General features: G+C 71.5%; 202 protein-coding genes, 2 tRNA genes and 5 pseudogenes (2 of these 209 only partly in view). 124 read left to right on the top strand and 85 right to left on the bottom strand.

Translation table 11 applies throughout. The features are described from left to right. The 3 genes from Leucomu_RS10265 to Leucomu_RS10255 all read left to right on the top strand — a co-directional run. On the top strand, positions 1–595 hold the 3' portion of the coding sequence (locus Leucomu_RS10265; RefSeq protein WP_017883318.1) for a dipeptide/oligopeptide/nickel ABC transporter permease/ATP-binding protein. Its footprint begins 1,259 nt before the window's first position; 595 of the gene's 1,854 nt are visible here — the last part of the coding sequence; its start codon lies off the left edge, out of view; the stop codon is at positions 593–595. Continuing rightward, a complete protein-coding gene (locus Leucomu_RS10260; protein WP_228407069.1) occupies positions 592–1,485 on the top strand; it encodes an ABC transporter ATP-binding protein in 894 nt (297 codons plus the stop codon). Before Leucomu_RS10265 ends, Leucomu_RS10260 begins: the two co-directional genes overlap by 4 nt. Positions 1,486–1,647: 162 nt before the next feature. Then, positions 1,648–4,014: a DEAD/DEAH box helicase gene (locus Leucomu_RS10255; protein ID WP_128387160.1), complete on the top strand. Its 2,367-nt coding sequence runs from the start codon at positions 1,648–1,650 to the stop codon at positions 4,012–4,014. A gap of 217 nt (positions 4,015–4,231) precedes the next feature. Here Leucomu_RS10255 and Leucomu_RS10250 read toward each other — a convergent pair whose 3' ends face one another. The 7 genes from Leucomu_RS10250 to Leucomu_RS10220 all read right to left on the bottom strand — a co-directional run bounded on the left by Leucomu_RS10250 (position 4,232) and on the right by Leucomu_RS10220 (position 11,907). Beyond that, entirely contained in the window at positions 4,232–4,588 is a 357-nt protein-coding gene (locus Leucomu_RS10250; protein WP_128387159.1) for a nuclear transport factor 2 family protein, read from the bottom strand. Positions 4,589–4,672: 84 nt separating this feature from the next. Continuing rightward, complete coding sequence (locus tag Leucomu_RS10245; protein ID WP_017883314.1) at positions 4,673–6,088, bottom strand: aldehyde dehydrogenase family protein; 1,416 nt, start codon at positions 6,086–6,088, stop codon at positions 4,673–4,675. A 33-nt stretch (positions 6,089–6,121) separates the two neighbouring features. Continuing rightward, on the bottom strand, positions 6,122–7,561 hold the full coding sequence (locus tag Leucomu_RS10240; RefSeq protein WP_228407068.1) for a multidrug effflux MFS transporter: 1,440 nt from the start codon (positions 7,559–7,561) through the stop codon (positions 6,122–6,124). Then, positions 7,558–8,607: an alpha/beta hydrolase gene (locus Leucomu_RS10235; protein WP_128387158.1), complete on the bottom strand. Its 1,050-nt coding sequence runs from the start codon at positions 8,605–8,607 to the stop codon at positions 7,558–7,560. Before Leucomu_RS10235 ends, Leucomu_RS10240 begins: the two co-directional genes overlap by 4 nt. After that, positions 8,604–9,740, bottom strand: a complete 1,137-nt coding sequence (locus Leucomu_RS10230; protein ID WP_128387157.1) for an alpha/beta hydrolase — start codon at positions 9,738–9,740, stop codon at positions 8,604–8,606. Before Leucomu_RS10230 ends, Leucomu_RS10235 begins: the two co-directional genes overlap by 4 nt. A gap of 2 nt (positions 9,741–9,742) precedes the next feature. Further along, entirely contained in the window at positions 9,743–10,705 is a 963-nt protein-coding gene (locus Leucomu_RS10225) for an aldo/keto reductase (protein WP_128387156.1), read from the bottom strand. Positions 10,706–10,791: 86 nt separating this feature from the next. Continuing rightward, positions 10,792–11,907: a zinc-binding dehydrogenase gene (locus tag Leucomu_RS10220; protein WP_128387155.1), complete on the bottom strand. Its 1,116-nt coding sequence runs from the start codon at positions 11,905–11,907 to the stop codon at positions 10,792–10,794. Between the two features lie 182 nt (positions 11,908–12,089). Here Leucomu_RS10220 and Leucomu_RS10215 point away from each other — a divergent pair, with 182 nt between their 5' ends. Next, positions 12,090–13,520 (top strand): amidohydrolase, encoded by a 1,431-nt coding sequence (locus Leucomu_RS10215; protein WP_128387154.1) that lies wholly within the window; start codon positions 12,090–12,092, stop codon positions 13,518–13,520. Between the two features lie 81 nt (positions 13,521–13,601). Here Leucomu_RS10215 and Leucomu_RS10210 read toward each other — a convergent pair whose 3' ends face one another. After that, the gene (locus Leucomu_RS10210) at positions 13,602–14,360 is read right to left on the bottom strand and encodes an SDR family NAD(P)-dependent oxidoreductase (RefSeq protein WP_128387153.1); all 759 of its coding nucleotides are present in this window, start codon (positions 14,358–14,360) and stop codon (positions 13,602–13,604) included. A 157-nt stretch (positions 14,361–14,517) separates the two neighbouring features. Between Leucomu_RS10210 and Leucomu_RS10205 the strand changes: the two genes are divergently transcribed. Then, the gene (locus tag Leucomu_RS10205; RefSeq protein WP_128387152.1) at positions 14,518–15,516 is read left to right on the top strand and encodes an aldo/keto reductase; all 999 of its coding nucleotides are present in this window, start codon (positions 14,518–14,520) and stop codon (positions 15,514–15,516) included. A gap of 152 nt (positions 15,517–15,668) precedes the next feature. Here Leucomu_RS10205 and Leucomu_RS10200 read toward each other — a convergent pair whose 3' ends face one another. Beyond that, entirely contained in the window at positions 15,669–16,391 is a 723-nt protein-coding gene (locus tag Leucomu_RS10200) for an alpha/beta fold hydrolase (protein WP_128387151.1), read from the bottom strand. Positions 16,392–16,670: 279 nt separating this feature from the next. Between Leucomu_RS10200 and Leucomu_RS10195 the strand changes: the two genes are divergently transcribed. The 3 genes from Leucomu_RS10195 to Leucomu_RS10185 are packed head-to-tail and all read left to right on the top strand — an operon-like array spanning position 16,671 to position 20,021. After that, on the top strand, positions 16,671–17,645 hold the full coding sequence (locus Leucomu_RS10195) for a methyltransferase family protein (RefSeq protein WP_128387150.1): 975 nt from the start codon (positions 16,671–16,673) through the stop codon (positions 17,643–17,645). Between the two features lie 10 nt (positions 17,646–17,655). Then, entirely contained in the window at positions 17,656–18,882 is a 1,227-nt protein-coding gene (locus Leucomu_RS10190) for a phosphotriesterase family protein (protein ID WP_128387149.1), read from the top strand. Next, a complete protein-coding gene (locus Leucomu_RS10185) occupies positions 18,879–20,021 on the top strand; it encodes a phosphotriesterase family protein (RefSeq protein WP_128387148.1) in 1,143 nt (380 codons plus the stop codon). Before Leucomu_RS10190 ends, Leucomu_RS10185 begins: the two co-directional genes overlap by 4 nt. Positions 20,022–20,176: 155 nt before the next feature. Here the strand turns inward: Leucomu_RS10185 and Leucomu_RS10180 are convergent, their stop codons facing one another. After that, positions 20,177–20,767: a TetR/AcrR family transcriptional regulator gene (locus Leucomu_RS10180; protein WP_017883301.1), complete on the bottom strand. Its 591-nt coding sequence runs from the start codon at positions 20,765–20,767 to the stop codon at positions 20,177–20,179. 310 nt (positions 20,768–21,077) lie between these two features. Between Leucomu_RS10180 and Leucomu_RS10175 the strand changes: the two genes are divergently transcribed. Beyond that, complete coding sequence (locus Leucomu_RS10175; protein WP_128387147.1) at positions 21,078–22,655, top strand: GMC family oxidoreductase; 1,578 nt, start codon at positions 21,078–21,080, stop codon at positions 22,653–22,655. After that, on the top strand, positions 22,655–23,398 hold the full coding sequence (locus tag Leucomu_RS10170) for an SDR family NAD(P)-dependent oxidoreductase (protein ID WP_128387146.1): 744 nt from the start codon (positions 22,655–22,657) through the stop codon (positions 23,396–23,398). Before Leucomu_RS10175 ends, Leucomu_RS10170 begins: the two co-directional genes overlap by 1 nt. Before the next feature lie 69 nt (positions 23,399–23,467). On the opposite strand, the gene Leucomu_RS10165 is transcribed toward Leucomu_RS10170, so the two are convergent. Beyond that, a complete protein-coding gene (locus Leucomu_RS10165) occupies positions 23,468–24,496 on the bottom strand; it encodes a formylglycine-generating enzyme family protein (protein ID WP_456085554.1) in 1,029 nt (342 codons plus the stop codon). Between the two features lie 56 nt (positions 24,497–24,552). Then, entirely contained in the window at positions 24,553–25,149 is a 597-nt protein-coding gene (locus Leucomu_RS10160) for a TetR/AcrR family transcriptional regulator (RefSeq protein ID WP_017883297.1), read from the bottom strand. Between the two features lie 140 nt (positions 25,150–25,289). On the opposite strand from Leucomu_RS10160, the gene Leucomu_RS10155 reads away from it, so the two are divergent. The 5 genes from Leucomu_RS10155 to Leucomu_RS10135 all read left to right on the top strand — a co-directional run bounded on the left by Leucomu_RS10155 (position 25,290) and on the right by Leucomu_RS10135 (position 31,100). Then, a complete protein-coding gene (locus tag Leucomu_RS10155; RefSeq protein ID WP_228407066.1) occupies positions 25,290–26,363 on the top strand; it encodes an ABC transporter substrate-binding protein in 1,074 nt (357 codons plus the stop codon). Positions 26,364–26,366: 3 nt separating this feature from the next. After that, positions 26,367–27,143 carry an ABC transporter permease gene (locus tag Leucomu_RS10150; RefSeq protein ID WP_128387145.1) on the top strand — a complete coding sequence of 259 codons (777 nt, stop codon included), beginning with the start codon at positions 26,367–26,369 and terminating at the stop codon, positions 27,141–27,143. Next, positions 27,143–27,979, top strand: coding sequence for an ABC transporter permease (locus Leucomu_RS10145; protein ID WP_128387144.1), 837 nt, complete (start codon positions 27,143–27,145; stop codon positions 27,977–27,979). The genes Leucomu_RS10150 and Leucomu_RS10145 overlap by 1 nt, the downstream gene beginning before the upstream one ends. After that, complete coding sequence (locus tag Leucomu_RS10140; RefSeq protein ID WP_194294545.1) at positions 27,976–28,767, top strand: ABC transporter ATP-binding protein; 792 nt, start codon at positions 27,976–27,978, stop codon at positions 28,765–28,767. The genes Leucomu_RS10145 and Leucomu_RS10140 overlap by 4 nt, the downstream gene beginning before the upstream one ends. Positions 28,768–28,862: 95 nt before the next feature. Then, positions 28,863–31,100: an arylsulfatase gene (locus Leucomu_RS10135; RefSeq protein WP_128387143.1), complete on the top strand. Its 2,238-nt coding sequence runs from the start codon at positions 28,863–28,865 to the stop codon at positions 31,098–31,100. Positions 31,101–31,213: 113 nt separating this feature from the next. Here the strand turns inward: Leucomu_RS10135 and Leucomu_RS10130 are convergent, their stop codons facing one another. The 3 genes from Leucomu_RS10130 to Leucomu_RS10120 all read right to left on the bottom strand — a co-directional run bounded on the left by Leucomu_RS10130 (position 31,214) and on the right by Leucomu_RS10120 (position 35,377). Further along, the gene (locus Leucomu_RS10130) at positions 31,214–31,525 is read right to left on the bottom strand and encodes an EthD family reductase (RefSeq protein ID WP_128387142.1); all 312 of its coding nucleotides are present in this window, start codon (positions 31,523–31,525) and stop codon (positions 31,214–31,216) included. A 20-nt stretch (positions 31,526–31,545) separates the two neighbouring features. Beyond that, complete coding sequence (locus tag Leucomu_RS10125) at positions 31,546–33,189, bottom strand: amidohydrolase (protein ID WP_128387141.1); 1,644 nt, start codon at positions 33,187–33,189, stop codon at positions 31,546–31,548. A 103-nt stretch (positions 33,190–33,292) separates the two neighbouring features. Beyond that, complete coding sequence (locus Leucomu_RS10120; protein ID WP_128387140.1) at positions 33,293–35,377, bottom strand: primary-amine oxidase; 2,085 nt, start codon at positions 35,375–35,377, stop codon at positions 33,293–33,295. Positions 35,378–35,683: 306 nt separating this feature from the next. Between Leucomu_RS10120 and Leucomu_RS10115 the strand changes: the two genes are divergently transcribed. The 3 genes from Leucomu_RS10115 (at position 35,684) to Leucomu_RS10105 (ending at position 40,037) form a co-directional block, all read left to right on the top strand. Continuing rightward, a complete protein-coding gene (locus tag Leucomu_RS10115) occupies positions 35,684–36,499 on the top strand; it encodes an SDR family NAD(P)-dependent oxidoreductase (RefSeq protein WP_128387139.1) in 816 nt (271 codons plus the stop codon). Between the two features lie 17 nt (positions 36,500–36,516). After that, positions 36,517–38,217 (top strand): amidohydrolase, encoded by a 1,701-nt coding sequence (locus Leucomu_RS10110; protein ID WP_128387138.1) that lies wholly within the window; start codon positions 36,517–36,519, stop codon positions 38,215–38,217. Positions 38,218–38,696: 479 nt separating this feature from the next. Beyond that, positions 38,697–40,037 carry a SpaH/EbpB family LPXTG-anchored major pilin gene (locus Leucomu_RS10105; protein ID WP_128387137.1) on the top strand — a complete coding sequence of 447 codons (1,341 nt, stop codon included), beginning with the start codon at positions 38,697–38,699 and terminating at the stop codon, positions 40,035–40,037. 99 nt (positions 40,038–40,136) lie between these two features. Here Leucomu_RS10105 and Leucomu_RS10100 read toward each other — a convergent pair whose 3' ends face one another. From Leucomu_RS10100 to Leucomu_RS10055, 10 genes are all read right to left on the bottom strand, one after another. After that, positions 40,137–40,832: an ABC transporter ATP-binding protein gene (locus Leucomu_RS10100; protein WP_128387136.1), complete on the bottom strand. Its 696-nt coding sequence runs from the start codon at positions 40,830–40,832 to the stop codon at positions 40,137–40,139. Continuing rightward, the gene (locus Leucomu_RS10095; RefSeq protein WP_267128413.1) at positions 40,829–42,244 is read right to left on the bottom strand and encodes a branched-chain amino acid ABC transporter ATP-binding protein/permease; all 1,416 of its coding nucleotides are present in this window, start codon (positions 42,242–42,244) and stop codon (positions 40,829–40,831) included. The genes Leucomu_RS10100 and Leucomu_RS10095 overlap by 4 nt, the downstream gene beginning before the upstream one ends. A 54-nt stretch (positions 42,245–42,298) precedes the next feature. Further along, a protein-coding gene (locus tag Leucomu_RS10090) for an IS3 family transposase (RefSeq protein ID WP_128387751.1) occupies positions 42,299–43,521 on the bottom strand; the annotation gives its coding sequence in 2 pieces (ribosomal slippage) (positions 42,299–43,236 and positions 43,236–43,521; 1,224 coding nt in all). Further along, positions 43,440–43,904 carry a hypothetical protein gene (locus Leucomu_RS10085; protein ID WP_228407065.1) on the bottom strand — a complete coding sequence of 155 codons (465 nt, stop codon included), beginning with the start codon at positions 43,902–43,904 and terminating at the stop codon, positions 43,440–43,442. The genes Leucomu_RS10090 and Leucomu_RS10085 overlap by 82 nt, the downstream gene beginning before the upstream one ends. Further along, complete coding sequence (locus Leucomu_RS10080; RefSeq protein ID WP_128387135.1) at positions 43,891–44,766, bottom strand: branched-chain amino acid ABC transporter permease; 876 nt, start codon at positions 44,764–44,766, stop codon at positions 43,891–43,893. The genes Leucomu_RS10085 and Leucomu_RS10080 overlap by 14 nt, the downstream gene beginning before the upstream one ends. Before the next feature lie 169 nt (positions 44,767–44,935). Then, complete coding sequence (locus Leucomu_RS10075) at positions 44,936–46,117, bottom strand: ABC transporter substrate-binding protein (RefSeq protein WP_128387134.1); 1,182 nt, start codon at positions 46,115–46,117, stop codon at positions 44,936–44,938. A 45-nt stretch (positions 46,118–46,162) separates the two neighbouring features. Next, positions 46,163–46,981, bottom strand: coding sequence for a MoaF C-terminal domain-containing protein (locus tag Leucomu_RS10070; RefSeq protein WP_017883282.1), 819 nt, complete (start codon positions 46,979–46,981; stop codon positions 46,163–46,165). Positions 46,982–47,253: 272 nt separating this feature from the next. Continuing rightward, a complete protein-coding gene (locus Leucomu_RS10065) occupies positions 47,254–48,135 on the bottom strand; it encodes an AraC-like ligand-binding domain-containing protein (RefSeq protein ID WP_128387838.1) in 882 nt (293 codons plus the stop codon). Between the two features lie 145 nt (positions 48,136–48,280). Next, on the bottom strand, positions 48,281–49,549 hold the full coding sequence (locus tag Leucomu_RS10060) for an aspartate aminotransferase family protein (RefSeq protein WP_128387133.1): 1,269 nt from the start codon (positions 49,547–49,549) through the stop codon (positions 48,281–48,283). A gap of 22 nt (positions 49,550–49,571) precedes the next feature. After that, complete coding sequence (locus tag Leucomu_RS10055; RefSeq protein ID WP_017883279.1) at positions 49,572–50,573, bottom strand: phosphotransferase enzyme family protein; 1,002 nt, start codon at positions 50,571–50,573, stop codon at positions 49,572–49,574. A 116-nt stretch (positions 50,574–50,689) separates the two neighbouring features. Here Leucomu_RS10055 and Leucomu_RS10050 point away from each other — a divergent pair, with 116 nt between their 5' ends. Beyond that, positions 50,690–51,298, top strand: a complete 609-nt coding sequence (locus Leucomu_RS10050) for a TetR/AcrR family transcriptional regulator (RefSeq protein ID WP_017883278.1) — start codon at positions 50,690–50,692, stop codon at positions 51,296–51,298. Positions 51,299–51,478: 180 nt separating this feature from the next. Here Leucomu_RS10050 and Leucomu_RS10045 read toward each other — a convergent pair whose 3' ends face one another. Further along, a complete protein-coding gene (locus Leucomu_RS10045) occupies positions 51,479–52,048 on the bottom strand; it encodes a TetR/AcrR family transcriptional regulator (RefSeq protein ID WP_128387132.1) in 570 nt (189 codons plus the stop codon). A gap of 315 nt (positions 52,049–52,363) precedes the next feature. Between Leucomu_RS10045 and Leucomu_RS15525 the strand changes: the two genes are divergently transcribed. Genes Leucomu_RS15525 through Leucomu_RS10035 form a run of 3 tightly spaced genes read left to right on the top strand, consistent with a single transcriptional unit; the run spans position 52,364 to position 54,668 of the window. Continuing rightward, positions 52,364–52,912, top strand: coding sequence for a CocE/NonD family hydrolase (locus Leucomu_RS15525; protein ID WP_228407063.1), 549 nt, complete (start codon positions 52,364–52,366; stop codon positions 52,910–52,912). Next, a complete protein-coding gene (locus Leucomu_RS10040) occupies positions 52,909–54,144 on the top strand; it encodes a CocE/NonD family hydrolase (RefSeq protein ID WP_228407062.1) in 1,236 nt (411 codons plus the stop codon). The genes Leucomu_RS15525 and Leucomu_RS10040 overlap by 4 nt, the downstream gene beginning before the upstream one ends. Beyond that, the gene (locus Leucomu_RS10035; protein WP_128387131.1) at positions 54,141–54,668 is read left to right on the top strand and encodes a DUF3237 domain-containing protein; all 528 of its coding nucleotides are present in this window, start codon (positions 54,141–54,143) and stop codon (positions 54,666–54,668) included. Before Leucomu_RS10040 ends, Leucomu_RS10035 begins: the two co-directional genes overlap by 4 nt. 62 nt (positions 54,669–54,730) lie before the next feature. Here Leucomu_RS10035 and Leucomu_RS10030 read toward each other — a convergent pair whose 3' ends face one another. Continuing rightward, positions 54,731–55,306: a TetR/AcrR family transcriptional regulator gene (locus Leucomu_RS10030; RefSeq protein ID WP_017883274.1), complete on the bottom strand. Its 576-nt coding sequence runs from the start codon at positions 55,304–55,306 to the stop codon at positions 54,731–54,733. A 123-nt stretch (positions 55,307–55,429) separates the two neighbouring features. Between Leucomu_RS10030 and Leucomu_RS15720 the strand changes: the two genes are divergently transcribed. The 10 genes from Leucomu_RS15720 to Leucomu_RS09990 all read left to right on the top strand — a co-directional run bounded on the left by Leucomu_RS15720 (position 55,430) and on the right by Leucomu_RS09990 (position 64,887). After that, on the top strand, positions 55,430–55,984 hold the full coding sequence (locus Leucomu_RS15720; RefSeq protein ID WP_267128412.1) for an ABC transporter substrate-binding protein: 555 nt from the start codon (positions 55,430–55,432) through the stop codon (positions 55,982–55,984). Then, a complete protein-coding gene (locus tag Leucomu_RS10025) occupies positions 55,984–57,072 on the top strand; it encodes an ABC transporter substrate-binding protein (RefSeq protein ID WP_267128411.1) in 1,089 nt (362 codons plus the stop codon). Before Leucomu_RS15720 ends, Leucomu_RS10025 begins: the two co-directional genes overlap by 1 nt. A 98-nt stretch (positions 57,073–57,170) precedes the next feature. Continuing rightward, a complete protein-coding gene (locus Leucomu_RS10020) occupies positions 57,171–58,130 on the top strand; it encodes an ABC transporter permease (protein ID WP_017883272.1) in 960 nt (319 codons plus the stop codon). Beyond that, positions 58,127–58,990 carry an ABC transporter permease gene (locus tag Leucomu_RS10015; RefSeq protein WP_017883271.1) on the top strand — a complete coding sequence of 288 codons (864 nt, stop codon included), beginning with the start codon at positions 58,127–58,129 and terminating at the stop codon, positions 58,988–58,990. Before Leucomu_RS10020 ends, Leucomu_RS10015 begins: the two co-directional genes overlap by 4 nt. Beyond that, positions 58,987–60,834 carry an ABC transporter ATP-binding protein gene (locus Leucomu_RS10010; RefSeq protein ID WP_128387130.1) on the top strand — a complete coding sequence of 616 codons (1,848 nt, stop codon included), beginning with the start codon at positions 58,987–58,989 and terminating at the stop codon, positions 60,832–60,834. Before Leucomu_RS10015 ends, Leucomu_RS10010 begins: the two co-directional genes overlap by 4 nt. Beyond that, the gene (locus Leucomu_RS15520) at positions 60,831–61,064 is read left to right on the top strand and encodes a DUF3237 domain-containing protein (RefSeq protein WP_228407061.1); all 234 of its coding nucleotides are present in this window, start codon (positions 60,831–60,833) and stop codon (positions 61,062–61,064) included. The genes Leucomu_RS10010 and Leucomu_RS15520 overlap by 4 nt, the downstream gene beginning before the upstream one ends. After that, a complete protein-coding gene (locus Leucomu_RS10005; RefSeq protein WP_228407379.1) occupies positions 60,983–61,321 on the top strand; it encodes a DUF3237 domain-containing protein in 339 nt (112 codons plus the stop codon). Before Leucomu_RS15520 ends, Leucomu_RS10005 begins: the two co-directional genes overlap by 82 nt. Positions 61,322–61,389: 68 nt before the next feature. Beyond that, positions 61,390–63,051 carry an amidohydrolase gene (locus Leucomu_RS10000; RefSeq protein ID WP_128387129.1) on the top strand — a complete coding sequence of 554 codons (1,662 nt, stop codon included), beginning with the start codon at positions 61,390–61,392 and terminating at the stop codon, positions 63,049–63,051. A gap of 13 nt (positions 63,052–63,064) precedes the next feature. Continuing rightward, on the top strand, positions 63,065–64,360 hold the full coding sequence (locus Leucomu_RS09995) for a flavin-dependent oxidoreductase (protein ID WP_128387128.1): 1,296 nt from the start codon (positions 63,065–63,067) through the stop codon (positions 64,358–64,360). Next, positions 64,357–64,887 (top strand): DUF3237 domain-containing protein, encoded by a 531-nt coding sequence (locus Leucomu_RS09990; RefSeq protein WP_128387127.1) that lies wholly within the window; start codon positions 64,357–64,359, stop codon positions 64,885–64,887. Before Leucomu_RS09995 ends, Leucomu_RS09990 begins: the two co-directional genes overlap by 4 nt. 89 nt (positions 64,888–64,976) lie before the next feature. Here Leucomu_RS09990 and Leucomu_RS15715 read toward each other — a convergent pair whose 3' ends face one another. The 6 genes and pseudogenes from Leucomu_RS15715 to Leucomu_RS09965 form a co-directional block, all read right to left on the bottom strand. Then, positions 64,977–65,279: a TRAP transporter large permease subunit gene (locus tag Leucomu_RS15715; protein ID WP_267128410.1), complete on the bottom strand. Its 303-nt coding sequence runs from the start codon at positions 65,277–65,279 to the stop codon at positions 64,977–64,979. A gap of 73 nt (positions 65,280–65,352) precedes the next feature. Beyond that, positions 65,353–66,312, bottom strand: a pseudogene (locus Leucomu_RS09985) (TRAP transporter large permease); the annotation flags it as partial. Positions 66,313–66,367: 55 nt separating this feature from the next. Then, complete coding sequence (locus Leucomu_RS09980; protein WP_128387126.1) at positions 66,368–67,000, bottom strand: TRAP transporter small permease; 633 nt, start codon at positions 66,998–67,000, stop codon at positions 66,368–66,370. Positions 67,001–67,078: 78 nt separating this feature from the next. Beyond that, the gene (gene dctP, locus Leucomu_RS09975; protein ID WP_128387125.1) at positions 67,079–68,209 is read right to left on the bottom strand and encodes a TRAP transporter substrate-binding protein DctP; all 1,131 of its coding nucleotides are present in this window, start codon (positions 68,207–68,209) and stop codon (positions 67,079–67,081) included. 306 nt (positions 68,210–68,515) lie between these two features. Beyond that, complete coding sequence (locus Leucomu_RS09970; protein ID WP_128387124.1) at positions 68,516–70,327, bottom strand: thiamine pyrophosphate-binding protein; 1,812 nt, start codon at positions 70,325–70,327, stop codon at positions 68,516–68,518. Positions 70,328–70,492: 165 nt separating this feature from the next. Continuing rightward, the gene (locus Leucomu_RS09965; protein WP_017883261.1) at positions 70,493–71,209 is read right to left on the bottom strand and encodes an IclR family transcriptional regulator; all 717 of its coding nucleotides are present in this window, start codon (positions 71,207–71,209) and stop codon (positions 70,493–70,495) included. Between the two features lie 141 nt (positions 71,210–71,350). Between Leucomu_RS09965 and Leucomu_RS09960 the strand changes: the two genes are divergently transcribed. The 4 genes and pseudogenes from Leucomu_RS09960 to Leucomu_RS09945 all read left to right on the top strand — a co-directional run bounded on the left by Leucomu_RS09960 (position 71,351) and on the right by Leucomu_RS09945 (position 76,328). Next, entirely contained in the window at positions 71,351–73,252 is a 1,902-nt protein-coding gene (locus Leucomu_RS09960) for an FAD-dependent monooxygenase (protein WP_017883260.1), read from the top strand. A 169-nt stretch (positions 73,253–73,421) separates the two neighbouring features. Continuing rightward, positions 73,422–74,507, top strand: a complete 1,086-nt coding sequence (locus Leucomu_RS09955; RefSeq protein WP_128387123.1) for an S-(hydroxymethyl)mycothiol dehydrogenase — start codon at positions 73,422–73,424, stop codon at positions 74,505–74,507. Then, a pseudogene (locus Leucomu_RS09950) lies at positions 74,507–75,135 on the top strand (MBL fold metallo-hydrolase). Before Leucomu_RS09955 ends, Leucomu_RS09950 begins: the two are co-directional and overlap by 1 nt. Next, positions 75,132–76,328 carry an FAD-dependent oxidoreductase gene (locus tag Leucomu_RS09945; protein WP_228407060.1) on the top strand — a complete coding sequence of 399 codons (1,197 nt, stop codon included), beginning with the start codon at positions 75,132–75,134 and terminating at the stop codon, positions 76,326–76,328. The pseudogene Leucomu_RS09950 and the gene Leucomu_RS09945 overlap by 4 nt, the downstream one beginning before the upstream one ends. A 320-nt stretch (positions 76,329–76,648) precedes the next feature. Here Leucomu_RS09945 and Leucomu_RS09940 read toward each other — a convergent pair whose 3' ends face one another. Then, positions 76,649–78,004 (bottom strand): NAD-dependent succinate-semialdehyde dehydrogenase, encoded by a 1,356-nt coding sequence (locus Leucomu_RS09940; RefSeq protein ID WP_017883256.1) that lies wholly within the window; start codon positions 78,002–78,004, stop codon positions 76,649–76,651. Between the two features lie 243 nt (positions 78,005–78,247). Here Leucomu_RS09940 and Leucomu_RS09935 point away from each other — a divergent pair, with 243 nt between their 5' ends. From Leucomu_RS09935 to Leucomu_RS09925, 3 genes are all read left to right on the top strand, one after another. Further along, positions 78,248–79,768, top strand: a complete 1,521-nt coding sequence (locus Leucomu_RS09935) for an APC family permease (RefSeq protein ID WP_017883255.1) — start codon at positions 78,248–78,250, stop codon at positions 79,766–79,768. Positions 79,769–80,015: 247 nt separating this feature from the next. Then, complete coding sequence (locus tag Leucomu_RS09930; RefSeq protein WP_164884535.1) at positions 80,016–80,687, top strand: antibiotic biosynthesis monooxygenase; 672 nt, start codon at positions 80,016–80,018, stop codon at positions 80,685–80,687. 122 nt (positions 80,688–80,809) lie between these two features. Beyond that, a complete protein-coding gene (locus Leucomu_RS09925; RefSeq protein ID WP_128387121.1) occupies positions 80,810–82,177 on the top strand; it encodes a flavin monoamine oxidase family protein in 1,368 nt (455 codons plus the stop codon). Here Leucomu_RS09925 and Leucomu_RS09920 read toward each other — a convergent pair. The 3 genes from Leucomu_RS09920 to Leucomu_RS09910 form a co-directional block, all read right to left on the bottom strand. Continuing rightward, entirely contained in the window at positions 82,144–83,208 is a 1,065-nt protein-coding gene (locus Leucomu_RS09920; RefSeq protein ID WP_128387120.1) for a DUF4349 domain-containing protein, read from the bottom strand. The two genes, Leucomu_RS09925 and Leucomu_RS09920, sit on opposite strands and share 34 nt — an antisense overlap. Positions 83,209–83,303: 95 nt before the next feature. After that, entirely contained in the window at positions 83,304–84,539 is a 1,236-nt protein-coding gene (locus tag Leucomu_RS09915) for an MFS transporter (protein ID WP_128387119.1), read from the bottom strand. Between the two features lie 128 nt (positions 84,540–84,667). After that, on the bottom strand, positions 84,668–86,257 hold the full coding sequence (locus Leucomu_RS09910) for a DEAD/DEAH box helicase (protein WP_128387118.1): 1,590 nt from the start codon (positions 86,255–86,257) through the stop codon (positions 84,668–84,670). 380 nt (positions 86,258–86,637) lie between these two features. Between Leucomu_RS09910 and Leucomu_RS09905 the strand changes: the two genes are divergently transcribed. The 9 genes from Leucomu_RS09905 to Leucomu_RS09865 all read left to right on the top strand — a co-directional run bounded on the left by Leucomu_RS09905 (position 86,638) and on the right by Leucomu_RS09865 (position 95,335). Beyond that, positions 86,638–87,921, top strand: coding sequence for an ATP-binding protein (locus Leucomu_RS09905; protein ID WP_128387117.1), 1,284 nt, complete (start codon positions 86,638–86,640; stop codon positions 87,919–87,921). Between the two features lie 317 nt (positions 87,922–88,238). Next, on the top strand, positions 88,239–89,105 hold the full coding sequence (locus Leucomu_RS09900; RefSeq protein ID WP_017883248.1) for an ABC transporter permease: 867 nt from the start codon (positions 88,239–88,241) through the stop codon (positions 89,103–89,105). Between the two features lie 3 nt (positions 89,106–89,108). Further along, positions 89,109–89,891: an ABC transporter permease gene (locus Leucomu_RS09895; protein WP_017883247.1), complete on the top strand. Its 783-nt coding sequence runs from the start codon at positions 89,109–89,111 to the stop codon at positions 89,889–89,891. A 45-nt stretch (positions 89,892–89,936) separates the two neighbouring features. Continuing rightward, positions 89,937–90,995 carry an ABC transporter substrate-binding protein gene (locus tag Leucomu_RS09890; protein WP_128387116.1) on the top strand — a complete coding sequence of 353 codons (1,059 nt, stop codon included), beginning with the start codon at positions 89,937–89,939 and terminating at the stop codon, positions 90,993–90,995. Positions 90,996–91,039: 44 nt separating this feature from the next. Further along, positions 91,040–92,140, top strand: coding sequence for an ABC transporter ATP-binding protein (locus tag Leucomu_RS09885; RefSeq protein WP_128387115.1), 1,101 nt, complete (start codon positions 91,040–91,042; stop codon positions 92,138–92,140). Positions 92,141–92,296: 156 nt separating this feature from the next. Next, positions 92,297–93,097, top strand: coding sequence for a carbon-nitrogen hydrolase family protein (locus Leucomu_RS09880; protein ID WP_017883244.1), 801 nt, complete (start codon positions 92,297–92,299; stop codon positions 93,095–93,097). A 24-nt stretch (positions 93,098–93,121) separates the two neighbouring features. Beyond that, entirely contained in the window at positions 93,122–93,811 is a 690-nt protein-coding gene (locus tag Leucomu_RS09875; protein WP_128387114.1) for an RraA family protein, read from the top strand. 87 nt (positions 93,812–93,898) lie between these two features. Next, complete coding sequence (locus tag Leucomu_RS09870; protein WP_128387113.1) at positions 93,899–94,624, top strand: 3-keto-5-aminohexanoate cleavage protein; 726 nt, start codon at positions 93,899–93,901, stop codon at positions 94,622–94,624. A 234-nt stretch (positions 94,625–94,858) separates the two neighbouring features. After that, the gene (locus Leucomu_RS09865) at positions 94,859–95,335 is read left to right on the top strand and encodes an Lrp/AsnC family transcriptional regulator (RefSeq protein WP_017883241.1); all 477 of its coding nucleotides are present in this window, start codon (positions 94,859–94,861) and stop codon (positions 95,333–95,335) included. 26 nt (positions 95,336–95,361) lie between these two features. Here Leucomu_RS09865 and Leucomu_RS09860 read toward each other — a convergent pair whose 3' ends face one another. Then, on the bottom strand, positions 95,362–95,892 hold the full coding sequence (locus Leucomu_RS09860; protein ID WP_017883240.1) for an Lrp/AsnC family transcriptional regulator: 531 nt from the start codon (positions 95,890–95,892) through the stop codon (positions 95,362–95,364). A gap of 131 nt (positions 95,893–96,023) precedes the next feature. Here Leucomu_RS09860 and Leucomu_RS09855 point away from each other — a divergent pair, with 131 nt between their 5' ends. Both Leucomu_RS09855 and Leucomu_RS09850 read left to right on the top strand, forming a co-directional pair. After that, complete coding sequence (locus Leucomu_RS09855; RefSeq protein WP_128387112.1) at positions 96,024–99,788, top strand: TM0106 family RecB-like putative nuclease; 3,765 nt, start codon at positions 96,024–96,026, stop codon at positions 99,786–99,788. Positions 99,789–99,797: 9 nt separating this feature from the next. Next, entirely contained in the window at positions 99,798–101,144 is a 1,347-nt protein-coding gene (locus Leucomu_RS09850; protein WP_128387111.1) for a pyridoxal phosphate-dependent aminotransferase, read from the top strand. Positions 101,145–101,382: 238 nt separating this feature from the next. On the opposite strand, the gene Leucomu_RS09845 is transcribed toward Leucomu_RS09850, so the two are convergent. From Leucomu_RS09845 to Leucomu_RS09835, 3 genes are all read right to left on the bottom strand, one after another. Next, positions 101,383–101,853, bottom strand: a complete 471-nt coding sequence (locus Leucomu_RS09845; RefSeq protein WP_128387110.1) for a hypothetical protein — start codon at positions 101,851–101,853, stop codon at positions 101,383–101,385. A 166-nt stretch (positions 101,854–102,019) separates the two neighbouring features. Further along, complete coding sequence (locus Leucomu_RS09840; RefSeq protein ID WP_128387109.1) at positions 102,020–102,715, bottom strand: SDR family oxidoreductase; 696 nt, start codon at positions 102,713–102,715, stop codon at positions 102,020–102,022. Continuing rightward, positions 102,708–104,801, bottom strand: coding sequence for an FAD/NAD(P)-binding protein (locus Leucomu_RS09835; RefSeq protein WP_128387108.1), 2,094 nt, complete (start codon positions 104,799–104,801; stop codon positions 102,708–102,710). Before Leucomu_RS09835 ends, Leucomu_RS09840 begins: the two co-directional genes overlap by 8 nt. 228 nt (positions 104,802–105,029) lie before the next feature. Here Leucomu_RS09835 and Leucomu_RS09830 point away from each other — a divergent pair, with 228 nt between their 5' ends. From Leucomu_RS09830 to Leucomu_RS09810, 5 genes are all read left to right on the top strand, one after another. After that, on the top strand, positions 105,030–106,664 hold the full coding sequence (locus Leucomu_RS09830) for a TIGR04028 family ABC transporter substrate-binding protein (RefSeq protein WP_128387107.1): 1,635 nt from the start codon (positions 105,030–105,032) through the stop codon (positions 106,662–106,664). Then, on the top strand, positions 106,661–107,773 hold the full coding sequence (locus Leucomu_RS09825; protein ID WP_128387106.1) for an ABC transporter permease: 1,113 nt from the start codon (positions 106,661–106,663) through the stop codon (positions 107,771–107,773). Before Leucomu_RS09830 ends, Leucomu_RS09825 begins: the two co-directional genes overlap by 4 nt. A gap of 113 nt (positions 107,774–107,886) precedes the next feature. Next, on the top strand, positions 107,887–108,645 hold the full coding sequence (locus Leucomu_RS09820) for an ABC transporter permease (RefSeq protein WP_407656643.1): 759 nt from the start codon (positions 107,887–107,889) through the stop codon (positions 108,643–108,645). Next, entirely contained in the window at positions 108,642–110,531 is a 1,890-nt protein-coding gene (locus tag Leucomu_RS15710; protein ID WP_128387104.1) for a dipeptide ABC transporter ATP-binding protein, read from the top strand. Before Leucomu_RS09820 ends, Leucomu_RS15710 begins: the two co-directional genes overlap by 4 nt. A 176-nt stretch (positions 110,532–110,707) precedes the next feature. Then, positions 110,708–112,030: an alkylhydroperoxidase domain protein gene (locus tag Leucomu_RS09810; protein WP_128387103.1), complete on the top strand. Its 1,323-nt coding sequence runs from the start codon at positions 110,708–110,710 to the stop codon at positions 112,028–112,030. Between the two features lie 88 nt (positions 112,031–112,118). Here Leucomu_RS09810 and ald read toward each other — a convergent pair whose 3' ends face one another. Beyond that, complete coding sequence (ald, locus tag Leucomu_RS09805; RefSeq protein WP_128387102.1) at positions 112,119–113,246, bottom strand: alanine dehydrogenase; 1,128 nt, start codon at positions 113,244–113,246, stop codon at positions 112,119–112,121. Between the two features lie 182 nt (positions 113,247–113,428). On the opposite strand from ald, the gene Leucomu_RS09800 reads away from it, so the two are divergent. Next, the gene (locus Leucomu_RS09800; RefSeq protein ID WP_017883227.1) at positions 113,429–113,914 is read left to right on the top strand and encodes an Lrp/AsnC family transcriptional regulator; all 486 of its coding nucleotides are present in this window, start codon (positions 113,429–113,431) and stop codon (positions 113,912–113,914) included. Between the two features lie 64 nt (positions 113,915–113,978). On the opposite strand, the gene Leucomu_RS09795 is transcribed toward Leucomu_RS09800, so the two are convergent. The 3 genes from Leucomu_RS09795 to Leucomu_RS09785 form a co-directional block, all read right to left on the bottom strand. Continuing rightward, complete coding sequence (locus Leucomu_RS09795) at positions 113,979–115,763, bottom strand: cation:proton antiporter (RefSeq protein WP_128387101.1); 1,785 nt, start codon at positions 115,761–115,763, stop codon at positions 113,979–113,981. Between the two features lie 71 nt (positions 115,764–115,834). Next, entirely contained in the window at positions 115,835–117,016 is a 1,182-nt protein-coding gene (locus Leucomu_RS09790) for a winged helix DNA-binding domain-containing protein (RefSeq protein WP_128387100.1), read from the bottom strand. Between the two features lie 146 nt (positions 117,017–117,162). Further along, positions 117,163–118,257 (bottom strand): NADH:flavin oxidoreductase/NADH oxidase, encoded by a 1,095-nt coding sequence (locus tag Leucomu_RS09785; RefSeq protein WP_128387099.1) that lies wholly within the window; start codon positions 118,255–118,257, stop codon positions 117,163–117,165. A 135-nt stretch (positions 118,258–118,392) separates the two neighbouring features. Between Leucomu_RS09785 and Leucomu_RS09780 the strand changes: the two genes are divergently transcribed. Beyond that, on the top strand, positions 118,393–119,805 hold the full coding sequence (locus Leucomu_RS09780; RefSeq protein ID WP_128387098.1) for a DUF2130 domain-containing protein: 1,413 nt from the start codon (positions 118,393–118,395) through the stop codon (positions 119,803–119,805). A gap of 20 nt (positions 119,806–119,825) precedes the next feature. Continuing rightward, positions 119,826–122,567 (top strand): DEAD/DEAH box helicase, encoded by a 2,742-nt coding sequence (locus Leucomu_RS09775; protein WP_128387097.1) that lies wholly within the window; start codon positions 119,826–119,828, stop codon positions 122,565–122,567. A 90-nt stretch (positions 122,568–122,657) separates the two neighbouring features. On the opposite strand, the gene Leucomu_RS09770 is transcribed toward Leucomu_RS09775, so the two are convergent. Continuing rightward, complete coding sequence (locus tag Leucomu_RS09770; RefSeq protein ID WP_128387096.1) at positions 122,658–123,551, bottom strand: decaprenyl-phosphate phosphoribosyltransferase; 894 nt, start codon at positions 123,549–123,551, stop codon at positions 122,658–122,660. A 186-nt stretch (positions 123,552–123,737) separates the two neighbouring features. On the opposite strand from Leucomu_RS09770, the gene Leucomu_RS09765 reads away from it, so the two are divergent. Genes Leucomu_RS09765 through Leucomu_RS09755 form a run of 3 tightly spaced genes read left to right on the top strand, consistent with a single transcriptional unit; the run spans position 123,738 to position 126,074 of the window. Further along, positions 123,738–124,025: a GtrA family protein gene (locus Leucomu_RS09765; protein WP_267128409.1), complete on the top strand. Its 288-nt coding sequence runs from the start codon at positions 123,738–123,740 to the stop codon at positions 124,023–124,025. 4 nt (positions 124,026–124,029) lie between these two features. Further along, a complete protein-coding gene (locus tag Leucomu_RS09760; RefSeq protein ID WP_128387095.1) occupies positions 124,030–125,328 on the top strand; it encodes an FAD-binding oxidoreductase in 1,299 nt (432 codons plus the stop codon). Continuing rightward, positions 125,325–126,074, top strand: a complete 750-nt coding sequence (locus Leucomu_RS09755) for an SDR family NAD(P)-dependent oxidoreductase (RefSeq protein ID WP_128387094.1) — start codon at positions 125,325–125,327, stop codon at positions 126,072–126,074. The genes Leucomu_RS09760 and Leucomu_RS09755 overlap by 4 nt, the downstream gene beginning before the upstream one ends. A gap of 10 nt (positions 126,075–126,084) precedes the next feature. On the opposite strand, the gene Leucomu_RS15505 is transcribed toward Leucomu_RS09755, so the two are convergent. The 4 genes from Leucomu_RS15505 to Leucomu_RS09740 are packed head-to-tail and all read right to left on the bottom strand — an operon-like array spanning position 126,085 to position 131,301. Continuing rightward, positions 126,085–126,402, bottom strand: a complete 318-nt coding sequence (locus tag Leucomu_RS15505; protein ID WP_228407059.1) for a hypothetical protein — start codon at positions 126,400–126,402, stop codon at positions 126,085–126,087. After that, positions 126,384–128,042 (bottom strand): glycosyltransferase, encoded by a 1,659-nt coding sequence (locus Leucomu_RS09750; RefSeq protein ID WP_228407058.1) that lies wholly within the window; start codon positions 128,040–128,042, stop codon positions 126,384–126,386. The genes Leucomu_RS15505 and Leucomu_RS09750 overlap by 19 nt, the downstream gene beginning before the upstream one ends. Beyond that, positions 128,039–129,706: a hypothetical protein gene (locus Leucomu_RS09745; protein WP_017883216.1), complete on the bottom strand. Its 1,668-nt coding sequence runs from the start codon at positions 129,704–129,706 to the stop codon at positions 128,039–128,041. Before Leucomu_RS09745 ends, Leucomu_RS09750 begins: the two co-directional genes overlap by 4 nt. Next, positions 129,703–131,301: a cellulose biosynthesis cyclic di-GMP-binding regulatory protein BcsB gene (locus Leucomu_RS09740; RefSeq protein ID WP_128387093.1), complete on the bottom strand. Its 1,599-nt coding sequence runs from the start codon at positions 131,299–131,301 to the stop codon at positions 129,703–129,705. The genes Leucomu_RS09745 and Leucomu_RS09740 overlap by 4 nt, the downstream gene beginning before the upstream one ends. A 92-nt stretch (positions 131,302–131,393) precedes the next feature. Here Leucomu_RS09740 and Leucomu_RS09735 point away from each other — a divergent pair, with 92 nt between their 5' ends. From Leucomu_RS09735 to Leucomu_RS09720, 4 genes are all read left to right on the top strand, one after another. Beyond that, on the top strand, positions 131,394–131,834 hold the full coding sequence (locus Leucomu_RS09735; protein WP_128387092.1) for a hypothetical protein: 441 nt from the start codon (positions 131,394–131,396) through the stop codon (positions 131,832–131,834). A 281-nt stretch (positions 131,835–132,115) separates the two neighbouring features. Continuing rightward, entirely contained in the window at positions 132,116–132,868 is a 753-nt protein-coding gene (gene deoC, locus Leucomu_RS09730; RefSeq protein WP_128387091.1) for a deoxyribose-phosphate aldolase, read from the top strand. A gap of 9 nt (positions 132,869–132,877) precedes the next feature. Further along, on the top strand, positions 132,878–133,846 hold the full coding sequence (locus Leucomu_RS09725) for a Ppx/GppA phosphatase family protein (protein WP_128387090.1): 969 nt from the start codon (positions 132,878–132,880) through the stop codon (positions 133,844–133,846). After that, the gene (locus tag Leucomu_RS09720) at positions 133,843–134,244 is read left to right on the top strand and encodes a cytidine deaminase (protein ID WP_128387089.1); all 402 of its coding nucleotides are present in this window, start codon (positions 133,843–133,845) and stop codon (positions 134,242–134,244) included. The genes Leucomu_RS09725 and Leucomu_RS09720 overlap by 4 nt, the downstream gene beginning before the upstream one ends. Positions 134,245–134,254: 10 nt before the next feature. Here Leucomu_RS09720 and Leucomu_RS09715 read toward each other — a convergent pair whose 3' ends face one another. Then, the gene (locus Leucomu_RS09715) at positions 134,255–135,175 is read right to left on the bottom strand and encodes a LysR family transcriptional regulator (RefSeq protein WP_128387088.1); all 921 of its coding nucleotides are present in this window, start codon (positions 135,173–135,175) and stop codon (positions 134,255–134,257) included. 122 nt (positions 135,176–135,297) lie between these two features. Between Leucomu_RS09715 and Leucomu_RS09710 the strand changes: the two genes are divergently transcribed. The 9 genes from Leucomu_RS09710 (at position 135,298) to Leucomu_RS09670 (ending at position 143,742) form a co-directional block, all read left to right on the top strand. Next, positions 135,298–136,884, top strand: a complete 1,587-nt coding sequence (locus Leucomu_RS09710; protein ID WP_128387087.1) for an aminotransferase class I/II-fold pyridoxal phosphate-dependent enzyme — start codon at positions 135,298–135,300, stop codon at positions 136,882–136,884. 68 nt (positions 136,885–136,952) lie between these two features. Beyond that, positions 136,953–138,533 carry an amino acid permease gene (locus tag Leucomu_RS09705; RefSeq protein ID WP_128387086.1) on the top strand — a complete coding sequence of 527 codons (1,581 nt, stop codon included), beginning with the start codon at positions 136,953–136,955 and terminating at the stop codon, positions 138,531–138,533. Continuing rightward, positions 138,530–139,462 (top strand): universal stress protein, encoded by a 933-nt coding sequence (locus tag Leucomu_RS09700; protein WP_128387085.1) that lies wholly within the window; start codon positions 138,530–138,532, stop codon positions 139,460–139,462. Before Leucomu_RS09705 ends, Leucomu_RS09700 begins: the two co-directional genes overlap by 4 nt. 292 nt (positions 139,463–139,754) lie before the next feature. Next, complete coding sequence (locus Leucomu_RS09695; protein WP_128387084.1) at positions 139,755–140,216, top strand: regulator of G-protein signaling domain-containing protein; 462 nt, start codon at positions 139,755–139,757, stop codon at positions 140,214–140,216. A 128-nt stretch (positions 140,217–140,344) separates the two neighbouring features. Next, positions 140,345–140,419 (top strand) — tRNA-Gln (locus Leucomu_RS09690). 363 nt (positions 140,420–140,782) lie between these two features. Beyond that, the gene (locus Leucomu_RS09685) at positions 140,783–141,220 is read left to right on the top strand and encodes a transglycosylase SLT domain-containing protein (RefSeq protein WP_128387083.1); all 438 of its coding nucleotides are present in this window, start codon (positions 140,783–140,785) and stop codon (positions 141,218–141,220) included. After that, positions 141,217–142,242, top strand: a complete 1,026-nt coding sequence (locus Leucomu_RS09680) for a cation transporter (protein WP_323368289.1) — start codon at positions 141,217–141,219, stop codon at positions 142,240–142,242. Before Leucomu_RS09685 ends, Leucomu_RS09680 begins: the two co-directional genes overlap by 4 nt. 44 nt (positions 142,243–142,286) lie before the next feature. Continuing rightward, complete coding sequence (locus Leucomu_RS09675) at positions 142,287–143,210, top strand: cation diffusion facilitator family transporter (RefSeq protein WP_128387082.1); 924 nt, start codon at positions 142,287–142,289, stop codon at positions 143,208–143,210. A gap of 79 nt (positions 143,211–143,289) precedes the next feature. After that, complete coding sequence (locus Leucomu_RS09670; protein WP_128387081.1) at positions 143,290–143,742, top strand: SIP domain-containing protein; 453 nt, start codon at positions 143,290–143,292, stop codon at positions 143,740–143,742. 70 nt (positions 143,743–143,812) lie between these two features. Here Leucomu_RS09670 and Leucomu_RS09665 read toward each other — a convergent pair whose 3' ends face one another. After that, on the bottom strand, positions 143,813–144,304 hold the full coding sequence (locus Leucomu_RS09665) for a Dps family protein (protein ID WP_128387080.1): 492 nt from the start codon (positions 144,302–144,304) through the stop codon (positions 143,813–143,815). A 525-nt stretch (positions 144,305–144,829) separates the two neighbouring features. Between Leucomu_RS09665 and Leucomu_RS09660 the strand changes: the two genes are divergently transcribed. Together Leucomu_RS09660 and Leucomu_RS09655 are read left to right on the top strand one after the other, a co-directional pair. Beyond that, entirely contained in the window at positions 144,830–147,208 is a 2,379-nt protein-coding gene (locus Leucomu_RS09660; protein ID WP_128387079.1) for a S8 family serine peptidase, read from the top strand. 336 nt (positions 147,209–147,544) lie between these two features. Next, complete coding sequence (locus Leucomu_RS09655) at positions 147,545–149,866, top strand: helix-turn-helix transcriptional regulator (RefSeq protein ID WP_128387078.1); 2,322 nt, start codon at positions 147,545–147,547, stop codon at positions 149,864–149,866. Here the strand turns inward: Leucomu_RS09655 and Leucomu_RS09650 are convergent. Then, positions 149,782–151,581, bottom strand: a complete 1,800-nt coding sequence (locus Leucomu_RS09650) for a 2-isopropylmalate synthase (protein WP_128387836.1) — start codon at positions 151,579–151,581, stop codon at positions 149,782–149,784. The genes Leucomu_RS09655 and Leucomu_RS09650 overlap by 85 nt on opposite strands. Before the next feature lie 257 nt (positions 151,582–151,838). Between Leucomu_RS09650 and Leucomu_RS09645 the strand changes: the two genes are divergently transcribed. From Leucomu_RS09645 to Leucomu_RS09630, 4 genes are all read left to right on the top strand, one after another. Then, positions 151,839–152,507 carry a FadR/GntR family transcriptional regulator gene (locus tag Leucomu_RS09645; RefSeq protein WP_128387835.1) on the top strand — a complete coding sequence of 223 codons (669 nt, stop codon included), beginning with the start codon at positions 151,839–151,841 and terminating at the stop codon, positions 152,505–152,507. Positions 152,508–152,618: 111 nt separating this feature from the next. Next, positions 152,619–152,831, top strand: coding sequence for a hypervirulence associated TUDOR domain-containing protein (locus tag Leucomu_RS09640; protein WP_017883196.1), 213 nt, complete (start codon positions 152,619–152,621; stop codon positions 152,829–152,831). A 5-nt stretch (positions 152,832–152,836) separates the two neighbouring features. Continuing rightward, a complete protein-coding gene (locus Leucomu_RS09635) occupies positions 152,837–153,376 on the top strand; it encodes a DUF488 domain-containing protein (RefSeq protein WP_164884534.1) in 540 nt (179 codons plus the stop codon). Between the two features lie 206 nt (positions 153,377–153,582). After that, positions 153,583–154,464 carry a class II glutamine amidotransferase gene (locus Leucomu_RS09630; RefSeq protein ID WP_128387076.1) on the top strand — a complete coding sequence of 294 codons (882 nt, stop codon included), beginning with the start codon at positions 153,583–153,585 and terminating at the stop codon, positions 154,462–154,464. Between the two features lie 8 nt (positions 154,465–154,472). Here Leucomu_RS09630 and Leucomu_RS09625 read toward each other — a convergent pair whose 3' ends face one another. From Leucomu_RS09625 to Leucomu_RS09590, 8 genes are all read right to left on the bottom strand, one after another. Next, entirely contained in the window at positions 154,473–155,342 is an 870-nt protein-coding gene (locus Leucomu_RS09625) for a hypothetical protein (protein WP_128387075.1), read from the bottom strand. Next, positions 155,339–156,064 carry a TetR/AcrR family transcriptional regulator gene (locus Leucomu_RS09620; RefSeq protein WP_128387074.1) on the bottom strand — a complete coding sequence of 242 codons (726 nt, stop codon included), beginning with the start codon at positions 156,062–156,064 and terminating at the stop codon, positions 155,339–155,341. Before Leucomu_RS09620 ends, Leucomu_RS09625 begins: the two co-directional genes overlap by 4 nt. After that, positions 156,061–156,873: a tyrosine-protein phosphatase gene (locus tag Leucomu_RS09615; RefSeq protein ID WP_128387073.1), complete on the bottom strand. Its 813-nt coding sequence runs from the start codon at positions 156,871–156,873 to the stop codon at positions 156,061–156,063. Before Leucomu_RS09615 ends, Leucomu_RS09620 begins: the two co-directional genes overlap by 4 nt. Continuing rightward, positions 156,870–157,718, bottom strand: a complete 849-nt coding sequence (phnE, locus tag Leucomu_RS09610) for a phosphonate ABC transporter, permease protein PhnE (RefSeq protein WP_128387072.1) — start codon at positions 157,716–157,718, stop codon at positions 156,870–156,872. Before phnE ends, Leucomu_RS09615 begins: the two co-directional genes overlap by 4 nt. Beyond that, positions 157,715–158,647, bottom strand: coding sequence for a phosphonate ABC transporter ATP-binding protein (locus tag Leucomu_RS09605; RefSeq protein WP_128387071.1), 933 nt, complete (start codon positions 158,645–158,647; stop codon positions 157,715–157,717). The genes phnE and Leucomu_RS09605 overlap by 4 nt, the downstream gene beginning before the upstream one ends. Next, entirely contained in the window at positions 158,644–159,567 is a 924-nt protein-coding gene (locus Leucomu_RS09600) for a phosphate/phosphite/phosphonate ABC transporter substrate-binding protein (protein ID WP_128387070.1), read from the bottom strand. The genes Leucomu_RS09605 and Leucomu_RS09600 overlap by 4 nt, the downstream gene beginning before the upstream one ends. Positions 159,568–160,024: 457 nt before the next feature. Next, complete coding sequence (locus tag Leucomu_RS15195; protein WP_164884533.1) at positions 160,025–160,798, bottom strand: esterase/lipase family protein; 774 nt, start codon at positions 160,796–160,798, stop codon at positions 160,025–160,027. Further along, positions 160,795–163,350 (bottom strand): ATP-dependent DNA ligase, encoded by a 2,556-nt coding sequence (locus tag Leucomu_RS09590; protein WP_128387069.1) that lies wholly within the window; start codon positions 163,348–163,350, stop codon positions 160,795–160,797. The genes Leucomu_RS15195 and Leucomu_RS09590 overlap by 4 nt, the downstream gene beginning before the upstream one ends. 69 nt (positions 163,351–163,419) lie before the next feature. On the opposite strand from Leucomu_RS09590, the gene ku reads away from it, so the two are divergent. The 6 genes from ku (at position 163,420) to Leucomu_RS09560 (ending at position 167,544) form a co-directional block, all read left to right on the top strand. Next, positions 163,420–164,364, top strand: coding sequence for a non-homologous end joining protein Ku (ku, locus tag Leucomu_RS09585; RefSeq protein WP_128387068.1), 945 nt, complete (start codon positions 163,420–163,422; stop codon positions 164,362–164,364). A 544-nt stretch (positions 164,365–164,908) separates the two neighbouring features. After that, entirely contained in the window at positions 164,909–165,379 is a 471-nt protein-coding gene (locus tag Leucomu_RS09580) for a hypothetical protein (protein WP_228407056.1), read from the top strand. A gap of 285 nt (positions 165,380–165,664) precedes the next feature. Next, positions 165,665–165,793, top strand: a complete 129-nt coding sequence (locus tag Leucomu_RS09575) for a MerR family transcriptional regulator (protein WP_267128408.1) — start codon at positions 165,665–165,667, stop codon at positions 165,791–165,793. Positions 165,794–165,890: 97 nt separating this feature from the next. After that, positions 165,891–166,991, top strand: coding sequence for a tyrosine-type recombinase/integrase (locus Leucomu_RS09570; RefSeq protein WP_228407055.1), 1,101 nt, complete (start codon positions 165,891–165,893; stop codon positions 166,989–166,991). A 53-nt stretch (positions 166,992–167,044) separates the two neighbouring features. Continuing rightward, positions 167,045–167,308 (top strand): ribbon-helix-helix protein, CopG family, encoded by a 264-nt coding sequence (locus Leucomu_RS09565; protein WP_128387065.1) that lies wholly within the window; start codon positions 167,045–167,047, stop codon positions 167,306–167,308. Continuing rightward, positions 167,305–167,544 carry a toxin gene (locus Leucomu_RS09560; RefSeq protein WP_128387064.1) on the top strand — a complete coding sequence of 80 codons (240 nt, stop codon included), beginning with the start codon at positions 167,305–167,307 and terminating at the stop codon, positions 167,542–167,544. Before Leucomu_RS09565 ends, Leucomu_RS09560 begins: the two co-directional genes overlap by 4 nt. On the opposite strand, the gene Leucomu_RS09555 is transcribed toward Leucomu_RS09560, so the two are convergent. Together Leucomu_RS09555 and Leucomu_RS09550 are read right to left on the bottom strand one after the other, a co-directional pair. Beyond that, positions 167,541–167,801 carry a hypothetical protein gene (locus tag Leucomu_RS09555; RefSeq protein WP_128387063.1) on the bottom strand — a complete coding sequence of 87 codons (261 nt, stop codon included), beginning with the start codon at positions 167,799–167,801 and terminating at the stop codon, positions 167,541–167,543. The two genes, Leucomu_RS09560 and Leucomu_RS09555, sit on opposite strands and share 4 nt — an antisense overlap. 512 nt (positions 167,802–168,313) lie before the next feature. Beyond that, positions 168,314–168,493, bottom strand: a complete 180-nt coding sequence (locus Leucomu_RS09550; protein ID WP_128387062.1) for a hypothetical protein — start codon at positions 168,491–168,493, stop codon at positions 168,314–168,316. A gap of 242 nt (positions 168,494–168,735) precedes the next feature. On the opposite strand from Leucomu_RS09550, the gene Leucomu_RS09545 reads away from it, so the two are divergent. After that, a protein-coding gene (locus Leucomu_RS09545; protein WP_128387751.1) for an IS3 family transposase occupies positions 168,736–169,958 on the top strand; the annotation gives its coding sequence in 2 pieces (ribosomal slippage) (positions 168,736–169,021 and positions 169,021–169,958; 1,224 coding nt in all). Here Leucomu_RS09545 and Leucomu_RS09540 read toward each other — a convergent pair. Next, the gene (locus Leucomu_RS09540) at positions 169,919–170,632 is read right to left on the bottom strand and encodes a beta-ketoacyl-[acyl-carrier-protein] synthase family protein (RefSeq protein WP_228407054.1); all 714 of its coding nucleotides are present in this window, start codon (positions 170,630–170,632) and stop codon (positions 169,919–169,921) included. The two genes, Leucomu_RS09545 and Leucomu_RS09540, sit on opposite strands and share 40 nt — an antisense overlap. A 235-nt stretch (positions 170,633–170,867) precedes the next feature. Between Leucomu_RS09540 and Leucomu_RS09535 the strand changes: the two genes are divergently transcribed. The 3 genes from Leucomu_RS09535 to Leucomu_RS09525 all read left to right on the top strand — a co-directional run bounded on the left by Leucomu_RS09535 (position 170,868) and on the right by Leucomu_RS09525 (position 172,977). Then, positions 170,868–171,353: a YciE/YciF ferroxidase family protein gene (locus Leucomu_RS09535; protein WP_017883150.1), complete on the top strand. Its 486-nt coding sequence runs from the start codon at positions 170,868–170,870 to the stop codon at positions 171,351–171,353. 81 nt (positions 171,354–171,434) lie between these two features. Continuing rightward, positions 171,435–171,866: an acyl-CoA thioesterase gene (locus tag Leucomu_RS09530; protein WP_017883149.1), complete on the top strand. Its 432-nt coding sequence runs from the start codon at positions 171,435–171,437 to the stop codon at positions 171,864–171,866. A gap of 106 nt (positions 171,867–171,972) precedes the next feature. Next, positions 171,973–172,977 (top strand): DNA topoisomerase IB, encoded by a 1,005-nt coding sequence (locus Leucomu_RS09525; protein ID WP_017883148.1) that lies wholly within the window; start codon positions 171,973–171,975, stop codon positions 172,975–172,977. Here the strand turns inward: Leucomu_RS09525 and Leucomu_RS09520 are convergent. The 3 genes from Leucomu_RS09520 to Leucomu_RS09510 are packed head-to-tail and all read right to left on the bottom strand — an operon-like array spanning position 172,964 to position 175,076. Further along, the gene (locus Leucomu_RS09520) at positions 172,964–173,158 is read right to left on the bottom strand and encodes a DUF2795 domain-containing protein (RefSeq protein ID WP_017883147.1); all 195 of its coding nucleotides are present in this window, start codon (positions 173,156–173,158) and stop codon (positions 172,964–172,966) included. The two genes, Leucomu_RS09525 and Leucomu_RS09520, sit on opposite strands and share 14 nt — an antisense overlap. Then, positions 173,155–174,078, bottom strand: coding sequence for a glycosyltransferase family A protein (locus Leucomu_RS09515; RefSeq protein WP_051066150.1), 924 nt, complete (start codon positions 174,076–174,078; stop codon positions 173,155–173,157). The genes Leucomu_RS09520 and Leucomu_RS09515 overlap by 4 nt, the downstream gene beginning before the upstream one ends. Then, positions 174,075–175,076 (bottom strand): bifunctional heptose 7-phosphate kinase/heptose 1-phosphate adenyltransferase, encoded by a 1,002-nt coding sequence (locus Leucomu_RS09510; RefSeq protein ID WP_017883145.1) that lies wholly within the window; start codon positions 175,074–175,076, stop codon positions 174,075–174,077. Before Leucomu_RS09510 ends, Leucomu_RS09515 begins: the two co-directional genes overlap by 4 nt. Before the next feature lie 116 nt (positions 175,077–175,192). Here Leucomu_RS09510 and Leucomu_RS09505 point away from each other — a divergent pair, with 116 nt between their 5' ends. Then, entirely contained in the window at positions 175,193–176,377 is a 1,185-nt protein-coding gene (locus Leucomu_RS09505) for a glycosyltransferase family 9 protein (protein ID WP_128387061.1), read from the top strand. Between the two features lie 11 nt (positions 176,378–176,388). On the opposite strand, the gene Leucomu_RS09500 is transcribed toward Leucomu_RS09505, so the two are convergent. The 7 genes from Leucomu_RS09500 to Leucomu_RS09470 are packed head-to-tail and all read right to left on the bottom strand — an operon-like array spanning position 176,389 to position 183,033. Further along, positions 176,389–177,099: an SDR family oxidoreductase gene (locus Leucomu_RS09500; RefSeq protein WP_017883143.1), complete on the bottom strand. Its 711-nt coding sequence runs from the start codon at positions 177,097–177,099 to the stop codon at positions 176,389–176,391. 38 nt (positions 177,100–177,137) lie between these two features. Next, positions 177,138–178,499: a PfkB family carbohydrate kinase gene (locus Leucomu_RS09495; protein ID WP_128387060.1), complete on the bottom strand. Its 1,362-nt coding sequence runs from the start codon at positions 178,497–178,499 to the stop codon at positions 177,138–177,140. Continuing rightward, the gene (locus Leucomu_RS09490) at positions 178,496–179,134 is read right to left on the bottom strand and encodes a D-sedoheptulose-7-phosphate isomerase (protein WP_017883141.1); all 639 of its coding nucleotides are present in this window, start codon (positions 179,132–179,134) and stop codon (positions 178,496–178,498) included. Before Leucomu_RS09490 ends, Leucomu_RS09495 begins: the two co-directional genes overlap by 4 nt. Further along, entirely contained in the window at positions 179,131–180,384 is a 1,254-nt protein-coding gene (locus Leucomu_RS09485; RefSeq protein ID WP_128387059.1) for a glycosyltransferase, read from the bottom strand. The genes Leucomu_RS09490 and Leucomu_RS09485 overlap by 4 nt, the downstream gene beginning before the upstream one ends. Further along, positions 180,381–181,427 carry a glycosyltransferase gene (locus Leucomu_RS09480; RefSeq protein ID WP_128387058.1) on the bottom strand — a complete coding sequence of 349 codons (1,047 nt, stop codon included), beginning with the start codon at positions 181,425–181,427 and terminating at the stop codon, positions 180,381–180,383. Before Leucomu_RS09480 ends, Leucomu_RS09485 begins: the two co-directional genes overlap by 4 nt. After that, positions 181,424–182,488: a glycosyltransferase family 9 protein gene (locus Leucomu_RS09475; RefSeq protein WP_128387057.1), complete on the bottom strand. Its 1,065-nt coding sequence runs from the start codon at positions 182,486–182,488 to the stop codon at positions 181,424–181,426. Before Leucomu_RS09475 ends, Leucomu_RS09480 begins: the two co-directional genes overlap by 4 nt. Next, a complete protein-coding gene (locus Leucomu_RS09470) occupies positions 182,485–183,033 on the bottom strand; it encodes a D-glycero-alpha-D-manno-heptose-1,7-bisphosphate 7-phosphatase (RefSeq protein ID WP_017883137.1) in 549 nt (182 codons plus the stop codon). Before Leucomu_RS09470 ends, Leucomu_RS09475 begins: the two co-directional genes overlap by 4 nt. 85 nt (positions 183,034–183,118) lie before the next feature. On the opposite strand from Leucomu_RS09470, the pseudogene Leucomu_RS09465 reads away from it, so the two are divergent. Then, positions 183,119–184,092 (top strand): annotated as a pseudogene (locus Leucomu_RS09465) (glycosyltransferase family 9 protein). Here Leucomu_RS09465 and Leucomu_RS09460 read toward each other — a convergent pair. Both Leucomu_RS09460 and Leucomu_RS09455 read right to left on the bottom strand, forming a co-directional pair. After that, positions 184,054–184,950 (bottom strand): sigma-70 family RNA polymerase sigma factor, encoded by an 897-nt coding sequence (locus Leucomu_RS09460; protein WP_164884532.1) that lies wholly within the window; start codon positions 184,948–184,950, stop codon positions 184,054–184,056. The pseudogene Leucomu_RS09465 and the gene Leucomu_RS09460 sit on opposite strands and share 39 nt — an antisense overlap. A gap of 4 nt (positions 184,951–184,954) precedes the next feature. Continuing rightward, a complete protein-coding gene (locus Leucomu_RS09455; protein ID WP_228407053.1) occupies positions 184,955–185,251 on the bottom strand; it encodes a hypothetical protein in 297 nt (98 codons plus the stop codon). Positions 185,252–185,501: 250 nt separating this feature from the next. Here Leucomu_RS09455 and Leucomu_RS09450 point away from each other — a divergent pair, with 250 nt between their 5' ends. Then, positions 185,502–185,684 (top strand): hypothetical protein, encoded by a 183-nt coding sequence (locus tag Leucomu_RS09450; RefSeq protein WP_017883133.1) that lies wholly within the window; start codon positions 185,502–185,504, stop codon positions 185,682–185,684. A 102-nt stretch (positions 185,685–185,786) separates the two neighbouring features. Beyond that, a complete protein-coding gene (locus Leucomu_RS09445) occupies positions 185,787–187,331 on the top strand; it encodes an FAD-dependent oxidoreductase (protein WP_128387055.1) in 1,545 nt (514 codons plus the stop codon). Positions 187,332–187,338: 7 nt separating this feature from the next. Here Leucomu_RS09445 and Leucomu_RS09440 read toward each other — a convergent pair whose 3' ends face one another. Beyond that, entirely contained in the window at positions 187,339–188,010 is a 672-nt protein-coding gene (locus Leucomu_RS09440) for a DUF6766 family protein (RefSeq protein ID WP_017883131.1), read from the bottom strand. A gap of 1 nt (position 188,011) precedes the next feature. Beyond that, on the bottom strand, positions 188,012–188,164 hold the full coding sequence (locus Leucomu_RS15190; protein WP_164884531.1) for a hypothetical protein: 153 nt from the start codon (positions 188,162–188,164) through the stop codon (positions 188,012–188,014). Between the two features lie 150 nt (positions 188,165–188,314). Between Leucomu_RS15190 and Leucomu_RS09435 the strand changes: the two genes are divergently transcribed. Then, positions 188,315–188,581, top strand: coding sequence for a DUF7218 family protein (locus Leucomu_RS09435; protein WP_031289703.1), 267 nt, complete (start codon positions 188,315–188,317; stop codon positions 188,579–188,581). A 10-nt stretch (positions 188,582–188,591) separates the two neighbouring features. Here the strand turns inward: Leucomu_RS09435 and Leucomu_RS09430 are convergent, their stop codons facing one another. After that, the gene (locus tag Leucomu_RS09430; RefSeq protein WP_128387054.1) at positions 188,592–189,161 is read right to left on the bottom strand and encodes a hypothetical protein; all 570 of its coding nucleotides are present in this window, start codon (positions 189,159–189,161) and stop codon (positions 188,592–188,594) included. A 561-nt stretch (positions 189,162–189,722) separates the two neighbouring features. Here Leucomu_RS09430 and Leucomu_RS09425 point away from each other — a divergent pair. The 4 genes from Leucomu_RS09425 (at position 189,723) to Leucomu_RS09410 (ending at position 192,817) form a co-directional block, all read left to right on the top strand. Further along, positions 189,723–190,487, top strand: coding sequence for a glycerophosphodiester phosphodiesterase family protein (locus tag Leucomu_RS09425; RefSeq protein WP_017883128.1), 765 nt, complete (start codon positions 189,723–189,725; stop codon positions 190,485–190,487). Positions 190,488–190,631: 144 nt separating this feature from the next. After that, positions 190,632–190,853 (top strand): hypothetical protein, encoded by a 222-nt coding sequence (locus Leucomu_RS09420; RefSeq protein ID WP_128387053.1) that lies wholly within the window; start codon positions 190,632–190,634, stop codon positions 190,851–190,853. A 3-nt stretch (positions 190,854–190,856) separates the two neighbouring features. Then, entirely contained in the window at positions 190,857–191,393 is a 537-nt protein-coding gene (locus tag Leucomu_RS09415) for a DUF6328 family protein (protein WP_228407052.1), read from the top strand. A 491-nt stretch (positions 191,394–191,884) separates the two neighbouring features. Then, the gene (locus Leucomu_RS09410; RefSeq protein WP_228407051.1) at positions 191,885–192,817 is read left to right on the top strand and encodes an NADP-dependent oxidoreductase; all 933 of its coding nucleotides are present in this window, start codon (positions 191,885–191,887) and stop codon (positions 192,815–192,817) included. 57 nt (positions 192,818–192,874) lie between these two features. On the opposite strand, the gene Leucomu_RS09405 is transcribed toward Leucomu_RS09410, so the two are convergent. Beyond that, positions 192,875–193,177 (bottom strand): hypothetical protein, encoded by a 303-nt coding sequence (locus Leucomu_RS09405; RefSeq protein WP_128387051.1) that lies wholly within the window; start codon positions 193,175–193,177, stop codon positions 192,875–192,877. Positions 193,178–193,228: 51 nt separating this feature from the next. Between Leucomu_RS09405 and Leucomu_RS09400 the strand changes: the two genes are divergently transcribed. Beyond that, positions 193,229–193,690: a MarR family winged helix-turn-helix transcriptional regulator gene (locus tag Leucomu_RS09400; RefSeq protein WP_128387050.1), complete on the top strand. Its 462-nt coding sequence runs from the start codon at positions 193,229–193,231 to the stop codon at positions 193,688–193,690. A 108-nt stretch (positions 193,691–193,798) separates the two neighbouring features. Further along, the gene (locus Leucomu_RS09395; RefSeq protein WP_128387049.1) at positions 193,799–194,236 is read left to right on the top strand and encodes a VOC family protein; all 438 of its coding nucleotides are present in this window, start codon (positions 193,799–193,801) and stop codon (positions 194,234–194,236) included. A gap of 24 nt (positions 194,237–194,260) precedes the next feature. Here Leucomu_RS09395 and Leucomu_RS09390 read toward each other — a convergent pair whose 3' ends face one another. After that, positions 194,261–196,522, bottom strand: coding sequence for an excinuclease ABC subunit UvrA (locus tag Leucomu_RS09390; protein ID WP_128387048.1), 2,262 nt, complete (start codon positions 196,520–196,522; stop codon positions 194,261–194,263). Between the two features lie 289 nt (positions 196,523–196,811). Between Leucomu_RS09390 and Leucomu_RS09385 the strand changes: the two genes are divergently transcribed. The 3 genes from Leucomu_RS09385 (at position 196,812) to Leucomu_RS09375 (ending at position 198,825) form a co-directional block, all read left to right on the top strand. Next, complete coding sequence (locus tag Leucomu_RS09385; protein ID WP_017883119.1) at positions 196,812–197,345, top strand: lipocalin family protein; 534 nt, start codon at positions 196,812–196,814, stop codon at positions 197,343–197,345. Between the two features lie 27 nt (positions 197,346–197,372). Next, entirely contained in the window at positions 197,373–197,579 is a 207-nt protein-coding gene (locus Leucomu_RS09380) for a hypothetical protein (protein WP_128387047.1), read from the top strand. 157 nt (positions 197,580–197,736) lie between these two features. Then, complete coding sequence (locus tag Leucomu_RS09375) at positions 197,737–198,825, top strand: YihY/virulence factor BrkB family protein (RefSeq protein ID WP_194294544.1); 1,089 nt, start codon at positions 197,737–197,739, stop codon at positions 198,823–198,825. Between the two features lie 122 nt (positions 198,826–198,947). On the opposite strand, the gene Leucomu_RS09370 is transcribed toward Leucomu_RS09375, so the two are convergent. Then, positions 198,948–199,397 carry a YdeI/OmpD-associated family protein gene (locus tag Leucomu_RS09370; protein WP_017883116.1) on the bottom strand — a complete coding sequence of 150 codons (450 nt, stop codon included), beginning with the start codon at positions 199,395–199,397 and terminating at the stop codon, positions 198,948–198,950. A 46-nt stretch (positions 199,398–199,443) separates the two neighbouring features. Between Leucomu_RS09370 and Leucomu_RS09365 the strand changes: the two genes are divergently transcribed. Both Leucomu_RS09365 and Leucomu_RS09360 read left to right on the top strand, forming a co-directional pair. Further along, a complete protein-coding gene (locus Leucomu_RS09365) occupies positions 199,444–200,229 on the top strand; it encodes an SOS response-associated peptidase family protein (protein WP_128387046.1) in 786 nt (261 codons plus the stop codon). Between the two features lie 160 nt (positions 200,230–200,389). Continuing rightward, positions 200,390–201,835 carry a dipeptidase gene (locus Leucomu_RS09360; protein ID WP_128387045.1) on the top strand — a complete coding sequence of 482 codons (1,446 nt, stop codon included), beginning with the start codon at positions 200,390–200,392 and terminating at the stop codon, positions 201,833–201,835. 74 nt (positions 201,836–201,909) lie between these two features. Here the strand turns inward: Leucomu_RS09360 and mscL are convergent, their stop codons facing one another. Continuing rightward, on the bottom strand, positions 201,910–202,353 hold the full coding sequence (gene mscL, locus Leucomu_RS09355) for a large conductance mechanosensitive channel protein MscL (RefSeq protein WP_017883113.1): 444 nt from the start codon (positions 202,351–202,353) through the stop codon (positions 201,910–201,912). Between the two features lie 146 nt (positions 202,354–202,499). Beyond that, positions 202,500–203,441 (bottom strand): DUF4190 domain-containing protein, encoded by a 942-nt coding sequence (locus Leucomu_RS09350; RefSeq protein ID WP_017883112.1) that lies wholly within the window; start codon positions 203,439–203,441, stop codon positions 202,500–202,502. A gap of 202 nt (positions 203,442–203,643) precedes the next feature. Between Leucomu_RS09350 and guaB1 the strand changes: the two genes are divergently transcribed. The 16 genes and pseudogenes from guaB1 (at position 203,644) to rlmN (ending at position 221,901) form a co-directional block, all read left to right on the top strand. After that, positions 203,644–205,176 carry a GMP reductase gene (gene guaB1, locus Leucomu_RS09345; protein WP_128387044.1) on the top strand — a complete coding sequence of 511 codons (1,533 nt, stop codon included), beginning with the start codon at positions 203,644–203,646 and terminating at the stop codon, positions 205,174–205,176. A 103-nt stretch (positions 205,177–205,279) separates the two neighbouring features. Next, positions 205,280–206,710 (top strand): threonine synthase, encoded by a 1,431-nt coding sequence (gene thrC, locus Leucomu_RS09340; RefSeq protein WP_017883110.1) that lies wholly within the window; start codon positions 205,280–205,282, stop codon positions 206,708–206,710. Between the two features lie 111 nt (positions 206,711–206,821). Continuing rightward, on the top strand, positions 206,822–208,015 hold the full coding sequence (locus Leucomu_RS09335) for an AI-2E family transporter (protein WP_128387043.1): 1,194 nt from the start codon (positions 206,822–206,824) through the stop codon (positions 208,013–208,015). A 171-nt stretch (positions 208,016–208,186) separates the two neighbouring features. Continuing rightward, a complete protein-coding gene (locus tag Leucomu_RS09330; RefSeq protein ID WP_128387042.1) occupies positions 208,187–209,689 on the top strand; it encodes an Ig-like domain-containing protein in 1,503 nt (500 codons plus the stop codon). A 51-nt stretch (positions 209,690–209,740) separates the two neighbouring features. Continuing rightward, positions 209,741–210,151 carry a phage holin family protein gene (locus Leucomu_RS09325; protein ID WP_017883107.1) on the top strand — a complete coding sequence of 137 codons (411 nt, stop codon included), beginning with the start codon at positions 209,741–209,743 and terminating at the stop codon, positions 210,149–210,151. A 125-nt stretch (positions 210,152–210,276) separates the two neighbouring features. Continuing rightward, positions 210,277–210,603, top strand: a pseudogene (locus tag Leucomu_RS15960) (ABC transporter ATP-binding protein); the annotation flags it as partial. A gap of 15 nt (positions 210,604–210,618) precedes the next feature. Beyond that, the gene (locus Leucomu_RS15955) at positions 210,619–210,813 is read left to right on the top strand and encodes an ATP-binding cassette domain-containing protein (RefSeq protein ID WP_407656659.1); all 195 of its coding nucleotides are present in this window, start codon (positions 210,619–210,621) and stop codon (positions 210,811–210,813) included. 18 nt (positions 210,814–210,831) lie between these two features. Next, entirely contained in the window at positions 210,832–212,517 is a 1,686-nt protein-coding gene (locus Leucomu_RS09315; RefSeq protein WP_128387041.1) for a hypothetical protein, read from the top strand. Positions 212,518–212,684: 167 nt separating this feature from the next. Further along, positions 212,685–212,757, top strand: a tRNA-Glu gene (locus tag Leucomu_RS09310). A gap of 745 nt (positions 212,758–213,502) precedes the next feature. After that, positions 213,503–214,561: a 3-isopropylmalate dehydrogenase gene (locus Leucomu_RS09305; RefSeq protein WP_128387040.1), complete on the top strand. Its 1,059-nt coding sequence runs from the start codon at positions 213,503–213,505 to the stop codon at positions 214,559–214,561. 63 nt (positions 214,562–214,624) lie between these two features. Further along, positions 214,625–215,725: a branched-chain amino acid aminotransferase gene (locus tag Leucomu_RS09300; protein ID WP_017883103.1), complete on the top strand. Its 1,101-nt coding sequence runs from the start codon at positions 214,625–214,627 to the stop codon at positions 215,723–215,725. A gap of 65 nt (positions 215,726–215,790) precedes the next feature. Further along, the gene (locus Leucomu_RS09295; RefSeq protein ID WP_017883102.1) at positions 215,791–216,576 is read left to right on the top strand and encodes a fumarylacetoacetate hydrolase family protein; all 786 of its coding nucleotides are present in this window, start codon (positions 215,791–215,793) and stop codon (positions 216,574–216,576) included. A 20-nt stretch (positions 216,577–216,596) separates the two neighbouring features. Further along, positions 216,597–218,330, top strand: a complete 1,734-nt coding sequence (locus Leucomu_RS09290) for an alkaline phosphatase family protein (RefSeq protein WP_128387039.1) — start codon at positions 216,597–216,599, stop codon at positions 218,328–218,330. 266 nt (positions 218,331–218,596) lie between these two features. Continuing rightward, positions 218,597–219,700, top strand: coding sequence for a carboxylate-amine ligase (locus tag Leucomu_RS09285; protein WP_128387038.1), 1,104 nt, complete (start codon positions 218,597–218,599; stop codon positions 219,698–219,700). Positions 219,701–219,709: 9 nt separating this feature from the next. After that, complete coding sequence (locus Leucomu_RS09280) at positions 219,710–220,540, top strand: aldo/keto reductase (RefSeq protein WP_128387037.1); 831 nt, start codon at positions 219,710–219,712, stop codon at positions 220,538–220,540. A gap of 56 nt (positions 220,541–220,596) precedes the next feature. Beyond that, the gene (rlmN, locus tag Leucomu_RS09275) at positions 220,597–221,901 is read left to right on the top strand and encodes a 23S rRNA (adenine(2503)-C(2))-methyltransferase RlmN (protein ID WP_128387036.1); all 1,305 of its coding nucleotides are present in this window, start codon (positions 220,597–220,599) and stop codon (positions 221,899–221,901) included. Positions 221,902–221,964: 63 nt separating this feature from the next. Here rlmN and Leucomu_RS09270 read toward each other — a convergent pair whose 3' ends face one another. Next, positions 221,965–223,047 (bottom strand): aminotransferase class V-fold PLP-dependent enzyme, encoded by a 1,083-nt coding sequence (locus tag Leucomu_RS09270; RefSeq protein ID WP_128387035.1) that lies wholly within the window; start codon positions 223,045–223,047, stop codon positions 221,965–221,967. A 93-nt stretch (positions 223,048–223,140) separates the two neighbouring features. Here Leucomu_RS09270 and Leucomu_RS09265 point away from each other — a divergent pair, with 93 nt between their 5' ends. Both Leucomu_RS09265 and Leucomu_RS15500 read left to right on the top strand, forming a co-directional pair. Next, on the top strand, positions 223,141–224,091 hold the full coding sequence (locus Leucomu_RS09265) for a LysR family transcriptional regulator (RefSeq protein ID WP_017883097.1): 951 nt from the start codon (positions 223,141–223,143) through the stop codon (positions 224,089–224,091). Next, a pseudogene (locus Leucomu_RS15500) lies at positions 224,064–224,302 on the top strand (MFS transporter) (its annotated part continues 358 nt past the right edge of the window); the annotation flags it as partial. The gene Leucomu_RS09265 and the pseudogene Leucomu_RS15500, both read left to right, overlap by 28 nt.

Genomic DNA, 224,302 nt, shown 5'->3' with positions numbered 1-224,302 from the left:
CTACATCCCGCAGGAGCCGATGTCGAACCTCGACCCCTCGTACACGATCGGCTACCAGTTGATCGAGCCGCTGCGCGCCGTGCACGGCATGAGCCGGTCCGAGGCGCGCGAGCGGGCCCTTGCGATGCTCGACCGGGTCGGCATCGTCGACCCCGCGCGCGTCATGAAGTCGTACCCGCACGAGCTCTCGGGCGGCATGGCCCAGCGCGTGCTCATCGCCGGCGCGATCGCGGGCAAGCCGTCGGTGCTCGTGGCCGACGAGCCCACCACGGCGCTCGACGTGACCGTGCAGGCCGAGGTGCTCGAGCTGCTGCGCGAGCTGCAGCAGGAGTACGACATGGCGCTCGTCATCGTCACCCACAACTTCGGCGTCGTCGCCGACCTCTGCGACCGCGTGGTCGTGATGCGGTCGGGATCGATCGTCGAGATCGACGACGTGGGCCCCATCTTCGAGAACCCCCAGAGCGACTACACGCGCGAGCTCATCGCGGCGTCGCTCGACGGCGCCGAGAGCCGCGTCGAGCTCGACACCGGTCTCGACGCGCACGCGCCCGCGGCGCCCGCCGCCCACGCCACGAAGGAGCAGAACGCATGAGCGAGACGATCCAGCCGCAGGGCGTGCAGGCGCCGCAGGCGCCGGCGGCGTCCCAGTCGGCGCACGGGGAGCCCCTGCTGCGGGCCGAGAACGTGGTCGTCGAGTACGGTTCCAAGCGCAAGCCCAACCGGGCGCTCCACGAGGTCTCGCTCGAGATCGGCGCGGGGGAGTGCGTGGGTCTCGTCGGCGAGTCGGGATCGGGCAAGTCGACGCTCGGCAAGGCGATCCTCGGCCTCGTGCCCGTCGCGGGCGGCAGGATCAGCTTCGACGGTCGCGACATCACGCACCTCAAGGGCCGCTCCCGGCGCGACCTCGCCTCCGACATCCAGGTGGTCTTCCAGGACCCCTACGGCTCGCTGAACCCGATGATGACGATCGGCGACATCCTCGCCGAGCCGCTCTCCACCGCGGGCACCTCCCGGGCCGAGGCCCGCAGGATCGTCGGGGAGATGCTCGAGCGGGTGAACCTGCCGGCGAGCGTGATCGACCGCTACCCGAGCGAGTTCTCGGGCGGGCAGCGGCAGCGCATCGCGATCGCCCGCGCGCTCGTGCGCAAGCCGAGGCTGATCATCTGCGACGAGCCGGTGAGCGCGCTCGACCTCACGACGCAGGCGACCGTGCTCGACCTGCTCATCGAGCTGCAGCGCGACACCGGCGTGTCGTACCTCTTCGTCTCGCACGATCTCGGCGTCGTGCGGCGCATCTGCCACCGCGTCGCCGTGATGTACCGCGGCAACCTGGTCGAGATCGGCGACGGCGAGCAGGTGACCCGGGATCCGCAGCACCCCTACAGCCAGCGGCTGCTCGCGGCCTCGCCCGTCGCCGACCCCGCCCTGCAGGCTCAGCGCCGCGCCGAGTGGCTCGCGCTGCGCGAGGCGCCCGCCGCGTAACGCGAGCCCCTGCGGGACCGGCACCGCGGGTCCGCTGCGCGGCAGCGATCCGGGGCGCCGATCCTGCACTGCAGCGGGGCGCGCGGTGCGGGCGGGCTGGGAGCTGAGCGCGGATCCGGGGACCGCGGCGCGGCGTCGCGCGATCCGCGGTAGGATTGTATGATGACCAATTCTGAAAACGTCGACGCAGGCGAGCCCATCGAGACCGCCACCGACGTAGCCTCCACCGAGGCTGCTGTACCGGCTGAACCCCAGCCCGAAGTTCCCGCGCAGGCCGACACCCGGGCCGATACCGCATCCGAGACCGATTCCGAGCCCGAGGCGCAGGCCGATTCCGCGCCCGAGGCTGCGGCTGCGGCTGCGGCCGACTCCGCACCCGAAGCTGAGGCTGCGACCAAACCCGTCGCCGAAGCCGCTTCCGCCGAGAAGCCCGCCAAGAACGCAGAGAAGGCGCGCACCACCTTCGCCGATCTCGGGCTCGATCCCGATGTGTTGCGGGCCATCACCGACGTGGGCTACGAGAACCCGTCGGCCATCCAGGCGGCGACCATCCCCGTGCTGCTCAGCGGCCGGGACGTCGTCGGCCTTGCACAGACCGGCACGGGCAAGACGGCGGCGTTCGCGCTGCCGATCCTCAGCCGCATCGAGCCCGGCCAGGGGGTGCCGCAGGCCCTCGTGCTCGCCCCCACGCGCGAACTCGCGCTGCAGGTGTGCGAGGCCTTCGAGAGCTACGCCTCGCACCTGCCCGAGGTGCGTCTGCTGCCCGTCTACGGCGGTCAGGCCTACGGCCAGCAGCTGAGCGCGCTGCGCCGCGGCGTCGACATCGTGGTGGGCACCCCCGGCCGCATCATGGATCACCTGAACCGCGGCTCGCTCGACCTGTCGCAGATCAAGTACCTCGTGCTCGACGAGGCCGACGAGATGCTCAAGATGGGCTTCGCCGAAGACGTCGAGACGATCCTCGCCGACACCCCCGAGACTAAGCAGGTCGCACTGTTCTCGGCGACCATGCCCGCGCAGATCCGCCGCATCTCGCAGCAGCACCTGAACGACCCGCGCGAGATCAAGATCGCGGGCAAGACGCAGACGAGCGCGAGCATCACCCAGCGCTACAACGTCGTCTCCTACACGCAGAAGCTCGATGCGCTCACGCGCATCCTCGAGGTCGAGGACTTCGACGGCATGATCGTCTTCACGCGCACCCGCGGCGACTCGGAGCAGGTGGCCGAGAAGCTGCGCGCACGCGGATACTCGGCCGCGGCCATCAACGGCGACATCCAGCAGGCGCAGCGCGAGCGCACCGTGCAGGCGCTCAAGGACGGCAAGCTCGACATCCTCGTCGCGACCGACGTCGCCGCGCGCGGCCTCGACGTGGAGCGCATCAGCCACGTCATCAACTACGACCTGCCCATCGACACCGAGTCGTATGTGCACCGCATCGGCCGCACCGGCCGTGCGGGCCGCACGGGTGACGCGATCAGCTTCGTCACGCCGCGCGAGCGCCGCCTGCTCGGCGCCATCGAGAAGGCCACCAAGCAGCCGCTCACCCAGATGCCGCTGCCGCGCGTCGACGAGGTCAACGCGACCCGCCTCTCCCGCTTCGACGACGCGATCACCGCCGCGCTCGAGGAGACGAAGCGGATCGAGGCCTTCCGCGACATCATCGACCACTACGTGCGCCACCACGACGTGCCCGAGGCCGACGTGGCCGCGGCGCTCGCCGTGGTCGCGCAGGGCGATACGCCGCTGCTGCTCTCCGAGGACGACGATCGCAAGTTCGAGCGCGACCGCGCCCAGGCCGCGCGGTTCCTCGAGGACGGCTCGAGGGATCGCGGTCGGGGCGAGCGTGCCGAGCGCGGCGAGCGTGCGGATCGCGGGCCGAGGGAGCGCCGCGACGACCTGGCCATGTATCGGCTCGAGGTGGGTCACCGCCAGAAGGTGAAGCCGGGCCAGATCGTCGGCGCGCTCGCGAACGAGGGCGGGCTGTCGCGCGACGACTTCGGACGCATCCAGATCCGCGACGACTTCACCCTCGTCGAGCTGCCCAAGAAGCTGCCGGCCGAGTCGCTCGACAAGCTCGCGCAGACCCGCATCAGCGGCAAGCTCATCGAGATGTCGCTCGACAGGGGCGGATCCTACGGTGGCGGCCGCGACCGCGGTGACCGCTTCGACCGCGGGGGCCGGGGCGACCGAGGTGATCGGGGAGACCGGGGCGACCGCTCGGGCGGATACCAGCGCCGCGACCGCGATGATCGGGGCGGCTACGGCCGCAACAGCGGCGGGTACGACCGTTCCGACCGCGGCGGGTACGACCGCGGCCAGGATCGCGGCTACGACCGCAACCGCGGCTCGCGCGACGATCGCGGCGGGGAGCGCGGCGGGTACGACCGGGATCGCGGCAACCGCGGCTGGGACCGCGATGATCGCCGGGGCGGCGGAGACCGCTGGGATCGTGGCGGCAATCGCGATGGCGGCAACCGCGACGGCGGCGGCAACCGAGCCGACGGCAAGCGCAAGCCGCGCTGGTAGTGCTTCGAGAAGCTGAGGTCTGCGGCCCGGATGCTCCCTTCGGGGAGCACCCGGTCCGCAGGCGTTCGAGGCCCGTGCACGCCGCGGTGCGAGGCCTGCGGCCGGTCATGGGGCGCCTCGGGGATCCTGCTTCGGTGGAAGATCCGGCCTCGGTGAGATGGAAACCCGGGATCCGGCGTCACCGAGTCCGGGTCCCTCACCGAGGCCGTGCGAGCGCTCAGACCGTGGTGAACACCTTGCTGGTGATGCGCCACGCGCCGTCGCGCTTGATGAGCCCGAAGTGGTTGCGGAAGTCGGCGCCCAGGAAGCCCCGCTCGTCGAGCACGGCGTGCGCGACGTCGCCGGTGACGGCGATCCCGTGGATCTCGAATGAGTACTCGGGGCCCGAGGGCTCGGCCGTCGCGACGACGTTCGCCGCGAACTCGGCGCCGGTCATCGTGACGTAGTCGGGGCCGAGGTAGCCCCACATCACGGAGTTCTCGTCGAACGCGTCGCGCACGGCGTCGGCGTCGGCGGCCTTGCACCCGTCGACGTACTGCTGCACCGCGGCCTCGACGGCTGCTGCTTCACTCATGATTCCTGCTTTCGTGGTGGGGATGCGCGAACGGGCGCGGCCGCGCTCGGAAGAGCAGCCGCGCCCGTCTCCGGGAAGGGGCGATCAGCGTCCGCTGATCACCTGGGGCTCGGCGACGGCCTTCAGGCCCTCGACGCCGAACTCGCGGCCGTAGCCCGACTTCTTCGCGCCGCCGAACGGCACCATCGGGTGCAGCCCGCCGTGCGAGTTGATCCAGGTGGTGCCGGCCTGCAGGCGGCCGGCGACCTCGAGCGCCTTCGCGCGATCCTGCGTCCACACCGAGGAGCCGAGGCCGAACTCGAGCTCGTTCGCGAGCTTGATGACCTCGTCGAGGTCGGTGTAGCGGATGATCGGCAGCGCCGGGCCGAACTGCTCCTCGACCACGAGGTCGTTGTGGGGGTCGATGTCGGCGACGATCGTGGTCGGGTAGAAGTTGCCGGGGGCGTCACGGTCCGGCTCTCCGCCGAGCACCACGCGGGCGCCCGAGGCCTTGGCGGCCTCGACGAGGCGGTCGACGGTGTCGAACTGGCCCCGGTTCTGCAGCGGACCGAGCACGTTGTTCTCGTCGAGGCCGACACCCATCGGCACGTTCGCCGCCACCTTCGCGAGCTCCTCGACGACCTGGTCGTAGACCGAGTCGTGCACGTAGAGGCGCTTGAGCGCGGCGCAGGTCTGGCCGGTGTTGATGAACGCGCCCCAGAAGAGGTCCTCGGCGATGGCCGCCGGGTCCACGTCGGGCAGCACGATGCCGGCGTCGTTGCCGCCGAGCTCGAGCGTGAGGCGGGTCACGTTGTTGGCCGAGGCCTCGATGATCTGCTGGCCGACGGGCGTCGAACCGGTGAACATGATCTTGCCGATCTTCGGGCTGCGGGTGAGGGCGTCGCCCACCGTGCGTCCGGGGCCGGTGACGACGTTGAGCACACCCTCGGGCAGCACCTGGTTCATGACGGCGACGAGCGCGCGCACCGACAGCGCGGTGGTGTCGGCGGGCTTGATCACGACGGTGTTGCCCATGCGCAGCGACGGCGCGATCTGCCAGATCGAGATCATCATGGGCCAGTTCCACGGCGAGATCGCACCGACCACGCCGATGGGGCGGTAGTGCATCTCGGCATAGCCCGACTCGTCGTCGACGAGCACCTCGACCGGCAGCGGGGTTTCGGCGGCGGTGCGGGTCCACGCCACGCAGCCGCCCACCTCGAAGCGGGCGTTCGGGCCGTTGAGCGGCTTGCCCTGCTCGCGCGAGAGCAGCTCGGCGAGCGCCTCGGCCGACGCCTCGATCTTGTCGGCGGCCTGGTGCAGGTAGGCGCGGCGCTCGTCGTCGCCGAGCGCGGCCCAGGCGGGCTGAGCGGCCTCGGCCTTGTCGATCGCGGCCTCCAGATCCTCGATCGACTGCTTCTGCACCTTGCCGATCACCTCGTCGGTGGCGGGGTTGACCGAGTCGCGGGTCTCGCCCTCGGTTGCGACGACTGCTGCGAGCAGGCTTTCGTAGGTTTCCATGGATCCTCCAGGTCGAATACCGCTAGATGTCATTCAGGGTAGCTTTTCAGGCCGGCCGGGGCTTGTCTCGGGCGGTGCCCCCGTTGTCTCTGAGGGAACAGTCGGCGCGGCGCCCGTGTCGTCGTCCGTCGCAGCACCCGTACCCGGATCCACCGACGCTTCGGCCACCGGTCCTGTCGCCGTGCCCGGAAGCGACGCCGCGTCGGCCTCGGCGCGGGCTCTCGCCGAGAGCGGCCGCCCGGCATCCGCCGGGGCGAGCCGCCGCACCGCGAGCCAGCCGATGAGGGCGGCCGCGGCCGATCCCGCCGCGACGCTCGTCGCCATGGTCGCGGCAGAGCTGCCGGCGAGCGCCGACACCACCGGAGCCGCCACCGCGCCTGCGGTGAACATCGCCATGCCGAGCAGCGCCGACGCGGTGCCCGCCCTCGAACCGTGCCCGCCGAGGGCGAGGGAGGTGCCGTTCGGGCCGCCGAGCCCGGCCGCGCCCAGGTAGAGGGCGAGCAGGGCGATGAAGACGGGCGCCGGGGCGCCGAGCAGGGTCACGACGAGCAGCGCGATGGCGGCCGCCGCGCCGGCCAGCTGGCCCGTGAGGTACATGCGCGCCGTGCCGAGCCGCCGCACGAACACCCGGCTGAGCTGGGCGCCCCCGAGCTGCGAGAGCGCGTTCATCGCGAAGACGAGGCTGAAGAGCTGCGGGGTGAGACCGAACTGGCCCTGCAGCACGAAGCTCGACATCGACAGGTACGAGAAGAAGGCCGCACCGCCCAGGCACGCCGCCAGCATGAGCGCCACGAACAGCGGGTCGCGCAGCACGACCGACGCGTGCGTCACCGTCGTGCCGAGCACGCTGCCCGAGTGGTGGCCGGTCTCGGGCAGCGACTCGCGCAGCCCGAACACGGCCACGAACACGAGCGCGACGCCGATCCCGGCGAGCACGAAGAAGATGCCGCGCCAGTCCATCACCCGTGCCAGCTGGCCCCCGATCACCGGAGCGATGATCGGGGTGAGCGAGGTGACGAGCGCGAGCAGCGACAGCATCCGCGAGAGCTCGATCCCGTGGAACAGGTCGCGCGCGACCGCCATGCTGATCACCACTCCGGCCGATCCCGCGAGCCCCTGCATCAGACGCGCCGCGAGCAGCACCTCGATCGTGGGCGCCACGGCGCACACCGCCGAGAGCACCGCGAAGAGCACCACCCCCACCACGAGGGGGCGCTTGCGCCCGAAGCGGTCCGAGAGCGGGCCGGCGATGAGCTGCCCGATCCCGAGCCCGATCATGCACACCGACATGGTCGCCTGGGCGAGCGCGTCGGAGGTGTCGAGGGAGCGGGCGAGCTGCGGCAGCTGCGGCAGGTAGAGATCCATCGAGAGCGGCCCGAACGCCTCGAGCAGGCCGAGCACCAGCGTGATGCGCAGCAGCCCCATCGGCCGCGAGGGCGAGGCGCCCGCGCGCCGTCGTGCACGCGCGCTCATCGGGCGAGGATCCGGCGCCACCAGCTGTCGCGGGCGTCGTTCGCGGCGTGCGACACCACGGCGTCGGGGGAGAAGCCCGTGAAACCGTGATAGCCGCCCGACCAGACGTGCAGCTCGGCCTCGCCGCCGGCCGCCCAGATGCGGCTCGCGTAGTCGACGGACTCGTCGCGGAACACCTCGGCCGAGCCGACCTCGATGAACGCGGGCGGCAGCCCCGACAGATCGGTCGCCCGGGCGGGCGCCTGGTAGGGGTGCACGCGCTCGCCGCCGCGCTCGGCGCCGAGCGCGGCGTCCCAGCCGGTGTCGTTGTTGTTGCGATCCCAGGCGCCGATGCCGTCGTACTGCCAGGCCGACACCGTCGTGTTGCGGTCGTCGATCATGGGGCAGCCCACGAGCTGGCCGGCGATCGCGGGGCCGCCGCGATCCCGCGCGATGAGCGACACCGCGGCGGTGAGACCGCCGCCGGCGGACGCGCCCGACACCACGATGCGCGCGGGGTCGATGCCGAGCAGATCGGCGTTCTGCGCCATCCAGACGAGCGCGGCGTAGCAGTCCTCGGCCGCGGCCGGGGCGGGGTGCTCGGGGGCGAGACGGTACTCGACCGCGACGCCCACCGTGCCGAAGCGCTCGGCGAGGTCGATGAGCTCGCCCGTGCCGAAGAAGCGGGTGCCGAGCACGTAGCCCCCGCCGTGGATGCCGAGCACGCCGGGGCGCGGGGCGTCGTGCGCGCCTGCGCCGTCGTGCGCGGCGCCGGGCGCGCCGCTTCCCCGGGGCCGCACGATCGTCACCTCGATGCCGGACGATCCCGCGGGGCCCGGGATCGTGCGGTGCTCCCACTCGACCGTGCGGCCATCGGCCTGCACCTCCATCGAAGGGGTGATCGAGGCGAAGTGCGCGCGGTTCTCGAGGATGGTGTGGGCGCGCAGCGGGATGCGCTCCACGAGGTCGATGAAGAACGCGAGGCCGGCCTCGAGCTCGGGATCGTAGGGGACGCTGGCGGGACGCGCCTCGGGCTCGGCGGCCCGGTAGGGCTGCGGGGCGGTCATCGTGCGGCCCCCTGCTCGGCGGTGCCGACGGGATCCTGCGCGGTGGCTCCGGCCGCGAGCGGCTTCGGCGGGGGTGCCGCCACGGTGCCGAGCACGCGGGCGAGCCACGAGTCGCGCGACGCGAGCGCGGCGCGGGTGATCTCGGCCTCGGGCATGTACATGTCGAAGCCGTGGCAGCCGCCCGACCAGACGTGCAGCTCGGCGGGGCCGCCCGTCGCCCAGATGCGCCGGGTGTAGTCGACGTCCTCGTCGCGGAACATCTCGGCGGCGCCCACCTCGATGAACGCGGGCGGCAGCCCCGAGACGTCGTCGGCGCGCGCGGGCGCCGCGTACGCGGGCGCGCGGTCGGAGTAGGCGAGCTCCTCGCCGAGCACGCACTCCCACGCGAGCAGGTTCGCGTCGCGGGTCCAGGTGCCGATGCCGTCGTACTGCAGGCTCGACACGGTCGAGTTCGTGTTGTCGAGCATGGGGCACAGCAGCAGCTGGCCGGCGATCGCGGGGCCGCCGCGGTCGCGCGCCATGAGCGACACCGCGGCCGCGAAGGCGCCTCCGGCGCTGCCGCCCATCACGACGAGGCGGTCGGGATCGGCGCCCAGTTCGGCCGCGTGCTCGGCGACCCAGCGGGTCGCGGCGTAGTTGTCCTCGACGCCGGCGGGGTAGGGATGCTCGGGGGCGAGCCGGTACTCGACGTTCACCCCGACCACGCCGTGGCGCTCGACGAGATCGATCACACGACCGTGCTCCCAGGCGCGGTGGCCCACGATCATGCCGCCGCCGTGGAAGTTCACGAGCACGGGCAGGGGGTCGGGCCCGCGGTCGGCGGGTGCGAACACGGTGACCTCGAGCGCCGGGGCGCCTGCGGGCCCCGGGATCACGAGCTCCTCGGCGGTCACCGCGCGACCCGCGACGAGTTCGGCGCCGCTCGGGAATGCGGGGCCGAGGCCCGGCTCCCGCATCGCGGCGAGCGTCTCGCGGCTGAGACCGGGCTGCGGGGTCGCGGCCAGCGCCTCGAGCACGGGCACGATCTCGGGGTCGAAGGGCACGGGCGCGACGGTGGGCCGGCCGTGGGCGACGGGGCGGGGGGATCCCGATCCGGATTCCGCCGCCGATCCTGCTGCGACATCGGCGCTCATGGTCACGGTCCCTCCGGGTCGACGAGGCCGCGGTCGGCCCAGAACGGCTCGACGCGCGCGCGGATGGTCTCGGCGCCCACGCGGTCGAGCAGCTCGAGGCTGCCGAGGTTCGCCTCGAGCTGGGCGGTGCTCGACGTTCCGAAGAGCGTGGTCGCGGTCGCCGGGTGGGTGAGCGTGAACGCGATCGCCAGCTGGGCGGGGGTGCCGCCGAGCTCGTCGGCGAGCTCAACGAAGGCGGGCACGTCGTCGATGATGCGCTGGCGGATGCCGCCCGGATCGCGCCCCACCTCGCGGTCGGTCGCCACCTTGCCGGCGAGGTAGCCGCCCTCCATCACGTCGGAGGCCTGCATGGAGAGCCCCTGCTGCCACGGGCGCGCGAACGGTTCGCCGTCGGGGATCGAGCGGCGGGAGACGCTGTACTTGAGCTGCGCGATCTCGGGCGCGGCGATGCCCTCGGCGGTCGCGATGTCGAGCAGGGCCTGCACGTTCGACGCCGACCAGTTGTTGACGCCCCAGGCCCGGATCAGGCCCGCGCGCTGCAGTTCGTCGAGGCTGAGCGCGATGTCGCGCAGTTCGACGTCGTCGCGGCGCAGGTCGCCGAGGATCACGAGGTCGGCGTGGTCGTCGCCGACGCGGAAGAGCGCGTTCTCGAGCTGCGGTCGGAAGCCGCGGTCGGCGTCCCAGCCCTCGAGCCAGAGCTTCTCGGAGAGCAGGTACTCGTCGCGGGGCACGCCCACGGCGCGGATGATCGCCGAGAACAGCACGTCGGTGAAGGCCGGCGGCATGCCCGGGGCGCCGTAGACGCCCACGTCGAAGAGGTTGACGCCGCGGTCGACGGCGGTGCGCACCATCGCGACCGCGTCCTCGAAGTGCATGCGGTCGTAGATGTGCCACGATCCGAGCGCGAAGACGGAGGTCTCGAGTTCGCTGCGGCCGATGCGGCGGCGGGGGACTGGGGTGGTCATGGGGGTCCTTTCGATGGTGAGGGGCCGTGGGCCGCCGCGCGCTCGGCCGGGGCGCGAGCGCGTGCGGAGCGACGGGAGCGGGTGGGTCAGGCGGCGTCGATGCGCGGATCGATCACGGCCTTCACCTCGCCCAACCGGTGCATGTTGGCGATGCGGTCGGAGGCCTCGGCGAGGCCGCACGGCTGCGAGAACAGCTCGTCCCAGGGGAAGCGGTCCGCGAAGGTGCGGAAGAACTCGATGGATCGGAAGTAGTCGGAGACGTCGCCGTTGAGGGATCCTACGACCGTGAGCTCCTTGCCCATGATCGCCGAGAGCGGGAACGGATCGCCGGCGGGGCCGGTCGAGCCGACGATCGCGACCGTGCCGCGCTGAGCGGCCATGCCGACGGCCTCGGGACCGATGCTCGGCGCTCCGGCGAAGTCGAGCACGAGGTCGGCGCCCCGGCCCTCGGTGATTTCCAGCACGCGCGCGATGGTCGCCTCCGAGCCGCCCGCGATGTCGACGGTGTGGGTCGCGCCGAAGCGCTCCGCGAGGGCGAGGCGCGGCGCGGGGGCGCCCACCGTGACGACGGTGCCCGCCCCCGAGATGCTCGCGACCGCGGTGGCGAACAGGCCCAGTGCGCCCGAGCCCTGCACGACGACCCGGGATCCGGGTCGCACGCCGCCCGCGCGATCGAAGGCGCGCAGCACGGTCTTCGCGGCGCAGCCCGCCGCCGAGGCCCACGTGTCCTTGACCTCGGCGGGCAGTCGCAGCTTCTGCGCGCCGGGCGTCACGTACGCGTACTCCGAGAGGCCGGCGGTCGCGTAGGGGGCGACGTCGCTGCGCTGCAGGAACCCGTAGCCGCGCCGGGAGCACGCGACGGGCTGGCGCAGCACCGTGCAGCCGAAGCACTCGCCGCACACCGACTCTGACCAGCCGATGCGGTCTCCGACGGAGAGCGGCTCGCCGAGGGCGTCGACGGCGCCCTCGCCGACGGCGACGACCTCGCCCACCATCTCATGCCCGAGCACCATCGGCAGCATGCCGGGGAAGGTCATCTTGCCCGCCCAGATCTCGATATCGGTGCCGCAGAGTGTGGTGCAGGTGATGCGCACGAGCGCGGCGCCGGGTTCGACGCGGTCGGGGAGGGGCAGTTCCTGCATCTCGAGCGGCGAGCCGTGCTCGGTGAGCACGGCCGCGCGGGTGGATGTGGGAATCGTCATCGAAAGCTCCATTCCGTTGGATGTCGGCATGGCGTCGTTGCCCGGATGCCGAGGATGTGGTTTTATTCTACATACGTTGACCCAAACGGGAAGCCCCGATTCACCGATGAATCGCGGGACTCGCGATCGCGAGAGAATCCACTGAGACGGAGTGCATCCATGACACCCAAGCGGAGCGCATCATGACGCGGCGCAGCGCGGCATCACCGGGCGGCAGCGCCCCTGCGGGCCCGAGCGGCTCGGCCGACCTCGTGCTGCTCGGCGGCGCCGTGCTCACGATGGACGAGGCCGCGAACCGCGCCGAGGCCGTCGCCGTCTCCGACGGGCTCATCGTCGCCGTCGGCTCGACGGCCGACATCGGACCCCTCATCGGCGAGGGTACCCGCGTGATCGAGCTCGACGGCCGCGCGCTGCTGCCAGGCATCAACGACTCCCACCTGCACGCCACCTGGCTCGGCGCCCGCTGGCCGCACACCTTCTTCGGCGCCCCCGATCCCGAGGCCGCCGCCAGCGTCGGCGGCGTGCTCGCCCCCGACCGGGACGCCCGCCGCGCCGCGATCCTCGCCGCCGGACGGATGCTGTCCGAGCTCGGCATCACGAGCTACACCGAGCCGGGCATCGGGCCCGGAGAGGACGAGGGCGAGACCGGCTGCTTCCACAGCGAGGTGCTCGACGTCTACCGCGAACTCGCCGCCGCGGGCGCACTGCGTCAGCGCGTCACCATGCTCGCGCTCTACGGCGTGCTCGACGGCCCGAGCGACGTCGAGACGGTGCTCGCCGGCATCCGCGAGCGCGCCGTCGCCGCTCCCGAGCCCGACCCGGCCTGGCTCAACGTGCCGGGCGTCAAGATCTTCGGCGACCTCATCCCGCTCTCGCGCCAGGCCTGGACCGAGCGGCCCTACGACGACGGCACCCACGGCGACCTGCTCGTGCGCGGCGACGGCATCGAGCAGAAGGCCGAGCGGCTCGCCGAGATGATCCGCGCCGCCCACGGGGCCGGCCTGCAGATCGGCCTGCACGCCACCGGCGACCGCACCATCCAGCTCGCCCTCGACGCGATCGCCGAGGCAGCGGCGCAGCCCGGCGCCCCCTCCGCGCAGCAGCTCGGCCACGTCATCATCCACGGCGACCTCGCCACCGCCGAGCAGGTGCGGCGCATGGCCGAGCTCGGCGTCTGGCTCAACGCGCAGCCGGGCATCGCTTCGATCACCGGCGAGTGGCTCGCCGCCATGATGGGGCCCGAGACGGCCGCCGAGGCCTGGCAGTTCGCCGCCGCCCTCGACGCGGACGTGCTCGTGCTCTCGTCGGACGCGCCCGTGCTGCACTACGACTGGCGCCGCTGGATCGCCGCCGCCGACGAGCGCATCGTCGCGATGGGCGGAGGCACCTCGCCCGCCGCCGCGCGCGACCGGCTGCACCGGCTGCTGCGCGCGTACACCGCGGTGCCCGCCGAGCAGGACCGCGCCGACGCCTGGAAGGGCACGATCGAGGTCGGAAAGGCCGCGGATCTCGCCGTGCTCGCCTCCGACCCCTTCGAGACCGGTGCCGCCGGGCTGCCCGACGTGGCCGTCGACCTCACCGTGCTCGACGGGCGCGTGGTCTTCGAGCGCTAGGCGGGCGGGGCGGCGGAGCCGGACTCTGCGGTGCGAGGCCGGGCGGATCGGCGTGGCCGCCGATCCGCCCGGCCCTCGGGCTCAGGTGAGCAGCTGGCCGCCGTCGACGGCGAGGCTCACGCCGGTGATGTGCCCGGCGCTCCCGCTCGCCAGGAACACGACCGCCGGCGCGATGTCCGAGACCTGGGCGAGGTCGCCGAGCGGGATGCGGCTCGACCAGGCCTCACGGGCGGGTGATCCCTCGGGCATGCCCATCTCGAGCATCGGCGTGAGCACCGGCCCCGGGGCGACCGCATTCACGCGGATGCCGTGCGCGGCGAGCTCGATCGCCGCCCAACGCGTGACGGAGTCGACGGCCGCCTTGCTCGATTCGTAGGCGCCCATGCCGGGGGTGGGCTGGCGCCCGCCGATCGACGAGATGTTGACCACGGCGCCCCCGCCGCCCGCGACGATGCGATGCCTCGCGAACGCCTGGAGCATATTGAACGTGCCGATCACGTTGACCTCGAGGATCGAGCGGTAGGCATCGGGTTCCAGCTCGGTCACAGTGCCGTGCACCGAGAGGATGCCGGCGTTGTTGACGAGTGCGTCGACGCCTCCGCGCTCTGCGAGGCCGTGCAGCGCCTCGGCCGCGGAGGCCGCATCGGTGATGTCGAGGGCGAGCGGCTCCGCGCCGAGCGCCTCGGCGGCCGCGGCCACCGCGGCCGCGTCGCGATCGGCGAGGATCACGCGGTCGCCCGCCGCGGCGAAGGCGCGGGCGATGCCCTGGCCGATGCCGCCGGCGCCGCCGGTGATGAGGACGGTGCGGGATCCGGCGCTGCCGGGAGTGGGTGAGGTCACGGTGACTCCTTCGTCGTGCTGATGTGCGGGCGATCCCTGGCGTCCCACTGAATGGCACTGGATCGATCCTCGTTTATATTATACGATCGTAGAAAATAAAAGGGCAACGGGGTCGCGACGATCCGCGTCCCCGCCCGAGAACTGCGAGGAGGCGGTTGTGGAGTTCAGCGGAAAGGTCCCCACTCGGAAGCTCGGACCGGGCGGGCCGGAGGTGCCGGTGTTCGCGCTCGGCTCCTGGAACATCTGGGATCGCATGGAGGCGGAGGATCGCCTTGCCCTGATGCGCCGCGCCGTCGACGCGGGGTCGGCGTTCTTTGACGTCGCCTACTACAACATGGGCCCGCACGCCGAGGCCTCCCGCACCGACCTGCTGTTTGGCGAGGCGATCCGCGAGCTCGGGCTCGCCCGCTCCGACTACCAGCTCTGCGGCAAGCTGTGGCTGTGGGAGTATCCCCAGACGGGCTTCGCCGGCCAGATGGACGTGTCGCTCGAGCGCATCGGAGCCGGCGCGGGCGGGCCCGAGAGCTTCGACACGATCGTCGTGGGCGACTTCATGGGCGACATCGACATCGCCCAGGTGGTGCGCGACGTGCAGGCCGAGATCGACCGCGGCAGCTTCACGAGCTGGGGGGTCAACAACTGGCCGACGGAGTCGCTGCGGCTCGCGCTCGCCACCGCGGCGGCCGAGGGTCTCACCCCGCCGAGCTTCGCGCAGCTCAAGTACGGGCTCGTGCGGCGCAGCATGGCCGAGGGCGAGTTCTACGGCCGCTGGTTCGACGAGGGCACGCTCGCACTGCAGGCCTCCGACGCCTTCGAGGGCGGCATCCTCGTCGGCAAGCTCAGCCCGCAGCGCAAGATCGGCGCCGACGTGGGCGGCATCCGCGAGCGCATCGTCGCCGCGTATCCCGAGGTGCAGCGCATCGCGGCGTCGTTCGACGCGACCCCGGCGCAGCTCGGCATCGCGTTCTGCCTCGCCAACCCCGCCACCGCGAACGTGCTCTTCGGCGCCTCGAGCGTGCGGCAGTTCGACGACAACCTCGGTGCGATCCCGCTGCTCGAGCGGGTGGGCGCGCAGGGGATCCGCGAGGCCGCCGCCGAGCTGTGGCTCGACCGCGAGGTGCGCGCCGACGGGGTCTGGGCGCCACCCGTCGCGTAGCCCGGCCCGCCGCCCTGGTGCGCGCCGTCCTGGTGCGCGCCGCCCGTCGCGTGGCCCAACCCGATGAGTCGGCCCGTTCGTACCGAGTCGGCCTGGAATTCGCGCGAGCTCCGGGCCGACTCGATCATTCCGGGCCGACTCGATGATCCGTTCTACTGGGCGAGGAAGTGGATCGCGGCCTCGCGGAACTCGGGGCTGTCGAGCGCCGCCCGGTGGTCGCCCGGCACGTGGGTGAGCGAGGCCTGGGGCAGCGCATCGACGAGCTGCTCGACGCCCTGCGTCATCTGGTCGTCGCTGCCCGCGACGAAGAGCGTCGGCACCTCGGGGCCGCCGTTCTGCGGCGCGAAGGGCTCGCTCGCGAGGCCCGGGATCAGCTTCGCGAGCGACGCGGTGTCGCGGCCGGGGACCGAGATCATGCCGGCCATCATGCCGACGAGCGGGTCGGCGGGTTCGGCGCCGCCGAGCACGGCCTCGAGCTCGGCGGGGTCGACCGCGGCGAAGGGCTCGAACACACTGAGTCCGCCGAGCACGAGGCGGCGCACCCGCGGCGACGCGGCGGGCAGCTCCCACGCGAGGCGCGAGCCCAGCGAGTACGCGATGACGTCGAGGTCGCCCTCGGGGGCGGCGCTCGCGGCGGCATCGAGGATCGCGGCGACGACGGCCGAGGTCGAGGCGTCTGCGGCGGAGGCGACGGCCGGGCTCTCGCCGTGGCCCGGCAGGTCGATGGCGACGACGGTGCGACCCGCGGCGCGCAGCGAGTCGACCCAGCCGGTGGTCAGGAAGTCGTCGGCCGCGCTCGATGCGAAGCCGTGCAGCAGCACGACGGGAGGCTGCTGCGAACCCTCGGCGGGGAAACGGTGGACGGTGAGAGCCATGATCGACCTTTCGACGGTGAAGCGGTGCAACGGAGGGCGGGGTCAGGGGACGCGGTGCGATCGCCCCGGAGAGGCGAGTGAAGACCGGTTGCACCCGGGCTGCTCGCGGCTGCTCGAGTGCATCGGCACCCCTCCCCTGTTTTTCTGTGCTAGTAGAAAATAAACCGCAGCGCCGCTGGACTTTTTGTGTCTACGTATGTAGAGTTTCCGGCAGGCCACACCACGGACACCGTCGTCCCGATCGACCGGGGCGGCCCTGAATCGTAAGGAACGACTCGCATGACCGCAACCCCCGCACGCATCGTCGACATCGCCATCGGCTTCATGGGAGCGAAGCAGCTCGACAACGCCGCCCGCATCGGCATCTTCAAGGCCCTCGCCGACGGCCCCCGGAACCTCTCCGAGCTCGCCGCCGCCACCCAGCACTCCGAGCGTCAGGTGCGCACCCTCGCCGACGCCATGAACAGCCTCGGCCTGCTGCGCCGCGAGAACGGCGCCTACTCGCTCGAGGCCGACGCAGAGAAGTACCTCTCCGGCGCGGGCGAGATCGACCTCACCCCGTTCATCGCCTTCCTCGGCGACATCAGCTACAAGCAGTGGCTCGGCTACGAGAGGACCGTCGACACCGACGAGGCCGGCACCCTCGACCTCGACGAGGCCGGCTGGGGCGACTTCATGGCCGGCGTGATGACCTACAACGCGCTGCACGCCGAGCAGTTCGGCGAGGCCTTCGACTTCTCGCAGTACCGCAGCGCCCTCGACTTCGGCGGCCTCGCCGCCGGTTTCTCGGTCGTCGCGATGCAGCAGAACCCCGAGCTCACCACCCGCTTCGTCTACGCGCCCGGATTCACCGACGGCATCGCCGAGGCCGCCGAGCAGGCGGGCGTCTCCGACCGCGTCTCGCTCGAGGAGGGCCCCACCGAGTCGACGGAGCCCGGCGGCGAGCACGACCTCGTGCTGCTCACCCACGTGCTGCACCGCTTCGACGAGGCGCAGAACGTCGCCATCCTGCGCGCGTCCCGCGGCGCCGCGGCCGAGGGCGCCACGCTCATGCTGCTCGACTTCTTCCTCGACGAGGACGAGACCCAGCGCCCCATCGACGCCCTGCACGCCGGCGAGTACTTCAACATCGACGGCACCGTCGTCTACCCGATCGCCCAGGTCGAGGGCTGGCTGGCCGAGACCGGCTGGAAGGTCGACCGCCTGGTCGCGCTTCCCGGCAGCCCGCGCGTGCTCGTCGCGACCGCCGTCTGAGCCCACCGGCATGCCCACCGTCACCACCGTGCTGGGGCCCGTCGAGGCGGGCGCCCTCGACTCCGTGCTCGCCGCCGAGACGCTGCTCTGCGCGCCGCCCCAGCGGCTCGGCAACGCCGGCGTGCCGGCGAGCGAGGCCGAGTTCGAGCGCGTCGCGGTGGGCATGCCGATGCTCGGCAGACTGATGCTGGGCGCGGTCAACACCGATGACCGCACCATCGAGGCGGATGCCGCCGAGGCCGCGGTCGACGAGCTCGCGGCGGCCGCCGGCACCGAGACCGGGCGATCCGCCGCGCTCGTGGCGATCGCGGGCGAGGGCTCCACCGCCGAGCCCGCCGCACTCGCGTGCCTGAGCCGCGCGAGCGGCGTCGCGATCGTGCGCGGCACGGATGGCGGGATCGGATCCGGGTCCGGATCCCGGTCCGCGGGCTCGTCTCCGAGTGGTGCGCCGGGCGACGGAGCGAGCGATCCAGGGCCGCTCGACCCCGATGCGGTGGGGCGCAGGATCGCCGCCGAGCTGCGCGCGACCGAGCATCCCGCCGGCGTTGTGGGCGCGATCCCGCTGCCCCTCGACGCGCGCGCCGGAGGCGCCGCACGGCCGAGAAGCCCCGGAGCCTCCGCGAGCCCCGAGGCCGCCGAGCTCGCCGACGCGGATCGCGCCCTCGCCCTGCTCGTCGTCGCGGCCCGGGCGGCGAGCGCCGCCGGAGCCGCGCTCGTCCTCTCGCCGCGGCCCGACCCCTGGGAGGTGGCGCCCCCGCACGCCGCGGGCGACGCGACGCTGGCGGCGCTCGAGCGGGCGCTCGACGCGGTCGACGCGGCCGGTCTCGACCGCTCGCGCGTGGTCCTGCTGGGCGCCGCGGGTGTCATCGCCGACGCGGCGGGATCGGGAGTCGACCACGGCCGCCTCGACGCGCTGCTCGGCCTCGGCACCGCGATCTGCTTCGACCAGCTGGGGCGCATCCCGAACGTGCGCACCGTCATCTCCGACCACGACCTCGCCGCGGCGATCCTGCGCAGCGCGGCGGCGGGCGCGGCGCACCGGGTGCTGCTCAGCAGCGGCATCCGCAACAAGCACCGCCTCACCGCCTACGGGGGCAACGGTCTCGAGTTCGTCGCGACGCAGTTCCTGCCCTACCTGCGCATGCTGGGCGCCGACGACGAACTCGTCGCGGCGGTCGGCGGAAGCAACGCGGCGCGCGTGCTCGCGCGCGCGACGGACGAGGGAGCAGGGGAATGAGGGATCGCATCGCGCCGCCCGCATCCGCGCTCGACGGCCTCGAGATCCCGAACCTCGAGGGCCTCGTGCAGACCGTGCTCGGGCCCGTGCGCCCCGAGACGCTCGGACCGACGCTCATGCACGAGCACATCTTCCTCGACATCCGGAGACCCGCGCACACGCCGAACCCGCGCCCGGGCGAGTGGGACGCCGCGGCCCGGGATCCGCTCACCCTCGACACGCTCGCCGCCGTGCGCCGCGGCCGGCCCAACGCCGACAACGACGTGCTCGGAGACTTCGACACCGCACTCGACGAGGTGGGCGACTTCGTGCGGCAGGGCGGCGGCACGATGGTGGAGGTGACCCCGAACGGCGTGGGCCGCGACGCGCGGGCGCTCGCCCGACTCAGCCGCGCCTCGGGCCTCGACATCGTGATGGGGTGCGGCTGGTACCAGAAGGATCTGCTGCCCTCCGGCTTCGCCGAACGCAGCATCGAGGAACTCGCCGCCGAGATCGTGCGCGACATCGTCGTGGGCGCCGCGGGCGGGACGGACGGGGCCGTATGCGGGGCGGGCGGCGCCGGGATCCGATCCGGCATCATCGGCGAGGTCGGCGCCGAGGGCGATCCCGTCGACCCCCAGGAGATGCGCAGCGTGCGCGCCGCGGGGCGCGCCTCCGCGATCACCGGCGCGCCGATCACCCTGCACATGGGCGGCTTCGGCGAGGCGAAGCTGCGCGTGCTCGACGCGCTCGAGGAGGAGGGAGCCGACCCCCGCTCCGTCGTCTTCGGGCACGCGGGATCGATCGCCGACGACATGCCGCTCGCCCGGCGCCTGCTGGCCCGCGGCGCCACCGTCGAGGCCGACTTCCTCGGCACGACGGGCAGCCCGTGGGGCACGCTCTTCCCGTTCACCGATCGATCCGTGGCGCGCGGCTTCGCGGAACTCGTCGCCGACGGCTGGGGCTCGCAGCTCGTGCTGGGCGGCGACGTCTGCCAGCGCGTGCAGCTGCGGCGCTACGGCGGGCACGGCTACGGCTACGTGGTCGACCACTTCCTGCCCGTGCTCGCCGAGTTCGGCGTGACGCCCGAGGCGCTCGACCGCATGATAGTCGAGAATCCTGCGCGCGTGCTCGCCTTCCGCGCGCCCCGGATGAGCTGAGGCCGGCGGCCGGGCTCCTGCGGCGAACTCGGGGAGCGGGTGCCGGGCCGGCCGCTTCGGCAAGCTCGGCCCGGGGTGCGGCTTGCCGAGCGCCGCACGGTGCGCTGAGCTGCGCGAGTTGCCGAGCGCCGCGCGGCCCGGCGAGCGGCCTCGCCTCAGGCGCGGCGCAGGCGCGCGACGAAGTCGGTGACCTGCGCGTCGAGCACGGCGCTGTTGAGGTGCTCGGGGCTGACGACGCGGGTGACGGTCGCGCCGATGTTCATGAGCACGATCTCGCTGACCAGCTGCTCGTCGGGGGTCTCGGTGACCACGTCGCCGTCTTCGCGGCCCTCGCGCAGGTACTGCAGGTACCCGGCCTTCCAGTCGGTGAGGTGCTCGCCGTAGTCGTGGTCGATCTCGCTGCTGAACGCGCAGCGCTCCCAGAACGAGAGCAGCACGCGGGCGGCGGTGGCGTCTTCGTTGGTGGGCAGCGTGTAGCGCATCGACATCTCGAGGGCCTCGATGCCGCGCTTGCCCTCGACGTGCTTCTGCAGCCGATCGCGGATTCGGTTCAGCGAGCGCTCGTAGGCGCCCTCGATGATGGCGTCCTTGCCCGAGAAGTAGTGCTTGAGCGCGCCGTTCGCGAACCCGGCGCGCGACGCGATCTCGCGCATGGTGGCGGCCTCGATGCCGCCCTCCACGATGAGCTGCCAGGTGACGTCGACGATCTCCTTGCGTCGCTGGTCGTGGTCGATGATCTTCGGCATTGAGGCATCCTCCGGCGAGCGTTGGTTTTCTCCTCCAGTGTAGACGAAAACGGGGCCCGGACGCTCGGCGTCCGCGATCCGCCCGCTCCCGCGCCCGCCCGTCGAGAGGCGGAAAACGCATCACATCCCGGCCCCCGAGGCGCGTTTCTCGCCTTTCGGCGCCCGCCCTGCCCCGCCCGGCGTCGATTGACCGCAGCGGCAGGGCGCTTGCTCCTGCGAGCACGACTCCGCGGCCGCTCTCGACGCGGGGCGCGGGCGGTGGGAGGCTGAGCGGGGTGCGGCGAAGGAGCCGCACGCGAGAGGAGTTCTGATGTCGGAGCATTCTGGATCTGCGCGCGCCCCGAAGAGCGCGATCGTCGTCGGGGCCGGCTCGGCCGGTTCGGTGGTCGCACGCCGGCTCGCCGATGCCGGGGCCGAGGTGACCCTGCTCGAGGCGGGCGGGGAGGACACGAACCCCGCGATCCACGACCTCAGCCGCATGGGCGAGCTGTGGCACTCGCCCGACGACTGGGACTACTACACGGTGCCGCAGCCGGGCGCGAACGGTCACCGCCTGCACTGGCCGCGCGGCAAGGTGCTGGGCGGATCCCACTCGCTCAACGCGATGATCTGGGTGCGCTGCGTGCCGCAGGACTTCGACCACTGGGCCTCGCTCGGCAACGACGGCTGGGCGTGGGACGACGTGCTGCCCGTCTACCGCGCGATCGAGAACTACCGCGGCGGCGGGGAGCCGGCGCTGCACGGCGCCGAAGGCCTGCTCGACGTCACCGACGACTACGAGCTGTCGCCGATCCAGGAGTCGATCATCGAGGCCGCGGTCGAGGAGGGGCTGCCCCGCAACCCCGATTACAACGGCGCCTCGATCGAGGGGGTCTCGCAGCAGCAGATCACGGCGCGCGACGGCAAGCGGCTGAACACCTACATGGCGTACGTGAAGCCGGCTCGGGATCGCATCAGGGTCGAGGTCGGCTGCCACGTGCACGAGCTGATCTTCGACGACGAGGTCGAGGGGGAGCGCCCCCGCGTGGTGGGAGTGCGGTTCGCGCAGGGCGACGAGGTGCGTGAGCTGCGCGCCGACGAGGTGATCCTCGCGGCCGGCGCGATCGATTCGCCCCGGGTGCTGCTGCGCAGCGGGATCGGCCCCGCCGACGAGCTGCGCGAGGCGGGGATCGAGCCGCGCGTCGACCTTCCGGGCGTGGGCAAGAACCTGCACGACCACTACCTCGCCCCGGTGATCTTCGATACCGAGAAGCCCATCGACCCGCCGCGCGAGGGGGTGTCGGTGACGCAGTCGCACCTGTTCTGGAAGAGCAGGGAGGAGCTGGATCGCCCGGACACGCAGCCCATCAACTTCTCGGTGCCGATGTACGGCGACTTCCTCGAGCCCCGGGGCGCGAACGGCTTCTCGCTCATGGCGGGGCTCGTGACGCCGGAGTCGCGGGGCGAGATCCGGTTGTCGGGCCCGAACCCCGGCGATCCGCTGGTGATCGATCCGCAGGCGCTCACGGCCGAGCACGATGTGGAGTCGCTCGTCGCGTCGGTGCGGCAGTGCCGGCGCATCGGCAGCCAGGCGGCGCTCGCCGCGGCGCCCGACGAGGGCGGCTGGGGCGCGACCGAGGTGTACCCCGGTCCGTCAGTGGGCGACGGCGACGACCTGGTCGACTACGTGCGGGGCACGCTCGCGACCTACCATCACCAGGTCGGCACCTGCAAGATGGGCGTCGATGAGCTGGCCGTGGTGTCGCCGCGGCTCGCGGTGCACGGCGTCGACGGCCTGCGCGTGATCGACGCCTCGGTCATGCCGCGCGTCACGACGGGCAACACGAACGCCCCCGCGGTGCTGATCGGCGAGCAGGGCGCGAAGTTCGTGCTGGCCGGCGAGCGCTAGTGGCCTCCCGCCCGCTCGCGGCGCTCGCGCCGGGGCTGTTCGAGGGCCGTACCGTACTGGTCACGGGCTGCACTTCGGGGATCGGGCTGGCGACCGCCGAGGCGTTCGCCGGGCTCGGCGCCCGCGTGGTGGCGATCGGCCTCGGCGCCGCGCGGGCGGAGGTCTCGCCCGGGCTCGACGTCGAGCTGGTCGAGGTCGATGTCACCGACGACGACGCGCTGCGCGCGGTGGTCGCGGGGCTCGACCGGCTCGACGTGCTCGTTCCCGCCGCGGGCATCAGCCTGGGGGAGCGCGAGCTCGAGTGGGAGGCCTTCAACACGGTCGTCTCGATCCAGCTGGCCGCCGTGTACCGCATCGCCGAGCTGACCCGGCCGCTGCTCGCGGCGTCGGGCGGCTCGGCGATCACGATCGCGTCGATGTTCGCGTACTTCGGGGGCGGATCGCGCGTCGCCTATTCGGCTGCAAAGGGCGGCGTGGTGCAGCTGACGAAGTCGCTCGCGGAGGCCTGGGCGGGCGACCGCATCCGGGTGAACTGCGTGGCGCCCGGCTGGATCGAGACGCCGCTCGCGGACGGGCTGGATGCTCGGGCGAAGGAGCGGATCCTCTCGCGCACGCCGCTCGCCCGTTTCGGCGCGGCCTCCGAGATCGCCGCGGTGATCGTGTTCCTCGCGTCGGACGCCGCATCGTTCGTGACCGGCGCCGTGCTGCCGGTCGACGGCGGGTATCTCACCACGGCCGTATGAGTCGCGGGTTGGGCGCGGGATCGGCGCCCGACCCGATGCCCGGCCCCGGGCCCGCGGGGCGCGGCCGCCTCAGGCCGCGACCGTGCGAAACCCTGCGTTGCCCATCGTGGAGTCGGGGGTGTTGCTGGAGCGCGCCGAGTTGCGGTAGCGGTTGCAGTACGAGGGGTGGCAGAGGTAGCTGCCGCCCCGCAGCACGCGCCGCTCGTCGTCGCGCTCGCCGCCGAGCCCGTCGCCATCCTCCGGCCCGCGGGGGTTCACGAGCGGGGCGATGGCGTAGTAGCCGGGGTCGAAACGGTCGGCGCACCACTCCCAGACGTTGCCGACGGCTTGCCAGAGGCCGAAACCGTTCGGCGCGAAGGTTCGCACGGGTGCGGTGCCGACCCAGCCGTCGGCGGCCGTGTTGTGGGCGGGGAACGCGCCCTGCCACACGTTGGCCCGCCAGACGCCGTCGTTGCCGTCGATCGGGTCGTCGCCCCAGGGGTAGGTCGCCGATTCGAGGCCGCCGCGCGCGGCGCGTTCCCACTCCGCCTCGGTGGGCAGGCGCCGCCCGGCCCACGCGCAGTAGGCGAGCGCGTCGTGCCAGCTCACGTGCACGGCCGGGTGCTGGTCGAGCCCGGCGAGCGACGAGGCCCGCCCGCCCGGGTGCCGCCAGTCGGCTCCGCGCACGCCGATCCACCAGGGGGTGCCGACGATGGGGCCGGCGATGTCGGCGGTGGGGGCGTCGACGAGCAGGTGGAACACCGCGGAGGCGCCCGTGCGCTCGGCGTCGGTCACGTACCCGGTGGCGTCGGCGAAGCGGGCGAACTGCTCGTTGGTGACGGGGGTGGCGTCGATCTCGAAGGCGTCGAGCTCGACGGGGTGCAGCGGCAGTTCGCCGTCGACGGCGAGGCCGTCGCCCGAGGCGTCGCCCATGGTGAAGGCGCCGGCCGGGATGCGGCGCTGCTCGATCTCGTGCGCTCCGGAGGGTGCGAGGGCAGGGTCGGGGCCGCCGGCTGCAGGCCGGGTGGTGATGCGGATCGCGGATCCGGCGATCGTGCCGGCAGCGGCATCCCCTGCCGCCCTCGCGGCTCCCGCGGCAGTTGCCGCGCCGTCCCCGATGGGCGCGGCCGGGCCGCAGCAGTGCCCGGCGCCCGGCCCGCCGGCGCCCGGCCCGGTCACCGCCCGCCCCTGAGGTCGGCGATCGTGGAGTCGATGCTCGCGACGATGCTGGTGTCGGTCGCGGCCTCGGGTACGAGCACCGCCATCATCTGCCACCCCGCGTTGTGCGCCGAGACGCGGTTGACGGCGTCCTCGATGTCGATTCCGGGCCCGAGCTCGCCGTCTTCGCGCGCCTCGGTGAGGAAGCGTCGGATCAGGCCGCGCCGGCGGGTGATGTTCTCGTGGTGGATCTCCCAGAGCTCGCCGTCCTGAGCGGCGCGGTCCCAGAACGAGAGCACGACCCGGGATCGCTGGGGCCCGTCGGCCTCGAGGGGCATCAGCTCGAGGAACATCTGTCTGAGGGCCTCGAGGCCGCGCACGCCCTCGGTGCGGCGCAGGGTGTGCTCGTGGGATTTCTGGAAGACCTCGAGGAAGGCCGCCGTGAGCAGGCTCTTCTTGTCGGGGAAGTAGCGTGCGATGGCGCCGTGGGCGTAGCCGGCCTCGGCGGCGATCTCGCGCATGGTGACGCGGTCGAAGCCGTCTCTGATGATGATCTGCGTGACCGCCTCGACGATGTGCGCGCGGCGCTCGTCGTGGTCCACGATCTTCGGCATGTGTCTCCCTTCTCCCTTGAATTCTAGGGAGGTACTCCAGTCTGGGTCCGCCGGTGCCGTTTTCGTCACCGCTTGGTGATTAATCGTTACCGGAGTGTTATGGAAAGTGGACGCTTGGAGATTATTCCTTTAGTCACCGAATGGTGATTAACGGGATCGATGCGTGCCATCGCTTCCGGCCCGGCCGACGAAGGAGTCGAACACATGAAGAAGATCAACCGCCTGATGGGCGCGCTCGCGCTCATCCCGGCCGCCGCCCTGGCCCTCTCCGCCTGCTCGTCCGGGGGGGGGGCGATGCGCCCTCCGGTGACGGCGGCAGCGGCGAGCTCACCACCCTCAAGGTCGCCACGATCGGCCTCACCTCCGACGGCAGCCTGATCGGCGGCATCGAGCAGGGCTTCTTCGAGGAGGAGGGGCTGCAGATCGAGACCTCCATCGTCGCGAACCCGCCCGCCGGCCTCGCCGCCGTGCAGAGCGGGCAGGTCGACATCGCGTACTCTCCCAGCATCCCGTTGCTGAACGCCCTCAGCCAGGGCGTCGACATCAAGGTGATCGGCGCAGCGGACGGCTACCCCGCCGACCAGGCCGAGATCGACGATCCCGCCGACTTCGACGACACCGGCCTCTTCGCGGCGGTGGACGGCGACGTCCACTCCGTCGCCGACCTCGAGGGCAAGACGATCGCCGTTCCCGCGCGCAAGGCGCAGCTCGAGGTCGTCATCGCGGGCGAGCTCGAGAAGGAGGGGATCGACCCCGCCGCCGGCGTGAACTGGGTGGTGCTCGACTTCACCTCGGCCGTGGCCGGGCTGCAGAACGGCACGGTCGATGCAGCCGGGCTCGTGAGCCCCTTCACCACGGAGGCCGAGGAGGCCGGGGCCGACCAGCTCTCGGCGCCCTCGATCGGCTTCTTCGAGACCGGCGCGACCGGCCTCTGGACCGCGGGGGCGGGCACGGTCTCGCAGAAGGCGGACGCCATCGCGGCATTCCAGCGGGCGATCGTGAAGTCGAACGAGTGGGCCACCGAGCACCCGCAGGAGGCCATCCAGGCCGGCCTCGACTACACCGACTCGCAGCTCACCGTCGACCAGGTGAAGGTGCCGGTCTGGCCGACCGTCGTGAACGCCGAGGATCTCGAGCGGCCGAACGAGAAGATGGTGAGCCTGGGCTTCCTGGCCCAGCCCGTCGATCTCACCGGTGTGATCGTCTCGGAGTGACCCGTGGGAGACTCTCGACTGCTGAAGTGGGGGACTGGCGCCCTCGGCGCGCTGATCGCGCTCGGCGTCTGGCAGCTCGCGGCGGCGGGCCCCCTCGCGGGCTCGCCGCTGCCCACCGCGGGTGAGGCGATCGGTGAGCTGGCGCGGCTCGTCGTCACACCGGAGATGTGGGCCGCCACCTGGGACACCGTGGCGATGGCGCTGCTGGGGCTCGCGATCGCGACCGCGGCCGGCGTGCTGCTCGGGATCGGCGTCGGAGTCTCGCCGCTCGCGATGCACGCGACCCGCGTGCCGCTCGAGTTCCTGAAGCCGATCCCGCCGATCGTGATCCTGCCCGTCGTGGTGCTCGTGCTGGGTCCCACGGCGGGGATGGGCGTCTTCCTCGTGTTCATCGGGTGCTTCGTGTCGATCGTGGTGCAGGCCTCGGCGGGCGTGTTCGACACCGACCCCGTCGCGAAGGCCACCGGGCAGTCGTACGGGCTGAGCCGCGGGGAGATCCTCTGGAGCATCGTGCTGCCGAGCGCCCTGCCCTACATCGGCACCGCCGTGCGGGTGGCGGCCCCCACGGCGCTCATCGTCGCGGTGGTCGCCGGCCTCATCGGTGGCGGTCCGGGGCTCGGCCAGAGCCTCGTGCAGCCCCAGATCACCGGCAACCAGCCGAGGCTCTTCGCCTACGTGCTCGTGCTCGGCATCCTGGGCCTCGTCGTGCAGGGCCTCAGCCAGTGGGGCGAGCGCCGCCTGCTGCACTGGCACCCCCAGTACCGGAAGCAGGTGTCGTGATGACCGTGACCTCGACCGTGCTCATCCGCACGCGGGAAGCGCGGCGGCAGCAGCGCAGCGGACTCCCGAAGTGGGTGCTCATCGGGGCGGAGATCCTCGTCCCGATCCTGCTGCTGGCCGTGTGGTGGATCGTGTCGGCGAACTCCACCAACACGTTCTTCCCGCCGCTCGAGACGATCCTCGAGCGCATGGCGTCGCTCGCGGCCACCCCCGCGTTCTGGGGAGACGTCGGTTCGTCGGTCGGCAACCTGCTGCTCTCGTTCGCGCTCGCGAGCGCGCTCGGCGTGGGGCTCGGGATCGCGCTCGGCATGTCGCGCTGGCTGTCGTGGCTCGTCGAGCCGACGATCCACTTCTTCCGGGCCATCCCGCCGGTCGCGCTCGTACCGATCTTCGTCTCGCTGATCGGCTTCGGCAACGAGACACGCATCCTCTCGATCACGCTGTCGGCGGTGTTCCCCGTGCTGATCTCGACCATCGACGGCATCCACGCCGTCGACCCGGATCGCCGCGCCGTCGGCCGCATCTACCGACTGGGGGCGTGGGACCGCATCTTCTCGGTCGCGCTGCCGGAGGCGAGCCCGCGCATCCTCTCCGGCATGCAGGTGAGCCTCATCACGGCGTTCGTCGTGATGATCGCGAGCGAGATGCTGGGATCGTCGATCGGGCTCGGAGCCCGCACGCTGCTCGCGCAGCAGTCGTTCATGATCGCCGACATGTGGGTCGGCATCCTCGTGCTGGGCATCATCGGCTACGTCGTCACCGCCCTGCTCGCCATCTTCCGGCGCCGAGTGCTGCGCTGGTACATCGCCATCCGACAGCAGGAGAAGAACCTATGACCGCCACGACCGCCGCGGCCCAGCCCCGCCTCAGCGTGCAGGGCCTCGCGAAGACCTACGACACGAAGAAGGGGGCGGTGCCGGTCATCGCCGACCTCACCTTCGACGTGCACGCCGCCGAGATCGTCTGCATCGTGGGCCCGTCGGGCATCGGCAAGACGACGCTGCTGAAGTGTCTGACGGGGTTGCAGTCGATCACGTCGGGTTCGGCTCGGATCGACGGCAAGCAGATCGACGGCCCGCCCGAGGAGATGGCGCTCGTGTTCCAGGAGTACACGCGCTCGCTGATGCCGTGGCTCACCGTCGAGAAGAACGTGCGACTGCCGCTCAAGCACCTGCGCCTGCCCGCCGCCGAGCGGGAGGAGCGGATCAGCTCCGCGCTCGCCGCAGTGGGGCTCGCGGGGGCGGAGTCGAAGTACCCGTGGCAGCTGTCGGGCGGCATGCAGCAGCGCGTCGCGATCGCACGGGCCATCGCGTACCGGCCGGAGGTGCTCATCATGGACGAGCCCTTCGCGTCGGTCGACGCGCAGACCCGCTTCGAGCTCGAGGATCTCTGCCTGAAGATCCGCGACGAGTTCGGCATGACCATCGTCGTCGTGACGCACGACATCGACGAAGCCGTCTACCTCTCCGACCGCGTCGTGGTGCTCGGCGAGCGGCCGGCCCGAGTCACCCGCACCGTCGACATCGGGCTGCCGGCTCCCCGCGACCAGATCACGAGCCGCGCCGCTCACGAGTTCGCCGAGCTGCGCACCGAGATCTTCGAGCTCATCCGGAAGGCCGGGTAGCGTGCGGGGGGGGCGTCGCCGAGTTCGTCTCGGAGTCGACGCCGTGGTGGCCGCAGCGCGCGAGCGCTCCGGCCGGCGCGCCGAACGTCGTCGTGATGCTCGTCGACGACCTCGGCTTCAGCGATCTCGGACCGTTCGGCAGCGAGATCCCGACGCCGAGCATCGACCGCATCGCGGGCGAGGGGTGGGTGTTCACCAACTACCGCACGGCTCCGATGTGCTCGCCCGCCCGCGCCGCACTGCTCACCGGCCTCAACCCGCACCGGGCGGGATTCGGTTTCGTCGCGCACACCGACCCGGGCTACCCGGGCTTCACCTGCGAACTGCCGCAGGACGCGCCCACGCTCGCGGAGTCGCTGCGAGCCGGCGGGTACGCGACGTTCGCGGTCGGCAAGTGGCATCTGACGCTCGAGTCGCGCCTGCACGACGCCGCCGACAAGTCGTCGTGGCCCCTGCAGCGGGGCTTCGACCGATACTTCGGCAGCATGGACGGCTTCACGTCGCTGCATCACCCGCACCGGCTCGTGCGCGACAACTCGGTCGTCGACGTGCCCGAGTTCCCCGACGGCTACTTCCTCACCGACGAGCTCACCGGCGAGGCGCTCGCGATGATCGACGAGCTGCGGGTCAACGACGCGTCGAAGCCGTTCTTCCTCTACTACGCCCACACCTCGGTCCACGGACCGATCCAGGCGAAGCGCGCCGACATCGAGCGCCACCGCGGTCGCTACGAGGCTGGGTGGAACGCGCTTCGCGAGGCGCGGTTCGCGCGGCAGCGGGAGCTCGGGATCGTGCCGACCCACGCCGAGCTGCCCGAGGGCGCCCTCGCCGACGACGCTCGGATCCCGAGCTGGGACTCGTTGAGCGACGAGGAGCGGGCGCTCTTCGCCCGGCACATGGAGGTGTATGCGGCGGCGGTCGACGAGGTCGACCAGAGCGTCGGCCGGCTCCTGGACCGCCTCGAGCAGCTCGGCGAGCTCGAACGCACGATCATCGTGCTCGCGAGTGACAACGGCGGCACGGCGGAGGGCGGGCCGAGCGGCACGCGCAGCTACTTCGCCCAGTTCGGCCACTCGGCGCCGCTGCCCGAGAACTGGGTGCGCGACGTGCCGCGCGATCCCGCCGACATCGGCGGGCCGAGACTCTTCAGCCAGTACCCGACCGGTTGGGCCCGCGTCTCGAACACCCCGTTCCGGTCGTTCAAGTCGTCGACCTACGAGGGCGGGGTGCATGCACCCCTCATCGTGTCGTGGCCGGCGGCCGCGCGGGCAGAGGGCGGCTCCGATCCGGTCGAAGCCGGGGCTGCGGGGCTGCGAGGGCTGCGAGGGCTGCGGGATCAGTTCGTGTTCGTGTCGGATCTGGCCCCGACGATCCTCGAGCTGACCGGGGTGCCGCCGCTCGCCGAACTGCGCGGCAGGCCCGCGCAGCAGCCCGACGGGCGCAGCGTTGCGGCCGTGCTCGCCGACCCGACGGCGGAGGGGCGCGCGGCGCAGTACTTCGAGTGCGTGGGGCGGCGTGCCATGGTCGACGGCGAGTGGAAGGCGGTGTCGCCCGTGCCGCCCCGCCGCGAGGAGGGCGCCGCCGGTGGAACGTGGGAGCTGTACCATCTCGCCGATGATCCCACCGAGACCCTCGACCTCGCCGCCGCAGACCCGACGCGCGTGGCCGAGCTCGCCGAGCGCTGGCGCGACGAGGCGTGGCGCAACACCGTGTTCCCGCTCGACGACGACGGCACGCTCCACGCGAACCGGCCGGAGAGCGAGGCCGAGCTCGCCGCGCCGGTGGTGCTCGTGCCGTTCCGCCCCCCGCTCGAGCGGTTCCGCGCGGCCCAGCTGACGGTGCTGAAGTCGTTCTCGGTCGAGGCGTCGCTCGTGCTCGACGATGGCGCCGCCGGGGTGATCGTGGCCCACGGCGATCAGGGCGGGGGCTACCTGCTCGCGGTCGAGGGCGGCGCTCCGCTCATCTCCTACAACGCGTACGGCGACATGCACCGCTCGCGCGGGGCCGCCCTGGGGGCGGGGCCCCACGAGCTCCTGCTCCACGTCGACGAGTTGGAGGGGCTGCGCTGGCGGCTGCGGCTCGAGGTCGACGGCGAGCTCTCCGCCGAGATCGCCGCCGTGCCGATGCTGCTCGGCATGGCGCCCTTCACCGGCATCAGCGTCGGCTACGACTACGGCGGCCCGGTCGACTGGGAGCTGCACGAGCGGCATCGCACATTCCGCTTCTCGGGCGGGACCATCGAGCGGCTGCGCTACGTGCCCGGCGCGCGCTCCCGTCACGACCCCACGGTGCTGCGCCGCATCGGCGAGGCCGTCGCCCGGGTCGCGGACTGAGCGGATCGCCGAGGGGCTGCCGGCCCGCCCGAGCGATGCGCCGGCCCGGGAGCCGGGCAAGGCGTCGCGCAGCCGAGCGCGACGCGGCCGCATGGCCGGCCCCGAACCGGTTCTCAGGGGAGCGGCAGCGTCTGCACCTCGAAGGGGAACACGGTCGCGCCGCCGGTCGCGTAGTTCCGCACGTCGGCCTCGACCGCCCGGCCCTCCGGCGAGGCGAGCGCCGCGCCGAGCGCCGCCTCGTCGGCGAACGTCGCCTGGAAGACGCCGAAGTACGGCCCCGCTCCCGGCTCGCAGATGTCGAGGGCGTAGGTGATCTCCTGCACGCCGGGCAGCTGGGCGCAGAGCGGCAGGTGCGTGTTCAGGTAGTACTCGCGGAACGCGGCGCGGTCGGCGGGCTCGGGGTAGAGCACGGTGAGCTTGTGCATGGGGGTTCTCCGTTCTCGGCTCACTGCTCGTCGCGCGCGTAGACGCGGCGACCGGCGAACCAGGTCTCGTCGACGGTGGTCTGCACGAGCTGCCCGGCGGGGCGCTCGAAGGGGTCGCGATCCAGCAGCACGAAGTCGGCCGACTTGCCGGCTTCGAGCGAACCGGTCTCGTCCGAGATCCCGAGGGCGCTCGCGCCGCCGATGGTGAACGCGGCGATGGCCTCATCGAGGGTGATCGCCTGCTCGGGCCACAGCGTGCCGGGGTACTGCCCGCTCGGATCCTCGCGGGTGACGAGGCCGTGGATGCCCTCCCACGCGTTGGGCGAGACCGAGACCGGCCAGTCCGAGCCACCCGCCACGACGGCGCCCGCGTCGAGCAGGTCGCGGTTGGGCTGGATGCGGTCGGCGCGCTCGCGCGGCAGCACCTCGCGGATCGCGTCGACGATGGGACCGGGCACCCAGATGAAGGGCGAGATCTCGGCGACGACGCCCAGCTCGGCGAAGCGCGAGATGTCGTCGGGGTGGACGAACTGGCCGTGGGCGACGTGGTAGCGCGTGTCGGAGAAGCCCTCGCGGCGCAGCGTCTCGACCGAGTTCAGCACGGCGTGCACGGAGGCGTCGCCCGTGCAGTGGATCTTCGCCGAGATGCCCCGCTGGGCGACGCGGCGCAGCCAGTCGGTGAGCTCCTCGGGCTTCAGCAGGGTCTCACCGTGGTGGTGCGCGCCGTGCACGTCGTCGGGCAGGTAGGGCTCGATGAAGGCGCCCGTGCGGGTGGGCGGCACGCCGTCGAGGAAGATCTTCACGAAGTCGGGCCGGTGGTGCTCGGTGCGGTACCGCTCGCCGTCGAAGACGAGATCCTCGCCGATGGGGGTGTAGCCGAAGATGTCGTCGTTGATGAGCATCGACGAGACGACCCAGGCGTTGAGGTCGCCGCTCGCGTCGAGTGAGCGCAGCGCCTCGAGGGTGGGCGCCGATACCGCGGCGTCCTGGAACGCGGTCACACCGAACGAGTTGAGGATCTCGACGCCGCGCTGCGACGCCTGGCGGTCCTGCGCGGGGGTGAGCCCGCCCGCGGCGCGGTGCGCGCGGGCGACCGGGATCCCGGCGGCTTCGAACAGCACGCCCGTGAGGCGGCCGTCGGCGTCGACCACCACGCCGTCGTGCCCGGCCTCGACGCCCGCCAGTTCGAGTGCCCGCGAGTTGACCCAGCGGTTGTGGTGCGAGTCGTCGGAGAGCATGACGGGGCGCCCGCCGGCGGCCTCGTCGAGCTGCGCCAGGGCGTCGGCCGTGCTGATCTCGCCCAGGCGGTCGCTCGCCCACGGCCCGCCCACGATCCACGCGCCCTCGGGCAGGGCGGCGGCGTGCTCGCGCACGGCGGAAACGATGCCGTCGAGGTGCGCGCCGATCGGCAGGCGCAGCTGGAACAGCTCCTCCTCGCCGGCGATCGCGTGGTGGTTGTGCGCGTCGATGAGGCCGGGCATGACGAAGGCGCCGCCCAGCTGCCGCACCTCGGTGCCGGGGCGCGCGAGAGCGCCGACCTCGGCGGCCGATCCGACCGCGACGATGCGGCCCGAGGCGACCGCGATCGCCTCGGCCCAGGGGTTCGCGGGATCGACGGTGTAGATGCGTCCCCCGGTGAGGATCAGCTCGGGCTGAGTGGTCATCGTTGACTCCTTGGTGTGTGGGTGGGTGAGCGGTGGTGCCCCGAGCCCGTCGAGCAGAGGTGCGGGCGATGCTGCGCCTGCGACGGGCTCGGAGGCGCGGCCGTTACTTGCCGCAGGCGCAGTCGGCGCCGCCGCAGCGGCAGGCCTCGCCCGCGCAGCAGCCGCAGCCGGTTTGCGCGCAGCAGCCGCCCGCGGCGTCGGTGCCGCACGCGGCCCCGGCTCGCGCGTCCTCGGGAAGGTTCATGGCGGGGTTCTGGTCGAGGAAGCCGTGCGGCTTGAACCAGAAACCCGAGTAGTCGACCGGCATGATCGGCCAGTCCTCGGGGCGCGGGATGTGGGTGGGGCCGAAGACGTGCCACAGCACGAGGTCTTCGCCGTCGAGCGAGCGGTCGGCCCTCGTCCACTCGGGCAGACCCGCGCCCGGGGCGTGGGCGCCCGGATGGAAGCCGGCGGGGTAGAGCTGCTCGGGGTCGTACTGCGTGCCCCAGAGGTGCCGGGTGGCGAAGTTGGCGCGGCCGTGCACCGTCGACTCGGGCTGCGCTGCGAGCAGCATCTTGCCCTCGGGGATCAGCCAGTAGGCGGTGGGCTTGCCCACGGCGTTCGTGCGGTGCGCTGATCGCACCTCCCAGACGCGGCCTGTGAGGCCGTTCGCGATGCGCTGCGCCTGCTGCTCGCTCGCCAGCTGCGTGTCCGACCAGGTGAACGCGTTGCCGTGGGGGTTGTCCGGCCCCGTGGGGATGCGCACAGCCTCGATCTCGTGCAGGGTGTTGTCCTCGCCGTCGACGGCGACGTCGATGCGCGCGCAGAAGAGGTGCTGGTGCACCGGCGTGAAGATGCCGGGTGCGATCTCGGGGGCGTGCGGGTTGTCGGATCCGGGCACGCCGGCGCCCGCGAAGACGATGCCGGTGGCCTTCGCCTCGACCTGGATCGAGCCGTCGAGGTAGAAGTACCAGAAGAAGCCGTAGTCGTAGTTGCCGATCGTGGCGAAGTAGCTGACGACGAGGCGTCGGCTGCGGCGCGTCTCGGCGTTGCCGTCGAGGTCGGTGTGCTTCCAGAGGATGCCGTAGTCCTCTTCGTGCATGCAGACGGCCTGCGGAATGCTCACCGGGTTGCCGTGGTCGTCGGGCACGAACGCGTCGAAGTAGTGGATCACGCCCAGGCAGTCGCAGCCGAGCGCGAGCGAGTTCGCGTTCTTGCCGAGCAGGTACTCCCCGGCGTCGAAGTAGCTGATCCAGTAGCGGCTCACCGAGGTGTCGCCGTAGGGCACGACCATCTCGGGCACGCTGGCGCGGTGGGCGACCGAGCGATCCTCGTCGCCGTCGCGGAAGGAGATCTGGTTGAGCACCAGACCCTCCTGCTGGGTGAAGCCCACTCGGAACTTCCAGTTCTCCCACTGCACGAGGCTGCCGTCGACCGAGAACGACGGGCCCTCGGGCTGGGTGATCTCGATGGGCTTGAGGCTCGTGCGGGCGGGCCCCTGCACGTCGAGGGTGTAGTTGCCGTGCTGCTCGGGCACGGGCACGTCGCCCTCGTCGTCGATGCGGATCACGCGGCGCTCGGTGAGGTCGACGTGCACGACGAGGCCCTCGATCGGGTGGGCCCAGGGGCTGTCGGTCTCGGAGAAGCGCAGGTAGGTGTGGGAGCGCACGATGCGGCGGCCGACCTCGTCGTCGCGGGCGAAGAAGCCGGGCGCGAGCGGCGAGCAGAAGGCGAGGTCCATGTGCGCTTCGAGCCCGCGCCGCCGCATGGCGGCCTGCCACTCGGGGGAGGCCTTCACGATCGCGGCGGCGTCCTCGTACTCCTCGAAGAGGTACTGCGGCTGGCCGTAGGGCTCCTCGGTGTTGGGCAGCACCCGCAGGCTGTCGATCTCGCCGCGCGTGACGGCGACGATCGCCTCGGATGCGACACCCGTGCTGCGGTCGAGCAGCGTGACGCGGATGCGGCGGTCGAGGGGATCGCCCGGGCGCCACGCGGCGAGGTCGGCCTTCGCGGGGTCGACGGGGAGCATGCGCGGCACGCGCGTGTGCTCGGTGAAGTGGTCGGCCTCGGCGAGGATGCGGCGGGCTTCGGCGATCTCGGCGCCCGTGAGCGGGTCGAGCGGATGCGCGGCCGTCTCGAGTGTGGTCACCCGTTTGCCGTGGGTGTGAGTGGCGTCGGGCAGGTGCCGGCTGGCGGGGGCGTGCGTCATTGAAAACATCCTCGTCGTGGGGACCGATCTGAACATCCGCTTCTCAGCATCCCAAGCGGCTTGGCATTTGGATAGCTCGAAGCGCGGCCGCCGTTGACCGTGGGCGCTGTGCGGTTGACGCTGGGGGAACGATGCCCCCGGCGGGGTCTCCGCGGCCGTCCGCGACGGCGCCCCGCAGTTGACTCAGCGGGAAGAGTGATGGGCTGCGAGCGCCCACCCCCTCGTCGCCGCGCCGGGAAGCCGTCAGGATGAGGGGAGAGCGGGCGCTGAGGCCCGCGAGAACCGGCCTCGGGCGAAAGGAACCTCATGGCAGAGCAGAACGACGGTGTTCAGGGACGAGTGGTCGTCATCACGGGCGGCGGAACCGGGATCGGCGCGGCCGTCGCCGAGCGCTACGCGAGCGAGGGCGCGCACGTCGTGCTCATCGGCCGCCGTCTCGGGCCCATCGAGGAGGTCGCCGCGAGGCTCGGCGGCACAGCGATCGCGGCGGACGCGGCCGACGGCGAGTCGGCCCGCGCGGCGGTCGCCGCGATCCTCGAGCGGTTCGGCCGCATCGACGTGCTGATCGCCAACGCCGGCGGTCACGGCTTCAACCCGGTGGGCGACACCGATGACGAGACCTGGGAGTCGTCGATCACCGTGAACCTGACGACGGCGTTCACGATGTCACGCGAGACGCTGCCGTCGCTCATCGAGAGCCGCGGGCAGATCGTGGTCATCTCGTCGCTCGCGGGCGTGTTCGCGGGCCCGAAGGTCGCCGGTTACACCACCACGAAGCACGCGCTCATCGGCCTCACCCGCTCGATGGCCCGCGACTACGGCGTGCACGGCGTGCGCGTGAACGCCGTCTGCCCGGGCTGGACGCGCACCCCCATGGCCGACGCCGAGATGGACGAGTTCATGGAGCACGTGCCCGAGATCGCGAGCCGCGAGGAGGCCTACGGCCGCGTGACCCGCGACGTGCCGCTGAAGCGGGCGGGGGAGCCCGAGGAGATCGCCTCGGTGGTGCGCTTCCTCGGCTCGGACGAGTCGTCGTACATCACCGGGGCCGTGATCATGGCCGACGGCGGCGCCCACGTGGTCGATCTGCCGACGCTGGCGTTCGAGCACGTCGGCATGTGAGGGCGGGAGGCGGCGTGATGGAGTTCGCGGATACCGTACTGCGGGGCGGCAGGGTCTACACCCTCGATGAGGGGTTCACCGTGGCGCAGGCGATCGCCCTGCGCGACGGGGCGGTGCTCGCGACGGGCGGCGACGACGAGGTCTCGGATCTCATCGGGCCGGGAACCCGCGTGGTGGAGCTCGCGGGGAGGGCGGTGCTCCCCGGCATCGACGACTCCCATCTGCACGGGGCGGCGTGGGGCATCGGCAGCCCGCCGTACTCCCTCGACCTGTCGTACCCCGCGGTGCGCTCGATCGCCGAGATCGTGGAGACGGTGCGGGGCGCCGCCGGCACGACCCCGCCGGGCGACTGGATCGTCGGCCAGGGGTGGGACGTGGGCTACCTGCGCGAGTGCCTCGACGGCGAGCGCGCGATCCCGCACCGTTCCGACATCGACGGCGTCTCGCCCGATCATCCCGTCTGCCTCACCGATTTCTCGGGCCACATGGTGCTCGTCAACAGCGCTGCGCTACGCCTCGCGGGCGTCGACCGAGACACGGTCGCGCCCGCCGGCGGCGTGATCGACCGCGACGAGAGCGGCGAGCCGACGGGGATCCTGCGCGAGGGAGCGCAGGATCTCGTGCAGTCGATCATCCCGCGACCCGACTACGAGACCCGCAAGCGCGCGATCGCCGACGCGGTGCGGCGGCTCAATGCGCTCGGCATCACGGCGTACACCGAGCCGGGTCTCGGCCCGGGCGGCGAGGGGGTGCTCGGCGGGGCGCTCGGGGGCGACGCGATCCGCGCCTACGAGGAGCTCGTCGCGAGCGGGGAGCTGACGGCGCGGGTCTCGGTGCTGATGCTGCCGCTCGCGATGGGGGAGACGGCGGATCGCCTCGAGACGCGCGTGCGCGAGCAACAGGCGGGTCTCGGCGAGACCGACCCGCGGCTGCTGAATGTGATCGGCGTCAAGCTGTTCGCCGACGGCGTGCCTCCCAACGAGACCGCGTACATGTACGAGCCTTACGGGCCGTCGCAGGGGCACGGCGCACTCTGCGTGCACGGTGCCTCGGAGCCGCTGCAGGAGGCCGAGCTGCGCCGGGCGATCGACGCCGTGCACCGGCTGGGGCTGCAGGCGGGCGTGCATGTGACGGGCGATCACGGCATCGACATCACGGTCGACGCCTTCGTCGAGGCGAACGAGCGGCACCCGCGTGACGACGCCCGCCACTACGTGATCCACGGCGACTTCATCTCGGACGAGCGCCTCGCGCAGCTCGGCGAGCGCGGGTACGGCGTGAACATGAACCCGGGCATCAAGGCCCAGATCACCGACCTCATGGACTCGGTGGTGGGCGAGGAGCTCTCGGCGAGGCAGTGGCCCACACGATCGGCCGCGGAGTCGGGGGCGACGTTCTGCGCGAGCTCGGACGCCCCCGTCACCGCGCCGGACTGGCTCGCGGGCGTGGCCGGCATGATGACGCGCCGCTCGAAGGCGACGGGCCGGGTGTCGGGGCCCGAGCAGCGGGTCGGCCTCGAGACGGCACTGCGCGCGTACACGACGAACGCCGCGAGGCAGAGCTTCGCCGAGCGGTGGCGCGGGTCGCTCGAGCCCGGCAAGGTCGCCGACCTGGTGGTGCTCGACGGCGATCCCGCATCTGTCGACCCCGAGCGCCTCACCGAGCTGCGCGTCGATCTGACGCTCTTCGGAGGAGCCCCGGTCTACGAGCGCGGGTGAGCGCCGTCTTCCCGCGCCGAGCGGGGCTGGGTGAAAACTCCTATCGCCGTGCGCGGGGGTTGAAGTCGTCGCTATCCTGAGCGCGAGCTATGGCTCCATCAGGTGAAGTGTGTGCGCTCGGCCGCACGAGTGGTGATCCGCTCGAGGCGCCGAAGCGGGGGGAGCGGGCGCGTGATCGCCGGGTCGGGCCTGCCCGCGTGCGAGACGCCCGGATCGGGGTGCTCGCGCGTCGATGCCCGCACGACGAGAGGAAGACCGCATGCCGAGAACCCGCACACGATGGAGCACTGCGCTCGCGGCTGTCGCCGCGCTCGGTATCGGCGCGGCCGCGCTGGTGGGAGGCGCGGCCCCCGCGGCTCAGGCCGCGCCGGACGACATCGACCCGGATCGGATCGGCACGCTGACGGTGCACGTGCTGACCCAGCCGACACCGCCGACTGGCGTCCCGGGCGACGGGTCGGAACTGCCCGCGCTGCCCGATGGGATCGTTCCCCGTCAAAGGCGTCACGTTCGAATTCGAGCGGGTCACCGAGATCGGCGGGGTGCCCGTCGATCTGACGACCGACGCGGGGTGGGCGATGGTCCAGCCCTACCTCGACGACCCCGCCGCGCTCGCGGCGGCCTCGCCTACGCTGGTGCCGGTGTGGCGGGGCACGACGGGAGGCGATGGGCCCGCCGCCGGCACGGTCACGCTCCGCGCGCTTCGCGTGGGGCTGTACCTGGTGCAGCAGGTGGAGAAGCCGGCGTCGATGACGAGCGACGTGCAGCCGTTCCTCGTCACGGCGCCGATGCCCACGCAGCAGCCCGGCGTCTTCAACTACGACATTCACGCCTACCCGAAGGCGATCGCCCCGGGGGTCGTGAAGACGGTCGACGACGGCGCCGCGCACGCGCTCGGCGATCTCGTGAAGTGGACGATCACCGGCAACGTGCCGCACGTGACGCCCGCGCCGCATCAGTACGAGGTGCTGGACATCCTCCCCTCCGGTCTCGTCTACGCCGACGATCCTGCGCCGACCGTCACGATTCGGCCGACCGCCGGCCCGCCGATCGAGCTCTCGGCGCCCGGCGACTTCACGATCGAGCCGTCACCCACGAGCGTCTGGATGCGGATGGAGCAGCCCGGGCTCGACGCGCTGCGCACGGCGGGGGACGGGGCTCAGGTCGACTTCACGCTCGCGACCCGCGTCGCCTCGGTGCCGACGAGGGGAGAGCTCGCGAACAACGCGGCGCTCTGGCTGAACGACGAGCACCTGAACGCGTCTACCACCCGGACGTACTGGGGCTCGGCGCGGGTGAACAGGATGATCGAGGGTGGCGATCCCGCCGAACAGGCGGATCGGCTCGCGGGCGCGGGGTTCCAGGTGTTCGAGTCCGAGGGCGCCGCCCGCGACGCGGTGGCGCAGGTGGAAGCGGGCCTGCCGGTGACCGGTGCGCTGGAGTTCGCCGAGGGCTCCGGGGTGAGCGAGGACGGCAAGACGTTCGTCACGGCCGATCAGGGCGCCGACCACGGTTTCGCGGTGATCCGCGGCCTGAAGTCGTCGCCGGCGGGTGTGAAGTACTGGTTGGTGGAGACGAGCGCTCCGGCGGGCTACGTCGCGAGCGGCGAGCCGATCGAGATCACTGTGCACCCGGGTCGCAACCCGTCGGGCGCGGGCTCGATCGTGAGCATCGAGAACCGTCAGCGGGAGGCCGGGGCACTGCCCGTGCTGGGCGGTGCTGGCGGCATCACGATCGGTGCCGCGGGCGCGATCCTCATCGCGGGCGGTGTACTGTTCGCGGTGTTCGGACGCCGCACGAAGACCGCCGCCGCAGTGTGAGGGGCCGCTGACGCGAGAGATCCGGCTTCGGTGAGACCAGAACCGAGGAACTGGTCTCATCGAAGCCGGATCTCTCACCCGCGCCGGAGGCGGCGCGGCTCAGCCTCCCAGGTACGCCTGCCGCAGCAGCGCCTCGTCCTCGGCGAGCGCCTTCGCCGGACCCTGCGGGTGACTCACCCGGCCGCTCGCCACCACCATCGCGTCGTCGGCGATGCCCAGCGCGAGATGCGTGAACTGCTCGACGAGCAGCACGCCCACGCCCGAGGCTGCGATCTGCTGGATCAGCGGCAGCAACCGCATGAACACCACGGGCGCGAGACCGAGCGACATCTCGTCGATCAGCAGGAACCGCGGCTTCGAGGCGAACGCCCGGGCGAGCACGAGCATCTGCTGCTCGCCGCCCGAAAGCAGCACCGACTGCGAGTCGATGCGCTTCTCGAGCTCGGGGAACGACTGCATCACCTCCTGCACGCCGGCATCGTTCTTCGCCGTCAGCAGCAGGTTCTCGCGCACGGTGAGCGAGGGGAAGATGGCGCGCCCCTGTTCGATGTGGGCGATGCCCGCGCGCGAGCGCTGCACCCGGCTCCACTTCGCGATCGACTCGCCGTCGACGGTGATGTCGCCGCTCGCGTGCCCGATCACTCCCGAGACCGACTCGAGCAGACTCGTCTTGCCCGCGCCGTTCGGCCCCACGAGGGTGACGATCCGCCCCTCCTGCAGGGTGAGATCGACCTCTGAGACGACCGGCCCGGCCCCGCGGCGCACGGTCACACCGCTCAGTTGCAGTTCGTTCATTGCGTCATCTCCGCATCTCCCATGTAGGCCGCGATCACGGCGGGATCGTCCAGCACCTCGCGCGTCGGGCCCTGAGCGAGCACCTTGCCGAAGTCGAGCACGGTGAGCTCGGTGCACACCGAGCGCACCAGATCGAGGTCGTGCTCGATGACCACGATCGCGGTGTCGAAGCGCGACGGGATCCGAGTGAGACGGTGGCCGAACTGCAGGTGCTCCTCGTGGGAGAGACCCGCCGCCGGCTCGTCGAGGATCAGCACGCGCGGGCCAGACAGCACCGCCGCGGCGACCTCGATGAGCCGGCGCGTGCCCACGTCGACGTTCGCCAGCTGCTCCTCCGGGGGAGGGCAGCCGAGGAACGCGAGGGCATCGGCGAGCTCGTCGTGGTCGAGGCGCTGGCGCGCCACGAAGCGCACGTACGCCTCGACCGACAGCTGCGGCGGCACCCGATCCTGCTGGAAGGTGCGGCGCAGGCCCTTGCGGGCGCGGGCCACCGGGGAGAGCCGCGTGATGTCCTCGCCGTCGAGCAGCACGGTGCCGGTGTGCTGGGGCAGGAAGCCGCTCACCGCGTCGACGAAGGTCGACTTGCCGGCGCCGTTCGGCCCGATGAGGCCCATGATGGAGCGCGGCCGCACCTGCAGCGACACGTCGTCGTTCGCCTTGAGGCTGCCGAACTGCACGCCCAGGCCGCGCACCTCGAGCACCGGCGCCGCATCGGCGGGGATCGGCTCGGCGGCCTCGGGCACCGCGAACACGTCGAGCGCCGTCGTCCCCACCTCGTTCGAGGCGGTCTCGACCCGCGCGGCGCGCCGTTTCCTCGCGCGAGCGCGGAAGCCGCTGCGGATCACCTCGCCGAGGTTCGAGCCGCCCGTGATCGCCTGGATGCCGAGCAGGCCGAAGATCACGAAGCCCCAGTCCTGAGGCACGCCCCAGCGCTTCAGCAGCTCGGGCACGAGCACCCACAGCACGCCGCCGAAGATGGCCATGTCGATGAGGTAGGTGCCGCTCATCACCGCGAGGATGTAGAACGCGATCGACATGATGGGCGTGAAGCTCGAGGCGTAGGGAATGCCCACCTGGCCCGCGAGCAGGCCGCCCGAGACGCCGCCGAGGGCGGCGCTCACCGCGAACGCCGAGAGCTTCGCCATGCGCACGCTCTGGCCGACCGCCGCGGTGCCGCGCTCCGAGAAGGCCACGGCCTTCCAGCTGCTGCCGGCCCGGCTGCGCTGCAGCAGGAACACCAGGTAGATGCAGACGACGAGCACGATCATCGCGAAGAAGAAGTACTCGCGGTCGCTCGAGAACAGGCCGGGGCGCTCGACCGAGAGCCCCTCCTGCTGCCCGGGGAACTGGGTCTGCACGAGCAGCACGTCGACCGCCGCGGCGGCGCCGAGCGTGACGACCGCGAGGTTCACGCCGCGCAGGCGCAGTGTGAATTGGCCTGGTTTGAGTTCCGACCGGTTTTCCTGTCAACCTGTCGGTGACAGAAGTTCCTCGGCCTCAGTATAGTAGGCCTGCTCGACCTCGATCGGGGTACGCATATCGAGCTCCCCGTGAAGGCGCTCATGGTTCCACCACCACACGTATTCGAGGGTCGCGAGTTCGACCTGCTCAACCGTCCGCCAGGGGCCCTGCTGTCGGATCAGTTCGGTCTTGTAGAGGTTGTTGACCGCCTCAGCCATGGCATTGTCAAAACTGTCGCCGACCGTCCCGGTCGAGGGCACTGCTCCGAGTTCCGCAATGCGATCCGTATAGACCATGGCGGTGTAATTCGACCCGTGATCGGCGTGATGGATCAGGCCATCGAGCCTGCCGCCCGATTGCCACGCAGCCATATCGAGTGCCTGCATCGGCAGAACCTCAGATTTCAGCGTCGCAGCGACATTCCAGCCCACGATTCTGCGCGAGTACACGTCAGTGACGAACGCGACATAGGCGAACCCAGACCAGGTGGCGACGTAGGTCACGTCGCACACCCAGAGCTTGCGCGGCCCGTCAGCGGCGAATCTCCGGTTGACGAGATCGGCAGGCAGTGCCGCCGTTTTGTTAGGGCGTGTGGTGAACACGCGCTTTGATTTCCGTACCCCGCGCACGCCGGCGAGCCGCATCAGACGCTCGGTCTGGTCGCGGCCGATCTTCCACCCCTCACGCTTCAGCAGGGCATGCATCTTCCGGCGCCCGTACACGCCATAGTGCTTCGCGTGGAGCCGCCGGATCTCAGGGAGGAGCAACTCGTCGCGCAGCTGCCTGGCTGAGGCCGACCGGGCTTTCGCGGCCCGGTATCCGCGGGAGGTGAGGAACCCACGAACTGCCGCACGCAGCGTACGACAGAGGAACTCGACCCCGAAACGATCACGGTACTCGTCGATGAATCTGATCATTTCGTTCGTGGCCGGTCGAGTTCCTTCGCGAAAAACACGCTCGCGGCTTTGAGTACCTCGTTGGCCTTACGGAGCTCGCTCACCTCGCGGCGTAACCGCCGGTTCTCCTGGGCCATATCGATCGAGGTGCCAGGCTTCGCGCCGGTATCGATGTCGTAGCGGCGCTGCCACACGCGCAGCGTCTCCGGGCTCACTCCGAGGAGCCCACCGACGTGTCGGCAGGCCGCGGTCAGCGACTCGTGCTCGGGACGGGCTTCGGCGAGCATCCGAAGTGCGCGCTGGCGAAGTTCAGGGTCATATTTGCTTGGCATCGTAGTTCCATCCTTGTATAAAGATCGGAACTCAAACCAGGCCAATTCAGTGCGGGCAGGCCGAGCAGCACGCCCGCGACTGCGGCCACGACCGCCCCCGCGAGCAGCCAGACGATGAAACCGCCGGGGGCCTCGTTCTTGTTGAGGAATGTGACCACCCACGCGCCGATCGCGCTGAAGGTGAGCTGGCAGAGCGCGATGATCCCGGCCGACCCGGTGACGATGCCGAGACCGAGCAGCGAGATCGTCGCGGTGACCATGCTGATGGCCAGGTACACGACGTAGCCGGAGAGCCCGACGCTCAGCGCCCAGCCGATGCCGATCCCGAGGATCGCGATGGCGATGGGCAGAACATGGCGCAGGCGCCGATTAGCGAGCAGCATCCCACACCTCCTTTCGCTGCGACCACAGCAGCAGGATGACGATGAAGATGAGCGGCACGAAGTTGCGAACGAGCGCCAGCTCGTTGATCTGCGCGACCATGCCGTTGATGAGGCCGAGCAGCAGACCGCCGACGACCGCGAGATCGAGGCGCTTGAAGCCGCCGAGCAGCGCCGCCGCGGCGGCGGGGATGATGAGCATCGAGAGGGTCACCGCGTCGTTCGACTGCGTCGGCGCGATGATGAGGATCGTGACGGCGCTGATCGCGCCCGTCACCGCCCATACCCCGATGGCCAGCGGCTTCGACGAGATGCCGATGAGCTCGGCCGTGGTGGGGCGGTCGGAGAGCGCGCGCAGCTTGGTGCCGATGGTCGTCTTGCGCAGCACGAGCGCCGCGGCGACCGCGACCAGGATCGCGAGCGAGACGGTGATGACGGTGACCCAGCTCACCACGACGCCGGTGACCGTGAACGCGGGGCCGTTGAAGATGGGCGCGAAGGGCTGCGGCTTGTTGCCGAACAGGATGTACGAGAGCGACATCAGCAGCAGGAAGGGTCCCACGGTCATCGCCGAGCGGGTCGAGAGGTCGGCGTCCGAGAGCCAGGTCGCCGCGATCCAGCCGATGATGGCGGCGAGCAGCGCACCCACCAGGATGCCCGCGATCGTCGCGAGCCAGACGGGCATGCCGAGCTTGCTGGCGAACCAGACGGCGACGAACGCGGCGAACATGCCGGTCGCGGCCTGCGCGAAGTTGACGACGCGCACGAGGCGCGACATGAGGGTGAGCGTGACCGCGAACACGGCGTACACGCCGCCGGCGGCGAGGCCCGAGAGCGCGCCCTGCAGCAGGGCCCCGCCGTTCACGGCCGCCTCCCCGGTGCGCGATGGGAAGTGAGAAGCATGGGAATCCTTCGAGATCTGAAACGGAGGTGCCCGGTGCGGCTGGAGCGAAGCGCTCCAGCCGCACCGGGTGAGTCTGACCCTGAGCCCGTCGTGGGGATCGGCCCCCGCGAGCGGCTCAGGGCGCGGAGCATCAGCTCGCCGGGATCATCAGCCAGTCGTCGGCCGCCTTCTCCCAGGCGTTGGTGCCCGACTTCAGGGTGACGGGCCAGCCGCCCGGCTCGTAGTCCTGAGCGGCGATCTTGTCGAACTGGTAGGGGTAGGCGATCATCGGGTTGTCGAGGGGATCCATGTTCGCGAGCGCCTCGTTGACGCTCTCGCGGGTGATGTCGCCCTCGATGCTCTCGAGCACCTCGACCATGAAGGTCGCGGCGAGGTAGCCGCCCTGGCTGAACGAGGTGAGCGTGATGCCGTTCTCCTCCATCAGCGCCTTCCAGTCGGCGTTCACGTCGCTGTCCTCGGTGAAGGGGTAGAACTCGGCGGGCACGTAGACGCCGGCCGCGCTGTTCGACACGGCCTGCGCGAAGCTCTCGCTGTACACCGAGGTGAGCATCAGGAAGGTGACGTCGTCCCAGCCCTGCTGGTTCGCGGCCTTGAGCATGCCGATGGCGTCGGGCTCGACGTTGTTGGTCACGATGCCGTCGCAGCCGGCCTCGCGCGCCTTCACCACGTAGGGGGTGTAGTCGGCGCCGCCGTAGGGAACTGTGTCGTCGACGTACAGCGGCTCCTTGCCGGTGATGTCGCTCCAGCGGTCGACGCCGGCCTGGTAGGCGGGGCCGGTCGAGCCGATGACGCTCGTCAGCACGCAGAGGTTCTCGAGGCCGAGCTCCTCGGAGCCGTAGAGCATCGTGAGCGTGGTGTCGTTGAACGGGCCGATGTTGGCCGGCGCGATGTTCGGGGAGTTGAAGCAGCCGGGGTCGACGCCGATGCCCTGGATCGAGCGCACGTTCTCCTGCTCGTAGTACTTCGCGTTGATCTCGCAGTCGAGCAGCGACGCGCCGCCGACGAGAGCGACCACTTCGTCGCTGCCGACCAGTTCGCGCGCGGAGGCGGTGGCGGTTGCCGGATCGGCCTTGTCGTCGGTGACCTTGTACTCGATCTGGCGCCCGTTGATGCCGCCGTCGGCGTTGACCTTGTCGAAGACGGCCGCAGCCGCCTCGGAGGCCTCGGGGAACGTGGCGGGGCCGCTGATGGTGTTGACGGAGCCGAGTTTGATCGGCGCGCCCTCACCGCCGCCGTCGCTGCCCGCGCAGCCGCTCAGCACGAGTGCGGCCGCCGCGGTCAGCGCGGCGGCGCCCAGGATGCGTGATTTCATGGTGTGTCCTCTCGGATGGGTGAAGGGGGGAGGTGAAGATCGGGATCAGACCGGCTGCACGTCGGGGTACTTGACGGTGCCGAGCGGGTAGATGTGGCCGCCTGCGCGCGAGTGCTCGGACTCGCCGCGGCCGTTGATGCCGAGGAAGATGCCGGTGGTCATGAGGTTGTAGCCGAGGTCGTGCAGCCAGACGCTCGCGACCGAGATGCGGAACTCGCGGAAGCAGAAGAGATAGAGGCCCTCGTCGAGCTTCCAGACGGTCGAGAGGTCCATGTCGCCGTGCCCGCGCTGCACGCCCTGCAGGTTCTGCCAGGCGTAGCGCTCGGTCGACATGTACACGTGCTCGTACAGGTGCTCGGGGCTGTAGCGGTAGAGGTTGCGCATGCCGATCAGGTCGCGCGACTCCGCGGGGGTGTCGCCGCTCGCCTCGCCGCCGTCGAGCTGAACGGCGTAGAAGTCCTGCTTCACCTGCGGCTCGCCCTCGACGCGCTCGGCGTCGATGTGCGAGTGGGCGACGATGCCGCGGCCGGTGCGCTCAGACCAGACGATCGTCACGGCCTCGCGCTCGCGCGACTCCAGCGGCAGGTTGAGGAAGAAGACGTCCTTGCGCACCTGCACGGCGTCGTAGGGGTCGCGCGCGTCGCTCGCGCCGATGACGCCGCTCGCGCTCCACGTCGCCGTCTCGGCGTCGAACCGCGCGGTGAGGGTGCTGCCGTCGTCGAGGGTGAGCGCCAGTCTGCGGCCCTCGAGCGACACGTTCGGCAGGCGGTAGGTGTCGATGCCCGCGGCGAACTCGTCGTACGTGGCCCACTCGTCGACGCCGCGGCGCTCGTCGCGGAGGTCGGCGATCTGTGCATCGGTCATTCTTCTTCGTCTCCTTTGATGAAGTCGGAAATGGCCGCGGAGGCCGCGGTATCCGGAATACGATTCTCAATGTAGAGAGTCGGAGGGCTTCGGTGTGCGGCGAGCACCGCCTACGACAACCTTCGTGCGCTACCGGTCAACGAGTATCACGACTCGGTTTCGGTCCGGTCCGCGCGGGGTGCGGCGGAAGCGCGCGACCCGCGGGGAGGGGAGCGCGACAGAGGCCTCCCCGGGCGGTCGGAACCGCTCGGGGAGGCCTCTGGGCGAGCGCGCTAGACGCGCCGCAGATCGCTCGGCGAGACGCCGTACGCCGACTTGAACACGCGGCTGAAGTGCGCGGCATCGGTGAAGCCCCAGCGGGAGGCGATCGCCGAGACCGTGCGGTCGCTGAGCACGGGATCGAGCAGGTCGGCGCGGCAGCGTTCGAGACGGCGCTCGCGGATCCAGGTCGACACCGTGGTGTCGGCCTGCCGGAACAGCGAGTGCAGGTGCCGCGTCGAGATGTAGTGGGCCGCTGCGATGCTGCCCGGCGAGAGATCCGTCGACGACAGGTGCAGATCGATGTAGCTGTAGATCTTCTGCAGCAGCACCTGATGCGGATCGCGCTGGCCCGGCTCGGCGTCGAGAATGCTCGAGAAGAGCGTGCCCATGAGGTCGAGACTCGTGTGGGCGAGCTTCGCGCGCACCGGGTCCGAGAGGTGGGCGAGCTGCGCGGGGAACTGCGATAGGAACGCCGTGATCACGGGGGCGACGCCCCGGTGCTCCTGGCTGAGCGAGACCGCGGTCAGCTGCTCCGTGAACGCGCTCGGCAGCTCGAGCCGATCCTTCGGGAACATCATGATGAGGTTGCGGAAGTCCTCGCCGAACAGCAGCGAGTAGGGCCGCGACGTGTCGTACACCGAGAGGTCCCCGGGCCGCATCACGAGCTCCTTGCCGTCCTGCACCAGGATGCTGCTGCCCGACAGCAGCAGGCTCACCTTGTAGTAGCCGCTGCCGCCGTTCGCGATCGTCTCGGGGGTGCGCTCCACGAGGTGCGGCTTCGCCGCGACCTCGGTGAACACGACGTCGTCGGCGTCGGCCGAGCACAGCCGCGCAGCGAACGGGCCGCTGCGCTCCGCGCTGATCTCGAGCGGCACGAACGAGGTCGAGATCATGCGGCGGAACACGCCGAGGCTCTCGACCTGGGTCGGCCGGGTCTCTGCGCGAGACGCGTTCTACTGTTCTGCAGTCGGCATGCCAGTCACCTTTCTCATGATGCAACGCCTTTGATGCAACACCCTTTAGCCGAGAGGATACCTCCTAAACCTCGGCGAGGGCCTCCTCGAGAGCGCCGAGCAGGATCGGCAGCTCCGTCTCGCTGAACGCGAGCGGCGGGCGCACCTTCAGCACGCTCTCGTCGCGGCCGATGCGCGAGATGAGCACCTTGCGGGTCTTCATCGCCTCGACGACCTGCTTCGCGAGCTGCGGAGCGGGCTCGCCGTCGACCGCGAAGTCGAGGCCGAGGAACATGCCCACGCCTTTCGCCGAGCGCACGAAGTCGTACTGGTCGGCGAATCCGCGGAAGCGGGCCGCGGCCTCATCGCCGAGCGTCTTCGCCCGGGCCATGAGGCCCTCCTCAGCCATCTCGATCAGCACGGCCTCTCCGACCGCCGCCGACACGGGGTTGCCGGCGAAGGTGTTGAAGAACTCGTTGGTCGAGCCGAACGCGTCGAGCACGGCCTCGCTCGTCACGACCGCCGACATCGGGTGCCCGTTGCCCATCGGCTTGCCCATGGTCACGAGGTCGGCGTCCATGCCGGCGTACTGGTGGCCCCACATGTGGGTGCCGGTGCGGCCGAAGCCGCTCTGCACCTCGTCGGCGATCACCATGCCGCCCGCGGCCCGCACCCGCGACACGATGCCCTGCACGAGCCCCTCGGGTAGGCGGGGCATGCCCTCGGTCGAGAACAGGGGGTCGAAGAGACAGGCGGCCACGCCGTAGCCGGCCTCCTGCAGCGAGGCGATAGCCCCGTTGAGATCGGCGAGCGTCTCCGCGAGCACCTCCGCCTCGGGGCGCGGATCGCGATCCAGATCCGGGATCCGCAGCGCGCGCACGTTCGGGTCGAGCGGCGTCGCCGTCTTCAGGCCCGTGGTGAGCCCCGCGAGCGTGATCGTGGTGCCGTGGTAGCTGTAATCGGACACGATCATGCCGGTGCTGCCCGTCAGTTGGCGGGAGATGCGGATCGCCAGCTCGTTGGCCTCGGATCCCGAGTTGCCGAAGAACACGCGGTCGAGGCCGGTGTCGAAGGTCGAGAGCAGGTGCTCGGAGTAGTCGATCACTCGCTCGTTGAGGTAGCGCGTGTGCACGTTGAGGGTCGCGGCCTGCTGGGCCAGCGCCGACACGACCCGTTCGTTGCAGTGGCCCACGTGCGGCACGTTGTTGTAGCCGTCGAGGTAGCGGTCGCCGCTCGCCTCGGTGAACCAGACGCCCTTCGCCGACACGAACTGCAGCGGCTCGGTGTAGAACAGCGGCGAGTAGGGGCCGATGGTGCGATTGCGGCGCTCGATGAGTTCGACGTTCGAGGTCATGCGGTGCTCCTTGATGGTGGGGTCAGACGGACACGAGCTCGCGCGAGAGGCGCACGATGTTCGGCAGCACGGTGGTGGCGTGCCACTCGGCGGTCGGCTCGCCGCGGCGATCGGCCGACCAGCCGAGGTAGGTGAGGCCGCGGGCCAGCAGGATCGCGGGAAACACCTCGTGGTCGGCCGCGTCGAGCGGGCGCACCGACTCGTACCCCGCGAAGAGGGCGTCGCGGTACTCGCCGTAGCGGGGGTGCGGGGTGAAGAAGTAGAGCGCGGTCGCGAGGTCGAAGAGGTGCCACCCGGCGGCGAAGTCGTCGAAGTCGATGAGCACGAGGCCGTCGGCCGTGCGCAGCACGTTCTCGGGGGTGAGGTCGGCGTGGATCGGGCCGAAGCGGTGCTCGGGGGTGCCGTACGCGCCGAGCACCTCGCGAATCCGCCCGATCGCGGCGACCACGGCCTCGCGATCCTCGCCCTGCAGCTCCTCGATCCGCAGCGGATCGCCCCAGGCGGGCTGCGGGCCGACGAGCCCGTCGAGATCCCAATCGTCGCGGGGCACCGCCATCGTGTAGCCCGACTGCTCGGTGGCGCGGTGCACCTCGGCTGCGAGTCGGCCGAGCTCGGCGAAGTCGGCCGGGTCGAGGTCGGCGGTGCCGGCGACCGCCGTGCGCTCGTCGCCGAAGCTGCCGCGGTTCGGGATGAGGTGCTGCAGGTCGACCTGGTGGACGCCGGCGGCGTGCTCGCGCCCGACCACGCAGAAGCCGCGCCCGTCGCGCGCCGTGACGAAGTCGGGCACCGCGACGCCCTCGCCGTGCAGCGCGCGCACGAAGTCGAGCTCGCAGCCGAGCTCGTCGTCGGTGTGGTAGCCCCGGCGGTGCACGCGCAGCACGTAGTCGGTGCCGCCGTCGCTGAGCGAGAACACGAAGTTCTCGCGCTGCTTGAGCAGGGCGAGCTCGGCCGAGGGGTCGAGGTCGTACTCGGCGAGGGCTTCGCGCGCGAGCTCTGCGGCGGCGGTGAGATCGACGGTGATCATGCGGTTCCTTCCGGCGGAGGCTGTCGGGCTCGCGCCCTCGACAGAAAGCTATACGCTGAGTATAGAAACTGAACTCGGAGTACACAAGTGCGGGGTTCTGCTCCTAGACTGAGGGGATGCAGTCCGCGACCCCCGCACCCTCCACGCTGCGCGAGCGGCGGCAGCAGCGCACCCGCGAAGAGCTCGTCGAGGCCGTGCTCGCCGTCATCGGTCAGAGCGGCCTCGCCGACACCACGATTGACCGGGTCTCGGCCGAGTCGGGGGTGTCGCGCGGCACCGTCTACGCCTACTTCCCCGGCGGTCGCGACGAGCTGCTGCGCGCCGCATACGCCCGCCTCGGGTACGGGCTCGTCGAGCGCACCCGCGCCGCGGTGTCGGCGGCGAGCGACTGGCGAGGGCGGCTCGTCGCCCATGCCCGGGCCATGTTCGACCTGGCCGACGACCCCCGCATCGGCCACTTCTACAACGTGTCGGGCCCCACGCTCATCGTCGACGGCGCCGAGCGCGGCATCGGCTCGGGCGCGAGCATCGTGATGATCCGCGAGGCGCTCGAGGCCGCGCAGGCCGCGGGAGAGGTCGACCCCGCGGTCGACGCCGACGCGGTGGCCGCGCTGCTGGTCGGCGCGATGCGCGAGGCCGCGATGGGGGTCGCCGCGGGGGACCGGGACGCGGATCGCGCCTTCGCCGCGTTCGCCCGCCTCATCGACGGGCTCGCCGCGCGCTAGGCGGCAGCCGGCGGCGAGAGCGGGGACCTCCCGCGACGGCTCGACCTCGTCGAGAGGCGGAAAACGCATGCGCCGGCCCGGGAAGGCATGCGAAACCCGCCTTTCGGTGCTGCGGATCGGGTTGGGTCGCTGGAGCGCGGCGGGTGGGGCTCGGCCGGGGCCGCGGATCGGGTCGGGTCGCTAGAGTGCCGCGAGCAGCGCGTCGACCGCGGCGCGCGCGCGGGCCGTGCGGCCCTCGTCGCGGTCGAAGTCGCCGATGAACACGTTGCCGAGGGCGGCGGAGAGCACACCCTGCGCGGCGGCGTCGCGGGCCGCCTCCGGCGCGCCGTGCTTCGCTTCGGCGATGTAGGCGGCGAGTCGCTCGCGCGTCGACGAGTAGGCGGCGGCGAGCACCTCGGCGATCTCGGGGGTGGAGCGCGCGAGCTCCACGAAGGCGAGCACGATCGCGTTCTCCGAGCTGGACGCCGCGAACTCGGTGCCGAAGAGGTAGTCGAGCGCGCCGTCGAGGCTGGCGACGGCGGCGGGCAGGATCGCGGGCCGCCCGTTCTCGTCGGCGTAGAAGGCGCGCGCGGTGTCGAGCAGCAGGCGATCCCGGTTGCCGACGAAGTGGCGCACGTGCCCGCGCGACATGCCCGCCGCGTCGGCGATGCGGTCGAGCGTGGTGCCGCTGATGCCGTGCTCGGAGATGGTGCGCAGGGTCGCCTCGATGATCTGCTCGCGGCGCTCGTCGGCGACCGATGGGCGTGCCATGCGCGCTCCTCCCGGGGTGAGTGCGGGCGCCGCGAAGCCCGCGGTGCCTCCCCGAAGAATAGCGGGATCTCGCCGCGAACAAAAATTGTCTAGTCGGACTTGACTAATTACGGAAGCGCCCCTACCTTGGTTCTCACCCGGCTGGTCCGGAGGGCGGTCTCGCCGTGAGGATGCTCTCGTGACGAGGGGTGCCGTGGTCGCGAGGGGAGGCATCCCGGGCGCGAGAGCAGGCACCCGTTCGCGAGAAGGGCACGCTCTCGCGAGACCGGCGCCCTCGCGGCGGCGAGACCCGGAGCCCCATCCCGAAGGAGTGATATGACGACGCAGTACCACCGCCTCGGCCCCGCGCCCGTGAGCGAGCTCGCCCGCGAGGAGCGGGTGCGCATGCGCGACGGGGTGCGCCTGGCGACCGACGTCTACCTGCCGCGGGCAGGGGGCTCGCGATCGACGGACGCGGATCGGCCGGAGGGAGCGGAGCGGCCGGCGCCGGACGCGGACCCCGCGCAGACGGGCGCCGCGCAGACGGGCGCGCTCGACGAGACCCCCGGCGACACGATCCTGATCCGCCTGCCCTACGACAAGAGCGGCGAGTACACCTTCATCCCGCTGATCGCCGAGTACTTCACGCGGCACGGCTACCGGGTGGTGGCGCAGGACGTGCGCGGCAAGTTCCGCTCGGAGGGGGAGGCGCTGCTCTTCGTGAACGAGGTGCGCGACGGCTCCGACACCCTCGACTGGATCGTACAGCAGCCCTGGTCGAACGGCCGCGTCGCGATGTGGGGCGACAGCTACTACGGCTACACGCAGTGGGCGGCGGCCGCGAGCGGCCATCCCGCGCTCAGGGCGATCGCCCCCCCCGGGTGACCGGCACGCAGTTGGGCGAGCCCGTGCACCGGCGCCCGGGCGATCGCACGCGTCCCGTCGAGTGGGCGATCACCAACCTCTACCCGCTCACCCACTTCCACGGGCCCGACACCTGGCTGTGGGAGCCCGACTGGTCGCGCGGGGACTTCGCGGCGCAGGCCGAGGCGTTCATGGCGCACGCCGGCTCGCGATCCCGCTCCTACGATCAGTGGGCGCCGCACCCGGTGACCCTGCCGCGCTTCCCGCAGGGCGACCCGTTCGCGGGCCGTTCCGTTTCGGCGCTGCACACGATCGGCTGGTGGGACAACTGCGCGCCGCTCTCGTGGGCCGACGTCGACACGATCCGCGAGCACCCGAACTGGGATGCTCTCCACTACCTGCGCATCGAGCCGATCGACCATGAGAGCTTCCGCCTGGTCGAGCGCGCCGCCGACCGGGTCGAGCAGCGCAGCGTGGCGCAGATCCGTGCGCTGCTCCCCCGCACGCTCGATCCGGCGCTCGCCTTCTTCGAGGTGTTCGTGCGCGGCAACGGTTCGCCGGCCGATGTGCCGCGGGTGAGCTGGAACCTGGCGGCCAGCGACGAGGGGGACGCGGGGGAGATGCGGATCGCCGACGCCTGGCCGCCCGCCGGGGTGCGCGTCGAGACGCGCTTCGCGACGCCGCGGGGCGGTCTCGCCGCCGAGCGTCCGGCGGAGGCGGGCGAGGCGAGCTGGCGGCACGACCCCGCCGACCCGGTGCCCTCGAGCGTGCCCGACGCGTTCTCGTACCTGCTGCACCTGCCCGACGAGGCGCCCATCGGCGCCCGCGACGACGTGCTCGTCTTCGAGGCGCCGGTGCAGCCCTGCGACGTCGATCTGGCGGGCCCGGTCGAGGCGCGCGTGCGGCTGCGCTCGAGCGGCCCCGTCGCCGACTGCTTCGTGCGGCTGCTCGACGTGGCGCCCGACGGCACGGCGCTCAGGATCGCGCGCGGTCAGCTGCAGCTGCGCGACGCGACGCGTGCCGAGACGCTCGCCATCGACCTCGGCCACGTGGGCTATCGGCTGCGCGCCGGTCACCAACTGCGGGTGCACGTGTCGAGCAGCGACTACCCGGAGTTCCTGCCGCAACCCGGCACGGGTGCGGACCCCTGGACCGAGGGGGAGCGGATGCGCACCAACACGCAGACCATCGTGATCGGCGGGGCCGACGCCCTCGCCATCGACATCCCCGTGCTGGAAGGAGCACTCGCATGACCGCCGCAACCGCAACGGCGCCCGCAGCCGCCCGCGCCCCCGGTGAACTGCCGGCGCCGACCCTCGAGTACGTCTTCGAGATCCGCGCGACGGTCGATCCCGATCTGCGCATCGGCCGCGGGGCCGACGAACTGCTCACCTTCACTCCGATCTCGGGCGGCAGCGTGACCGGGCCCCGCTTGAACGGAGAGGTGCTCGCGGGCGGCGGCGACTGGGCGGTCGAGCGCTCGGGAACCGCGCAGCTCGAGGCCCGCTACCTCATCCGCGCCGACGACGGCGCCGTGATCGACGTGCTCAACCGCGGCTACTTCCGCGCCACCGACGAGGTGATGGCGCGCATGGAGCGCGGCGAGGCGGTGCCCGAGAGTGACCCGGGCCTGTACTTCCGCACGGCTCCGGTATTCCAGACCGACGCCCCCGCGCATCGCTGGCTCGCCGAGCACCAGTTCATCGGCCTCGCCCGCGACGGCGAGGGCGGGGCCGGCGAGCCGCAGGTGTGCATCAGGGTCTTCGCGGTGCGATGATGCGCGGGATCGGGATCGGGATCGGGATCGGAGCCCGGGGCGGCGCGGGGATGGGCGCCGGCTCAGCGTCCGCGCGGCAGGGCGCGCAGCGCCGAGAGCGTGATCTCCCGGGTGCGCGCCGCGTGCCAGTAGGCGGGATCCTCGGCGTTCGCGAAGTAGGAGCCGCGCAGCAGCAGGTAGCCCAGCTCGGTCGCGAGTGCGGGGTCGGCGTAGCCGGCCTCGCGGGCAGCGCGGTGCAGCACGGTGCGGTACGCCTCAGATTCTCGGCGCAGGGCGTCGCGCAGGGCGGGTTCGGTCTCGGCATTGGCCACGATCTCGAGGATCAGGGCGCGCAGCACGGGCTCGACCTCGTCGGGCTCGGGCTCCCACGAGACGAGCGCCTCGAAGCGCTCGACCGGCGAGAGGCCGTCGGCGGCGCCCTCGTACTCGGCGCGCCAGCGCGCGCTCGCGCGGTCGAGCACGTTGAGGATGAGCTCTGCCCGCGAGGGCAGGTAGTTCGTGACGAGGGTGGTGGACCCGCCGAGCTCGCGGGCGACCGCCCGAATGGTGACGGCGTTCGCGCCGGCGCTGCGCGCAACGCGGATCGTGGCCTCGGCGATGGCCTGCAGGCGTGCTTCGCGGTCGATGTCCTTGGGCATATCGCGAGCCTAGCGAGCAGCGAAACCAAAATGCAACATTGATAGACAACAGCGTTGTATTATGATGACGAGGGGACGGATCACCGACGATCCACCCCGAAGCGATTCCGAAAGGACGGAACCATGAAACGAAGCGGACTGGTCGTAGGACTGGCGCTCGGAACAGCGGCGCTCTTCGCCGTCACCGCCTGTGCGCCCCGCGAGGGCGGCACCGCCGACAATCGCGAGGCGATCGACGAGACGCAACTCGTCACCGCGCTGCCCGCCGGCGAGAACCCGGTCGACGAGGTCGTGTGGTCGGTCGTCGAGGGGGAGCCCGCGACGCTCGATCCCGGTTCCTCGGCGACCGTGATCATCCCCAACCTCTGCGAGAACCTGCTGCAGCTGCAGCCCGACTTCTCGATCGCTCCCGGCGTCGCGGAGAGCGCGGACTGGGCCGATCCCGTCACGTTCGTCATCAAGCTGCGCGACGACGTCACCTTCTGGGACGGCACCCCGCTCACGGCCGACGACGTCGTCTACAGCCTGCAGCGCGGCCAGAACCCCTCCTCCCAGTGGTACGCCGCCTTCGTGCTCATCTCGAGCATCGAGCAGACCGGCGACCTCGAGGTCACCGTGCGCTTCAACGCCCCGACTCCGCCTTCCGCGACGCCATCGCGGGCGGCGCCGGCGCCGTGATGAGCCGGGCCTACGGCGAGCAGGCCGGCCCCGCCCTCGGCACCTCCGAGGGCGGCCTCATGTGCACCGGCCCCTACCAGCTCGAGCAGGGCGGTTGGAAGCCGGGCAGCGAGATCGTCACCACCGCGAACGAGCACTACTGGGGCGGCGCCCCGCTCGTGCAGACGCTCAAGTACGTCTTCGTCACCGACGGGTCGACCCTCTCGACCGCGCTCGCCCAGGGCGAGATCGACGGCGCCTACAACGTGCCGCCCGGATCGCGCAGCACCTTCGAGGGCGAGGGCGCCGGCAGCCTGATCCTCGGCCCCTCCACCGCGTCGTTCAGCTTCGGCCCCGCGACCGCAGAGGGCCCCGCCGCCAACCCCGCGATCCGCCAGGCGCTCAGCCTCGCCATCGACCGCGAGAAGTACATCGACACCGTGCTGAACGGGCTCGGCGAGGTGCAGAAGACCATCGTGCCGCCCTTCACCTTCGGCGAATCCGAGGCGAGCAGCGTCTACCAGGCGGCCTACGACGAACTCGACGCCCCCGAGGTCGACCTTGAGCGGGCCGAGCAGCTCATCGAGCAGAGCGGCGAAGACGTGAGCCGACCCCTCGTGGTCGCGATCCCCGCGGGCGCCAAGGAGTTCCAGCAGACCGCCGCGATCATCCAGAGCGCGGGCAAGAGCATCGGGCTCGACATCGAGATCGACGAGATGCAGCCCGCCGACTTCGGCGCCATGTTCTACGACCCGGGCGCCCGCGACGGCATCGACTTCGTCGCCACGCAGGGCTACCTCGAGACCCCGGGCGTGATCGGCTACCCCTCGCTGTTCATGCTGCCCGAGGATCGCGGCGGCGTCTTCAACTGGAGCGCCTACTCGAACGACGAGGTCACCGCCCGCATGGAAGCGGCCCGCACCGCCACCGACCCCGAGACGGCGGCCGAGGAGTTCGTCGCCGCGCAGCGCGTCTTCGCCCCCGACCAGCTGCAGGTCACCCTCGCCGGCGCCTACCAGCTCACGTACCTCTCGGACGAGCTGACCGGCGCCACCACCTCGATCGCCATCTACAGCAGCCCCTGGGCGCTGCACCTCGGCGGCAAGTAGGCCCCGCTCCGGGCCCGTCGCGGGGGTGCGCTCCCTCGACTGGCCCGGAGACCGGCACCGGCCCCAAGAACAGACCTACAAGGTAAGGAACACACACGGTGAACGGACTCGTGCTGCGCACGCTGATCGGAAGACTGGGCGGCCTGCTGCTGACCCTCTTCCTGTCGAGCGTCGTGATCTTCTCCGCCCTGCTGCTCACACCTGGCGACCCCATCGCGGCACTCGCGGGCGGGGCGAAGCCGACGCCAGAGCTCATCGCGCAGATACGCGCCGAGCACCACCTCGACGACCCGATCTGGTCGCGCTACCTGCAGTGGCTGGGCGGCGTCTTCACGGGCGACTTCGGCCGGTCCTTCGTCTACAAGACCGACGTGCTCGACCTCGTCGCGCCGCGCTTCGGCGTCACCTTCCAGCTGGTGCTGCTGACGGTCGTGATCATCCTCGTCTTCGGCGTCGGATCGGGCATCCTCGCCGCCACCCGCGGCCCCGCGGTGGATCGCGCCGTGGCCGTCGCCACCGCGCTCGGCATGGCGCTGCCCACCTTCGTCGTCGCGATCCTGCTGATCTGGATCTTCGCGAAGAGCCTCGGCTGGTTCCCCGTCTTCGGCGAGGGATCCGGCGGGTGGGACCGTCTCTGGCACCTGATCCTGCCCGCGGTGTCGCTCTCCGTCATGTTCATCGCGTACATCAGCCGCGTCACCCGCTCCTCGCTCGTGGCCCAGCTGCACTCCGAGCACGTCGAGACGGCGAAGGTGCGCGGCATCCCTCGCGGCCGCATCTTCCGCGTGCACGTGTTCCGCAACGCGTCGCCTCAGATCCTCGCGATCTCGGGCACGACCATCGCGGGCCTCTTCGCCGCGTCGGCCATCGCCGAGCAGGCGTTCGGGCTCGGCGGCATCGGCTCGCTGCTCACCGAGGCCGCGGCCCGCAAGGATCTGCCCGTCGTGCAGCTCGTGTCGCTGCTGCTCGTCGCCATCTTCGTGGTGCTGAACGCGGTCGCAGACCTGCTGAGCGCCCTCATCGATCCCGACACCGTCACCGCAGGGAGGCAGGCATGAGCGTCGCCCAGCTCGCATCCGGCCGCGCGCCGAGGGCGGCGATCCGCGCCGCCCAGAAGGACTGGATGTTCGTCACGGCCCTCGCCGTGTTCGGCCTCATCGCGCTCGCCGCCGTCCTCGGGCCGTGGATCGCGCCCTACGACCACACCGAGCTCTACGCGGGCGACGTGAACGGCGTCGTCTCGGCCGCGCACCCGTTCGGCACCGACGACGTGGGCCGCGACATCCTGTCGCGCGTGCTCGTCGGCGCCCGCACGAGCGTCGTGGCCCCCATCTTCGTGGTGATCCTCTCGACCGTCGCGGGCGCCTCGCTCGCGGTGCTCGGCGCCTGGTTCGGGGGCGCCCTGCGCGGCACGATCGCCCGCGTCGTCGACGTGATCTTCGCGATCCCCGGCCTCGTGCTCGCCGTGCTGGCGGTCGCGATGTTCGGCAAGGGGCTCGTGGCCCCGGTGATCGCGCTCTCGATCGCGTACATCCCCGTCGTCGCCCGGCTCACGCAGACGGCGGCGTCGCGCGAACTCGGCAAGCCGTACATCGCGGCGCTGCGCGTGCAGGGCGTGTCGAGCCTCGCGATCTGCTTCAAGCACCTCGTGCCCGCGCTCGTGCCCGTGGTCGCCGCGCAGATGGCCGTGGGCTTCGGCTACGCCATGCTCGACCTGGCCGCGATCTCGTTCCTCGGCCTGGGCGAGCAGCCGCCCGCCGCCGACTGGGGCGCCATGATCGCGAGCGGCCAGTCCGGCATCCTCGCGGGCGCCCCCGAGCAGTCGCTGTTCCCCGCGATCTTCGTGGTGCTGACCGTGCTGTCGGTGAGCATCATCGGGGCCCGCGTCACCACCTGGGCAGAGGAGAAGGAACGATGAGCACTCCCGAGAACGCCGCGGACGCGATCTCCGAGGCCGCCGCGGCAACCGCCGCCGAGCCCGTGCTCGAGCTCGACGGGCTGTCGATCTCGATGCCCGGCCGCACGCTCGTGCACAACTGCTCGCTGCGGGTCGGCGCCGGCGAGGCCGTGGGCCTCGTGGGCGAGTCGGGATCGGGCAAGACGCTCTCGGTGCGCGCCGTCGCGGGCCTGCTGCCCGCGTACTTCGAGACCGGCGGGTCGATCCGCATCCTCGGCTGCGACATCTCCGAGCTGGGCGCGCGCGAGCTGCGGGAGCTGCGGGCCCGCCGCGTCGGCATGGTCTTCCAGACCCCTCGCGCGCACCTCAACCCGCTGCGCTCGATCGGCGACTTCATGACCGAGGCGCTCGTGACGGTGGCCGGCGCGAAGCCAGAGACGGCCAGTGCGCGAGCCGTCGAACTGCTCGACGAGGTCGGGATCACCGCTCCCGCGCGCCGCATGCGCCAGTTCCCGGCCGAGCTGTCGGGTGGTCTGCTGCAGCGCGTGATGATCGCCGCGACCCTCGCGATGGATCCGGAGATCCTGCTCGCCGACGAGATCACCACCGCCCTCGACGTCACCACGCAGGAGGAGGTGATGGCCGTGATCGGCGAGCTGCGGAAGCACCGCGAGCTGTCGATGCTGTTCATCACCCACGACCTCGCGCTCGCGGGCGCCGTCACCGACCGCGTCGCCGTGATGCGGCAGGGGCGCACGATCGAGACGCTGCGCTCGGCCACGATGCGCCGCGACGCGCGCGAGGAGTACACGCGCGTGCTCATGTCGGCGGCGCTGCCCGAGGGCGACGGGGGATCCGGATCCGCCCGTCCGAATTTCGGATCGCACCGATCTCTCGGAGCGGAGGCCGGGTTCTCACCCGAAGCGCCGGCGTCGCCCGAAGCATCGACGGGCGGGCGCCGCGGCCCCGACCCGGCGCAGGCCGCGCCGATCCTCGCCGTCGCCGGCCTGCGCAAGACGTTCCGGGTGCGCAGCGCGAAGGGCGGCGGCCGCGAGACCTTCGTCGCGGTCGACGACGTCTCCCTCGAGCTCGCACCCGGCGGCTCCCTCGGCAGCGTGGGCGAGTCGGGATCCGGCAAATCGACCACGGCCCGCATCATCTGCGGCCTCGAACGCGCCGACGCCGGCACCGTGACCGTGGCCGGCGACGACTGGAGCTCCCCGGCGCGCGGCACCGCCGCCCGCCGCGCCCGCGCGAAGACCGTGCAGATGGTGTTCCAAGACCCCTACCAGTCGCTCGACCGCCGGCAGACCGTGCGCGAGTGCCTCGCCGAGGCGATCCGCGTGCACCGGCCGCGCGACCCCCGCGCGGCCGTCGAAGCCCGCACCTCAGAGCTGATGCGGCAGGTGCGTCTCGACGGGACCCTGCTCGACGCCCGGCCGCGCTCCCTCTCGGGCGGGCAGCGGCAGCGGGTCGCGATCGCGCGGGCGCTCGCCGCCGACCCGCGCATCCTCGTGCTCGACGAAGCAGTCTCCGCGCTCGACGTCACCACCCAGGTCGAGATCCTCTCGCTGCTCGACGCCATCCGACGCGATACCGGGGTGGGGCTGCTCATGATCACCCACGACCTCACCGTGATCCGTCGCCTCTGCGACCGCGTCGCCGTGATGCGGGCGGGCGCGATCGAGGAGTACGGCACCGCCGACGAGATCCTCGACTCGCCCCGAGCCGAGTACACCCGGCTGCTGCTCGACTCCATCCCGCGCGAGGGGTGGAAACCGCGCCGGCGACGGCTCGGCCGCACCTCGGCTATCCCCGTCGTCACCGCCGCCCAGCCCATCCCCGACATGGAGGACCTCGCATGATCCCCGCACCCGAACTCATCGAGCCCGCGTTCGAGTTCTGCTTCGAGCTGCGCGTCGACGTGGCCGACGCCATTCCCGTCGGCGGATCGGACGAGGGCGAGGGCCTGCACTTCGCGGGCATCACCGGCGGTGCGTTCGAGGGCCCCGCCTGCGCGGGCGCATCCTGCCCGGCGGTGGCGACTGGTGGCACGGCCGCGGCCTCACCGTGCGGCTCGACGCGCGCTACGTGATCGAGGCCGAGCTGCCGGGCGGTGCCGGGCGCGCAGCGATCGACGTCGTGAACCGCGGCACCTGGCGCACCGAGCCCGAGAGCTTCGAGCGCATGCTCGCGGGGGAACCGGTGGGCGAGCGCGAGCTCTACTACCGCACCGCCTTCGTGTTCCAGACCGAGCACCCCGAACTGCAGTGGCTCGCCGAATCGCAGTTCGTCGGCTACGCGCGCCCCGAGCCCGGCCGCGTCGTGATCCGCGTGTTCCGGCTGGTGTAACCGCCGCCCCCGGGCGCCCGCGATCCCGTCCCGAGCACCCAGAAGCACCCACCCAGAAAGAAGCACCCATGTCAGCACCAGCAGACCTCTGCATCGTCTCCGGCCGCGTGTTCGACGGCCGCGTGCGCACCGTGCACACCGCCGTCGCCGTGCGCAAAGACCGCATCCTCGCGGTCGGCAACGACGCCTCCGTGCTCGCGCACCGCGGCCCCGACACGCGCGTGGTCGACGCCCGCGGCGGCGCGATCCTGCCCGGCTTCGTCGACGCCCACGCCCACGCCGTCTTCGCAGGCGTCGAGCGCCTCAGCCTCGACCTGACCCCCGCGACCACCGTCGAGCAGACGCTCGACCTGATCGCCCGCGCGGCGGCTCGGCTCGACGAGGCCGCAACCCCCGATGCCTGGCTGGTCGGCGGCGGGTGGTCGCACGAACTCCTGCCGCACCCCACCCGCCAGATGCTCGACGCGATCGCCCCCGACCGGCCGGTCGCCCTGAGCGATGCCGGCCACCACACGCTCTGGGCCAACACCCGGGCCCTCGAGATCGCCGGCATCGACCGCGACACCCCTCAGCCCGCCAACGGGCACGTCTACCACGACGAGCAGGGCGAGCCGACCGGCTACCTCAACGAGGGCGGCGTCGAACTGCTCGCCCCGTCCATCCCCGCCGCGACCGTCGCGGAGATGACGGCCGGCCTGCTCGAAGCCCAGGCCTGCCTGTGGTCGCTCGGCGTCACCGGCTGGCACGAGGCGATCCTCGGCGAGTTCAACGGCAAAGCCGACTGCACCCCCGCCTACCTCGCCGCGACCGCCGACGGAACGCTGCGCAGCCGCGTCTCGGGCGCGCTGTGGATCCCACCGGGCACGACCGCGGCCGACGTGCCCGCGCTCGTCGAGCGATTCGAACGCCTGCGCGCCGAGAACGAGGCCGCCGGGCTGCCCTCCGCCACGTGCAAGGCGATGGTCGACGGCGTGCCCCAGGGCGAGACCGCCGCACTGCTCGACCCCTACTGCTCGCACCCGCACTCGGGCGAACTGCACATCGACGCCGAGACGATGCGCGAGCTCGCGATCCGGCTCGACGCCCGCGGCTTCGCCCTGCACCTGCACGTCATGGGCGACCGCGGCACGCGCGTCGCCCTCGACGCGATCGAGGCCGCGCGACGGGCGAACGGCCCCGGCCCCCGCCACCACCTCGCGCACCTGTCGATGATCGACCCCGACGACTCCCGGCGCTTCGGGGCGCTCGGGGTCACCGCCAACATCCAGGGGCTGTGGGCCACCACCGACCCGTCGATGATCGCGGTCGTGGGCGAGGCGCGGTCGGCGAGGTCGTACCCGTTCCGCGAGCTGATCGAGAGCGGCGCCGACATCGCGATGGGCTCCGACTGGCCGGTGTCGCTCGCCGACCCCTGGCAGGCGATCCACGTCGCCGTCAACCGGGCGCACCCCTTCGGGCCCGGCGCGGGGCTGCCGCCGCTCGACCCATCGCAGGCCCTCACGCTCGCCGAGGCGCTGGCCGCCTACACGAGCGGCTCGGCCTCGCTCGTGCTCGGCTCCGCCGGCCGTGTGCGGGTCGGCGAGCGCGCCGACCTGGTCGTCTCGACCGAGGATCCGTTCGAGATCCCGTCGGATCAGCTGTTCCGCGTCGCTGCGGCCATCACCGTGGTCGGCGGCGACGTGGTGCACGAGCGGATCGCCCCCGCACCCCATCCGCAAGCAACCGTGTAAGGAAGCACACCCCATGAAGATCGTCATCGCAGGTGCCGGAATCGGCGGCCTCATCACCGCCCTGAGCCTGGAGGCCGCCGGCTTCACCGACATCACCGTCGCCGAGCGCACCCCCGAGATCCGCGGGCTCGGGGTGGGCGTCAACCTGCTGCCGCACGCCGTGCGCGAGCTCACCGAGCTGGGCGTCGCCGACCGCATCGCCGCGCTCGGCGTCGAGCCCGGCACGCTCAGCTACTACAACCGCCACGGCCAGCCGATCTGGAGCGAGTCGCGCGGCCGCGACGCCGGCTACGCGTGGCCGCAGCTCTCCGTGCACCGCGGCCGCCTGCAGCTCGAACTGCGCGACCTCGTCGAGGAGCGCCTCGGCGACGTGATCCGGCTCGGCCACAGGCTCGTCGACCTGCGCGAGGGCGCCGACGGCCGGCCGGGAGCGACCGCCGTGTTCGAGCTGACCGACGGCAGCCGCACCGAGCTCTCGGGCGACCTCGTCATCGCAGCCGACGGCATCCACTCCGCCGCGCGCAAGCTCTTCTACCCGGACGAGGGCGAACCCGTATGGAGCGGTCTCACCCTGTGGCGCGGCACCGCCCTCGTCGACCCCCTGCTCGACGGTCGCACCATGGTGATGGTGGGCGACGCCGAGCAGAAGTTCGTCGCCTACCCGCTGAGCGGCCCGCTCGAAGACGGCCGCCAGCGCCTCAACTTCATCGCCGAGCGCCGCGGCGGCGGCTCGCCCTCGGCCGACTGGAACCGGCAGGTCGAGCGCGGCCCGATCGCCGAGATCTTCGAGGGGTGGCGCTACGACTGGCTCGACATTCCCGCTGTGATCGCGGGCGCGGAAGAGCTGCTCGAGTACCCGATGGTCGACCGCGACGCGATCCCGCAGTGGGTGTTCGGGCGCGTCGTGCTGCTCGGCGACGCCGCCCACGCGATGTACCCGAACGGTTCGAACGGCGGCTCGCAGGCCACCCTCGACGCGCGCACGCTCGCCTACGAGCTGGCGACGACGCCCTCGATCGACGCGGCGCTCTCCGCATACGAGGGAGCGCGCCGCCCCGCCACGGCCCGCCTGCTCGGGCTCACGCGCCAGACCGGCCCCGAGCGGGTCATGCAGATCGCCTCCGAGCGCGCCCCCGACGGCTTCGTCGATGTCCATGACGTGATCCCGCGCGAGGAGCTCGAATCGATCGCCGCGGAGTACAAGATCGCGGCGGGGTTCCACCCCGAGCAGCTCAACGCGCGCTCGTCGTTCACGGCGCGCGCGGGCGGTGCGGCGACGGGCGGGCCGGCCGTCGCCGGGGCGTCGTGAACGACGGCGCCGGGATCGCGCCGGGATCGGCGCCGTCGCTGATCCCCGTGTGCGAGGTCGTCGTCGAGCTGGGGGAGCCGCTCGACTTCGGCCCGACCCGCGACGGCGCGCGCCGCTTCACCCCGATCGTCGGGGGAGAGCTGCGGGGGATGCCGGGGGCCGACGCGGGGGAGGCGGTGCGCGGCCTGCGCGCCGCGATCCTGCCGGGCGGCGGCGACCGCCAGCTGCTGCGCGCTCCCCGACCCGGTCCAGGTGCCGACGCCGCGCCGACGGTCGAGATCGACGCGCGCTACGACGCCCGCACCGCCGACGGCGCGCTGATCGGGGTGCACGCGATCGGCATCCGGCGCGTGCTGTCCGGCGAGAGCGGACGATCGGGATCCACCCCGCCCCGCGTCTACTTCAGGGTGATGCTGCGCCTCGAGACGGCGGAACCCTCGCTCGCCGAGCTGCAGGAGGCGCTCTTCATCGCCGATGGCGTGCGCGAGGCCGACCGGGTGCGTCACACCGTCTACCGCGTGGGCTGATCCGGCCGTGTCGCGTCGGCGCCCTGCCGAATCACTGCGCCGGCGCGCCGCCCGGGCGCGGAGACGCGGGGGCGCCGCGACGGGCGCCGCTAGTAGTTGACCACGAGCGACGGCAGCCACAGGATGATGTCGGGCACGGCGAACAGCACCGCGACGACCGCGAGGTCGAGCAGCACGAACGGCAGGACGCCGCGGAACACCTCGGTGACCTTGACCCCCGACGTGCCCGAGACCACGAAGCAGCTGATGCCGACCGGCGGCGTCACCATGCCGATCTCGATGAGCTTCACGACCAGGATGCCGAGCCAGATGTTGTCGAAGCCGAGCTCGGCCGCGACGGGCGCGAGCAGCGGCACGGTGATCACCAGGATCGACAGCGACTCGAGCGCCATGCCGAGGGGGCAGCAGCGCCAGCAGCAGGATCGCCATCGTCAGGTGCGGGTCGAGACCCGCGTCGACGATGCCGGCGGTGAGCATCTGCGGCACCTTGGCGGCGACGAAGAAGACCGACAGGATCGCCGAGCCCACGATGATCGCGAAGACCATCGAGGTGGTGCCGGCCGTCTCCTTGAGCGCGTCGACGATCGCGTGCAGGGTGGCCCTCGCGCCTGAGCGCATGTTCTCGATGAGCACCATCACCATCGCCGCGAGGGCGCCGATGGCGGCCGACTCGGTGGGGGTGACGATGCCCGAGTACATGCCGCCGAGCACCACGCCGAAGAGGATCACGATGTAGACGAGACCGCGCTTCGGCAGGTCGCGGTAGCGGGTCGCGCTCTCGTCGGCCCGCCGCTCGCGCGTCGCGCTCGCCGCGTCGTCCTTGCCCGACGCGGCCTCGAGAGCGGTCTCGAGCGATGCGTCGGCGTCGGCGCGACGCTTGAGGGCCTTGCGACCCGCGACCATCATGTAGGCGGAGTAGACGAGCGCCGACATGACCCCCGGAATGATGCCGGCGGCGAACATCTTGGCCACCGATTCGCTCGTCATGATCGAGAAGAGCACCAGGATGATGCTCGGCGGGATCAGCACGCCGAGGGTGCCGGCGACCGCGACGCTCGCGGTGGCGAGCGGGGTGGGGTAGCCGTGCTTGCGCATCTCGCCCACGGAGAGCTTCGACATGGTGGCGGTGGTGCCGATCGACGACCCCGAGACGGCGGCGAAGCCGGCGCACGCCATGACCGTCGCGACGCCGAGGCCGCCGGGCAGCCTGCGGAAGGCGTGCGCCGCGACCGCGAACACCTGCTCGGCGATCTTCGCCTTCATGGCGAACATGCCCATGAGGATGAACATGGGGATGATCGTGAGCGTGAACTTCGCGGTGTCGTCGAACGGGATCGCACCCAGCATGTTGGTGGCGAAGTCGAAGTCGCGCAGCAGCAGCAGGCCCACGGCGCCCGAGAGCCCGAGTGCGAACGCGGCGGGCATGCGGGTGGCGAGCAGCGCGAGCAGCAGCAGGATGATCGCAATGACGAGGGGGCCGTTATGCATCGCTCGCATCCTTCCGGTTCGTCTCGTCGTCGGCGACGATGACGGGTTCGTTCGCCGCGGTGAGCGACGAGATGTCCTCGCGCTCCTGCACCGCGACCTGCAACGAGGTGGTGTCGGTGACGGTCGTCTCGAAGCTCTGGTAGCCGAGCACCTCCTTGCCGCGCACGAGGCGGGCGACGTTGACGACGGCGACGAGCAGCATCGCGACGATGCCGACGACGATGAGCCAGCGCGCCGGCCACAGCGGCCAGTTGACGAGGCCCATGCGCGACTCGTTCTTCTCGGTCGATTCGAGCGCGCGCGCTCCGGTCGCGTAGGCGAGCCAGAGCAGGATGAGGGCGGTGGAGGACCAGCCGAACGCGACGACCCAGCGGCTCGCGCGGCGGGGCAGCCGGTCGGTGACCAGATCGACGGCGATGTGGCCGTTGGTGGCGCCCGTGTAGGCGAGCCCCAGGAAGACGGCGGCCACGAGCACGGTCTCCCCGAGTTCGAGCACGCCGGGGATGGAGGCGCCGCTGACCCCGCGGGCGATCACGTCGACGGTGATGGCGACCATCATCGTGACGGTCGCGAGCGTCGCCAGCACGCCGAGGAATGAGCTCGTTCCGAGCACGAATCTCTTCATGGTGTCTGTTTCTCTCTCGAGCGCGATGAGCGCGGGTCCGGACCGTGAGGATCCGGACCCGCGCAGATCGGGGAGCGGTTACTTCTCCTCGAAGCGGGTGATGCAGGTGGACACCGGGTCGTCGCCCTGCGCGCCCGCGCCCGCCTGCTCGAGCGCTTCGACATAGGCGTCGAAGTAGCCCTGCGCGTCGGCGAGGCCGTCGGCTTCTGCCTGCTGCACGTAGTCCGCGATGAGCTGATCCTGTACGAGGTCCTTCCACTCGGCCGTCGCGGCCGCGCTCCACGCGGTGAGGCTCTTCGTGTTGGGGAAGTCGATGAGCGCGGTGCACTGCTCGTCGTTGACCGAGTTGAACTGCTCGATGGCGGCGCCGCGGTTGAAGTCGTCGCGCACCTCGTCGACGATGGCGCGCAGGTCGGCGGGCAGGCCGTCGTAGAAGTCCTGGTTCATCCAGAGTGCGAAGGTGGTGTAAGCGCCGACGCCGGGGTCGGTCCAGGTGTCGAGCTGCTCCATGAGCTTGTAGTCGACGGGGCCGTCGAGCGTCCACGACACCGCGTCGGCCACACCGCGCTCGATGTTCTCGTAGGTCTCGGCGGCCGGCATCGAGACGACGTTCGCGCCGACGGCGTCGAAGGCGGCGGGCAGCGACGATCCGATGGCGCGCAGCTTGAGGCCGTTGAGATCGGCGATGCCGTCGACGGGGCCGTTCGAGCCGATGATGGTGGTGCCCGGGCTCCAGGCGCCCATGAACTCGATGCCCATGTCGTCCCACTGGGCGACGGCCGACTCGTTGTTGAGGTTGACCTCGTAGAGGGCCTCCATGAGGGCCTGCGGGTCGTTCACCATGAAGGGGATGCCCGCGACCGACATCGAGGGGAACATCGAGGCCGAGTAGTCGGAGATCGAGACGCCCACGTCGGCGCGGCCGTCGCGCACGCACTCGGCGATCTCGGGGGCCTTGCAGATCGACTCGGGCTCGGTGCGGTCGACCGTGATGCGCCCGTCGGAGCGCTGCTCGAGCTCGCTGAAGAACCACTCGATGGCGGGGGCGCTCGGGGTGTTCGGCAGCACCATCGTCATGGCGTTGACGGTGACGCTCTCGCGGCTCTCGGCGGGGGCGGCCTCGTCGGCGCCGCCGCTGCAGGCCGTGAGCGTGAGCAGACCCGCGGCGGCGAGTGCCAGGGCGGGCGTCGTCAGTCGGGCTGTGGTCATGGTTCCTCCTTGAAATGAGCAGATCGGTGTTCTGCTGCGACCGGTGCGCCGAGCCCCCGCGCACTTCGCGCATTCATTATCTACACACCGAGGTCAACTATCGAAGCCAGATATACGATCGTGTCTAATCTGTGATCTTTCATAGCGAAGGCATCGGAGAGTGATCAAGAACCAACGGTATATCGATGTATCGGCATGGGAAACGACCCGGTCGTGGCAAAGCGGACGGGCGACGTCGCCCGGAGAACGACGCCGCCCCCGCCGCTCGAGAGCGACGGGGGCGGCGGGGGCGCAGTGCGCGACCGGCTACTCGGCCGGCACGTCGAGACCGTTGACGCGCTGGATCTCGCGCTGGTACTCGGCGACGACGCTGCGGGAGACGCGGCAGTCGAGCAGGATCGTGCCCTGAGCGCCGGCGGCCGTCCAGGCGCTCAGCGCATCGAGGTCCTCGAGGCGCTGCACGCGCACGCCCTGCGCGCCGAGCGCGGTCGCGAGCCCTGCGAAGTCGACGTCGGGGATGAGCATGGGATCCTGTCCGAGCCCCATCGCTCCGTAGAGGTGCACCTCCGCGCCGTAGGCGCCGTCGTTCCAGACCACGATCACGCCGCTCGGCGAGGTGCGGATCGCGGTCTCGAGATCCGCGAGCGCCATCAGACCGCCGCCGTCGCCCGTGCTCAGCACCGTCGTCGTGCCCGGGGCCGCGGCGGCGACGCCCGCCACGGTCGGGAAGCCGAGGCCGATGGTCTGATAGGCGGTGCCGACCATGATCATGCGCTCGGGCGAGGCCACGTGCCACCGCGTGTTGGCCCAGCCGATGAAGTGGCCGCCGTCGGTGGTGACGTGGCGGTTCGCGGGCAGCAGCTCGTCGAGCCGCGCGGCCACCGCCCGGGGATCGAGGCGGCCGTCGGCGCAGATGCCGTCGGGGTGGGCGAGCAGGCCGTCGTCGCGCACGCGGAGGGCGCCGCCGGGCTCGAGCCCGAGCACGCTCTCGCGCCACCCGCTCGGCAGACGGCCCGCGTCGACCAGGGCGCCCCGCAGAGTCTCGAGCGTCGCGCGGGCATCGCCCTGCAGCAGCAGGTGCGTGATCGGGCGGTTCGTCTTGGGCGGGGAGACCTGCTCGTCGTCGATGCGGATCACGGTGGCGCCCGGTCCGAAGAGGTCGCCGAAGCGCATCGTGAACTGATTCAGGCTCGCGCCGACCACCAGCACCACGTCGGCCAGCTCGATGGTCTCCATCGCGGCCTGCTGGCCGAAGCCGCCGGTCACGCCGAGGTCGAAGCGGGCGGCGGGGAAGATGCTGCGGGCCAGTGCCGTCGTGGCGGTGAGCGCGCCGAGCGCGTCGGCGATCGCGCCGAGCTCGGCCGAGGCGCCGGAGAGGTGCGCACCGCGGCCGGCCAGTACCACCGGCCGCTCGGCCTCGAGCAGCGCGCGCACCGCGGCCTCGAGCTGGTGGCCGGCCGGGCCGCCCAGCCGCTCCGGCTGGGGTGCGACGGCAGGGGCGGCGGCGTGCCCCGCCACGTCGGCGACCGACGCGCTGAGCGAGGCCAGCACGGCGGGATCGCCGAGGTCGATGCCGGGGGAGGGGGCGCTGTTCGCGCCGGCCGCCGGCTGCGGTTCGACGGCGGGCGCCGAGACGAGGTCGTAGGGGATGCCGAGCACGACGGGGCGGCGCACGCGCTGCGCGTAGGCCACCGCTCGATCCACGGTGCGGTCGATGTTCGCGACCGAGAGCATGTGGGTGCGCACGCCGAGCGCCGCGGCGAGCATCTCCTGGTCGACGTCCCAGGGGCGGGGGCCGCCGCTCGGCGCGTCGCCCACGACGACGAGCATGGGCGTGCGGGCCTGGGCGGCCTCGGCCAGCGCCGTGAGCGTGTTGGTGAACCCCGCGCCGTAGGTGGTGGTGGCGATCGCGAGCCTGCCGCTCACCCTGGTGTAGGCGTCGGCGGCGGCGACGGTGCCGGCCTCGTGTCGCACGGCGGTGTAGGGCACGCCGACCTGGGCGAGGTGCTCGATGAGGTGGGCGTTGCCGTTGCCCATGAGGCCGAAGCTGTGGTCGGCGTGCCGGGCGAGGGCTGCCGCGAGGGCACGGGTGAGCGAAGGGGTCGCAGAAGCGGACATCACAGATCCTTGAAAGATTCGATGGAGTGGGAACCGTGTATGTCTCGTCGGGAGGCAACCGTGCCTCAGCGACAGCAGCGCCCCTTTTTCGAGCGCCTTAGCCGGCCGGGTCGGAAATCACCCGACCGAGCTGGACGCACCCATTGTAGTGATAAACGCGGCGGCTCACGCGTAATTCTGGGCGATCTCCCGCGCCGCGCCCTGCAGTGCCCCGACGATGTCGTCGAGCGACTCGGGCAGCGAGAAGTGCACGACCGCGACCGCGGCCGGCGGCTCGCCGGGGATGCGCAGCGGCACCGCGACGCCCATCACGCCCTCGACGACCTCGTGTCGGCTGAGCGCGTAGCCGTCGCGCTTCGCGGCGAGGGCGGCCTCGCCGAACTCGGGGCTGCCGAGCAGGCGCTCGCGCTCGACGGCCGAGAGCGACGCCTCCATGGCGTGGCCGGGGGCGCCCCGTTCGACGGGGTGGCGCACGCCGGGGTTTCTGGCGATGGCGGTCGCATTCGAGGGCTCGACCGTGATCAGGGTGACCACCTCGTCGATGTCGAGCACCGTCAGGAAGGCGGTCATGCCGAGTCGGTAGGCGAGCTCGGTGATCGCGGGCGTCGCGGCCGTGTGCAGCGCGGGGGCGACGCCGCGGGCGAGCGCGGTGAGCTTCGGCCCCAGGCGGATCCGGCCCGCCTCGTCGCGCGCGACGAAGCGGCGCTGCTCGAGCGTGCGCAGGATGCGGTAGGCGTTGGAGCGGTGGATCCCGAGCCCCTCGGCGAGCTCGTTGATCGTGAGTGGGGCCTCGGCCTCGCCGAGCAGCTCGAGCGCCTGCAGCCCCCGGGAGAGGGTCTGCGATCCGGCGGTCGCCGGTCCCCTCGCGGACGAAGTGTTCATGGGGCATATTCTCCCGTAGGAATTGTTGCCGGACGGTGTTGTGCGATCGCGCGCCGCGGTTTATTCTTGCTGTGCGATATTCAAACTTGATATTCACATAGTGAATAGGCTGGGCTCGGCCCCGCTCAGTGAGGAGAAACAGTGCAGTTCCATCATCACGGATACGTCTCCACCGACCCGCGCGTGCAGCCGGCGGCCGGCGTCGGGCTCGACCGACCCGAAGAGCTCCCCTCCGAGATCGACGTGCTCATCGTCGGCTCCGGCCCCGCCGGCATCACGGCCGCGGCGCAGCTCGCCCAGTTCCCGAACATCGTCACCCGCACCATCGAGCGCCGCGACGGTCGCCTCGTGCTCGGCCAGGCCGACGGCATCCAGGCGCGCAGCGTCGAGACCTTCCAGGCCTTCGGATTCGCCGAGGAGATCACCAAAGAGGCCTACCGGATCACCGAGACGGCCTTCTGGAACCCCGACCCCCAGAACCCCCGGAACATCGTGCGCACCGGCTTCACCCCCGACGACCCGCAGGGCATCAGCGAGTTCCCCCACCTCATCGTGAACCAGGCCCGCGTCATCGACTACTTCGCCGAGTACGCGCGCCGCGCCCCGGCGCGCGGCGACGTCGACTACGGCTACGAGTTCGTCGACCTGCAGGTCGGCGAGGGCGAGTACCCCGTCGAGGTCACCCTGCGCCGCGTCTCCGGGTACAGCGGTGCAGGCATCAACACCGTCGACTCGGAGGTCTCCACCGGCGACGAGTTCACCGTCCGGGCGAAGTACGTCATCGGCGCCGACGGCGCCCGCTCCGGCGTGCGCCGCTCGATCGGCGGCTCCCTGCAGGGCGGCGCCTCGATGCACGCGTGGGGCGTCATGGACGTGCTGCCGCGCACCGACTTCCCCGACATCCGCAAGAAGTGCATCATCAACTCCGAAGCCGGCTCGATCCTGCACATCCCCCGCGAGGGCAACCACCTCTGCCGCATCTACGTCGACCTCGGCGAGACCGACGAGCACGACGGCGGCCGGGTGCGCGAGACCCCGCTCGAAGCCGTCATCGCGCAGGCCAACGCGATCCTGCACCCCTACACGCTCGACGTGCGCGACGTGCCCTGGCACAGCGTCTACGAGGTGGCCCACCGCCTCACCGACCGCTTCGACGACGCCGCGACCTCGCCCGACGGCAAGCCCCGCGTCTTCCTCATGGGCGACGCCTGCCACACCCACAGCGCCAAGGCGGGCCAGGGCATGAACGTCTCCATGCAGGACGGCTGGAACCTGGGCTGGAAGCTCGGCTACGTGCTCGAGGGCCGCAGCCCCGAGTCGCTGCTGAAGACCTACTCCGACGAGCGCCAGGTCACCGCGAAGAACCTCATCGACTTCGACCTTGAGTGGTCGACGCTCATGGCGAAGAAGCCGGAGGAGTTCGACTCGCCCTCGCAGCTGCGCGACTTCTACGTGCAGACCGCCGAGTTCCCCGCCGGGTTCATGACCGAGTACGAGCCCTCGATGATCACGAGCGCCCCCGAGAACCAGCAGCTCGCGAGCGGCTTCCCCCTCGGCAAGCGCTTCAAGTCGGTCATGACCACGCGCGTCGCCGACGCCGTCGACGTGCACATCGGCCACCACCACCGCGCCGACGGCCGCTTCCGCGTCTACGCCTTCGCCGACGCCTCGGGCGAGCGGCTCGCACGCTGGGCCGAGTGGCTGCGCACCTCCGACGAGTCGCCGATCCGCCGATTCACCCCGGCCGGCGACGACATCGACTCGATCTTCGACGTGAAGGCGGTCATGCAGCAGGAGCACCACGACGTCGACATCATGGCGCTCGACGAGCTCTTCCGCCCCCTCTCCGGCCCCTTCCAGCTCGTCGACTACGAGAAGATCTACGCGGCCAAGCCCGAAGACGACATCTTCGAGCAGCGCGGCATCAGCCGCGACGGCGCCGTCGTGATCGTGCGCCCCGACCACTACGTCTCGGCGATCCTCCCCCTCGACGCCCCCGAGCGGACCGCCGAGTTCTTCGAGCCGATCCTCCTCGCACGCTGAGCGCCCGATCGGGCGCAGCAGCAGGCCTCGGATCCCGTCGCGGATCCGAGGCCTTCGCGCGTCGTACGCGCCCACGCGCACGCCGGAGATGAGGAATCGCCCGCGACGGCCTAGGCTCGAAGGAGCACGGCGCCGTGACCTGGGGCGCCGCCGGACGAAGGGGGACCGCGTGGTCTATCGAGTGCAGGGAGTGGTGGTGCGCGAGAAGAACGCGCCGGCCACCACCGAGACGGTGATCGTGCCCGATCCGGGGCCGGGCGAGGTGGTGGTCGACGTGCTCAGCTGCGGCGTCTGCCACACCGACTACCACTACCAGCAGGGCGGCATCGGCGACGAGTTCCCGTACCTGCTCGGCCACGAGTCGACCGCGCGCGTCGCCGCGATCGGCGAGGGCGTCACCGAGGTCGCGGTGGGCGACCGGGTGATCCTGAACTGGCGCGCCGTCTGCGGCCAGTGCCGCGCCTGCGCCAAGGGGCAGCCGCAGTACTGCTTCGCCACCCACAATGCGAAGCAGAAGATGACGCTCGAAGACGGCACCGAGCTGTCGGCGGCGCTCGGCATCGGCTCCTTCGCCGAGAAGACCCTCGTCGCCGCCGGCCAGTGCACGAAGATCGACGAGGAGTCGGACGCGGCCGCCGTCGGCCTGCTCGGCTGCGGCATCATGGCCGGCATCGGCGCGGCGATCAACACCGGCGAGGTGCGCCGCGGCGAGTCGGTCGCGGTGATCGGCTGCGGCGGCGTCGGAACCGCCGCGATCGCCGGCGCCCAGCTCGCCGGCGCGACCACCATCATCGCCGTCGACATCGACGACGCGAAGCTCGAGCAGGCGAAGCGCTTCGGCGCCACTCGCACCGTCAACTCGCGCGACGAAGACCCGGTCGAAGCGATCCGCGCCCTCACCGGCGGCTTCGGCGCCGACGTCGTGATCGACGCCGTGGGCCGGCCCGAGACCTACCAGCAGGCGTTCTACGCCCGCGACCTCGCGGGGCGCGTGGTGCTCGTCGGCGTGCCCACCCCCGACATGAGGCTCGAACTGCCCCTGCTCGACGTCTTCGGTCGCGGCGGCTCGCTGAAATCGTCGTGGTACGGCGACTGCCTGCCCAGCCGCGACTTCCAGATGCTCATCGACCAGTACAAGCTGGGCCGCCTCGACCTCGAGGGCTTCGTCACCGAGCGCATCGGCCTCGGCGACGTCGAGGCCGCGTTCGCGAAGATGAGCGGCGGCAACGTGCTGCGATCGGTGGTGGTGCTCTGATGGTCGCCCGCATCGAGAACCTGGTCACCAGCGGCACCTTCTCGCTCGACGGCGGCACCTGGGATGTCGACAACAACGTGTGGATCGTGGGCGACGACGCCGAGGTGATCGTGATCGACCCCGCACACGACGCCGACGCGGTCGCCGCCGCCGTCGGGGAGCGCGAGGTGCGCGCGATCCTGCTCACCCACGGGCACGACGATCACGTCCGGGCCGCGCGCGAGACCGCCGAGAAGCTCGGCGCGCCGCTGCACCTGCACCCCGACGACCGTGTGCTGTGGGACGCCGTCCACGACGAGGCCCCCGACGCCGAGATCGCCGACGGCGACGTGTTCGAGGTCGCCGGCGTGCGCCTCGCGGCCCTGCACACACCGGGGCACTCTCCGGGGTCTACGTGCTTCTCGGCTCCCGCGCTCGGCGCCGTGTTCACCGGCGACACCCTGTTCAACGGCGGCCCCGGCGCGACCGGCCGCTCCTACAGCGACTTCCCCACGATCATCGAGTCGATTCGGGATCGGCTGTTCACGCTGCCCCCCCCGAGACGGTCGTGCACACGGGCCACGGCGACACCACGGTCATCGGCGAGGAGGCGCCGCACCTCGACGAGTGGATCGCGAGGGGGCATTGAGCCGAACCGTCGAGCGCTTCGACCGAGTGATCGTCGGCGGCGGGGCCATGGGCCTCGCCGCCGCGTGGCAGCTCGCGCAGCGCGGTATCCGAGTGCTGCTGCTCGAACGCTTCGAGCCCGGCCACTCGCGCGGCGCCTCCCACGGCGCCACGCGCAACATGAACAACGCCTACGCCGACGATCACTTCCTCGACCTCTACGACGAGTCGCTGCGGCTCTTCCGCGTGCTCGAGCGGGCGTCGGGGCACGATCTGCTCACTCTCGACGGGCTCGTCACGCACGGCGCCGAGCACCGCGTGACGGCCGCGTACGAGGCCCTGCGAGCCCGGGGCGCTGCCGCCGAGATGGTGAGCGCCGCCGCCGCTCGGGATCGGTGGCCCGGCCTGCGCTTCGAGACCGACGCGCTCGTGAACCGTGAGGCCGGGCGCGTCGACGCCGCCGCCGCGCTGCGGGTGCTCGCCGACCTCGCGCGCGGCGACGGCGCCGAACTGCGCTACGGGCACCGGGTCGTCGGCATCGAGCCAGGCGAGGATCGGGTCCTCGTGACCGCCGAGGGCCCGCAGGGCCTCGTGCGCGTCGAGGCCGAGGGCGCGGTCGTGGCGGCCGGCGCGTGGAGCGCGCCGCTGCTCGACGGGCTCGTGCGGCTGCCGCCGCTCACCGTCACCGAGGAGCACCCCGCCCACTTCGCGATCCGCCCCGGCTACGAGTCGGCCGCCTGGCCGTCGTTCAACCACTTCCCGCGCGAGCTCGACGAGCGCGGCGCCAGCCGGGGCACCGTCTACGGCATGCTCACCCCGGGCGAGGGCGTGAAGGTGGGCCTGCACCTCACCGGCGAGGCGGGCGACCCCGACGCGCGGGCGTTCCGCGCGACCGACGAACTGCGCCGCAGGCTGCGCGAGCACGTCGCCGAGTGGTTCCCCGGCCTCGATCCCGACTCGGCCGTCGAGATCAGCTGCACCTACACCTCGACCGAGAGCGAGCGCTTCGTGCTCGACCAGTGCGGGCCGCTCACGATCGCCGCGGGCTTCTCGGGGGCAGGGATTCAAGTTCGTGCCCGCGATCGGGCGGGTGCTCGCCGACGCCGCGCTCGGCGAGCGGACGCCGCCCGAGGCGTTCAGGCTCGCCGCGCACGCGTAGGCGCGCGCGTGCTCGCGCGCCACTCGCGCTCCGGGCCTGCGTGTGCTTGCCCCTGAGGCTGCCTGCCCAGAGCGTGCCTGGCCAGAGCGTGCCTGCCCCTGAGTCTGCTCGCTCCCTGGGTTTTGCCGGCCCCCTGAACTCTTCGAAGGGCAGAAGACCCGTCGAGTGGTCGAAAAGGTGCGCGGATCGGGGGGAGCGCAGCAGTTTCTGCCCACTCGCGGGGAAGTAAGGAGGGGACAGGGGCTCCCATCGGCAGGCTCGGGAACGACACGAAACGAACGACACGCACGGCCCGGGGGCACCTGCGCACGGGGCCGGAAACGCGGGCGGCCCCGGCGACCGATGGTCGCCGGGGCCGCGCGTCTCGCCGAGAGGCCTACTTCTGCGCGAAGCGGAAGAGCTTCTTGTTGGCGAACTCGAGCATGCCGACCTTGCCGAGCTCGCGGCCGTAGCCCGACTTCTTCACGCCGCCGAAGGGCACGTCCGCGCCCTCGAGGCCGGCGCCGCCGATGAAGACCATGCCCACGTCGAGCTGGTCGCCCACGCGCTCGGCGCGCTCGAGGTCATCGCAGATGACCACGGAGCCGAGGCCGTAGGGCGACGAGTTGGCGAGCTCGATCGCCTCTTCGTCGCTCGACACCTTGTAGAGCTGCGCGACGGGGCCGAAGAGCTCCTGGCTGTACACGTCCATCGAAGGCGTGATGCCGGAGAGGACGGTGGGGGTGAAGAGATTGCCCTCGGGCTCGTTGTCGCCCACGAGCACCTCGGCGCCCTGATCGATCGCGCCCTGCACCTGACCCGAGAGGGTCTTGGTGGCCTGAGCCGACGACAGCGGGCCGAAGTCGTCGCCGTAGCTCTGGCCGCCGATCGCGGCGACGAACTTCTCCTTGAACTCGTCGAAGTACTTGTCGAGCACGACGATGCGCTTCGAGCCGTTGCAGGCCTGGCCGGTGTTCTCCATGCGGCCGCCCACGGCGTGCTCGACCGCGTGGTCGAGGTCGTCGGTGTCGAGCACGAGGAAGACGTCGGAGCCACCCAGCTCGAGCACGCACTTCTTGAGCGCGCGGCCCGCCTGTTCGGCGACGATCGCGCCGGCGCGCTCGGAACCGGTGAGCGAGACGCCCTGGATGCGGTCGTCGGCGATGATGTCGGCGATCTGGTCATGGGTGGCGAACACGTTGACGTAGGCGCCCTCGGGGAAGCCGGCGTCGCGGAAGAGCTTCTCGAGCGCGAGAGCCGACTCGGGGCACTGCGCGGCGTGCTTGAGGATGATGGTGTTGCCCAGGATCAGGTTGGGCACCGCGAAGCGGGCGACCTGGTAGTAGGGGTAGTTCCAGGGCATGATGCCGAGGATCACGCCGAGGCCCTGGAAGCGGAAGAAGGTCTTCAGGCCGTCCTCGACCTGCAGCTCCTCATCGGCCAGCCACTGCTCGGCGTTGTCGGCGAACGCCGCGGTGATCGCGCCCGAGAACTCGGCCTCGCCGACCGACTGGTCGAGCGGCTTGCCCATCTCACGGTTGATGATCGCGCCCAGCTCGTCCTTGCGCTCCTCGAACAGCTCGGCGGCACGCTTCGCCAGGGCGGCGCGCTCGGCGACCGTGGTCTTGCGAGCCCACTCCTTGTAGGCCTGCTGAGCCGAAGCCAGGCCGGCCTCGATCTCCTCGGCCGTCGCGTCGGGGTACTCGGCGACGGTCTCGCCCGTGGCCGGATTGATTACGGCGAAGGTGCCCATAGATGACTCACTCCTTAGTGACTTCGTCGGGTGTCGGACAGTGCCAAGTCTGGCACACCTCGGTGCACAGCACTAGCGCGGACGCCCCCGTCTTCGCGTAGCCCAAGTCAGCTTCGGGTGTCGATCTCGATAGTGTATGGAGCTGAAAACTGCGGAATCCGCGGCAGAGCGGGCCGATGGCCGCGGCGTGTCGGATCCGCCCGGCCATTTCCCAGATCCGAGCCGATGCAGCAGAATGACCCCATGGAGAAGCACACGCTGGGCAACGCCACCGACACCGGGCACATTCACGTCGGCAAGGGCCTCAACCAGGGCGCGCTCGGCGTCGTGGGATCGACGGTGATCGGGCTCGCCTCGACCGCTCCGCTCTACTCGCTCGCGGCGACGCTCGGCTACGTGATCCTCGCGGTCGGCGCTCAGGCGCCGCTCGTCTTCATCATCGCCTGCGTGCCGATGATCTTCGCCGCCTTCGCCTACCAGGAGCTCAACCGCGAGATGCCCGACTGCGGCACCACCTTCGTGTGGGGCACCAAGGGCTTCGGGCCCGTCGTCGGCTGGATCGGCGGCTGGGCGGTCGCGGTCTCGGCGATCATGGTGCTCGCCAACGTGGGGGAGATCACGGGCAAGTACTTCTGGCTGCTGCTCGGCAACGAGGAGTTCGCCGACAACCGGGTGATCGTGGTCGCCACCTCGGTCGTGTTCATGGCGATCATGACGTTCGTGAGCACGATCGGCGTGCAGATCGGCGAGAAGCTGCAGATGGTGCTCATGACCATCCAGATCGTCGCGATGGTGCTCTTCGGCGTGCTCGCCCTCTGGCACTCGCTCGACGGCGGCAACCCCGACTCGATCGCGTTCGACTGGCAGTGGTTCAACCCCGCCGAGCTCACCTCGTGGTCGGGCTTCATCGAGGCCGTGCTGCTGGCACTCTTCATCTACTGGGGCTGGGACACCTGCCTCGCCCTCAACGAGGAGACCAAGAACCCCCGCAAGACGCCCGGTCGCGCGGCGCTGTCGAGCATCGTGGTGCTCATCGTGCTCTACGTGGGCATCTCGGTCGTGGTGATGATGTTCGCCGGCTTCGGCGACACGGGGTACGGCCTCACGAACCCCGAGAGCCTCGACGACGTGTTCTCGGTGCTGGGCGGCGCGCTCTTCGGGCCGTGGGGCTGGTTCCTGATCCTCGGCGTGATGCTGTCGGCGGCGTCGTCGACGCAGACGACGATCCTGCCGACCGCGCGCGGCACCCTCTCGATGGCGGTCTACCGCGCGCTGCCCGCGAAGTTCGCCGAGCTGCACCCCAAGTTCAAGACGCCGTGGTTCTCGACGACGCTCATGGGCGCGGCGGCGATCATCTACTACGTGGGCATGTCGATCCTGTCCGAGGACATGCTCGCCGACTCGCTCACGTCGATGGGTCTCGCCGTCGCGCTCTACTACGCGATCACCTCGTTCGCCTGCGTCTGGTACTTCCGCGGCACGCTGCGCGACAGCGCCCGCAACCTGTGGATGCGCGGCATCCTGCCCGCGCTCGGCGGTCTCATGCTCGGCTACGCGTTCGTGCAGTCGGCGATCGACATGTGGAGCACGGAGTACAGCGAGACCGTGCTGCTCGGCGTGGGCGGCGCCTTCGTGATCGGGGTCGGCGCGATCCTGCTCGGCTTCGTGCTCATGGGCATCTGGTGGCTGCGCCCGGGATCCAAGCCGTTCTTCCGGGGCGAGAGCCTGAACCGCGACACCCCGGTGCTCGTTCCCGACGAGTGAGCGGGGCCGTGGCTCGGAGGCTCGGAGGCTCGGAGGCTCGGAGGGGCGCGGGCCATGGGGCCGGGGCCCGGGTACGGGATCCCCGAGGAGGGATTTCCGGAGACCGGGTCACGAAGGCCGTGCCGCGACGCCTCGGGCGCCCGATCGTCTCCGGGGCGCGGCATCCGCGCCGAATCGTAACTCGCTCTTCACTGGGGCGTGACGGGGCGTAACGCCCCCGTCACGCGCCCGCGCTGCAATGGACGGCATGGGAACCCCGGTCACGGTAGCGGTCAGGCGGCAGACGATGCCGGCCCGCAGCGGCGACGCGGTCGCGTGGGTCGAGGAGGGCCTGCGGCTCGCCCGCGGCTTCGACGGCTGCCTGGGCGGCGGGGTGCTGCGCGACAGCGGCGACGAGAACGTGCTGCACGCGATCTACCGCTTCGCCGATGAGGCGGCGCTCGGCGACTGGGAGCGCTCGGAGCAGCGCCGGCGCTGGCTCGAAGCGGGTTCCCCCCTCGTCCTCGATGCCCGGGTGCAGCGTCGCACCGGCATCGAGGGCTGGTTCGACGGGCCGCAGCTGCGGCGCAGCGTCGACGTGCGAACGGGTGACGCGCGCACCGTGGTGGTGCGCTCGGCGCCGCAGCGCTGGAAGCAGGCGATGGCCATCTGGGTGGGCATGTACCCGGTGAACGTCGCGTCGTCGTGGGTGATCTCGACGCTGCCGTGGTGGGGCGACGCGCCCGTGCTGCTGCGCTCGGCACTCGTCGTGACGGTGCTCGCCCCGCTCATGACCTTCGTGATGATGCCCGCCGTGACGCGGGTGCTGCGACCCTGGCTGCGCCGCAACCCGGGCGCGATCCGCACGGAGCGCTCGCTGCTCGAGGCGCTCGACTCGCGGGCCGCCGCGCCGCGGCCTCCCGGGACGGCGCGGGGCTGAGCGCACCCCCGGGGCTGAGCGCGCCCGGGGACCGAGCGGGATACCGCCGCGGGGCGCCGGTATCCTGACTCCATGCGGGCGTCACGGCGACGCCCGTCTCGGAGCGAGTGCGGGAGCGGACGATGACGGTGGAGCGTTTCGACACGATCGTGGTGGGCGCGGGTGTGGCCGGGCTCACCGCCGCGCGGCTGCTGGCGGGGGCGGGGCAGCGGGTCGCGGTGCTCGAGGCGCGGGATCGGATCGGCGGTCGCGTGCACACGGAGCGCGATGGCGGGCGGGTAACGGATCTCGGGGCGTCGTGGATCCACGGCGTCTCGAACAGCCCGCTGTTCGAGGCGGTCGCCGCGTGGGGGATGCCCACGGTCGAGTTCACGGTCGGCAGCTATCAGGCGGGCGGGCGGCCAATCGCCTACTACGGCCCCGACGGCGCGCGTCTCGACGAGGCGGCTGCGCAACGGTTCGTCACGGACGCTGCGCTCGTCGACGAGCGCCTCGGCGAGGTGATCGCGGCGGCGGCGCCGGCCACGAGCTACGCGGAGGCCGCCGAGACCGCGGTCGCCGAGGTGGCGGACGAGCGCGGCTGGAGTGCGGAGCGCGCCGCGCGGGTGGTGGAGTACCTGTTCCACCGCTCTGAGGAGCAGTACGGGGCCGACGCGCGCCTGCTCGACGCGCACGGCCTCGACGACGACGCGATCGAGGGCGACGAGGTGGTGTTCCCCGAGGGGTACGACCGGCTCGCGACGCACCTCGCCGAGGGGCTCGACGTGCGATTGGAGCACGCCGTCTCGCGGGTGGTGCGACGCGGCGGCGACGCAGCGGGAGCTCGCGTCGAGGTCGTGACGGGCCGCGGAGCCTTCGCCGCCGACCGGGCCGTGATCACCGCGCCCGTGGGGGTGCTGCGCTCGGGTGGGATCGTGTTCGATCCGCCGTTGCCGGAACCGGTCGCCGACGCGCTCTCGTGCCTCGAGATGAACGCGTTCGAGAAGGTCTTCCTGCGCTTCCCCGAGCGCTTCTGGGACGAGGGGGTCTACGCGATCCGACGGCAGGGCGCGGCGGCCGAGTGGTGGCACTCCTGGTACGACCTCACGGACCTGCACGGCGAGCCCACGCTGCTCACCTTCGCGGCGGGGGAGTGCGCGAAGCAGATCCGGGACTGGTCCGACGATCGGGTGGCGGCCTCGGTCATGGCGGCGCTGCGGGGCATCTACGGCGAAGGGATCCCGGATCCCGTGCACGTGCACGTCACGCACTGGCAGCACGACCGCTGGGCGGGGGGAGCGTACGCCTACATGACGGTCGGCTCGCGGCCCGAGGATCACGATCTCATCGCGACGCCGATCGACGGCGTGCTGCACCTCGCGGGCGAGGCGACGTGGGCCGAGGATCCCGCGACCGTGACCGCTGCGCTGGCCTCGGGGCACCGGGCGGCCGAGCGGATCCTCGGCCGTGAGCTGCCCTACGGCTCGCTCGTCGGCGCGGGCGGGTACTGAGCCGGCGGCTGCTGGGCGGCCGGGGAGTGACCGGCCGGATACTGAGCCGGCTGGTGCTGCGCGGCGTCGGGCGCGGCGGGCCGCTGCGCGGTCGGCTGGTCGGGGCCCTGGGCGTGCTGGGGCTGCTGCGGGGCGGCGTCCGCGCTGCGCGCCCGCCGGCGCCTCGCCGTGCGCACGATGAGCACGATCCCGAGTGCGACGATCGCGGCGACGAGCAGCCAGGGCAGCAGGATGCCGGCGAGCACCAGCGCGCCCGAGCCCGCGGCGCCGAGCGATCCGAAGCCGGCGAGCAGGCCCTCCCAGAAGTTGGCGGGGCCGCCGCCGGGCAGCGCCGAGCGCGTCTGCAGAGAGACGTGGATGGTCGCCTCGTCGACCTGCCCCTCGAGCGATTTCAGCTGGGCGCGCAGCCCGTCGAGCTCCTGCTGGCGCTGCGACAGCGCGGCCTCGGCCTCGAGCAGCTCGCTCGTGGTCGCGGCGCCGGCCATGAGCTCGGTGAGCCGGTCCACCGACTCCTCGAGGGCTGCGACTCGGGCCTGCAGGTCGACGTGCTCGGTCGTCACGTCGAACTCGGAGCGGCTCTGCGAGAGCACCTCGCCCACCTCCGAGAGCGCCTCGAACGCCTCGTCGACGCGGTCCTCGGGCACACGGATCGTGACATCGGCCGCGGCGGCGGCACCGGGGCCGACGTCGCCGACCTCGCCGCCCGCCCGTCGCACCGTCGACGACTCGACGCCGCCGTCGAGGCGCTCCGCGACCTCGGCGATCTCGTCGGCCGCTGCACGGGGGTCGGCCACCTCGAGTGAGACGTCGCCCGTGCGGATGACCGAGCGGTCGGCGCGGCTGCCCGAGGTGCTGCCGGTCGCGGGAGCGGCCGAGTCCTCGGCCACGACGCCGCGGTCCAGCTCGGTGAAGGGGGTGGGCATCTCGTGCGAGGTCGAGGGGAGCCCGGCCCCGGACTGCGCGGAGCAGGCGGCCAGCGGCGCGACGAGCACGGCGGCGAGGACGATCGGGAGTGCGATGCGGCGCTTCATGACCACACCCTACGATGCGCGGGGCTCGCGCGGGTGGCACGGCGCCTGCGGCTTGCCTGTGCGTGGCGAGATCGTTATCCGCGAGAGGTGGCGCCCTAGGCGAGCGGGATCGTGACCGTGCCGGTCTCGGGCGGCACCTCGATCGTGCGGCCCTTGAGATCCGGGATCCAGCGCATCGTCGAGGCGGCGCACAGCGCCGCGGCCGCGAGCATCGCGGCGGCGACGAGGATGGCGCCGCGCGCGCCGAACGCGTCGATCGCGACGCCCGCGAACGCCGATCCGGCGGCCACACCCATGAGCTGCCCCATGCCCACCCAGCCGTAGGCCTCTGCCGTCTCGGAGAACTTCACGGTCGAGGCGACGATGTTCGAGAGCGCCGCGAACGCGGGGGCGGTGCCGAGGCCGCCGATGAACAGCACGATGCTGAGCCACCAGATGTTGAGGCTCACCACGCAGGCGAGCATGCCGGCGAGCACGAGCGTGATGCGCAGCAGCAGCGACCAGGGGCGCATCTCGCGGTGGCCGATGAGCAGGCCGCCCACGAGGGATCCGCCCGCGAACAGGGCGAGCACGATGCCCGATTCCATGCTGCCGTGCCCGCCGGATCCGCCGTGCCCGTCACCCGCGAAGGCGGCGACCACCCCGGCCTCGACCGCCGCCATCGAAGCGACGAAGAAGAAGCCGACCACGGTGGCGATGACCACCGTCGGGTAGCGCAGCACGGCGCCGAAACCGCGCCTCGACGGCGGCAGCTTGACCGCGCCCACGGCCGGGCTCAGGATGAACCAGGCACCCCCGACCAGCATGAAACCGGCCGCCACGCAGAGCCCCGCCGTGGTGCCGAACTGCGACGACACGAAGACGGCGACCACCGGGCCGAACACCCAGATCAGCTCCTGGGCGGCGGCGTCGAGCGAGAAGAGGGCCGACAGCTGCGTGTTCGGCACGAGCTTCGGGTACAGGGTGCGCACCGCCGGTGTGACGGGCGGGGTGGTGAGGCCGATGAGGACGGCGATCCCGGCGACGATCGGGAGCGGCAGATGCACGAGCGCGATGGTCACGAGCAGTGCGGCGCACACGATCGAGGTGAGGGTGAGCACCCGGCGCATGCCGAAGCGGCCCATGAAGCGGCTGCTCAGCGGGCCCGAGACCGCCTGCCCGACGCTCTGCGCGGCCAGCACGATGCCGGCCGAGGTGAAATCGCCGTAGGCCAGCTGGATGTGCAGCAGCAGGATGATCGAGAGCATCCCGAAGGGGAATCGGGCGAGCAGCTGCGAGACGAGTACGCGGACGACCCCCGGTTGCTGCGCCAGTGACCCATAAATGCCCATCAGATCAGTATACGACCGGGATCGCGCGTGTACAGCGCGAACGGCTACGGAATCGTGGGTGAACAGGCGCTGACGCTGCGGATACTGCGCGGAGGGCGCCCGGGCGGGAAGCCCGGGCGCCCTCGCGCTCAGGCTCCCGGGCTGCTCGTCGAGTAGACCGTGCCGCCCGAGCTCTGAGCCCGGCGGCCGCCGCGACGGCGCCCGCGCGGCGCCTCCGACCCGCCCTGCGAGCGCTGCTGCGACTGGGGCTGCTGGGCGCGCTGCTGCGAACCGCCGCGGCGCTGGCCCTGCGACTGCGCCGCGCGATCCTGGCCGCCCTGGCGGCCGCCGGCCGACTGCTGCGATCCCTGCTGGCCCGATCCGGCGCCCTGGGCGGGGCCGCGACCGCGGCCGCCGCGCGAGCGCTTGCGCTTCGCGTTGGCGCCGGTGCTGCGGCCCTCTCCCGCCGGGGCGTGACCGGCGGCGCGCTGCTGCGCCGTCTGCGCGGCGGCGCGCTTCTGCTCGGTGACGCGCGGATCCACCCGCGGTGCCACCTCGCCGATGAGCGAGAGCACCTCGGGGTCGATGCTCTGCGCCATCGGGTTCACCTGCTTCGGCGAGACGCGGATCTTCGCGGCGCGCATGATCTGCTTCATCTCGCCCCGCTGCTCGGGCAGCACGAGGGTGACGACGTCGCCCTCGTTGCCGGCGCGGGCGGTGCGGCCGGAGCGGTGCAGGTACGCCTTGTGCTCGACGGGCGGATCGATGTGCACGACCAGGTCGACGCCGTCGACGTGCACGCCGCGGGCGGCGACGTCGGTCGCGACCAGCACCCTCGCCTCGCCGCTCACGAACTCGGCGAGGTTTCGGTCGCGCGCGTTCTGCGACAGGTTGCCCTGCAGCTCGACGGCGGGGATGCCCGCCGCGGTGAGCTGCTTCGCGAGCTTCTTCGCCTGGTGCTTCATGCGGGTGAAGAAGATGCGGCGCGCGGTGCCCGAGGCGAGCGCCTCGATGAGGGCGTCCTTCTGCGCCTTGCCCGCCACCTCGAAGACGTGGTGGGTGAGCTGCGGCACGGGGCTCTCGGCGCTGTCGACGGAGTGCAGGATCGGGTCGTGCAGGTACTTCTTCACGACGTTGTCGACCCCGTTGTCGAGGGTCGCGCTGAAGAGCAGTCGCTGGCCGACCTTCGGCGTCTTGTTGAGGATGCGCGAGACGACGGGCAGGAAGCCCATGTCGGCCATGTGGTCGGCCTCGTCGAGCACCGTGATCTCGACGCCGTCGAGGCTCACGAGGCCCTGCTTCATGAGGTCGTCGAGGCGGCCGGGGGCGGCCACGACGATGTCGACGCCGGCCTCGAGCGCGGCCTCCTGGCGGCGCTGCGGGATGCCTCCGAAGATGGTGGTCACCTTGACGCCCACCGGGTCGGCGAGCATCTTCACGGTCTCGGCGATCTGGGTGACGAGCTCGCGGGTCGGTGCGAGCACGACGGCGCGGGGCCGGCTGGGGCGGCGCTTCTGCTGCACGTCCTCCATGAGGTTCGCGACGAGCGGGATGCCGAAGGCGATGGTCTTGCCTGAGCCGGTGCGGCCGCGGCCGAGCACGTCGCGGCCGGCGAGCGTGTCGGGCAGGGTGTCGCGCTGGATCGGGAAGGGAGAGGTCTTGCCGTTCTTGTCGAGCGCGTGCGCGATGGGCGCGGGAACGCCGAGCGATTCGAACGTGGGGGAGTTGGTGTCGGTCACGTGGACCTTTCTGTGCGGTGCAGCGCGCGGCGAGGCGGCGGGCCGGCATCATGGGATGCGGGCGGGCCCGGGCCGTGCGTCGCTGCGGTATCGGCGAGTGCGCGGGATCGCGCATCCGTTCGCCGCGGAGAGTCGCGGTGCCTGGAGCACCGGTGCGGATCCGCCGGTCTTGCGGGGATCACGCTTGAAAATCAGCGACGATGGGGCCGGCGTGACCGGCCCGTGCGTCCCAGCCTAGCGGGTTCCGCGCCGAAACGGGTGATCGATCTCGACGGGAGAAACACGATCGTTCTGCCTCGCAGCAGAAGAAACGCCGATCTGCACGCGCGAGGTTCGATGAGAACGCGCCGCGACGCGCCCCCCTCTGGCATGATCGGCGCATGGGACGCATCACGATCCGGGATTTCCACGACGACGACCTCGACGCGGTCGTGCAGCTCTGGTGGGAGGCGCGCTCCTCGGCCGAGCAGCCCGTCTACTCGCTCGCCGAGGTGACCGCCTCGTGCCGGGAGGACCACGCCGTGGTCGCGGTGCGCGACGAGAAGGTGGTCGCCGCCGCGGTCGGCCGGGCGGCGCACGCGCAGGGGTGGATCGTGTTCTTCGGGGTCGCCGAGGCATCGCGCTCGGGCAACGTCTCGGGCGCGCTGCTCGACGCTCTCGAACGCAAGATGGCCCCGATCGGCCTCTCGACGCTGTCGGTGCTCATGCCCGAGGGCAGCCGCCTCGACCTGCTCACCTCCAACGGCTTCCAGGTGCGGCACAGCCTGCGCTACCTCGAGCGGCAGATGCCCGTGCAGCGGCGCGAGCTCGACCTGCTGAAAGACGTGGGCGGCCGCGTGCTGCCACGCCACCTCTGGGAGAACGTGGCGGGCATGCGCCGCGAGAAGCAGCTGCTCGAGGAGCGCCTCGTGGCGCCGCTCGCGCAACCCGACCTCGCCGACCGCTACGGGGTCGTACCACCCCACGCCGTCATGCTGTTCGGCCCGCCCGGCACCGGGAAGACGACGTTCGCGAAGGCGGTCGCGTCGCGGCTCGACTGGCCGTTCGTCGAGGTGTTCCCGTCGCGGCTCGGCGACGGCAAGACGAGCGTGGCCGCATCGCTGCGGGGCGTCTTCGAGCAGATCGGCGAGCTCGAGCACGGCGTCGTGTTCATCGACGAGGTCGAGGAGATCGCCTCCCAGCGCAGCGACCCGCCCACGCCCACGCAGGGTGTGACCAACGAGCTGCTGAAGATCGTGGCCGACTTCAGGGCGCGCGAGGGGCTGCTGCTCGTGTGCGCCACGAACTTCGTGCGGGGGCTCGACGCCGCCTTCCTGCGCCACGGGCGCTTCGACTACGTGCTGCCGATCGGCCTGCCGGACGACGAGGCGCGCGAGGCGATCTGGCGGCGGTACGTGCCCGCCCACCTCGCCGGCGCCATCGACTTCGGCAGCCTCGTCTCCGAGAGCGCCGGCCTCACCCCCGCCGACATCGAGTACGCGGCCAGGCGGGCCTCCCAGGAGGCCCTCGCCCGGGCGCTGCGGGCGGGCGACACGGGATCCGGATCCCGCACCGACCTCGCGACCGACGACTACCTGGCGGCGCTCGCCGTCACGCGCGCGACGGTCTCCGAGGCGCAGCTGACGACCTTCCTTGAAGACATCGAGACGCTCGCGCGGCTCTAGGCTGGCGGGCGCACCGCCCGCTCCCTGCGCCGCCGACTCGGCGGCCCGCGGCCGCGCGCCGCGCGCCGCCCCGGGCGCGCAACCGAATCAGTGGTGCGCTCCCGGCGAGTCGTCGTGCGCTTCGCGTATCCTGGCCGCTTCGCGCGACCGCCGCGGGCGGCCCGCCGGACCCGCCTCGCGGACTGCGTGAAGATTCGCGGCGTCTTCCACGGATTCCGCGGCCCATCCGTGCGCGCGGTACTCGCCCCGCCGCCCAGGATGGTCATTACACAGACCGAAGGCGAGTGCAAAGGAGCAACGTGACATCGACGACACGCATGATTCACCTTGGTCGGAAGGAACGGCCGAAGCGCGGATCGCTGCTGCTGCTCATCCCCGGAATCGCATCGGTGGTGCTGCTCGGGATCCTTCCGCTCTTCATCGTCGCGCGCAACAGCTTCGCCGTCGCCGATGACTACGGCGGGATCACGGGCGGATTCACGCTCGAGCACTACGCGAAGCTGCTCGACCCCGTCTACTCGAAGACGCTGCTGTTCTCGCTCGGCCTCGGCCTGCTGAACACCGTCGTCTGCATCGTGGTCGGCTACCTCACCTCGTACTACATCGTCTCCCGGCCCGAGGGGCGGCAGGGCATGCTCCTGCTGCTCATCATCATCCCCTTCTGGACCGACTTCCTCGTGCGCACCTTCGCGTGGATCACGATCCTCGGATCAGGAGGCCCCATCGCAGGCCTGCTCGGCATCTTCGGCATCACGGGGTTCTCGATGATCCCGAGCAACGTCGCCGTCGTGCTCGGCCTGCTGTACGCGTTCCTGCCCACCGCGATCTTCCCCATCTACGCGTCCATGCGCTCGATCGACCCCTCCCTCAAAGAGGCCGCGACCGACCTCGGCTGCAGCTGGTGGGGCGTGCACCGACGGGTGATCCTGCCCCTCAGCCGCCCCGGCATCCTCGGCGCCGCGCTGCTCACCTTCATCCCCACCATGGGCGTGTTCGTGATCCCCGTGCTGCTCGGCGGCGGCAAGGACCCGCTCGTCGGCAACCTGATCGTCACGCTCTACACCGAGTTCCGCAACCAGCCGATGGGCGCCGCCGTCTCGATGGTGCTGCTCGTGCTCATGGTGCTCTCGATGGGTCTGATCGGACTCCTCATGAAGCGCACCTCGAACAAGAAGGGGGCGTAGCCCGTGGATCGCATCGTGAACGGCATCGCCCGTGGAGTCTTCGTCTTCCTCTACGTGCCCATCGCCGCGGTGATCGTCTACTCGTTCAACGCCGCGGGCACGAGCACCCGCTTCGAGGGCTTCACCCTGCAGTGGTACGCCGACCTGTTCCAGGACGGCGCCCTCATGCAGACCCTGCGCACGAGCGCCATCGTGGCCGTGCTCGCCGCCACCGTCGCGACGATCGTCGGCATCATGTTCGCCCTCGGCATGGCCCGCTACCGCGGTCGAGGCAAGGGCGGGCTGCTGGCCCTCATCGCCCTGCCGCTCATCGTGCCCGAGATCGTGCTCGGCGTCGCGCTGCTGAGCGTCTTCAGCGCGACCAAGGTGCCCCTCGGCATCGCCACCCTCGTGCTCGGCCACCTCATCGTGTCGCTCCCGCTCGCCACGCTGGTGCTCATGAGCTCGGCCGCCATGCTCGACCCCAGCCTGCCGGAGGCCGCGACCGACCTCGGCTGCACCCCCTGGCAGACCTTCACCCGCGTCTACTTCCCGCTGCTCCGGCCCGCCGTGATCGCGGCGTGGCTGCTGAGCTTCACCACCTCGTTCAGCAACATCGTCATGTCGACCTTCCTGAGCGGCGTCGGCTCGACCACCCTCCCGCTGCGGATCTACTCGAGCCTCAAGACCGGTCTCACCCCCAGCATCAACGCACTCGGCGCGCTGCTGATCCTGCTCACGCTCGCGATCGTGCTCGCGGTCGGCGTCACCCAGATGCGGCGCATCCTCGTCGACTCCCGCTCGTAGCGCTCCGAACCAGCTGTACCTCACCCCATCGAAAGGACACCCGTCATGAAGAAGAAGAAGACTCTCGCAGCCGCCGGCATCGTCGCCGCGCTGGCGCTGACCGGATGCAGCGGCGGCGGCTCCGAAGGCGGCTCCCAGCAGCTCAACGTCTACGCCTGGGCCGACGAGATCCCGCAGAGCGTGTTCGACGCCTTCACCGAGGAGACCGGCATCGCGGTCAACGTCGACAGCTTCGACAGCAACGAGACCATGATCTCGAAGCTCGCCGCCGGCAACTCGGGCTACGACATCGTCGAGCCCAGCCAGTACGCCGTGCAGCAGCTCGTGGGCCAGGAACTGATCGAGCCGCTCGACAAGTCGAAGCTCGAGGGCATCGACAACATCGCATCGACCTTCGCCGACCCGAGCTACGACCCCGGCCTCGAGTACTCGGTGCCGTGGGTGTGGGGCACGACCGGACTCATGTACAACGACGAGTGCACGGGCGGCGAGGAGATCACCAGCTGGAAGTCGCTCTTCGACCCCAAGTGGGACGGCAAGCTGAACATGCTCGACAACATGCTCGCCGCCTACATCGCCGGCCTGCAGGTCAACGGATACGGCGCCGACAGCACCGATGAGCAGGAGATCGCCGAGGCGACCGAGTCGCTCATCGAGCAGAAGAAGCTGCTCGCGGGCTACAACTCGACCAACTACGGCGAGCTCGTCGCGAACGGCGACGTCTGCATCTCCGAGGCGTGGGGCGGCACCAGCACCGCGAAGATCGTCGAGGAGAACGAGCACGTGCACTACGTGATCCCCGAGGAGGGCGGCAGCCTCTGGGTCGACGGCCTCGCGATCGCGAAGGGCGCGCCCAACCAGGACGCGGCCTACGAGTTCATCAACTTCCTGCTGCGCCCCGAGATCGCGGCGATGGCCACGAACGACGGCGGCCTCGCGAGCGCCAACCAGGCCGCGCAGGAGCACGTCACCGACCAGGGCCTGCTGTCGAACGCGGCCGTCTACGCCTCCGAGGAGCAGGTGGCCGAGGCCGACTTCATCGTCGACCCCGGCTCGGCCATGAAGTTCTACCAGGACGGCTGGACCCGCGTGAAGGCCTCCTGACCTCCACACGCAGCGACAGCTCCGAGCGAACAGCGATTGGGATCATGAATACGCAGACCACGACCACCACTGCACCGGCCGTCGAGATCGAGGGCCTCTCGAAGAGCTTCGGGGAGCACCTCGCCATGCACCCGCTCGACCTCGAGATCCGCGAGAACGAGTTCTTCTCGATCCTCGGCCCCTCCGGGTGCGGCAAGACCACGCTCATGCGCATGATCACCGGATTCGAGACGCCGAGCGGCGGCCGGGTGCGGCTGGGCGGGGCCGACGTGACGGACGTGCCGACGCGCAACCACGATCTCAACATGCTGTTCCAGAGCTACGCGCTCTTCCCGCACCTCACCGTGTTCGACAACGTGGTCTTCGAGCTCAGGGTGCGCCGCGTGCCCAAGGCCGAGGCCGACCGCCGGGCACGGGAGGCGCTGGAGCTCGTGAAGCTCGCCCACCTCGGGGACCGGAAGCCGGACCAGCTCTCGGGCGGTCAGCGGCAGCGCGTGGCCCTCGCGCGCGCCGTGGTCTCCGGCCCCAAGGTGGTGCTGCTCGACGAGCCGCTCGGCGCGCTCGACCAGCAGCTCCGCAAGGAGATGCAGTACGAGCTGAAGCGCATGCAGCGCGAGGTCGGCATCACGTTCATCTACGTGACGCACGACCAGGAGGAGGCGCTCACGATGTCGGATCGGATCGCCGTGATGTCCGAGGGCGTCGTGCAGCAGGTCGCGGGGCCGGAAGACATCTACAACCGGCCCGAGACCCGCTTCGTGGCGGGCTTCATCGGCAGCTGCAACCTGCTCGACGTGACCGTGCCGGCCGGCGCGGCCGGCCAGGAGGTGGGGGCGGTGCTCGAGGGCGTCGGCGTGCTGCCCGGTGTGCTCGCCGAGGACGTGCACCGCGAACAGGCGGCGACGCTGCTGCTGCTGCGGCCCGAGCGCATCGACGTGCGCCGCGGCGGCGACGGCGTGCCCGGCACCGTCGAGACGCTCACCTTCCTGGGCGAGGAGTGGCACGTGCATCTCGCGGTCAGCGGCCGCACCATCAAGGTGTCGCTGCCGAGCCTCGTGAAGGAGCGCGACCTGCCCGGGCTCGCGGTCGGCGAGGAGCTGCGCATCGGGTGGCGGCCCGAGGACGCCCGGATCGTGATCCGCTGATCCGCCGACCCCGGATCCCCGATCCCGGATCCCCGGTCCCGCTCGGTGAGCGGCGGCCCGGATCCGCCGCCCGCGCACCCGCCCGCCTGCGCGCCCCGTACAACCCCGCACCACCCGACCCCGTACCACCCGACCCCGCAGCAGAGAGAGGCCATCATGAGAGTCGCCGTCGCCCAGACGTCGCCCGGCATCGATGCCGACGTCAACTTCGCCACCATCCGCCGCTACACCGCAGAGGCGGCGTCCCGCGGCGCCCGCCTCGTCGTCTTCCCGGAGGAGGCGGCCCTGCTCGCCGACGACGAGATCAAGCCCCGCTTCCCCGAGATCCTGCGCGACGTGTGGCCGCGCTTCGAGAAGCTGCTGGCCGAGCTCGCCCGCGAGCACGGTGTGACGATCATCGCCGCCGGCTACGAGCCGAACGACGCCGCGCTGCCGTACAACACGATCCTCGCCTTCGACCCCGAGGGCCGCGAGATCGCCCGCTACCACAAGATGCACACCTACGACGCCTTCGCCTACCGGGAGTCGGCGTACGTCACGCGCGGATCCGAGCTGCCCCCGATCATCGAGGTCGAGGGGCTCCGCGTCGGCATCGCGAACTGCTACGACGTGCGCTTCCCCGAGCTGTTTCGCAGCATGGCCGACCGTGGCGTCGACGTCATCTCGCTGTCGGCCGCCTGGGTGTCCGGCAAGGGCAAGGAGGAGCACTGGGAGGTGCTCACCAAGGCCCGCGCCATCGAGAACGTCAGCTGGTTCCTCGCCTCCGGCACGGTCGGCCCCGACTCCGTCGGGCTCAGCCGCGTGATCGACCCCCTCGGCGTGGTCGTCGCGACGGCCGACGCGCACGACGAGGGACTCGTCATCGCCGACATCGACGACGGGCGCACCCGCGGCGCCCGCGAGATGCTGCCCGCCCTCGAGAACCGCCGCATCGAACTCGACTACAGCGTCCAGTAGTCGCACGACCCGAAAGGAACACCGATGTTCTTCCACACCGGAAGCACCCCGAACGGCCTCCCCGACGAACTGCGGGCCAAGCTCGAGCGCCTGAGCTTCCCCACGCTCGGGCACTACCTCGAGGAGGGGTTCGTCGACCCCGATGTGCGTCGCATCGTCGCCGCGGGCGGCCGAGTGGTCGGCACGGCGTTCACCGTGCGCACCACCGCCACCGACTCGACCGCCCTGCACCACGCGGCCGGCATGATCGAGCCCGGCCAGGTGCTCGTGCTCGACACCGGCGGCGACCGCCGGCACGCCCCCCCCCTCGGCGAGGTCGTCGCGGCGCAGCTCGTGGCCCGCGGCGCCGCGGGCGCCGTCGTCGACGGCGTCGTGACCGACGTCGACGAGATCGAGCGGCTCGGCCTCACCGTGCACGCGCGCGGCACGAGCATGCTCACCACGAAGCTGCACGGGATCGACGCCGGCGGCGTCAACGTGCCCGTCACCTGCGGCGGCGCGGTGGTGCGCCCCGGCGACGCCGTGCTCGCCGACGCGAACGGCGTGCTCGCGGTGCCGGTCGACGTGCTCGAGCGGATCGTCGACATCGCACTGCAGGACGACGCCGAGGAGCCCGAGCTCGTCGCCGAGCTGCGGGCGGGCGCTCCGCTCGGCAGCCTCACCGGCGCGAGCGAGACCGTCGACGCGCTGCTCGCGAGCGACACGCCGCAGTAGCGGCGCCTCAGACTCTCCGCTCGGCGGGGGACCGGCCGAGCAGGCCGGTGCTCCGCCGTGCCCGAATACCCCTGGAAAGGATCGAACATGCTGCTGAAAGCCGCCATCAACGGTGGTCGCCCGACCGAGGAGCACTCCGCCGTGCCCCGCACCACGGAACAGATCGTCGCTGCGAGCCTCGCCGCGATCGACGCAGGCGCCGACGTCGTGCACGCGCACGTGATCACCGACGACGGGGAGCAGACCATCCGCCCCGACGCCGTGGGCGCGTGGGTGCGCGCGATGCGCGCCGCCGATCCCTCGGTCGTCATCGGCACGACCACGGGCCTCTGGACGGTCTCCTCGCACGAGGAGCGCATGGCGCAGGTCGCCGCCTGGCCCGCCGATGCGCTGCCCGACTTCGCGTCGGTCGCGTTCTGCGAGGAGGGCGCCGCGGAGGCGGCCGAGCTGGTGCTCGAGCGCGGCATGATCCTGGAGTCGGCCGTCTGGTCGATGGACGACGTGCCCGCCCTGCTGGCATCGCCCACGCTGCACCGCAACGTGCGCGTGCTCATCGAACCCGAGACCGAGGATCCGAGGCTCGCCGTCGCGCAGTGCCGCGAGATCGCGGCCGTGCTGCGCGAGGCCGGCGTCACGGCGCCCATCCTCTACCACGGGTACGACGAGACCGTGTGGCCCGTCGTCGAGGCCGCGATCGAGGACGGCTGCGAGACGCGGATCGGCTTCGAGGACGGCGTGACCCTGCCGGACGGATCCGCCCTGCGCGACAACGCCGACCTCGTGCGCGCGGTGCGCGAGCTGGAGCGGCGCTGACCGCACGGCGCGCGGCCTCCCGATCGCGGGGCGGCCCGGGCAACCGGGTCGCACCGCGATCGCTTCCCGCCCGGGGCACGGCTGTCGAGGCGCTTCCGCCCCGGGGGCGTCGGCCTCGGCGGCGCCCGCTTCGCGCGGGCTCCGCCTCGGGACGGGGCGCGGCTCGCCGTCGCGCCCCCGAGCCGACCCGGGGGACCGCTACCCTGGAGTGCAGCGGTGAGAGGGGCGGGACGCATGCTGGATGACCTGGACCGACGGCTCGTCGAGATGCTCGCGCGCGACGGGCGGCGCAGTTTCGCCTCCCTCGCCGACGAGCTCGGGGTCTCCCAGTCGACCGTGCGCACGCGGCTCTCGAAGCTGCGCGAGGACGACGTGCTGCAGATCGTCGCGCTGTGCAACGCCCTGCTGCTCGGCCACCAGGTCGTGCGCCTCCTGCTGCGCGTTCGCAACCTCACCCCGCGCTCCGTCGCGAACGGGCTGCTCGGGATCAGCCAGATCAACCACGTCGCACTCGTCGCGGGTTCGCACGACCTCTACCTCGAGGCGACCTGCCGAGACCAGCCCCAGCTCATCGACCTGCTCGACGAGATCCGCCGGCACCCGGGCGTAGCGTCGATCCAGCCGATCATCGTGACGTCGCTCGCCAAGGACTACACGTGGGAGGGGCTGCGCGGCACGGCCGGGCAGAGCATCAGCGACCCGGACGGCTGAGCATCACCGGCCGGGGCGGCTGAGCATCACCGGCCGGGGCGGCTGAGCAGCCGGCCCGCGCGATTCGCGGGGAGCGGTTCGCGAAACCCCTGCCACAGGTACGTGTCCTTCATCACCTCGAGCACCGTGAGCGTCTCGAGATCCGAGATGCCGCGGATGCGGCGCAGATCCTGCAGCACGATGCGCCCGAGCTCCTGCGCGTCCTGGGCGACCACGTCGAGGATGATGTCGTAGTAGCCGAGCGCGCACGCGACGTACTTGACGTTGGGGTGATCCGCGATCTCCTCGGCGACCCGCGCGACGGGCACCTCGGTGACGCGGATGCCGATGTGCGCCGCGATGCCGCCGATCTTCGTCTCGTCGTACATGCCCGCGACGTAGATGATGCCGAGCGAGACGAGCCGGTTGTAGCGCTGCCGCACGGTGGGCTCGGAGAAGCCGATGCGGCGGCCGATCTCGGAGAACGAGAGACGGCCGTCGACCCGCAGCTCGTCGATGATGTCGCGGTCGACGTCGTCGAGCAGGGTGTCTTCTTCTTGCTGCTTCGCCGCGTTCACGGAGTCAGTCTAGCGCCGCCCGGTCGGGCGACGGGCGAGCGTCGTCTCCGCGTGAAGCGCCGGGCGCCGCGCCGCTCGCCCACGAATGTCAGTGGAGGCCGATAGCGTCGTAGGCATCGGAAGGAGCGCCCATGTTCTTGCAGGATCGGGCCGATGGTCTCGGGCAGCGCGTCGTGACGAGCGCGAGCGACCTGACCGCGGCGAGCACGTGCGAGTTCGCGTTCCTGCGACGCGTCGACGCCAAGCTCGGGCGCGATGTCGAGGTGCCGCCCGCCGACGATCCGATGCTGGCCCGGGCGGCGCGACTCGGCGACGCCCACGAGGAGCGCATGCTCGACGGCTATCGCGACCGTCTGGGCGGCGGGGTCGTCGGCGCGCCGGGCGGAGTGGTCGAGATCCCCCGCCCGGAGTCGATGAGCGAGACCGCGCTGCGCCGGGTCGCCGAGCAGACGCGCGAGGCGCTGCTCGGGCGGGCAGAGGTGGTGTTCCAGGCCACCTTCTTCGAGCCGACGACCGCCGTCGGGGAGGGGGCGCAGGGCGACCGGTGCGGCCGAGACGGGGCCCCCGACGACCCCGAGATCGGCTTCGTCGGCTTCGCGGACTTCCTGCGCCTCGAGCCCGACGGCTCCTACGAGGTGCAGGACACGAAGCTCGCGCGGCGGGCGAAGGCGACCGCGCTCATGCAGCTCGCGGCCTACGCCGAGCAGCTCGAGCGCATCGGCGTGCCGGTCGCTCCCGAGGCCGTGCTGATCCTCGGAGACGGCGCCCGCTCGCGGCACCGCATCGCCGACATCGCCCCGGTGTTCCGCGCGCGCCGGCAGCGGCTGCACCGTCTGCTGCGGGAGCGCGTCACCGCAGAGGGCCCCGACGGGCGCCGGGAGAGCGCGCCCCCGATCTCGTGGGCCGACGACGGGATCGCGGCGTGCGGCCGCTGCGAGGTCTGCGAGCCCGAAGCGGTGCGCGCGCGCGATCCGCTGCTCATCGCGGGGATCCGGCGGGCGCAGCGCGACGCGCTGCTCTCGGCCGGGTGCCGCACGATCGAGCAGGTAGCGGCGCTGCTCCCGGCTCCCGGCGCCCCGGCCGTCGCCGTCGAGGGGCTGCCGAGCGCCGTGCTCGAGCGGCTCGCGTCGCAGGCCGCCCTGCAGATCGAGGCGAGCGCCGCCGCCGCGCCCCCCTACCGCGTCATCGACCCCGCCGCGCTCGCCGCGCTGCCGCAGCCCGACCCGGGAGACCTCTTCTTCGACTTCGAGGGCGACCCCATGTATCGCGAGCCGGGGCCGCACGAGACGGCCCGGTGGGGGCTCGACTACCTCTTCGGCATGGTCGACGCCGACGAGCGTTTCACACCGCTCTGGGCTTACGACCTCGAAGCCGAGAAGCGCGCCCTGCTCGATTTCCTCGAACTCGTCGCAGAGCGGCGGGCTCGGTATCCGCGCATGCACATCTACCACTACGCGCCCTACGAGCGGACCCATCTGCTCAGCATCGCCGCGAGGCACGGCGTGGGCGAGGCGCAGGTCGATCAGCTGCTGCGCGAGCACGTGCTCGTCGACCTCTACCCGATCGTGCGTCGAGCTCTGCGGGTCGGCTCGCGCTCCTACTCGATCAAGAAGCTCGAACCGCTCTACATGGGCGACGAACTGCGCGATGAGGGCGGGGTGACGAGCGGGGCCCAGTCCGTCACCGAGTACGCCGAGGCGAGTGCGCAGCTCGCCGCGGCCGACGAGAGCGAGCGGGCCGAGGGGAGGCGGCGCCTCGAGGCCATCGCCGACTACAACCGATACGACTGCGTCTCCACGCTGCGGCTGCGCGACTGGCTGCTCGGGCTCTCCGCCGATCGGGGCGTCGCGCCCTTGCCATCCGGCGAGGCGGTCGAAGACACCGGGCCCGCGATCGAGCTCAGCCCCGTCGCACGAGCGCTGACGATGCACGCCGACTCGGCCGCGCCGCGGGACCGCGCCGCCGCGGCGCTCGCCGCCAGCGCGATCGACTACCACCAGCGCGAGCAGAAGTCGTTCTGGTGGGCGCACTTCGCGAGGCTCCTCGACCCCGTCGAAGACTGGGCCGACGCACGAGACGTCATGATCGTCGACGAAGCGCTCAGCGTGGTCGACTCCGACTGGTTCATGCCGCAGCGCGCGCGGGTGCCGCGGCGTCGCCTGCGGCTGCGGGGCGCGGTCGCGCCCGGCAGCACGCCGAAGGAGGGCGGCGAGGCCTACGCGCTCTACGAGCATCCTGCGCCCTTCCCGCAGCGGGGCGCCGCGCCCGGAGCCCGAGGCGTGCGCCGGGTGCGAATCGTCGAGCGACTCGACGACGGCGCCGTGATCGAGGAGCCGCTCGGAGACGCCGAGCCCTACACGGGGCTGCCGATCGCCCTCGTGCCCGGGCCGCCGCCTCCGGCGGGCGCGCAGAAGGGCGCCATCGAGCAGTGGGGCGCCCGGCTCGCCGAAGCGCTCGACGCGGGCGGGTTTCCGCCCGACCCGGTCGTCGACCTCATCCGCAGGGTGCCGCCCAGACTCGCGGGCGACGGCGCGCTCACGCGGCCCGAGCGCATCGAGGGGGCCGACGGCGACGCCGACACCATCGGCGCGGTCGTGCGCAGCCTGCTGCGTCTCGACCGCAGCTACCTCGCGGTGCAGGGGCCGCCCGGCACCGGCAAGACCTACCTCGCCGCGCGAGTGATCCGACGGCTCGTCGAGCAGCACGGCTGGCGCATCGGCGTGGTCGCCCAGTCGCACCGCGTGGTCGAGAACGTGCTCGAGGGCGCCGTCGCGGCGGGGCTCCCCGCTGGGCAGGTCGGCAAGGTGCCCCAGGGCGGCGCGCTCGGCGAGGGCGAGTCCGCCCCCGCTTACACGGTGCTGCCCCGCAACGGCCACGCGCGCTTCGTCGCGGGGCACCGCGACCTCGGGCGGGGGTGCGTCATCGGCGGCACGGCCTGGGACTTCAGCAACCCCGCCAGATTCGACCGCAAATCGCTCGATCTGCTCGTGATCGACGAGGCCGGCCAGTTCTCGCTCGCCCCCACCATCGCCGCCTCGGTCGCCGCCGAGCGCCTGCTGCTGCTCGGAGACCCCCAGCAGCTGCCGCAGGTGTCGCAGGGCGACCACCCCGAGCCGGTCGACACCTCGGCGCTCGGGTGGCTGCTCGGCGACTTCGAGACCGTACCCGACGAGCTCGGATACTTCCTCTCGCAGACGAGACGCATGCGGCCCGAACTCGCCGACGTCGTCTCCGAACTCGCCTACGAGGGGCGGCTGCACGCCCACCCGAGCGCCGCGCGGCGCGAGGTGCGCGGGGCCGGGCCCGCGGGCCTCGTCTGGCACGCCGTCGGGCACAGCGGCAACTCCACCAGCTCGCCCGAGGAGGCCGCGGAGGTGGTGCGGATCGTGCGCGAGTCGCTCGCCGGGTCCATCGCCCAGTCCGCGCAGCCGGGCGAGGGCGAGGGCGGCGGCGTAGGCGGCGCGGCCCGGATGAGCGATCGGCTCGGCGCTCCCAGACGGCTCACCGAGCATGACCTCATCGTCGTCGCCGCCTACAACGCGCAGGTCGAGTGCGTCGCCGAGGCGCTCGCGCAGGCCGGCTTCGGCCGCGTGCGCGTCGGCACCGTCGACAGGTTCCAGGGGCAGGAGGCCGCGATCGCCGTCGTCACACTCGCGGCCTCGAGCCCCGAAGACGTGCCTCGCGGCCTCGAGTTCCTGCTCATGCGCAACCGGCTCAACGTCGCCATCAGCCGCGCCCAGTGGGCGGCGCACCTCGTCTCCTCCGATCGCCTCGGCGACGGGCTGCCCGGTACGGCCGAGGGTCTCGCGGCGCTCTCGGGGTACCTGCGGCTCATCGAGCGGGCGATTCCGTCGCCGTCCCGCGAAGCCGCCCCGCGGCCCGACGAGGCGCGCTAGTTTGGAGGCATGGTGAAACCCGCAGGCCCCTTCAAGACCCCGCCGTCACGCAGGCTCCCGCCGCCGGCGGCGCCCGCGAGCGGCGGCGCCGGCTCGCTCGGGCCGGGCGCGTCGGCCGGCCCCGAGGCGGCGGTCCCGACGACCCTCGACGGGCAGGGGAGCCCGGCCGCTCCGACGCGGACTGCCGACGATCCGGGCCTGCGGGCGTCGGCCCGCTCGGGCATTCCCGCATTCGAGGTGATGCGCATCACCGACGAGATCGCGCGCCGCCGCGCCGCCGGCCGCGACGTCGTCTCGCTCTGCGCGGGGGAGCCGGGTGCACGCCCGGCGCCCGGCACGCTCAAGCCCGCGGGCTACACGGGCCCCCTCGGCACCGGGCCCCTGCGCGAGGCGATCGCCGGGCACTACCGCTCCTGGTACGGCGTGGAGGTCGATCCGGGCACGGTAGCGGTGACCACCGGCTCCTCAGGCGCGTTCCAGCTCGTCTTCCTCGCGGCCTTCGACCCCGGCGACCGGGTTGCGCTCGCCAGCCCGGGGTATCCGGCCTACCGCAACATCCTCGCGGCGCTCGGCGTGCAGGTCGTCGAGATCCCCACCGGCCCCGAAACCCGCTACCAGCCGACCCCCGCGCTCCTCGACGCGGCGGTGCGCGCGCACGGCCCCCTCGCCGGGATCGTCATCGCCTCACCCGCCAACCCCACCGGCACGATGCTCGGCCGCCCGGAGCTCGAGGCGCTCGTCGAGTGGTGCCATATCAACCGTGCACGGCTCATCAGCGACGAGATCTACCACGGCATCACGTTCCCCGAACCGGGCGAGCCAGACCCCCGCGGGGTGTCGGTGCGCGAACTCGACACCGAGGCGATCGTGATCAACTCGTTCTCGAAGTACTGGGGCATGACCGGCTGGCGACTCGGATGGGCGCTGCTGCCGACCTCCCTCGTGGCCCCCTTCGAAGCGCTCGCCTCGAACTTCGCGCTCTCACCGCCCGCGCCGGCTCAGGAGCTCGCCCTCTCGGCGTTCACCGACGAGAGCTACGCGCAGCGCGACGCCGTCGTCAAAGGCTTCGCCCGTGCGCGCGCACTCATCCTCGAAGCCGAGCCGCAGCTCGACTGGGGGATCGCCGCCCCCTCCGACGGAGCCTTCTACTACTACTCCGAACTCGGCCCGCAGCTCGAACGCTTCCCCGACTCGGTCGCGTACGCTCGAGCACTGCTCGAGGGCGCCGACGTCGCGGTGGTGCCCGGAGTCGACTTCGACCCGGTTGCGGGGGGCCGCGCCGTGCGCCTCTCCTACGCAGCCGGCGAGGCCGCCGTGGCCGAGGCGCTCGAGCGGATCATCCGCTTCCAGCGCTGAGCCGGCGTGCCCGCGCTGAGTCGGCGTGCCCGCGCTGAGTCGGCGTGCCCGCGCTGAGTCGGCGTGCCCGCGCTGAGTCGGCGTGCCCTTGCCGAGCCGGCCGGTTCGCACGCGCCGAGTCGGCCTATTCGTGTCGAGTCGGCCCGGGAATCACGCGAGCAATAGGCCGGCTCGACACGAATAGGCCGGCTCGATAGGGGGCGGCTCAGCGCGGCCCGCTCGATAGCGGGGCGGTTCGTCAGAACGCGATCGGTGTGCCCGCGGCGACGCCGATGCGGCGCTGCAGGGCGTCGTCGACGACGGCACGCGGATCCGCGGTCTCGTCGACCGCGATGCCGATCGACCGCAGCGCTTCGGCCTCGGCGCCGCCCAGATCCAGCACCAGCGACGTGACCGCCTCCGAGAGCGGGCCCTCGAGCCCGGCCACGGCGCGCGCGAGCGCCGACCGCACGGCCTTGCCCAGCGCAGCGGCGTCACCCGGCTCCGCTGCGCGCTCGACCTCGGCGCTCGCGTAGCTCACGCCGTCTCCGGACAGCGCCTCGGCGACGACCGCGCCGCCGCTGAGGCGGGCGTGCAGCTCGAGCACGCTGCTCGTCGCCGCCGGAACGGTCGAGAAGGGGAGCGGGATGCCTGGTGCCGCCCCGGTGCCCGCATCGTGCGAGTGCTCGGACGCCTGCGTGCCGCCGTTGAAGGTGAACTTCAGATCCATGACCACCAGCCTACGCCCGCGCTCCGCGTCGAGCTGACCGTGCGCTCGGTCGCGGGCGCCCTCGGCAAGCGGCTCGGCCATTGCCGCCGCTGCGTCTGAGATCATCGATCCCATCTGCTGCCTGCCGCTGCGATGCTGTCGGCCAGGCCGCGGCATAGGCCACCCCCTAGATGCGGGCGATCTCCTGCCGCGGGCGCACCGCGATGTCGGTGATCTGCACGTCGTCGGGCGCGTCGACGACGAAGCGCACCGCACCCGCCACGGAGGCCGGGGTGATGTAGCGGCCGGGCTCGTACGAGTCGGAGGGGATCATGCTGCGCAGCATGGCGGTGTCGGTCTGGCCGGGGGCGACGGTCGCCACCCGCACGCGGTGGGGCTCCTCGTCGATCCGCAGCACGTCGGCGACGGCCCGCAGGGCGTGCTTCGACGCGGTGTAGATCGCGCTGCCGGGTACGGGGCGCGTGCCGGCCCCCGAACCGATGAAGATCACCGTTCCGCGGGAGGCGCGCAGCAGCGGGAGCGAGTGCCGCGTGATCAGGGCGGGTGCGGTCACATTGACGGCGAGCTGCTCGGCCCACTCGTCGGCGCTCGCGTCGGCGACCGAGCGCTGCTGCGAGACGGCCGCGGCGTTGACGAGCACGTCGAGCCGGTCGAGGCCCGCGATCCGCTCGGCGAGGGCCGCCTCGTCGGTCACGTCGAGCCGCCAGGCCTCGGCGTCGGTCTCGCGCGCGACGGCGTCGAGGCGCTGCGCGTCGCGCCCGACGGCGATGATGCGGTGGGTGCGGGCGAGTTCGCGGGCGATCTCGCGCCCCATGCCGCTCGATGCGCCGGTGATGAGGGCGACGGGGCGGGGGTCAGACATTGAGGGCTCCTTCGAGTTCGGGCTGCGGGTCGGTGCCGGGGGCGCACGCGGAGCGCGCGTTCGCCAGCGCGGTCTCGATCGCGCTGCGGGCGACGCGGTCGGTCTCTCGCAGCATGGGCGGATCGGTGCCCGGCATGGGGCTGATGATGGTGCCGTGCAACTGCTCGTCGACGGGGATGCCGGCGACGTGCACGGTGGGGTCCAGGCCGTCGCGCGTGACGAGCCGGCCGGTGGCGAAGTCGATGTCGAAGGAACCGGTCGTGAGGGGGGCGCCGTCGCGCGCGGCGACCTCGAAGGGGCGCGCGCGACCGGTGTCGAGGAGGGCTCGGGCGAGCGGGTCGGTCGTCTCGCCGAGGCGGTGGAAGTGCATCCAGGCGTCGAGCAGCGCGGGAGCGGTGATCCGCGACCTCGCGACCCGCGGCGACTCCGCCACGAACGCGTGCTCGCCCAGGTGCACGGGGGCGTGCGGGCCGATGAAGTGCACGAGGCCGGCGTCGGCGAGCGCGAGCAGTTGGCGGTTGCGGAAGGCGGGCGGGCCGGACCCGACCATGCCTCCGAGCGATGTCAGCAGCGCGTAGCCCGAGCCGCGCGACTCGGCGTCGAAGCCGCCGAGGGTGCCGATCTTCGCCGCGGCGGCGCGGGCCGCGCTGATCGACCAGAGGCCGGCCTTGACGGCGCTGTCGCGTCCGAGCTCGGCCTCGCGCAGGTCGCTCGCGGTGCGCTCGCGCACGAAGGCGTCGAAGGCCTGCGGCGAGGCGAAGTCGCGGTCGGCGGGGTGCATCTCGCCGAGCAGGTCGAAGCGGTCGGCGGGGTCGGGGATGAACGGGGCGACGGCCTGCGCGATCCGTGCCGGCGCTCGGTCGAGGTCGTCGCCTCCGGGGGCGGGGCTCGGGATCGCGGTGCGCAGCAGCTCGTCGAGCGCTTCGATCACGGCCCGCCGCACCTGCTGCGGCGAGGCGGTGATCGCCTCGGGCCGCACGCGGTGCAGGGTCTCGGCGTGGTCGATGAACGCGTCGGCGACGATGCGCGGCCAGAGCGCGCGGTCGAAGTCGATGGGGCGCGGTTCGGAGGCCCAGTCGACGCCGAGCAGCAGGCGCTGCTCGGGGCTCGGCGGCAGCGAGTGGTAGAGCGACTTGGCGCGGAAGGGCACCCCCCGGCGCGAGGTAGCGTGCAGCACGGGCTCGCGGCCGGATGGCTCGTAGCGCAGGCCGTGGCTCGCATCCGGATCCTCCACGAACCTGCCGCCCCGCCCGATCGTGAGCAGCGCCATCGTGTCGAAGAACCCCATGCCGAGTCCCCGCACGATGGCGGGGGATCCGGGCTGGATGCGCGAGAGATCCTGCTCGACGGGGCTCGCGGGCCGCACCCACACGAGGCCGGGGCGCCGCTCGAGCTCGTGCGCGAGGGCGCGCTCGGACGAGGTCTCGGAGCGCGGCATCCAGCCGGTGGCGAGGATCACTGCGTCGGCCTCGACCCACCGCTCTCCGTCGGAGCCGGCATCGGCGAGCTCGACGCGCTCGCGCGAACCTCGACGATCGATTCCGACGGCGGCCGTGCGGTGGCGGGTCACCCGTGCCCGCGGTGGGAGCGACGCGACCGCGCGCTCGTAGCACCACGTCAGGTACTCGCCGTAGAGGGCGCGGCTGGGGTGCGACTCCGGCAGGGTGCGCTCGAGCTCGTCGCGGTAGTCGGCGGCGAGGCCGTCGCGGGTGGTGAACGCCTCGAACGCGGCGATGTGGGCGGGCGGGATGCCGGCCGCGATCTCGGCGGTGCGCGGCGACGGGAACGCGCCGTGGAGAACGAGCACGCTCCACTCGTAGAGCGTGGGGCCGGGGATCACGGGCCCGGCCACGGTGCTGCCCGGCTCGGTGAACAGCGTCACGGCGTGCGAGAGCGTGTTCATGCAGAGCTCGCGATCCTGATCCGTGCGCCAGATGCGCCCCGCTCCGGAGGGAGCGGGATCGATGACGTGCACGTCGAGCGGCGGCGCGTCGTCGCTCAGGTTCGCACCGATGCGCTCGATGAGCGAGGCCCCGCGGGGGCCTGCTCCGACGATCGCGATGGCGGCTCGGTTCGCAGAGGGCATGCTTCCGTTATAGGCCTCTTCCCCTGGAAAGTCCGCGGCAGATGACCGAATGTGACGGCTCCGGCCGGTGGCGGCGGCCCCCGCCGCGTGTGTAGTTCTGTTACAGATCAGATTTCCTTTCCGTTATGCGAGCCATAACAATAGCTTTCGGTGCAGAAGTCTGCCCACGACACCGAGATCGCGGATCCCATCACGATCCCCGCCCCGACCACCACGAGGAGTATCCCCATGAAGAAACGTCGTATCGCCTGGATCGGAGCCCTGGCTGCCGTCGCGATCGCGATGACCGGCTGCTCCTCGAGCGGGGGCAACGACGGCGGCGCTGACGGCGGCGGCACCCTCACCTACCTCGAACCGCAGACCTGGAACACCCTCTACCCGCCGGCCGGCGGCTTCTACCCGAACGGCGGCGTGCTCAACCAGATCACCGATCGGGTGCTCTACCAGAACCCCGAGACGCTCGAGCTCGAGCCGTGGATCGCCGAGGAGCTGCCACAGGTCAACGCCGACGCCACCGAGTACACCTTCACGCTGCGCGAGGGCGTCACCTACTCCGACGGCACCCCGCTCGACGCCGAGAACGTCGTGAAGAACTTCGACCTCTTCGGCAAGGGCGACAGCGACCGCGCGCTCTCCGTCTCAGAGGCGATCAACAACTACGACCGCGGCGAGGCCGTCGACGAGCGCACCGTCAAGTTCTTCTTCACCGCGCCGTCGCCCGGCTTCGCGCAGGCCGTCTCGACCATCAACTCCGGGCTGCTCTCGAACGCGACCCTCGACCGCACCAACGAGGAGTTCGGCCCGGGCAACGCGGCCGAGATCGTCGGCAGCGGCCCGTTCGTGATCGACGACGAGAAGATCGGCACCGAGCTCTCGCTCGCCGCGCGCGAGGACTACGACTGGGCGCCCCCGTCGCTCGAGCACCAGGGCGCCCCGCAGATCGACGGCGTCGACTTCATCGTCGCCGGCGAGGCGAGCGTGCGCGTGGGCACCGTCACCTCGGGTCAGGCCGATGTCGCGCGCACCATCCCCGCACCCGACGAAGCGCAGTTCGCCGCGGACGGCCTGGAACTGATCGCGGCCTCCACGAACGGCGTGAACAACAGCCTCAGCTTCCGCTTCGCGCACCCCCTGCTGCAGGACATCCGGGTGCGGCAGGCCCTCATCGCGGGCATCGACCGCGAGGAGATCGTCGACACGCTCTTCAGCGAGAGCTACCCGCTCGCGACGGGCATCCTGGCGAAGACGGCGCTCGGCTACACCGACACCTCGCAGAACTACGTCTACGACCCCGACCGCGCCGAGCAGCTGCTCGACGAGGCGGGTTGGGCTCCCGGCAGCGACGGGATCCGCGAGAAGGACGGCGAGAAGCTCGTGCTCACCTTCAACGAGGCGCTGCCGCAGCCGCGTTCCAAGGAGGTCGTGACCCTGATCCAGGAGCAGCTGGGCGAGATCGGCGTCGGTGTCGAGCTGTTCGCCGGGGATCAGGCCGCGCAGGACGCCGCGCGCCTCGAACTCGACACGATCCAGGTCTACCACTCCATGGTCGGCCGCGCCGACTTCGACGTGATCAAGTCGCAGTTCCACTCCGCGAACCGCAACGCGCTGCTCAACCTCGACCCCGCCACGAACGAGCTGCACGACGCCGAGCTCGACGCCCTGCTCGCGCAGATCGCGTCGGTGCCGACCACCGAGGAGCGCCAGCAGGCCTCGGCCGCCGCGCAGCAGCACCTCGCCGACCAGGCCTACGTGCTGCCGCTCTTCGAGGAGCCGCAGGTGTTCGGTCTGCGCTCGCAGGTCGAGGGCTTCAAGACCGAGTCGATCGGCCGCCCGTCGTTCTACGAAGTGACACTGCAGCGATGACCCGAGGCGCAGTGCTGCGACGTGTAGGCCAGGCCGTGCTCGTGCTCTGGCTGGCCTACACGGGCGCCTATGTGCTGCTCGCGGCGCTGCCCGGCGACGCGGTGATGGCCCGGTTCGGCAACCCCGACCTGGGCCTCACCCCGGAGCAGCTCGAGCAGATCCGGGCCTCCTACGGCGTCGATCGGCCGCTCGTCGTGCGCTACTTCGAGTCGATCGGCGCGTTCCTCAGCGGCGACCTCGGATACTCGGTGCAGAGCGGCGCGGCCGTCTCCGACCTGCTCGCCGAGGCGCTGCCGTCCACGCTCACGCTTGCAGCACTCGCCCTCGCGGGTGCCGTCTTCCTCGCCGTGGTGATCGCGTTCACCGCCGCCTACGGCAAGGGAGAGTGGCTGCGCCGCCTCTTCCGCAACCTGCCGCCGCTCTTCGTATCGGTGCCGGTGTTCTGGATCGGCATCGTGCTGATCCAGGTCTTCTCGTTCCAGCTGGGGCTCATCCCGGTCATCGGGGCGAGCGAGGCGCAAGCCCTGATCCTGCCCGCCCTCACGCTCACGATCCCGATCGCGGCGCCGCTCGCGCAGGTCTTCCTGCGCAGCATCGACGAGGTGCGCGAGCAGCCCTTCGTCTCGGTGGTGAAGGCGAGGGGTGCCAGCACCAGCTGGCTGCTGTGGCGCAACGTCGCCCCCAACGCACTGCTCCCGGTGCTCACGATGGCGGGCCTGCTCTTCGGCGAACTGGTCGGCGGCGCGATCATCACGGAGGCCGTCTTCGGCCGCACCGGCATCGGCAGCCTCACCGTGCAGGCCGTCGCCCACCGAGACACCCCCGTGCTGCTCGCGGTCGTGGTGATCGCCACGGTGGTCTACGTGACGATCAACCTGATCGTCGACCTGCTCTATCCCGTGCTCGATCCGCGTCTGCGCCAGGCGCGGGGCGGTGCGCGGCCGGGCGGCGCGGCGGGAGCGCCCGATCCGGCGCCCGCCGCCGATCCGGCAGCCGGCGAAGTGTCCGCACCCGGCGAGGCGCCCGCGCCCGCCGATCCCGATCCGGGCGCCGTGCCCCCTGCCCGGTCGACCCCCGACCGTCACCGACCCTCCGGAGCCCAGCGATGACCGCCGTCGAAACCGCCACCGGGCTCGGCCCCGCAGGCGGATCCCCCCGCGCCGCGCGCGCCGCCGGATCCTGAAGGTCCCTGCTGCGGCCCGGCCTGATCCTGCCGCTCCTCGTGCTGCTCGTCGCCCTCGCGTGGGCGGTCGCCCCCGGCATCTTCACCTCGCAGAGCCCCACCGAGACCGTGGCGCCCGCGCTGCAGGCGCCGAGCGCGCAGCACTGGTTCGGCACCGACGCCACCGGGCGCGACCTGTTCTCGCGCGTCGTGTACGGCGCCTCCGAGTCGATCTCGGCCGCGCTGCTGGCCGTGCTCGTCGGGCTCGTGTTCGGCTCCCTCATCGGAGTGTCCGCGGGCGCGGTCGGCGGCTGGATCGACGACGTGCTCATGCGCCTCGTCGAGGTGCTGCTCGCCATCCCCACCCTGCTGCTCTCGCTCAGCATCGTGATCCTGCTCGGCTTCGGCACCGCGAACGCGGCGATCGCGGTCGGCGTGACATCGGTCGCGGTATTCGCGAGACTGTCGCGCTCGCAGGTGATGAGCGTGCGGGCGAGCGAGTTCGTCGAGGCCGCATACGGATCCGGCGGCACCTTCCTCGGCGTGCTGCGCCGGCACGTGCTGCCGAACTCGCTCACGCCCGTGATCGCCCTCGCCGCTCTGCAGCTGGGATCCGCGATCCTGCAGATCTCCACCCTCGGCTTCCTCGGCTACGGCGCGCCGCCCCCCACCCCCGAGTGGGGGCTGCTCATCGCCGAGGGGCGCAACTACGTCGCCACCGCCTGGTGGCTGACGACGCTGCCCGGCCTCGTCGTGGTGCTCATCGTGGTCGCCACCAACCGCCTCAGCCAGGCCATCAGCTCAGGAGGACGAGTATGAGCGAGCAGCCGCTGCTCAGCATCCGCGATCTCGCGGTGCAGTACCGCACCCGCCGCGGCCACGTCGACGCGGTGCGCGGCGTGAGCTTCGACGTCGAGGCCGGCAAGGTCACGGCGGTGGTCGGCGAGTCGGGGTCGGGCAAGACCACCGTCGCCCAGTCGGTGATCGGCCTGCTCGCCTCGAACGGCAGCATCTCGCGCGGCTCGATCCAGCTCAACGAGCGCCGCCTCGGAACGACCGAGCTCGTCGGCCTCTCCGAACGGCGGTGGCAGGACCTGCGCGGCCGCTGCGTCGGGCTGATTCCGCAGGATCCCGGCAACTCGCTCAACCCGGTGAAGACCGTGGGGCGCTCGATCAGCGAGTCGCTGCGCATCCACGGCAGGCCGAGCCGCGAGGAGGCGCGCGACCGCGTGCTCGCGCTGCTCGACCAGGTCGGCATCGACGACCCGGTGCGCCGCGCCGGGCAGTACCCGCACGAGTTCTCGGGCGGCATGCGGCAGCGCGTGCTGATCGCCGCCGCCATCGCGAACAACCCCGAGCTGATCATCGCCGACGAGCCCACCTCGGCGCTCGACGTCACCGTGCAGCGCACCGTGCTCGACCTGCTCGACACGCTGCGGCGCGACACCGGCACGGGTGTGCTGTTCATCACGCACGACCTGGCGGTGGCCGCGGATCGCGCCGACAGCGTCGTCGTGATGCGCGGGGGCGAGGTGCAGGAGTCGGGGCCCAGCGACCGCGTGCTCGCGCAGCCCGAGTCGGAATACACGAAGCGGCTCATGCACGACGCACCCTCGTTCGGACGCGTCGTCGAACGCGAGAGCATCGCGGTCTCGGAGCGCCCGCTCGGTGCGCAGGCTCCGCTCGGAGCCCAGGCTTCAGGCGGGGCGCAGGTTGATTTGACCGCAGAGCCCTCGTCCGCCGCCCCCGGTCCGCTGCTCGAGGTGCGCGGGCTGCGGCAGGAGTTCGGGCACGGCGCCAATGCCTTCGTGGCCGTCGACGACGTCTCGTTCACCGTCGCGCGCGGCACCACGCACGCGCTCGTGGGGGAGTCGGGGTCGGGCAAGACCACCACCGGCCGCGCGATCGCGGGCTTCGCCAAGCCGACGGCGGGCAGCATCCGCATCGACGCCGGAGCCGGTGGCGCTACTGTCGTACGGAGCGCCGGTGGCGCTGCTTCCGCGCGGGACTCCGTCGGGGGTGGCGCTGCCGCCGTGCACGGCGCCGATGGCGCCGACGGCACGGACGCCGCACCGGACGCCGCTGCCGTCGGCACCATCGCCTCAGCAGCGGGCGACCCGCTCGAGGTCACCGCGCTGCGCGGTCGCGCCCTGCGCGAGTTCCGCCGCACCACCCAACTCGTCTACCAGAATCCCTACGGCTCCCTCGACCCGCGACTCTCGATCGGGCAGACCCTCGCGGAGCCCCTGCGCAACTTCCACATCGGATCCCGGGGCGAACAGGCCGACCGGGTCGCTCACGCGCTCGAACTCGTCGCGCTGCCCGCCGACTTCGCTCATCGGCAGCCGCGCGAGCTCTCGGGTGGACAGCGGCAGCGCGTCGCGATCGCGCGAGCGCTCATCGTGGAGCCCGAGCTCGTCGTGCTCGACGAAGCGGTGTCGGCGCTCGACGTGACCGTGCAGGCGCAGATCCTGCGGCTGCTCGCGCGGTTGCAGACCGAGCTCGGTCTCACCTACGTGTTCATCTCGCACGACCTCGCGGTGGTGCGGCAGATCTGCGACACCGTCTCGGTGCTGCAGCGCGGCCGTCAAGTCGAGCACGGCGACACCGAGGAGGTCTTCAGCAACGCCCAGCACCCGTACACGCAGCGGCTCATCGATGCGATCCCGGGCGCCTCGCTCGCCTCGGGCCACTGGGTGATCTGAGGGAGGGCGTCAGCGGAGGCTCCCGCTGACGCGGCCCCCGAGAACGCCCGCGCCGACGATCCCAGGTCGGCGCACCGCTTCGCCACTCGGCTCGCCGCTGCGACCCGCCGGGGGATCCCGCACCGGCGCTGCGCGAGTTCGATCGTCCATCCCATCTCCTCTCGAACGGAACCCTCATGCCATCGAATACCTCGACCGTACCCGCGACCACCGACATCATCGACGCGCTGGCGGGTATCGCCCCGGGCGACGCCCTCGACGCGGCCCGCGCGCGGCGACCGGAGGCACGCACGCACGCCCAGGGCAGCTTCGAAGCGCTGTTCCTGCCCGACGACACCTCGCACGTCGCGCTGGCCGAACGCGCCGCGGTCGCCCTGTTCGTCGCGCGCCTGCACCGACAGGCCCCCGCGGTCGAGTTCTACGGGGCGCTGCTGCGCGAGACCGGCAAGGGCCTCGGCGCCGGCGCCGGCGAAGCCCTCGAACCGTTGATCGTGGCCGAGGCGGAGCGCGCCGCGGGATCGGGACCCTACGGCGCGTTCCGAGCCGAGAACGCACCCGAGAGCACCGTCGGCCCCGTCTACAGCGTGTCGTCGGTCGAGGCCGCCTACGCCCTCGGCGATCGGCTCTCGGCCGCGCTCGAGCACGCCCATCTGCTCGTGCTGCATCCCCGCGACGCCGCTCGCGAGCCCCTGCAGCACCTGCTCGACGCGGGCTGGAGCACCACCGGCGTCGTCACGCTCTCGCAACTGATCTCGTTCCTCACATTCCAGCTGCGGGTCGTGCAGGGACTCGGCGAACTGAGCACGGGTGAGGGGGCGGCGTCCCTGCCTGAGCTCGCCGCTGACGTGGCCCGCGCTGCCGGCGAGCGCGCCGACGGAGCTTCCACCCCCGCGGCCCCCGGCGCCTCCGAACGACTGCCGCAGGCCCCCAGCGTCGAGGAACCGCCGCGATTCACGCAGCAGGTGCTCGGCTGGAAGCCGTGGCTGCAACCGCTGCCCGTCGCTGAGTTCACCGAGCGCCACTACGAGGCGCTCGTGCAGCGCGACCGTGTGCACATGCCCTACTTCAGGCTGCTCGCGCGCGATCCCGAGGCCCTGCGCGAGCGCACGCTCACCGACCTCGACATCTTCACGAACACCGATGCCGGGCTGCCCCGTGCAGAGCGCGAGGTCGCCGCGGCCGCCGCGTCGCGCTACAACGGCTGCGTCTTCTGCGCCTCCGTGCACGCGCGCTTCGCGAGCGAGAACGGAGCCGACCGCGACGACGTGCAGCGCCTGCTCGACGAGGGGGTCTCGGCCCGCCTGTCGCCCCGGCTCGACGCGATCATCGACGCCACCGTGGCGCTGACCGCGACGCCGTCGCGCTTCGGCGCCGCCGAGATCGCCGCGCTGCGGGAGGCCGGCCTCGACGAGCTCTCGCTGCTCGACGTCATCCAGGCGGGCGCGTTCTTCAACTGGGCCAACCGTCTGATGCTCTCGATCGGAGAGCCCACGCTCTGAGCCCCGACGGGGCGCATCCTCCCCGCAGACGCCAGCGGGCCCCGCTTCCGAAGAAGCGGGGCCCACTGTGCAGGAGCGTCGACCGGGCTTACGCCTGGGCGGCGAGGGTCTCCTCGAGCGACGCCGAGGCGAGCTCGGGGAACGCCAGCGAGACGCCGTGGTTGGTGAGGACGCCCTCGTGCGCGTTGAGGCCCTTCGCGAGCGACGCGTCGTCGTTCAGCGCCTTGACCCAGCCCTTGTCGGCGATCGCGACCACGTAGGGGAGCGTCGCGTTGGTGAGCGCCGCGGTCGAGGTCTCGGGCACCGCGCCGGGCATGTTCGCGACGCAGTAGTAGATCGAGTTGTGCACCTCGAACGTGGGGTTGTCGTGGGTGGTGGGCTTCGAGTTCTCGAAGCAGCCGCCCTGATCGATGGCGATGTCGACGAGCACCGAGCCCTGCTTCATCTGCGCGACCATCTCGTCGGTGACGAGCTTCGGAGCCTTCTCGCCCGGGATCAGCACGGAGCCGATGACGAGGTCGGCGTCCTTGAGCGCCTCGGTGATGTTGTGCGCGTTCGAGGTGCGAGTCTGGATGCGACCGTTGAACTCGTCCTCGAGCTGCTTCAGGCGGGGGATCGCGATGTCGATCACGGTGACCTCGGCGCCCATGCCGTAGGCGATGCGGGCCGCCTGCTCGCCGGCCGCGCCGCCGCCGATCACGACGACCTTGCCGCGACGGGTCGCGGTCACGCCGCCGAGGAGGATGCCGCGGCCGCCGTTGGCCTTCATGAGCGAGTAGGCGCCGACCTGCACCGAGAGGCGCCCGGCGACCTCGGACATGGGCGCGAGGAGCGGCAGGCCGCGGTTCGGCAGCTGCACGGTCTCGTAGGCGATCGCGGTGGTGCCCGATGCGAGCACGGCCTCGGTGAGAGCCTTCTCGGCGGCGAGGTGCAGGTAGGTGAAGAGCACCTGACCCTTGCGCAGCTTGTCGTACTCGGAGGCGATGGGCTCCTTGACCTTGAGGATCATGTCGGAGTCGGCCCAGACCTGATCCGCGCTCTCGACGATCTTGGCGCCGGCGGCGGCGTACTCTTCGTCGGTGATCGCCGAACCGAGGCCGGCGCCGGCCTGCACCAGCACCTCGTGGCCGCGGCGGGCCAGCTCGTAGACGCCGGCCTGCGTGATGGCGACGCGGTTCTCGTTGTTCTTGATTTCGGTGGGGATACCGACGTGCATGATCTGCTCCAGAGTGTTCGGAATGCGATGTAGGTCCGTATGCCTGTTGATCGTTCGCGTGCGTGATCACGGCATGGGATGTCTCCGATTGTGCAGTATATTCGCTTTCCGTAAAAGAAACATGAATTCTCTTCGGAAATAGTCGCTAAAGTGGAGAGTAATAGAGCGAAAACGGAGCTGTGATGACTGAGGATTCGAAGAATCTGCGCCCCGAGGCGAGCCTGGATCAGGTCGACCGCAAGATCGTGGAGGAACTGCAGACGAACGGCCGCATCACGAACGCCGAACTGGCGGAACGGGTGGGCGTCGCCGCGTCGACGTGCATCGCCCGCGTGCGCAGCCTGGTCTCGCGCGGCATCATCACGGGTTTCACGGCCTCGGTCGACCCGCGCGCCATGGGGCTCGGGCTGCAGGTGCTCGTGAGCGTCACCGTGCGATCGGGCGCGCGGCAGCGGATCGCCGAGCTGAGCGATGAGCTGCGCTCGCTGCCCGAGGTGATGCAGCTCTTCTTCCTGGGCGGCGTCGAAGACTTCATCATCCATCTCGCCGCGCGCGATTCGGATCACGTGCGCGACTTCGTCATGGAGCACCTCTCGGCGCACCCCGCGGTGTCGTCCACCCGCACGAGCATCGTCTTCAGCCATCACCAGAACCCCGTGCAGGCCTGAGTCCGCGGGCCGAGCCCGCTGATCGGCCGGACCGGCCGAACCGCTGCCCTGACCGGTCTGCGCGTCAGTGCGCGGTCGGAGGCAGCAGCCGGGTCTCGTAGGCGTCGAGCGCGAGCTCGGCCGCGTGGATGGCCTGGGAGCTGTAGCGCCCGATCGCCCGCTCCTCGAGCAGCGCCTCCCGCTGGGCCTCGAGGGCGACTCGGGCGAGCCTCTGATACGTCTGCGCCGGATGCTCGGCGCCCTGCACCTCGATGGGGAGGGTGGGCGCGGCCGCGGCTGCCAGGGGGAGCAGGGCGCTGCGAGCGCTCGCGCGGGCGCGCTGCACCGCGATGTCGGTCTGCTCCTGCTGCCGCGCATCCTTCGGCGGCTGCGGTGCCTCCTTCTCGAGCTCCCTCTCGCGCTCCTCGATGGCCTCGTCGATGGCCTCGTCGGCGGCCTCGTAGAGGTCTCTGGAGAGCGAGACGATCTCGGCCTTCTCCTGCCCGGTACCGGCGCCGTCGGGCCAGAGCTTGCGGATGAAGGCGGGCAGCGTGAGGCCGTGCAGCAGCAGGGTGATCACGGCGACCGCGAAGGCGGCGAGCACGAGCTGCGGGCGGTAGGGAACGGTGGTGGGGATCGACTGGGCCGCAGCGAGGGTGACCACGCCGCGCATGCCGCTCCACGACAGCACGACGCCATCGCGCCAGCCGAGCTGCTGCTCGCGCTCGTGCTCGAGGTCGGCCGCCGAACGCCGGGTTCGGATGTCGAGCTTGCGCAGCCGGTCTCTGAAGCGGCCGTCGTCCCTGTCGGCGATGCCCGAGCTCTGCACCCGCTCGTTGAGGTGCGCGTACCCCGCGTTGCGGCGCTCGTAGCGCCGCGTCACGCGCTGCATGCCGGCGATGAGCGGCACCATGAAGGCCGAGCGGCAGAGGATGAGCAGTGCGACGAGCCCGAGCGAGAGCAGGCCGATGTGCTGCAGTCGCAACTCGCTCTCGCCGACCTGCGCCACCAGCGAGTGCAGCTGCAGCCCCATGATGAGGAACACGCCGTTCTCGAGCAGGAACTGCACGGTGCGCCAGTTGAGCCGCTCGTTGGTGCGCGCGGAGGCGCTGAAGCGCTGCGAGGCGTGGTGGCCGGTGTAGAGCCCCGTCACCACGACGGCCAGCACGCCGGAGGCGTGCAGCTCTTCGGCGGGGATGAAGGCGACGAAGGGCACGATGAACGAGATGATCGTGTCGTGCACGGGGCTGGTGAGCTTCGACCGGATCCACACCGTGATCACGCCGAAGAGCAGGCCGACGGCGATCGCGACCGAGACGGAGAGGAAGAACGATCCCGTGGCCGAGGAGAGCGCGAAGCTGCCCGCCACGGCCGCGGTGGCGGTCTTCAAGAGCACGAGCGAGGTGGCGTCGTTGACGAGGCTCTCGCCCTCGAGGATGGAGACGACGCGCTCGGGCATGCCGAGCCGTTTGCCGATGGAGGTCGCCGCGACCGCGTCGGTGGGGCTGATGACCGCGCCGAGCGCGATGGCAGCGGCGAGCGGGATGTCGGGCACGATCCAGTGCACGAGGAAGCCGACGGCCACCGCCGAGATGATGACGAGCAGCACCGACAGGCCGATGACGGGCCGGAAGTTGCGTCGGAAATCGACGATCGGCACGTTGACCGCGGCCGAGTAGAGCAGTGGCGGCAGCACGACCACCAGGATGATCTCGGGGTCGATGTCGATGAGCGGCACGAACGGCAGATAGCCGATGCCGATGCCGACCACGACGAGCAGCAGGGGAGCCGCCACGCGGATCTTGCTGCCGACGATCGACGCCCCGACGAGCAGGATCACCGCGATCACGGAGAGGAGGCCGAATTCCATGGTTCTAGGTTCTCACGGCCGGGGCGCGGCTTCGGATCGACGTGCGGGGCCCGGCGGCGTGGGAGGCCGGATCACCGTCGGCCGACCGCGGGGTCGGTGAGGGCGAGGGCGGGCGCCTGCTGCCCGTGGAAGGCGCTCCAGCGCGTGGCGGCAGGGGCGAGCGCGTCGACGTCGATGCGCTCGCCGGGAAGCGCCGACAGTTCCAGGCCCTCGGGCTTGCGCGTGCCGCGCCTCCAGGTGCCAACAATCCTGCCGTCGGCGACCACCGTCGCGAGGAACATGCCGTTGCGGCCCGGCACGATGCGTTCGAAGTGGGCGGGGTCGAGCTGCGCCTCACGATCGGTGTAGCCGAGCAGGTGCTCGTCGAACGCGGGCAGCATCAGCCACGGATCGCTCGCCGAGTCGACCGACGACGTGGTGAGCAGCCGCGGGTGCGCCCAGAGCGCGCCCGCGGCACCCGCAGCCCCGTCGAGGCGCAGCGGCGCGAGGCGACCGCTCTCGGAGGCGAGCGCGATCGCCTGCCGGGCCTCGCGCACCGTCAGTCCCGTCCACCAGGCCAGATCGCGTTCTCGGATCGGCCCGCGCGCCTCGGCGTACCGAGCCGCGAGTTCGGCGAGCGCCTCGTCGCCCTCGAGGGAGCGGGGATCGCGGATCCACTCGTCGGCGCGCACGAGCAGCGGCTCGCCGCCGCGCGCGGGCCCGAACACGGCGAGGCCGTTCTGGCACAGCCACCAGATCAGGTGGTACCGCCAGTTGCCCTGCCACTCGATGCCCGCCTCGGTCCAGGTCGCAGCGAGGGAGTCGCGGTCGAGCCCGCTTCCTTCCGCCGCGAGCCCGGTGAGCGCCTCCATCGACACCTCGACGAGCCGGTCGAGCACCGCGTCGCTCATGCCCAGATACTCGCGCCGTTTGGGCGCGCCGGAGAGCACGCGGTGGTTCGTCGCCCGCTGCATCCAGCCGATGTCTTGGGCCGCGACGACGTGGATGGTGCCGCGCATCGGCCACGAGCGCACGATGAGGCCCTCGTCGAACGCCGCGTGTACGTCGGCGAGCCCCGTGCCCGGCGCGCGGAGCCCGAGCGCCCAGCGCGAGGAGCGCCAGTCCTGCCCCTGCACGGCGAGCATGCGCCGTGCGACCGCCGCGATGCGCTGCGCTCCCGCCGCCCGGCCCGGCGGCGAGAGCGCCTCGCCGGCGAGCCCCAGCGCGCGCATGCGCAGGCCGAGCAGCTGCCCGGTGCTGATCGTTTCGGTCATGCGGTCAGTGTAAACCGGGCCACCGACACCGACACCGACACCGATACCGACACCGACACCGATGCCGAGGTGCGACGGATGCGGTGCCGCCTTGCGGCGGCCGCCGAGCAGACGCGGCGCCGAGCAGACGCGGCGCGGGGCGCGGATCAGAAGCGCGCGCGGTGGTACTGCGGCGGAACGAGCGCCTCGGCCGAGGGAGCTCGCAGCTCGTGCGCCCACCGCAGCGGCAGGTGCGGATCGGCGAGGAGCGCCCGGCCCAGGAAGACCACGTCGGCCTGCCCGGTGACGAGAATCGACTCGGCTTGCGCGGCCTCGGTGATGAGGCCGACCGTGCCGACGGCGATCGCCTCGGCGGGCAGACTGCCGCGCAGCCGAGCCGCGAGGGGCGTCTGGTAGGCGGGGCCGACGGGGATCGGGGCGACGGGTACGTTGCCGCCGGACGAAACGTCGACGAGGTCGGCGCCGTCTTCGGCGAGCCAGGACACGACCCGCTCGGCCTCGTCGAGGTCGAAGCCGCCCTCGACCCACCCGGTCGCCGAGATGCGCACGAGGATCGGCAGGCGGGCGTGGCGGCCGCGGATCGTGCGCACGATCTCGCGCAGCAGCCGTGCGCGGCGCTCGAGATCGCCCCCGTAGCCGTCACCGCGCAGGTTCGAGAGCGGCGACAGGAACTCGTGCAGCAGGTAGCCGTGGGCGGCGTGCACCTCGACGGCGTCGAGGCCGGCGGCGACGGCGCGATCGGCGGCGGTCGCGAACGCCTCCACGATGCCCGCGATCTCGTCGGCGCCGAGCGCGCGGGGCGCGGCGAGCTCACCGAACGCGGCCTCGGAAGGGGCCACGGTCTGCCAGCCTCCCTCGATGATCGGCACGGTGCCGTCGGGCTGGCCGGGCAGCCACGGATAAGTGGAAGCCTTGCGGCCGGCGTGTGCGAGCTGCACCGCGATGCGCGCGCCGTGCGCATGCGCGATGCTCGCCAGGCGCGCGAACGCCGCCGTCTGCTCGTCGTTCCAGAGCCCCACATCGCGAGGCGAGATGCGGCCCTCGGGCGCAACCGCCGTCGCCTCGACGGTGACGAGGCCGGCGCCGCCGCGAGCGAGCGCGCCGATGTGCTGCAGATGCCAGTCACCCGGCACCCCGTGCTGCTGCTCGATCGAGTACTGGCACATCGGGGAGACCCACAATCGGTTGCGCACCTCGAGGTCGCGGAGCCGGAACGGGCGGAAGAGGATCGGATCTGCCATGCATCGCAGTGTATCGAGCACGTCTGACATCCTCGAGGAGCCCGGTGCGCCCCGTGCCGGAGCGCTCGGAGCGGGAATGTCGGTGGTCTGTGGGAAGGTTGGAAGCGTTCCGAGACAGGTCGAGGGAGGCTCCGGATGCATGAGATCAAGTGCCCGCACTGCGCCAAGGCGTTCACCGTCGACGAGGCCGGGTACGCCGACATCCTGAAGCAGGTGCGCGACCACGAGTTCGAACAGCAGCTGCATGAGCGGCTCGAGCTGGCCGAGCAGGACAAGGCGAAGGCGCTCGAACTCGCGGCCGCGCGGTCGGCGGGCGAGATGCAGCGCGCAGCCGCCGCGAAAGACGCCGAGATCCACGAGCTGCAGGCGAAGATCGAGGCCGGCGAGACCGCGAGGCGCCTCGCCGTCGCCGAGGCGCTCGGCGCGGTCGAAAAAGAGCGCGACGCGCTCGCGAACGAACTCGAGCAGGCCCGGCAGGAGACGCAGGCGGCGGTGGAGCTGGCCGAGGCGAAGCTCGTGGCCGAGCTGCAGCGGGCGGCCGCGACGAAGGATTCGCAGATCCAGCAGCTGCGGTCGAAGCTCGAGGCGGTCGAGCTCTCGCAGAGGCTCGCCCTCGCCGAGGCGGTCGGCGCCGTGGAACGGGAGCGCGACGAGCTGCAGAGCGGGCTGGAACGGGCAGAGCTCGAGAAGCAGCTCGCGCAGCAGTCGCTGAAGGATCGGTACGAGACGCAGCTGAGAGACCGCGAGCTCGAGATCGAGCGTCTGCGCGACATGAAGGCGCGGCTGTCGACGAAGATGATCGGCGAGACGCTCGAGCTGCACTGCGAGAACACGTTCAACCGGTACCGCGCCATGGCCTTCCCGAGCGCCTACTTCGAGAAGGACAACGACGCGAGTTCCGGCAGCAAGGGCGACTACATCTTCCGGGATCTCGACCCGAACGGCGTCGAGGTCGTCTCGATCATGTTCGAGATGAAGAACGAGGCCGACACCACCGCGACGAAGAAGAAGAACGAAGACTTCTTCAAAGAGCTCGACAGGGACCGCACCGAGAAGGGCTGCGAGTACGCGGTGCTCGTCTCGCTGCTCGAGCCCGAGAACGAGTACTACAACGACGGCATCGTCGACGTCTCGCACCGGTATCCGAAGATGTACGTGGTGCGGCCGCAGTTCTTCCTGCCGCTCATCACGCTGCTGCGCAACGGGGCGTTGAACGCGCTGAAGTACAAGGCCGAGCTCGAGCACGTGAAGGCGCAGAACATCGACATCACCAACTTCGAAGACGAGCTCGATGCCTTCAAGGGGGCGTTCGGGCGCAATTACGAACTCGCCACGAGAAAGTTCCACACTGCGATCGAAGAGATCGACAAGGCGATCGCGAGGCTGCAGAAGGTGAAAGACGAACTGCTGGGCTCCGAGCGCAACCTGCGCCTGGCGAACGACAAGGCGCAGGGCGTTACGATCAAGAAGCTCACCCGCAAGAACCCGACGATGGCGGCCAAGTTCGCCGAGCTCGAGGGTGGCGCCGGCACTCCCGCCGGCGAGTGAGCGGGACGGAACGCGCGCGCATGAATCTGGGAACGATCCTCGAGACCTCCGTCTTCGCGGAGGCGGACGAGGCTTTCGCCGCCTTCGAGGAGTGGGCCTGGGAGGCGCGCGGGCTGCGACTGTATCCCGCGCAGGAGGAGGCGGTGCTCGGCATCGCACTCGGCAGCAACGTGATCCTCGCGACCCCCACCGGCACCGGTAAATCGCTCGTCGCGCTCGGCGCGCATTTCATCGCCCTCGCCGAGGATCGCCGCACGGTCTACACTGCGCCCATCAAGGCCCTCGTGAGCGAGAAGTTCTTCGACCTCGTCGACGTCTTCGGCGCTGCGAACGTGGGCATGGTGACGGGCGACACGTCGATCAACCCCGACGCCCCGATCCTCTGCTGCACCGCCGAGATCCTCGCCAACCTCGCCATCCGAGACAAAGACGTCGACAACCCCGAGGCCGGCGGCATCACGCAGGTGATCATGGACGAGTTCCACTACTACGCCGACCCCGACCGCGGCTGGGCGTGGCAGGTGCCGCTGCTGCTCATGAACGACGCGCAGTTCCTGCTGATGTCGGCCACCCTCGGAGACGTCACCGAGCTCGCCGCCGACCTCAGCGACGCGACCGGACGCGACACCGCTCTCGTCACCGGGGTCGAGCGCCCGGTGCCGCTGAGCTTCAGCTACGAGGTCGCCCCCGCCCACGAGGTGGTCGAGCAGCTCATCGAGCACCGCCAGACCCCCGCCTATCTGGTGCACTTCAACCAGTCGCACGCCGTCGAGCAGGCGCAGGCCCTCGCGAGCATCCGCATCGTCGACCGCGCGGGCCGAGACGAGATCGCCGAAGCCCTCGGAGACTTCCGCTTCACGACCGGCTTCGGCACGACGCTCTCGCGCCTCGTGCGCGCGGGCATCGGCGTGCACCACGCCGGCATGCTGCCCCGCTACCGGCGCCTCGTCGAACAGCTCGCCCAGCGGGGCCTGCTGCGCGTCATCTGCGGCACCGACACGCTCGGCGTGGGCATCAACGTCCCGATCCGTACCGTGGTCATCACCGCGCTCACCAAGTTCGACGGTGAGAAGATGCGCCGTCTGAGCGCCCGCGAGTTCCACCAGATCGCCGGGCGCGCGGGCCGAGCCGGCTTCGACACCGAGGGCGACGTGATCGCGCTGGCGCCCGAGCACGAGGTCGAGAACGCCAAACAGAGCGCGAAGGCCCAGGCGAAGGCCGCGGCCGGCAAAAAGGTGGGCAAGGGGCCGAAGAAGAAAGCGCCGCCCCAGGGCTTCGTGGGGTGGAGCGAGCAGACCCTCGAGAAGCTCGTCGGGTCGCCGCCCGAACCCCTCGTGAGCCGCATGCGCGTCACCCACTCGATGGTGCTGGGTGTGATCGGCCGCGGCGAGGAGTGGGAGGGCGAGGCCCTCAACACCATGCAGATGCTCATCTTCGACAGCCATGAGCCCAAGGCGCGCCAGTTCGAGCACGCCCGCACCGCGATCGAGATCTTCCGCACGCTGCGGAGCGGCGGCATCGTCGAGGTGCACGAGCACTTCGACGAGCGCAGCGGTCGAAGGCAGAAGCTGCTGCGCCTCACCGTCGATCTGCAGGCGAACTTCGCACTCAACCAGCCGCTGTCGCCGTTCGCGCTCGCGGCGATCGAACTGCTCGATCCCGAATCCGACGGCTACGCCCTCGACGTGATCTCGATCATCGAGGCCACGCTCGAGGATCCGCGCGCGATCCTGCGCGCGCAGGAGCACAAGGCCCGTGGCGAGGCGGTCGCGGCCATGAAGTCCGAGGGCATCGAGTACGACGAGCGCATGGAACTGCTCGAAGCGGTGACGCATCCGCAGCCCCTCAAGGAACTGCTCGACGAGGCCTTCCACGAGTACGCGAAAGCTGTGCCGTGGGCGCGCGACTACGAACTGCGACCCAAGTCGGTGGTGCGCGACATGGTCGAGCGGGCGTTCGGCTTCCGCGACCTCGTCTCCTTCTACCAGCTGGGGCGCGCCGAGGGCGGAGTGCTGCGCTACCTCAGCGACGCCTATCGCGCGCTCGAGCGCACCATTCCCGAGCAGGCGAAGACGCCCGAGCTCGACGAGCTCATCGACTGGCTGGGCGAGCTCGTGCGCCAGGTCGATTCGAGCCTCGTCGACGAGTGGCGGGCGCTCGAAGCCGGAAGCGAAGCTTTCGGCCGAGCGGCCGGTGCCGCACACGGCGGCAGCCCACGGAGCGCAGCGCGGGGCGGGGCGCTCGAAGCCGGAAGCGAAGCTTTCGGCCGAGCGGCCGGTGCCGCGCACGGCGGCGGCCCTGGAACGAGCGGCGCGTCGTCGAGCCCTGCGGCCGAGGCCGCCATCGGCGCCTTCGGCGCGACGCGCTCCGTGCTACGCAACGAGCGGGCCTTCACCGTGATGGTGCGCAACGCCCTCTTCCTCCGCGTGCAGGCCGCCGCGTTCGAGCGCTACGACGAGCTCGCCGCGCTCGACGGCCCTCACGGCTTCGGCGAGCAGGCCTGGCGCGCCGCGCTCGACGGCTACTACACCGAGTACGACGAGATCCGCGTCGACGCCGACGCCCGCGCGGCCCGTCTGCTCGAGATCGACCGAGGCGCCGAAGCGGTCTCCGAGGGCGTGTGGCGCTTCCGCCAGGTGCTGCTCGACCCCGCCGGCGATCTCGACTGGGCCATCGAGGGGGTCGTCGATCTCGCCGGATCCGAAGCCGATGGCGAACCGGCGATTCGTGTGCACCGCGTCGGCCCGCTCATCGCGGCATGACACCGGTCACGGTCGGGTGAGCTTGCGAGCCGTGCGCGACGCCGCTCCCGGTGGCGCGAACACGCGAGCCGCGCGAGCCGCGCGAACCGCTCACTGGAGCGAGAAGACGCCCGCTGGGTCGGCCGGCACGGCGGTGGCGAGCACGAACAGCACGAGCCGCAGCAGCCCCGCCACCTGCACGCGCCGGTCGCGGAACACCACCTCCTCGGGCCCCTCGGCGCGGCCCGCGTCGATGTCGGCGGCGTAGTAGAGCACGATCGCGAGGAACGGCACCGCGGAGAGCACGGTGAACGTGGGGTTCATCGACTTGATCTGGAACGCCCACAGCGCATAGCCGAGCACGAGCGCGCTGCCTGCGAGGGTCCACACGAAGCGCAGGAACGACTCCGAGTAGAGCAGCAGCGTGGAGCGGGTGTGCGCGTCGGGGTTGCGCTTCGCCGAGAGCAGCTCCGAGAACCGCTTGCCGGCGACGACGAACAGCGATCCCGCCGCGATGACGAGCATGAACCACTCGGTGACGGCGATGCCCGTCGCGGCGGCGCCCGCCACGCCCCGCAGGCAGAAGCCGGCCGCGATCGAGAGCACGTCGACGATCTCGTGGTGCTTGGCCCAGAACACGTAGAGCAGCTGCAGCGCCAGGTAGGCGATGATGATCGACGCGAAGCCGGGGCGGTGGATCGCGAACGGCACGGCGATCGAGGCGCACGCGAGCAGCGCGGCGGTCGTCCACGCCGCGCCGGGCGAGAGTCGGCCGCTCGCGATCGCGCGGAAGCGCTTCGTGGGGTGCAGCCGATCCGATTCGCGGTCGAGCAGGTCGTTGACGAGGTACACCGACGACGAGGCGGCGCAGAACACGGCGAAGGCGATGAGCGTGTCGAGCAGCACCTGCGGTTCGAAGATTCGGGCTGCCGCGAGGGGCACCGCGAACACGAGCAGGTTCTTGACCCACTGCCGCGGACGCAGTGCCTGGATGAGAGAGCGCATACACTCTATTCTCGGGGATCGTGAGGCCGCACTGAGACCAGGCAGGCCCCGTTTCCGAGAACGGAGTCGATGTGCGCATCGCGCTGCTGTACCTGATCTTCGCGGGCATCGCGACGGTCGCCAATCTGCTGGCTCAGGCGGCGGTGGTGCGCCTGCTGCCGGGGGAGTGGGGGGGTCGCGGCCGGGGTGCTCGTGGGCACGGTGGTCGGACTCGCGGTGAAGTACGTGCTGGATCGCCGGTACATCTTCCGCTATCGGGCGAAGAGCTTCTCGGGCACCGTGCGCACGCTGGTGATGTACACGCTGTTCAGCGTGGCGACGACGCTCGTGTTCTGGGGCTTCGAGTTCGGCTTCCACTGGTTCTTCGGCACGGAGGCGGCTCGCTACGCGGGAGCGGTGATCGGCTTGGCGATCGGCTACGCGGCGAAGTATCAGCTGGACCGCCGTTACACTTTCGTCGAGAGGGAGGGGTAGGCAGATGGATCTGGTCTCCTGGGGTCGTCGCGGCCGTCATCCGCACCGTGTGGTGAGGCCGGCCGACCCGAGTCGCGTCGCCGATGCGATCGCGACCGGTCACCCGGGCCTCGCGGTCGGGCTCGAGCGCAGCTACGGCGATTCGGCCCTCAACGCGGGCGGGACGGCGTGGGACCTGACCGCGCTCGACGCGTTCATCGAGTTCGACGACGAGACGGGTCTGCTGCGCTGCGAGGCGGGGGTGACGCTGCGGGAGATCCAGCGGGTGTTCTCGCGCCGGGGCTGGATGCTCGCGGTGACACCGGGCACGCAGGATGTGACGGTCGGCGGCGCGATCGCCAACGACGTGCACGGCAAGAACCACGCGGCGGCGGGCACGTTCGGGTGCCACGTCGAGCGGCTCGTGCTGCTGCGCACTGACGGGGAGCGCATCGTCTGCGGGCCTCACGAGCGCAGCGACTGGTTCGCCGCGACGGTGGGCGGGCTCGGCCTCACGGGTGTGATCGTCGAAGCGACGATCCGCCTGGAGCGGGTGGCGGGGCCGTGGCTCGAGACGCGCCGGGTCGCGTTCGGCTCGCTGTCCGAGTACTTCTCGCTCGTGCGCGAGACCACCGAGCCGCTGTCGGTCGGCTGGATCGACGTGGTCACGGGCGGCGGCCGCCGCGGCATCTTCACGACGGCTCACCCGTGCTCGGCCGCGCAGACGGCCGCTCAGGCGCCGCCCGCCGACGAGCGCGCCCTGACGGTGCCGTTCACGCCGCCGTTCTCGCTCGTCGGGCGGGCGACGCTGCCCGCTCTCAACAAGGCCTACTACTGGTGGCAGCGCGCGGGCGTCGGCACGCGCGTCGAGCACTACCGCAGCTACGACTACCAGCTCGACGCGATCCGCGGTTGGAACCGCATGTACGGCCCGCGCGGCTTCTACCAGTACCAGAGCACGATCCCGTGGGAGGGCGCCGAGGAGGCGACGGCCGAGATGCTGCACCGCATCGCGCGCTCGGGACAGGGATCCTTCCTGGGGGTGCTCAAGACCTTCGGCGACACGCCCTCCCCGGGCATGCTGAGCTTCCCGGCGCCGGGCGTCTGCTTCGCCCTCGACTTCCCCGACCTGGGCGATCGCACCCTGCGGCTCTTCGCGGAACTCGACCGCATCGTGTCGCAGGTCGGTGGACGTCTGTATCCCGCGAAGGACGCCCGCATGCCGCGCGAGCTCTTCGAGGCGGGCTACCCGAGACTGCCCGAGTTCCTGCCGTTCCGGGATCCGGGCGTCGAATCCGATCTCGCCAGGAGGCTGATCTCATGACCAGGCACACCACCCGCTCGGCGCTCATCGTTGGCGCGACCTCGGTGATCGCGCAGCACATCGCGCGCCGCTGGGCCGATGGGGGCGCGACGCGCTTCGTGCTCGTGGGGCGCAGCGAGGAGCGGCTGGAACGCGTCGCCGCCGACCTGCGCGTGCGAGGCGGATCGCCCGAGGTGGCCGTCGTGGCCCTCGATCTGCTCGATCCGGCCGCGATCGAGCGCGCGGTCGCCGATGCGGCCGACCACGCCGATCCCGACACGGTGCTCATCGCTCACGGGGCCATGCACGAGCAGCAGCGCATGCAGCGGGATCTCGCGCTCGCGAAGGATCAGCTCGAGGCGACGGGGGTCTCGCCCTCGCTCTGGCTCGACGCGGCGATCGGCCTCACGAGGGCGACGCGGATCGCGGTGATCGGATCGGTGGCGGGGGATCGCGGCCGCGCCAGCAACTTCCTCTACGGGTCGGCGAAGGGCATGGTGGAGCGGGTCGCCGAGGGCGAGCAGCACCGCCTGCACGGATCGGGCCGCCGGGTGACGCTCGTGAAGCCGGAGCCGACGGCCACGCCGATGACGGCGCCGCTGCAGGAGTCGGGCGCGCGGCTCGCGAGCGCCGCCGCAGTCGCCGGCATCGTGGCGCGCGGCATCGCGGCGGGCAGGCCGGTCGTCTACGCGCCGGGCCTGTGGCGGTGGATCATGCTCGCGGTGCGCCTGGCGCCGCGGTGGCTGTTCGAGCGCACCTCGCTCTAGGAACGAGCCGTCACTCGGCGACCACCGAGGAGTCCTCGTATTCCTCGGTGAGCCCGTGCGGCGTCTTCTCCCAGCGGTGCGGGCTGAAGTACATCTGCCAGGCGGCCCGCCACGCCGCGACGGAGTGCAGGATCCAATAGAGCGGGTTGAGCAGCGCGAACGCCGCGATACGCCAGTTGTACCTGCGCCAGGCGGCCGCGCCGGCGAACGCGATCATGAGCGCGTTCGAGGCGAGCATGTTGATGGTGCCGCCGATCACCAGCCATTCGGGCAGGTCGAGGCCGATGAACTTCACGCCCACGTAGGTGATCACCGTGAAGCCGAGCACGAGCGGGTAGGCGAGGAAGGCGAGGGGGTGCCGATGATGAGCGTCGTGAGGGTGATGAATCCGGGCAGGCCGTTCTGCTTCAGCCACGCGACGGGATGCCTGGCGTTGACGGCTCCGGTCATCATGTAGCCCTTGATCCAGCGCGTGCGCTGCTTCACCCAGGCGGGCACCTCAGCGCAGGCCTCCTCCCAGGTGACGGAGTCGACGACGCCCACCCGGCCGCCGTGCACGGCGATGCGCATGCCGAGGTCGGCGTCCTCGGTGACGTTGTAGGGATCCCAGGCGCCGAGGTTGCGCAGCTGCTCGGTGACGAAGTGGTTGGAGGTGCCGCCGAGGGGGATCGGCACGTGCCACTCGTCCATGCCGGGCAGCATCGAGTCGAACCAGTGCGCGTACTCGACCGCGAAGAGTCGGGTGAGCACGTTGTAGTCGGCGTTGAAGTAGTTGAGGGCCGCCTGCACGCAGACGAGGGGGCGCTCGTCGGTGCGGTCGACCTGCTGGGCGGTGCGGAAGCGTTCGACGACCTGCCTGAGCTGGCGCGGCTGCGGGCGGTCCTCGGCGTCGTAGATGACCACGAACTCGCCGCGCGCGAACGCGAGCCCGTAGTTGCAGGCGCGCGGCTTCGTCTGAGGGCCGCCGGGCGGCACGATGAGCATGCGCACGTACTCGGGCGGGCGCATCGCCTTGACCGCGGCGATCGTCTCGTCGTCGTCCTCTTCGAGCAGCAGCAGCACGTCGAGCTTCGACTTCGGGTAGTCGAGCGCGCCGAGGTTGGCGACGAGCTTGGTGATGATGTTGGCCTCGCGGTAGGCGGGCACGAGAATCGTGTAGACCGGCAGGTCGTCGTCGGGGATGGAGAACTCGGGATCGGGCAGGCCGCGCTGCTGCCGCTGGCGGTGGATCTCGTCGCCGAGCCGCCGCCGCCACACGCGCCGGGCGCTGCCGCGCACGCCGGCGAGCACTTTGAAGCCGACGTTGACGAGGAACATCGCGTTGGCGATCGCGAGCACGGCGACCGCGGTGAGCAGGGGGTCTAGCACGGCTCCGACGACGATGATCGCGACCGCGATGACGGGCAGCGCGCGCTGCCAGGCGTTGAGGCCGTCCTTCGCCGAGGCGGAGTTGTCGGTGCTCGCGAGCGACTCGGCGGCGCCGAAGACGAGCGCCGCGCGGCAGATCGACTGCACGACCCGCACCAGATCCCAGTCGGTGGTGGTGACGAGCTGCAGCTGGTCGACCCCGTAGCGCGCGATGATCTCGGCGCGGGCAGACTCGGCGAGCGGAACCGTGGTGGCGACGGTGATCGACGACGGGGCGTGGGCGGGGCGCTCGATGCGGATCGGCAACCAGCCGCGCTCCACCCAGGTCTCGGCGGGTTCGGCGAGGATGGCCACGGCGTCGATCTCGCCCTGCTCGTCGATCTGCACGAGGTCGACGAACGGCGCCCGCCACTGCTCGGCGAGGGCGCCGTACATCTCCATGCGCTGCACAGCGCCGTTCAGGATGAGGTGGCGGCCCAACGGCCCGCCGCCGGCGCGCTGGTCGGCGAGGGCCTGGCCGAGCTGCTGCTCGGTGATGAGCCCGCGGTCGAGCAGGATCTCGCCGATGCGGCGCGGATCGCGGCCGGGCACCCGGGTCATGAGCCGTCCAATCGTCGGAGGATGCGGATGTCGCCCTCGGAGAACACGGTCTCGTACTGGGCGAGCACCGACGGATCCTCGAGCAGGGTCGCGTACACCTGGTCGGCGACGGCGGCGCTCGACAGCGAGGGCGCCGCGGCGACGGTGTAGAAGATCCAGCGTGCGTGGCCGGCGGGGTCGCGCAGCGCCTCGTCGAAGAATTCGCCGGTGGAGCGGTTGAAGTACTCGCGCAGCGGGATGCCGATCTGCGGCAGCACGGCGTTGCCGGCGGCCGACTCGTCCATGAGGATGCCGCCGCCGTCGTAGTGGTCGCGCAGGTACCGGGCCCCGGCATCGGTGCCGTTCGCCCGCTTGATCTGCATGTAGCTCTCGGCCTCGGCGAGCACGGCGCTGCGACCGGGCAGGTCGGCGAGCGACCAGGTGAGCTGGCCCGCGAGGGCGACGACCGTGGCGACGACGGCCGCGATCCCGAGCACTCGCGCCCGACGCGCGCGCAGGCAGGTGTCGACCCACACGGCGCAGAGCATCGCCAACCACGTGAGCGACACGAGGGCGTAGCGATTGTTCCACCAGTTGGTGGGCATCGTGTGCATGTTGTTCATGTGGGTCTGGCCGAGGTAGAGGCTGAGCAGCGAGAAGGCCCATCCGGTCGCCATGAGCCACACGATGAGCGCGCGGGTCTCGAGCCTGAAGCGGGCGCACAGGGCGATGAGGCCGAGGCCGGCCACCACGAGCGTGACCGCCCCGACGGTGCCGATGATCGCCCAGTGGTACGCCCAGAGCGTCAGCCCCACGGAGCCCTGGTACGCGAGGAACCCGGACTCCGAGACGGGCGCCTGCAGCGACGCGGCCGAGTAGGGCCCGTTCATGAACTCGAGCGGGTTCTCGTAGACGGCGAAGTTGTAGGCGACCCACCAGGTCACCCCGAGCGCGGGCCACAGCACGAAGGCTCCGGCCATCTTCACGACGTGCTTGATCGACCGCCTGCGTCGCCAGGCGACGATCATCACGAAGAGGGTGCCGCTCGCGACAAGCGCCCACCCCTCGTACCGGGAGAGCACGGCGCCCGCGGCCGGCGCTCCGCTGAACACCATCATCTCTCCCGCGCTGAGTTCGCGGGAGGACAGGGCCCACGAGGCGAGACCCGCGACCGCCGCGGTGAGGAAGGCGATGAGCACCGGCTCGGTGAGGGCGGTCGTGTGCACGTAGAGCAGGCTCGGGTTCGTGACGATGAGCGCGACGAGCACGAGGCGCGCGGGGCGCCCGAGGCCGATGCGAGCCGCGATCCGGTAGCTCGCCGAGGTGATCGCGACGAGGCAGACGATGCCGAGCAGCGCGGCCGCCCAGCCCGTCGCCCAGAGCCAGTCGACCGCCACGAACGGCATCAGCAGCAGGTTCGGCAGCGGCAGCCACACGGTGCCGAGCTGCGTGAAGCCGGGCGCCTTGCTGTCGAAGATGCGGCGGGCGATCGTGAGGTGGCTCTGCGCGTCTGCGTAGGCGAAGTGCAGGTCGGTGCCGATGCTCCAGAACGCCGCCGCCGTGCCGGCGATCAGAGCGATCAGAGCGACGACGAGAGTGCCCGGCACGCGGCGTCCGGTTGCGGGCGCACCGAGCGCCGCCCAGGCCGCCCGGAGGCGGCCCGGTGCGAGCTCGGCGGTGCTCACGACCCGTCGGTGCGGCGCTCGGCCTCGTCGGCGCCGGGGTCGACTGCCGCATCGGCGCCGACGGCGGAATCGCCGGTCGGCGCGGCTGCCACGGCGTCGGGATCGACGGCTGCGGCGGAGCGGGTTCCGGCGGAGCCCTCCTCGGCGGCACCGACCTGCGTCGTGCTCGCCGCCGAGGCCGCCTCGGCCTCGACCTGGCGGGTGGCGACCAGACGGCGACGGCGAGACGCGGCCGCGATCGCGACGATCACGAGCAGCAGTACGAGCGCACCGGCTGCGGCCCAGGCGAGCCACGTGTAGTCGTCGCGGTACTCCTGCTGGGGCACGACGGCGTTGATGTCGAGCAGTTCGGGCTCGTCGTCTCCCTCGGCCTGGAAGCGCAGCACACCCGAGAGCGAGTACCAGTCGGTGCCGTCGAGGTCGCCGGTGACGCTCGCGATCAGGTCGTCGGGGGCGGACCCCTCGGGCGCCCAGCCGCCGACGACCAGCAGATCGCGGTCGCCCGACTCGAGCGCCATGAGGGCCGCGTAGGGCTGATCCACGGCGACGGTCAGCTCGGTGCTGCCAGACGGGGCGAGGGTGCGGAAACGGTCGAGGCGCAGCGGAGTGCGCAGCGCGTTCGCCTGCTCGGCCGTGGCGCCGACGAGCAGGCCGGGCCGCGAGGAGTCGATGAGCTGCTGCGCAGAGTCGACCGTGATCGCGAGTTGCCGGCTCGAGACGCGCTGCAGCGCCGCGACGACCGATCCCGCCGCCTGCACCTCGGCCGTGCTCGGCGAGTCCGAGCCCGTGGCGACCGTGAGCGCGCCGCCGAGGGTCTGGGGGAACCGGTCGAAGCCCGGACGCGCCGCTTGGCCGCGATGGGCCGTGACGGTGCTCGCGCGGGTGTCGAGATCGAGGCGCACCTGCGGCAGCAGCGACTCGTCGATGCACTCGCCGCCCGCGGCGACGGCGGTCAGCCGCACGACGAGGCCGTTCGAAGCCTCCACGCTCGACGCGGGGATCTCGATCTCGCGGTCGATGGGCGGTTCGGCGGCGTCGACCGGCAGCGTGTCGACGAGCACGTCGTTCCAGAGCACCTCGGCCGACGCGATGGTGACGGGCTCGATCGTGCTGACCGCCCCGGTGAGGTGGAGGGTGTAGCCGTCGACGGGCCCGCCGAAGGCGTCCTGCGGCACGCTGATGAAGCTGTCGGTGACGCCGTAGCCGCGCAGCGAGACGGAGGCCGTGCCGAGCTCGTCGAGGGTGAGCGAGAGCGCGTCGTCGGGGTGCGTCGCGGCGGCGGAGGCGAGCCCCTCCGTCTGCGCTGCGGAGGCGAGCGGCAGGCCGGCGGAGCCGAGCGCCGCGGCGGCGGTGGCGAGCTCCTCGGGCGCGCCCGAGACGATGAGACGGGGCACGCCTCGATCGTCGGCGTCGATGCGCGTGGCCGCCGGGCCGTTGCCGGCCTCGAACGCGATCACGCGCTGCTCGACGGGGGAGACCTCTTCGGCCGCGGGGGCGTCGAGCGACACCGAGGAGCCGTTGCCGAGCCGGTGGGCGGCTGCGGCGACCGCGCTCAGGCCGGCCCCGAGCAGTTCGGGATCGCCGCCCGTGACCACGTCGACGCGCTCGACCCAGGGCGAGAGGAAGGTGTCGACGGTCTCGGGGGGGGGGCGCCGCCTCGCCCGCGTAGTCGAGTGAGGCGTCCGTGATGGCGATCCGGGTGCCCTGCTCGCGCTGCGCGGTCTCGCTCGCGACCCAGCAGACGCGGCCGGTGTCCCAGGGCAGGGAGAACACGAGGTTGACGGTGCCGTCGATCACGTCCTCGCCGCTGAGGGCCAGACGGATCTCGCCGTCGGCGGGTGACACCGTGCCGAGGTGGCGGCGCTCACTGCTCACCTGCACCCGGGCCTCCGGGTCGCCCGCGAGCAGCGCCACCTGCGCGGTGAACTCCAGCGGGGTCGTGCCGGTGGGCACGGCGAATGGGATCCAGAGGGAGCCCCCGCTCGCGAGCTCGGCGCGCTCGCTGCGGGACGTCGGATCCGCGTGGCCCGAGACCGTCGCCGAGGCCTCGGACTCGACCGCCTCTTCGAGCTGCGCGGGCAGCGAGGGCTCCGCCGGGGTGGTGGAGTCGGCGGGGTTCTCCGGCTGATCCGGTGCGACGTGGGGCCGCACGACCGACGCGGCACCCGCTCCCGGCTGTGCGAGGGCCGGAGCCGCGCCAGCTCCGAGGCTCGCGAGAACGAGAAGCCCCGAGAGCGCAGCCGCGGGGGTGCGGCCGAGAAGCCGTCGATCCCTGGCTCGCGCGGTGGATCCGGAAACGGACACGGGTGTGCTCATCGTGGAACAGCCCTTTCCCCTGAAAGTTATGCAGATACCCGTAATACTACGTGCGTCGAGCAGTGAATCCTGCGAGTGGCTAGCCTGGAAGTCATGAGCCTCTCGAAGACGCAGTTCCTGTCCGTCGCAGACCACACCCTGCTCGCTCCCGGCACCACTCGCGACGAGCTCTCGGCCTTCCTCGCGGCGGCGCGCGATCTCGGCGTGCAGCGGGTCTGCATCAGCCCCTCGCTGCTTCCCCTCGACCCGCAGGATCGCGGCGAACTCGAGGTGGTGACGGTCGTGGGCTTCCCCTCCGGAGCGCACCGCGCCGAGGTCAAGGCGGCCGAGACGGCCCGGGCGGTGGCCGACGGCGCCGATGAGATCGACATGGTGGCGAACCGCGCGCTGGTGCGCGCCGCGGGGGCCGGAACGGGCGACTGGGCGGCTGTGGCGGCGGAGATCCGTGCGGTGCGGGAGGCGTGCCCGGGCCGCGTGCTGAAGGTGATCATCGAGTCGGCCGCCCTCTCCGACGACGAGATCGCGGGCGCCTGCCGAGCGGCGGAGGCCGCCGGCGCCGACTTCGTGAAGACCTCGACGGGCTTCGACCCGGCGGGCGGGGCCAGCCTGCACGCCGTGCTGCTCATGGCCGAGACCGTCGGCGGGCGCCTGGGCGTGAAGGCCTCGGGCGGCATCCGCACCGCCTCGGCCGTGCGCGAGCTGTGGGCCGCCGGCGCCACCCGCTTCGGGGTCTCCGGCACGGGCGCGATCCTCGACGGCTGGAGCGGGGAGCCGGGCTCCTCCGCCTCAGCCGGCTCGGCGACGGGTGCCGCGGACGCCGCCGCGCCGCGGGGCGCCGCCTACTAGAATCTCCCCATGCGCCTCGGAGTGATCGACGTCGGATCAAACACCGTCCACCTGCTGGTGGTCGACGCCCACCCTGGCGCGAGCCCCGCGCCGTACCACTCGCAGCGCTCGGTGCTGCGGCTGATGCGGTACCTCGACGCCGACGGCGCGATCTCCGAGGAGGGCGTGCGCCGCATCATCGACGCGATCCGCGAGGCCGCCGACACGGTGCGGGAGATCGGCGTCGACGACATGATCGCCACCGCCACGAGCGCGATCCGCGAGGCCGCCAACGGCGAGCAGGTGCTCGCACGCATCGCCCGCGAGACGGGTGTCGCCCTGCGGGTGCTCTCGGGAGAGGACGAGGCGCGCATCACCATGCTCGCCGTGCGCCGCTGGCTCGGGTGGTCGGCCGGCGAGATCCTGCTGTTCGACATCGGCGGCGGCTCGTTCGAGATCGCGCAGGGCGCCGACGAGTACCCCGACGTGCAGGTGTCGCTGCCGCTCGGGGCCGGCCGGTCCACCATCAACTACCTGCCCGAGGACCCGCCGACGCGCGAGTCGGTCTCGCTGCTGCGGGCGCACGCGCGCGCCGAGTTCACGCGGGTGCGCGACGAGGTCTTCGCCGACCGCCCTCGGCCGAAGCGCGTGGTGGGCACCTCGAAGACGGTCCGTTCGCTCGCGCGGCTGGTGGGCGGGCCCGCCGACCCGGTGACCGGCGACCTGGCGCAGCTGCACTACGTGGGCCTGCGAGAGTGGGAGCCCACGCTGCGCGACATGCCCGGCTCGGTGCGGGAGTACCTGCCCGGCATCACCCCCGAGCGCGGCTATCAGATCATGGCGGGCGCGGTGGTGCTGCGCACCGCGATGAAGGTGTTCGGCGTCGACACGCTCACCATCTCGCCCTGGGCGCTGCGCGAGGGCATCGTGCTGCGCTACATCGACGCGCTCGACGGTCGGGGCGCCGAGCCGGTACGGGAGCATCCGGAGACCGCGTGAGCGCCGAGGCCGTGATCGACTGGGAGGCCCTGCGCGCCGCCGCCGTCGCCGCGCTGGATCGCGCCTACGCGCCCTACTCCCGCTTCCGGGTCGGGGCCGCGGCGCTCGTCGAAGACGGCCGCATCATGTCGGGCTGCAACGTCGAGAACGCCTCGTACGGCTTGACGCTGTGCGCCGAGTGCTCGCTCGTGTCGGCACTGCACATGAGCGGGGGCGGCCGGCTCGTCGCCTTCGTGTGCGTCGACGGCGACGGGGCGACGCTCATGCCCTGCGGCCGCTGCCGCCAGCTGCTCGCCGAGCACGCCGCGCCCGGCATGCTGCTCGAGACGGTGGCGGGGGCGCTCACCATCGACGCGGTGCTGCCGCACGCGTTCGGCCCCGGCGACATCAGGGCGTAGCGACGCGTCGCTACTCGAGTGCGGTGAGGGAGTCGCGGATCGCCGCCGCGAGCTGACGCACGGCCGTCGAGGGCTGCCGGCGGGGCCCGTCCACGGGGGCGGCGAGCAGCAGCGAGCGGGCGAAGGCGGGGTCGTCGATCGGCCGCAGCACGACGCCGGGGTGCGTGGGGCCGCTCGCGAGCTTCGGCACGAGCCCGATGACCATGCGGGCCGCGATCATGCCCAGCATCACCTGGAAGTCGTCCGACCGGATCGCCACTTCGAGCGTGTGCCCGGCCGCGGCGAACGCGTCGATCACCACCGAGTCCATCGGGTCGTGGCCCGTCGCGCCGAACAGCCAGCGCTCGCCGTGCAGCGACAGCAGCGAGGGCACGTCGATCGGGGCGGCGACCGCGAGCGGGTGGCCCTCGGGCAGGGCGAGCATGAGCGGATCGCGATGCACCTCCGTGGTCACCACGTGGGAGCGGAACGGCAGCTCGTAGCCGGGCACCGAGTAGACGAGGGTGGCGTCGAGCTCGCCGAGATTGAGATCGGCGATGAGCGGCTGCACCTCGGCCAGCACGGCGGCGAGTTCGATCCCGAGCTCGCCCACCTGCGCCACGATCGAGGGCAGCAGCTTCGCGGCGGCCGTGGGGAAGGTGCCGAAGCGCAGCCGCACGCGCCCCATCTGGGTGAGATCGCGGGCGTCGCGCAGCGCGCGATCGGTGAGGGTCAGGATCTCCTCGCCCCGGTCGAGCAGCAGCACGCCCACGGGCGTGAGCGAGCTGCCGCGCGCCGAGCGCTGGATCACCGCGGCGCCGACGAGGCGGTCGAGGTTCTTGAGGTGGTAGTCGACCGTGGGCTGGCTCCAACCGAGCCTGCGGGCAGCCCCGGTGACGGATCCCTCGGCGTGCACGGCCCGCAGAGCCTGGAGCTGACGCAGATCGATCATGCGTCACACTATCCCATATCTGACAGTGCGATGTTTGATGCAGGTTGCTCACATACGGGATATGTGGCTTCCGAGACGAATCGGGGATTCACGGCCGCGATCCGCGCCCCCACCATGGAGGGATGCTCCACGCCACCGACCCGGCCGACCCCGTCGCGCTCGAGAGCCTCGACGCCGCGCCCGCGCGACCACGCGACGACGAGCGCGAGGCCCTGCTGCGCCGCCACGCCGAGACCCCGTACGCCGACGCGCTCGACCGCTACATCTCGCGCGATCCCGTGCAGCTCATGGTGCCCGGGCACGGCGGCACCGACCGCGGCCTCAGCACCCGCCTCGCAGACTTCCTGGGGGAGCGCACGCTGCAGCTCGACATCCCCATGCTCATCGACGACGTCGACCTCGGCGAGCACTCGCCCCTCGACCGCGCCTTCGAACTCGCCGCCGAGGCGTGGGGCGCCCGCCGCACCTGGTTCCTCACCAACGGCGCCTCGCAAGCCAACCGCACCGCCGCACTCGCGGCGCGAGGCCTCGGCGAGCACATCGTGTCGCAGCGCAGCGCGCACTCGAGCTTCAGCGACGGCGTGCTCGCAGCCGGGCTCATCCCGAGCTTCGTGTTCCCCTCGGTCGACGAGACGCACGGCATGGCCCACGGCGTCTCGCCCGCAGCCCTCGACGCGGCGCTCGCCCGAGCCGAGCGCGAGGGGCGGCCCGCTTCGGCCGTCTACGTCATCTCGCCCAGCTACTTCGGCTCGGTCTCCGACGTGCGCGGGCTCAGCGAGGTCGCCCACGCCCACGGCGCGCCGCTCATCGTCGACGGGGCCTGGGGCCCGCACTTCGGCTTCCATCCCGAGCTGCCCGAATCGCCCGCGCGCCTCGGCGCCGACCTCGTCGTGTCGAGCACGCACAAGCTCGCCGGTTCGCTCACGCAGTCGGCGATGCTGCACCTCGGCCACGGCCCCTTCGCCGACCGCCTCGAACCGCTCATCGAGCGCGCCTTCACCATGACCGCTTCGACCTCCACGAGCGCGATCCTGCGGGCCTCGCTCGACATCGCCCGTCACGCGCTCATGACCGGCGAGGCGCAGATCGGGCGCTCGCTCGCCGGCGCCCGCCGCTTCCGGCAGATGCTGCGCGACGATCCGCGGTTCTCCATCGTGAGCGACCGCTTCGACCGCTTCGACGACATCGTGCACACCGACCTGCTGCGCGTGCCGATCGACGTCTCGGCGAACGGTGTGAGCGGCCACTGGCTGCGGCAGCGGCTCATCGACGTCGACGGCATCCACTTCGAGATGTCGACCGCCACCTCGCTCGTCGCCGTCATCGGCGCAGGCAAGACGCCCGACTGCGAACTCGTGCACCGCGCCATGACCCGGGCCGTCGACTCCGAGGCAGCCGCCGTCGAGCGGGAGGCGCACGCCGCCGCGGGATCCTTCCCCGCCCTGCCCGCGCCCGGAGCCCTCCGCATGCCGCCCCGCGACGGCTTCTTCGCGCAGACCGAGGTCGTGCCCGCCGCCGAGGCGGTCGGCCGCGTCTCGGCCGACACCCTCGCCGCATACCCGCCCGGCATCCCGAACCTCATCCCCGGCGAGGAGATCACGGCCGAGACCGTCGCCTTCCTGCAGGCCGTCGCCGCCTCTCCCACCGGTTACGTGCGCGGCGCCGTGGATGCTTCGGTGCACCGTTTCCGCGTGACGCGCACAGCCTAGACTCGACCCCATAACCGGGCCGTCCGGCCCCGATCCGCAACGAGATGACGAAGACGTCTGGAGAATCAATGTCCACACAGACGCTGCGACAGCAGCTCTTCCGAGTGAAGCCCGTGCCCCGCGACGGCGGTGAGACCGGCAGCACGCTGAAGCGCAGCATCGGCCTGTTCCAGCTGACGCTCATCGGCGTCGGCGGCACCATCGGCACCGGCATCTTCTTCATCCTCTCCGAGGCCGTGCCGATCGCGGGCCCGGCCGTGATCTGGTCGTTCATCATCGCGGGTCTCGTCGCCGGGCTCTCGGTGCTCTGCTACGCCGAGCTGGCGAGCAGCGTGCCCGTATCGGGATCGTCGTACTCCTACGCCTACAGCACCCTCGGCGAGCTGCCCGCCATGGGCGTCGCCGCCTGTCTGCTGCTCGAGTACGGCGTCTCGACCGCCGCGGTCGCCGTGGGCTGGTCGCAGTACGTGAACCAGCTCATCAACAACCTCTTCGGCATGGAGCTGCCGCACGCCCTGCTCTACGCCCCCGAGGAGGGGGGCATCATCAACCTGCCCGCCATCATCCTCATCGGGCTCTGCATGCTGCTGCTCATCCGCGGCACCACGCACTCGGTCGTGGCGAACACCATCATGGTGCTCATCAAGATCGCGGTGCTGCTGTTCTTCGTGGCCGTGGGCATCACGGGTTGGAACGCGGACCACTTCGCGGACTTCGCGCCCTTCGGCTTCGCAGGCGTGATGACCGGCGCCGGCATCATCTTCTTCTCGTTCGTGGGGCTCGACGCCGTCGCCACCGCCGGCGACGAGGCGAAGAACCCCCGCCGCAACCTGCCCATCGCCCTCATCGCCGCCCTCGTCGTGGTGACCGGCGTCTACGTGGCCGTGGCGCTCACCGCGCTCGGCGCGCAGGCCACCGGCGAGTTCGACGGGCAGGCCGCCGGCCTGTCGGCGATCCTCGAGAACATCGTGGGCGCCTCCTGGCCCGGCACCGTCGTCGCCGCCGGGGCCGTGATCTCGATCTTCAGCGTCACCCTCGTCGTGCTCTACGGGCAGACCCGCATCCTGTTCGCCATGTCGCGCGACGGCATGGCGCCCAAGGTGTTCCAGAAGGTCAACCCCCGCACCATGACCCCCGTCGCGAACACCATCATCGTGTCGATCGTCGTGGCGATCCTCGCGGGGGTGCTGCCCATCAACTTCCTCGCCGAGATGACCTCGATCGGCACGCTCGCCGCCTTCCTCGTCGTCTCCATCGCCGTGATCGTGCTGCGCCGCCGCGAGCCCGACCTCGAGCGCAAGTTCCGGGTGCCGTTCTACCCCGTGGTGCCGATCCTGTCGATCATCGGCTGCCTCTGGATCATCAAGGACCTGCGCCCCATCACCATCATCGTGTTCGCCGGGTGGACCGCGCTCGTGCTCGTCTGGTACTCCTTCACGGGCCGCAAGAACTCGGTGCTCGGCAAGCGCATCGACACGGGCCTCATCGTGCTCGTCGGCCCGGGCCGCTACCGCGAGGTGTCGGGCGCCGACGGCGTCGAGATCGACGACGCCGACGCGGCCGCGGTGGGCCGCGGCGGCCCAGGCGACGGATCCGCGGGCTCCGGCCTCGCCGGAGGTTCCGCGGATTCCGGGGGAGGCGCGCGATGAGCGTCGTCGTCGGCGTCGCCCCGGGGCACTGCTCGCACGCGGCAGTGCACCTCGCGGTGCTGCTCGCCCGCTCGTACGGGCAGCCGCTCGTCGTCGCCGCGGTCAACGCGGCGGGGTGGGGCGCGGGACGCTCGCTCGGCGTCGACGGCGAGTACCGCCGCTTCGTGGTGGACCAGGCCCGCGCCGCCCTCGACGAGGCCCGCGCCCTCGTACCCGCCGACATCGCAGCGCAGTACCTCGTGCACGACGCCTCGAGCTCCCGCCGCGGCCTGCTCGAGGTGTGCGAGCAGCACCGCGCGATCCGCCTCGTCGTCGGGGCCAAGGACGAGGGGCCGCACGGTGAGATCGCGCTCGGCTCCGTCGTCACCGGGCTGCTGCAGAGCGCGCACGTGCCCGTCGCGATCGCTCCGCGCGGCTTCGGGGCAGGGCCGGGCGCCCGGCTCGAGCGCATCACCGCCGCCTACAGCGGATCGGAGACCTCGGCCGAGCTGGCCCTCGCCTCGGCGGTGATCGCCGCCGAGTCGGGATGCGGGATCCGTCTCGCCGCGTTCTTCGCCCGGCCCCGCGCGCTCGCCGCGGCCGCCATCGGACTCGACGCCGAGGACGCCGTCATCGCCGAGTGGTCGGCCACCATCCGCGAGCAGGCCGACGAGATCCTCGACGACATCGAGCGCCTCGATCCCGCGCCCGCCTCGATCGAGATGGTCGTCGGGGCCGGCGCCGACTGGGGCGAGGCGCTGCGCGCCGTGGATTGGAAGCGCGCCGAGGCGCTGCTCGTCGGGTCGAGCAGCCTCGGCCCGATCGCGCGCGTATCGCTCGGCTCGCACGCCGTGAAGATCGTGCGCCACTCCCCGGTGCCCGTCGTCGTAGTGCCGCGGCGCGCCACCGACGACTACATCGCGCAGGGGCGGCCGGCCTCCGCCGGCTGAGCCGCGCGCGAGTGCGGGCCTCGCCCCGGCTCGCGCCCCGGTCCGCCCCGCCCCTTCGGCCTGCCCCCTGAGCGGGCCGAAGGGGCGAGGCGGGTTCTGCCCGGAGACGCCGCCTCTGCCTCTTGAGATCGCGGAAGGGGAGCGGGGCGCTGCTCCGCGGGGCGCGATGCTGCCCGTCGCTGCGATCTCAGACTCCGCTCACAACCCGCTGCCGACGCCTCCCGCGCGCGGCTTCTCCACAGATCCGCGGATCCCCGCTCACTGCCCTCCCGCACCGCGCATGCTTATGGGCATGACTCACACGATCCGCCCCTCAGACCCCCGCCTCAGCCGTGACCGCGTGCTCGCCACCGACGCCGACATGCACGAGCTCATCGAACTGCTCCTGGAGCGCGCGAACCAGCGCCAGGTGTGGTTGTTCGTCTTCGACGACGCGCAGCGGGTGGTCGGCCCGCTGATGCCGATGGACGATTTCCCCGAGAGCCCCGACGGCCTGGTCGAGACCGATGACCTGGGGCTCGTGTCGGTTCCCCACGTCTTCGTGGATCGGGCGGGCATGGTGTGCGAGGTGCTCGGCGCCGCGTCCATCGCGCTCGTCTGGGAGCGCCGCGGGTCCGAGAAGTTCACGGCCGAGGACCGGGCGTGGGCGCGGGCACTGGCGCACGAGGCGACGGAGCACGGCCCGCGGCTGCGAGCCCAGTTCGTGCTGCACGACACGGGCCTGCGCCAGCTCACTCCCGACGACTACGCGTAGCGGTTCATCGGTGCGGCGGGCAGCGCGCCCGGCCCGCGCAGCGCGGCCCGTCTGATTTGGACTTCCCCAGCCCGATCGGGTAAAGTTATCTCTCGGTGCCGAGCTCCCCGGAGTTCGGATTTCCGCCTTGGGATATGGTGTAATTGGCAACACTACGGTTTCTGGTACCGTCATTCTAGGTTCGAGTCCTGGTATCCCAGCCATCCACTGGTTGCACGACATCGCGCTTCAAGATCTCTGAGAGCCGTCGACTCGCGCAAACGAGCGCAGAAACTCGGGCTGCGCGAGATCTCCTGTCGAACCCGCTGACCGGGGCTCCCGAGCTGCGTGGTGCGGAGCTCTGGCGCGGTGCGCACCAGAACCGCGGTTCCGCGGCGTGCTGCAACTGCGTCAGCTCGATCATGTCGGAGAGCTAGCCGAAGTTCGAGGGCAACGTCAATGCCTGGCGAAGCGCGAGATCGCGACAGTAGGTTCGAGTGATGAAGCGTTCAGATGCTTGTGCAACGGGAACCCCTCCTCGCAGAGGCGCGGCTCTCGCCAGGCGGGTACTCGAAGGCGTTGCCGGTGTGGCCTTGGCGGCGAGTCTGGCCGGATGCGGACTGTCAGTGCCGTCGGATCCGAACGGCACTCTCGCGAACGCGAGCGGGGGAGAGCTGAGGGTCGGGGCTTCGACCGATCCTGGACTGATCGATGACCACGGATCGGAGCCGTCGGGCTCGCTCGCGCGCCTCGTCGACGACTTCTCCGAGTCCATCGATGCTCGTCCGGAATGGACCGTGGGGAGCGAGGAGACACTCGTCCGAATGCTGGAGAGCGGTGAACTCGATCTCGTGGTGGGAGGCTTCACCGAGGACACGCCCTGGCTCGACCGCGCAGGTATCACCCGGGGGTACCGCGCGATCGAGGGCGCAGACGGGCGCAGCATAGTCTTCCTCGTGCCTCTGGGGGAGAACGCGTTTCTCAGCGAGCTGGAGGCCTTTCTAGATGAGGAGGTGGGCTCGTGAGCGAGAACCATCAGTTCGGACGGGCCGACCTGCCTCACGAGCAGCATCACGCGTTGAAAAAGGCTGTGCGCTGGGAGTGGTTCACCATCGCGTATACCAGCTGCACGATCGCCCTCGTGGCTTTCGTCGTGGGGAACTCGCAGGCGATGCGAACCGCGTGGATCGAGGACATGCTGTCCCTCATTCCGCAGCTCGCGTTCCTCATCGCTCTGGTATTCGTGCGCCGCAAACCCACCCGGGACTACCCGTACGGTATGCATCGCGCGATGGGAGTGGGCCATCTCGTCGCCGGTGTCGCCCTCCTCGCGGTGGGGCTGAACCTGGCGTTCGAGGCCGTCAGCAGTCTGATCAACACCGAGCACCCCACGATCGGGACCGTGAATCTGTTCGGCCACACCATCTGGCTGGGGTGGCTGATGGTCGCCGTGATGGTGCCGATCGTCGTCGGGCCGGTGTTCCTCTACGGACCCGCGAAGGCGAAGCTCGCGCCCTTGCTCCACAACAAGCTTCTCTACGCGGACGCCGATATGGCGAAAGCCGACTGGCACACGAATGCGGCCTCGATCGTCGGCGTGCTCGGGGTCGGCGTGGGGCTGTGGTGGCTCGATGGCGCGGCCGCGCTGTTCATCTCGCTCGGCATCATCTGGGACGGCGTCCGAAATACCAAGAGCGCGGTGATCGACCTGATGGATCAGCGCGCGCGCACCTGCGACGATGAGTACCCCGATCCGCTCGCGCACGACATCACCGCCCACCTTCGCGAACAGAAGTGGATCAAGGATGCCGCGGTGCGCATGCGTGATCAGGGACAGGTCTTCCATGTGGAAGCGTTCGTGCTTCCCAGAAGGAAGCGCGTGCCGGTCGAGTGGATCGACGAGATATCCGAGAGCATCGCGGGGCTCGACTGGAAGGTGCAGGACGTCGTCGTGGTCGTCGGCGAGACGCTTCCCGATGAGGCGGATCGAGCGCTGACGCGCTATCCCGGAAAGTACTCGCCGATGGACGCGTCGGGCTCTCCATGAAGGTGATCGACAGCGGTCGGATCAGGATCTGAAAGGGCGAGAACATGGTGGTGCTGATCGCCTTTCTCGCGAACGTCCTCGTGGCGGTCGCCAAGACCGTTGCGGCTATGATCACGTCCTCGGCTTCGATGACGGCTGAGGCCGCGCACTCCTGGGCCGACGCGGGAAACGAGATCTTCCTCCTCATCGCGGACCGGCGCGGAGCGCGCCCGAAGGACGAGCGCCACCCGCTCGGATTCGGCCGCCGCGCATTCGTATGGTCCCTCGTGGCCGCCTTCGGCATCTTCACCGCGGGCGCCATCGTCTCGATCATGCACGGTATCCAGCAGCTGGCCTCGGATGAGCCCGTGGAGAACCCCGGCATCGCGTACACGGTCCTCGGGATCGCGTTCCTGCTGGAGGCGATCTCTTTCGTGCAGGCTTTCAGGCGATCGAAGCGGCTCGCGCGGGAGCGAGAATCTACGACCTGGGACTTCGTGCTCAAGACGAGCGATACGACGCTGCGGGCCGTGTTCTTCGAGGACGGTGCGGCACTCATCGGGCTCGCGATCGCGGGGGCCTCGATCGCCGTGCATCAGCTGACGGGAGTCGCCGCGTGGGACGCGTGGGGTTCGATCCTCGTCGGAATGCTTCTCGCGGTGGTCGCCCTGATCCTGATCGGAAGGAACATGGCGTTCCTTGTCGGTGCGACCGTCTCGAATGCGGAGTGGCGGAGCGTCGGGACGGCCCTGCTCGGGATGTCGGATATCGAACGGATCACCTATCTGCACATCGAATACGTCGGCCCCCATCGCCTATTCATCGTCGCTGAGGTCGATCTCGCGGGGGACGAGGCCGAGCACGCCGTGGCGCGACGTCTGCGCGACGTCGAACGAACCATCGAACAGCACGACGTCGTCGAGAAGATCGTGCTCTCGTTGTCTGTCGCGGACGAGGTCTCGCTCGAATTCGGTGCTGGGCGACGGTGAGGCCTCAGCTCCGAGGCTTCTTTCCTGACAGAATCACAGAAATCGTCAGACGAAGCGCAGAATTGCGTACAATGAGGGGGTGAGCGCCACTGACCATTCCGACGAGATCGAATCATCGGACTTCATCTTCATCTGCCCGAGCCACCTCGAGTGCGTGCTCGCGGCGGGCGATTCGAGCGATGTCGCCGCGCTGCGCGACTGGTGCGCGGCCCTGCCGAAGAAGAGCTACGGTCGCGTTTTCATCGAGGTCGATTCGCCGCAGCAGATCGAGTCGCTCGACGCGCCCCCCGGTGTGGGCATCACCTGGCTCGTACGCGAGTCGCGCGAAGCGCTTGCCGGTGCGCGACTGATGGACGCGGTCGACGCATGGCTCGACGAGTGGATGCGGGGCGACCCCCTGAGCGGCCGTTACGTGCACCTGTGGACCGGGGCGCGCGACAGCGCCGATGTCACGGCGCAGTGGGATCGCGTACGGTCCGAGCTCGCCGAGATCTGGACGGCGGCGGCCGAGTACCGGGAGCAGCGCGCCTAGACGCCGCGCATGATAGACGCGCCCGCGACGGATCGACTCCGGCGCGGGCGCGTCTTGTGCTGTGAACGCCTCAGACGGTCAGGTGCGAGGCGAGGAACCAGCGATCCTTGTCGAGCTGCTGGGCCAGAGCGATCACGATGTCCTGGCTCGTGGGGTCGATCTCGTCGAGCCCCGCCACAGCGGCGTAGACGGTGACGAGCGCGGCGTCCAGCTCGGATACGACCTCGCGGATCGTGGCGTCCGACTGCTGGAAGCCCTCGGCCGTCTCGGGGAGGCTGGTCTTCTTCGCGACCGTGCCGATGCGCGCGTCGACGGGCAGCCCCAGAGCGACGATGCGCTCGGCCACCTCGTCGGCTCCGTCCTGCGCGTGCGCGACGACCTCGTCGAGGAACTCGTGCACACCGATGAAGTTCGCGCCGCGCACGTGCCAGTGCGCCTGCTTGCCGTTGACCGCCAGCGCGACGAGGTCTCGCACGACGGGCGACAGGTAGTGCTCGACTCCCACCGAGCGGTCGAGGTCTTCCTTCGAGACGACCACTGACTTGTTCTTGGATTGGACCATGATGATTCTCGTCCTTCGGCTCATCGGATTTCGTTTCGGCCTGATGGTGTCTACTGTGACTCGGATCGCGCAGAACCGCAAGCAAGGCAAGACATGCCTAACCGCCCGCGCCGGGAGCGCCGATCGAGGAGGCGCTCGAGCGGGAGCGCCCGGTTCTCAGGTTGGTCGGCCCGGCCCCGTATCGGGCTTCCAACGCGCGGCGCAGGGAGTCGATCGAGCCGAAGCCCGACTGTCGAGATCGCTGCCGAGACTACGAGCGCCGTCACGACGGATGGTGGCGGAGCCGTGAACTCGACGCTCGATGCAGTGTCTCTGCGCGGGATGCAGCGTCGTTCGTGCGTGAGAGAACGCGCTTGGAATAGCGTCTGATCTGCCGTTATGGTGATGCCCATGTGCCACGCCGCAGATCCGCCGCTCCCGGGAATCCCTGCACGCTCGGTCGCTCCCGTTCGTCCCTCGGCTCGTGTCCCGTCGAGCGCCCTCCGAGGGCTGGCAGCCGGGCTGCTCGCCGCGGCCTGCCTGCTCATGACCGCCGCGCCGGCGGTCGCCGACCCGGGCCCGGTGGCCGACCCGGGGCCGGTCGCCGAACCAGGCCCCGCGGCCGTCGAACCCGATCCGTCGCAACCCGATCCGGTGCAGCCCGAGACGCTCGCCGACGCCCTCGCGGCGGCGGCCGAGGCCGGTTCCGGTACGGCCGAGGAGTTCGCCGACGCGGTAGCGGTGCCGGCCGAGGGCCCAGGGAGCGTGGTGCTCGACGGGGAGGGGCGCATCTCGGCGACGGTGTTCTGGGCCGGTTCGGGCGAGGCGGTGCTCGACCGGGTGCGCGAGACGATCGGCGACCGGGGGAGCGTGGCATCGGTGTCGACCGTGGCACCCGCCGCGGAGGTGTGGGTGGAACCCGTACTGCTCGACGATCTTCGCGCGCTGCCCGGAGTGAGCGGCGTGACACCCGCCCTGCGGCCCGCGAGCAGCAGGGCCGCGCTCACGGATCGGCTCGAGGCCGTGCACGGCAGCCTGCCGGCCGCGCTCGAGTCGCGCTCCGGCACCGCGGAGACCGCGCTGCGGCCGAGCACGGCGGCGACGGCCTCGGCCTGCCGCGCGCTGCCCGTCGAGACCGACGTGCCCCTGCGCTCCGACCTCGCGCGTACCGCGTACGGCGTCGACGGCACGGGTGTGACCATCGGCATCGTGTCGGACTCGTTCGCCCACCGCACCGCACCGACCTCGTGGGACGACGACGTCGCCGCCGGTGCGCTGCCCGGCCCCGGCAACCCGTGCGGCAGAACCGCGCCCGTCACCCTCGTGTCGGACGCCGCGGGAGGCGCCGATGAGGGGCGTGCGATGGCGCAGCTGGTGCACGGGATCGCGCCGGGCGCGAAGATCCTCTTCGCCGACGAGGGGTTCGGCGACTTCGCCATGGCGGAGAACATCATGAAGCTCGTCGATGCCGGTGCCGACATCATCGTCGACGACATCTCGTGGTTCCAGGAGCCCTACTTCCAGCAGGGGATCATCTCGGCCGTTTACGAGCGGGCGCGCGCCGAGCATGGAGTGCTCACGATCGCGGCCGCCGGCAACTCGAACGCGACGGCCACTCAGGGGCCGCATGCGGGCACCCCGCTCTCCTCCTGGCAGACCAGCGCGTACCGACCGATGGAGTGCCCGGCGTGGGTGCCGATCGGGCCGCACGATCCGCTGTACGGGCGCACCGACATCGACTGCCTCGACTTCGATTCCGGGCCGGGGGAGCAGCCCTACGATCTGCTCACGATGGCGGGAGCGCCCGGCGGCCCCGAGCGCGTGCTCACGACGGCGGCCTCGATCGGTGAGCCGATGTTCGGCGTCACGACCGACTACGAGCTGCGCTTCTACGAGGAGGACGCGTCGGGCGCTCCGCAGCCGCTCGACCGCATCCTCATGTTCGGGGCGCCGTATCCCGGCGCCGTCGGCGGGTTCGAGGTGAAGCCGGGCACGAAGGTGCGCATGGTGTTCATTCGCCGCTCGTTCGACCCCTCGGCGTCTGCCGCGCCGGCCGTGTTCATCGGGTTCGCGCTCGGCGCAACCGCGATCGCCGAGCGGCAGTTCATGGGCGATGCGCCGCCCGCGTCTCCCGTCGGCGACCGCGTCGGTGCGGTTACGCTCGGCCACAACGGGGACGGATCCGCGCTCTCGGTCGCCGCGGTGCCGTGGGATGCGCCGGCGCAGTTGCGGCCGTTCAGCTCGCTCGGCCCGAACACGCTGCTCTTCGACCGCGTGCCCGTCGGCGACCCCGCTCCCGCGCCCGCCGCCCCGCTGCCTGCCCCGCTGACCGTATCGGCGCCCAACGTCGCCTCCGTCGACGGCGCGCGCACCACCTTCTTCAACGTGCCCGAGAACACGCCGGACGGCATCGTGTACCGGTTCACGGGCACCTCCGCCGCCGCTCCCACCGTCGCGGCCGTCGCGGCGCTCGGCCTCTCGTACGCGCCGGGGGCGACCGCGGACGAGCTTCGCGCGGCGCTCGCCGAGACCGCTCGAGGCGCCTCGATCGGGGGCCCGGTGAACCCCTACGATCCCGCGCTGTTCCCCGACGCCCACGTCTTCGGCTCGGGCCTCGTCGACGCGAACGCGCTGCTCGCGGCGCTGCCCGCCCCGAATCCGCCCGGACCCGGGCCCGGGCCCGGCCCCGATCCGGTTCCCGTCCCCGATCCCGATGATTCCGACGCCCGCCGAGGCTCGGGCGATCCGGTCGATCTCACGAACGCGAGCGGCTCGCCGACGGGTCGCCTGTCGGCCACGGGCGGCACCGAGACGCCCTTCGGGGCGCTCGGGGCGGGGCTGCTGGCGCTCGGCGCTGCGGCGCTGGTGGCCGCAGCGCGGTCGCGGCGCACCCGGGGGCGGGGCCATCGCTCCGCGACCGGGTAGGCGCTCGGCCTGTTACTTCCCGCTGCACGTGTGGTTCGCGCACACGATCCGCTCTGACCCGGGGTTTTATCACCTTGGCCCGCGGTGAGCGGTGCTCGGATCGGCTCGGGCACCCCGGCTCGCTATGGTGTATCGAGAAGTGGAACGCCCTGCGATCGTCCGCGCACGGGGGAGAGCGGACGCGCGGGGCACCGTCGATAGGGCCGTATGGAGCAGATGGCAGGCGCTGAAGCATGTCGGGAACGCGGGTCGCGAGCAGCACCGCGGGTACCGGCGACCGCATTTCCCCGAGCGCGGCTGCTCGAGCGGCTGAACGCCTCTGTCGACGTCGCGGTCGTGCACGGCCCGGTGGGATCGGGGAAGACGACGCTGCTCGCCTCGTGGGCCGCCGCCGTCGAGTCGCCGGTGCTCTGGTGCGAGCCCGAGGGTGGGCGTCTGCCCTTCGCGGAGATCGAGACGTTCGCCGCGGAGCGGCCGGGGGTGCTGGTGATCGACGGCGGCGAGCGGGTCGAGGGCGACGAGCTCATCCGACTCGGATCGCTCATCGATCGTGCGCCCCAGCTGCGCCTGGCGGTGGCGACGCGCGCCGCCCGCACCGCCCGAGAGATCGCGTCCGTCTCGGACGCCGCCGTCGACGTGATCGCACCCTCCGACCTGCTCGTCACGGCGGACGAGCTGCGCGACGCCGGGCTGCTCGGCACCGCCGAGGCGCGCGCCGAGCTGCTGCGCGACACCGAGGGGCTGATGATCGCGGTGCGGGCGCGGCTCGACGACGCCGTTCGTGGGGTCTCCGGCGTTCGGGATCGGCTTCGGCGCACGCTGCGCGGCGAGCTCGACGAGCAGCCCGGGCGGTACGAACTCGCTGTGCGCCTCGCGATCCTGCCCCGCGTCGATCGTTCGATCCTCGCCGCGTGGGAGATCCACGAAGGGATCATCGACGACCTGGACGGGGCGGGGCTCGCCGAGTGGGACGGCGACTGGCTGCGCATGCACCCGTTCATTCGCGGAGCGCTCGCGGAAGACGCCGAGGAGCAGCTGTCCGGCGCCGAGCGCCGCACGCTGCTCGCAGCGGCGACTCGATCCTCGCTGATCCGGCGGGATCCGCTGCAGGCCCTGCGCACCGCCTTCGATCTCGACGACCTCGAGCTCGCCACCGAGGTCGTCTTCGCCAACATGGTCGATCTGCTCGAGGCGCGCGACGAATGCTACGAGATCTTCACAGGCGTACGGGCGTCGCGGCTGCGCGGCTACCCCGGGCTCACCGTGATGCTCGTGCTGCTCTCGAACATGGCCCCCGACACGCGGCCGCGGGCTCTGCAGCTGCTCGCGGCGGAGTCGCTGTTCCAGCGCCTGCAGCCGAGCCGCGGGCGGCATCGCGAGCGCGTCGTCTACCGCGCGTTCGAGGCGGCCGCCCTGCGACTGACGCCGTTCTCGGGCCGTGCGCTGCCGCTCATCCGGCAGGCCGTCGACGACTTCACGACGCTGAGCGACGAGGACATGGACGCGCTGGGCCGCATGGGGCCGATGCTGCAGGTGCACCTCGGGATCGGCGCCCTCTACCTGAGAGACCTCGAGCTGGCGCGGCGCTGCTTCGACCTCGCCGACGCCCTGCACGCGGAGGCGGGTCGAGCCGATCGGGTCGATCCGCTCTCGATGCGCGCCGGGCTCGCGGCGCTGAGCGGCGAGTTGTCGCTCGCGCGCAGGCTGCTCGCCGAGGCCGACGCGGCGGAGTGGCCCGCGGGCTGGCGCGGCTCCAGCCCGGCCGACTTCTTCAACCTGTGCGCGGCCGTGCTCGCCCTCGAGGACGGCGACCCGCACGCCGCCGGGAAGAGCCTCGACGCGGCCGGGCCGCTCGTCGACATGGTCGAGCACTGGACGATCTACGCGCTCGTGCGCGCCCGTCGCGACCGCCTCGCGGGTGAGGTCGAAGCGGGCCTCGTGCGCGTGCAGCGCCTCCGCGAGCAGCGCGGTTCGGCGCCGCTCACGCCGATGGCGCGGAGCCTGCTCGATGCCGCAGAGGCCGAGCTCCTCCTCGCGGCCGGCGAGCCGGCGGAGGCGCGCAGGATCGCCGGCCGCTCGGCGAAGCACAGCGCCCCGGGCGGCATCGTCCTCGCCCGCGCCGAGCTGGCGCTGAACCGCACCTCCGAGGCCGCGGTGCAGGCGCATCGCGTGCTCAGCACCGCCGGTCTCGCACCGCGCAACCGCCTCGAAGCCGAGCTGGTGCTCGCGTGCTCGGCGCTGCGCACGGGGCACGAGCGCGACGCCGCGACGCTGCTGCCCCGCATCGCCGAGCTGCTGAGATCGACCGGCATGCGAGCGCCGCTGCGCGCGATCTCCCTCCGCGACCGCGACGCGCTGAGCGAGGGGATGATCCACGCGGGCGTCTCGCGCGACATCGTCTCGCTCATCGCGGTCGAGGCATCGCGGACCGACGCCGACGTGACCCTCATGAGGGGGCTCAGCCCGCGCGAGCAGGCCGTGCTCGAGGTGCTCGCCGAGACGGGTGCGATCGATGAGATCGCCGCGCGCCTGTACGTCTCGCGCAACACGGTGAAGTCGCAGCTGCGCACCGTCTACCGCAAGCTCGGGGTGTCCTCTCGCGAGGCCGCCCTGACGCGCGCGGCCGTGCTCGGGCTGCTCGAGGATCCGGCCGCCTGATCCATCGCGTCGGCGCCGGAAGCGCTCGAAGCGCCGGTTGCGTTGGCGGCGTTGGCGGCGTTGATGATCGCGACGAGTGCGGCGGCCTGCGGCGCGCGGTCCCGGCCCGCGGCCCAGGCGACGCCCGAGGGGCCGCGGTACTCGACGAGCGCGAGCGCCTCGCTGACGTCGGTCGATGCGAGGGCGGTGTGCACCACGTCGAGCACCTCGATCCCGATCCCGTGCTGCGCGAGCGCGGCCACGAGCGCCTCGGCCGGCGCCGCGGTCTCGTGCGCACTCGAGCGCGGGCGACCGTCGATGCCGAGGTCGACGTCGACTCGGCAGTCGTCGCCCGTCTCAGACGCGGTGACCCCGATGAGCTCGACGCGGCCGTGCCCCGGGGCGAGGTACGCCTCCTCGAAGATGCGCCACAGTTCGGCGGCCGTGACCTCGGCGCCGGTCGTGTCGGTGTGGCGCTGCACCTGGCGCGCGAAGTCGATCTGCAGGCGCCTGGGCAGTTCGATCCCGTACTCCGTCTCGAGCAGGTACGCGATCCCGCCCTTGCCCGACTGCGAGTTGACGCGGATCACGGCGTCGTAGCTGCGGCCGATGTCGGCGGGGTCGATCGGCAGGTACGGCACCCGCCACGCGATCTCGCTCTCGGATCGGCCCTCGGCGGCGGCGCGTGCGCGGTGCTCGGCGAAGCCCTTCTTGATCGCGTCCTGGTGGGTGCCGCTGAACGCCGTGTGCACCAGATCGCCCGCGTACGGGTGCCTCGGGTGCACCTCGATGCGATTGCAGTGCTCGACGGTGCGGCGGATCTTATCGATGTCCGAGAAGTCGATCATCGGGTCGACGCCCTGCGCGTGCAGGTTGAGGGCCAGGGTGGCGATGTCGACGTTGCCGGTGCGCTCGCCGTTGCCGAAGATGCAGCCTTCGACACGCTGAGCCCCCGCGAGCACCGCCAGCTCGGCGCAGGCGATGCCGGTGCCGCGGTCGTTGTGCGGGTGCACCGACAGGATCACGCTGTCGCGGCGGGCGAGGTTCAGGTGCATGTACTCGATCTGATCGGCGTAGACGTTCGGGGTCGCGATCTCGACGGTGGCGGGCAGGTTCAGGATCACGGGCCGCTGCGGGGTCGCCGCCCACAGCTCGGTGACGGCGTCGCAGACGTCGAGCACGTAGTCGGGTTCGGTGAAGTTGAACACCTCGGGGGAGAACTGGAAGCGCACGTTCGGCATGTCGCCGGCGAGGCGCAGCACGTCCCGGGCGCCCGCGAGGATCAGCTGCTTGAGCGAGGCGCGGTCGTGGCCGAGCACCAGGGTGCGCCAGCTCGGCGCCGTGGCGGTGTACATGTGGATCACGACCGGGTTGGCGATGCCCTGGATCGACTCGACGGTGCGCTCGATGAGGTCGCGCCGGGCGGGGGTGAAGACCACGATCGTCAGGTCCTCGGGGGCGATCGCGGTGTCGGCGATCAGCCGCACGAAGTCGTAGTCGGTCTGCGAGGCCGACGGGTAGCCGACCTCGATCTCCTTGTAGCCCATCGAGACCATCAGTTCGAAGAAGCGGTGCTTGCGCTCCGGGTCCATGGGCTCGGCGAGGGCCTGGTTGCCGTCGCGCAGGTCGACCGGCACCCACAGCGGGGCTGCGGTGAGGCGACGGGATGGCCACTCGCGCTGCGCGAGCGGCACGTCGACGCGCGCGTACGCGTCGGTGTAGCGGTGCGACGGCATCCGGGAGGGGCGCTGCCGGTTCCATGCGGGGGAGTCGACGGTCGCGCCGTGAGGTGCGGAGAGGCGGGGGAGCGATGAGGTGTGCACGGGGATCCTTGCGGTCGGTGAATCGAGCGACCGGCGCAGATCTCGGCTCCACGGCGGGGAGCCGGTCTGGCTACGCCCCGCCGTGGCGGAGAAGCAGGAGGCATTCCACGGAGAACATGGGTAGACTGTAGCACAACTCCTCAGACAAGTAGAGAAGATCGGGGATGAGTATGCCGCAGGTGAAGCGGGCGCCGCTGGCCGATCAGGCGGCCGAACTGCTGCTGGAGCGCATCAGGGCGGGCGAGTGGAAGCTGGGCGAGAAGCTGCCCGGGGAGACCACGCTCGCGCCCCAGCTCGGTGTCGGCCGCTCCACCGTGCGCGAGGCGATCCGGCAGCTCGCGGGCCGGGGCGTGCTCGCCTCCCGACAGGGGGCCGGGGTCTTCGTCACCGCGCTCGACGCGCCCGAGGACTGGGACGCGGTGCTGCGCCGATCCGACATCGCGACCGTGATCGAGGCGCGCATCGCGATCGAGAGCGAGGCCGCCGCCCTCGCGGCGGCACGGCGGACCCCCGCGGACCTGCGGGCCATCCGCCGCGCCCTCGCCCGCCGGTCCGAGCACCGCTCCGAGATCGAGAGCCACGTCGACACCGACACCGAGTTCCACCGAGCCATCGTCGCGGCCGCCCACAACCCGATCCTGCTCGAACTCTTCGACGGCTTCACCCCCCGGTTGCGCGCGGCCATGATCGAGATGCTGCGCCTGCGCAAACGCTTCGGCGGAGAAGCCGACCACGACACCCACGTCGAACTCGCCGACGCGATCGCCGGGCGCGACGGGGCGGCGGCGGCCGCGCTCAGCCGCGCCCACCTGCGCTCGATGCAGGAGAGCCTCGGATGAGGGCGCCTCGGTAGAGTGAGGGGACGGGCCGCGGATCGGGCGGCGCGCACGCGCACCCCGGCAGCCGCGCGCGACTCGCGCGTGCACCCGGCCCTGGCGAGAGGGGGAACCATGACGCAAGAGTTCTCAGTCGGCGACCACGTGTGCTGGAACTCCGAGGCGGGCCGCGTCTCGGGCACGATCATCAAGGTGCACACCGACGACTTCGACTACAAGGGCCACCGGCGACGCGCCTCCGCCGACGACCCGCAGTACGAGATCAAGAGCGACAAGACCGACCACGTCGCCGCGCACAAGGGGAGTGCGCTGCGACGACTGCGGTGAGCGGCATGCCCGACCTGCCATTCCTCACCGTCGGCCACTCGAATCGCGAGCTCGACGAGTTCATCGAACTGCTCGAGCAGCACGCGGTGGAGTCGCTGGTCGACGTGCGCAGGCTCCCCGGGTCGAGACGCTATCCGCAGTTTAACGCCGACGCGCTCGAAGCGTCGCTCGCAGACCGCGGCATCGCGTTCCGCCGCTCCGAGGGGCTGACCGGGCGACGGCCCGTCAGCCGGGAGGTGCCGTTCGAGGTGAACGCGTGGTGGCAGAACCGCAGCTTCCACAACTACGCGGATCACGCCCTCGGCCGCGAGTTCGCCGACGCGCTGCTGGAGCTGCGCGGCGCCGGATCGGAGCGGCGCACGGCGGTGATGTGCTCGGAGGCGGTGTGGTGGCGCTGCCACCGCCGCATCATCGCGGATCACCTGCTGGCGGCCGGCGAGGAGGTGCGGCACATCCTGGGGCCGGGCCGATCCGACCCCGCGGAGCTGAGCGCCGGGGCCGTGATCGGCGCCGAGGGCGAGGTCTCGTACCCCGCGCGCCCGTGAGCGCGATCCGAGCCCCTGAGAACCTCGCCGAGAGGCGGATTTCGCACCTCGGGGCTCCGCCCTCCATGCATGATCCGCCTTTCGACGGGTGCTGGCGGGCTCCGATCCGCGGATCGGAGCCGGTCGGTCCGCGATCCTGAGAGCGGGCGCGGCAAGCCCCGTTAGCCTCGGGCCTACAAGCCGGGTGATCCCAGGGGGTGGAGCTCATGTGCCGCTGGCTCGCGTACCTCGGTTCGGCGATCCCGCTCGAAGACGTGCTCGTGCGTCCCGACCACTCGCTCATCGACCAGAGCCTGCTGGCGCGCGACCTCACACTGCCCGGGGATCCGCGGGCCGCCCAGTTCCGTCGCAGCGCCTTCCCCACGAACGGCGACGGCTTCGGGGTGGCCTGGCGCGGCCGGGCCGGAACCCTGGGGCAGTACCGTCAGATCGAGCCCGCCTGGGACAGCCAGAACCTGCGGCTCCTCGCCGCGCAGATCGAGTCGGACTGCTTTCTGGCGCACGTTCGCGCGGCCCCCGGCGGCACGATCGCCGAGCAGAACTGCCACCCGTTCGTGCACGGCGGGTGGATGTTCCAGCACAACGGCGAGATCCACGGCTTCCCGAGGGTGAAGCGCGAGCTGGCCCTCGACGTCGACCCCGCGCTGTACCCATCGATCCTCGGCAACTCCGACTCCGAGGTCTGCTTCTACCTGGCCCTCGGCTACGGTCTCGCCGAGGAGCCCGTGAAAGCGCTCACGCGCATGGTCGGCCGGGTCGAGCGCGCACGACGCGAGCGGGCGATCGCCGAGCCCTTCCGAGCGACGGTCTGCGCCTCCGACGGCTCGCAGCTGGTCGTGCTGCGGTGGGCGAGCCCCGACGCGCCCCGCGCCGAGGCCCCGACGCTGTTCCACTCGGCGGGGGCCACGGCCCTGCGCACCGTCGACGGAACCGAGGACCGGCTACCGCGAGACGCGCAGCTCGTCGTCTCGGAGCCCCTCGAACTGCACTGGAGCAGCCGCACCTGGCACGAGGTCGAGGCGGGGACGGTCGGTGTCTTCCGCAGGGGAGAGGAGCCCGCCTTCACGCGGATCGAGCTCACCGTCTGAGTCCGGCCTCAGGCGGCCCGCGCCGGGAGGAAGTCGGACGCATCCGAACGCCCGGCCGGTGACACGAAGATGCGCGTCGTGTCGCCCGGGGCGCGGGGATCGAACACCAGCGGGCGGTGCGCGCCGATGCCGGGGACCTCGTTCGGCGGCAGCAGCAGGTGGCACTTCACCCACCGGCTGCGGCCCTCGGCGTCCTCGAACCTGAGCGTGATCGTCGCGGCCACGCGTGAGGCATCGGTGGGGCAGGCCGGCGACCGCACGACCTCCGCGTCGACGAGCGATCCGCTGCGCAGCATCTCGGCCGCGAGCTCGGAGTTGCGCGCCCGGTATCTGCCCGACGCGATGCGGCCGAGCAGGCTCGCGATCCCGAGCAGTGCGAGCAGGCCCGGCAGCCACCACTGCGCCGCATACATGATCCACGCGCCGAGGCCCCAGGGCTCGTCGTCGTGGAACGTGGGATCGACCGCCACGCCGATGGCGTCCGGCGCCGCCCACATGGTCGTCGCGACCCACGTTCCGAGCGCGAGGCCCAGCAGCACGAGGGTGAGCGGGCCGACGAAGGCGAAGAAGGTGGTGCGCCCCGTGTAGCGGTGGTTCCACTTCGAGTACTGGCCGAAGAGCAGGAAGCACGCGAGCACGCCGACCGGGATCGCGGCCGCCCGCACGGCGATCGGCACCCCCGCATCCCAGTTGCCGAACACGCTGTTGAGGGTGACGACGCGCAGCTGGTCGAAGACGCCGCCCACGCCGAGCCCCAGCACCGCGGCCGCGAGCAGCCCGCCCGCACCGAAGAGCAAAGCCGCAGTGAGTGCGGCGGGCGATCCCCGGAGAGCGGCGGCGGTGCGGCGTTCGGACTCCACTGGATCGGTGAGACTCATGGACTCGAGTGTATCGAGGGAGCCCCGCGGTCGCGCCCGTGCGGGCCCGCCTCGGCCGAGACCATGCCGCGCCACACGACATCGAGCGCGGCGGCCATGCGCCGCTGCGTCTCAGCCGCTGACAGGTCGGCGCCGCGCACCACGAACTGGTAGTAGACGATGCCCGCCATCGCATCGATCGCGGCAGACACGTCGAGATCGGCGCGCAGCCGCCCGTCGTCGACCGCGGCGCGCAGAGAGCCCTCGAGCGGCGTGCGCCGTCGCTCCACGTGCGACTTCCAGTACGCCTGCTGCAGTTCCGGGTTCGCGACCACGAGTTTCAGTCGCTGCCTGAACCGGGTCTCCGGGTAGACCCCCGGCTCCTGAGACGGGATGAAGTTGCGCAGGAGCGCGACCCGCAGATCGTCGTCGGGCGTGATCGGCGGGTAGGCCGTGCGCCCCACGTCGAGCGCCGCGGCGATGAGGTGCGTGATCGAGGGCCACCGGCGATAGAGCGCTGCTCGGCTCACCCCGCTGCGCTCGACCACCTTCGAGACCGACACGTCCTCGCCCGCGTCGAGCAGTTCGATCGCGGCCCGCAGGATCGCGTCGTCGAGTCTCGCGACGCGCGGGCGCCCGGGCCCCGCGCTCCCGGCCGCGGCTTCGCCGCGTGCAGCGTCGCTGCGGCCGGCGACGCCGCGGCCGGGAGCGGGCCCGGGATCCCGATCCGGTGCGAGGGTCACGCCGCGTTCGCCCCCGTCGGAGCGGCCGCTCCCGCTCCCGCGCGGGCGTCGACCGCCCGCGCCCGCAGCCGGGCCACGGTGTCGTCGGAGAGCCCCGCGCGCCGCAGCGGCTCCAGCGGCTCGTCGTAGCTGCCGCGCAGATGCCCCAGCAGGCGCCGCATCGAGACCGACATGTCGCCCTCCGCGAGCCCGCCCATGCGCAGAGGGCTCTCGTCGAAGCCGAGCTGCGCGAGCATCGGACCCATGACGCACGAGATGCGATCCACGATCGCCGGCATGTTCGCGCCCGTCTTCGCGTAGTCGGTCACGATGTCGTCATCGTGGGCGCCGAGCGCGAGCAGCAGCGCGGCCGCGAGCACCCCCGTGCGATCCCGGCCCGCGGCGCAGTGGAACGCGGTCGCGCCCGGCGTGTATGCGATCACGTTGAGCGCGGTCACGAGCTGCGATCCGCAGCTCTCGAACATCGACACGTACGACTCGCCCATCGCCTCGTGGGTGAGCGAGTGCTGACGCCGCATGTCGCGGCCGATGTCGGCCATGAGCGGCAGGTGGTGGTAGGAGACCGCGCGGGAGCCGAACGGACCGCGGCCGGTGATGCCGACCTCGGCGGGGGAGCGCAGATCCACGATCGCGGTGAGGCCGTCGCGCTCGAGCGAGGCGGCCACGTCGTCGGTGACGAGCGCGAGGTCGTCGGTGCGGATCGCCACCCCGCTGCGCAGCACGCCGCCCGAGACGGGGATGCCGCCGAGGTCGCGCAGGTTCACGGGGGCGCTGAGCACGAGTTCGCGGGTGAGGATGGTGGTGGTCATGTGATTCGCTTTCTGATGAGAGCCGACCCCTGGTCGATGAGGGTGACGAGCACGATGATGCAGATGATGATGGCCGAGAGGTGGCCGTAGTCGTACATGCGCATCGCCGTGGTGAGTTCGAGGCCGATGCCGCCGGCGCCGACGAGGCCGAGGATCGTCGCGCCCCGCACGTTGCCCTCGAACAGCAGCAGCGTGTACGACACGAGCAGCGGGGCCGCCTGCGGCAGCACCCCGTACTGCACGACCTGACGCTTCGAGGCGCCCACCGCCTCCATCGCGGTCATCGGGCCGCGGTCGACCGACTCCATCGCCTCGGCGAAGATCTTGCCGATCGACCCGATCGATCCGAGGGTCATCGCGAGGATGCCCGCGAAGGGGCCGAGGCCCACCGCCGACACGAACATGAGCGCGAACACGAGATCGGGTACGGCGCGGATGATGTTCATCACCCAGCGCGCCGGGTAGTACAGCCACTTCGGGGCGATGTTCGACGCCGCCGCGAACGCCACGAACAGCGACAGCACGGCGCCGAGCACGGTGCCCACGACGGCCATCTGGAAGGTTTCGAGCAGCAGTGCGAGGATCGTGCCGATCTTCGAGAAGTCGGGCGGGAAGAGCCGCCCCACGAACTCGACCATGTTCGCGGAGCCCTCGCCGAGCTTCGCGAAGTTGAGCTGGGCGCCGTCGAACGACCAGAGCAGCAGCAGGATCGCGATCGGGATCGCGATCATGAATCGGGCGCGCGGCACCGAGAACGCGCGCTCCATGCGTGCGCGCTCCTCGGCGGGGAGCTCCTGCGCGGTCGAGACGTCGCGACGCTCGCGCTGTTCGGTGACGGCGCTCACGCTGCGACCTCCGCTCGACCGCTCGTGTCGGCGCCGCCCTCGAGGTGCTCGTCGTGCGCGTCGTACAGCAGCGCGAGCTGGTCGGCGTCGAGATCCTCGGTGCGATCCGAGATCACCATCTGGCCGTGGCGCAGGCCGACGATGCGGTCGGAGTGCTGCAGGGCGAGCGGGAGCACGTGCAGGCTGACGAGCACCGGGATGCCGTCCTCGCGCGCGATCTGCTGCAGCAGCTCGAGCACCGAGTGCGACATCTTCGGGTCGAGCGAGGCCACGGGCTCGTCGGCGAGGATCAGCTGCGGAGACTGCATCAGGGCGCGAGCGATCGCCACGCGCTGCTGCTGACCTCCCGACAGCTCCCGGGCCTGCGCGCCCGCCTTGTGGGCGATGCCCACGCGGTCGAGCAGCGCGAGCGCGCGGCGCCGGTGCGCCGACGAGAAGCCTCCGACCAGGTTGATCGGCCCGGCGCCGTGCAGTGCGCCGGCCAGCACGTTCGTGAGCACGCTCAGGCGGCCGACGAGGTTGAACTGCTGGAAGACCTGGCCCACCGAGGCGCGCACCTCACGCAGCTGACCTCGACGCACCCGCGTCATGTCGGTGCCGGCCACGGTCGCCGATCCGCCGCTGATGGGGGCGAAACCGGTGAGGCTCTTCATGAGCGTCGACTTGCCCGATCCGGACGAGCCGAGCAGGGCGACGGTCTCGCCGGGGAACAGCTCGAGGCTCGCACCGTCGAGGATCAGCGGACCGTCGTCGGTGTAGCGCACCCGCAGGTCGCGCACGGAGACGAGGGGAGCGGGGTGCGGGGCGAGGGCTGACGCGGCTGCGCCCGCGGCGGTCTCGACCGGTGCTCGCTCGATGCTCGGGATCGCGGTGCTCGCGACGCGCGGAGCGGTCGCGGCACCCGCCGCGCTCGGGATCGCGGTGCTCACTTGAGATCCTCGAGCTTCACGCCGGCGACCTCGGCGATCTCGGCGAACGGCGCGAAGCTCGCCGGTGCGGGGGCGACGGTCTGCGTGAGCCCGGCGAACGAGCCCATGGCGCCGAGCGCTTCGGCGTTCTCCGCGGCGAACACGGCGGCGATGCCCTCCCCGATCACCTTGCGGGTCTCGGGGTCGAGCGACTTGCGGCCGAGCACGGTGCCCTGCACCGCCATCGACGGGCTCTCGCCCACGGCGCGCCACTCGCCGTCCTTGAACGGGAACATCGGCTCGCCCATCTCGGTCAGCATGAACGCGGTGCAGGCGCCGTCGACCTGGCCCTGCTGCAGCGCGGCGAAGCTGCCCTCGTGGCCGCCTGCGAAGATGGCCTCGTAGTCGACGTCGCGTTCGAGGCCGGCCTCGTGCAGCATGTAGTTCGGCATGAAGAAGCCCGAGCTCGACGCCTGGTCGGCGAATGCGACGGTCTTGCCCTTGAAGTCGGCGACCTCGGTGATCGGGGAGTCGTTCAGCACCACGCAGGTGGAGACGGGCTCGTCGATGCCCTCGAAGGCGACCAGGGCGTCGACCTCGCCCGTGTTCACCGCGAGGGCCGAGGGGAAGCCGCTCATGATGCCGATGTCGACGTGGTCGGCGCGGATGGCCTCGACGACGCTGAGGTAGTCGGGCACGTCGGTGACCTCGACCTCGCGGCCCGTCGCCTCCTCGAAGAGTTCGGCGAACACGTCGATCGGGTTCTCGGCGGTGGGGTCGTCGCCGAGCGGCAGCGTGGCGATGGTGATGGGGGCGTCGGCATCGGCCGGAGCGGCCTCCGCTCCGGCGCTGCAGCCGGTGAGGGCGAGTGCGGCGATGCCGGTGAGCGCGATGGCGGAGAGGGTGGTGGGCAGTGCCTTCGGGAGAGCGGGCTTGCGCATTGGGGGAGAGACCTTTCGAGGTGAATCCGTGCCCTCGGAACTCCGAGAACACCGGTATTCAAACGCGCGAAGGTAGCCGGGAATTACGAGACCGGCGTACTGGTAAAGGAACGGAATCTGAACAGCGGGTGAAGCCTTCCGCCGCGCGCTCGGGCCTGCGCGATCCCAGGCCTGCGTGATCCCGCGCCTGCGTAATCCCGGGCCTGCGTGGTCCCGCGCTCGCGTGGTCCCGAGCCTGCGTGATCCCGAACCCCCGTCGAAAGGCGGGTTTCGCACCTCCGGGCCGCAGATCACGTGCAGAATCCGCCTCTCGACTGCGGGTCAGGGCGGTGGGTCGATCTGCGGGGTGGGGTCGAGTCGGGGATGCGGCTCAGGGCTGCGGGCCGGGGTGTGGATCGCGGCCGTGGTCAGGGCTGCGGGTCGGGGTGGGGATCGCGGCCGGGGTTGGGGCCGCGAGTCAGGGGTGTGGATCGCGCCCGGGATCGCGGCCGGGGTCGAGCCCCGGACCCGCCGCGGCCTCGTCTCCCGCCCGCGCCAGCGATGCCGCGCGGCGCACCTCGGCGACCGTGCGCGGGTGGGCGAGGATGCGGAAGTGCCCGCCCGTCTCGACGCGCACGTTCCGCGCCCCCGCCAGTTCGCTGCCCTCGGGGATGTGCGGATCGAAGCGCGGGAACACCGAGACGATGCGCGCGTTCACGTCGAGCGACCGGGCGAGGAGCGACAGCGTCGCATCGCGCGGCGAGAACGAGCGCAGCGTCGAGCCCAGCAGGAAGCGCGCGTACCGCGACCCGCCGAACGGGGTCGAGATCGCCACCATCGCGCGCACGCGCGGTGCCGAAGCCCCGAACGACATGACGTGCTTGCCGATCAGGCCGCCCTTGCTGTGGGCGACGATCACCACCCCGTCCAGGCCCCGGGCGGCCAGGTACTCGTCGACGAGTCGAGCCCCCGCGGCGACGGGCACGCGGTTGTCGCGCAGCGGATCCACGACGTGCACGGGGTGGCCGCGCCCGTGCAGGTCGCGGATCAGCGGCAGCATGAAGCGCCACGGCTCGTACACGCCGGGGATGATCAGCACGGGCGGCCGCGTGCCGTCGCCCTCGGCGAAGCCGCGAGGGTCCGCCCGCGAGAAGAACGCGCGCACCTGCCGCCACCCCGCGTAGAGATAGTCGGCGATCCACCAGAGGGCCCGCTGTGCGAGCCTCGGCCCCCGGTCGCGGTGCGCGTTCATCCGCGAGCGCCCGTCATGAGATCGGCCGGACGCTTGTCGGGCCGCCAGCCGCGCCACACCGCCTGCCGGAAGCTGCCGCCCGCCGTGCGTCCCTTCGAGACGACCTCGCCCACGAGTTCGGGCCGCACCCAGTGCGCGTCGCGACTGATCTCGGCGGGCACCTCGGCCGCGGGCTCTGCGTGCTCGAGCGGGGCGAGGCGGATGCGGATCGTGCGGCGCTCGGCCGAGGAGAAGCCGGTGCCCACGCGGCCCGCATAGCGCCAGGCTCCGTCCTGCCAGTCCGCGAGCAGCAGCGACGCGAAGCCCTGCGAGTCCGACGGGCTGTCGCGCCAGCCGATCACGACCGCCTCCTCCGCGAGGATCAGCGGGAACTTGCGCCAGTCCGACGAGCGCACTCCCGAGCGGTACCTGCTCGTCCAGCGCTTCGCCATGACCCCCTCCAGATGCAGGCGGAGACTCGCGGCGGCGGCGTCGCGCGCAGACCCGGCGAACACCTCGGGCAGCGCCGCCGGCACCCCGGGCATCGGTTCGACGAGGGCGTCGAGCAGCTCTCGGCGCTGCCGGTAGGGGAGCGTGCGGCAATCCCGACCGTTGACGCTCAGCACGTCGAACACGAGGTACGAGGCGGGTGCCTCGCGGCGGGCCCGCTCGACCTCGGCACGGTCGGTCAGCCCGAAACGGCGCTGCAGCCGGCTGAAACTCGGCGCCCCGTTCGTGCCGAACGCGATGATCTCGCCGTCGAGCACCGCTCGATCGCCGTTCACGACCGCGGGGAGCGCGGCGAACTCCGGGTACGCGGCCGTGAGATCGCCGCCCGAGCGGCTGCGGAGGGCGCAGCGCTCGCCGTCGACGAAAGCGAGCGCTCGGATGCCGTCCCACTTCATCTCGAACGCCCACTCCTGCTCGTCGAGGCGCTCGAACTCGGCGGGGGAGCCGCGCTCGGAGAGCATCGGCCGCAGATCGGGATCGGGCACCGGGGCGACGGGATCCGGATCCGCTGCAGCCCGATCCCGCGCCGACGGCCGACGGTTCGCGCGACCCGCGCCCCGACCCCGCTCGCCTCCGCGAAGCGCCCCTGCTCGCGCAGCCGCCGCCGCGTCGTCGCTCATCAGGTGGATCATCCACCGCGGCTTCCCGTCGGCCTCGCCCGCCCGGAACAGCGCGTAGCGCCGCGGGCCGCCGAGACCGCCGCCCGGGCGGCCGGTGAGCCGCACGATCACCTCGTCGTCGCGCCACTTCTCGAGCTCGTAGGTGCCGGCGTCCCAGATCTCGACGTTCCCGGCTCCGTACTCGCCCTTCGGGATGACCCCCTCGAAGTGGCGGTACGACATCGGGTGATCCTCGGTGGGTACCGCGAGGTGATTGAGCGCGGGGTCGGTCGGCACGCCCTTCGGCAGCGCCCAGCTGACGAGCACGCCGTCGTGCTCGAGCCGGAAGTCGAAGTGCAGCCGTCGTGCCTCATGGCGCTGGATCACGAAGACGGGGCCGCCCCGCCGCTCGCCCTCCGCGTCGGCGTCGGCGTTGCCGGAGCGGGAGCCGGCGCGGTTCCCGGGGGCGGAGCCGGCGTCGCGCGGCGCTCCCGCCGGGGGCACCGGCTCCGGGGTGCGCGCCGCATCGCGCTTCGACCGGTAGAGGCTCAGGCGATCCGACACCGCGTGCGCGGCCGATAACTCCGTAAGTTCGGCGAGCGGGTCGCCCCGCTTCGCGACCCGCTGCAGCACCTCCCGGAACTCGAGCTGCTGCAGGTGCGGCGACGCGAGCTCGCGCCAGGAGCGCGGCGCCGCCACGGTGGGCGCGATCCTGCCCCTCAGCGAGTACGGGGCGACCGTGGTCTTCGACGCGTTGTTCTGGCTCCAGTCGATGAACACGTGACCGGGGCGCAGGGCCCGCTTCATCGAGCTCGTGATGTCGTCGGGGTGGTCGGCCTCGAGCGAGCGAGCCAGCTCGCGGGCAACCGCCGACGCCTGGTCGGAGGTCTGCGAACCGTCGAGCGCGGCGTAGAGGTGGATGCCCTTGCTGCCGCTCGTCACCGGGATCGACGGCAGCCCCATGTCGCGCAGGATGTCGCGCACCAGGAATGCGACCTGCGCGCACTCGCGCAGCGTCACGCCCTCGCCGGGGTCGAGGTCGAACACGAGGCGATCCGGATTCCCCGGCTCGCCCGAGGCGTCGAAGCGCCACTGCGGCACGTGGATCTCGAGCGCGGCGAGCTGGGCGAGCCACACGAGCGTCGCCTCGTCGTCGACGAGCGGGTAGTGGTTCACGTGATCCTTGTGCTGGATACGGCCCGTGCGCACCCAGTCGGGCGCGGAATCGCCGATGTCCTTCTGGAAGAAGAAGTCGCCGCGGCCGTCGTCGCCCACCCCGTCGGGCCAGCGCTTGCGCGTCGCCGGGCGGTCGCGGCAGTGCGGCAGCATCGTCGGAGCGATCGCGCTGTAGTAGCCGATCACGTCTCCCTTGGTGGTTCCGGTGGAGGGGTAGAGCACCTTCTCCAGATTCGAGACCCGGATGCGGCGCCCGCCCACCTCGACCGTCTGCTCTCTGCGGGCCATGCCTACATGATCGTCGGCGGATCGCGCAAGCAGTAGACCTTTGACACCGCGGCGCGCTGTACTGTACGCATGAGAGCGATCTGGAGCGGAGCGATCACCTTCGGGCTCGTCAACGTGCCCGTGAAGCTCTACAGCGCCACCGAAGACCACGACGTCGAACTACACCAGGTGCACGACAAGGACGGCGGGCGGATCCGATACCAGCGGCGCTGCGAGATCTGCGGCGAGATCGTCGAATACGAGCACATCGACAAGGCCTACGCCGACGAGGACGACACGATCGTGCTCACCAAGGAAGATCTCGCGTCGATCCCGCAGGAGCAGGATCGCGAGATCTCGGTGGTGGAGTTCGTGCCCTCGGACCAGGTCGACCCCATGCTCTTCGAGCGCAGCTACTACCTCGAGCCCACCGGCAAGACCACGAAGGCGTACGTGCTGCTGCGACGCACGCTCGAGAAGACCGACCGCACCGCGATCGTCGAGTTCGCGCTGCGACAGAAGACGCGGCTCGCCGCGCTCCGCGTGCGCGGCGACGTGCTGCTGCTGCAGACGCTGCTGTGGCCCGACGAGATCCGTTCGGCGTCGTTCCCCGCGCTCGACAAGCGGGTGCGCATCTCGGCGAAGGAGCTGCAGCTCTCGGCCTCGCTCGTGAAGAGCTTCTCGGGCGACTTTGACCCGTCGGCGTTCCGCGACGAGTACCAGGAGGAGCTGCGTTCGCTGATCGAAGCGAAGCGGCGGGCGGGGGAGGCGCTCGACACGGAGGAGACGTTCGGGGCCGATGCCGAGGCTGGTTCCGGCTCAGGCGACGCCGAGGTGATCGACCTCATGGAGGGGCTCAAGCAGAGCGTGCAGAAGTCGCGCGCCGCGAAGAAGCGCGGCAAGGGGAGAGGCGGGGCGGGATCGGGGTCTCGCTCGGGGTCTGGCTCGGGCTCAGGGGCCGGCTCGGCGAAGTCGGGCGGATCCGGATCTCGATCCGGGTCCGGGTCGTCGCGGCGCCGCAAGAAGGGCGCGTAGCGGCGCTCGTTCCCTGAGCCTGTCGAAAGGAAGACCTCGCTCGCCATCCTGGGCGCTCAGGCGCGAAGAATAGATGTGCGGAGAACACCGTGAAGGCTGCGACTCTGCAGCCTTCACGGTGCCCGCGATCACATGTCGCGGCAGTGAGCGCAGAGCGGCCACCCGTTCGTGCCCGCCCTCTTATTCCAGGAAGGGATCTGCTGCCCACTGGGGCAGTTGTCATGTACGTGGTGAACGTCAGGATCGGACCCATTGATCGAGTAATAGGGCTGAACTCGCATAGAAATCTCCATTCGTAGATGTGCCGATCGGCACGTATGCAATGTAGAAGTAACCACTGACATTCCTGCGCGATCCGTCCCCCAGAGGCCGTCGCGGCCGTGCGCGCGAGCTGCGACGAGCGGGTGGCGGCTGATCCTTCCACGTCGTAGAGCAATGCGGAACAGAACCGGCCTCTTCGCGTATGAGGTCGAGGGACAGAGGAGGGGGCGTATCGTGGTCGCGGGCTCTTGGTCTGGCGGTTCGGTGCCCCTAGTGTGAAAGCGTGAGCCCCGTGCAGCCGTCGTCTCCCTCCCGTTTCCTGCGTGTGGCATTGGCCGCGGTGGCGTGGTTCAACCTCGTCTCGGCGCTCGTCGGCATGGCGGGCCTGACGCTCGGAGGCGGGCTCGGCATTCCGCTGGAGTGGATCGAGGGGAGCGTCTTCGACTCGTACTTCTGGCCCGGCGTGATCCTGGGCGTGGTGGTCGGGGGTGCGCAGGTGCTGGCGCTGGTCGGGCAGTACGGTCGGTGCCGGCTGGCGTGGGGCCTGCACGCGGCGGCGGGCCTCGTGATGATGATCTGGATCTTCGTGGAGATCGCGATCATGCTCGTGTGGTCGCCGCTGCACGGCATCTACTTCGTGACGGGCCTGCTGCAGACGGTGCTCGCGGTGCTGGCGCTCGGCGCGTGGCCGGGCCCCTTCTTGGACCGCGACGCGAAGCGCGGTGGTGGTGAGGGGTCGGGTGGCGAGGGGTGACTCAGTTGTTCTTGGTTCGAGTCCAGGTACCCCAGCAGTAGATTCGGCGAGATTCCGCGGCTATCCAGCCCATCCGCCCACTCCGTACCTCGGCCTGGTTCGGGCAGTTTTACCACTTTGGTCACCAGAAACCCTCCCGTTGTCTCCAACCGCGGGCTTCTCAGCGGGGGAGTGCCGGTTGCTACCGGACGGTCCTGGTCGGAGACGTACCTGCCCGGTATGGATCTCCTGCCGCCCCTCACCCCCGTCTTCCTTACCCAGCGTGAGGTCGCCGATCTTCTGCGCGTGCCCGTCCGCACAGTCGAGGATTGGCGACTCACGCGCTCGGGACCGCCGTGGGTGAAGCTCGGTCGGCACGTCCGCTACGAGCAGGCGGAACTGCTCGCCTGGGTGAAGGAGCGCCGCCATGGGTAGGCCTCGCATCCGCGCCGGAGAGGTCGGCAAGATCCAGATCACGAAGCTTGCGAAAGGCAAGGTTCGGGCTCGCGCGAGAGCTAGAGATGACGCCGGTGTGCTCCATCAGATCGTCGCCGTCGCCACAACTGAGGAAGCGGCGCGGATCGATCTGCGCCGCAAGGTCGAAGCACTCAGCACCTCCTCGTTCCTCGGGCTCACGGGTGCGAACACGATCGCCGAAGCCTCCGTGTCATGGCTGGAACAGGTGAGAGCGCGAGCGGTTGCCGGATCGCTGACGTTCTCGACGTACGAGTCGTATTCGGGAACAGTGCGCTGCGTGCTGCTGCCGCAGTGCGGCGGAATCACCCTCGACGCATTGACCGTCGGGCGGTGCGATCGAATCATCCAGGCGATCATGCTCGGACGCAGCGTCTCCGCCGCCCGCCGCGCCCGCGCCGTTCTCGGGCAGATCTGCGGGTACGCCGTGCGGGATGATGCGATCCCGTTCAACCCCGTGCGAGATGTGCAGCGGCTGCCGTTGCCGGAGAAGAAGACCTCGATCCTCACGCCCGATCAGATCGCCGGGATTCGCGAGCTCATGCAGCAGTGGCGCGTGAAGCCAGGGAACGGTCCGCGACCCGACTACCGGGCGCTCATCGACGGCATGGACATCATGCTCGGCACCTCCGCCCGCGTGGGTGAGTGCGTTGGCCTGCGGCGGTGCGATGTGGACATGACCGTGTCGCCGCCGACGGTGCTGATCGGCGGCACGATCGTGCAGACCAAGGAGCAGGGCATCCATCGGAAGAACTCGCCCAAGCGCACGAGACAGCGCCGCCGTGTGGCGCTCCCGGCACTGTCGGCGGGTGCGGTGCGTCGTCGCCTCGCCTTGGCGGGGAGGGGCAAGGAGGCGTTGCTGTTCGCGACGAAGAACGGCAATCCGATCAGCGTCAGCAACTACGAACGCCTCCTGCGCTCCTTCAGCGACGACAACCGCGATGCCCTCGAAGAGCTCGGCGTAGAGGTCGATCAGTACTCCACGCACATCTACCGCCGCACGACTGCCACGCTCGTCGAGCGCGCTGCGGGTCTCACGCTCGCATCGCGTTTGCTCGGGCACGCGAACGAGCAGATCACGAGAACCAGCTACGTTGTCAGTGCCGAGGAGGTCGACCCGATCACGGTTGACGTGCTCGATGAGATCCTGGGGAGCTGACCATGCGAAGGAACTCTCTTGCCGAGTCAGTATTTTCGTTATACATTAATGGCATGAGTGGGCGCGAGACAATCAATGGGGTTCCCGTTACCGAGGAGCAGATCGACGCCTGGGCCGCTGAAGCCGAGGCTGGCTATGATGTTGCGGCGTTGAAGAAGCGCGGTCGCGGACGCCCCGGTCGCGGCGCTGAGCCCTCTCAGGTCGTCGCGCTCCGGCTCACTCTTGAAGAGATCGCCGCGATCGACGAGCGCGCGGAGCGTGAGGGCAAGTCACGTTCAGAAGTCATCCGCGAAGCGCTTCATCTGTCGGCAGCGTGAACGTTCACGACTCGGCACTGAAGCACGGCGTTCTCCGTGAAGACGCGATTCAAGCGGCGACGTGGGCGGTATGGATCGAGGATCTCGATGAGAACAGTCCGGCACGGCAGTTGCGGCTCGGTTTCGCCACTCGTGGTCGACTCTTAGAGACGGTCGTTCTCGTCTTCGACAGCGGCAATGAGCTGGTGATTCACGCAATGAAGGCTCGATCGCAGATGATCGATCTGCTGCCTTAATCAGATACCTCGTTCAATATTCGCGCGAGTACTTGCCGTTGACGCGGAGTGCAGTCGTCGATGCCCTTCTTCTCGACGGTGAGCGCCCACCAGAGCGTCTGTTCGATGCCGCAATCGCCGCAAGTGCGTGGGGAAACCACACCCCACGCCCCCATCCGTGGCGGAAAATCCCATCCCGCTTCGAAGGCTTCCTCGGAGGTCAGCATTGCGGTCGTGCCGCACGCCTCGCACCAGTGCTCGAATCGCTCTTCGTCCATGGCGTTGAGGGTAGCTCTGACGTCCGACAACTACCGCTGCGTTGCATCGGGTGCAGTCAGGGCTGTTCGGGAAATCCGCGTGCTCCGTTGGCGGCGGAACAGGGCAACTTCTTGAACGTGGGACGGGCTGCATACCTATCGAGTGAAGGAGCACTCTCGGAAAGGAGGAATGGCTTCGTGATCGTGCGGTGAGTTGTCGCGCCCGCGGGTATCATGAAGACGCTCGGAAGTAACTGCGGTGTCGAGAATTCGTGGTTGACGTTCCATCGGAACGAAGCTAAAGTTCTGGAACCGCCACCGGTTCAGGCCGCCCAGATCCACGATTTTTCTAAGAGATGGGGCGGTGGTGTCGATTCGGCACCACCGTAAAAGGCTCAAATTATAGCCTTCGATCGAACAGGGAGCGGGTGTGCCGAATCGGCACCCCCGCTAGGTTCAAGATTCGGTTGCGGGCGCGCCATTTTCTTCATGTGCGCATCCTGAGAATGTTCAGCTTCGCCAACGCGGGCTTCTTATGCCGTTATCCACCAGGAGCCGACTTCTTCGTAGGCGGAGTCGCGGATCGATTCGCTCGTCTCGACCGAGAGGTCATAGTGGCTGAGGTTTCCGGCCCAGTACCGCAGGATCCTCCCCAACTCGGCATCGTGAGGCTGGGGGAGTGCGTCGAGGTCGATCTCGAGGTGGAACCGCATGGCGTTGTCCTTTCGTGCGTGGAACCCGTTCCCTTCAACTGTGACATTGAAGTGTTTCTATAAACTTGGCATGAGCAACTCCGTGGCGCTCGTGAGGTGCGACGGGATGGAGGTGCATGCGTCCCGTCGATCTTGCCCGCACCGTGCAAGTCACGCCACAGACGGTCCGGAACCTCGAAGCGCAGAATGTGCTTGAATTGGCCTGGTTTGAGTTCCGATCTTTATACAAGGATGGAACTACGATGCCAAGCAAATATGACCCTGAACTTCGCCAGCGCGCACTTCGGATGCTCGCCGAAGCCCGTCCCGAGCACGAGTCGCTGACCGCGGCCTGCCGACACGTCGGTGGGCTCCTCGGAGTGAGCCCGGAGACGCTGCGCGTGTGGCAGCGCCGCTACGACATCGATACCGGCGCGAAGCCTGGCACCTCGATCGATATGGCCCAGGAGAACCGGCGGTTACGCCGCGAGGTGAGCGAGCTCCGTAAGGCCAACGAGGTACTCAAAGCCGCGAGCGTGTTTTTCGCGAAGGAACTCGACCGGCCACGAACGAAATGATCAGATTCATCGACGAGTACCGTGATCGTTTCGGGGTCGAGTTCCTCTGTCGTACGCTGCGTGCGGCAGTTCGTGGGTTCCTCACCTCCCGCGGATACCGGGCCGCGAAAGCCCGGTCGGCCTCAGCCAGGCAGCTGCGCGACGAGTTGCTCCTCCCTGAGATCCGGCGGCTCCACGCGAAGCACTATGGCGTGTACGGGCGCCGGAAGATGCATGCCCTGCTGAAGCGTGAGGGGTGGAAGATCGGCCGCGACCAGACCGAGCGTCTGATGCGGCTCGCCGGCGTGCGCGGGGTACGGAAATCAAAGCGCGTGTTCACCACACGCCCTAACAAAACGGCGGCACTGCCTGCCGATCTCGTCAACCGGAGATTCGCCGCTGACGGGCCGCGCAAGCTCTGGGTGTGCGACGTGACCTACGTCGCCACCTGGTCTGGGTTCGCCTATGTCGCGTTCGTCACTGACGTGTACTCGCGCAGAATCGTGGGCTGGAATGTCGCTGCGACGCTGAAATCTGAGGTTCTGCCGATGCAGGCACTCGATATGGCTGCGTGGCAATCGGGCGGCAGGCTCGATGGCCTGATCCATCACGCCGATCACGGGTCGAATTACACCGCCATGGTCTATACGGATCGCATTGCGGAACTCGGAGCAGTGCCCTCGACCGGGACGGTCGGCGACAGTTTTGACAATGCCATGGCTGAGGCGGTCAACAACCTCTACAAGACCGAACTGATCCGACAGCAGGGCCCCTGGCGGACGGTTGAGCAGGTCGAACTCGCGACCCTCGAATACGTGTGGTGGTGGAACCATGAGCGCCTTCACGGGGAGCTCGATATGCGTACCCCGATCGAGGTCGAGCAGGCCTACTATACTGAGGCCGAGGAACTTCTGTCACCGACAGGTTGACAGGAAAACCGGTCGGAACTCAAACCAGGCCAATTCACGGCCGACGACACGATGGCCGCCCCGGCGCCGTCTCCGAACACGGCTGATGCGACGATCTGCTCGGGGTCGCTCGACGACCTGATGTGCAGCGAGCACAGCTCGGTGCAGACCACGAGCACCACGGCGCCCGGTCGCGCGTCGGCGATCGCCTGCGCCGTGCGCAGTGCCGGGAAGGCGGCGGCGCACCCCATGAAGCCGATGTGCGTGCGTTCCGCCGTGCGCGGGATGCCGAGTTGTTTCACCAGCAGGTAGTCGGGCCCCGGAGCGAAGAAGCCCGTGCACGACGCGGTGACGACGTGCGTGATCTCGGCGGCGTCGAAGCCGGAGCGCTCGAGCGCGTCGCGCGCGGCCGCTTCCGAGAGAGGCGGCGCCGCCCGACGGTACACGGCGTTGCGCTCGCCCGTGCTCGGGGCGCGCAGCAGTTCGCCGTCCTCGGAGAAGAGCGTGCCGCCCGAGCCGATCTGGCCGATCACGGAGTACCGGTGGTCGATGGCCGACTGGTCGAACGCGGCCCCGATGAGCCGCGCGGTGAGGCGGCTGACGCCAGGCTGCGCCGCGAAGAAGTCGCGCGCGCGGGGCTGGTCGAGCCGTGCTGCGGGCACGGCGGTGCCGATGGAGAGGAACTTCGTGGACATGTCCCCATGCAAGCTCATGCGCGTCGCTCGCGGGAGGGGTTGACACGGCGCCGGAGCCGCGTGGCGGGAGTCGCGCAGCCGCGGGCGAATCGTCCGCCGGACGGATCGCGAGCGCGATACCGCGCCGACCGCGGCGGCGCAAGCCCCTGTGGTGGCTCCTGCGGGCGTTCCTACAATCGCCGAGAGGCAGCCCGACGCCGTGACGGGCCGCCACCGACCTTCGAAGGAGCATCACATGTCTCAGCAGCACCTCGAAACCCCGACCGACCTGCTGCGCTTCCAGCTGCGCACCGCGATGACGATGGAGGAGGACTCTCTGGCCGCGCTCGGGGAGTTGGCCGAAGCGGCCCCCTCGAAGGACATCCAGAAGCTCTTCCGTCACCACTCCGACGAGACCCGTGAACAGATCGAGAACCTGCGCAAGGTCTTCGGCCTGCTCGGGTTTCCCGAGTCGACCGCGGGCTCGCCCGCGACGAAGGGGATCTCGCGTCAGGCGCAGAGCCTCATCGCGCGGTCCGATCGCTCGCTGCTCGACCAGGTCGCCCTCTCGTGCGCGCTCGGCAACGAGCACTACGAGATCTCGGTCTACCAGTCGCTCATCACCGCCACTCACGCCGAGGGCGCCGCCGACGCGGCGAAGCTGCTGTCGGAGAACCTCGACCAGGAGACGCACACGAGCGAGGAGCTGCTCACCCGGTTGCGCGAGCTCGCCGGGGCGTGACGAGCTCGCCGGGGCCTGGCACCCGCGAGACGTGACGAGCCCGCCGCAGAGCCGTAACGCGGCCGCCCTATACTCGCGCGCATGGACGGAAACGCAGCACAGGGCATCAACTTCTACACGCGCAAGTGGGTGCGCCCGGAGGATCTCAACGCCAACGGCACCCTCTTCGGCGGCAGCCTGCTCAGGTGGATCGACGAGGAAGCCGCGATCTACGCGATCATTCAGCTCGGAAACCATCGCGTGGTGACGAAGTTCATCTCGGAGATCAACTTCGAGTCGTCGGCGCGGCAGGGCGACCTGATCGAGATGGGGCTCGTCGCCACCGATTTCGGCCGCACCTCGCTCACGATGCGGGCGCAGGTGCGCAACATGATCACGCGCAAGACGATCCTCAGCATCGAGCGCATCGTGTTCGTGAACCTCGACGAGTACGGTCAGGCCTCTCCGCACGGGTACACGTCGATCACCTACGACCGCGATCGCATGCCGACGTCGCGCCCCGGCGAGGATTGAGACCGGACCCGATCGGGCACAATGAGGGCATCACTGTCGGGAGACGAGGACTGGGGGACGCATGGCCGCTCGCGGTGCGGGAGCACGTCGGGGGAGTGCGGGGCGGTTGCGCCTTCCGATCTCGCGGGAGGTCGTCGACGGCGGCTTCGTCTATCGGCTGAACGGGCGCCGGATCACGAAGCGCGCCGAGATCGAGCGTCTCGACGCGCTCGTCGTGCCTCCCGCCTGGACGGGGGTCGAGATCGCCCGTTCGCCGCGCGCGAAGGTGCAGGCGCGGGGCCTCGACGCCGCCGGACGCACGCAGACCATCTACCATCCGGCGTTCAGGCGCAGGCAGGATCGGCGCAAGTTTGCGCGGCTCGAGCGCTTCGGCGCCGCGCTGCCGCGCCTGCGCGCCGCGGTGGATCGCGATCTGCGCCGGCGCCGGCTGAGCCGCGATCGGGTCACGGCCTGCGCCGTGCGCCTCATCGACCAGCAGCTCTTCCGGGTAGGCAGCTCGAGGTATGCCGCGCAGCACCGCAGCTACGGCGTCACGACCCTGCGGGCAAGGCACCTGAACGCCTCGTCGACGTCGGTCGAGTACGACTTCGTCGGCAAGAGCGGCCAGCGGCAGCGCGGCCGCGTGCGCGACGCGCGCGTGGCGCGCCTCGTCGCGCGGCTGGAGGAGCTGCCCGGGCCCGAGGTGTTCCGCTTCTTCGACGAGGACGGGGTGGTGCGCCGGCTGCGCAGCCGCCACGTGAACGCCTACGTGAAACGGCACATGGGCGAGGAGTTCACCGCAAAGGATTTCCGCACGTGGGGCGGCACGGTGATCGTCGCGACGGCGCTGCTCGAACTCTCGGAGGAGCAGCTGGCATCCGAGAAGGCGCGCACCGCGGCACTGCGCGCCGGAGTGCGGGAGGCGGCGGAACGGCTCGGCAACACGCCCGCCGTCACCCGCTCCTCGTACGTGGACCCCCGGGTGATGGACGCCGCAGAGCGCCCCGAGACGATCGAGCGGGCGCGCCGATCACGCGCGCGGATGCGGCAGCGCCCGTTCCTCGACGATGACGAGCAGGGCGCTCTGGCCCTGCTCGCCGCCGTCGACGGATCCCGCGCTACGAGCCGCTGATCTCGCCGCTCACGTCGGTGGGCGAGTCGTACTCGCGATCCGGCAGACCGTCGAGCGAGTCGCAGACGTCGTCGTCGGCGCCCGCGTCGCGCGCGGCCCGCAGCAGATCCTGCTTCGTAGCCGGATAGTCGACGCCTCCGAGGTGCTTCTGGATCTGGATGGGGTTCGGTTGCTCGGTCATGAGCCTCTCCTTTCGTTCCCGATGCGGTTCGGGTCTGGTGCGGCGCTGGGGCCGTCGTGCGGGTAGACCACGTCGCTCGCCTCGACGCGGCGGTCGGTCACGGTGGTGGGGGCCTCGAGGTGCACGGCGCCGCTCGGCAGCACGCCTGCGCCGCCTGCACGCTCCATGACGCGCCACTGAGCCACGCGATCCTCGCCGGCGTGCTGGGGCGGCAGTCGGCGCCAGAAGTCGAAGCCACCGGCCTCGTTCAGGGTGCGACGGTCGAAGAGCGCGCACGCACCGATCCAGGCGACACGGTAGAGCAGGCGCTCGTTCTCGCCGAGGTGCTGCTCTCTGGCGAGGTGCGCGGGGTTGGCGGCGTTGTGCAGCGGCCACCGCTCGAACGACTCCAACCAGGGGCGCACACGCTCGGGGGCGACGCGTCCGTGCGGCCACGGCTCGAAGCGCGCGGTCTCGCCGGGGCGCACGTCGCCGAGATGGGAGAGGCCCTGCACGGCGTAGCCCACGAGACCGCAGCCCGCCTCGGTCATCGCGGTGTCGAGTCGGCCGAGCGCGCCGGGCTCGAGCCACACGTCGTCGTCGAGGAAGAGCACGCGCTCGGCCGAGGCGCAGTCGAGCAGGAATTGCCGCTGCTCCGCCATCCCCCGCCGGGGCAGGTGACGGCGCAGCACGACCCGTCTTCCCTGAGCCTCGAGCACCCGCATCATCGCGCGCACGGCGGGCACCCGCTCGATCCCCTCATCGGATTGATCGCTGAGGATCACCGAGAACGGCGGATCCTGCTGCGCGGCGAGCCCCGCGAGGGTCACGGCGAGCTCCGCCGCGCGCCCGGCGGTGGGGATGAGCACGTCGACGGCCGGGGCCGGGGCGGATTCCGGATCGGCCCACCGTGCCGAGTCCCGGCGGGTGCCGCTGTTCATGGCCCGGCCGCCTCCCGCTCGCTCGAGAACCACTCTCCGAGCTGCTCGAGCGAGCACACGCAGGTGCCGGCCCGGCGCACCGCGACGTTCGCGGCGCCCTGAGCGAATCTCGCGGCGTCCTCGATGGGCGCTCCGGCGGCTCGAGACGTGGTGATCGCCGCGGCGAAGACGTCGCCGGCGCCCGATGCGTGCCGCTCGGGAGCGGGTACGGCGTGCGTGCGTGCGGGCTCCCGGTCGCTGCGCAGCAGCACGGTGCCGGTGCGATCGAGCGTCACCACGATCGCGGCCGCGCCGGTCGCCTCGAGCAGCCGGTCGGTCGCGGCGATCGCCCGTTCCACCCGCTCTTCGCCCGACCCGAGGGAGACGCCTGGCAGGGTCTCGGCCTCGGAGGCGTTGGGCGTCACGATGTCCGGTCTCAGCCCGCTCCAGCGCCCGGGGCGGTGCGCGTCGACCACCACGAGGGGCGGGCGGCGCATGGCGGCGAGGCGCTCGACCACGAGATCGTCGAGCAGCGTCGAGCCGTAGTCGCAGACGAGCAGCGCGTCGCTCTCGATCATCGCAGCCTCGGTGCGCTCGCAGAACGCCTCGCGCACGTGGATCGGCCACGCCTCCTCTCGATCCTGGTCGAGGCGCAGCAGCACGTGGTCGGCGACGGTGACGCGCACCTTGGTCGTGGTGCTCGCTCCGGTCACGCTGCGGAGTCCCGAGACGTCGACCCCGGCGGCGGCCAGCTGGGCGCGCAGCTCGTCGGCCGCGTCGTCGTCGCCGACCACGCCCACCGCGCGCACCCGGGCTCCGAGTGCCGCGAGGTTCAGCGCCGTGTTGGCGGCACCGCCCGGCGACTCGGAGCGCTCCGACAGGTGCACCACCGGCGCCGGGGCCTCGCGCGCCACTCGGTCGGCGCTGCCGCTCCACCACCCGTCGAGCAGGTAGTCGCCGATCACGGTCACCCGCGGCCCGGCCTCGTGCACCCGGGCGATGCACTCCTCGGGGGTCACGGCGCTCGCCCCCCTTCGGTCGGCGCGAACGCCCTCACCCGCTGTTTGTGCATCGGCTGTCGCGGGCATGAGGGGGAGCAGGGGCGGCTCTCCGCCCGGGGGAGGAAGGCAGAGGAATGCGTTGGAGGCTCGGCGAGGGGGCGCGGCCCCGCACGGCGCCGGCGGCGGTCGCACCGCTCGGCAGCCGCCTGGAGGGAGTGCGCCGCATCGCGGTGCTGCGCGCCGGCGGGCTCGGCGATCTGCTGTTCGCGTTGCCCGCGATCAGGGCGCTCGCCGTCGCGTACCCCGACGCAGAGGTGACCCTGCTCGGCACCCGGCTCGCGGCCGAGCTGCTGCAGCGACGCGGGGGCGCGCCCCACCGGGTCGTGCAGCTGCCCCGTGTCCCGGGCGTCGGCGCCGACCCCGATGAACGCGTCGACGACCGGGCGATCGCGTCGTTCCTGGCGCAGCAGCGGGCGGAGGGGTACGATCTCGCCGCGCAGATGCACGGCGGCGGGCGCTTCTCGAACCCGTTCCTGCTCGAGCTGGGTGCGCGCTGCACCATCGGAGCCCGTACCCCCGATGCCGCGCCGCTCGACCGCGGCATCGACTACGTCGCCGCTCAGCACGAGGTGATGCGCTGGCTCGAGGTGGCGGGACTGGTGGGCGCGCCGCCCGTCGAGCTCGAGCCCGAGGTGGGCGTCTCCGAGATCGAGCGCGAGCTGGGCCTCGCCTTCCGGGGCCAGGCCGACCGGCCGCTGGTCGCGATGCACCCGGGCGCGACCGATCCGCGTCGCCGCTGGCCGATCGAGAGCTTCGCGGAGCTGGCCGCGGCGCTCGCGTGCGACGGCGTGCGCGTCGTGCTGCTCGGCAGCGCCGACGACGAACGCCGTCTGTGCGGGCACATCGTCGACGCGCTCGGCCTGGAGGCCTCGGTCGCGGGGCTCGTCGAGGACGCCTCCGGGCGGCTGCCGATGCCCGAGCTCGTGGGTCTGCTGAGCGCGGCCGACGTGATGGTCGGCAACGACAGCGGTCCGCGGCACCTGGCGCAGGCCGTCGGCACGCGCACCGCCTCCGTCTTCTGGTGCGGCAACATGCTGAGCGCGGGGCCGCTCGGCAGGCAGCACCACCGGGCGCAGATCTCCTGGACCACCCGCTGCCCGGTCTGCGGGGCCGACTGCACCCCCGAGCGCGTCGCGGAGTGGCGCTGCGAGCACGACGTCTCGTTCGTGGGCGATGTGCCCGTCGATGCGGTGCTCGCAGATGTGCGCGATCTGCTCGGGCCGGCCCCCGGCGCGGCGCGGCGCGGTCCCGGGCGATGACGGCGTGAGGATCACGGCCACGACGGTTCCTCCTCCGGGCAGATCACGAGTTCTCGCACCTCGCAGTGCGGAGGCTGCTGCAGGGCGAAGACCACCGCCCGCGCCACGTCCGAGGGGTCGACGAGCTGCGCATCCGGAGCGGGGCGGTACTGCTCGGGCCGGTCGTCGAAGAACCCCGTGCGCATGCCCGCCGGGATGAGGGTCGTGACGCCGAGGCGCCCCCGCGTCTCGGCCGCGAGTGCCCGGGAGAAGCCGAGCACCCCGAACTTGGAGGCGCAGTATGCGGTGGCGTCGGGCAGCGCGCGCAGCGCGAGCGACGATGCCACGGTGATCACGCGGCCGTGCGCCCGGGTGATGTGGGGCAGCGCGGCCCGCACGGCCGACACCGTGCCGAGCAGGTTGACGCCGATCACGCGCTCCCACTCGTCGGCGGCCACGTCGTCGAGCCGTCCGCACCGATCGATGCCCGCCGCCGTGACGATCGCGTCGATCCCGCCGAGTTCGTCGGCGAGCTCCTCGACCGCCCGCTCGAGCGCGGGGCGGTCCGAGACGTCGGCCGCTCGCGCGGCGAAGCGATCGGGAACCGACGATACATCGAGGTCGATCACGCCGGGGCTGCCCCCGCCCTCGGCGACGGCCTCGGCGACAGCGGCTCCGAGGCCGGAGGCGCCTCCCGTCACGATCACGCGGCCGAGGTGGCGGGGGAAGAGTGTGGTGCGCATGGGATCTCCGTTCGTCGATGTCGGATGGGCGGGGCGACTCAGCCCACGCGGGCGAGCGCGGTCGCGAGCCGGGTCGTGGATCTGCCGAGGTGGTAGGGCACGGTGACGGTGGTGCCGCCCCAGCTGCGCAGCAGCGGCGTCTCGGGGAGCGCCTCGACCGTGTAGTCGCCTCCTTTCACCCAGACGTGCGGGCGCAGCCGCTCGAGTGCTCGCTCGGGACCGTCCTCGTCGAACACGAGCACCGCGTCGACGCAGTTCAGCGCCAGCAGCATCTCGACCCGGTCGTGCTCGCGGATGATCGGGCGCTCGGGCCCTTTCAACCGCCTCACCGAGTCATCCGAGTTCAGGCAGACGACGAGGCAGTCGCCCATGTCTCGCGCGGCCGCGAGGGTGCGCACGTGCCCGGCGTGCAGCAGATCGAAGCAGCCGCCGGCCGCGACGACGGTGCCGCCGCGCTCGTGCACCGAGCGGGCGAGGGCGATCGGGTCGTCTGTCGGCGCGCCGGCGGGCGCTTCGATCGTCTCCGGCTCGGGCAGCGAGGCGACGCCTCCCGCGGCGAGATAGGCCCGCGCCGACGCGACGGCCTCGCGGGCGGCCTCCTCGAGACCGGCGCCGCGCCCGAGCGCGGCCGCCGCGGCCGAGATGAGCCGGTCGCCGGCGCCGCACGGATCGGCCGCCTCGACGGGGTCGGTCGTGATCTCGACAGGCGCTCGTTCGCCCTCGTGCAGCAGCGCGCCGAGTTCGCCGAGCGTCACGAGCACCGCCGCGCAGCCGTAGCGCTCGCGCAGCCGCTCGGCGGCCTCCGACGCGTGCGCGGCCCCGCGCCCCGTGCCCGCCGCCGCGGCTGCCTCGTCGATGTTCGGGGTGACGAGCCGCGCGGCCGAGACGGGCTCCGTGCCGCGCGGGTGCGGATCCCACACGAGCGGCACCCGCAGAGCGCGCCGCTGCAGGGCCGCGCGCAGCTCGGGATGCTCGGTGAGGCGCCGCCCGTAGTCGGAGACGACGATCGCCTCCGCCCGCGAGACCGCGGCGAGTGCGAGATCGTCCACGCGCGGCACAGGCGGCGGTCCGCATCCCTCGTCGATGCGGCACACCGCCTGATCGGCCGTGCGCACGCGTCGCTTCACCGGGGTGGGGGCCGCCGAATCGCACGCGATGATCGAGACGCCGGGCAGTCGCTCGCGGATGCGCCGCGCCGCCTCGTCGTCGCCGAGCGCGGTCACCAGCTCGACCTCGTGACCGTCGTGGTGCAGCATGGCCGCGACGAGTCCCGCCCCGCCCGCGCGGAACCGGTGCGCCGACACGTCGACCACGGGCACGGGCGCGTCGGGGCAGAGCCGCTCGATCGTGCCCTCGACGTCCTCGTCGAGCAGGGTGTCCCCGACCACCGTGATCCTCATGTCGCACCCCCGGCCGACGCGTCGGTCACCTGGGAGTCGAAGACCTCGCAGACCGCGTGGATCGCCGCCAGCTGGCACTCCTGCACGTGCGGGGCGGCGCCGTCGATGCAGACGGCGTCATCGCACACCGTGGTGAGCGGGTTCGGCCCCTCTCCGGTGAGCGCCCAGGTCACGGCCCCCACGTTGCGGGCGGCGCGTGCGGCCTCGATGAGGTTGCGGCTCGCGCCGCTCGTCGAGATCAGCAGCACGATGTCGCCCACGCGGGCGTGGGCGCGAACCTGCCGAGCGAACACCTCGGCGAAGCCGTAGTCGTTGCCGATCGCGGTGAGACTCGAGGTCTCGGCCGAGAGCGCGATCGCCGAGTAGGCGTCGCGGTCGCCGCGGTACCTGCCGACGAGTTCGGCGGCGAGGTGCTGCGCCTCGGCGGCCGAACCGCCGTTGCCGGCGACGAGCAGTCGCGATCCCGAGCGCAGGCGGGCCGCGAGTTCGACGCCCCACGCCTCGAGGTGCTCGGCGTGACGCGAGGCGCACGTGAGTGCGTCTCGCAGGTCTTCGAAGTGAGCAGCGACCCGGTTGCCGTCGACGGCGTCGCGCCGACGGGAGCGGAATGGGGCGGTGGTGTGGGTGATCGTCATTGCGCCATCTCCAAGAGCTGTCCGGGCTGCTGACGCTCGCGCGCGAGCAGCCGCTGGTAGATGCTTTCCGTCTGCCGGGCGACTCCCGCCCAGGTGTAGCGGGCCTCGACGCGCCCGCGGCCCGCCGTGCCGAGCGCGCGTCGGAAGGGCTCGTCGCCGAGCATCCGGGCGGCCGCCTCGGCGATGGCGAGGGCGTCGTGCGGTGGCACGTGCAGGCCGGTGATCCCGTCGATCACGCTGTCGCGCAGCCCGCCGACCTCGGCCGCGATGACGGGGGTGCCGCACGCCATGCTCTCGAGCGGCACGATGCCGAACGGCTCGTACCAGGGCGTGCAGATCACGGCGTCGGCCGAACGCAGCAGGGCCGGCATCCGGTCCCGGCCCACCTGGCCGCGCAGGTGCACCCGGTCGGCGACCCCGAGCTCCCGGGCGAGCTCGCCCAGCCGGTCGACCTCCGCGTCGCGGCCGTCGACCACGTCGCCCGATCCCACGATCTCGAGCTCGACGTCGTCGAAGCCCAGCTCGCGCAGCAGCGGCAGCGCGCGGATCGCGAGATCCATGCCCTTGCGCGGCACGATGCGGCCCACGCTCAGCAGGCGGTGCCGCGAGCCGCGCCGCTCGGCGGTGCCCACCGTGTCGAACTCGTCCGGGTCGACCCCGCACGGGGCGATCTCGATGCGGTGCGAGGGCACGCCCAGGGCGCGCAACTCGTCGACCTCGTCGTCGCAGGTCGCGATGACCGCGTCGGCCTGCTGGCCCACGCGGGGTTCGAGATCGGCCCGCTCCGCGGGGCTCGTGTCGGACGCCCCCTGGTGGCGGCGCTTGACGGCGCCGAGAGCGTGGAAGGTGTGTGCGACCGCGGGGCGCTGGTGCTCGGGCAGCAGCCGCGCCCCCTCGAGCGCGGCGATGCCCGACATCCAGAAGTGACTGTGCACCACGTCCGGCGGATCGTAGCGCCACGAGGCGGCGAGCTCCTCGGCGAGCACGCCCATGTAGGGCAGCAGCTCGTCCTTCGGGATCCTGCGCGGCGGGCCGGCGGTGAGGTGCACCACGTCGACGCCCTTGCACAGCGCCACCCTCGTGGGGAGCGCCGCGTCGTCGCGGCGCGTGTAGACGGTGACCGTGTGCCCGAGATCGGCGAGGGCGCGCGAGAGCGCCGCCACGTGCACGTTCTGCCCGCCCGAGTCGACGCTCCCGGGGGGGGGGGGCGCGAGGGGGCTGGCGTGTTCGGAGACCATGGAGATTCTCATCGGAGTGCTCCTTTCATAAGCCCGGGCGCCGCGGGGTTCGCGGGGTCGGGGGATCGGTGCGCGGTGTCCGCCGGGGTGCGGACGCGGCGAGCTGCGCGGGTCTCGACCTGATCGGCGAGCAGAGTGTCCCAGTCGTGCAGGAACCGCTCGAGGCCGTAATGCTCGAGGGCGAACGCGCGGGCCGCGCGCCCGCGTTGGCGAGCCTCGTCGGGATCCTCGATCAGGCGCCCGGCCGCGGCGGCCAGCTCTGTCGGGTCGGCCGAGACGGCGCCCGCGTCGGGGGGGGGGGGCACGGCGCGCGGTGCCTCGGTCGTTGCAAGCGCGAGCACCGGCATGCCGAGGTGCATGGCCTCGAGCAGCGACAGGCCCAGTGAGGTCCAGCGCAGCGGGTGCAGATAGGCGCGTCGTCGCGCGAGCTCGGCGTGCAGCTGCGCCGTGGGGAGATCGCCCACGGCCTGCAGACGGTCGCCCAGGCCGAGGGCCTCGGGCAGCAGGTCGACGTCGATCCCGAAGCAGTCGAGGGTCGCGGCCCGCGCGAACGTCGGCAGTAGATCGGTGCCGGTCACCCGTCCACGTCGCACCGGCTCGTTGATGACGACCCCGAGCGTCGGCAGATCCCCGACGTAGAGGGGACCAGGATCCGGCACCCCGTGCTCGATCACCACCGTGGGCGCCTCCCCGCAGTCCCAGGCGAGGCGGTTGAAGTGGGTCACGTGAGCGACCGGGATCTCGCGCTGTTCGGCGAGCGGATGGCGCTCGGTCACGGGCAGGCGCTTGGGGGTGTTGTGCTCGACGAACACGGCGGGCACGTCGCGCCCGGGCCGCCGGCCGAGCAGGCGCTCGACGAGCTCGAGCTCCTCGGTGCGCTGCAGCACGACGACGTCGACCTCCTCGTCGCGCAGCGAGGCCGGATCGACCGGGCGCGCCCCCTGCGGCAGCTCCGGAAGCGTCGTCTGCGGCTCCGCGGGGATCAGGTACTCGTGCCGGCCTCGCAGGAAGCCGTCCATCCATCCGCCGTGCACGTGCCACACCAGGATTCTCATCGCAGTGCTCCTTTCGTCGGGCTCGATGCGATCGTCTCGCCGCCCCGCGCCGCCTCGAGGTCGAGCGCCGCCGCCACCACGGCCTGCGCGCTCACCCCGGCGAGGCACGGGTGCCCCGGCACGGGGCAGACACGGGCCCGGCTGCCGCGGCAGGGCGCCGTCTGGTCGCCCAGCAATCGCTGCGGCACGCCGTAGGGGCGCCAGCGCTCGGCCGGCACGAGGGGCGAGAATAGGCTCACGATGGGCGTTCCGACCGCCGCGGCGAGGTGCGCGGGCCCGGTGTTCCCCACGATCACCACGCTCGCCCCGGCGAGCACCCCGGCGAGTTGCGGCAGTGTGCACGCCCCCGCGAGGTCCACCGCACCGGGCGCCTCCCGCACCACCGCGCGGGTGAGCAGGCGTTCGTCGCTGCCGCCCGTCACCACCACTCGGCGCCCCTGCTCGGTGAGCAGCCGGGCCGCCCCGGCGAAGCCTGTGACGGGCCACTGCCTGGCCGGCACCGCGGCGCCCGGGTGCAGCACGATGTAGGGAGCGGATCCGGTGAGCGCGGAGGCCTCGGGCACCGGTCGGATCCGCAGCCGCCCGTCGTCCCGGCACGGGAATCCCGCGGCGTCCGCGATCGCGAGGGCCCGTTCGGGCTCCGGGATGTCCTCGGGCAGATCCTCGCCCGGGCGCAGCCGCACGTCGAGCAGCGAGCCCGGGTAGTCCACCGATGCGCCTGAGATGCGGGGGACGCCCGCGACGCGCAGCAGCATCGCAAGGGGCAGCGGGGACTGGTGGAACGAGGTGACGATCACCGCCTCCGAGAGGCGCGCCGCCCGCAGCCGCCCCACGAGCGAGTCGAGGTGATCGGCGTCGGCGGGCGGGGCGGGGTCCGAGATCCACGGGGCGTCCCAGACGATCACCTCCGAGACGCCCGGCAGCAGGTGCGCGGCGGCGGCGCCGCGCGGGCCGCAGAGCATCACCACCTGGGCCCGCTCGGCGACGGCCCGCACGGCCGGGCCCGCGAGCAGCACGTCGCCGAGACTGTCGAGCCTCGCCACGAGCACCCGGGGCTTCATGCGCGCGCCTCCGCGAACTCGGGCACGAGCAGCGCCACGGCCTCCCGCACCGTGCGCGCGACGAGCGGGGCGGCGGCGACCTCCTCGGGCAGGGTCTGGGGCGTGGGGACGAGCACCGCGCGCGCTCCCGCCGCCCGGGCCGCCTCGATGTCGGCGCCGATGTCGCCGATCATCACGATGCGGCTCGGGTCGATGCCCAGCTGCTCGGCGGCCGAGAGGATCATGCCGGGCTGCGGCTTGCGGCAGGCGCAGCCGTCATCCGGGGCGTGGGGGCAGATGCGCCACACGTCGAAGGGTCCGAGCAGCGCGTTGACGCGCCGGTCGACCTCGCGCACCTGATCGGAGGTGAGCAGTCCTCGGCCGATGCCCGACTGGTTGCTGATGACGCCCACCCGGATACCGAGCTCGCGCAGCTCGTCGAGCGTGTCGGCCACGGTGGGCAGCGACCGCACTCGCTCGGGCTCGGCGTTGTAGGGCACGTCCTCGACGAGGGTGCCGTCGCGGTCGAAGAAGACCGCCGCGATCGGGGCGTCACTGCTGCTCATACCCCTCCGGTTCCCCGAAGCAGAAGCAGTAAACACCGGTTTACGGCCTTGTTTAGACCTCGCCGGCTGTGGTAATGGGTGGGGCATGACAGCCCGCACCGACCCGCCCGTCCCGCCCGTCCTGCTCGTGCTGCGGGCGCTGAAGCTCGGCGACCTGCTCGTGGCGGTGCCCGCCCTGAAGGGGCTTCGACGCGGATTTCCCGACCACCGCATCGTGCTCGCCGCGCCGGGGTGGCTCGCGCCAGTCGTGCGGCTCATCGACGCCGTGGACGAGCTGCTGCCCACACCGGGGCTCGACGAGCCGCTGCCCTTCACCCCCGGTCAGGTCGATGTGGCGGTGAATCTGCACGGCTGCGGGGAGGAGAGCCGCCGCCGCATCGACGAGCTGGGAGCGCGCCTGTCGATCGTGCACAGCACCCCCGGGCGCCCCGATGGGCTGCAGTGGGTCGACGGCATGCACGAACGCGAACGCTGGGTGCGGCTCGTCTCCGCCCACGGGATCGAGGCCGATGCCTCCGACGTCGCGATCGCCGCGCCGTACGAGGCTCCTGGGCAGCGGGGGCCGCCGTGGTGCACGTGGGGGCGTTCTACCGGTCGCGCGAGTGGCCGTCCGAGCGGTTCGCGCAGGTGGCGCGCCGACTCGCGGAGAGCGGGCTGCGGGTGGTGCTGACGGGAGGGGAGCAGGATCGGGCCCGGGCGCTCGAAGTCGCGCGCGCGGCGGGGCTGCCCGAGAACGACGTGCTCGCGGGCGCGGCCGACCTCACCGCCTTCGCCGCGGTCGTCGCCGCTGCGGCGGTGCTCGTGACAGTCGATACGGGCGCGGCCCACCTCGCCTCCGCTTACGGCACACCGTCCGTGGTGCTCTTCGGGCCGGCGCCGCCGGAGGTGTGGGGACCGCCGGCCGACGGTCCCCACGTCGTGCTGACCGATGCTCGACTGCGCCGCGGGGCGGCGTTCGCCGACGATCCCGATCCCGCTCTGCTCGCGGTCACCGCCGACGAGGTCGTCGCCGCGGCGCGCTCACTCGTGCGCGCCGCGTGCGAAGAGCTCTCGGCGTAGCGCGTCGAGGCCGCGCCGCAGCAGGCGGGAGACCTGCATATGGCTCACCCCGATCTCCGCGGCGATCTCGGTCTGAGTCATGTCCCGGAAGTAGCGCAGGTGCACGGCGCGGCGCTCCGCGAGCGGGATCGTGCGAAGGGCCGAGGTGAGGGTGAGCGTCAGATCGGCGCGCTCCTCCATCTCGCCCTCGGGCGCCGGCATGGCGTCTCCGAGCGAGACGGTCTCGGCATCTCCGCCGCCGCCCGTCGAACCGACCGGCGCGTCGAGGGACAGCGCCTGCCGTCCCCGCCCGCACTCGAGAGCCTCGGAGACGCGCGACGGCGACCGCCCCACCTCGGCGGCGAGCTCCTCGACCGTCGGTTCGCGGCCCAGACGCTGGGCGAGCGCGGGGACGAGCCCGCGCAGTTCGAGCGCCAGCTCCTGCAGGGCGCGTGGCGGGCGCACGGCCCAGGTCGCATCGCGCAGGTAGCGCTTGATCTCGCCCGAGATCGTCGGCACCGCGAAGGCGGCGACACCGCTGCCGCACTGGGCGTCGAACCGTCGCACCGCTTTGGTGAGCCCCACGTAGGCCACCTGCCGCAGCTCGTTCAGCTCGACGCCCGAGCTCTGAAAGCGCTGGGCTATCGCATTCGCGAGTCCGAGGTACTCGAGCACCACTCGCTGTTCGAGTTCCCTCCGGCCTTCGGCCGAGAACTCACGCGCCGAGTCGAGGGCCGCTGCGGCGCGCGCATCGTGGGCCTCCTGCGCCCGCACCCGTGCGGTCCGATCGACCTCGGCGACGGTAGCACGCGTCCGGCGCTCCGCGGTGAGCGCGCCCGACCCCGCCGAGGCGGTGGAGTCGACAAGAGCGGCACGCATGATGTCACTCCTCGGAGTCGCGCTCGCCGGCCGCGCCCGTCGTGCGCTTCGGATCCTCGTCCTCGGCGCCGTCCGGCGCCGGCGCATCCGTGGCGGGGCCCGCGGGCACCGCACCGCCCTCGTCGGCCCAGTCCGAGCCGAGGCGGTCATCGCGCGCGGGATCGCTCAGCACGTCCTCCTCGGACTCCGGCGCGTCCGAGCCGTGCTCGGTGGGCACCGTGCTCGAACGCAGCTCCCGCTCCTCCGACTCGTGCTTGCGCGGCTCTCCCGGCTTCGAGGCCTGGGGGTCGTTGATGCTCATGACTGCGCTCCTCTCGTGCGTCTCCGGATTCGGATCACCCGGCTCACCGACCGTAACCACGCAGCTCTCGAGCGTTCGAGGGCTTGCACTTCTCCCCGGGATCGGCTAGCGCGTAAATATATGTTGCCGTGACATCTGTCAAGGCCTGGGTAGCCGTGCGGCGGAAGGCCACGATGATGACTGGGCCGCCCTCGAGCTGCGCGAGCAGCGGAACGGCGCGATCCCGCCCCTGCCCGAGGAGGTTTGGACCGTGCGAACTGACACCCTGCAACTGCTCTCCGTACTGCCGCTCGCCGAGCTGGCCGAGATCGCAGCGGATCCGCGACGAGGGGCGGTGGCCGGTGCCCCCGAGCCGCCGGTGCACGGCGCGCCGTCGCCGCCCGCCCGCCGCGTCGAAGCGGAGGCGGCCCCGACCGAATGCGCGCGGGCGTGAATCGGGCAGGGGCGGGATCGCGCCGTTCCGCTGCTCGCGCAGCTCGCAGCCCGCTTGTCAACGGGGTCGCCGTGCGGTGACGGCTCGCATACAGTCGCCGATATGACGCACCGATGGCAGACGACCTCACTGTGGCGGTTGACGGGCCCGAGCATCGAGTCGGAGACGTTCTCGCCCGATCCCTGCGACGCCGTGGTCGTCGGGGCCGGGCTCACCGGCCTGACGACCGCCGTGCTGCTGGCTCGCGCGGGGCAGCGCGTGACCGTGCTCGAGGCCCGCAGAGCCGGCGCGGTCACCACGGGCAACACGACCGGCAAGCTCAGCCTGCTGCAGGGCACCGTGCTCTCCGAGCTGCGCTCGCACGCGGGCGACGGGGCGCTGCAGGCGTACGCCGAGGCGAACCGGGAGGGGCAGGCCTGGCTGCTGCGGCAGCTCGAGAGCTGGGGCCTCGAAGCCGAGCGGCGCACCGCGTACACGTACGCCGCCGAGCCCGCGCAGCTCGAGTCGCTCGAGCGCGAGCTCGACGCCGCCCGCTCGGCCGGCGTGGCGGCCTTCGACACGACGGAGACCGGGCTGCCCTTCGAGACCGCGGGCGCGCTCGCGCTCGCCGAGCAGGCCCAGCTGCAGCCGATGATCGTGCTCGCGGCGCTGGCCGCCGAGTTGCGCGAGCGCGGCGGCCGGCTCGTGGAGCGCTGCCGGGTGGTCGACGTCGACCGGCGCGACGCGGGTGTGCGGGTGCGCAGCGTGCTCGGCGACATCGACGCCGGGGTCTGCGTGCTCGCGAGCGGGGTGCCGGTGCTCGACCGCGGCCTGTTCTTCGCGAAGCTGGAACCATCGCGGTCGTTCGTGGGCGCTTACCGCCCGGGTCCGACATCGTCGCCCCTGCCGTCCGGCATGTACGTCTCGGCCGGCGCCCCCGATCGTTCGCTGCGCACCGCGGCGGGCCGCGACGGCGAGCAGCTGCTGCTCGTGGGCGGAGGAGCGCACGTGACCGGCCGCGCCGAGCGCACCGACGACGAACTGCGCGCGATCGACGCGTGGGCGCAGCAGAATTTCGGGGTGCGGGATCGCGAGTGCTGGTGGGCGGCGCAGGACTACCGCGCGCACTCCCGCATCCCCTTCGCCGGCCCGCTGCCCCGGGGTGGCGGGCGCATCTACGCGGCCACGGGGTACAACAAGTGGGGCATGACGAACGCCGTCGCGGCCGCGCTGACGATCGCCGCCGACGTGCTCGGCGGCCACCTCGAGTGGGCGCTGGAGCTGCGACGGCACGCCGCGCGACTGCCCGAGATGCGCGACGCGATCGGAGCCAACGCGGCGGTCGCCGGGCACCTCGTCTCGGGGTGGGCCTCCGCCCAGCTGCGATCGAGCGACGAGGTCGGCGTGCCGGTCGAGGGCGAGGGAGTGGTCGCGCGCGACGGCGCCTCGCCCGTGGGCATGGCGAAGGTCGACGGCGAGGTCTGCCGGGTATCCGGGGTGTGCACGCACCTCGGCGGCGTGCTGAACTGGAACGCCGCCGAGCAGTCGTGGGACTGCCCCCTGCACGGTTCGCGCTTCGCGGCCGACGGGCGCCTGCTCGAGGGGCCTGCGGTGCGGGATCTCGATCGCCTCGACGATGCGGGGCCCGCTTCCGCGAGCCCGATGTGAGCGGCCCCTACTCCGATTCGACGGCCGAGAGGCCGTGCGGAGCGCCGACAGGTTTCGACTCCGACGACCCGCGCTGGCGCAGGAAGATCGAGAACGCCACCATGCAGCCCACCGCGAGCAACTCCGACTGCCAGTTCTGCAGCGTGCGGTTCCAGAAGTCTGCGGTCAGCAGGTACTCGCCGAACGAGACCGGCGGAAGACCGTGCTGCTGCTGCTCCGAGCTGTACACGACCGAGCCCGCGAGTCCCTGCAGCAGCCAGGAGGCGATGAAGATGGCGCCCATGGTGAGCGCGAGCGAGTTGCTGTAGATGCGGCGCCGCCACCCGCGGGCGCGAGCCCACTTCGGCGAGTCGGGCCTCGCGTGCTCGCCGACGAGCTGATCCTCGTCGGTGCCGAGACCCTCGTCGCCGACCTTCTTCGACTCGGGTGAGCCGCGCTGCACGAGCCACACCGTCGCCATGATGAACAGCAGGAACTGCAGGAACTCCGACTGCCAGTTCTCGGCGACATCCACCACGAAGTCGGACGACGTGACGAACTCAAGCCAGCCGCTCGGCTGCCCGCCGTGCGAGAGCTGCTCCTCGTTGTAGACCGAGAGCCCGGCCAGCGACTGGGCGGCCAGCGTGATGACGAACGCCGCTGCGAAGCAGAGCGAGAGGGCGTGATCCTTGATCCTCATGTCAGCGGCCCACCATCACGATCGCGAACATCGCGAGCAGCCCGACCAGCACCAGTCCCATCCATAACCAGAACATCGCCTTCATAGTGGTGATCGTAAGGCCGGCCCGATCCACGGCGGTAGGGCCTTGCGGAGCGCCCTTCGGGTGTGCCACCGCTGCAGGCGGCGGCGCGACAGCGTACCCGCTCGCGGCACGGCTGTCGAGGGCCTGTCTAGCACCGCCCCGGCGGCTTAGCTTCGAGACGAACGGATGGTTGTCGAGCGCGCACGGACGCGGCTCGATGTCGGAAAGGATGTGAGCGTCGTGCCGAAGTCGAAGACCCCGCAGCTGAAGGATCCCGAGCTCTACGATCGCCTGCGCAAGGAGGGCAACTCCGAGGAGAAGGCGGCGCGCATCTCGAACGCCGCCGCGAAGGAGGGCCGCTCGAAGGTGGGCCGTCGAGGGGGCGAGGCGGAGGATTACGAGGATCGCACCGTCGACGAGCTGAAGCGCCGCGCGAAGGAGCTCGGCATCACGGGCTATTCGAAGCTGCGCAAGCCCCAGCTCATCGAGAAGCTCCGCAACCACTGAGGCGGCGCGCTCACCCCCAGATCTGGCCGGATCGGCCGATCATGATCGAGATGATCACCGCGAGCGGCACGAGCCAGGTCACGGCGAGCAGCACCGCCATCACCCGCAGTCGCGGACGGCGGCCGAGCTTGCTGATCCGCACCACGAGCATCGCGAGCAGACCGACGAGGGCGACCACGATGCCGACACCGCTCCACACCGGATCGAACTGGGCGAGGATCAGCAGCACGGCCGTCACGAGGGCTGCCGCCACGGTCGAGGAGATCAGCCAGCGGTCGGTCTTCGTGCTGTTGAGCGCCGGCTGGCGCCCGATCGTCGCCGGGTCGCTCTGGCCGCGGTGAGGGTTCGGTACGGAGGCCTCCGCCGACGGATCCTGGGTCGAGCCGTCGAGGATCGGCCGATCCTGCGTCGACTGACCCCACGAGGGGCCCGACACGGTGCCTTGCCCGTTGCCCGCGTCGAAGCGCGACGCCGAGTGCGGGGCGTCGGGGGACTCCTCGAGCAGGCGTTCCTTGCTGTCGGGGTCGAGCGGCGGCTCGGGATCCGGCTCGAGCGGCGGCTGGGGAGTCGGTTCGGGCACGGGGTCGAGCGGCGGCTGGGGAGCCGGTTCGGGTACGGGGTCGAGCGGTGGCTCAGGACCCGGTCCCGGACCGGGGGCCGGCCCGGGACCGGGTGTCGGCGCGGGCGCGGGGTCCGGTGCCGGATCGGGTTGCGGCAGCGGGTCGGGTTGCGGCGCGGGATCGGGCCCGGGGTCGGGCTGCGGCTCGGGGTCGGGTGCGCGCGGCGTATCCGAAGCCGGCCCTGCCGGCGCTTCCGCCTCTGGCGAGGCTCCGTGAGCGGGTGAGGTTCGGTCCTTGCCGCCGAACGGGGGCTGGTCCTGCGGTCGGTCGTTCGCGTCCATCATCGGCTCCTCTCGAAGACCTGGGCACGGCGCAGTTCGGCGCCGCGCCTCTGGTGCGAAGCTAACACCTGAGCAGGGCGCCGGTTCAGGGGGTCGACAAACCGGGTGGGGTGGGCTACTTTGGCCGTTCCGAGCCGCCGCGGTGGCATACTGTCACCGTGTCCGAGAGCCCATCCGCCGCGTCGAGCGGGAGCGCGCGTGCCGCCACGTAGCGAGCAGCACCCCTACCTCTCGGCTGCGGTGCCCGGGCAGCGGCGGGTGCTCCCGCCGCGCGTGCTCGCCCACCGCGGGCTCGTGGCGCCGCGCGCGGCCGCCGCGGGTGTGGCGGAGAACACCCGTGCGGCCTTCGACGCGGCGGTCGACGCGGGCGCCGTCTACCTGGAATCGGATTGCCGCCTCACGGCCGATGGCGAGGTCGTGCTGTTCCACGATGCCGAGCTGCGGCGCGTGACCGGAGATCCCCGGCAGGTCTCGCAGATCACGCTGCGCGAACTCTCCGCCCTCATGTCCGAACGCGGCGGGCTGCTCACACTCGAGCAGGCCCTCGACGAGTTCCCCCGCGCGCGCTTCAACGTCGACGTCAAAGCCCGCGAGGCGGCCGACCCCGCGGGCCGCATCGTCGCACCTCACGCGCACCGGGTGCTCATCACGAGCTTCTCGGACGCGCACCGGCTGCGCACCCTTCGTTCGGCCGCGGCCGCCGGGGCCCGCCCGGCGACCTCGCCCGGCCAGCGCGGCATCGCGACGCTGCTCGCCGCCGTCGCGTCGCGATCGCGCCGCGCGGAGGCGCGCGCGCTCGACGGGCTCGATGCGCTGCAGATCCCCGAGCGGCAGGGGCCGATCCGCGTGCTCGGACCGAGGCTCATCGACGCCGCCCACCGCGCGGGCGTGGAGGTGCACGTCTGGACGGTCAACGAGCCCGCTCGCATGATGGCGCTCATCGAACGCGGCGTCGACGGCATCGTCACCGATCGCGCCGATCTCGCGATCGAGACGCTCGGCTGAGTCGCTACTCGCATCGCGGCCTCCGCGTCAACCCCGCTGACGCCCCGCCCCGCCGCTTCTAGGCTGAGAGCATCGCGGCCCGCATCCGGTCTGACGGGCGGGCGGGCCGCGACCGACGTACGGCTCGCGACGAAGGAGGACGCCATGGCGCAGATCTGGGAGCAGAACGAGGAGAAGGACCAAGACGACGAGCTCGTCGTCACCGAGCATCGCGACGACTCCGAGCTCGCCGTCGACCCCGACGAGGAGCAGGCCGTGCAGACCACCGAGGAGGATCCCCGGGCCGCGCTCGACGAGCTCGGCGAGGACGTGTCGTCGTCTGCCGCGCGTCGGGGCCACGAGGATCTCGAGGATCCCGGGCGGTAGTCGATGGCGGCCCATTCCCGGGGTGTGCTCGACGACGGCAGGGGCGAGAGCGCCAATGAGCGCGCCGATCGCAACTGGAACGAGATCCTGCAGGAGGTGCGCGTCACGCAGACGTGCACGCAGATCCTCGGCGGCTTCCTGCTCGCCGTCGCCTTCCAGCCCCGCTTCACGGAGCTCGACGACATCCAGCTGGTGCTTTACCTGACGCTGGTCTCGCTCGCCGGCGCGTCGACGCTGCTCGGGCTGTCGCTCGTCGTGGTGCACCGCCGGTTCTTCGGCAAGCGCCAGAAGGGGCGCATCGTGCGCGTGGGCAACGGTCTGTTGATGGCGAACCTCGTGGTCGTCGCACTGCTCATCGCCGGCGTGACCGGGCTGATCTTCGACTTCGCGGTGAGCCGGGGGGCGGGGCTCACCGCTCTGGCCGCGGCGCTGCTGTTGAGCATCGTGCTGTGGATCTTCGTTCCCATGGGCGGGGTCGAGGAGGAGGCCGAACCCGCTGACGAAATCGGGGGCGAGCGGGGCAGTGCCGGAGCCCGGTGAGGCGATCACGGCTCGAAGCGCTCGGGCGCTCACGCGCTGCGGGGCGATCGCGATCGGGCTGTCGAGCGTTGAGAAGCCGTGCCTCTGCGACGCCGAGGAGACGAGGCCGGAGGGAGGGCGCTCCGCTGTTCGCGGGAGCCCGGCGATCCAGCCTGTTCAGAGCATCTTCACGAGCGAGCGCTTCTTCATGAAGTAGGCGGCGTTCTCGATCTCCCCCCCGCTCGCGCTGCTGCTCGAGCACCAGTTCGTGTGCCGTGACCGCCGTGCTGCTGTCGAGCACCGTTCCCTCGCGGATGCGCATGGATCCTCATTTCTCGAAGACGGGTTCTGAGCGCAGAGCCTACGGCCCGACACCGACATTCATGCGCGCGCCGGGGCGTGTCGGTCGACCACGACGGCCGTCGCCGCGCCGCGTCGGCGTCGCCGGGCGTCGACGGTTTCGCGAAAGCAGCGGATCTGGCATCGTGGTGGCCATGAGCGCGAATGCCACGATGCGAGCCGCCGTCCAGAGCTCCTTCGGGGGCCCCGAGGTCCTCGAGGTCGTCGATGTGCCCCGCCCTGAGCCGCGACCGAACGAGATCCTCGTGCGCGTTCGCGCTGCGAGCCTCAACCCCACCGACTGGAAGCACCGATCGGCCGAGGGTTTCATCGGCGACCCGCCGTTCGTGCTCGGGTGGGACCTGTCGGGCGTGGTCGAAGCCGTCGGCATCGGGGTCGCGCGCTTCCGGCCGGGCGATGAGGTGTTCGGCATGCTGTCCTACCCGTTCGGCCACGGCTCCCACGCCGAGTACGTCGCAGCACCCGCACGGGTGTTCGTGAAGAAGCCCGCCCCGCTCAGTCACGTCGAAGCGGCGGCGCTGCCGCTGGTCGCGCTGACCGCGTGGCAGGCGCTCATCGACTATGCGGATCTGCAGCCCGGGCACCGCGTTCTGATCCACGCCGCCGCCGGAGGAGTGGGGCACGTCGCCGTTCAGATCGCCAAAGCGCGAGGGGCGTTCGTGCTCGGCACGGCCAGCGCGGCCAAACACGACTTCTTGCGGGGCTTGGGCGTCGACGAGGCCATCGATTACCGCGCACAGGATTTCGCCGAGGTCGCCCGGGGTGCTGATGTCGTCTTCGACACCGTCGGCGGCGACACCTCGATCCGGTCCGTGCAGACCCTCCGCCCCGGCGGCACGGTCGTCTCGACGCTGCCGATGGGCTCCGACGACTTCGATCGTGAGGCGGAGCGGCTGGGGGTGCGAGCGGTGCGGATGCTCGTCGACTCGTCACGCGCCGACCTGGGCTCGATCGTCGCGCTGGTCGAGACCGGTCGACTGCGCCCCGCGGTCGCCGAGACCTTCCCCCTCGAGCGGATCGCCGAGGCGCACCGCCTCGGCGAGACCGGCCGCACCACGGGCAAGATCGTCATCACCGTGGAGTAGCGCGGCACGGCGATGCCCGCACGCGGGCGCCGGGGCCAGTGCCTCGTGCCCGGCTCGTCAGGCCTCTGCCTCGGTGTCTGCGACGCGGTCGCGGGGCTCCTGCGGCTCGGGCGGCGGGCACGTCAGGTGCGTCGGCTTGCCCGGCCCGCCTCGGTCGATGCGGTGCTGCTTCATCGATCGCCCGCAGATGGGGCACTTCGGATCGGCCGGCGGCACATACGGCGGCTCGTTGCGGTCGCCGAGCTGCGCCGGCCCCTCGAACTGGTAGAGGAACCGCTGGATCGCCGCGTACGCGCCCGGCACCCCGTCGTAGGGGGTCCGGTGCCAGAGGTGACGCTTCTTGCGTTTTTGTTCGCCCACGAACGAAATGCTAGCAGGTTCATTCGTGCACGAACGAGGTAGGATGGCGGCATGCAGGATCTTCCCGACGACGCGCTCGAACTCGACCGGCAGGTCTGCTTCGCGCTCGCGGTCGCCAGCCGAAGCGTGATCGGCGTCTACCGACCGATCCTCGAGCCGCTCGGGCTCACGCACCCGCAGTACCTCGTGATGCTGGCGCTCTGGGGCGACGCCCCCCTGCGCTTCGGCGCGATCGCCGAGATGCTGCGCGTCGATCCCGCCACCCTCTCGCCGATCATCAAGCGGCTCGAGCACTCCGGGCTCATCGAGCGCGTGCCCGTCGAGGGCGACGAGCGCACCTTCGAGATCGTGCCCACCGAGCGAGGTCGTGCGCTCCGCGAGCAGGCGCTCTCCGTGCCGCCCGCGGTCGTCGAGCGGCTCGGCCTGCCGGTCGAGCGCCTGCTCGCCCTGCGCGACGAACTCACCGCCATCATCGAGGCCGTCGACGGCGCACGCGAGGGCACGGGGCGCTGATCCGCGTTCGCACCGCACCGATCCGCGAGACACTCGGCCCCGGTCCGTCGCCCCCGCAGCTCCGCAGTCGCGGCACCGGTTCGGTTCCGCTTGTTAGCATGCCCCCCCATGGGCATCGCACTCGAGAACGTCGGCATCGCGGTTCGCGACATCGAGGCCGCGGTCGCGTTCTTCACCGATCTCGGCCTCGCGCTCGTCGTCCGGGACACGATCAGCGGCGAATGGGCGGACACCGCGGTCGGCCTCGACGGCAACCGCGCGAAGATCGCCCTGCTGCAGACTCCCGACGGCCTCGGGCGACTCGAGCTCTTCGAATACCTCCACCCCGAGGCGGTCGAGTCCCCGCCCGCGCAGCCCAACGAGATCGGCATGCACCGGGTCGCCTTCTCGGTCGACGACATCGACGAGGCCCTCGCCGTCGCGGCGAAACACGGCTGCCGCCCGCTGCGCGGCGTCGCGGACTACGAGGGCGTCTACCGGCTCACCTACCTGCGCGGTCCCAGCGGCATCCTCGTGATGCTCGCGCAGGATCTGCGGAAGAGCTGAGCGGCCGGCGCGCGCGAGGTTCCGTCACTCGGCCGCGCCCGAGGCGATCCGCAGCGCCAGCCCCGTGAGCGAATCGGGGTGCGCGGCCAACTCCGCGGGGGTGCCGGCGAAGACGAGGCGCCCGCCGTCGACACCGGCGCCCGGCCCGATGTCGATCACGTGATCGGCCTCGGCGACCACGCGCAGATTGTGCTCCACCACCACGAGCGTCGCGCCGCCCTCCACGAGCTCGGCGAAGAGCGCGTTGATGCGATCCACGTCGCCCGGGTGCAGGCCCGTCGTCGGCTCGTCGAGCACGATGCGCTCACGAGAGAGATCTGTCACGCCGCTGAGGTGCTTCGCGAGCAGCAGTCGCTGCTTCTCGCCGCCCGAGAGCGTGTCGAGCGACTGACCGACCGCGACGTAGCCGAGGCCCACCCGGTCGAGCCAGCGCATCTTCGCGGCGATCTCGTCGCGGTCGCCGAACAGCCGGGCGACCTCTTCCGCGGTCATCGTCAGCACGTCGGCGATCGTGCGCCCTTCGACGCGCACCGACAGCGCCCGCTCGTTGAACCGTTCCCCGCCGCACTCGTCGCAGGGGGTGGCCACGTCGTCGAGGAACGCGAGCTCGGTGGTGATGTAGCCCTTGCCGCGGCATGCCGGGCAGGCGCCCTTCGAGTTGAAGCTGAACCACGCGGGCGCGAGCCCCGACTCGTCCGAGAACACCCGCCGCACGTCGTCGGCGACGCCCAGCACGCTGAGCGAGGTGGATCGCACACCGCCCCGCAGCGGATCCTGACCCACCACCGCGAACTCGGGGTGCTGCCGCGGCAGCTCATCGGTGGCGAACGAGCTCTTGCCCGACCCCGCGACGCCCGTCACCGCGGTCAGCACCCCGAGCGGCACCGCGGCGTCGAAGCCGGCGAGGTTGTGGGCGCTCGCCCGCTCGACGAGCACCTCGCCGGAGGGGCGGCGCGGCGCGTGGGCGAGGCGCAGCGGACGCGCGAGCAACCGGCCGGTGAGGGTGTCGCTCTGCCGCAGCTCGGCGGGGGTGCCCTCGAACTGCACCTCGCCGCCGCGGGATCCCGCGCCGGGGCCCATGTCGACCACGTGGTCGGCGACGCGGATCACCTGCGGGTGGTGCTCCACCACCAGCACCGTGTTGCCCGCGTCGCGCAGGCGGATGAGCAGCTGATTGAGGCGCTGCACATCGGCCGGGTGCAGCCCCGTCGACGGCTCGTCGAACACGTAGGTGACGTCGGTGAGGGCGCTGCCCAGGTGGCGCACGATCTTCACGCGCTGCGCCTCGCCGCCCGAGAGGGTCGACGATTCGCGGTCGAGCGACAGATAGCCGAGGCCGACCGAGAGTAGCGCGTCGAGCGTGCGGCGGATGCCGGCCAGCGCGGGTTCCACGCGGGCGTCGGAGAAGCCGTCGAGCAGGCGGCGCAGCTCGGCGACCGACATCGCGGTCCAGTCGACGATCGAACGCCCGTCGATGAGGCTCGCGCGCGCCGCCGCGTTGACGCGGGCGCCGCCGCACTCGGGGCACACCCGCTGGGCGGTGAGCCGATCGAGCTCCTCCCGCACCGGCTTCGAGATCTTCGATGGGCGGTTCTTCACGTACACGTCGCGCATGCGGGTGACGACGCCGTCGAAGCGCGCGGTCTTCGGGAATCGCGGATCCGGGTTCGGCAGCTTCAGCTGGTCGGCGTAGAGGAAGAGATCCATCTCGTCGTCGGTGTAGTCCTTCAGCGGTTTCTCGCGGTCGAACAGGCCGCAGTAGGCGAAGCGCTTCCACCGGTAGACGCCGGGCCTGAACTGGCTGAAACGCACCGGCCCCTCGTCGATGCTCTTCTCGGGGTCGATGAGCTCGTCGATGTCGATGTCGACCACCGTGCCGAGGCCCTCGCAGACCGGGCACATGCCGCTCGGGTCGTTGAACGAGTAGGCGGGGGAGTAACCCGCGTTCGGCTCGCCGATCCGCGAGAAGACGAGGCGCAGCAGGGGTGCGGTGTCCGAGGCGGTCGACACGGTCGACCGCGCGTTGCCCGTGAACCGGCGCTGGTCGATGAGCGCCGTGAAGGTGAGGCCGCTCATCGACTGCACCTCGGGCGCGGCGAGCTGCGGCAGCCGGTTGCGCACGAAGCTCGGGTAGGAGTCGTTCACGAGGCGCTGCGCCTCGGCCGCGATCGTGTCGAGCACGAGCGACGACTTGCCCGAACCCGAGACGCCCGTGAACACGGTCAGCGCCTTCTTGGGCACCTCGAGGCTCACGTCGCGAAGGTTGTTGGTCGCAGCGCCGACCACGCCGATGCACTCGCCTGGACCCCCGTGCCGTTCATGGCTCGATCCTAGGCGGCTGCGCTGCTTCGCACACCGATCGACGTTCGAGCACCCCGATCCGTCGGATCGAGGTGCTCGAACGTCGATCGGTGCGCTGGGGGCGTGGCGGCGGGCGGAGGGTCGGTGCGCCGGGCGGTGCGCCGGGCGGGGCGGTGGAGCGGTGGACGGGGGCCGGCGCGCGGGTGTCAAGGCCTGGCCCCGCGGTGCGATCTTCTGCAGACTGGTGGAGATATCTGCGATGGAGGGAGCAGCGATGGGCGAGCAGGAACACGGCGACGTGCGGTCGGTCGAGGATCTCGACCTGCAGCGGTATCTGGGCCTCTGGTACGAGTTGGGACGGCTGCCGCTGCGCTTCGAGGACGACGGCGCGCGCGACGTGACCGCCGAGTACTCGCTGCGCGACGACGGCACGGTGCGCGTCGACAACCGCTGCATCGACGCCGAGGGTGCGCCGACGCAGGCCCTCGGGCAGGCCGAGCCCGACGAGGACCACGCCGGCCGGCTGCGGGTCAGCTTCCTGCCCGAGGGGCTGCGGTGGATCCCCTTCACTCGCGCCGACTACTGGGTGCTGCGCGTCGACCCCGACTATCGCCACGCGCTCGTCGGCACGCCCGACCGCAAGCACCTCTGGCTGCTCGCGCGCGAGCCCCGCGTCGACGAGTCGACGGAGCGGGAGCTGCTCGCAGAGGCTCGACGGCAGGGCTTCGACCTCGGTCGCTGGATCCGCCCCGAGCAGTCGGGCGCCCGCGTCACCGATGAGCAGCTCGCCCGGCAGACCGATCGCTGACCGAAGAGAAACCCAGGAGGAACCATCATGACCCCCGATCCCTTCGAGACCCCCGCCGATGTGCCCGAGGCCGACCTGCTCGATCAGCTCGCGCCGGCCGACCCGAGCGATGAGGAGCCGGATCCCGAACCGCTCTCGACCGCCGCCGAGCCGGTGAGCGAGGTCGACTGGGTGGAGCAGCAGCGAGCGGTGCCGCTCGACGACGAGCCGGAAGAGACGGGCGCCGAGCAGTAGCGTCGCAGGGGCGGCGCCGTGAGCCGGGCGCGCGAGAGGAACGCGGAGAGCGGTGCGCGGAGCGAGGACGGCCTCGCTCCGCCCCTCGCTTATAGCGCATCGCCGCGCGCTGGGGGAAGGCCCTGGCGCGCCCGTCGGCTCTGGATAGGCTGAACCCATGGCGAAGCAGGGGCGGCAACACGGCACGGAGGATGCGCGCAAGGGCGGTATCGCAGGCCTCGCGCAGCGGGCGATCGCTGGGGCGCTGCGGCTCAGGATCGTGAGATCCTATCTGCTCTACAGCGAGCACCGCGGCACGATGCTGGCCGACAGCATCACCTACCGCGCCCTGTTCAGCGTCTTCGCGGCGGTGCTGCTGGGCTTCTCGCTCGCGGCGCTGTGGCTCGGGGGCAACCCCGACGCCATGAACGCCCTCACCGGGGCGCTCGAGAACTTCCTGCCGGGCCTGACCGACGTCGTCGATCCGGAGAGCATCGACGCGCCGGCAGGCTTCACGGTGGTGGGTGTGATCTCGCTGCTCGGCCTCGTGGGCGCGGCGATCAGTGCCATCGCGAGTCTGCGCACCGCGCTGCGGGTGCTCGCGGATCAGCTGCACGACGACGGCTTCTTCCTGTGGGTGCTGCTGCGCAACCTGCTGGTCGGCATCGTGTTCGGCGGCCTGCTGGTGGCCGCCGCGGTGATGAGCATGGTCGCCTCCGTCGGCGTCGACGCGGTCGCCTCGTGGTTCGGCCTCTCCGACGGCGACGCCGTCTCGGGTGCGCTCACCCGCGTCGTCGGCGTGATCGTGGTGTTCGTGATCGACACCGTCGCGATCGTGGTGGTCTTCCGGCTGCTCTCCGGGGTGCGGGCCCCCGCTCGGGCGCTCTGGGTCGGCGGTATGATCGGCGGCGTCGGGCTGACCGTGCTGCAGGAGCTCTCGGGCCTCTTCGTGCGCGGGGCCACCTCGAACCCGCTGCTCGCCTCGTTCGCGGCCCTCATCGCCCTGCTGCTGTGGTTCAACCTGTCGGCGCAGGTGATCCTCATCGCCAGCAGCTACATCATCACGGGCGCCGACGAGGCCCGTGACCGGGTGCGCCTCAAGTACGGCGCGAGCACGCTCGCGCAGCGCCGACGGCAGCGGGCGGAGGACGCGCTGCAGGCCGCGACCCGCGAACTGCGCGCGGCCCGCGCGGCCGAGCGCGAGGAGGCCGGCCGCGATCCCGACCCCGGGGCGGGATCCGCCGCCGATTCGCCCCCGCTGCGCTGACCCGAATCGGGGCGCGCACCATCGGGGGTCCGCGGCGGTCTTGCCCCGCTGCGCCCTCCGCTGCTCTCTGCTGCGCCCCCAGCTGCGCTGAGCCGCAGCCGGCACCCGGATCGGGCGGGCGATCAGCCCCGCGCGTCGCGCAGCCGATCCAGGATCGCGGCGATGCGGCGGTCGCGGGTCTCGGCGCGCTTCGCCTCGACGACGGAGCGCGCGTGCTCCTTGCGACGCGACGGGGCGAGTGCGTCGAAGGCGGCGCGCAGTCCCGGCTGCGCGTCGAGCGCCACCGCGAGATCGTCGGGCAGCTCGACGGCGCGCTCGACGGTGTCGAGCTCGACGAGGGCGGTGACGGTGTCGCCGATCTCCACGCCGAGCTCGGCGCGGGCGGCCTTCGACAGGCCGATGAGGTTCTTGCCGCCCATCGACGCGAGTCGCAGCCTGGCGGAGCGGCCTCCGATGGTGACGCGCACGGCCGCCCGTCTGCCGCCGCCGAGCGCCGCCACCTGCTCGTCGTCGAGCTCGATCGCGGTGGCCGGCCCCCGGGGCTCGAGCGTGGTGTCGATCTGCAGTGCCATGCGCTCATGCTACGCGTGCGGCGCCGCGACGCCTACAGTTGAGGGCATGTGCTCGAGCTACGGATTCGGAGGCGGCCCCCACGGGCTCGGGCTCACCTTCGACCTGCCGCCCATGCACGAGCCCGACAGCCGCCTGCTGCTCGAGGCGTGGGCGCGCGAGCATCGGGGCCGGGCCCGCATCACCGGGCGCCGAGCCCGCAACCTCAACCCGATCATCCACCGCGGGTACGGCGAGCGCACCGTCGAGCTCGGCTGGTGGTGGCTCCACAGCGGCGGGGAGCCGGCGCCCTACAGCGCGTTCAACTCCCGGGACGACACCCTGCTGCGCAAGTGGCGGTCGCCGTTCCAGCGACGGGCGATCGTGCCCGCGCACTGGTACATCGAGCGCGGCACGCCGTTCGCGCTGCCCGGCGACGAGCTGTTCGGGATCGCCGCGATCGTCACCCCCGTTCACCGCGGCGATGGGCACGCGTTCATGAGCTACTCGCTCGTCACCCGCGACGCGGTCGGGGCGGCGGCCGACACCCACCCGCGCATGCCGCTGCTGCTGCCGCGCGGCATGCACGACGAGTGGCTCGATCCCTGGCGCCCCGGTGACGCCGCCCTCCTCGGGGCGGCCGTGGCGGGGTCCGAGGAGCTGTCGCTCGCGGTGCGGGCGATCGGGGAGCGGGGCTGGGCGGATCCCGAGCCGCCCGTCGGGCAGGCTCCCGTCGGTGCCGTCGGTGCCGTCGGTGCCGTCGGTGCTGTCAATGCCGCCGATGCCGCCGCCTCCGTCGAGGCCTCCGATGCCGCGGGAGAGTACCCGCGATCCGCCGCCCCGACCCTCTTCTGAGGCGTCCCTCCGAACGCGGGGCGCCGAACCGCCGCCCCGGCGCCGCAGCGGTCGTCCGGCGCTCCGCGTCCGGAGTTCTCCTCGCCCGCGCCGATAGGCTGAGCGCGGAGACGGAGCCCGCTCGGCTCCGCTCACACGCGAGACGCTGGAGGAAGCACACATGACGGATCAGGCGGGGCAGCGACCCGAGCAGGCGGCGCTCGAGGCGGCGCTGCGCACCACGGTCGAGGCGCAGTTCGCGCGCACGATGGAGGATCTGCGGCGCCTCGTGCGCGTCCCATCGGTCTCGTGGCCGGCCTTCGACCCGGCCCACGTGGCGCAGAGCGCGGAGGCCATCGCCGAACTGCTGCGCGACACCGGAGTGTTCGACGTGGTCGACATCCGCCGCGCGCCCGTCGCGGACGGCGAGGGCGTCGAGGGCGCCGATCCCGAGCTCGGCCAGCCCGCCGTCGTCGCCCGGCGCGAAGCCCGCAACGGCCGCCCGACCGTGCTGCTCTACGCCCACCACGACGTGCAGCCGCCCGGCCGCGACGACGACTGGCTCACGCCGCCCTTCGAACCGACCGAGCGCGACGGCCGCCTCTTCGGGCGCGGCGCCGCCGACGACAAGGCCGGCGTGATGGCCCACATCGGAGCGATCCGCGCGCTCGCCGCCGCGGCCGAGGCCGAGGGGCGCGACCTCGATCTCGGCATCGCGATCTTCATCGAGGGCGAGGAGGAGTGGGCCTCGCAGTCGTTCGGCAACTTCCTGCGCGAGAACCGCGAGCTGCTCGCCGCCGACGCGATCATCGTCGCCGACTCGAGCAACTGGGACACCGAGACGCCCGCGCTCACCGTCGCCCTGCGCGGCGCGGTCGCCTTCAACATGAGCGTGCGCACCCTCGACCACGCCCTCCACTCCGGCATGCACGGCGGGGCCGTGCCCGACGCGATGCTCGCGACCGTGCGCCTGCTCGACACCCTCTGGAACGCCGACGGCTCCGTCGCGGTCGACGGCCTCATCAGAGCCGACATCGACACCCCCGAGTACGACGAGGCGCGCCTGCGCGAGGAGTCGGGCCTGCTCGACGGGGTGAGCCCCATCGGACGCGGCGAGATCCTCAGCCGCGTCTGGGCGCAGCCCGCGATTACGATCACCGGCATCGACGCACCCGACGTGGCGAACGCCTCCAACACCCTGATCCCGAGCGTGCGCGTGCGGGTGAGCGCCCGCATCGCCCCGGGGCAGGATCCCGCGGCCGCCTACGCGGCCATCACGAAGCACCTCGCGGATCGCGCGCCGTACGGCGCCCGCGTCGAGTTCGAGGGCGGCGACCTCGGCCAGGCGTTCCTCGTCGACACGAGCGGCTGGGCGGTGTCCGAGGTGCGCGGCGCGATGGCCGACGCCTGGCAGCGCGAGCCCGTCGACATCGGGGTGGGCGGGTCGATCCCGTTCATCGCCGAGCTCGTCGAGGAGTTCCCGGCCGCGCAGATCCTCGTCACCGGGGTCGAGGATCCCGACGGGCGAGCCCACAGCCCCAACGAGTCGCTGCACATCGAGTCGTTCCGCAGGTCGCTGCTCACCGAGGCGCTGTTCCTCGCTCGGCTCGACGCGCGCGCGGGCTGACCCGCCCCGCGTCAAGACGAGCGTGGCCCCCGATCATCACGATCGGGGGCCACGGCCGTCCCGCTGCGAAGCGCTCAGTGCTTGTGCTGGGGGCCGCCCGGCGGCTCCTCGCCGGCTACGGGCACCTCGTCGGTGCGCGGACCGCCCTGCGCCCGCAGCAGGTCGCGGATCTCGGTGAGCAGCTCGGTCTCGGTGGGCGCCACTGGAGGCTGCTCGGGCTCGGGCCGACGCAGCTTGTTCATGGGCAGCACGAACACGAAGTAGACCACCGCCGCGACGATCACGAAGTTGATGAGCGCACCGATCAGCGCGCCGAACGCGATCGTGCCTCCGCCCGGCAAGCCGACCTGCATGGCGTTGTCGAGCGAGTCGGCCTTGAACACGACTCCGATGATCGGATTGATGAGCGAGTCGACGACCCGCTCCACGACGGTGTTGAACGCCGCGCCGATGACCACGGCGACCGCGAGGTCGATCACGTTGCCCCGCAGCAGGAACTCCTTGAAACCCTTGAACATAAGCCCTTCCCCACTCGATGATGCCGATGCTTCGAGAAAAACGTTAGTGCACGGCGGCCCGGAACGGCCGGATCCCGCGCGACGACGGTCGCGCGGGATCCGGGTGCGCCGGGCTCCGAAGTTGGTGACCCGGCTGAATGACAGGGTTACATGCAGGCCATCGCGTCATCCATCGCGGCGTCGAAGTACTCCTCCATGAGCGCGCTCATGTCCTCGCCCGCGGCGCTCGTGGGGTCGGTGGCGAAGAGGTAGAAGCGCTCGTAGACCGCACGGTTGGGGCTGTCGATCTCGGAGAGCTGGCGGTAGGCGTCGAGCAGCTCCGGCGGCACCTCTGCGCCGGTCGCGCCCTCGCTCGCCGTGGCGACCGCGTCGATCGCGGCGCAGAACTCGGGGGAGCGGTCGCCCGCGGTGGCGCCGGGCGACTCCTCGACGCCGGGTTCCTCGGTGAGCGCGTCGAAGTCGGTCGAATCCTCGAGCTCCTGGGTGGTCTGCTCGAGCTGAGAGAGCGACTCGTTCGCGACCGACACGGCCGTGGCGGCGATGATGATCGAGAAGATCACGGCGATGACGGTGATCGCGAGGCTCACATAGCCGATGATGGTGCCCGCGAGTGCGAAGCCGCGACCGCGCTCACCGGTCTTCTTGATCTGACCGAGCGCGATGTGGCCGCAGATGATGCCGGCGAGGCTCACGAAGAACGAGGCGATGAACGCGACGATCGCGAGCGTGTTCATGGGCGCCTGCGGCGCGGTCGGGTAGCCGGCGCCGGGTGCGGGCTGCTGAGGCGGCAGCGGCGGAGCCGGCGGCGCGGCGTCGAACCGCTGCGGCTGGCTCTGCGGCAGCGCCGTGGTGGGCTGCTGGTCGGCGCTCTGCCCGCCTTCGAACTGGGGCAGGGCCGTGGTGGGCTGCTGACCGCCGTCGGCCTGCGGCGTCACCGTCGTCGGCTGCGCATCGGCGTCGGAGAAGCTCGGCTGCTCGGGCTGCGCCGGCGGAACCGGCGGTGCAGGGGGAGCCGGGGGCACGGGGGGTACCGGCGGTGCCGGGGTCTCGGGCGGGGTCGGCTTTCCGGGATCGTTCGTTTCAGACATGGCCGCTACAGCTCCTTCAATCTTTCGCGGAGACCCGGGTGCGGCCGCCGGCGGCGGCTGGATCGCGGATCCGCTGTGTCAATCGCGCGCGAGCCGAGGCCGACCCCCACGCAGACCATCCTATGCGGAGCGTGCGACAGGTGTTCCCGAGGTGCGGCATCGCACGGGCCCGGCTGGGGGTCGAGGGGGTAGCGTTGGGGGCATGGAGTTTATCGGCGCGATGCCCACGGTCGACCTCACCTACTCCGACGTCTTTCTGGTGCCGCGGCACTCGGACGTCGGCAGCCGGCTGGGCGTCGACCTCACCCCGACCGACGGCACCCCGGCGACGCTGCCGCTCGTCGCGGCGAACATGAACTCGGTCGCGGGCCCGCGGCTCGCGGCGGTGCTCGCCCGTCGCGGCGGTCTGGCCGTGCTTCCGCAGGATCTCGCGCCCGACGACACCGAGCGCGCGATCCGCTGGGTGAAGCGCCAGCCGGTCGCCACCGACACCCCGATCGTGCTGCCCCCGCAGGCGACGGCCGCCGCCGCGCTGCGGCTGATCCCGCGCGCCGAGGGCCAGGCGGTGGTCGTGGCGGATCGCCCCGACGAGCACTCTGCGGTGCGGGCATCGGGGATCCGCGGCGTCCTCTCTGCCGCCAGGCTCGCGTCGGTGCTGTCCGATGCGCAGCTGGGCGACCTGGTGATCGCCCCCGCACCGCTGCTCGAGGCCGACGACCTGGAGGATCCACGTGCGGCATTCGACGCGGTCTCGTCGGCGATCGAGGGAGGGGCTGCGGCGTCGGGCGAGGACCCGCACGGCGTCGACCTGCACGGGGTCGAGCCGCACCCCGCCGAGGCGGTGTGCGTGGTGAGCGGCGCGTCGCTCATCGGCACCCTCTCGCGCCGTTCCGCGCTGCGGCGCACCATCTACCGCCCCGCGCTCGACCGCGACGGGCGGCTCGCCGTCGCGGTGGCCGTGGGGATCAACGGCGACGTCGCCGCGAAGGCCCGCGCCCTCGCCGCCGCCGGTGCCGACGTGCTCGTGATCGACACCGCGCACGGGCACCAGGCGGGCATGATCCGCGCCATCCGCACCGTGGCCGATCTCGGACTCGGGCTGCCGATCGTGGCGGGCAACGTCGTCACCGCCGACGGGGTGAACGACCTCGTCTCGGCCGGTGCCACGATCCTGAAGGTAGGCGTCGGCCCCGGCGCGATGTGCACCACCCGCATGATGACGGCCGTGGGCCGCCCGCAGTTCTCGGCCGTGCTCGAGACGGCGCAGGCTGCCCGTGAGCTCGGCGCGCACGTCTGGGCGGACGGCGGCGTGCGCTACCCGCGCGACGTCGCGCTCGCGCTCGCGGCCGGCGCGGCATCGGTGATGATCGGGTCCTGGTTCGCGGGCACCGCCGAGTCGCCGGGCGAGCTGCGCACCGATCCCGAGGGCCGCCAGTACAAGGAGTCGTGGGGCATGGCGTCGACGAAGGCCGTGCAGGGCCGGTTCGGCGGGCTCGACGCCTACGAGCGGGCGCGCAAGGAGCTCTTCGCCGAGGGCATCTCGTCGTCGAAGATCTACCTCGATCCGCTGCGTCCGAGCGTCGAAGATCTGATCGACATGATCACCTCGGGCGTGCGCTCCTCGTTCACCTACGCCGGAGCGGACTCGCTGCGCGAGTTCCACGTGCGCGCCCGGGTCGGTCTGCAGTCGGCCGCGGGCTACGAGGAGGGCAAGGCGCTGCCGGTCTCTTGGTAGGGCTCGGGATGCGATCGCACCGGGCTCGCAGCACCGCCGAATAGGATGGGGGAGTCGGCGCGCACCGCCGACCGCGACACCGATCACGACACGAGGAGCACCGGTGAAGTACATCTCGACCCGCGGCGGCATGGAGCCGGCACCCTACAGCGCGATCCTGCTGGAGGGGCTCGCCACCGACGGCGGCCTGGTCGTGCCCCAGACGGTGCCGCGGCTCACCGCCGAGCAGCTCGAGGCGTGGCGCTCGCTCAGCTACCCCGAGCTCGCGACCGAGGTGCTCGGCATCTTCGCCACCGACATCCCCCGCGAAGACCTCGCGCGCATGTGCCGCGCGGCCTACAACCCCGAGAACTTCGTGGCCGAAGAGATCGTGCCCGTCACGCAGCTCGAGGCGGGCATCTCGCTCGTCGGTCTCTCCGAGGGCCCCACGCTCGCGTTCAAGGACATGGCGATGCAGTTCCTCGGCCAGTCGCTCGAGTACGTGCTCGCCAAGACCGATCGCGCGCTCAACATCATCGGCGCCACCTCGGGCGATACCGGATCGGCCGCCGAGTACGCGCTGCGCGGCAAAGACGGCATCGCGGTGTTCATGCTCTCTCCCCAGGGTCGCATGAGCGATTTCCAGCGCGCGCAGATGTATTCGCTCGCCGACGACAACATCCACAACATCGCGGTGAAGGGCGTGTTCGACGACTGCCAGAACCTCGTGAAGGCGCTCTCGGGCGACCTCGAGTTCAAGCGAGCCCACGAGCTCGGCACCGTCAACTCGATCAACTTGGGCCGCATCAGCGCACAGGTCGTCTACTACTTCTGGGCGTGGCTGCGCGCGAGCGACGGCGCGGCCGCCGAGGATCGCGCCTCGTTCGAGGTCTCGGTCACGGTGCCGTCGGGCAACTTCGGCAACATCTTCTCGGGATACCTCGCGAAGGCGATGGGCGTGCCGATCCGCCGGCTCGTGCTCGCCGCCAACGAGAACAACGTGCTCGACGAGTTCTTCCGCACCGGTGTCTACGCGCCGCGCGGCGCCGCCGACACCCACGCCACCTCGAGCCCCTCGATGGACATCTCGAAGGCGTCGAACCTCGAGCGCTTCGTGTTCGAGGTGGTCGGCCGCGACCCCGAGCGTCTCGCGGCGGCCTGGCAGGAGCTCGCCGAGACGGGGCGCATCGACCTCACCGCCGAGCTGGCCCGCTTCGAGGCGGAGTTCGGTTTCCAGAGCGGCACGAGCACGCACGCGGATCGCGTGGCGACGATCAAGTCGGTCTTCGACGCGAGCGGAACGGTGATCGACCCGCACACCGCCGACGGTGTGAAGGTCGCCCGAGAGTTCGTCGAGCCGGGCGTGCCGATGCTCGTGCTCGAGACCGCGAAACCGGCGAAGTTCCCCGAGATCGTGCTCGAGGCGACGGGGCAGCGCATCGGCATGCCCGAGCACCTCGCCGACCTGCTCTCGCTGCCGCAGCGCGTCACCGAGATGAGCGGCGACGAGGACGAGCTGCGCGCCTTCATCGCCGAGCACGCTGTCGAGCGCTGAGCGCGGGCGGCGGATCCCGCACCGGCCTCCCGCGTGGGCCGCGGTGCGATCCCGTGATGTCGGAGGCACCCCGTAAGGTGGAGGGCACGGACCAGACGATGGGAGGCTGACATGTTCGGTGGACGATCGCGGCGAGAGCTGGAGCATCGGGTCGCGAGGCTCGAGCGCGGCGCCGGAGCACCCGAGGGGCCGATCGCGCAGGCGAAGCACCTGGCGCGGGCGGGCGGGGCGTGGGGCGACGGCTTCGGGCTTCTCGCGACGCGGTCGCTGCAGATCATCATCGTGCTGCTGCTCACCGCCGGCGTGGTGTTCGGCATGAGCACGTTGAGCACCGTCGTGATCCCGATCCTGCTCGCCCTCATCTTCGCGAGCACCTTCGCACCGGTGATGAGCTGGCTGCGCGCGCACCGCGTGCCGTCGGCGCTCGCGACCGTGCTCGTGCTGCTCACGATCGTGCTCATGCTGGCCGGCGTGGGCTGGCTCATCGTATGGGCGGTGCGCGATCAGTGGGACGAGCTGTCGGCTCAAGCCGAGACCGGATTCGCGCAGGTGATGGACTGGGTGAAGACGCTGCCGTTCGCCCCCGATCACGATCAGCTGATCGAGTGGCAGCAGAACGTCACCGACTTCCTCACGGGCTTCCTCACGAGCTCGCAGTTCGGCTCGGGCGCCCTCGCGGGCGTCGGCATCGTCACGAACTTCGTGACCGGGCTCATCCTCATGGTCGTTGTGCTCTTCTTCTTCCTCAAAGACGGGCCGCAGATCTGGCGCTTCCTGCTGCGTCCCTTCGAGGGCGAGGCGCTGGCGCGTGCCGAGCGGGCCGGCGACAAGACGGTGCAGACGCTGGGCCACTACGTGCGAGGCACCGCCTCGGTCGCCGCGGTCGACGCCATCGGTATCGGCATCGGCCTGCTGATCCTGCAGGTGCCGCTCGCGCTGCCGCTCTCGGTGCTCGTCTTCGTGCTGGCGTTCATCCCGATCGTGGGCGCCACGCTCGCGGGCATCCTCGCAGCGCTGGTGGCCCTCGTCGCCAACGGTCCGCTCAGTGCGGTGCTCGTGGTGGGCGTGGTGGTGCTCGTCAACCAGCTCGAGGGCAACTTCCTCCAGCCGGTGCTCATGGGCCGCGCGCTGAAGCTGCACTCGCTCGTCATCCTGCTCGCCCTGACCATCGGCACCGTGCTGAGCGGCGTGCTCGGCGCCGTGCTGGCGGTGCCGATCGCGGCCGTGGTGTGGGGCATCATCCAGGTGTGGGACGGCCCCGATCTGCCCGCAAAGGCGTTCCGCCGCAAACCGGGCGAGGAGTAGGCGGCGCAACGCCGCCCGTCGCCGGCGGCGTGCGGCGGTTCGCCGCGGGGAAGTCGAGACGCAGCGAAGTGCTAATATCTGCACATGGTTCAAGTTCGGACATCGTTTCGTTTCACGCTGCGCAGAGGTCTCGGTCTGCTGCTCGCCTCTGCAGCATTGCTCGGTGCTGCGGTGCTGACTCAGCCTGCCGCTGCGCAGGCCGAGCCCGTGCCTGATGTGTCGACCTCGACCAGCATCGCCACGATCCTGGCGCCGACGACCTACGGCAACCCGTCCTTCTTCACGGTAACGGTGTCGCTCTCCGGCCCCGCGATGCTCAGCGGCGAACCGGTGGTGATCGAGGCCGGCGGTGTCGTCGTGGGGTCCGGTACGCTCGGCTATGCGGGGAACGGTGAGTTCTTGGCGCTCGTCGCAGTGGTGGACCTCGCCGCCGGCGACCACGATCTCATCGCGCGCTTCGCGGGCAAGGCCGGCGACGCTTCGTTCCCGGCGCGCGCTCTGCCCTCCGAGAGTGCGGCGCTCCCCGTCACGGTGGCCCAGGCCCCGAGCAGCACCGCGATCGCGAGTTCTCCCGCCTGGGCGGGAGCATTCGCCCCGATCGATGTCGCGGCGCAGGTGACCTCGCCGACGGTCGGGTTGAGCGGCCGGGCCGCACTGCTCGCAGACGGCGTCGAACTGGCCTCGGCCGAACTGCAGCCGAACGGTGCGGTGGTGTTCGCCGACGTCGCCGCACCCGCGGCGACTGCCGACCTCACCGTCGCCTATCTCGGCGACGCTGCGGGCAATTTCGCGCCATCGCAGTCGGCGGCGGCGCCGCTGGTGGTCGTTCCGCACGCGACTACGACGACGCTCACCCTGTCGCCCACCGCAGCCCACGTGGGCGACACTGTCGAGTTTGCAGTCGTGGTGAGCAATGTCGACCGGTCAGTACCCGCCGACCCCCGGGGTGACGTCGAGCTGCTGGTCGACGGAGTCGTGGCGTTCACGATCCCGGCCGCCGACGATCTCGATCCCGAGACGGGCGACGGTGAGGCGCGGTTCAGCGTCGACACCGCGCAGCTCCCGTTCGGGGAGCACGAGGTGTCGGCCCGTTTCGTGCCGCAGACCGGCTTCCTCGACTCGCGCAGCGCCACCGTGGCGCTCGATGTGCTCAGCCGGCAGACCCGTCTCGCGGTGAGCGCCGAGCTGCTGCGGGCCACCCCCTCTCGCCCCGCGGTCGTGGAGGTCGGGGTCGAGCCGGTGATGGGCGATCCTGGTGCTCAGGGCAGACAGGGGGTGCTCGCTGCGCCGGCCGCGCCCCGTGCGCAGCCGGTGACGGGCTCCCTGCAGGCTTTCGCAGACGGCGCCCCGCTGGGTGAGGCGGTGATGCTCGACGGCGGGCGCGCAAGCCTTACGCTCGAGGGTCTCGGTGTGGGTTCCCACCGCGTCGAACTGCGCTTCACCTCGGGCGTGCCCGGCGTGCTGGACAGCTCCGCGGTTGTCGCAGTCGACGTATCGGCCGACGAAGCGCCGACTGGCGGGTCGTCGCCGAAGCCTGCTGCGTCTCTCGCGCGCACCGGTGGGCTTGATCCGTTCCTGCCGGGTGCTGCGGGGCTCGGGCTGCTCGTGCTCGGTGCGGCTGCACTCGGCGGGGCCTCGACCGCCGGGGCTCGCCGGGCTCGCGCACCGCGCTAGGCTGAGAGCACAGGCGCGGAGCGGGGCTCCGCCGAGTGAAGGGAACGCGCGATGCGGCTGCTGTTTCAGATCGTCTCCCAGGTCGTGCTGGCCGCGATCGCCATGATCCTCTGCCACTTCGTGCTGCCGGGCTTCGTGCTGCACCTCGGCGGGTTCCTGGTGGCGCTCGGCGTGTTCACCATCGCGCACGCCGTGCTCGGCCCGTTCGTGCTGAACATCGCCCAGCGCTACGCGGCCCCCCTCGCCGGCGGGGTCGGTCTGGTGGCCACGCTGCTCGCGCTCTGGATCGCATCGCTCTTTCAGGGCGGCATCCGCATCCACGGCGTCGAGACCTGGGTGCTCGCGCCGATCATCGTCTGGGTGGTCACCGCGCTCGGCGGGTGGATCTTCATGGCCTTCTTCGTCGACAAACGGCTGAGGGCGCGGGCGACCGAGAAAGCGCTGCGGCGCAGCAAACCGTGACGGTCGGCGGCGGTGCGAGCGGCGGCGGCACGCTGCTGACGGCCGAAGACGCGGCGGTGGAGCGCGACGGAGCGATCCTGCTGCACCCCACCTCGCTCCGGCTCGAGGCGGGCGCCTGCGTGGCGGTGCGCGGGCCGAACGGGGCGGGGAAGACGACGCTGCTGCGCGTACTCGCGGGGCGACTGCGCCCGAGTTCGGGATCGGTGCGGCTGCACGATCGCCGCTTCGACGAGCGCGACCGTGAGGCGAGGCGGCACATCGCCGCCCTCATCGAGCCTCCGACGCTCTACCCCGATCTGACGCTGCGCGATCACCTCGCGCTCATCGAGGCCGCGTGGTCGGGTGAGCGTTGGGCGTCCTGGAGCGGGATGGGAGCGGACGCGCTCGACGCGTTCGGCCTCGAGCCGCTGGCGGACCGTTTTCCCCACGAGCTCTCGAGCGGCCAGCGGCAACTCGTATCGCTCGCGGTGACCTGCGCTCGGCCCTGCTCGGTGCTGCTGCTCGACGAGCCGGAGCAGCGCCTCGATCCCGACCGTCGTGCGCTCGTCGCCGCGGTGCTGCGACGGGCGAGCGGGTCGGGTGCCGCGGTGGCATTCGCCTCCCACGACGCCGAGCTGGTCGAACGGGTCGCCGACGCGCAGCTCGAGGTGACCCAGGGGTGAGCCGAGGAAGAGGCTCCGATGGGTGAGGCGCGCACGGGTGCCGCGGTTCCGGTGACGACGTCGGCGCCCGGATCGACGCGGGCGACGCTGCGCGCGATCCGGGGTGTGCTGCGCCGTCGCGCAGACCGCGTCGACGCGGGGGAGATGGCGTTCCGCGTCTACGCCGCGATCATGCTGGTCATCATCGTGGTGGCACCCGTGGTGCGCGTCGCTCTGCTGTGGCTGCAGCACGAGCTGCCGCAGTCGGCCGCGGCGGGTGACGGAACCGTCGGTCTCGTCGCAGCCGCCCTCACCGCCGTCACGGTGCTGCTCGTGCTGGCCGGCGCGCAGTTCGGCCCGGCCCGTGCCGACCTGCCGCAGGTCGACCTGCTGCTCACCGCACCGGTGCCGAGGTGGCGCCTGCTCGGCGGCCCGCTCGCCCGCGGTCTCGTTCTCGGGGCGTTCGCGGGGGCGGTCGCAGCCGGCATCGTCGTGGCGGCGCGCGCGATGCGGGCAGAGTTCGACCCGGGTCTCGCCGTCGCGCTTCCCCTGGCGGGCGCGGCGGTCGGGCTGCTCGCCGCGGTCGCTCCGCTCCTGGGGCAGCTCGGGCGCCGCACGCGGGCGGGCGCCGCAGCGGTGCTCGCCGCGCTCGTGTGCGCGCAACTGCTGGGTGCGGCGGCCTGGAGCGCGCCGATCGATCCCTGGTCGTGCGCCGCGCGCCTGCTCGTCGACGGCGCCGCCTCCCCGCTGCTCGCACTCGCGCCGATGGGGTGCGCGATCGCAGCGGCCGCGTGCGCGCCGCTGCTCGCCTCACGGCTGCGGTGGGAGGATCTGCGAGCGCAGGCGCTGCGCTGGGACACCGTGCAGACGCTCGTCGTCGCGGGCGATCCCAGCGCCGGGCTCGCCCGGCTGGGCTCCCCGGTTCGGTGGGGGCGGCGCCTGAGGCTCCAGCCGCGCGGGGGTTTCACCGCGTCGATCGTGCAGCGCGACCTGCTCGGCATCGCCCGAACGCCGGGCCGCAGCCTGGTGGGCCTCGGCGGGGTGCTCGGGGCCGGTTCGATGTGGGCAGCCGCACTCGGTTCTGGCGGCGCCGTTGATCGGTTCGCCGCAGTGAGTCCGACAGGGGACGGTCTGCTGCCGTTCGGCTCGGCCGCCCTGTGGGGCGCCGCGGCCCTGCTGCTCGCCTACCTGTCGAGCTCGGCGTGGTGCCGCGGGCTCGCGGCGGCGGCCCAGGCGACCGGTTCGCCCTCGCTGCTGCCGGCGTCGCCCGCGGGGCTCATGGCGCGGCACCTCTTCGCGCCGGTCGGGCTCGCCGTGATCGCGATGGTCGCGGGGGCGATCGGAGGTGAGGCGATCAGGTCGCTGCTCGGCTCCGGTGCCGGCGGCGGTGCCGGAGACGGGACGGCGTGGGCGGTGCTGTCAGCCGCGCTCGTCGGCTGCGCGGCGGTCGCCCTGCGCGCGGTCGCCGCGTTGAAGGGCACGATCCCGATGCGCTTGCTCGCGCCGGTGCCCACGCCGGTCGGGGACGCCTCGGGGATCAACGTGCTGCTCTGGACGCTCGACGGGCCCATCGCCTCGGTGTTCGTCGGTGCGGGCCTCGCGCTCGTGTGGGCTCTGGCGCAAGGCGGGGGGATCCCCCCGATCACCGCGTTGGTCGTGAGCGGCGTCGGGCTGGCGGCGGTACTGCTCTGGGCGCGGGTGCGGCTCGGCAGGCCAGGAGGCTGAGGGCGGTGACACAGAGCACTGCGGCACGCACCGCCGGCTCGTAGCCCGCGTGATCATGCGGGACACGCCCGGGATACGCGGCTCGATTTGCCGAGTGGCTCGAAGGTGTGCCAATATATATGAGTTGCCAGCGCGGCGGGGAAGCCCGAAGAGCTGCGACAGTGTCCGGCCCCATCGTATAGCGGCCTAGTACGCCGCCCTCTCACGGCGGTAACGCGGGTTCGAATCCCGCTGGGGTCACGGAAAGAAAGCCTCACCTTCGGGTGGGGCTTTCTGCGTTTCCCGGCCCGGCGTTTGCTTCATGGGACGCCTCTCGGAGGCTCCGCCGGCACGGCAGCTCGATCCTCGGCTGAACAAGTCTTCCCTGGGCGTGATTCTGACAGTGGCAGCGCAGTCTCCATGGAGTGATGCTGCGGCCGCGCCCCCCCCGAGATCACGGCGTATCCGGGCACCGAGCTGGCCGGAACGGGCTCCGCCGTCAACGTCGCGAACGCGCAGCACGAAGCAGGCGCTCTGCCCGTGCTCGGCGGCGCCGGCATGAGCGATCGGGGTCGCGGGCGCGATCCTCATCGCCGGCGGTGTGCTCTTCGCGGTGTTCGGACGCCGCAAGCAGCAGGAGCGGGCAGCGGGCACCACCAGCGCGGCCTGACCCCCGCCGCGCTCTCGGGCCTCCCGCTCCCTGCGACACGCTCAGAGGCGGGAGGCCTGCGGGCCTCTGTCCGCCGTGCCTGGTGACTGCGCCTCGAACCGTGACCGGATCCGCCCTGCAGTACCACCATTCGAGCACCGATGGACGTTCACGCACCTCGATTCCGAGTGCTGCGGTGCGTGAACGTCGATCGGTGCGGCGGGACCGGTGCCGTCGTCCCGGCGCCTGCGGACCGCGGGATATCCCTTGCGTATTGCAGGCGCCCGCTTGGGGCTCAATGTCCGCGGTCGCGAGTAAGCTGGTCACGTTCTGTTCAGGCACGAAGAGGAGCGTTCAGTGACCCGCACCATCAAGCTCGCCGTCCTTCCGGGCGACGGTATCGGACCCGAGGTGATCGAGCAGGCCAACCGCGTGCTCGACGCCGTGCTCGCCGGCGGCGACGTGGTGCTCGACCGCACAGAGTTCAAACTGGGCGCCGAGCGCTTCCTCGCCACGGGGGAGACCCTGCCCGAGGCCGAGCAGGCCGAGATCGCGCAGCACGACGCGATCCTCTTCGGCGCGGTGGGCGGGGTTCCCGGCGACCCGCGCCTGAAAGACGCCAACATCGAGCGGGGTCTGCTGCTCAAGCTGCGCTTCGACTTCGACCACTACGCCAACGTGCGCCCCTGCACGCTCTTCCCCGGAGTCGAGTCCACTCTGAAGCACCCCGGCGACGTCGACTTCCTCGTCGTGCGCGAGGGCACCGAGGGCCCCTACGCTGGCAACGGCGGGCGTCTGCGCGCCGGCACCCCGGCCGAGGTCGCGACCGAGGTCTCGGTCAACACCGCGTTCGGCATCGAGCGGGTGGTGCGCTACGCCTTCGAAGTGGCGAGCAGGCGCCCGCGCCAGAAGGTTACCTGGGTGCACAAGACCAACGTGCTGGTGCACGCCGGCGCCACCTGGCAGCGCATCGTGCAAGCCGTCGCCGCCGAGTACCCCGACATCGCAGTCGACTACATGCACGTCGACGCCGCCACCATCTTCATGGTGCAAGATCCGTCGCGCTTCGACGTGATCGTCACTGATAACCTGTTCGGTGACATCCTCACAGACCTGGCCGGCGCCATCGGCGGCGGCATCGGGCTCGCAGCCAGCGGCAACATCAATCCCGACGGCACGTTCCCGAGCATGTTCGAACCCGTTCACGGTTCTGCGCCCGACATCGCGGGGCAGCAGAAGGCGGATCCGACCGCGGCGATCCTGTCCGCAGCCCTCATGCTCGACCACCTGGGGCTCTCCGCAGAGGGCGACCGCGTGCGCGACGCCGTGCGCGCGGACCTCGCCGTCCGCGGGGCGTCGACCCGCTCCACCACCGAGGTGGGCAGCGCGATCATCGATCGCATCGCCGCGCGCTAGCACCGGCCGGCCCCTCCCGAACCCCTCTCACGGCCGCCCGTTCGGGCGACAGAAAGCAACTCCATGACCGAGCTCACCTTCACCCGCACCCCGGCAACCCGCCTTCCCGACGCCGAGCGCGAGGCCGTCCTCGCCGACCCCGGTTTCGGCAAGCGATTCACCGATCACATGATCTCGATCGTCTGGGACCGCGAGCAGGGCTGGCACGACGCCGAGGTGCTGCCCTACGGCCCGATCCCCATGGATCCGGCCTCGTCGGTGCTGCACTACGGTCAAGAGATCTTCGAGGGGCTCAAGGCGTACCGCCACCCGAACGGCGACATCGTCACCTTCCGCCCCGAGGCCAACGCGCAGCGGCTCAACGAGAGCGCCGCGCGCCTCGCGCTGCCCGAACTGCCGGTCGAGCTGTTCGTGCAGGCCATCCGCGAGCTCGTGACCGTCGACGCCGACTGGGTGCCGAGCGGTCACGATCAGAGCCTCTACCTGCGCCCCTTCATGATCGCTGACGAGAGCTTCCTCGGGGTGCGCGCGGCCGAGCGGGCGCGCTTCATGGTGATCGCCAGCCCGGCCGGTCCGTACTTCACGGGCGGCGTGAAGCCCGTCTCGATCTGGCTGTCGGGCGAGCACGCCCGCGCCGGCCGCGGCGGCACCGGGGCGGCCAAGTGCGGCGGCAACTACGCCTCGTCGCTGCTGCCCACCCGCATCGCCGCCCAGCACGGCTGCGCCCAGGTGCTCTTCACCGACTCGGCCACCGAAGACACCATCGACGAGCTCGGCGGCATGAACCTGTTCCTCGTGCACCGCGACGGCAGGCTCGTCACCCCCGAGCTCAACGGCAACATCCTCGACGGCATCACCCGCAAGAGCCTCATCCGCCTCGCGCAGGATCGCGGGCTCACGGTCGAGGAGCGCAAGGTCACCGTCGGCGAGTGGCGCGCCGGCGCGGCCGACGGCTCGATCACCGAGGCCTTCGCGTGCGGCACCGCGGCCGTGATCACCCCCATCGGGCAGCTGAAGAGCGAGCAGGGGGTGCTCGTCGATTTCGGCGATCGCGCCCCGGGCGAACTCACCATGTCGCTGCGAGACGAGCTCACGGGCATCCAGTTCGGCACCGTCGCGGATCGCTTCGGCTGGGTCGAGCGCATCGTCACCGCCGAGGGCTGAGAGTCCGCCCGGCGGATCCGCTCCATCCGCTCCGCACCAGTCACACGAACCCAGAGGGAAGGCACATGAAGGTCGTACGCTTCGAGACAGCGGGAGAGATCTCGTTCGGGATCCTCGATGAGGCCGACGGCGGCGGCATCGAGATCGTCGAGCTCGCCGCCGATCCGCTCGTCGCCGGCTTCGACACCACGGGGCGCCGCCTCCGCCTCGAAGACGTGCGCCTGCTCGCCCCCGTGATCCCGCGCTCCAAGGTCGTCTGCGTGGGCAAGAACTACGCCGACCACGTCGAGGAGATGCGGTCCGAGACCGGCGGCGAGACGCCCGAGGAGCCGCTGCTGTTCCTCAAGCCGAACACCTCCGTGATCGGGCCGGGCGACCGCATCGTGCGCCCCGAGATCTCGGATCGCGTCGAGCACGAGGGCGAACTCGCGATGGTGATCGGCGCGGTCGCGAAGAACGTGCCCGAAGACGAGGCGCTCAAGTACGTGTTCGGCTTCACCTGCGCCAACGATGTGACCGCCCGCGACCTGCAGATCGCAGACGGGCAGTGGACCCGGGGCAAGGGCTTCGACACGTTCTGCCCGCTCGGCCCGGTCATCGAGACCGATCCCGACCTCGAGGACGCGCGCGTCGTCACCCGGGTCAACGGCCAGATCAGGCAAGACGGTCGCACCTCGCAGCTCATCTTCTCGCTCGCCCGCATCGTCGCGCACGCCTCCCAGGCGTTCACCCTGCTGCCCGGCGACGTGATCCTCACCGGCACCCCCGCGGGGGTGGGCAGGCTCGAGGCGGGCGACACGGTCGAGGTCGAGATCGACGGCATCGGAATCCTGCGCAACACCGTCGTGTGACGCGCGCGAGGGGGAGCGGCATGAGTAGCGACGAACGTGAAGAGCGCACTCCCGGGGGCACCACCCGCAGGTCGATCCTGCGCGGCGGCGGCCTTCTCGCCGCGGGAGCCGCGGTGGGCATCGGCGGCGCCGCAGTCGCGCGCGGCCTGAGCGAACAGGGTCAGGTCGGTCAGCCCTACATCCCCGAGGAGTTCGCCGCGCCGAAGGCCCGCAAGACGCCGGGCTTCGACCACCTCGTCGTGCTCATGGGCGAGAATCGATCCTTCGACAACCTGCTCGGCTACCTCTACGCACCCGACACGCTCCCGGACGGCGCGTCCTTCGAGGGGCTCGCCTTCCGCGAACAGTCGAACCGCGCATCAGACGGCACTTCGGTGCCGGCCCACGTCTACACCGGGCCGACCGACCGCATCATGCGTCAGCCCGATCCCGACCCGGGCGAGGAGTATCCGCACGTCAACACCCAGCTCTTCGGCACGCTCGACGAGCACAACCGCGGCAAGCACGTGGCCGACATGCGCGAACCCTACAACGCGCCGCCCCCCGGGCAGCAGGCCACGATGGAGGGGTTCGTGCTCGACTACGAGACCGACTTCCGCGGTCGCACCGGCCGCGCCGAACGAGACCAGATCATGGGGTCGTTCAGCCCCGACATGCTTCCCGTCACATCGACCCTCGCGCGCGAATTCGGCGTCTACGACCACTGGTTCTGCGCCGTACCCAGTCAGACGTTCTGCAACCGCAGCTTCTTCCACGCCTTGACCTCGCACGGCTACGTCACCAACTCGCTGGGCGACGGCTACGACAAGTGGCTCCGGGCCGCCCCTGCGCCCACCGTGTTCAACCGGCTCGAAGAGGCCGGGCTGAGCTGGCGCGTCTACTTCGACGAACTGCAGCTGATCTCGTTCACCGGCATGATCCACGCACCCGTGCTCGAGCGGTTCTGGAAGACCGAGCGCTTCGCCACGATGGAGCAGTTCGAGACCGACGCGAAGAACGGCGACCTGCCCGAGTACGCGTTCATCGAGCCCCGCATGGTGTTCAACCACAACGACTTCCACCCGCCCGTGGGCGTCGCGCGCGAGAGCGCCGTCGACGGCGAGAACGTCTACAACGGAGCCCTCTCCGACGTGCGCGCCGGCGACGCCCTCGTGCACCGCGTCTACACCGCGATCCGCACCTCCATGTCCGAGCAGGGGTCGAACTACCTCAACACGGCCATGCTGCTCACCTTCGACGAGCACGGCGGCACCTACGACCACGTCGCACCGCCCGCCGCCGAGCCCCCGGTGCCGGGTGCGGGAGAGATGGGCTTCACCTTCGACCGACTCGGCTGCCGCGTGCCTGCGGTGCTCGTGTCGGCCCACATCGAGCGCGGCAGCGTCTTCACCGACACCATGCACCATGGGTCGCTCGCCGCCACGCTCAGCGACCGCTTCGGGCTCGAACCGCTCACCGCGCGCGACGCCGGAGCCCGCTCGATCGCCGACTCCTTCAACCGCAAGGTGCCGAGGCACGTGGCCGACTGGCCCCAGCCCTCACCCGCGTTCGTACCGCCGAACCCCGAGGGCGGGCCGCACCCGGCCGACGCCCACCCCGCCCGCCCGCTGAGCCCGCCCGCGAAGGGGCTGCTCGGCCTGCTCATCTCCCGCTACGGAACGGCTGCCGAGCGCGCGAAACCGCCGCAGACCTTCGCCGACGCCTACGCGATGCTGCAGAAGTACGGGCAGGGCCTCTTCGGGGTCGCGGCCTGACCCCGAACGGAGACGACGGATCCGGTTGCCGAACCGCAACTCGCGATGGAGCGTGCGGGCGAGAGACGGGCCGGCCTCCCGGGGCGCGGCCGTTCCGCCCGCCCGCACCCCGAAGCAGGCGCGTCGGCGGGCCCGCACCCACTCTTACGCGACGTTGCAGAGGTCTGCCGGGCGGCGTGACGAGCACTGCCCGATCGGTGTAGCATGACGCGACGGGCGACGGCGAATCCGCCGCGCTGCACCCACCTCGAACGGACGGTCCTGAGATGGCAGCCGACACCCCCGCCCCGCCCCGGTTCGGAGTGGAAGAGGAGTATCTGCTGCTCGACGCCCAGACCGGCCTGCCCCGCGACGGCGCCGACGGCATGATCGCAGCGCTGCCCGGGCTGCGGGCCGAGCACGAGTACTTCCACAGTCAGCTCGAGACCGCGACGCCGCCCTGCGCGGCCGCAGCCGAGGCCTTCGTCTCGCTCGCCGAGTTCCGCACCGCGGCCTCGCGGGCGGCCACCGAGCAGGGGCTCGTGCTGGCCGGCACCGGCCTGCCGCCCCTCGGAGGCGATGCTGCCGGTCGCGTCACCGACAGCGAGCGCTACCGAGACATCGACCGCACCATGCGGGGGATGGTGCACCGCTACTACTCGACGGGCACGCACGTGCACGTCGAGGTGCCCTCCCGCGACGCGGGCGTCGAGGTGTTCGCGCGCATCGCCCGGTGGTCGCCCGCCCTCGTCGCCCTGACCAGCAACTCGCCGCTGTGGCTCGGAGACGACTCGGGCTACGCGAGCTGGCGCTACCTGCAGCTGCAGCAGTGGCCGAGCTCCGGCTACCCGCCGCACTTCGCCGACGCCGCGGCCTACGACGACGTGGTGCAGCAGCTCGTGCGCGCCGGCGCTCTGCTCGACACCGCACTCGTGAACTGGTCGATCCGGCTCTCCGAGCGGTTCCCCACGATCGAGCTGCGCACCGCCGACGCCCAACTCGAGAGCGGAGACGCCGTCGCGTTCGCGCTCGTGTTCCGAGCCCTCGTGGATCGAGCCCTGCGCGAGCGAGAGGCCGGAGCCCCGGTTCCCGAGCAGCAGCGCGACGTGCTGCGCGGCGCGCACTGGCTCGCCGCCCGCAACGGCCTGAGCAGCGACCTGATGGATCCCGTGAGCGGCAGCCCGAAGCCCGCCTTCGACGTGATCGACGACCTCGTCGAGCACGTCGCCGACTCGCTCGACGCGGCAGGCGATCTCGGGCACGTGCAGGGCCTCGTGGAACGCCGCCGCGCCGACGGGGGCGCCGCGGCGCTCCAGCTGCGAGCCTGGAACGCGGGCGGCATCGGCGCCCTGCTCGACCTCTACCGTGACGCCTCAGAGGCCGATGCGTAGGGTGGAGGCATGAACGCACAGCGCGCCCACAACGGATTCACCCTTCCCGCGATCGGACTCGGCACCTATCAGCTGAACGGCTCGGCGGGCGCCGCCGCGGTGAGCGAGGCCGTGCGCGGCGGCTACCGCCTGCTCGACTCCGCATTCCGCTACGAGAACGAGGGCGCCGTGGGCCGGGGCGCCCGCGACTCGGGGGCGGATCGGGCGTCGCTGATCGTGACGAGCAAGCTGCCCGGCCGGCATCACGAGCACGAAGCCGCCCTGCGCACGATCGAGGAGAGCGTGTACCGCACGGGTCTCGACGCGATCGACCTCTACCTGATCCACTGGCCCAATCCGATCACCGACCGCTACGTCGAGGCCTGGGGAGCGCTCCTCGAGGCGCGCGAGCGCGGGCTCGTGAGGCAGGTCGGCGTCTCGAACTTCCTGCCCGAGCACATCGAGCGCCTCGAACGCGAGACGGGCGTGCTGCCGGTCGTGAACCAGATCGAGGTGCATCCGTTCTTCCCCCAGCAGGAGGCGCTCGACTACCACCGCGAGCGCGGCATCATCACCGAGGCGTGGAGCCCGGTGGGCCGCGGCCGCGAGCCGATGCACGCGGAGGCCGTGGCGGAGATCGCCGCGGCGCGCGGCATCAGCCCGGTGCAGGCGATCCTCGCGTGGCACGTGGCCCGCGGTGTCGTGCCGCTCCCGAAGTCGCTGAACCCCGATCGTCAGCGGGAGAACCTCGCCGCCGCCGAGATCCGGCTCAGCGACGCCGAGGTCGACGCGATCACCGCGCTCGGCCGGCCCGACGGCCGCCTCGCGGGGCAGGATCCGGCGGTCTACGAGGAGTTCTGACCCGCGGATCCGTCGCGCCCGGGCGCGTCCAGCTCGCGGATGAGACAATGGGGGTGATGGATCCCAACAAGCTCAACCATGACGCGCAGCCCGCAGAGGGCAAACTGATCAAGACCCGCCCGCGCGCCGGTGCTGACGGTGCGCGCCCGCAGGTCAAGCCCCAGGCCGAGGGCTGGACGCAGATCACCAGCCCCGACGGCCGCCCGACGCTGCAGTTCGCGTCGCCGCGCGTCAAGCAGCCCGCCACGCATCTCGCCGACCTCACACTCGCCGAGCGCGAGGCCAAGGTGGTCGAGATCGGGCTGCCGAAGTTCCGCGCCAAGCAGCTCTCGAAGCACTACTTCGAGCACCGCACCACCGACCCGGAGCACATGACCGATCTGCCGAAGGATCGCCGCGACGAGCTGGTCGAGACGTTCTTCCCGCCGCTGCTCACCGAGGTGAAGCGGCTCGTCACCGACGACGGGGCCACGATCAAGTTCCTGTGGCGCCTGTTCGACGTCGCGCTCGTCGAATCTGTGCTGATGCGCTACCCGGGCCGCATCACCCTGTGCGTGTCGAGCCAGTGCGGCTGCGGCATGAACTGTCCGTTCTGCGCGACCGGACAGGCCGGCCTCACCCGCAACATGTCGACCGCCGAGATCCTCGACCAAGTGGTGCAGGCCAACCGCGTCATCGCCGAGGGTGGGCTCGGCCGCAAGCGCGAGTCGGGCAACGGCGCCGAACCCGAGCGCGTCAACAACATCGTCTTCATGGGCATGGGCGAGCCGCTCGCCAACTACAAGCGCGTCATGAACGCGGTGCACCGCATGATCGCTCCGTCGCCCGAGGGGCTCGGCATGTCGGCGCGAGGCATCACGGTGTCGACCGTGGGGCTCGCGCCCGCCATCCGCAAGCTCGCTGACGAGGAGATCCCGATCATCTTCGCGCTGTCGCTGCACGCGCCCGACGACGAGCTGCGCGACGACCTGATCCCGGTCAACAGCCGGTGGAAGGTCGAGGAGGTGCTCGACGCGGCCTACCACTACTACGAGAAGACGGGCCGACGCGTCTCGATCGAGTACGCCCTCATCAAAGACATGAACGATCATGCCTGGCGCGCCGATCTGCTGGCCGACAAGCTGAACCAGCGCGGGCGCGGCTGGGTGCATGTGAACCCGATCCCGCTCAACCCGACGCCCGGCTCGATCTGGACCTCCTCGACCCGCGAGGTCACCCGCGAGTTCGTCGACCGACTCAACGCGGCCGGTGTGCCGACCACGCTGCGCGATACCCGGGGCAAGGAGATCGACGGCGCCTGCGGTCAGCTGGTCGCGACCGAGCAGGACAAGGAGGAGGCCGCGGCTTTCGCCGCGAGCTGAGGCCTCTCCCTGCGCTCGGCACCCGGGCGACAGCTGGACCGCGTTCGCCGCGGCCCCAGGTGCTCAGCGCCCGAGCGCGCGAGCCAGCAGCTCGACGTCGTCGGTCGTGTTCCAGAGGTGGAACGCGATGCGCGCGTTGCCCGCCCGACCCGATGCCGTGATGCCGCCGGCGGTGAGCGCGGCGAGGTCGCGGCCGTCGGGGTCGGCCCAGGTGACGATCGCGGAGTCGCCGGTCGGCAGCCCGAGCACCCGGCGCGCGGCGTTCGCGAGCCCGAGGTCGTGCGCGTGCACGGCGGCCGGGTCGAGCGCCGCGAGATCGCGCAGCGCAGCCTCGGTGCCGCCGAGCACCGGCCATGCGGGGGAGACGTCGAAGCGCCCCGCACCCGCGGCGAGGGGCGTGTGCCCCGCGTAGCAGGAGCTCCAGACGTCGTCGGCCGAGTACCAGCCGGCCGCCATCGGCACGAGCTCGTCGTCGAGCCCGGCGCGCACGGTGAGGAAGGCCGTGCCGCGGGGCGCGCACAGCCACTTGTAGGCGTGGCAGACGGTGAAGTCGAAGGCCGCGGCGCCGACGGGTAGCCAGCCGAGCGACTGGGTGAGGTCGACGAGGGTGCGCGCCCCGACGCGCTCGGCGGAGCTCCTGATCGCCGCGGCGTCGGCCACTTCGCCCGAGGCTGACTGCACGAGCGAGAACGCGACGAGCGCCGTGTCCGGCCCCACCTCGTCGGCGAGCCGCGCCACGGGCGCGTAGCGCACCCGCACCCCGCGATGGGCGAGCTGTTCGAAGGGGTGGGTGAGCGAGGAGAAGTCGCCGGTCGCGCAGATCACCTCCGCGCCGTCGGGCACCGAGCTCGCGACGACGGCGACGAGCTGAGAGACCTGCGAGCCGAGCGCCACGCGGTCGGCGGCGACACCGGCGAGGTCTGCGAAGAGCTCGCGGCAGCGGTCGGCCTGCTCGCCGAGCGCGCGGGCGTCGGCGCGCCCCGCAGCCCACTCGTCCACGAACGCCCGCATCGCCCGTGCGGTGGCGGCGGTCGGCAGCCCCGCTGTGCACGCGGAGAGGTAACCGGCGCCGGCGCGGAATCCGAGCTCGGCGATGGGCAGAGCCGAGTGAGTGGTGCGGGAGGCAGGGGCCTGGTCGGCGGTCATGCCGCCAGGCTAGGAGACCGCGATGCATAATGAAACAGAATCATTCTTATATTTTGCTTCATTCCCGGTTATGGCTGGCGTATCATCGATGGCATGACCACGCTCCGCACCACCGACCCCCTCGGCTCGATCGACTCGACCGAGTTGCGCATCCTGCACGCGCTCGCGACGACGGGCTCGCTCACCGCGGCGGCCGCGAGCCTCGGCCTGAGCCAGCCGGCCGTGAGCCAGCGCATCAAGCGCGTCGAGACGCGTCTCGCCGTGCCGCTCATCGAGCGCAGCGGGCGCGGCATCCGCCTCACCCCGGCCGGCCGTATCCTCGCCGACCACGGTCGCACCGTGGTGGCCGAGATCGACGCCGCGCTCGCCGCGATCGACGATCTGCGCGGGGAGCGGGCGGGCACGCTGCGCATGGTCGGCTTCCCGAGCGCGAGCGCCACGCTCGTGCCGGCGCTGATGCGCGAGCTCGCGGTCGAGGCCCCCGATGTCGCCCTGCAGTACCGCGAGGCCGAGCCCCCCGCCGCGACCGCGATGCTGCGCGACGGCGAGGTCGACTGCGCCCTCATCTTCGACTACGAGGGAGCCGCCGAGCTTCCCGCTGGCAGCGCCTTCCTGCCGCTGTGGCGCGAGGAGGTGCGACTCGTGGCCTCCGACGACCGCGCCGCCGGCAGCGACGAGGTGAGGCTCGGCGAGTTCGCGGCCGACCACTGGATCGCAGGCTGCGAGAAGTGCCGCGGCCACCTGCTGAGCGCGGCGGGCGAGGCCGGCTTCGAGCCCGACATCATCCAGGAGACCGACAACGTGCCCGCGATGCTCGCGATGGCCGCGGCTGGGGGTGCCGTCGCCCTCGTGCCGGGGCTCGCACTCGCCGCGGCCCGCACCCTGCCCGACGACGCGCACGCGCTGCGGCTCGACCCGCCCCGCTACCGCACGATCGGCATCGTCTCCATGGTCACCGCGAACGAGAGCCCCCAGGTGCGTCTCGCGAAGCGGCTGCTCGCGAGCGTCGACGGCTCGTGCTGGGGGCTGGAGCCCGTCGCGTGAACGCCGCCTCTCTGACCCTCGAAACCGACGAGTTGCAACGGGGAGGGCGCCTGCAGCGCCGCACCGTCGCCGTGCTGGCGGCGGCCACGATCCTCGGCGGGCTCGGAGTCGGCGCCTCGCTCTCGGTGGGCGCGCTGCTGCTCGCAGAGGTGAGCGGCAACGACGCGATCTCGGGGCTCGGCTCGGCCATGTTCAACGCGGGCGCCGCCGT

The organism is Leucobacter muris, assembly GCF_004028235.1.
Lineage (GTDB): Bacteria > Actinomycetota > Actinomycetes > Actinomycetales > Microbacteriaceae > Leucobacter > Leucobacter muris.
The sequence above is the reverse complement of the archived record's forward strand: the minus strand, read 5'-3'. Positions and strand labels throughout refer to the sequence as shown.

What these genes read in the sequence shown, in the direction of transcription:
- Leucomu_RS15195 (WP_164884533.1), bottom strand. Translation starts at nt 160,798, where the DNA reads ATGAACGCGCACCGCGACCGGGGGCCGAGGCTCGCACAGCGGGCCCTC.
- Leucomu_RS09290 (WP_128387039.1), top strand. Translation starts at nt 216,597, where the DNA reads ATGAGTAGCGACGAACGTGAAGAGCGCACTCCCGGGGGCACCACCCGC.
- Leucomu_RS09965 (WP_017883261.1), bottom strand. Translation starts at nt 71,209, where the DNA reads ATGAACACTTCGTCCGCGAGGGGACCGGCGACCGCCGGATCGCAGACC.
- Leucomu_RS09625 (WP_128387075.1), bottom strand. Translation starts at nt 155,342, where the DNA reads ATGAGTCTCACCGATCCAGTGGAGTCCGAACGCCGCACCGCCGCCGCT.
- Leucomu_RS09750 (WP_228407058.1), bottom strand. Translation starts at nt 128,042, where the DNA reads ATGACCCGGGTGCCCGGCCGCGATCCGCGCCGCATCGGCGAGATCCTG.
- Leucomu_RS09365 (WP_128387046.1), top strand. Translation starts at nt 199,444, where the DNA reads ATGTGCTCGAGCTACGGATTCGGAGGCGGCCCCCACGGGCTCGGGCTC.
- Leucomu_RS09640 (WP_017883196.1), top strand. Translation starts at nt 152,619, where the DNA reads ATGACGCAAGAGTTCTCAGTCGGCGACCACGTGTGCTGGAACTCCGAG.
- Leucomu_RS09335 (WP_128387043.1), top strand. Translation starts at nt 206,822, where the DNA reads ATGTTCGGTGGACGATCGCGGCGAGAGCTGGAGCATCGGGTCGCGAGG.
- ku (WP_128387068.1), top strand. Translation starts at nt 163,420, where the DNA reads ATGAGAGCGATCTGGAGCGGAGCGATCACCTTCGGGCTCGTCAACGTG.
- Leucomu_RS09705 (WP_128387086.1), top strand. Translation starts at nt 136,953, where the DNA reads ATGTCCACACAGACGCTGCGACAGCAGCTCTTCCGAGTGAAGCCCGTG.
- Leucomu_RS10060 (WP_128387133.1), bottom strand. Translation starts at nt 49,549, where the DNA reads ATGACCTCGAACGTCGAACTCATCGAGCGCCGCAATCGCACCATCGGC.
- Leucomu_RS09845 (WP_128387110.1), bottom strand. Translation starts at nt 101,853, where the DNA reads ATGGATCTGAAGTTCACCTTCAACGGCGGCACGCAGGCGTCCGAGCAC.
- Leucomu_RS10135 (WP_128387143.1), top strand. Translation starts at nt 28,863, where the DNA reads ATGCTCGTCGACGACCTCGGCTTCAGCGATCTCGGACCGTTCGGCAGC.
- Leucomu_RS09650 (WP_128387836.1), bottom strand. Translation starts at nt 151,581, where the DNA reads ATGCCGTCGCACCGCTACACCGACGCGTACGCGCGCGTCGACGTGCCG.
- Leucomu_RS09920 (WP_128387120.1), bottom strand. Translation starts at nt 83,208, where the DNA reads ATGAAGCGCCGCATCGCACTCCCGATCGTCCTCGCCGCCGTGCTCGTC.
- Leucomu_RS09300 (WP_017883103.1), top strand. Translation starts at nt 214,625, where the DNA reads ATGACCGAGCTCACCTTCACCCGCACCCCGGCAACCCGCCTTCCCGAC.
- Leucomu_RS09590 (WP_128387069.1), bottom strand. Translation starts at nt 163,350, where the DNA reads ATGGCCCGCAGAGAGCAGACGGTCGAGGTGGGCGGGCGCCGCATCCGG.
- mscL (WP_017883113.1), bottom strand. Translation starts at nt 202,353, where the DNA reads ATGTTCAAGGGTTTCAAGGAGTTCCTGCTGCGGGGCAACGTGATCGAC.
- Leucomu_RS09400 (WP_128387050.1), top strand. Translation starts at nt 193,229, where the DNA reads ATGCAGGATCTTCCCGACGACGCGCTCGAACTCGACCGGCAGGTCTGC.
- Leucomu_RS09395 (WP_128387049.1), top strand. Translation starts at nt 193,799, where the DNA reads ATGGGCATCGCACTCGAGAACGTCGGCATCGCGGTTCGCGACATCGAG.
- Leucomu_RS09515 (WP_051066150.1), bottom strand. Translation starts at nt 174,078, where the DNA reads ATGAACAGCGGCACCCGCCGGGACTCGGCACGGTGGGCCGATCCGGAA.
- Leucomu_RS09940 (WP_017883256.1), bottom strand. Translation starts at nt 78,004, where the DNA reads ATGGGCACCTTCGCCGTAATCAATCCGGCCACGGGCGAGACCGTCGCC.
- Leucomu_RS09555 (WP_128387063.1), bottom strand. Translation starts at nt 167,801, where the DNA reads ATGGACGAAGAGCGATTCGAGCACTGGTGCGAGGCGTGCGGCACGACC.
- Leucomu_RS09325 (WP_017883107.1), top strand. Translation starts at nt 209,741, where the DNA reads ATGCGGCTGCTGTTTCAGATCGTCTCCCAGGTCGTGCTGGCCGCGATC.
- Leucomu_RS09645 (WP_128387835.1), top strand. Translation starts at nt 151,839, where the DNA reads ATGCCGCAGGTGAAGCGGGCGCCGCTGGCCGATCAGGCGGCCGAACTG.
- Leucomu_RS09460 (WP_164884532.1), bottom strand. Translation starts at nt 184,950, where the DNA reads ATGCGTGCCGCTCTTGTCGACTCCACCGCCTCGGCGGGGTCGGGCGCG.
- Leucomu_RS09810 (WP_128387103.1), top strand. Translation starts at nt 110,708, where the DNA reads ATGCCATCGAATACCTCGACCGTACCCGCGACCACCGACATCATCGAC.
- Leucomu_RS09455 (WP_228407053.1), bottom strand. Translation starts at nt 185,251, where the DNA reads ATGAGCATCAACGACCCCCAGGCCTCGAAGCCGGGAGAGCCGCGCAAG.
- Leucomu_RS10120 (WP_128387140.1), bottom strand. Translation starts at nt 35,377, where the DNA reads ATGACGCACGCCCCCGCCAGCCGGCACCTGCCCGACGCCACTCACACC.
- Leucomu_RS10155 (WP_228407066.1), top strand. Translation starts at nt 25,290, where the DNA reads ATGGTGATTAACGGGATCGATGCGTGCCATCGCTTCCGGCCCGGCCGA.
- Leucomu_RS09420 (WP_128387053.1), top strand. Translation starts at nt 190,632, where the DNA reads ATGGCGCAGATCTGGGAGCAGAACGAGGAGAAGGACCAAGACGACGAG.
- Leucomu_RS09925 (WP_128387121.1), top strand. Translation starts at nt 80,810, where the DNA reads ATGACGGTGGAGCGTTTCGACACGATCGTGGTGGGCGCGGGTGTGGCC.
- Leucomu_RS15710 (WP_128387104.1), top strand. Translation starts at nt 108,642, where the DNA reads ATGAGCGAGCAGCCGCTGCTCAGCATCCGCGATCTCGCGGTGCAGTAC.
- Leucomu_RS09755 (WP_128387094.1), top strand. Translation starts at nt 125,325, where the DNA reads ATGACCAGGCACACCACCCGCTCGGCGCTCATCGTTGGCGCGACCTCG.
- Leucomu_RS10250 (WP_128387159.1), bottom strand. Translation starts at nt 4,588, where the DNA reads ATGAGTGAAGCAGCAGCCGTCGAGGCCGCGGTGCAGCAGTACGTCGAC.
- Leucomu_RS09600 (WP_128387070.1), bottom strand. Translation starts at nt 159,567, where the DNA reads ATGCGCAAGCCCGCTCTCCCGAAGGCACTGCCCACCACCCTCTCCGCC.
- Leucomu_RS09445 (WP_128387055.1), top strand. Translation starts at nt 185,787, where the DNA reads ATGACGCACCGATGGCAGACGACCTCACTGTGGCGGTTGACGGGCCCG.
- Leucomu_RS09865 (WP_017883241.1), top strand. Translation starts at nt 94,859, where the DNA reads ATGCTGGATGACCTGGACCGACGGCTCGTCGAGATGCTCGCGCGCGAC.
- Leucomu_RS09535 (WP_017883150.1), top strand. Translation starts at nt 170,868, where the DNA reads ATGTCTCAGCAGCACCTCGAAACCCCGACCGACCTGCTGCGCTTCCAG.
- Leucomu_RS09735 (WP_128387092.1), top strand. Translation starts at nt 131,394, where the DNA reads ATGGCGATCCGGGTGCCCTGCTCGCGCTGCGCGGTCTCGCTCGCGACC.
- Leucomu_RS09665 (WP_128387080.1), bottom strand. Translation starts at nt 144,304, where the DNA reads ATGGTCCAATCCAAGAACAAGTCAGTGGTCGTCTCGAAGGAAGACCTC.
- Leucomu_RS15525 (WP_228407063.1), top strand. Translation starts at nt 52,364, where the DNA reads ATGACGACGCAGTACCACCGCCTCGGCCCCGCGCCCGTGAGCGAGCTC.
- Leucomu_RS09285 (WP_128387038.1), top strand. Translation starts at nt 218,597, where the DNA reads ATGGCAGCCGACACCCCCGCCCCGCCCCGGTTCGGAGTGGAAGAGGAG.
- Leucomu_RS10100 (WP_128387136.1), bottom strand. Translation starts at nt 40,832, where the DNA reads ATGAACGAACTGCAACTGAGCGGTGTGACCGTGCGCCGCGGGGCCGGG.
- Leucomu_RS09410 (WP_228407051.1), top strand. Translation starts at nt 191,885, where the DNA reads ATGCGAGCCGCCGTCCAGAGCTCCTTCGGGGGCCCCGAGGTCCTCGAG.
- Leucomu_RS09870 (WP_128387113.1), top strand. Translation starts at nt 93,899, where the DNA reads ATGCTGCTGAAAGCCGCCATCAACGGTGGTCGCCCGACCGAGGAGCAC.
- Leucomu_RS09780 (WP_128387098.1), top strand. Translation starts at nt 118,393, where the DNA reads ATGCATGAGATCAAGTGCCCGCACTGCGCCAAGGCGTTCACCGTCGAC.
- Leucomu_RS09490 (WP_017883141.1), bottom strand. Translation starts at nt 179,134, where the DNA reads ATGACGATCACCCACACCACCGCCCCATTCCGCTCCCGTCGGCGCGAC.
- Leucomu_RS10190 (WP_128387149.1), top strand. Translation starts at nt 17,656, where the DNA reads ATGCCCACCGTCACCACCGTGCTGGGGCCCGTCGAGGCGGGCGCCCTC.
- Leucomu_RS10185 (WP_128387148.1), top strand. Translation starts at nt 18,879, where the DNA reads ATGAGGGATCGCATCGCGCCGCCCGCATCCGCGCTCGACGGCCTCGAG.
- Leucomu_RS09700 (WP_128387085.1), top strand. Translation starts at nt 138,530, where the DNA reads ATGAGCGTCGTCGTCGGCGTCGCCCCGGGGCACTGCTCGCACGCGGCA.
- Leucomu_RS10055 (WP_017883279.1), bottom strand. Translation starts at nt 50,573, where the DNA reads ATGATCACCGTCGATCTCACCGCCGCCGCAGAGCTCGCGCGCGAAGCC.
- Leucomu_RS09265 (WP_017883097.1), top strand. Translation starts at nt 223,141, where the DNA reads ATGACCACGCTCCGCACCACCGACCCCCTCGGCTCGATCGACTCGACC.
- Leucomu_RS10240 (WP_228407068.1), bottom strand. Translation starts at nt 7,561, where the DNA reads ATGAGCGCGCGTGCACGACGGCGCGCGGGCGCCTCGCCCTCGCGGCCG.
- Leucomu_RS10225 (WP_128387156.1), bottom strand. Translation starts at nt 10,705, where the DNA reads ATGACCACCCCAGTCCCCCGCCGCCGCATCGGCCGCAGCGAACTCGAG.
- Leucomu_RS09790 (WP_128387100.1), bottom strand. Translation starts at nt 117,016, where the DNA reads ATGACCGAAACGATCAGCACCGGGCAGCTGCTCGGCCTGCGCATGCGC.
- Leucomu_RS10140 (WP_194294545.1), top strand. Translation starts at nt 27,976, where the DNA reads ATGACCGCCACGACCGCCGCGGCCCAGCCCCGCCTCAGCGTGCAGGGC.
- Leucomu_RS09485 (WP_128387059.1), bottom strand. Translation starts at nt 180,384, where the DNA reads ATGAGAATCTCCATGGTCTCCGAACACGCCAGCCCCCTCGCGCCCCCC.
- Leucomu_RS09850 (WP_128387111.1), top strand. Translation starts at nt 99,798, where the DNA reads ATGGTGAAACCCGCAGGCCCCTTCAAGACCCCGCCGTCACGCAGGCTC.
- Leucomu_RS10030 (WP_017883274.1), bottom strand. Translation starts at nt 55,306, where the DNA reads ATGCCCAAGGACATCGACCGCGAAGCACGCCTGCAGGCCATCGCCGAG.
- Leucomu_RS09370 (WP_017883116.1), bottom strand. Translation starts at nt 199,397, where the DNA reads ATGGCACTGCAGATCGACACCACGCTCGAGCCCCGGGGGCCGGCCACC.
- Leucomu_RS09885 (WP_128387115.1), top strand. Translation starts at nt 91,040, where the DNA reads ATGAATACGCAGACCACGACCACCACTGCACCGGCCGTCGAGATCGAG.
- deoC (WP_128387091.1), top strand. Translation starts at nt 132,116, where the DNA reads ATGAGCCTCTCGAAGACGCAGTTCCTGTCCGTCGCAGACCACACCCTG.
- Leucomu_RS09415 (WP_228407052.1), top strand. Translation starts at nt 190,857, where the DNA reads ATGGCGGCCCATTCCCGGGGTGTGCTCGACGACGGCAGGGGCGAGAGC.
- Leucomu_RS09550 (WP_128387062.1), bottom strand. Translation starts at nt 168,493, where the DNA reads ATGCGGTTCCACCTCGAGATCGACCTCGACGCACTCCCCCAGCCTCAC.
- Leucomu_RS09935 (WP_017883255.1), top strand. Translation starts at nt 78,248, where the DNA reads ATGGAGAAGCACACGCTGGGCAACGCCACCGACACCGGGCACATTCAC.
- Leucomu_RS10220 (WP_128387155.1), bottom strand. Translation starts at nt 11,907, where the DNA reads ATGACGATTCCCACATCCACCCGCGCGGCCGTGCTCACCGAGCACGGC.
- Leucomu_RS10195 (WP_128387150.1), top strand. Translation starts at nt 16,671, where the DNA reads ATGACCGCAACCCCCGCACGCATCGTCGACATCGCCATCGGCTTCATG.
- Leucomu_RS10075 (WP_128387134.1), bottom strand. Translation starts at nt 46,117, where the DNA reads ATGAAATCACGCATCCTGGGCGCCGCCGCGCTGACCGCGGCGGCCGCA.
- Leucomu_RS10010 (WP_128387130.1), top strand. Translation starts at nt 58,987, where the DNA reads ATGAGCACTCCCGAGAACGCCGCGGACGCGATCTCCGAGGCCGCCGCG.
- Leucomu_RS09470 (WP_017883137.1), bottom strand. Translation starts at nt 183,033, where the DNA reads ATGAGCAGCAGTGACGCCCCGATCGCGGCGGTCTTCTTCGACCGCGAC.
- Leucomu_RS09270 (WP_128387035.1), bottom strand. Translation starts at nt 223,047, where the DNA reads ATGACCGCCGACCAGGCCCCTGCCTCCCGCACCACTCACTCGGCTCTG.
- Leucomu_RS10230 (WP_128387157.1), bottom strand. Translation starts at nt 9,740, where the DNA reads ATGAGCGCCGATGTCGCAGCAGGATCGGCGGCGGAATCCGGATCGGGA.
- Leucomu_RS10245 (WP_017883314.1), bottom strand. Translation starts at nt 6,088, where the DNA reads ATGGAAACCTACGAAAGCCTGCTCGCAGCAGTCGTCGCAACCGAGGGC.
- Leucomu_RS09875 (WP_128387114.1), top strand. Translation starts at nt 93,122, where the DNA reads ATGTTCTTCCACACCGGAAGCACCCCGAACGGCCTCCCCGACGAACTG.
- Leucomu_RS10160 (WP_017883297.1), bottom strand. Translation starts at nt 25,149, where the DNA reads ATGCCGAAGATCGTGGACCACGACGAGCGCCGCGCGCACATCGTCGAG.
- Leucomu_RS10015 (WP_017883271.1), top strand. Translation starts at nt 58,127, where the DNA reads ATGAGCGTCGCCCAGCTCGCATCCGGCCGCGCGCCGAGGGCGGCGATC.
- Leucomu_RS09565 (WP_128387065.1), top strand. Translation starts at nt 167,045, where the DNA reads ATGAGTGGGCGCGAGACAATCAATGGGGTTCCCGTTACCGAGGAGCAG.
- Leucomu_RS10175 (WP_128387147.1), top strand. Translation starts at nt 21,078, where the DNA reads ATGTCGGAGCATTCTGGATCTGCGCGCGCCCCGAAGAGCGCGATCGTC.
- Leucomu_RS10085 (WP_228407065.1), bottom strand. Translation starts at nt 43,904, where the DNA reads ATGCTGCTCGCTAATCGGCGCCTGCGCCATGTTCTGCCCATCGCCATC.
- Leucomu_RS09710 (WP_128387087.1), top strand. Translation starts at nt 135,298, where the DNA reads ATGCTCCACGCCACCGACCCGGCCGACCCCGTCGCGCTCGAGAGCCTC.
- Leucomu_RS10215 (WP_128387154.1), top strand. Translation starts at nt 12,090, where the DNA reads ATGACGCGGCGCAGCGCGGCATCACCGGGCGGCAGCGCCCCTGCGGGC.
- Leucomu_RS10035 (WP_128387131.1), top strand. Translation starts at nt 54,141, where the DNA reads ATGACCGCCGCAACCGCAACGGCGCCCGCAGCCGCCCGCGCCCCCGGT.
- Leucomu_RS10200 (WP_128387151.1), bottom strand. Translation starts at nt 16,391, where the DNA reads ATGGCTCTCACCGTCCACCGTTTCCCCGCCGAGGGTTCGCAGCAGCCT.
- Leucomu_RS09615 (WP_128387073.1), bottom strand. Translation starts at nt 156,873, where the DNA reads ATGACCACCACCATCCTCACCCGCGAACTCGTGCTCAGCGCCCCCGTG.
- Leucomu_RS09855 (WP_128387112.1), top strand. Translation starts at nt 96,024, where the DNA reads ATGTTCTTGCAGGATCGGGCCGATGGTCTCGGGCAGCGCGTCGTGACG.
- Leucomu_RS10065 (WP_128387838.1), bottom strand. Translation starts at nt 48,135, where the DNA reads ATGATCTCGACCTCGTTCGTGCCGCTCGAGATCAGCGCGGAGCGCAGC.
- Leucomu_RS09840 (WP_128387109.1), bottom strand. Translation starts at nt 102,715, where the DNA reads ATGTCTGACCCCCGCCCCGTCGCCCTCATCACCGGCGCATCGAGCGGC.
- Leucomu_RS10025 (WP_267128411.1), top strand. Translation starts at nt 55,984, where the DNA reads ATGAGCCGGGCCTACGGCGAGCAGGCCGGCCCCGCCCTCGGCACCTCC.
- Leucomu_RS10125 (WP_128387141.1), bottom strand. Translation starts at nt 33,189, where the DNA reads ATGACCACTCAGCCCGAGCTGATCCTCACCGGGGGACGCATCTACACC.
- dctP (WP_128387125.1), bottom strand. Translation starts at nt 68,209, where the DNA reads ATGACCACAGCCCGACTGACGACGCCCGCCCTGGCACTCGCCGCCGCG.
- Leucomu_RS09770 (WP_128387096.1), bottom strand. Translation starts at nt 123,551, where the DNA reads ATGCGCTCTCTCATCCAGGCACTGCGTCCGCGGCAGTGGGTCAAGAAC.
- Leucomu_RS09630 (WP_128387076.1), top strand. Translation starts at nt 153,583, where the DNA reads ATGTGCCGCTGGCTCGCGTACCTCGGTTCGGCGATCCCGCTCGAAGAC.
- Leucomu_RS09380 (WP_128387047.1), top strand. Translation starts at nt 197,373, where the DNA reads ATGACCCCCGATCCCTTCGAGACCCCCGCCGATGTGCCCGAGGCCGAC.
- Leucomu_RS15720 (WP_267128412.1), top strand. Translation starts at nt 55,430, where the DNA reads ATGAAACGAAGCGGACTGGTCGTAGGACTGGCGCTCGGAACAGCGGCG.
- Leucomu_RS09775 (WP_128387097.1), top strand. Translation starts at nt 119,826, where the DNA reads ATGAATCTGGGAACGATCCTCGAGACCTCCGTCTTCGCGGAGGCGGAC.
- Leucomu_RS09505 (WP_128387061.1), top strand. Translation starts at nt 175,193, where the DNA reads ATGCGTTGGAGGCTCGGCGAGGGGGCGCGGCCCCGCACGGCGCCGGCG.
- Leucomu_RS09385 (WP_017883119.1), top strand. Translation starts at nt 196,812, where the DNA reads ATGGGCGAGCAGGAACACGGCGACGTGCGGTCGGTCGAGGATCTCGAC.
- Leucomu_RS09440 (WP_017883131.1), bottom strand. Translation starts at nt 188,010, where the DNA reads ATGAGGATCAAGGATCACGCCCTCTCGCTCTGCTTCGCAGCGGCGTTC.
- Leucomu_RS09495 (WP_128387060.1), bottom strand. Translation starts at nt 178,499, where the DNA reads ATGAGGATCACGGTGGTCGGGGACACCCTGCTCGACGAGGACGTCGAG.
- Leucomu_RS09880 (WP_017883244.1), top strand. Translation starts at nt 92,297, where the DNA reads ATGAGAGTCGCCGTCGCCCAGACGTCGCCCGGCATCGATGCCGACGTC.
- Leucomu_RS09480 (WP_128387058.1), bottom strand. Translation starts at nt 181,427, where the DNA reads ATGAGAATCCTGGTGTGGCACGTGCACGGCGGATGGATGGACGGCTTC.
- Leucomu_RS09280 (WP_128387037.1), top strand. Translation starts at nt 219,710, where the DNA reads ATGAACGCACAGCGCGCCCACAACGGATTCACCCTTCCCGCGATCGGA.
- Leucomu_RS10110 (WP_128387138.1), top strand. Translation starts at nt 36,517, where the DNA reads ATGGAGTTCGCGGATACCGTACTGCGGGGCGGCAGGGTCTACACCCTC.
- Leucomu_RS09830 (WP_128387107.1), top strand. Translation starts at nt 105,030, where the DNA reads ATGAAGAAACGTCGTATCGCCTGGATCGGAGCCCTGGCTGCCGTCGCG.
- Leucomu_RS09835 (WP_128387108.1), bottom strand. Translation starts at nt 104,801, where the DNA reads ATGCCCTCTGCGAACCGAGCCGCCATCGCGATCGTCGGAGCAGGCCCC.
- ald (WP_128387102.1), bottom strand. Translation starts at nt 113,246, where the DNA reads ATGCACGTCGGTATCCCCACCGAAATCAAGAACAACGAGAACCGCGTC.
- Leucomu_RS09905 (WP_128387117.1), top strand. Translation starts at nt 86,638, where the DNA reads ATGGGACGCATCACGATCCGGGATTTCCACGACGACGACCTCGACGCG.
- Leucomu_RS09930 (WP_164884535.1), top strand. Translation starts at nt 80,016, where the DNA reads ATGGGAACCCCGGTCACGGTAGCGGTCAGGCGGCAGACGATGCCGGCC.
- Leucomu_RS09475 (WP_128387057.1), bottom strand. Translation starts at nt 182,488, where the DNA reads ATGAAGCCCCGGGTGCTCGTGGCGAGGCTCGACAGTCTCGGCGACGTG.
- Leucomu_RS10130 (WP_128387142.1), bottom strand. Translation starts at nt 31,525, where the DNA reads ATGCACAAGCTCACCGTGCTCTACCCCGAGCCCGCCGACCGCGCCGCG.
- Leucomu_RS10255 (WP_128387160.1), top strand. Translation starts at nt 1,648, where the DNA reads ATGACCAATTCTGAAAACGTCGACGCAGGCGAGCCCATCGAGACCGCC.
- Leucomu_RS09660 (WP_128387079.1), top strand. Translation starts at nt 144,830, where the DNA reads ATGACCGCCGCGCCGGCGGTCGCCGACCCGGGCCCGGTGGCCGACCCG.
- Leucomu_RS09350 (WP_017883112.1), bottom strand. Translation starts at nt 203,441, where the DNA reads ATGTCTGAAACGAACGATCCCGGAAAGCCGACCCCGCCCGAGACCCCG.
- Leucomu_RS10000 (WP_128387129.1), top strand. Translation starts at nt 61,390, where the DNA reads ATGTCAGCACCAGCAGACCTCTGCATCGTCTCCGGCCGCGTGTTCGAC.
- Leucomu_RS09375 (WP_194294544.1), top strand. Translation starts at nt 197,737, where the DNA reads ATGGCGAAGCAGGGGCGGCAACACGGCACGGAGGATGCGCGCAAGGGC.
- Leucomu_RS10145 (WP_128387144.1), top strand. Translation starts at nt 27,143, where the DNA reads ATGACCGTGACCTCGACCGTGCTCATCCGCACGCGGGAAGCGCGGCGG.
- Leucomu_RS09795 (WP_128387101.1), bottom strand. Translation starts at nt 115,763, where the DNA reads ATGGAATTCGGCCTCCTCTCCGTGATCGCGGTGATCCTGCTCGTCGGG.
- Leucomu_RS09725 (WP_128387090.1), top strand. Translation starts at nt 132,878, where the DNA reads ATGCGCCTCGGAGTGATCGACGTCGGATCAAACACCGTCCACCTGCTG.
- Leucomu_RS10235 (WP_128387158.1), bottom strand. Translation starts at nt 8,607, where the DNA reads ATGACCGCCCCGCAGCCCTACCGGGCCGCCGAGCCCGAGGCGCGTCCC.
- Leucomu_RS10070 (WP_017883282.1), bottom strand. Translation starts at nt 46,981, where the DNA reads ATGACCGATGCACAGATCGCCGACCTCCGCGACGAGCGCCGCGGCGTC.
- Leucomu_RS09900 (WP_017883248.1), top strand. Translation starts at nt 88,239, where the DNA reads ATGATTCACCTTGGTCGGAAGGAACGGCCGAAGCGCGGATCGCTGCTG.
- Leucomu_RS09970 (WP_128387124.1), bottom strand. Translation starts at nt 70,327, where the DNA reads ATGTCCGCTTCTGCGACCCCTTCGCTCACCCGTGCCCTCGCGGCAGCC.
- Leucomu_RS09785 (WP_128387099.1), bottom strand. Translation starts at nt 118,257, where the DNA reads ATGGCAGATCCGATCCTCTTCCGCCCGTTCCGGCTCCGCGACCTCGAG.
- Leucomu_RS09500 (WP_017883143.1), bottom strand. Translation starts at nt 177,099, where the DNA reads ATGCGCACCACACTCTTCCCCCGCCACCTCGGCCGCGTGATCGTGACG.
- rlmN (WP_128387036.1), top strand. Translation starts at nt 220,597, where the DNA reads ATGGATCCCAACAAGCTCAACCATGACGCGCAGCCCGCAGAGGGCAAA.
- Leucomu_RS10045 (WP_128387132.1), bottom strand. Translation starts at nt 52,048, where the DNA reads ATGGCACGCCCATCGGTCGCCGACGAGCGCCGCGAGCAGATCATCGAG.
- Leucomu_RS09360 (WP_128387045.1), top strand. Translation starts at nt 200,390, where the DNA reads ATGACGGATCAGGCGGGGCAGCGACCCGAGCAGGCGGCGCTCGAGGCG.
- Leucomu_RS09825 (WP_128387106.1), top strand. Translation starts at nt 106,661, where the DNA reads ATGACCCGAGGCGCAGTGCTGCGACGTGTAGGCCAGGCCGTGCTCGTG.
- Leucomu_RS09715 (WP_128387088.1), bottom strand. Translation starts at nt 135,175, where the DNA reads ATGATCGATCTGCGTCAGCTCCAGGCTCTGCGGGCCGTGCACGCCGAG.
- Leucomu_RS09295 (WP_017883102.1), top strand. Translation starts at nt 215,791, where the DNA reads ATGAAGGTCGTACGCTTCGAGACAGCGGGAGAGATCTCGTTCGGGATC.
- Leucomu_RS10105 (WP_128387137.1), top strand. Translation starts at nt 38,697, where the DNA reads ATGGGATCGTTCCCCGTCAAAGGCGTCACGTTCGAATTCGAGCGGGTC.
- Leucomu_RS09675 (WP_128387082.1), top strand. Translation starts at nt 142,287, where the DNA reads ATGGTGGTGCTGATCGCCTTTCTCGCGAACGTCCTCGTGGCGGTCGCC.
- Leucomu_RS10050 (WP_017883278.1), top strand. Translation starts at nt 50,690, where the DNA reads ATGCAGTCCGCGACCCCCGCACCCTCCACGCTGCGCGAGCGGCGGCAG.
- Leucomu_RS09635 (WP_164884534.1), top strand. Translation starts at nt 152,837, where the DNA reads ATGCCCGACCTGCCATTCCTCACCGTCGGCCACTCGAATCGCGAGCTC.
- Leucomu_RS09800 (WP_017883227.1), top strand. Translation starts at nt 113,429, where the DNA reads ATGACTGAGGATTCGAAGAATCTGCGCCCCGAGGCGAGCCTGGATCAG.
- Leucomu_RS09315 (WP_128387041.1), top strand. Translation starts at nt 210,832, where the DNA reads ATGGGTGAGGCGCGCACGGGTGCCGCGGTTCCGGTGACGACGTCGGCG.
- Leucomu_RS09540 (WP_228407054.1), bottom strand. Translation starts at nt 170,632, where the DNA reads ATGTCCACGAAGTTCCTCTCCATCGGCACCGCCGTGCCCGCAGCACGG.
- Leucomu_RS09760 (WP_128387095.1), top strand. Translation starts at nt 124,030, where the DNA reads ATGGATCTGGTCTCCTGGGGTCGTCGCGGCCGTCATCCGCACCGTGTG.
- Leucomu_RS09890 (WP_128387116.1), top strand. Translation starts at nt 89,937, where the DNA reads ATGAAGAAGAAGAAGACTCTCGCAGCCGCCGGCATCGTCGCCGCGCTG.
- Leucomu_RS09995 (WP_128387128.1), top strand. Translation starts at nt 63,065, where the DNA reads ATGAAGATCGTCATCGCAGGTGCCGGAATCGGCGGCCTCATCACCGCC.
- Leucomu_RS09915 (WP_128387119.1), bottom strand. Translation starts at nt 84,539, where the DNA reads ATGGGCATTTATGGGTCACTGGCGCAGCAACCGGGGGTCGTCCGCGTA.
- Leucomu_RS09695 (WP_128387084.1), top strand. Translation starts at nt 139,755, where the DNA reads ATGACTCACACGATCCGCCCCTCAGACCCCCGCCTCAGCCGTGACCGC.
- Leucomu_RS10180 (WP_017883301.1), bottom strand. Translation starts at nt 20,767, where the DNA reads ATGCCGAAGATCATCGACCACGACCAGCGACGCAAGGAGATCGTCGAC.
- Leucomu_RS15715 (WP_267128410.1), bottom strand. Translation starts at nt 65,279, where the DNA reads ATGGCGCTCGAGTCGCTGTCGATCCTGGTGATCACCGTGCCGCTGCTC.
- Leucomu_RS10115 (WP_128387139.1), top strand. Translation starts at nt 35,684, where the DNA reads ATGGCAGAGCAGAACGACGGTGTTCAGGGACGAGTGGTCGTCATCACG.
- guaB1 (WP_128387044.1), top strand. Translation starts at nt 203,644, where the DNA reads ATGGAGTTTATCGGCGCGATGCCCACGGTCGACCTCACCTACTCCGAC.
- Leucomu_RS10260 (WP_228407069.1), top strand. Translation starts at nt 592, where the DNA reads ATGAGCGAGACGATCCAGCCGCAGGGCGTGCAGGCGCCGCAGGCGCCG.
- Leucomu_RS09520 (WP_017883147.1), bottom strand. Translation starts at nt 173,158, where the DNA reads ATGACCGAGCAACCGAACCCCATCCAGATCCAGAAGCACCTCGGAGGC.
- Leucomu_RS09530 (WP_017883149.1), top strand. Translation starts at nt 171,435, where the DNA reads ATGGACGGAAACGCAGCACAGGGCATCAACTTCTACACGCGCAAGTGG.
- Leucomu_RS09980 (WP_128387126.1), bottom strand. Translation starts at nt 67,000, where the DNA reads ATGAAGAGATTCGTGCTCGGAACGAGCTCATTCCTCGGCGTGCTGGCG.
- Leucomu_RS15520 (WP_228407061.1), top strand. Translation starts at nt 60,831, where the DNA reads ATGATCCCCGCACCCGAACTCATCGAGCCCGCGTTCGAGTTCTGCTTC.